Source organism: Kitasatospora sp. NPDC042419, from assembly GCF_056437345.1.
Window position 1 is genome coordinate 113,988 of record NZ_JBWKAW010000001.1, and the last position, 225,855, is coordinate 339,842.

Sequence of the window (225,855 nt, forward strand, 5' to 3'; positions counted from 1 at the left end):
AGCTGATGACCGACATGCTCCAGGAACGCGGCGCCGCCCCCGGCGTGCCCGCCTCCTGACCGGCGGCACGACGCGGCACGGTACGGCACAGCACGGCACGGCCGGGGCGGTGGACGGGTGATCCGTCCGCCGCCCCGGCCGTTTCCGTGCTCAGCGGCGCACCGGCGACCGGTCGCGCCCGGGCTCGCGTACCGGCTGCTCGCGAGCCCGGACCGGACGGCCCCGCACCGGACGACCCCGCACCGGACGACCCCGGACCGGACGGGAGAGCGCCACCGCGAGGCCGGCCACCGCGGCGAGGACGAGCAGCACCGACCGGCCGCCGAGCACCGGTCCCGCCAGGTGGACGCCGAGCACCGGCAGCGCGGTGCCGAGCGCCGTACCGAGGCTGCGGGCCATGTTGACCATGCCGCCGCCGACCGCCGAGCACTCCGCCGGGATCGCCCGCATCACCAGCGCGTTGTTGGCCGGCAGCAGCACGCCCAGCCCGGAGCCGACGGCCGCCAGCGGCACCGCGAGCAGGTGGACGGGCAGGCCGGCACCCGGGAGCAGCGCGCAGCACAGCAGCCCGGTCCCGGCGAGGGCGGCGCCGAACCGGCAGCGGGCGGCGTCCGACCAGCCGCGCGGCAGCAGCGCGCCGCCGACCGTCGCGGCCACCGCGAACGCGGCCGGGAGCAGGGTGATCACCAGACCGGCCCGGGCGGTCGGCAGGCCGGACTCGGCGAGCAGCACCGGGCCCAGCACCAGCGGGCAGAACAGCAGCAGGTACCCGATCAGCGAGACCGCGAGGCCGGGCCGGACACCGGGGGTGTTGACCAGCCCGGGCGCGAGGATCGGCCGGGTGGCCCGCCGCTCCTGGCGGACCAGGCCGAACGCGAGCAGCACGGCGGCGAGCAGCAGTCCGGCCACCGCCCAGCCGGGCAGCGGCAGGCCGGAGGCGGCGGAGAGGGCGAGCAGCAGTGCGGTGGACGAGCCGGTGAGCAGCAGCAGGCCGGGCAGGTCGAAGCGGCCGCCGTCGCCGTCGCCGTCGGGACGGCGGCCGACGGCCCGGCGCGGGCGCGGGAGCCGGGCCGTGAGCGCGGGCACGGGCGCGGGCCGGGGCGTCACCGAAGGCGCGGGGCGGGCCGTGCGACGGTCGGCGGTCGGGATTCCGACGGGCGGGGCTCCGGCGGGCGGGGCTCCGGCAGGCCCGGTGTCGGGGCGGGTCCGGGGCAGCAGGAACCAGCCGGCCGCGATGCCGACCAGGCCGATCGGCACGTTGACCCAGAACACCCAGCGCCAGGAGGCGTGCTCGACCAGCAGCCCGCCGAGGCTCGGTCCGAGCGCGAGTCCCAGTCCCTGGGCGGCGGCCTGGACGCCGAGCGCCCGCCGCATCGCGTGCTCGGGCACGCCGCGCGCGACCAGGGCGACGCTGTTGGCCTGCATCATCGCGCCGCCGACGGCCTGGACCGCCCGGCACGCGACCAGTGTCCCGAGTCCGCCGGCGAATCCGGCGCCCAGCGAGGCGAGGCCGAAGACGGCGAACCCGCCGAGGTAGACGGTCTTGCGGCCGACCAGGTCGGAGAGGCGCCCGACCGGTGCGAGCAGTGCCACCAGCACCAGTAGGTAGGCGAGGGCGACCCACTCGACGGCGGCGAATCCGGCGTGGAAGTGGCGCTGGAGCTCGGGGTAGACGAGGGCGGTGACGCTGGCGGTCAGCTGACCGAGGAACGCGCCGAGGCAGACGGTGGCGACGGCGAGCCAGTGGGCGTGCCGCCAGCAGGCTATGCCGCGCGGCCGGGGGTGCTCGGTGAGCAGCCGGGTGGCGAGGGTGGACGCGGCGTTCATACGGCGAAATATATCGGATACAGATATGTTCTTTCTACGAGCTGATCGATGTGCGACCTGACCGCCGATGACCGGCATCGATCGCCGCAGACCGGATCCCGGCCGTCAGGGACCGTCCGCACCAAGCGCTACGCTGTCCGCCATGCCGTCGTCACCACCCGTCCCCGAACCCGCCACCGGACCGGCCACCGCCGGACCCCAGGACCCGGAGACCGAGGCGGTCGAACGCGCCCGGCGGCTCACCGACGTGGTCACCCGGCTCCGCCGCACCCTGCGCAGCAGCATCCGGACCGACTACCCCTGGGAGTCCCTGCCGATGGCGCAGGTCGAGCTCCTCCAGACGCTCGCCGCCGCCCCGCTGCGCGTCGGCGAACTGGCCGCCCGCCAGCGGCTCGCGCCGAACACCGTCAGCGGCCTGGTCGGCAAGCTGCTGGAGGCCGGGTTCGTCGACCGCCAGGCCGACCCCGGCGACCGGCGCACCGCCCGGATCGCCCTCACCCCGGCCGGCCGGCGCCAGCTCGACGACTGGCAGCACGCCCACGAGCGCCGCATCGCCACCGCGCTCGACGCCCTCTCCCCCGCCGACCGCGACGCCGTCATGCACGCGCTGCCCGCCCTGGAGAACCTCGCCCGGGCGCTCGCCGAACCGGCCGCCTGAGCAGATCCCCGGCACGAAAACCGGTCGCCGGCACCCGTGCCGCCGACTACCTTCCGGGCATGGACCCCGTGCTGCTCCGTCTCGAACCCTGGACCGACGCCGACCTCGCCCTGCTGCGCAGGATCAACACCCCGGAGATGCGCGCGCACGTCGGCGGCCCGGAGAGCGAGGAGCGGATGCTCGCCCGCCACCGGCGCTACCTGGACTTCGTCCCGTCCGGCACCGGCTGCATGTACCGCGTCGTCCTGGAGCCCGAGGGCGTCGCCGTCGGCAGCGTCGGCTACGCCGAGCGCAGCTGGCAGGGCTCGACCGTCTACGAGATGGGCTGGAACGTCCTCCCGCCCCACCAGGGCCGGGGCATCGCCGCCGCGGCGGCCCGCGCCGCGGTCGAGGCCGCCGCCCGCACCGCCCGCCACCGCTGGCTGCACGCCTTCCCGTCGGTCGACCACCCCGCCTCCAACGCCGTCTGCCGGAAGGCCGGCTTCACGCTCGTCGGCGAGACCGACTTCGAGTTCCCGCCCGGCCGCTGGATGCGCAGCAACGACTGGCGGGTGGAGCCGGCTACGGCTGCCAGATGACGGCTCCGTCCCGCACGACCAGCGGCTCGGTCCGGTCCGACTCGTGGAACCGGATCCACCCGAGGCGCACGAGTCCGTCGCCGCGCCGGTACAGGCCGTCGGCGGCCTTGGTCGCGAGCCAGCCGAGCAGCTGTCCGGTGAGGTCGAAGTCGTCGGGGTGGATCTCCTGCCGACTGGTCAGGGCCCACGTGCCGCACCAGGTGTCCTCCCGGCGGTGGAGGGCGGAGACGAGCGCGCCGCCCGCCCTGCGCGCCTCGCCGTGCACGCCCAGGAGCGGCCGGGGATCGTCGCCGATGACGAGCTCACCGTCGTCGTCCTCGTCCACGTACGGGAAGGCGGGCACGATCCGGAGCACCTCCGGCCTGGGGCCGAGCCCGAGGTGCCACCGGAGCTCGGCGAGCTCCTCCTCGGACACCTCGTCGTGCAGGTCCAGCGTGAGCGTGATTTCGAAGACGTCGGCCACGGTCGCACACGCTAGCGGCCGCCTCCGACATCCCGCACCGGGCCGGCCCGGTGCGGCCCGGTGCGGGATGTCGGAGGCCCCTCCACCCGCCGCCCCGCACGCCCCGCTACTCCCCCGGCCGTCAGAACAGGGCGCCGCTCTCCAGGTCCAGCAGCCAGCGCTTGCGGTCCGTCCCGGCGGCGAAGCCGGTGAGGGCGCCGTTCGCGCCGATGATCCGGTGGCAGGGGCGGACGATGAGCAGCGGATTGGCCCCCACGGCCCCGCCGACCGCGCGGACGGCCCGCGGGGACTCCCCGGCCAGGGCGGCGAGCCGGCCGTAGGTGACGGTCTCGCCGTACGGGATCCGGTCGAGGGCGGCCCAGATCCGGCGGCGGAACTCGGTGCCCACCGGGGCGAGCGGGAGGTCGAAGTGCGTGCGCTCGCCGGCGAAGTAGGCGGTCAGCTGGGCGACCGGCTCGGCCAGCGCGTCCGGGTCGTGGACCCAGTCGTCGGCGGGTTCGGCGAGCGCGTACTTCTGGCCGGGGGCCGTGACGGTGGCCAGCGCGGCCGCACCGCCGTCCGCGGGCCGGACGCCGCTGAGCATCAGACGCCCGAAGGGGCTGTCCATGAAGGTGAAGACGGTGGTGCTCGTCCCGGTGGTGCCGGTCTTCGCGGCTCCGGTCCCGGTGGTGCTCGTGTCGGCGGTGCTCGTGTCGGCGGTGCTCATCGTCAGGTGTTCTCCGTTCCGGTGCTGAGGTCGTCGGCGGGGCCCGCCCAGAGGCGGTGCAGGGCGTAGGAGCGCCAGGGGGCCCAGGCCTCGGCCGTACTGGCTGCGGACTTCGGGTCGCCGGCGGCGCCGAGCCGGAGCAGTCCGTGCTTGACGCCGATGTCGGTCGGCAGGAAGACGTCGGGGTCGGCGAGGGCCCGCATCCGCAGGTAGCCCACGGTCCACGGGCCGATGCCGGGCAGCGCGAGCAGCTGCGCCGCCGCCTCCTCCCGGTCGACGCCGCCGTCGAGCCGGACGACGCCCTCGGCCAGCGCGGCACAGAGGCCGGTGAGCGCCCGGCGGCGGGCGGCCGGCATCGCGAAGTCCTCGGGGTCCGCGACCGCGAGGGCGGCGGCGGTCGGGAAGAGCAGCCGCAGTCCGCCGCTGGGCTCGGGCAGCGCGGTGCCGTACTTCTCGGCGAGCCGGCCGGCCAGGGTCCGGGCGGCGGCGACGGTGACCTGCTGGCCGAGGACGGCCCGGACGGCCAGCTCGTGCCCGTCGACGTGGCCGGGCGAGCGCAGCCCCGGCCGGGCCCGGACCAGCGGACCGAGCAGCGGGTCGGCGCCGAGCTGGTCGTCGACCGCGAGCGGGTCGGCGTCCAGGTCGAACAGGATCCGCATCCGCTGGACGGCGGTCGGCAGGTCGCGCAGGTCGGCGAGGAGCAGCCGGCAGTCCAGCCAGCCGCGGGTGCGCGGCTCGCCGGGGGCGAGGCCGTCCACCTCGGCGATGCCGTGGCCGTACGGGAGCGCCAGGGTGCGGCGGTAGGTGCGGACGCCGGGCCGCGCGCCGGGCACGACCTCCTCCACGCCGGGGACGGCGCGCAGGGCGAGGAAGTCGATCAGGTGGTCGCTGTCGAGGGCGCCCCGGTAGGCGAGCCGCAGCGCGAGGCCTCCGGCCGGGGTGGCGGTCCGCCGGCCGGCCGTGACCTCGGCGCGCAGCCCGCTGGGGGTGCGGTCGTACACCTCGCGCACGGTGTCGTTGAACTGCCGCACGGAGGCGAACCCGGAGGCGAAGGCGATCTCGGTGACCGGCAGCTCGGTGGTCTGGAGCAGCAGCCGTGCGGTCTGGGCGCGGCGGGCCCGGGCCAGTGCGATCGGACCGGCGCCGAGTTCGGCGGTCAGCTGGCGCTGGAGCTGGCGGGAGCTGTAGCCGAGGCGCTGGGCCAGGCCGGCGACGCCCTCGCGGTCCACGATGCCGTCGCCGATCAGCCGCATCGCCCGGCCGACCAGGTCGGCGCGGTGGTTCCACTCCGGCGAGCCGGGGACGGAGTCGGGGCGGCAGCGGCGGCAGGCCCGGAAGCCCGCGCTCTGGGCGGCGGCGGCGCTCGGGTAGAAGGTGCAGTTGACGCGCTTGGGGGTCACGGCGGGGCAGCTCGGCCGGCAGTAGATGCCGGTCGAGGTGACAGCCGTGAAGAAGACGCCGTCGAAGCGGGCGTCCCGGCTGTCCACGGCCCGGTACCGGATGTCGTCGTCGATCACGTTGTCCAGTCTGCGGCACCGGACGGGTCCGGACTGGCGGAAATCGGACGCGACCGTCCGGACGCCGCGGGGCGGACGGAGGAGGCGGTGCCGGTACTGCCGCGGTGCCGGTACTGCTGCGGGCCGGGCGGAAAACCGCGCGCCACCGGCCGGTGGAACGGCTACGCTGCCGCACGATCCCGCCCACGTCCCGAGGAGCCCGAATGCCCGAGCAGCCCTACACCGGCCCGGACGACCCGCGTATCGCCGGCCTGCGGGTGGAGGAGTTCGCCTTCCCCGGCCCGCTCCGGGACAAGCTGGTCGCCGCGGTGCTCTCCGGTGCCAAGACCAGCACCACCGGGCTGCTCACCGAGTACGAGCGCGAGGGCGAGCCGCTGCCCCGGGCCGGTGCCCGGGGTGCGGTGGTCGACTCGGCCGGACAGGTCGTCGCGGTGACCGAGACGACGGACGTCCGGGTCGTCCCGCTCGGCGAGGTCGGTCTGCGGCACGCCCTGGACGAGGGCGAGGGGTACGCGACGGTCGCCGAGTGGCGGGCCGCGCACGAGGGGTTCTGGCACGGTGCCGAGCTGCGCGCCGCGCTCGGGGACCCGGGCTTCACGGTGGACGACGCGACCCCGGTCGTGCTGGAACGGTTCCGCCTGGTGGCCGACCTCCGCTGAGCCCGCGGCCGGGCGCCCGGGCGCGGGCGGCGGCGGGCGGCTGACCGCCACCGCCCGCACGACCCGCCGCCCGCCCGCCCGGCGCGGAGCCTGAGGTCAGCGCTTCACGGGGCCTCCCGCCGCACGCATCGACTTGGTGATGGTCTTCCACTTCTTCAGCCGCGCCGAGGCGAGCCGGGCGTCCGAACGGGAGGCGATCCACTCGCTCTCCCGCTGGAGCTTGCGGTAGCTCTCCAGCCGGCGCTCCGGCAGGCCGCCGGTCTCCAGCGCGGCGAGCACCGCGCAGCCGGGCTCACCCTGGTGGTTGCAGTCGTGGAAGCGGCACTCCTCGGCGAGCTCCTCGACGTCGGCGAAGGCCAGGGCCACGCCCTCGCCGCCGTAGAGGCCGACCTCGCGGAGGCCGGGCGTGTCGATCAGCACCCCGCCGCCGGGCAGCGGGACCAGCTCGCGCGTGGTGGTGGTGTGCCGGCCCTTCTGGTCGACGGCGCGGGCCTGCTGGACGGCCATCACGTCGGCCCCGGCGAGCACGTTGGTCAGGGTCGACTTGCCGACACCGGACTGTCCGATCACGGCGGTGGTGCCGGGCGTGCAGGCGCGCAGCACGTCCACCCCCTCGCCGGTCTCGGCGCTGACCACCAGCACGGTGACGCCGGGCGCCGCGGCCTCGACGTCGGCGCGGATGAAGTCGGCGTCGTCGACCAGGTCGGCCTTGGTGAGCGCGACCAGCGGCTCGGCGCCGGACTCCCAGGCGAGGGCGAGGAAGCGCTCGATCCGGCCCAGGTCGGGCTCGGCGGCGAGCGAGGCGGCGATCACCACGGTGTCGACGTTGGCGGCCAGCACCTGGCCGTCGGACCGCTTGCCCGCCACCTTGCGGATGATCGCGGTGGAGCGCGGCAGCAGCGCCGCGACGGAGGCCATCGGCTGCGCCGCGAGGTCGACGGCGGCCCAGTCCCCGGTGCAGGGGCAGTTGATCATGTCGGCGTCGCCGACCTGCCGGGTGTCGGCCCGGACGGTGCGCAGCTCGCCGGTCTCCGGGTCGGTCAGGACGGCGTCGCACCGGCCGCGGTCGACCCGGACGATCCGGGCGGGCGTCAGCCCGGCCTCGGCGAGCGGCGCGAAGAGCTCGTCGAGCTCGGCCGTCCAGCCGTACCCGGCCAGCGGGGACGCCGCGTCGGAGGACGCGGAGGTCAGGAAGGAAGAAGTGGAGGAAGACGCGGAGGAAGCGGTGGAGAAGGAAGAGGAGACGGAGGCGGCGTTGAACAACGCAGTGGGCCCTTCGGGAGGAAAGTGATCCCGCCGGGCTGCGGCTGCACGCGCGAAGGGCTGCGTCAGCCGGCGGCCGGCAGGGAGAGGTGGATGCGGGCGCTGCCCAGGGCAGCCGTCGTGACAGTCGTGGCCACGGGACTCACCTCCTGCTTTCTCTCCTCGGACCGGCAACGGCACGGTCCGAACCGGACAACTCACACCGTAGCCAAGCCGCTCCCGCCTGCCAACCGGTTTTTCACCTGCGGACCGGCCGGGGCCGGCCCCGGCGCGGGGACGGCCCCGCCTCAGCGCCGGTCCCACGGCGGGCGGGGCGGGTGGCCGGGGACCGGGTACTCCGGCGGCGGGGCGACCGGCCGGTCGCTGTCCGGCGGGGGCGGGGCGGGGCGGTGGTGCGGGCCGCCGCCGCGCGCGGTGATCCGGCCCCGGACGTTGTCGGCCGCCAGCACGTCGGCCCACCGCTCGGGGTACTCCGAGGGGACGTCGCCGTCCTCACCCTCGTCCTCCCAGTGCTCCTCCTCGCCGCCCTCGGCGAGGCCCAGCTCGCGCGCCCGGCGGGCCCGCTCGACGGCGCGGCGGGCGGCCACCTCGCGGACCACGGCCGCCGCGGCCTCCTCGTGGGCGCGCTCGTTCTCGGCGCGGGCGTCGGCGGTCTCCAGGGTGGGCCAGCGGCGGTCTATGGCGGCGTTCATGGCGGCGCCGATGAGCACCGCGAGCGCCACCACGAAGATCCAGAGCAGCACCGCGACCGGCGCGGCCAGCGAGCCGTACACCGAGTGGCCCTCGATGGAGCTGACCAGGTAGAGCCGGAGCGCGACGCTGCAGAAGACCAGCACCACCAGCGCGACCAGCGCGCCGGGGATGTCCTCGCGCCAGGGCGTGGAGACCGGCACGGCGAGGTGGTACAGGGTGGTCAGCGAGACGATCAGCAGCAGGATGGCGAACGGCCAGTAGGCGGCGTTGACCAGCCCGGCGATCTCCGGGACGGCGTTCATCACCAGGCCGGGCCCGGCCATCAGCAGCGGCAGCACCAGCGAGCCGATCGTCAGCGCGCCGAGGTAGAGGCCGAGCGACATCAGGCGGGTCTTGACGATGCCCCGCTTGCCGTCGAGCCCGTACATCACGGTGATGGTGTCGATGAAGATGTAGAGCGCCCGGGATCCGGACCAGAGCGAGAGCAGGAAGCCGATCGAGATCAGGTCGGGCCTGGTCTGGTCGAAGACCTGGCCCAGCAGCGGCTGCACGACCGTGGTGATCGAGGAGTCGGAGAGGACCGTCCCGGCGGCCTTGATGATGTCGGCCTTGAGGTTGTCGATGGTGCCGGCGCCGAGGAAGTCGTCGAGGTAGCCGAGGGTGCCGGCGAGGCAGAGCAGCAGCGGTGGGATGGAGAGGAGGGTGAAGAACGCCGCCTCCGCCGCGAGTCCGGTGACCCGGTACTCGACGCAGGTGTTGGTGGTGTCCTTGACCAGGGCCCAGGCGGTGGTCCGCCAAGTGACCTGCCTGGCCGCCCGCCGGGATCCCTTGCCCCGACGACGGGAGGGCCGCTCGGGGTTCGGTCTGGTCGTTTCGCCTGCTGCTTGCACAGGGCTAACGGTATCGGGCCGTGACCGGTCCGCTGATCTGCCATGGCACGGGGCGACGGTTCGGGCGGTCGTCCGGGTCTCCGCCCGGCCCGGCGGCCACCCGGCTGCCGCGCGGCGGACACCGGCCGGCCACCCGTCGGCGGTCCGCCGACCACATGCCGACCACATGCCGACCATCCGTCGGCGATCCTCCGCGGGGCCCGGAACCGGGGAGCGGCGGGAACGCTCCGACATCTCGGTATTCGAAACCTTCAGGTCCAGAATACGGACGTTAGTGGACCGCGAGTCGTGCTCCGTGCGAATCTCTTGCCATGCCGAGCGCCGGAACCACCCTAGTAGGTCGACTTCACGTCGATCTCCTTCGCGTGTCCAGCGCCATCTGTCCGGTGACCTGAGCCCCACCCCGCCGCCACCCACCGCACCCGGCGCCATCACTTCGCCATCCCCGCCGAAGCGGATGCGCAGGCGCCCGCCCGGTCACCGGTCACTGCTTCGCAGGCCTTGAGAAACCCGCAGGTCACAGCAGCACCGAACCGCCGCGCACGCCCCGCGATCCATCCGGCGTCAGAGCCACCTGCCCCGAAGGACTTCACCATGGCCACCACTCCCGAGACTGCCGAGCCCACGGCCGACGCCGCCCCCGCGCGACGCCCCGCCGCGCCTCGCAAGGTGACCCGTCACCGCGGTGAGGGCCAGTGGGGCATGGGCCACTTCACTCCTCTGAACGCCAACGAGCAGTTCAAGAAGGACGACGACGGTCTCAATGTGCGGACACGTATTGAGACGATCTACGCGCACCGGGGCTTCGACTCGATCGACCCGGCCGACCTCCGCGGCCGGATGCGCTGGTGGGGCCTCTACACCCAGCGCAAGGAGGGCATCGACGGCGGCAAGACCGCGATCCTGGACCCGCACGAGCTCGACGCCGAGTACTTCATGCTCCGCGTCCGCATCGACGGCGGCCGGCTGACCGTCGCCCAGCTCCGCGCCATCGCCGAGGTCTCGCAGGAGTACGGCCGCAACACCGCCGACCTGACCGACCGGCAGAACGTCCAGTACCACTGGATCCGGATCGAGGACGTCCCCTCCATCTGGCAGAAGCTGGAGGCCGTCGGCCTCTCCACCACCGAGGCCTGCGGCGACACCCCGCGCGTCATCCTCGGCTCCCCGGTGGCCGGCATCGCCGAGGACGAGATCATCGACGGCACCCCCGCCATCGACGAGATCCAGCGCCGGTTCATCGGCAACAAGGACTTCTCCAACCTGCCGCGCAAGTTCAAGTCCGCCGTCTCCGGCTCGCCGCTGCTGGACGTCGCGCACGAGATCAACGACATCGCCTTCGTCGGCGTCGTCCACCCCGAGCACGGCCCCGGCTTCGACCTCTGGGTCGGCGGCGGCCTCTCCACCAACCCCAAGCTCGGCGTCCGGCTCGGCGCGTGGGTCCCGCTGGACGAGGTCGCCGACGTCTACGGCGGCGTCATCGGCATCTTCCGCGACTACGGCTACCGCCGGCTGCGCAACCGCGCCCGGCTGAAGTTCCTGGTCGCTGACTGGGGCGTGGAGAAGTTCCGCCGGGTGCTGGAGGACGAGTACCTCAAGTACCAGCTGGTCGACGGCCCCGCGCCGGAGGAGCCCAGCGGCCGCTGGCGCGACCACGTCGGCGTGCACCGGCAGAAGGACGGCCGCTACTACGTCGGCTTCGCGCCGCGCGTCGGCCGGGTCGACGGCAAGCTGCTCGGCGAGATCGCCGACCTCGCCGAGGCCCACGGCAGCGACCGGCTGCGCACCACCGCCGAGCAGAAGATGATCGTCCTCGACATCACCGAGGACCGGGTCGAGTCGCTGGTGGCCGGCCTGGAGGCGCTGGACCTGCGGGTCACCCCCTCCCCGTTCCGCCGCGGCACCATGGCCTGCACCGGCATCGAGTACTGCAAGCTCGCCATCGTCGAGACCAAGGAGCGCGGCCGCACGCTCATCGACGAGCTGGAGAAGCGCCTCCCCGACTTCGAGGAGCCGCTGACCATCAACATCAACGGCTGCCCGAACGCCTGCGCCCGCATCCAGGTCGCCGACATCGGCCTCAAGGGCCAGCTGGTGACGGACGAGCAGGGCAACCAGGTCGAGGGCTACCAGGTCCACCTGGGCGGCGCGCTCGGGCTGGAGGCCGGTTTCGGCCGCAAGGTCCGCGGCCTCAAGGTCACCAAGGAGGGCCTGCCCGACTACGTCGAGCGCGTCCTGACCAGGTACCGGGCCGACCGCGCCGAGGGCGAGCGGTTCGCGCAGTGGGCCGCCCGGGCCGGCGAGGAGCAGCTCTCGTGAGCGAGCGCGCGGCACCGTTCTTCTGCCCGTACTGCGGCGACGAGGACCTGCGGCCCTCCGAGGCCGGGCACGGCGCCTGGGAGTGCCACGGCTGCCGCCGGGCGTTCCAGTTGAAGTTCCTCGGTCTGCTCTCCCCCGCCAACGGGGGCCGGGCCGACGCGGGTCGGACCAGTGGGGGGAGCACGCCGCATGACCACCGCGACCACTGACGACCACCGGGAGCGGGCCGAGAGGGCCGGCCGGGAGCTGGAGGAGGCCACCCCGCAGGAGATCCTGCGCTGGGCGGCCGACACCTTCGGCAAGCGGTTCTGCGTCACGTCCTCCATGGAGGACGCGGTCGTCGCCCACCTCGCCTCCTCGGTCCTCCCCGGCGTGGACGTGGTCTTCCTGGACACCGGCTACCACTTCCCGGAGACCATCGGGACCCGGGACGCGGTGCAGGCGGTGATGCCGGTCAACGTCATCACGCTCACCCCGAAGCTGACCGTGGCCGAGCAGGACGCCGAGTACGGGCCGCGGCTGCACGACCGCGACCCGGACCTGTGCTGCTCGCTGCGGAAGGTCGAGCCGCTCAACCGCGGCCTCGGCGGCTACGACGCCTGGGCCACCGGGCTGCGCCGCGACGAGTCGCCGACCCGGGCCGGCACCCCGGTGGTCTCCTGGGACGCCAAGCGCCGCAAGGTCAAGATCGCCCCGATCGCCCGCTGGACGCAGGACGACGTGGACGCCTACGTGAACGCCAACGGCGTGCTGCTCAACCCGCTGCTGTGGGAGGGCTACACGTCGATCGGCTGTTCGCCGCTCTCCTGCACCCGCAAGCCGGGCGAGGGCGAGGACGCCCGCGCCGGCCGCTGGTCCGGCTCCGGCAAGACCGAGTGCGGCATTCACCTCTGAGCCGTCTAGGGGCTTCCCTGGGGGCTTCCCCAACGCCGCCCCGCAGCACATGATCGACCGTCGACACCCCATCCCGTCTGGAGAAGTCACCGTGAGCACAGTCCACACCCCGGCCGCCGACGGAGCCGCAGAGGCGGCCCGTGCGGCCGCCACCTGCGAGCGCGGCGCCACGGTGTGGCTGACCGGGCTGCCGAGCGCGGGCAAGACCACGCTCGCCTTCGCCCTGGCCGAGCGGCTGCGCGCCGAGGGCCACCGGGTCGAGGTCCTGGACGGCGACGAGATCCGCGAGTTCCTCTCCAAGGGCCTCGGGTTCAGCCGCGAGGACCGGCACACCAACGTCACCCGGATCGGCTTCGTCGCCGAGAAGCTCGCCGCCAACGGCGTCAAGGTGCTCGCCCCGGTGATCGCGCCGTTCGCCGACTCCCGCGCCGCGGTCCGCGAGCGGCACGCCGCGAACGGCACCGCGTTCCTGGAGATCCACGTCGCCACCCCGGTCGAGCTCTGCGCCGAGCGCGACGTCAAGGGGCTGTACGCCAAGCAGGCCGCCGGCGAGATCTCGGGCCTGACAGGGGTTGACGACCCGTACGAGGCCCCGGAACATCCGGAGCTGCGCCTGCAGACGCAGGGCCGCGCGGTGGCGGAGTCCGCTGCCGAGCTGCACGCCTTCCTGACCGAGAGGGGCCTCGCATGACCACCGCGACCGACAGCCCGCTCCGCACCGACGACTCCCCCTTCGCGCTGTCCCACCTGGACGCGCTGGAGGCCGAGTCGGTGCACATCTTCCGCGAGGTCGCGGGGGAGTTCGAACGCCCGGTGATCCTCTTCTCGGGCGGCAAGGACTCCATCGTCATGCTGCACCTGGCGCTCAAGGCCTTCTGGCCGGCCGCCGTCCCGTTCTCACTGCTGCACGTCGACACCGGCCACAACTTCCCCGAGGTCATCGCCTACCGGGACCGCGTGGTGGCCGAGCACAACCTGCGCCTGCACGTCGCCCACGTCCAGGACTTCATCGACGACGGCCGGCTGCGCGAGCGCCCCGACGGCACCCGCAACCCGCTGCAGACCGTCCCGCTGCTGGACGCCATCGAGACCGGCCGCTTCGACGCCGTCTTCGGCGGCGGCCGCCGCGACGAGGAGAAGGCCCGCGCCAAGGAGCGCGTCTTCTCGCTGCGCGACGAGTTCGGCGCCTGGGACCCGCGCCGCCAGCGCCCCGAGCTGTGGTCGCTCTACAACGGCCGGCACGCGGTCGGCGAGCACGTCCGCGTCTTCCCCCTCTCCAACTGGACCGAGCTGGACGTCTGGCAGTACATCGAGCGCGAGTCCATCGAGCTCCCGGAGATCTACTACGCCCACGAGCGCGACGTCTTCGCCCGCAGCGGCATGTGGCTGACCGCCGGCGAGTGGGGCGGCCCCAAGGAGAACGAGCCGGTCGAGCGGCGGCTGATCCGCTACCGGACGGTCGGTGACATGTCCTGCACCGGCGCCGTCGACTCCGACGCCACCGACATCCAGGCCGTCATCGCCGAGATCGCCGCCAGCCGCCTCACCGAGCGCGGCGCCACCCGCGCCGACGACAAGCTCTCCGAGGCCGCGATGGAAGACCGCAAGCGCGAGGGATACTTCTAATGAGCACCACCCAGACCGGCACGACCCGGACCGGCACCGCCACCTCGCTGCTGCGCTTCGCCACCGCCGGCTCCGTCGACGACGGCAAGTCCACCCTGGTGGGCCGTCTGCTGCACGACTCCAAGTCGGTGCTGGCCGACCAGCTGGAGGCCGTCGAGCACGCCTCCCGCAGCCGCGGCCAGGAGGCGCCCGACCTGGCGCTGCTCACCGACGGCCTGCGCGCCGAGCGCGAGCAGGGCATCACCATCGACGTCGCGTACCGCTACTTCGCCACCCCCCGGCGGCGGTTCATCCTCGCCGACACCCCGGGGCACGTGCAGTACACCCGGAACATGGTGACCGGCGCCTCCACCGCGGAGCTCGCCGTCGTCCTGGTCGACGCCCGCAACGGCGTGGTCGAGCAGACCCGCCGGCACGCCGCCGTCGCCGCGCTGCTGCGCGTGCCGCACGTCGTGCTGGCCGTCAACAAGATGGACCTGGTCGACTACGCGGAGCCCGTGTTCGCCGCCATCGCCGAGGAGTTCACCGCGTACGCCGCCTCGCTCGGCGTCAAGGACGTGGTGGCCGTCCCGATCTCCGCCCTGGCCGGGGACAACGTCGTCGAGCCGTCCGCGCACATGGACTGGTACGGCGGCCCGACCCTGCTGGAGCACCTGGAGACCGTCCCGGTCGGCAGCGACCCGAGCGTCGAGCCGGCCCGCTTCCCGGTCCAGTACGTGATCCGCCCGCAGACCGAGGAGCACCCCGACTACCGCGGCTACGCGGGGCAGTTGGCCTCCGGCGTGCTGCGGGTGGGCGACCCGGTGGTGGTGCTGCCCTCGGGCCACACCACCACCGTCGCGGGCATCGACGTGCTCGGCCGCGCGTCCGACCTCGCCTGGGCACCCCAGTCGGTGACCGTCCGGCTCGCCGACGACATCGACATCTCGCGCGGCGACCTGATCGCGGCCGGCCCGGCCCCCGTCCCCACCAAGGACATCGAGGCCACCGTCAGCCACCTCAGCGAGCGCCCGCTGCGGGCCGGCGACAAGGTGCTGCTCAAGCACACCACCCGCACGGTACGCGCGCTGGTCAAGGAGATCTCCTACCGGATCGACATCACCGCGCCGATCCGCGACGGAAAGCTCGGACAGGGCTCCGGCGCCGAGGGGCTGAACGTCAACGACATCGGCCACGTGGTGCTCCGCACCGCCGAGCCGCTGGCCCTCGACGGCTACTCGGACAACCGCCGGACCGGCTCGTTCCTGCTGATCGACCCGTCCGACGGCACCACCCTCACCGCCGGCATGGCGGGCGAGGCCTTCGACACCGTACGCACCACCGACGCTCCCGGCACACCGGACGAGGAGGACTGGGTCTGATGCCCAGCGAGGCGTTCTCGGGCATGGACAAGGAAGGCGGCCGCATCGGCAGCGGCGTCCTCGGCAGCGGCCAGGGCGGCCTGACGCGATGTGTGGGCAGACAGGGCTGACCCCAGCCCTGTCACCGGGCCGGCCGCTGTCCCGCCCCACAGCCGGTACAGCGGAGCCGACCCGGCTTGCCCGGCATCCACGATGCCGCAAGCACGACTCCGACCGATGTCCGCCCCGAGGCCGCCTCCTGACGGTCCGTCCGCGAGAAGGACTTCCACCATGGCACCGAACCAGACCCTCCTGCACGGCGACGAGCCGCATACTCCGGCACATCCCGGCGCCGGCCGGATCAGACGCTCCGCCGCGGCCGCCATAGCCGGCCTGACCGCCGTGGCGCTGCTCTCCGCCTGCGGCTACGGCTCGAAGAGCGACGACAACAAGCCCAACACCGCCCCCGCAGCCGGGAATTCCGCCTCCGGCAGCGCCGCGAAGCTCTCCGCCGACACGGTGAAGATCGGCTACTTCGCCAACCTCACCCACGGCACCCCGCTGGTCGGCCTCCAGGAGGGCATCCTCCAGAAGGAGCTGGGCGCCACCCAGGTCAAGACCCAGGTCTTCAACGCGGGCCCGGCCGAGATCGAGGCGCTCAACGCCGGCTCCATCGACATCGGCTGGATCGGCCCCTCCCCCGCGATCAACGGCTTCACCAAGTCCGAGGGCAAGTCGCTGAAGATCATCGGCGGTTCGGCCTCCGGCGGTGTCAAGCTGGTGGTCAACCCGGACAAGATCGCCACCCTGGACGACCTCAAGGGCAAGAAGATCGCCACCCCGCAGCTGGGCAACACCCAGGACGTGGCGCTCCTCAACTACCTGGCCGGCAAGGGCTACAAGGTCGACGCCCAGTCCGGCGCCGGCGACGTCAGCGTGGTCCGCTCGGACAACAAGGTCACCCCGGACGCCTACAAGCAGGGCTCGATCGACGGCGCCTGGGTGCCCGAGCCGACCGCGTCCAAGCTGGTCACCCTCGGCGCGAAGGTCCTGCTCAACGAGAAGGACATCTGGCCGGACAAGAAGTTCGTGATCACCAACATCATCGTCTCGCAGAAGTTCCTGGCCGAGCACGCCGACGTGGTCGAGGCCGTCCTGCGCGGCTCGGTGGCCACCAACGCGTTCATCAAGGCCAACCCGGACAAGGCCAAGGCCATCGCCAACGAGGCCATCAAGAAGGAGGCCGGCAACGCCCTGGAGCCGGCCATCCTCGACCCGGCCTGGGCCGACATCGAGTTCCTGGACGACCCGCTGGCCTCCACCCTGCAGACCGAGGCCGACAACGCGGTGACCGCCGGGCTGCTCAAGAAGCCGAACCTGAACGGGATCTACGACCTCACGCCGCTCAACAAGGTGCTCAAGGAGAAGGGGCAGAGCCCCGTGGCGGACGCCGGACTCGGCACCAAGTAACACCGCCCCGCGGTACCCGTGGGCGCGCCCGCAGCGCGCCCACGGCGCCAAAAGCCCCGCGGTCCGGTCCCCCGCCCGCCCGGTCGATGCCCGCTCGGTGCCCCGAGCTCGGCCCCGGGCGGGGCCCGGACCCCGGCTCCCTCCGACACCATCCCTCCCGTCCGCCGGCGGACAGGAGGGGCCCATGACCACACCACGCAGGAGGTGCCCGGATGACCCCGGCACTGACCACCTCGGACGACGCCGCAGGCGTCGGCACCCGTGACGGCGCGCCCGCCGTCCGGATCTCGCACGTGCACAAGTCCTTCGGCCGTCCCGGCGCGCAGACGCACGTCCTGGACGACATCACCCTCGACGTCGCGCCGGGCGAGTTCGTCACGCTGCTCGGCGCCTCGGGCTGCGGCAAGTCCACCCTGCTCAACCTGGTCGCCGGTCTCGACGCGCCCTCCGCGGGCACCATCGAGGTACCCGGGGGACGACCCGCGCTGATGTTCCAGGAACACGCGCTCTTCCCCTGGCTCACCGCCGGCAAGAACATCGAACTCGCCCTCAAGCTCGCCGGCGTCCCCCGGGCCGAGCGCCGGGCCGAGGCCGAGCGGCTGCTCGAACTCGTCCGCCTCCAGGGCTCCTACGCCAAGCGCGTGCACGAGCTCTCCGGCGGCATGCGCCAGCGCGTCGCGCTGGCCCGCGCGCTCGCCCAGGGCAGCTCCCTGCTGCTCATGGACGAGCCGTTCGCCGCCCTCGACGCCATCACCCGCGACGTGCTGCACGACGAGATCACCCGGATCTGGGCCGAGCGCAAGCTCTCCGTCCTCTTCGTCACCCACAACGTGCGGGAGGCCGTCCGGCTCGCCCAGCGCGTGGTGCTGCTCTCCTCGCGCCCCGGCCGGGTCGCCCGCGAGTGGCGGATCGACCTGCCGCAGCCGCGCCGGATCGAGTCCTCCGGCGTGGCCGACCTGTCCATCGAGATCACCGAAGAACTGCGTGGGGAGATCCGCCGCCATGGCCAGCACTGACACCACGCCCATCCTGGACAAGGCTCCCGGCGCGGACAGCGCCGACGTGGGCGCCGGCCTCGACGCGCTCGACGCCGTCAGCACCCAGCGCAGCTCCCTCACCGACACGCTGCGGCAGAAGGCGCTGCCGCCGCTGCTCGGCGTGCTCCTGGTGCTCGCCCTGTGGCAGGGCGCGTACAGCCTCGAACTCACCAGCTCCTACAAGCTGCCCAGCCCGGCCGACGTCTGGCGCGCCGCCGAGGACCTGTGGTCCGCCGGCACGCTGTTCTCGATCATCTGGACCAGCGTCTGGCGCGGCCTGTCCGGCTTCCTCGTCGCCGTCGCCATCGGCACCCCGATCGGCCTGGTCGTCGCCCGGGTCAAGCCCGTCCGGGCCGCACTCGGACCGGTCCTCTCCGGCCTCCAGTCGCTCCCCTCGGTCGCCTGGGTGCCGGCCGCCGTCATCTGGCTCGGCATCAACGACTCGATGATGTACGCCGTCATCCTGCTCGGCGCCGTGCCCTCCATCGCCAACGGCCTGGTGGCCGGCATCGACCAGGTGCCGCCGCTGTTCCTGCGGGCCGGCCGCACCCTCGGCGCCACCGGCCTCAACGGCGCCCGCCACATCCTGCTCCCCGCCGCGCTCCCCGGCTACCTGGCCGGCCTCAAGCAGGGCTGGGCGTTCTCCTGGCGCTCGCTGATGGCCGCCGAACTCGTCGCCTCCTCCCCCGACCTGGGCCTCGGCCTCGGCCGGTACCTGGAGAACCAGCGCGAGTTCTCCGACATGGCCGGCGTCCTGCTCGGCATCATCCTCATCCTGTTCGTCGGCATCGCCATCGAACTGCTCGTCTTCACCCCGGTCGAGCGCCGGGTCCTGCGCAACCGCGGCCTGCTGGCCGCCGTCAAGTAAGGCCGCACCGCATGTACGAAGGCCGGCTGTCCGCCGCCCCCGCCACCCCGGTGGCGGCGGGCAGCCCCGCCCTGCTGCTGATCGCCCACGGCAGCCGCGACCCCCGGCACGCCGCCACCGTCGCCGACCTGGTCGCCCGCGTCCGCGCGCTGCGCCTCGGCCTCGACGTCGCCACCGCCTACCTCGACCACTGCGCGCCGCGGATCCCGCAGGTGGTCCCCCGGCTCGGCGCCGCCGCGGTGGCCGTCCCGCTGCTCCTCAACCGGGCCTTCCACGCCAAGCACGACATCCCCGCCGCCCTGCGCGCGGCCGGCGCCGGCCTGCCGACAGCCGACGTCCTCGGCCCGTCCCCGCTGCTGCTCGCCGCCCTCGACCGGCGCCTCGCGGAAGCCGACCCCGAGCTCGCCTCCGCCGCCGTCCGGGCCCGCACGGGTGTCGTCCTCGCCGCCGCCGGCTCCTCCGACCCGGCCGCCGACGCCGCCACCCGCGCCGTCGCCGCCGAATGGCGCCGCACCCGCGGCTGGGCCGCCGTCGAGGTCGCCTACGCCTCCGCCGACGGCCCCCGCGTCCCCGACGCGCTCGCCGCGCTGCGCCGCGCCGGCGCCCGGCGGACCGCCGTCGCCCCCTACCTGCTCGCCCCCGGCCGGCTCCCCGACCGCATCGCCGGAGCCGCCGCCGACGCCGGCGCCGACCTCCTCGCCGACGTCCTCGGCGCCGCCCCCGAGGTCGCCCGCCTCCTGCTCACGCGCTACGACGCGGCCCGCACGGAGCTCCGCACCGCCCCGGCCCTGACCGCCTGAGGCAGCGCCACCCGACGGCGCCGGGGCCGACATCAGGAGTGATCGAGGATGCCGTGCTCGCCGAGTTCCGGAGCGTGCCGGGCCACGGTGCGGTAGTCGGCGTCGGCGTGCAGAACGGTGAGCCCGTGATGCGCCGCCGTCGCCGCGATCATGAGGTCGACGGCCGAGGCACCGCGATGCCGACCGCCGAGGGCCATCCGCCGCTGCACGGTGTCGATGTCGATCTGCGTAACGAACATCCGGCGCCTCCGTCGTATCGATGTCGGTTATGTACATTCGACTATGCGCCACCAACATCGCACCCGGACGGGACCTGCCGCGCCGGGCCCCCGTGAACCCGGCGCGACAGGTCAGTCGGCGGTCCCGAGGTGGACGGTGACCAGGCCCGTGGTGATCAGGGCGAGGCCGGCGAGGGCCACCGGGGACGGCGTCTCGTGGCGCAGCACCACTCCGGTCAGGACGGCGCCGACGGTGCCGATGCCGGTGAACACGGCGTACGCGGTGCCGACCGGGAGGTCCTGGAGGGCGCGCGAGAGCAGGTAGACCGCGCCGCACATCAGGACGAGGCAGAGCAGGGTCTGCGGGAGCCGGGTGAACCCTTCGGTGGGCTTGATGGACTGCGCCCAGGCGATCTCCACCGCTCCCGCCAGCAGCAGCCAGATCCACGGCACGGCGTCAGCCCTCCCTCGGGACGCGGTGGCCGACCAGCTCGGCGCCGAGTTCCCGCGCGCGCCGGAGGGCGTCGGCGGCCGACTCCCGGTGCTGCGCGACCCGGCCGGCCAGGGCGGGGTCGACCAGCGAGTTGACCAGTTCGGCGGCGATGACCTCGGCGTCCTCGACGGCGTAGTGGCCGCGGATGAAGTCGAGCAGGTAGCGGCCGTTGTGGTCGTAGGGCTCACGCGGGGTGCCGGGCCCGTAGGCGCCGCCGCGGGCGGCGACGACCACGAACTTGCGGGGCGCGAGGACCATCTTGGGGAAGGTCACCTGGTCGATCCAGGCCTTGAGCGCGGCGGGTATGCCGAAGTTGTACATCGGCGCGCCGATCAGCACCGCGTCCGCCGCGACCAGTTCGTCGAGCAGCGGCCGGACGACCGCCCAGGCCTCCTGCTCCTGCCCGGTGCGGACGGCCTCGGAGTAGCGGTCGATCTCGGTGATGCCCTCGCGCAGCAGGGTGTCGCAGATCCGGGTCCAGCCCTCGCGGATCGGTGGCAGCGGGTCGGCGGCGAGGTCGCGGTGGACGACCTCGCCGCCGCCCGCCAGCCAGGCCCCGGCGAAGGCCCCGCCGAGGCGGCGGGTGAAGGAGTCGGCGCGCGCGCTGCTGTCGAGGTGCAGGAGTCGGGACATGGTGAACCCCCAGGCGGAGACGGGTGTGGCAGGACCGCGGCGATAAGTGGACACGGCGTCCGCTTACCTCGGCACCCACCGTAGAACGAAGTGGACTCGGTGTCCACTTCGTTCTACGGTGAAGCCATGACGGAACTCCCGATGGCCGACGGCCCCCCGCCGCGCGAGCGGGCCGACGCCGCCCGCAACCGGGCCAAGGTCCTCGCCGCCGCCGAGCGGCTCTTCGCGGCGGGCGACCCGGCCGCCGTCACCATGGACGACATCGCCAGGGCGGCCGGCATCGGCCGCGGCACCCTCTACCGCCGCTACCCGGACCGCGCGTCGATCGCCCGCGCCCTCCTCGACGAGCACGAGCGGGCCCTCCAGGAACAGCTGCTGCGCGGCGCCCCGCCGCTCGGCCCGGGCGGCGGGACGGGCGAACCGCGGCCGGCCCCGGCCGACCGGCTGGCCGCCTTCTACCGGGCGATGGTCGACCTCCTGGAAGCGCACATCCACCTGGTGCTCGGCGCGGAGACCGGCCTCGCCCGCTACCGGACCGGCGCCTACGCGTTCTGGCGGCTGCACGTCACCCACCTCGCCCGGCAGGCCGGCCTGCCGGACCCGGAGACCCTCGCCGACCAGCTCCTCGCGCCGCTCGCCCCCGAACTCTTCCGCCACCAGCGCGACGGCGGGCTCACCCCCGACCGGATCGCCGCCGGTCTGACGGCCCTCGCCCACGGCGTCCTCGGCAAGCCCGCCGCACCCACGCCCTAGGGGTTGTCAGACACCCCCCTGGACACGCACGGAGGCGGCGCGGGCGCCTCCGGTCGGAGGTGCCCGCGCCGCCCCGGTACCGACGGGTGCGGTGCGGATCAGGCGGGGACGTGCCAGACCTGGTTCTCGGCGCCGTTGCAGTCCCAGATGCCGAGCTGGTTGCCGTTGGTGGCGACGAAGCCGAGGTTGTCCAGGCAGCGGCCGGACGCCGGGTTGAGGATCGAGCCGTCGGCCCGGACCTGCCACTGCTGGGCGCCGGTGCCGTTGCAGGTGTACAGCTGGACCTTGGTGCCGTTGGCGGTGCCGGCGCCGGTGACGTCCATGCACTTGTTGAACGCCCGGATGGTGCCGTCCACCGCGACCTTCCACTGCTGGGCGTTGGTGCCGTTGCAGTCGTAGATCTGCACCGGGGTGCGGTCGTTGCTGCTGGCGCCCTTCACGTCCACGCACTTGCCCAGGTAGCCGGTGATCGGGCCGACCGGGCCGGCGGGCTGGGGCGGGAGCTTGCCGCCGAAGGCGACCTGCGGGAAGAGGACGGTGTCGTTGACGCTGCAGGAGGCGACCGCGACGCCGTCGCCGACGACCACGCCGCCGATGGCGGGCCGGGAGAACCGCGCGGTGTGGTCGGCGTTCCACCACTCACAGGTGGCGCTGACCCACCAGGTCTGCAGCGGGTCGATGCCGGAACACTGGCCGTAGGCGTTCCAGCCCGCGACGTAGGCGGAACAGCCCCCGGCGGCCTGGGCGGCGGAGGCCGGTGAGGCGAGCGAGGCGGCCGCGCCGAGGAGGGCGGCGCTGGACAGCAGGGCGGCGGTACGACGCATCGGAAGGTCCTTCCGGAGACGGGTGGGCCGGATCGACACTCCTGCCGCAGCAGTGTTCTGACGGTGCGACAGTTGTGCGGGTTGCGTGAAAGCCTCAGCCGGGTCACGGCGGCCGTCAATGGCCGCCGTCCGGTATCCGCCAACCCTCCGTCCACGGAGCGGTACCGGTCCCGGAGTGGACGAACCACCCGGGACCAGCGTCCGGCCCGGCCCCGGGCTGCGGCCGGACCGGACCCGGCCGCCCGGGCGATCCGTCCGGAAAGCGCTCCCCCCGGGGCGGTGCGGGTACCGTCCATCGCCCCGCCCCGCTCCACCCCCACGGGGTGACGACGAACGGCCCGGCTCCCCCGCGGAGGGGAGCCGGGCCGTTCGTGACCGGGCCGTCGTGCCCGGGCCGTTCGCGACGGGTCGGTCAGTCGGCCTGGCGGCGCTGGCGGCCGGTGCCGTAGTTGGAGCCGGACTTGGCGCCGCTGCCGGGCTTCGCGCGGCCGGAGGAGCGGCCGATGAAGCCGGCGGCCTGGCGGGACCCGCCGCCGCCCTGGCCGCCCTGGCCGCCGCCGGCGCCGCCGAGGCGCTGCTTGGGCCGCGGACGGCGCGGGTTGCCGTTCATGTCGACGTCGGCGGGCAGCGCGGAGCGCTTGCCGGGGCGGCGACGCGGGGCGGAGGAGGACTTGCCCTCGGCCGCGGGCGCGGCCGCCGGGACGGGCACGGCCAGGGTGACCGGGACGCCGCTGGGGGTGCGGGCGCCGGTGATCCGGGTCAGCTCGGCGTCACCGGGGCGGATCTTGGTGGTGGTCGGGCGGATGCCGGCCACCGTCATCAGCCGGTTGACCTCGCGGCGCTGGTCGGGCAGCACCAGGGTGACCACGGTGCCGGACTCGCCGGCCCGGGCGGTGCGGCCGCCGCGGTGCAGGTAGTCCTTGTGGTCGATCGGCGGGTCGATGTTGACGACCAGGTCGAGGCCGTCGATGTGGATGCCGCGGGCGGCGACGTTGGTGGCGATCAGCGCGGTGACGTGGCCGTCGCGGAACTGGTCGAGCACCCGGTTGCGCTGCGGCTGGGACTTGCCGCCGTGCAGGGCGGCGGCCTTCACCCCGGTGGCGAGCAGCTGCTTGGCGAGGCGGTCGGCGCCGTGCTTGGTGTGCACGAACATGATCACGCGCCCGTCGCGGGAGGCGATGTGGGCGGCGGCGGACGCCTTGTCGGCCTGCTCCAGCTGGAGCAGGTGGTGGTCCATGGTGGTCACGGCGCCGGCCGAGGGGTCCACCGAGTGGGTGACCGGGTCGGTCAGGAAGCGCTTGACCAGGCGGTCGACGTTGCGGTCCAGGGTGGCGGAGAACAGCATCCGCTGCCCGCCCTCGGCGACCTGCTCCAGCAGCTTGGTGACCTGCGGCAGGAAGCCCATGTCGGCCATCTGGTCGGCCTCGTCGAGCACGGTGATCGCGACGTCGGAGAGGTTGACGTCACCGCGGCCGATCAGGTCGTCCAGCCGGCCGGGGGTGGCGACCAGCACCTCGGCGCCGCGCCGGACGGCGTTGGCCTGCCGGGTGATCGACATGCCGCCGACGACGGTGGCGATCCGCAGGTTGACGGCGGTGGCGTACGGCGTGAGCGCCTCGGTCACCTGCTGGGCCAGCTCGCGGGTCGGCGTCAGGACGAGCGCCAGCGGGTGGCGGGCGTCGGCGCGCTTGCCGGCGGTGCGGGCGAGCACCGGCAGACCGAACGCGAGGGTCTTGCCGGAGCCGGTGCGGCCGCGGCCGAGCACGTCGCGGCCGGCGATCGAGTCGGGCAGCGTGGCCGCCTGGATCGGGAACGGCTCGGTGACGCCCTCACGGGTGAGCGCGCTCAGGATGCCCTTGGGCAGCTCCAGCTCGGCGAAGCTCGCCGCCGGGGGCCGGGCCGGGGTGCCCTCGACGACGGTGAAGTCGGCGGGCTCGGCGACGCGGGGCGCGTTGCGGCGCGGGGTGCGGGGGGCGCTGCCGCCGCGGGGGCCGCCGCCGCGGGCGCCCTCGGTGCGGGGCGCGCCGGTGCGCGGGGCGCCGCCGGTGCGGCTGCTGCCGCCGGCGTTGCGGGGCTTGCGGGTGCGACCGCCGTCGCGGGGCGGCTGGGCAGGGGTGGTCACGGGTTCTCCGTCCGTCGGTCAACAGCCCCGTTCAAAGGGCTGCCCGGCCGTCGGGAAAGGAGTGCGCCGCCCCGGCCGTTCGGCGGCATGGACGAGGGCCCGCACCGTGCGGTACGGGCCCTCGCTACGCGAGATCGCGAGTCAGCTCGGAAGCTGGACTCAGATGACGCGGATGTTCTCGGCCTGCGGGCCCTTCTGGCCCTGGGTCACGTCGAACTCGACCTTCTGACCCTCGACCAGCTCGCGGAAGCCCTGGGCGACGATGTTCGAGTAGTGGGCGAACACGTCCGGGCCGCCGGTCTCCTGCTCGATGAAGCCGAAGCCCTTCTCGCTGTTGAACCACTTCACGGTGCCGGTAGCCATAACCGTCTCCTCTAACTGGGGCATCGGAGCCCACACCTCGTGGACCCCGTGTAGCCGCGATCCCCATCCGGAGACTGAAACACCGGACAAAACAAATGCGCCTGTTGGTTGGGACCAGCAGGCGCACACAAGCGTTCATGGGAACCAAAACTGCAACTGGTTCGACTGTAGCACGGCCGCACCCCGATTGACCGGGGATTTTCTGCCCGACAGATCACGTTTGCAGCCCCCGGGAAAGGGGCAGCCGACCGCGAACGCCGCACGCGGCGCCCGCCTGAGCGGACGCCGCGCGCGTCGTGCGTGGTGCTTCGTGCGTGTGCGCCGTACGTGCTGCGCCGAACGCACCGGGTGACCGTCCGGTCAGCGCCGTCCGGCCGCCTCCGGCAGGCCGTGGGCACCGTGCGGGCCGCCCACCGGGGTGTGGCCGTCGTGGCCGCCCGGGTCGCCGCCGTGGCCGGGCCACCAGGCCGCCCGGCCGACCAGCGCGGTGAGCGCCGGGGTGAAGAACATCGCCATCACGAAGGCGGCCAGGATGATGCCGAAGGCCATCGCGAAGCCGAACTCCAGCATGAAGATGTTGCCCGCGAGCATGAACGTCCCGAACGACGCCGCCAGGATGAAGCCGGCCGCCGCGACGGTCGGACCGCCGTGGCGCAGCGCCTCCCGGGCCGCCTCGCGCGGGGAGCGGCCCTCGCGGGCCTCCTCGCGCAGGCGGGCGATGATCAGGATGTTGTAGTCCGTCCCGATCGCCACCACGAAGAGGTAGATCAGGATCGGCAGCATGAACATGATGCCGTGCTCGCCCTTGAGGTTCTGGAAGAGCAGGGTGGACGAGCCGAGGGTGGCGGTGAAGCCGAGGCCGACCGAGGCCATCAGGTACCACGGCGCGACCACGCTGCGCAGCTGGAGCCCGAGGATCAGCAGGATCAGCAGACCCGCGATCGGGAACACCAGCTTGTAGTCGTGGCTCATCGCCAGGTTGATGTCCTTGTAGACGGCGGTCAGACCGCCGACCTTGGCCTCGGTGCCGCTCGGCGCCTGCGCGTGGGCGACCTCGCGCAGCTCGGTGAGGGTGTCGATCGCCTCGTTGCTGGACGGCTCGTTCTTGAGCAGGACGGTGAAGTCCGCCGTCGTGCCGTCCTCGCTGACCTGGGGCTTCGACGCGGCGCTGGCCACCCCGGGGACCCCGCCGAGCTTGGTGGCGTAGCCGTCGAACACGGCCTGGTCGAGCTTGCCGCCGCCCTTGGCGGTCAGGTAGACGTGGCTCGGGTCGGCGGCGCCGGCCGAGAAGCCGTTGACCAGCTTGTCCTGGACGACCATCGACTCCTTGTCCTTGGGCATGGAGCTGCCCGCGAGGTCGAAGGTGCCGTTGTAGCCGAGGGCGCCTGCCGAGAGGGCCAGCAGCACGCCGCCGGAGGCCACCGCGACCATGGCCGGGCGCTTCTGCACCATGCGGCCGAGGGCGAGGAAACGGGCGTCCTTCGGCTCGTTCATCCACTTCTTGCCGGGCCAGAAGACCGCGCGCGCCGGGATGACGGCGAGCAGGGCCGGGGCCAGGGTGAGCGAGGCGAGCGCGGTGACGACGACGGCGATGGCCAGGGCCGGGCCGAGCGCCTTGAACATGCCGAGGCTGGAGAGGATCAGCACCGCGAAGGCGACGGTGACCGCGCCGGCCGCGGAGGCGATGGCCTCGCCGACCCGGCCGACCGCGTTGGCGACGGCCTCCTTGCGGTCGTCGCCGGCGCGCAGCCGCTCCCGGTAGCGGAACGCCAGGAAGAGGAAGTAGTCGGTGCCGACACCGAGCACGACGACGATCAGGATCGCCGACAGGACCGGTGTGCTCTCCAGGTTGAACGCCTTGGTGGCGTAGGCGATCAGGCCGTTGGCCGCCGGCATGGCGATGATCAGCGAGACCACGATCGGCAGCAGCCCGGCGAGGACGCTGCGGAAGATGATCCCGACGATGATCACGACCAGCACCAGGGTGGCCATCGCGATCACGGCGTCGGCCGCGCCGGAGGACTCCTTCTGGTCCAGCGCCTGGGCGGCGGCGCCGCCGAGCTGGAACTTGATGTTGGTCCCGGAGGCGAGTGCCTTGCCCTCCTCACGGAGCTTCTTGGCGGTCTCGCCGAAATCGTCGGACTGCTGGACGGACTTGTCGATCGCGATCGGGGCCAGCGCGTACTTGCCGTCCTTGGACGTGCCCTGCTCGCCGGCCGGGATGATCTTCTCGACGTGCTCGATCTTCTTGTCGGTGAGCCCCTGGACGATCTTGGCCATGGCGTCCTTGTCGGACGCGTCCATCGGGGCGCCGTCGTTGCGCTCGAAGAGCGCGAGCGCGGACGGCGTGAAGCTGGCCGGGAACGCCTTCTCCTGGAGCACCGCGGCCTGGATGGACTCGTAGTGCTTGGGGAGGAACGCGGCCTCGTCGGTCTGGGCGGTGATCTTCGGGGCCGACGCGGCGATGGCGATCATCGCGACGACCCAGGCCGCGATCACCCACCAGGCGCGACGGACGACGAAATGTCCTAGTCGGTGGAACATGCTCGTAATGCCTCCTGGGCATGGTTCACCGCAGCCCTTGGGGGACGGGACGCCGGGCGACGGATCGAGACCGGCCCGGGGCCGTGCGGGGGCACAGCACCTAGCCGGTCGGCAGGTAAGTAGTCAGAGGGCATCATCCTACGACCGCTTGCTTGCCGACCGGCAAGCAACCCCCGTAACCCTGTAGCCGATTCCCCCTGAGGCCGCCGTACGGCGACCCTGGCCCATTTTCGCGCGCGCACGATGTGTATGACCTCGTGCTCGGGGTGGAGACCTCTCCCCCTCAGGGTGGACTTTTTACCTGCCCGCAGGGAGGAGAAGTCAGGGTTCCCTGGTAGGGAAAACCCCACCCCTCCCCCGAGGAAGACCACAGGGAAGACTCCCCCGCCAGCCGGATACTCCGTCAACCTCCGGTTCCCTACTGTCGATTGCGACGCCGGATCCGCAGCCGGCACCCGACTTCGGCGGCCGACCACCGCCGTACACCCGGCCGTACCCGCTCATCAGGGCATCGGCCGCTCTCCCAGGGGGACCCCGTGAAGACCAAGCTCGGCATGGCCGCCGCCATGGGCGCCTGGAGCGCCCGGCACAGAAAGACGGCCGTCTTCGGCTGGCTGCTCTTCGTCGTCGCCGCCGCGTTCCTCGGCGGCCTGCACGGAAGCACCCAGGTCAAGGAGTCCGAGGCGATGCCCGGCCAGGTCTCCCGGGCCGCCAAGATCCTCGACGACGCCGGCCTGAAGTCCCCGGCGAGCGAGACCGTGCTGGTCCAGAGCGCCACCCTGACCTCCGACGCCCCCGCGTTCAAGGCCGCCGTCGAGCAGGTGATCAAGGGGGTCGGCGGCACCGGCAAGGCCACCGACATCCGCTCCCCGTACGACACCAAGGCGATATCCGCGGACGGCCGCTCCGTCCTCGTCCAGCTCAACGTCAAGGGCGACCGCGACGAGGCCGCCGAGAACGTCACCGCCGTCATGGACGCCGTCGACGCCGTGCAGAAGCAGCACCCCGAGCTCACGGTGGTCGAACTCGGCGACGCCAGCTCCGGCAAGTGGATCAACGAGCAGTTCACCGACGACTTCGCCCGCGCCGAGTGGACGGCCGTCCCGCTCGCCCTCGGCATCCTGCTGATCGCCTTCGGCGCACTGGTCGCCGCCGTCCTGCCGGTGGTCCTCGCCATCACCGCCTTCGTCGCGGCCGGCGGACTCGTCGCCCTCAGCAGCGGCTTCCTGCACACCAGCAACAACGCCAGCTCCGTGATGCTGCTCGTCGGCCTCGCCGTCGGCGTCGACTACTGCCTCTTCTACCTGCGCCGCGAGCGCGAGGAGCGGGCCGCCGGACGCGACCTGGACACCGCGCTGAAGGTCGCCGCCGCCGCCAGCGGCCGGGCCGTCCTGGTCTCCGGCGTCACCGTGGTGGTCGCCATGGCCGGCATGTTCCTCACCGGCATCGCCGAGTTCCAGGCCATGGCCTACGCCACCATCGTGGTCGTGATCACCGCCGTGCTCGGCTCGCTCACCGTGCTGCCCGCCCTGCTGTCCATGCTCGGCGACAAGGTCGACCGGGGCCGCGTCCCGCTCCTCCGCAAGCTCCGCAGCACCGACGCCGCCACCACCGGCGGCCGGTTCTGGAACGCCGTCCTCACCCCGGTGCTGCGCCGCCCGCTGGCCGCCACCGTCCTCGCCGGCGCCGTCCTGCTCGGCCTGGCCGCACCGATGCTGACCATGCACACCGCCAACCTCACGTTCCAGCAGCAGCTGCCCGAGGGCAACCGGCTGGTCGCCGTCTCGCAGAAGATCGAGGCCGCCTTCCCCGGCAGCCCGGCCCCCGCCTCGGTGGTCATCAAGGCCGCCGACATCGACTCCCCCGCGATGACCGCGGCGATCGCCGACCTCAAGGCGAAGGCCCTGGCCAGCGGCAGGATGCACGGACCGGTGGACGTCACCGTCCACGCCGAGAAGAACGTCGCCACCGTCGACATCCCGCTCAACGGCACCGGCAACGACGACGTCAGCAACGGCGCGCTCAAGACCCTCCGCGAGGAACTGGTGCCCGCCACCGTCCTCAAGGTGCCCGGCACCGAGGCGCCCGTCACCGGCCGCACCGCCGGCTCCTACGACTTCAACGCCAAGATGACCGGCTCGATGCCGCTGGTCTTCGGCTTCGTGGTCGCCTTCGCCTTCGCCCTGATGCTCACCTCGTTCCGCTCGCTGGCCGTCGCCGGCACCGCCGTGCTGCTCAACCTGCTCTCGGTCGGCGCCGCGTACGGCGTGCTCACCCTGGTCTTCCAGCACGGCGTCGGCGCCTCGCTGCTCGGCACCGCCGGGGTCGGCGCGGTCGAGTCCTGGGTGCCGCTCTTCCTCTTCGTGATCCTCTTCGGCCTCTCGATGGACTACCACGTCTTCGTGGTCTCCCGGATCAAGGAGGGCCACGACCGCGGCCTGCCGACCCGCGCCGCCATCGCCCACGGCATCCGCTCCACGGCCGGGGTGGTCACCAGCGCCGCGGTGATCATGGTGGCGGTGTTCGGGGTCTTCGGCACCCTCTCCATGCAGGCGATGAAGCAGATGGGCGTCGGCCTCGCGGTCGCGGTGCTGATCGACGCGACGATCATCCGCGCGGTGCTGCTGCCCTCGGTGATGACCCTGCTCGGCGACCGCAACTGGTACCTGCCCCGCTGGCTCGGCTGGCTGCCGAACCTCTCGCACGGCGAGACCTTCCCTCCGGTCGGCGCCCCCGGCGCCGCGACCGCCCCGCCGGCCCCCGAGCCGGCCGCCCAGGCCCGGCACCGCCGGATCGAGGTCTGACCTTCCCCTCCGACCTCACGACCCGCCGGGCCCCGCGACACTCGGGGCCCGGCGGCCGTTTGCCAGAATGATCGCCGTCTCCCCCACCACGGAACGGACCCCCCATGCTCCCCTTCGACGAGGGCCGGGCCCGGCTGATCCTCGCCGACGCCTGCGCGTCCGCCGGCCTGCCCGCGCCCGACGACGCCCGGCTGATCGCGCTCGGCGAGAACGCCGTCTTCGACCTCGGCAACCCGGCCGTGGTCGCCAAGGTCGGCCGCGGCCCCGAACTCTCCGAGCGCACGCAGCGCGAACTCGCCGTCGCCGACTGGCTGGCCGGCCGGGGCATCCCGGTCGTCCGCCCGTACGACGCCCTGCCCGCCGAACCGCGGTTCACCCACGGGCACCCCGTCACCTTCTGGCACCGGCTCCCGCCCGCCGAACGGCCCGCCCGCCCGGCCGACCTCGCCCCGCTGCTGCGCGCCCTCCACCGGCTGCCCGACCCGCCGTTCCGGCTCGCCGGGCGCGACCTGCTCGCCCCCGTCGAACGCTGGCTCGCCTCCGCCGAGGGCCACGTCGACCCGGCCGACGTCGCCTTCCTGCGGGACCGCCGGGACGCCTTCGCCGCCGCCCTGCCCGGCCTCGCCCCGCACCTGCCGACCGGGGTGATCCACGGCGACGCGCTGCCGCGCAACGTCCACGTCGGCCCGGACGGGCCCGTCCTGCTCGACCTGGAGACCGTCTCGCGCGACCTCCGCGAGCACGACCTGGTGGTCCTGGCGCTCAGCCACGACCGGTACGGCGTCCCCGGCGAGGAGTACCGGGCGTTCACCGACGCGTACGGCTGGGACGTGCGCGAGTGGTCCGGCTTCGCGGTGCTGCGCGGGGCCCGCGAGACGGCCAGCGCCTCCTGGGTCGCCCAGCAGGTGCCGGGCAACCCGGCCGCGCTCGCCGAGTTCCGCCGCCGGGTGGACTCGCTGCGGGCGGGTGCCACGGAGGTGCGCTGGTACCCGTTCTGACGCGGCGACGGGCGGGCGGGGCGGCGGACGTTGAGGGTGTGCCGGGTGCGCCGGGTGTGCCGGGCCGGGCCCGGCGGCGGTCCTGAACGGCCGTCGGGGCAGCGGGCGGTGCAACCGGGCCCGGGGCCGTCGACGTCCTACCGGACAGTCATCCTGACCGAGGATCGGCATCAGCCTCTGCACCTCAGGAGCCGCCGCCATGCCGGAGCACGCCGCCCCGCCGCGCCCCTCGTCCTCCGTCCGCCGCCGGCTCGTCGCGGGCTGCGCCGCGCTCGCCGCCTCGCTGGCCCTGGCCGCCTGCGGGACCGCCAGCGGCGCGCTCCAGCCCCAGCCGGGTACGACCACCGACGCGCCCTCGACGCCCTCGGCGCCGTCCACTCCCCCGTCCACTCCCCCGTCGACCGCCTCGGCTTCCGCCCCGGCGTCGGGTCCGGTGCCGACGACCCCCGCGGCGTCGCCCGGCACCCCGTCGACCGCCGTGCCGCCGACCGGCCCCGCCACGCCGACCACCCCGGCCACCCGCACGCCCGCCCCGAGGCCCACCACACCCGGGCCCACCACACCCGGGCCCTCGACGCCCGGACCGGGCAAGCCGTCCACCACGCCCACCGCCAAGCCGTCGACGCCCCCCGCGCCGACGCCGTCCGCCACCACCGAAACGCCCCGGCCCCCGGCACCCCCCGCCCCCTCCACCGGGGTGCCCACCTCGATCGTCCGCGCCACCGCGTCCGGCGGCCGGACCGTCGCGCTCACCTTCGACGACGGCCCCGGCCCGGCCACCGGCCAGGTCCTGGACCTGCTCGCCCAGTACCACGCCAAGGCGACGTTCTGCCTGGTCGGCAAGCAGGCCGCCGCCGCTCCGGCCGCCGTCCGGCGGATCGTGGCGGCCGGCCACCGGCTCTGCGACCACAGCGTCGACCACCCCCAGCCCTTCGCCGCCCTCCCGCACGACCAGGCCGTCCACCAGATCGCCGACGCCGAGAAGATGATCGTCCAGGCCGGCGGCCCGGGCACCGCGGTCGGCTGGTTCCGCGCCCCCGGCGGCGCGTTCACCGAGGACAACCAGCGGATATCCGCCGACAACGGGCTGCGCCCGCTCGGCTGGTCGGTCGACCCCCGCGACTGGTCCCGCCCCGGCACGGCCGCGATCGTCTCCGCCGTGCAGGCGCAACTCAGGCCCGGCGGTGTCGTGCTGCTCCACGACGGCGGCGGCGACCGCAGCCAGACCGTCGCCGCGCTCCGGCAACTGCTGCCCTGGCTCGTCGCCCAGGGCTACCGCTTCGACTTCCCGGCGGGCTGACCCGGCCGCCGGCCGCGGCCCGGACCGGCGCCGGCGTCATACCGGGTGGACGAGGCGGCTCTCGTGGGCGAAGACCACCGCCTGTATCCGGTCGCGGAGTTCGAGCTTCTGCAGGATCCGCCCCAGGTGGGACTTCACGGTCGCCTCCGCGAGGTACAGGGTGGCCGCGATCTCGGCGTTGGACAGGCCCCGGCCCACCTGGACGAGCACCTCGCGTTCACGGGCGCTGAGCCGGCCCAGCCGCTCGTCGCGCTCCGGGCCGCCGCGGTCGGCGATGTGCGGGCGGAGCTTCTCCAGCAGGCGCCGGGTGATCCGCGGGGACACCACCGCGTCGCCCGCGGCGACACTGCGTATCGCGGCGAGGAACTCCTCGGGCCTGGTGTTCTTCAGCAGGAACCCCGAGGCTCCGGCGTCGAGTCCGGCGAAGGCGTACTCGTCCAGGTCGAAGGTGGTGAGGATCAGCACCCGCGTCCGCGGGGAGACCCCGATGACCTGGCGGGTCGCCTCGATCCCGTCCGTCCCGGGCATCCGGACGTCCATGAGGACGACGTCGGGGCGCAGTTCCCGGGCGAGGCGCACGGCCTCGGCGCCGTCCCCGGCCTCGCCGACCGGTGCCATGTCGGGCTGGGCCTCCAGGACCGTGCCGAAGGCCATCCGGAGCAGCGCCTCGTCGTCGGCGATCAGGACGCGGATCGTCATGCGGACACCGCTCCGCCGCTGCCCAGGAGGAGGCGGGTGCTGACGCCCCAGCCGCCGCCCGGGAGGGGTCCGGCCCGCAGCGTCCCCCCGTAGGCGGCCGAGCGCTCGCGCATGCCGTGGATGCCGTGGCCGGACGGTGCGGCGGCGGGGAGCGGCCGGCGGGGGCCGTTGTCGGTGACGTCCACGGTGACGGTCCCGGTCGTACACCGGATCCGGACCTCCGCGCGTGTGCCGGCGGGCGTGTGTTTGAGGGTGTTGGTCAAGGCTTCCTGTACCAGGCGGTAGACGGTGAGTTGTGCGGTGGCGGGTACGTGGCTGTGGCCGCCGCGGACGTCGAGGCGGGTCGGCAGCCCGGCGGCGCACATCTGGTCGGCGAGGGCCTCCAGTTGGGCGATGCCGGGCAGCGGGTGGCGCTCCGCGTCCGGTTCGTCGGTCCGCAGGACGCCCAAGGAGCGCCGCATGTCGGTCAGGGCCTGGCGGCCCGTCTCGGCGACCTGGAGCATCGCGGCGGTGGTCCGGTCGGGCGACCGGTGCTGCGCGTAGACGGCGGCGTCGGTGAGCGCGACCATGACGGACAGGTTGTGGGTGACGATGTCGTGCATCTCGCGGGTGATGCGCGTCCTCTCCTCGGCGACGGCCAGTCGCGCCTGCTGCTCCCGGTCCTGCTCCAGGCGGGCGGCCCGTTCCTCCAGGGCCGCGAGGTAGGCGCGCGTGGTCCGCACGTTCACCCCGAGGACGGCGGCGGCGACGGCCATCGCCGTGACCGCGACGAAGGGCGTCAGGAACGCGCCTTCCGGCGCCCAGCGCAGGCAGGCCAGCAGGACCCCTGCCTCCACGACGGCACCGGCGACGAGCGTGCCGAGCCGGCCCGAGTTCGCGGCCGCCGTGTAGAGGGCCACCAGCAGGGCGACGTCCGCCGGCAGTTGGACGTCCACCAGCCACTGGACGAGGGCCGCGGCCGCCACCGCGCCGAACACCGCGAGCGGGGCCCGGCGCCGCCACACCAGGGGCAGCGCGAGGGCGGCGGTGAGGGCCGCGGCCACCGGCAGCTCCTCCGGCGCGTGCGTGGTCACGACGTTGAGGAGGAGGAGCGCGGGCAGCAGCGAGTCCCACACCACGGGCGGCAACCGGGAGCCCCGGCGCACGGCGGCCGCCACCGCTCGCGCCGGTCGCGCCGGTCGCGCCGCCCGTGCGGAGGCCGGGTCGGCGTGCCCCGTCGGCCGGGAGGCTGCCCCGGCCCACCGCACCCGCGCCCGCACCCGCGCCCGTACCCGGTCCCGCACCCGCTGGGCATCGCCGGGTACCGCGGCCGCCTCGGTCATCACACGTCCCTGTCGATTCGGCACCGTGCCGGCCCCGGCCGGGGCCGGCACCGCGTTCGGCCGGTTCCGGGTGGCGTTCGGGGAACGTACGCCGCGCGCTTCCCGGCACGCACCGCGGCCCTGTCACGGTAGGCCGCGGGCCCGCGAAGCACATGAGTCCACCGGCGGACGGCACCGCGCCGGGGTACGACCGCAGGAGGAGTCCCGCCACCTCCCGTGGTCGCAGGGCGGCCGCCGGTCCGGCGTGCTCGACTGCCACCCCGGTCGCACGGCGAACCGCCACGGACTGCGACCCCGGTGGCCCACGGCGGCGACCCGGGATCGATGTGGCGGCGCGTACCCGGCGCCGAGCATGGCCTGGTGACCGAGATCATCACGGGACCGCACATGTCCCCCCTGGAAATCCTCGCCCTGCTGGGCGCCGTCGCCCTGGTGGTGGCGCGCTGGCTTCCCCCCGCCGCCCGCCCACGCGCCACGATCGCGGCGGGGGCGGTTCTCGTGCTGTCCGCGCTCGTGCTGTGCGTGGCGGGGATCCGCTGGCAGCTGCTGCCGGTGCTGGCGGGCGCCGCCCTCGCCGCGCCGTTCGCCTTCTCCCCCCTGCTGCGACGCCGTGCCGGCCGGCCGGCACGGCCGGCACGGCGGGCCCGCCGGTGGCTGGCGCTGCCGGGATCGGCGGCCTGCGCCGGCCTGATCGCCACGGGCCCGGTGGCCGCCTGGGCCTTTCCGGTACCCGTGTTCCCCGAACCGTCGGGCGGCTTCGCGGTCGGCACCCGCGTGGTGCAGTGGACCGACCCGGACCGCGCCGAGACCTTCACCGCCGACCCCGACGACCGGCGCACCGTCGTGGTCCAGCTCTGGTACCCGGCGCAGCAGAGCCCCGCGGGCACGCAGCGGGCCCAGTACCTCGGACGCACGGAGGACGAGGCGCGCACCGTCTCCGAGGCCCTCGCCCGCGGGGTCGGCCTGCCGGGCTTCCTGATCGACGGCGTGCCGCGTGCCCGAAGCCGTTCGGTCTTCGACGCCCCGGTGGACGGCGGGGGAGGACGCTTCCCCGTCGTACTGTTCTCGCCCGGGTCGGGCGGAGTGCGCACCCAGAACACCGCCTGGGCGGAGGAACTGGCCAGCCACGGCTACGTGGTCGCCGCCCTCGACCACCCGTACGACTCCGCCTCCGTCCTCCTGGCCGACGGCCGGACGGTCACCACCGAGACCTCCTCCTCCGGCGACCCGGACGAGGACGAGAAACTGGCGGCCGAGTGGACGGCGGTCCGCGCCGCCGACCTCGGCTTCGTCCTCACCCGGCTGGACGGTCTGGACCGGGGCGGGAGCGCCGACCCGCTGAGCGGACGCCTGGACACCGGCCGGGTCGCGGTGACCGGCCACTCCATGGGAGGCGCTGCCGCCCTGCAGGCGGCCCGGCACGACCGCCGGTTCGACGCCGTCATCGATCTGGACGGCTACCCCCACGGCCCCACCACGCCCGCCCTCGACCAGCCGACGCTCGCACTCACCCAGGCCCTCACCCCGGGAACCGACTCGCGCTACCTGCCCCGCCTCACCGAGGTGCTCGACTCCGGCACCGCGACGACTTACCGGCTCACCGTCCCCGGCTCCGCGCATCTCACGTTCATGGACGGCCCCCTGTACCTGCCGCCCGTGCCCGCGATCGTCGGCTCCCTGGGCCGCACCAGGAGCCCGCGCGTCGTCGCCGCCACCACCCTCGCCTTCCTGGACGCCGTTCTGCGGGGCAAGCCCGGCGACCCGGCCGGCGTCCTGCGGACCTACGGCGACCTCACCGTCCACCGCCCGGACGGCAGCCGCTGATCGGCTGCCCCGGGCACCCGCGACCGCCGGACGAGGACGACGGGCGCCGCCGTCCACCGGGTACTGCGACGGTGCTCACCGTCGCAGTACCCGGGCACGCCCGACAGGATCCGTAGCAGAGGACCTAGACTCCGGCCCATGTCCCTCGATCAACACCCGTACCTCGGAGGGCGCTTGAGTACCGGCCGGGTCCTCGGACTGGTCGTGCTCGCCGTCGGCACCGTGGCGGCCGGCTGGATCACCGGCACCGGATTCGTCCGGGCCTTCGTCGAGGACGCCTGCGGACCCGAGCGGTCCTGCGGCGGGCTCGGCGTCGCCGTCCACATCGCCGGCGGCGTCCTGGGCTGGCTGGTCGCCCTGGTGGCCGCCGCCACCACCGCGCACGGCGACGGCCCGCTGGACGGCGAATCGGCCACCTCCGACCGCGGGGTCCTGCTGGGCTGCACCGCCCTCGGGCTGACCGGCGCCGCCTTCTCCGACAGCACCTTCCACCCGTGGCTGCTCGCCCCGGTCGCCCCGCTCGTCCTGGCCGTCGTCGGGCTCGACCGCTTCGGCGCCCGGCGCTGGCGCACCGCACGGCTGGAGCAGCACCGAAAGGCCGAACAGGACCGCCGGCTGGCCGAGTTCGGGGTCACCGTCACCGGCACGGTCGTCGCGGTCGCCGGCGACGGCACCACCCGCGACGGCGGCCCCGAACTGCTGCTGACCGTCGGGTTCACCACCACCGCCGGCACCGTCCGCACCACGACCGTGACCGGTGTCTTCCCCGCCCTCGGCGCCTCGGTCCGCGGCAGTCTCGCCGAGGTCCGCTACGACCCGGACGATCCGGCGGTGGCCCGGGCCACCGTCACCGGCCCCGCCCCCGCCGATGCCGTCCCGGCACTCGCCCCGACGCTCGTCCCGGCCTCCGGGCCCGCCCCCGAGATCGTCGACGGCCTGGAGCGCCTCGCCGTGCTGCACCGTGAAGGCTCCCTGAACGGCGGCGAGTTCACCCTCGCCAAAGCCCGGCTGCTCGGCCGCGCCCCGGAGGACCACCGCTGACCGCCGGCCCCCTGCGGGGCGCCACCCCGGCAACACCTCCGGTTCACCCATTCCTTCCCCCGCAGAATGAAGTCGTTCACTCGGAGGTGACCGCGCGGCACTAGCCTGCCCGCATGACGATCGAGCGTCGGATCACCGGACCCCGTCTGATCGCTGCGGTCCTCATGTGCTGCTTCGCCGTGGGGTCCGGCTGGCTCGGCACGACCGGCCTGCTGCGGGTGGCCGCCGCGGACCCGTGCGGTCGGGAGACGGGCTGCAACCCCGACACCATGGCCCTCCAGCTCGTCGGCGGCGTGGTGCTCTGGCTGGCCGCCATGCTGTGCGTGGCCGGCCTGGCCAACAACGCCGACGAGGACGACCGCTGCCGTCGCATGTCGGGCGGCCTGATCATCCCGCTCTGGTTCCTGCTGACCCTGGCCGGCGCCTATCCCGCCGACGGGACCACGCACCCCTGGCTGCTGGTCCCGATCGCCGTACTGGCGCTGATCGTCCTCCTCGTGGGCATCCCCGCGGAACGGCAGGTGGCGCGCGAGACCGCGGTGCACCGCCGGGCCCGGGTCCTCGCCCGGCGGCTGGCCGAGCACGGTGCCTCCGTCCCCGGTACCGTCACCGCGCTCGCGGGAGCGCCCGCCACCACCGCCCACCGGACCGGCCTGCAGCTCACCGTGGGGTACCGGACCCTCAAGGGCGAGGACCACGAGACCACCCGGGCGGGCGAGTTCCCGGCCTACGCGCTGCCGCGGGTCGGCGACCGGGTGACCGTCCGCTACGACCCGCTGGCCCCCGGCGACGCCGAGTTCGCCGTCCGCCCGCCCGACGAGCAGCCCCGGGACGCCGCGCCCGTCCTCGCCCGGGAGCTGGAGCGCCTCGCCGTGCTGCACCGTGAAGGCTCCCTGAACACCGAGGAGTTCGCCCTCGCCAAGGACCGCCTCCTCGGGCGCGCCGCGGAGAACGGCCGTTCCGGTCACCCGGTCACCAGCGTGTAGACCTGCCGCGAGCCGCCCTCCGGGCCCGGCTCGGCGGGCCCGCCCGGGGCGAAGCCGAGCCGTTCGTAGAAGACCCGGGCACCACTGGCCACCGCTCCCGGGTGGTCCGCCCCGAAGGTGACCACCTCCAGCACGGCGGGCCCGCGGACGTACCGCCGCAGCGCCTCGTCCAGCAGTGCCCGCCCGACGCCCGTCCCCCGGGCCCGGGCCGCCACCACCAGCCAGTGCAGGTGGTACCGGCCGTCCGCCCCGGTCCCGAACAGCAGCCCGCCGAGCGGACCGCCCGCGTCGTCCTCGGCGCCCGGGCCGTCCGCCGCGCCCGCGCTGCCCGCCGTACCCGCGACGTCCGCGAGGAAGCCGCCGTCGCCGGCGATCCCCCAGAAGGCGCCCATCGGTGCGCGCGCCAGACCGTGACGCACCGCCCTGGCGGCCGCCAGGGCGGTCTCCCGGTGGTCGCGCCGTCCGGTCCGCTCGCCGAGCCGCAGCAGGAAGGAGCCGACGCCCGCCGGGCCGGCCCACCAGCCCTGCCGCCGGGGCCCGCCCCCGGGGCCCTCCGGCCACCAGGCGGCCGTCCGGGCGACCGGGCCGTACAGCTCCCCTTCCAGCCTGCCCGCGAGCTCCGGCGCCATCCGGGGGAGGGAGTCCACCGCCTGGAGGAGCACCCCGGACACCCCGGCCGCACCGGACGGCCGCGCCCCCGGGCCGGGCCTCAGCGCAGGGGCCACCGGGGGTCGACGACGGCCTGCGGGTCCTTGCCACGGCGGAGCCAGGCCTGGAGGTCCTCGGCCCAGGCGTGGTGCCAGGCGATCTGACGGGTGTGGAGTTCGGCGGGCGGGACGGCACCGGCCTCGGCGGGGTAGCGCTCGCCGATGGCGACGGCCACCCGGACGGCGGCGAGCGCGTCGCTGCCGGCCTCGTGGGCGTCGGTCAGCTCGACCCCGTACACCTCGCAGACCCGCTGGAGCGTCCGGGAGCCCTTGCGGTACTTGTCCACCGCCCGGTCGATGACCAGCGCGTCGAGGACGGGCCCGACCGGGCCGCCCAGGCGCTCGGCGAGCACCGGCAGGCCGTGCCGGCGCAGCTCCGCGTCGAGCAGCGAGAGGTCGAAGGGGGCGTTGAAGGCGACCACCGGCCGGCCGGCGGCGAGCCGCTCGCAGAGGGCGGCGGCTATCTCGTCCACCGCCTCCTTGGCCGGGCGGCCCTTGGTGCGGGCGAGGTCGTCGCCGATGCCGTGGATCGCCTCGGCCTCGGCGGGGATCGGGACGCCCGGGTCGACCAGCCAGCCGGTGGCGCTCAGCCGGCGGGCCCCGACGGTGTCCACGAGGGCGGCCGTGACGATGCGGTCCACGGCCGGGTCGGTGCCCGTGGTCTCCAGGTCGAAGCCGACCAGTGGCTGCTGCCACCAGCTCATAGGGGTGTGTCCTTCCGTCCTGCTGGTCGAAACAGCCCCTATCATCGCCCGCCCCTCCGACAATCCGGCCGGTGGGGCGGGCGGCAGCGGTGGTCAGGCCGCGCCGAGCAGGGTCCGGCCGAGCCAGTCGGAGGCGTCCGCGACGCCTGGCAGGACGTAGAAGTAGCCGCCCCCGGTGGGGCGGAGGAAGCGGGCCAGGGGCTCGTCGGCGAGCCGGGTCTGGACCGCCTCGAACTGGCGGACCACGTCCTGCTGGTAGCAGCAGAACACCAGGCCGAGCTCGGGGACGCCGTCCGCGTCGAGGCCCCGGTCGTAGTTGAACGCCCGGCGCAGGATGCGGCTGTCGCGGCTCGCGTCGGTGCGCGGGTTGGCGAGCCGGATGTGCGCGTCGAGGGCGATCGCGGCGCCCTTCGGGTCCTGCGCGTAGTCCGGCTTGTCGCTCTCCTTGGTACGGCCGAGCGGGGCGCCGTCGGACTTCCGGCGGCCGATCATCCGCTCCTGGTCCTTCAGCGGCACCTCGTCCCAGGGCCCGGTCAGGGTGCGGACGGCCCGGACCACCTGGTAGCTGCCGCCGGCCGCCCACGCGGGCTCGCCGCCGCCCACGCCGACCCAGACCAGCCCGTCCATGTCCCGGGCGGACTGGGTGTCGGGGTTCTCGATGCCGTCCTTGAAGCCGAGCGAGTTGCGGGCGGCGCCGGTGGGGCGGGCGCGGTTCTGGAAGCCGTCCAGCTGCCAGCGCGGCCGGACCGCGCCCCGGGCCGCCCGCAGCAGGTCGCGCACGGCGTGCTCGACGGTGTCCCGGCTCGTGGCGCAGACCTGGAACGAGAGGTCGCCGTGGCACTCGGCGGGGCGCAGCGCGTCGTTGGGGAAGGTCCGCATCGCGCTGAGCTTCCGGGGGCGGGCGTCGGCGAGGCCGTAGCGGGCGTCGAAGAGGGAGGCGCCGACGGCGACGGTGACGGTGAGGTCGTCGGTGGGCAGGGCGGCGGGCCCGAGGGTGCCGCTGTCGGCGGGCGGGGCGTCGGCGCCGGAGTCGGGCGGGGTTCCCCCGTCGGTGAGGAAGCGGATCCGGTCGGTGAGGGTGCGCAGCAGCGCCTCCAGGGCCTTGCGGTCGGCGACGTTCACGTCGAGGGCGAGGAAGGTGCCGTAGCCGGGCGGCGGGTTGAGGATGCCGGCCTGGTGGACGCCGTGGAACGGGATCTTGCCGGCGGTCGCCCGCGGCCCGGTGGCGGGGGCGGAGGCGGGGCTGGTGGCGAGGCTGGTGGCGGCTGCGGGGCCGGAGGCGGTGGCGGTGGCGGCCCGGGCGGGGGCACCGGCCCCGAGGGTGAGCGCCCCGGCGGCGCCCGCGCCGAGGGCGGTGCGGACGAAGCTGCGCCGCGAGGCGGCGGGGGCGCCCGGGTCGGTCGTGGGCTGACTGGTCAACGGCGGGCCTTCCGGATCGTCGGCAGGAGGCTGCGGGCGTGCCGAAGGTGGCCTCGCGGCTGCCGGGGGGACGTGCGGCAGGCCCGGAACCGGCCTGCTGATCATGGAATCGACGCTAGCAAGCCCCGGCCCGGCCCGCCCCCGCTCGGGCACCCCGGCTGACCGTCCATCGGCCGATTACCGGCCGGTCGCCATCCGTCCGGCCTACGGGCCACCCCTGGCGGGCTCCCGGACGAGGCGGGCTTCCTCGGTGGGCGGGCTCCCGGGCCGGCCGCGCCCCGTCGTCCCCGGCGGCGCCCAGCGGCGTCCGGGACGTCTTTGCAAAGTCCCGCCGGATCCGAAGAGGCTTTGCAAAGACGTCCCGGACTTTGCAAAGCCATCCTGGGACGTGCCTCGTGGATCAGGCCGGACGGCGCCGCGGCCCGGTCCGGCCTGATCCACAGGACATGCCCCGGCTAGCGCCTCAGGGTGAAGCCGCCCCGGACGACGTAGAGGTCGGAGCCGCGGCCTGCCGGGGCCTGGCAGCGGGTGGCGGCGGGCTGCGCGTCCGGGCCCTCCGGGATGCCCGTCCAGGCGACCCGGCGGTGGCCATCGGCGTCGTCGTGGAAGCCGAGGGCCACCTCCGGGTGCCAGTCGCTCGGCAGCGGGGGCTGCGCGGGGGCGCCGGGGGGCAGGGTGAAGGTCACCGAGTCCGTGGTGCCGGTGACGACGGTGGTCGCACCGACCCGGGTGAGGCAGTCGACGCTGACCTCGGCCCGCACCGTGGCCTCCTTGGCGGTGCCCCTGTCGAACACGTGCTGGACGGTGACGTGACCGCGGCCCCCGGCGGCGCCCGGTCCGCCGCCGGGCCGGGAGACGGCGTGGGCGTCGACGCGCAGGGTGATCAGCTGGCTCGGATCGGGCGTGGGGCCGAACAGGTCGAGCCGGGCCCAGCCGTGCAGGCCGGCGCCCGCCCGCAGGCCGCCACCGGGCGCCGACACGGCGGCGGGAGTGGCGGCGGGAGTGGCGCTGTGAGTGGCGGTGGCGGCCGACGCGGCCGTCGGGACGGCCACCGCCACGGCGCTCGCGACGGCGACGAGCGGTGCGACGCCCAGCAGGTACCCACGCATGATCAGACCTCGTTCCTCGGCGGCCGGGCCGACCGTGGCCCGGTTCCTCCACGATCCCGCCCGGCCCGCTCCCCGGACGTCCACCGCGAGGAGGGACCGCCTCCCCCGCCCGGGGGAGGGTGCGTCAGGAGACCGGCCGGGAGTCCGCCCAGATGCCCTCGAACTCCTCGCGGTAGACCTCCAGCAGTCCGGCGTCCGTGCCGCCCGGCTGCTGGCCGGCGCCGCCGCGCAGCACCAGCGCGGGCGACTCCATGCCGCGGGCCCGGCGCAGGTAGGGCTGGACGACGCCGAGGTCCCGGCTCTGCCGGCGGCCGCCGGCGCCGAGCCGGCCGTCCCCCGAGGCTCCCTCGACCAGGTACGCGGTGAACCGGGGGGTCTCGTCGAAGACCCGGATCTCGAAGCCGCCCTGGTCGCGCAGCCGGGCGCGGACCCGGCGGACGTGCAGGATGTTCATCTGGATGGAGCGGGCGAGCTCGCCCCGCCCGAGGCCGAGTTCGCGTTCGCGGCGGCGGACGGCGCTGCTGGCCGGGTTGAGGAAGAGCAGCCGGACCCGGCAACCGTCGGTGGCGAGCCGGACGAGCCGCTTGCCGGTGTAGTTCTGGCAGAGCATGCCGAGGCCGATGCCGAGTGCGTCGAGCCGCCGGGCGCCGTCGAGCAGGTCCTCGACGGGCAGGTCGCGCTGGAGCCGGACCCGGTCGGGGTGGACGGCGACGACGTCCGCGTACCGGCCGGCGACCAGGGATTCGACGACGTCGGCGGGGACGCCGCCGGACCCGCCGTCGAGCAGGGCGAGCAGCCGGGCGGCGGCGCGTTCGGTCTGGGCGAGGACGGTGCCGGTGAGGACCCGGTTGCGGGAGACGACGTGCCGGGCGACCTCCAGCTCGTCCAGGGCCAGCTCTATCTCCCGACGGTCGGCCAGGTAGGGCTCGAAGCAGGGCCAGTGCTGGACCATCAGCTCGCGCAGCTGCGGCAGGGTGAGGAAGACCAGCGGGTCGTCGTCGGCCGGGTCGAGGAGGTAGCCCTTGCGGCGGCTGACCTCGCGGACGGCGCCGGCCCGGTGCGCCCACTCCTCGCCGGCCGGTCCGGCGGCGGCGGTGACCCAGTCCTCGCCGTGGGCGGGCGCGTAGATCGGGTGGAGCACCTCGTCGACGAGCGAGCGGAGCCGCTGCTCGACCAGGTTGAGCCAGACGTAGGCACGGCCGGAGAGCCGGACCCGCTGGTAGGCGTCGTCCCACTCGGCGCCGGACCAGGCGAGCGCGGGGACCTCGACCGGCCCGCCCTGGGCGGGCACGACCGCCCGGCCGGTCAGGGCGGGGCGCATGACGACCGTCGGCGCCTCGCTGCGGGCGCCGCCCCGGTCGGGGCCGCCGGGCCCACCGCCACGTCCGCCGGCGGGGAACACCATGCGCCACCTCACCTGGTTCCTGCTCGGAGCTGCCTGCTTGCCGTACCGCTTGCCGTACGGCCGGCTGCGCTGCTGTCTGGGTGCTGTCCGGGTACCGCCCGCCCGTCTCGTCCGGAACGGCTCACCGCCGGGCCTTCTGATGCTTCGCCACGAGTGCGGGGCGGCCGGACGATCAAGGGTACTGCCCGCCGCGAACCGCCCGCAGCCGGTTCGCCACGGCGGCCGCCGGCCCCCTCCCGCCCCAACCGTCTCACCTGCCCCGCCCACCCGGAAGCCCCCCGACGGCGCCGGGACGCCCCGCGGACGGCACCGCGACGCACCCGCGACGCCCGGGGCACAGCCCGGGGAGCAGCCCGGGGGGCGGCCCTGGGTCCGCGCAGGAACCACACCGGGGCCGCGCCGGAGGGGCCCCTGACACCCGGGCGGACACCCGTTCGGGCGAATACGGCACAAATGGCCCCGCCGTCGGGGGGCGGGTCGGGGAGTATGCGGACTGTGCCGTACGTCACGGCACGCGACCGTCGCACATGCCCGGCCGCCCGACCGGGAAGAGAGCGTCGGGGTCCGGCCCGACCATCGGACTATCTGTCAGTTCTCCTTCTACGCAAGGAAGTTGAGGAGCCATGCAGGTCTGGCCAGGGAAGCCATACCCCCTCGGTGCCACCTACGACGGGGCCGGCACCAACTTCGCGGTGTTCTCGGAGAGCGCCGACCGGATCGAGCTCTGCCTGCTCGGCGAGGACGGTTCGGAGACCTCCGTCGAACTGCGCGAGACCGACGCCTTCGTCCGGCACGCCTACCTCCCGGGCGTCCAGCCCGGCCAGCGGTACGGCTTCCGCGTCCACGGCCCGTACAACCCCGGACTCGGCCAGCGGCACAACAGCGCGAAGCTGCTGCTGGACCCGTACGCCAAGGCGATGAGCGGACACATCGACTGGGACGAGTCCGTCTACGGCTACCACTTCGGCGCCCCCGAGCGCCGCAACGACCTCGACTCGGCCCCGCACACCATGCACTCGGTGGTGATCAACCCGTACTTCGACTGGGGCACCGACCGGCCGCCGCGCACCGACTACCACCGCACCGTGCTGTACGAGGCCCACGTGAAGGGCCTCACCCGGCTCCACCCGGGCATCCCGGAGGAGATCCGCGGCACGTACGCGGGCGTCGCCCACCCCGCGGTGATCGAGCACCTGGCCAAGCTGGGCGTCACCGCGATCGAGCTGATGCCGGTGCACCAGTTCGTCCGCGACCACCGGCTACGCGACCTCGGCCTCGCCAACTACTGGGGCTACAACACCGTCGGCTTCTTCGCCCCGCACTCCTCCTACTCCTCCACCGGCGACCGGGGCCAGCAGGTGCAGGAGTTCAAGTCGATGGTGAAGGCCCTGCACGCGGCCGGCATCGAGGTCATCCTCGACGTGGTCTACAACCACACCGCCGAGGGCAACCACCTCGGCCCGACGCTGTCGATGCGCGGCCTGGACAACGCCTCCTACTACCGGCTGGCCCGCGACCAGCGGTTCTACGAGGACACCACCGGCACCGGCAACAGCCTGCTGATGCGCAGCCCGCACGTGCTCCAGCTGATCATGGACTCGCTGCGCTACTGGGTCACCGAGATGCACGTCGACGGCTTCCGCTTCGACCTCGCCGCCACCCTGGCCCGGCAGTTCCACGAGGTCGACCGGCTCTCCTCGTTCTTCGACCTCGTCCAGCAGGACCCGGTGGTCTCCCAGGCCAAACTGATCGCCGAGCCCTGGGACCTCGGCGAGGGCGGCTACCAGGTCGGCAACTTCCCGCCGCTGTGGACCGAGTGGAACGGCATGTACCGGGACACCGTCCGCGACCTGTGGCGCGGCGAGAACGCCACCCTCGCCGAGTTCGGCTCCCGGCTCACCGGCTCCTCCGACCTCTACCAGGACGACGGCCGCCGCCCGATCGCCTCGATCAACTTCGTCACCTGCCACGACGGCTTCACCCTGCGGGACCTGGTCTCGTACAACGAGAAGCGCAACGAGGCCAACGGCGAGGGCAACCGGGACGGCGAGTCCTTCAACCGCTCCTGGAACTGCGGCGCCGAGGGCCCCACCGACGACCCGGCGGTCGAGGAGCTGCGGGCCCGCCAGCAGCGCAACTTCCTCGCCACCCTGATGCTCTCCCAGGGCGTGCCGATGCTCTCGCACGGGGACGAGTTCGGCCGCACCCAGCAGGGCAACAACAACGCCTACTGCCAGGACAACGAGCTGACCTGGGTGCACTGGCCGTCGGGGGACGGGCCGAACGCCCGGCTGCTGGAGTTCACCCAGGGCATGGTCTGGCTCCGCCGCGACCACCCGGTCTTCCGGCGGCGCCGCTTCTTCCACGGCCGCCCCGTCTCCGGCCCCTCCGTCTCCGGGCGCACCACCGGGGAGGGCTCCGGCGGCTACGAGGACCTCACCGACATCGCCTGGTTCACGCCCAGCGGGGAGGAGATGACCAAGCGCAACTGGGGCGCCAGTTACGCCAAGTCGCTCACCGTGTTCCTCAACGGCTACGCCATCTCGGAGCCGGACCGGCGCGGCGGTCGGATCGTCGACGACTCCTTCCTGCTGCTGTTCAACGCGCACTTCGAGCCGCTGGAGTTCACCGTGCCCGCCGGGCACGGGCAGGCCTGGCAGGTGGTGGTGGACACCGCGCAGCCCCGGCTTCCCGCCCCGGGGACCGGGGCGCGGGTCAAGGCCGGGGACGTCCTCTGGCTCACCGACCGCTCGCTGATGGTGCTCCAGCGGCCCGCCTGAGGTCCCCGGGGTCTCGCGCACCACGGCCCGAGCGGGTCACGGCGGGTCACGGCGGTGCCCGGTACGGGCCGGGGTGCGCGCCGCCGGGGCCGGGCCGGGGACGGCGCGGTGCCCGCGGGCGGTGCCCCGGCGGCGCCGGCCGGGGCACCGTCCACCGTGCCGTCCACGGTACCGCTCGCCGCGCCACCCGCCGCGCCGCCCGGGGCGCCACTCGCCGCACCGCTCACCTGTTCGGATCAGCAACGGGTCTTGCACACCGGCCCGGCCGGGTAGGCATGGACACATGACCAACGCCGCCGAGCCCGCGCAGCCCCGCCCGGCCGTCGTCCCGTCGTCACCCGTCCCGGCGTCGGTGCCCTCCGCCAGCTACCGCCTCCAGCTCCAGCCCGGCTTCACCCTGCACGACGCCACCGCCGCCGTCCCCTACCTGGCCGCCCTCGGCGTCTCCCACCTGCACCTCTCCCCCCTGCTGGAGGCCGTGCCCGGCTCCACCCACGGCTACGACACCGTCGACCACGGCCGGGTCAGCGAGCAGCTCGGCGGCGAGCCCGCGCTCCGTGCCCTGGCCGCCGAGGCGCACCGGCACGGCCTGCGGCTGATCGCCGACGTGGTGCCCAACCACATGGCCGTCCCCGCCCCGGAGCAGCTCAACCGGCCGCTCTGGCACGTCCTGCGGGACGGCCCGGACTCGCCGTACGCGCGCTGGTTCGACATCGACTGGACCGCCCAGCCCGGCCCCCCGGACGCCCCCGGGCGCGGACGGGTGCTGCTGCCGCTGCTCGGCGACCGGCTCGGCGCCGTCCTCGACCACCTCGCCGTCGACGGCGACACCCTCCGCTACCACGACCACGCCCTGCCGCTGCGCCCCGGCACCGAGCGGCTGCCGCTGCCCGAGCTGCTCGCCCGGCAGTGGTACCGGCTCGCCTGGTGGCGGCTGGCCCGCACCGAGCTCAACTACCGGCGGTTCTTCACCGTCAACGAGCTGATCGCCGTCCGGGTCGAGGACCCCGAGGTGTTCGAGGCCACGCACGCCGTGCTGCTGCGGCTGCACCGCGAGGGCCTGCTGGACGGCTTCCGGATCGACCACCCGGACGGCCTCGCCGACCCGCGCGGCTACCTGCACCGCCTCGCCGGGGCCACGGGCGGCGCGTACACCGTCGTCGAGAAGATCCTCACCGGTGACGAGCGGCTGCCCGACGACTGGGCCTGCGCCGGCACCACCGGGTACGACGCGCTGCGCCGGATCGACGGGGTGCTCACCGACCACGCGGGCGCCTGCCGGCTGGCCGGGGCGTACGAGACGTTCCTCCGCAGCGCGGCACCGACGGGCGGCGCGGCACCGACGGGCGGTGCGACAGCGGTGGGCGGTGCCGCGCCCGCCGACGGCGCGCCCCCGGCCGGCGAGCCGTGCGCCGACCCGCACCCGGCGCTCGCCGCCGCCCGGCGCGGCCGGGCCGACATGACCGCGCCGCAGGGCGAGCTGGCCGCCGAGGTCGAACGGCTGGTCCGGCTCGCCGTCCGGCTCGGCGCCGCCGACCCCGCGTACGCGGACCACCCGCCCTGGCGGCTGCGGGCCGCACTGCAGCGGCTGCTCACCGGATTCCCCGCCTACCGCCCGTACGTCCGCCCCGGCGAGCCGCTGCCCGCCGTGTCGGCGGAGCAGCTGGACGAGGCGCTCGACGGATCGGCGGACCCCACCGACCGGCTGGTCGCCGACCTCGCGGCGGGCCGGCTCGCACGCGGTCCCGAGCAGGACGAGTTCGCCGTCCGGTTCGCGCAGACCGCGGCCGCCGTGGCCGCGAAGGGCGTCGAGGACACCGCCTTCTACCGGTGGAACGCGCTGCTCAGCCTCAACGAGGTCGGCGGCGAGCCCGCCCGGCCGGGCCTGCGGCCGGAGGACTTCCACGCCTGGTGCCACTACGTCGAACGGCACTGGCCGCACACCATGACCGTGCTCTCCACGCACGACACCAAGCGCAGCGCCGACGCCCGCGCCCGGCTCGCCGTCCTCGCCGAACAGCCGGAGGCCTGGGCCGCCGAGGCCGCCGCCTGGTCCACGGCGGCCGGCCCCTGGCCGCCCGCGGTCGCCGGCGGTGGCGGGGACGGTGGCGGTGGCGCCGGTGGAGGTGGACGTGGCGCCGGCGACCGGGACGGCGACTGGCTGCTCTGGCAGACCCTCGTCGGCGCCTGGCCGGTCACCCCGGAACGGCTGGTCACCGCCGTCCTCAAGGCCGCCCGGGAGGCCAAGGTCCACACCTCCTGGACCACGCCCGACGTCCGCTTCGAACGCGCCCTCGCCGACCGCGCCCGCGCCGTCTTCGGCCACCCCGGGCTGCTGCCCAGGATCGAGGGGTACGTGCGCGGCCTCGCGCCGTACGCGCGCTCCAACACGCTCTCCGCCGCACTCCTGCACCTCACCGTGCCCGGCGTGCCCGACCTCTACCAGGGCAGCGAGGAACCGCTCTACACCCTGGTCGACCCGGACAACCGGGGCGTCGTCGACCTCGGCCGGCTCGCCGTCCGGCTCACCGACTCGCCCACCGCACGCCCGGGCGACCTCGCCCGGGAGAAGCTGCACCTGACCACGACCGCCCTGCACCTGCGGAAGACCCGGCCGTTCGGCGCCCACCGGCCGCTGACCGCGGTCGGTCCCGCCGCCGGCCACCTGCTCGCCTTCGCGCGCGGCGCGGAGGTGGTCACCGCGGTCACCCGGCTGCCGTACGGCCTCGACCGGGCCGGCGGCTGGCGCACCACCGAGCTGCACCTGCCGGACGGCGGCCGCTGGACGGACGAGTTGACCGAACGCCACTTCCCGCCCGGCCCCGTCCCGGTCGCCGACCTGCTGGCGGCGTACCCCGTGGCCCTGCTGACCAGGAGGAACGAGGCATGAGCCCGGACGTGCCCGCCACCGGCCCCCGGGAGGCGCCGTGACCCGCTACGAGGTCTGGGCCCCGGCCGCCACCGAACTGGTCGAGGTGGCGGTCGACGGCGCCCGCCACCCGCTGGCCCGCGACGCCGCCCGCGACGGCTGGTGGCACGGCGACGCCCCCGCCGGGGACTACGCGTTCGTGCTCGACGGCGGCCGCCCGCTGCCCGACCCGCGCTCGCCCCACCAGCCGCACGGCCCGGACGGCCCCAGCCGGGCCGTCGACCACGCCGGGTTCCGCTGGTCGCGGACCGGCTGGTGCGGCCGCCCGCTGCCCGGCGCCGTCCTGTACGAGCTGCACGTCGGCACCTTCACCGCCGCCGGCACCTTCGACGCCGCCGCCCGGCACCTCGACCACCTGGTCGAGCTGGGCGTCGACTTCGTCGAGCTGATGCCGGTCTGCCCCTTCCCCGGCAAGCACGGCTGGGGGTACGACGGCGTCTCGCTCTGGGCCGTCCACGAGCCCTACGGCGGCCCCGAGGGCCTGAAGCGGTTCGTCGACGCCGCCCACCGCAAGGGCCTCGGCGTCGTCCTCGACGTGGTGCACAACCACCTCGGCCCGTCCGGCAACTACCTTCCGGCGTACGGCCCGTACTTCACCGACCGGCACCACACGCCGTGGGGCGTGGCGGTCAACCTGGACGCGCCCGGCTCGGACGAGGTGCGCGCCTACCTGATCGGCAGCGCGCTCGCCTGGCTGCGCGACTACCGGATCGACGGCCTGCGGCTGGACGCCGTGCACGCCCTCGCCGACGACCGCGCCGTCCACTTCCTGGAGGAACTCGCCACCGAGGTCGACAAGTTGGCGGTGGCCACGAACCGGCCCCTGTTCCTGATCGCCGAGTCCGACCTCAACGACCCGCGCACCACCACCCCGCGCGAGGCCGGCGGCCAGGGCCTCGCCGCCCAGTGGAGCGACGACTTCCACCACGCCCTGCACTGCGCCCTGACCGGCGAATCCCAGGGCTACTACGGCGACTTCGCCGCCTCCCCGCTGTCGGCGGTCGCCCGGACCCTCACCCGCGGGTACTTCCACGACGGCACCCGCTCCTCGTTCCGCGGCCGCCACCACGGCCGGCCGTTCCCGCCCGCCCACGGCCACCGCCTGCTCGGCTACCTCCAGACCCACGACCAGATCGGCAACCGGGCGCTCGGCGACCGGATCTCCGCCGCCCTCTCCCCCGGCCGGCTCGCCTGCGGCGCCGCGCTGGTCCTCACCTCGCCGTTCACCCCGATGCTGTTCATGGGCGAGGAGTGGGGCGCCACCACCCCGTGGCAGTACTTCACCGACCACACCGACCCGAACCTCGCCGAGGCCGTCCGCCGGGGCCGGCGGCGGGAGTTCGCCGAGCACGGCTGGGCGGCGGACGCCGTACCGGACCCCCAGGAGCCGGCCACCGTGCTGCGCTCCGTCCTCGACTGGACCGAGCCGCGGCGCGCGCCGCACGCCGAACTGCTCGCCTGGTACCGGACGCTGATCCGGCTGCGCCGGGAGGCTCCGGAGCTGTCCGACCCCGATCTGGCCGCCGTCCGCGCCGAGTTCGACGCGGCGGCCGGGTGGCTGCTGGTGCACCGGGGGCCGTACCGGACGGCGGTCAACCTCGGCGCGGCGCCCGTCACGGTGCCGCTCGGCCCCGGCGAGGGAACGGACCGCGAGGGGACGGCGGGCGGTGCGACGGCGGGCGGTGCGACGGCGGGCGGTGCCGGGGCAGCGGCCACGGCCGAGGTGGTGGCCGGCTTCGGGGGGTACGTGCTGACGGACGGCGAACTGACCCTGGAACCGGACTCGGTGGCGATCGTCCGCACCTGACCCCGGTGGGGCGGCTGCCTCAGGGCCCGGCCTCCACGCGTCGAAGGCCCTTGCGATCGCGGGCCCGGGCGTGTGGACTGCCCGGGTGACGACACCCCGGACGCTCTACCTGGTCGCCTGCGCGGCCCCGCCCGCCCACCGGTTGAAGACCCCGGTCCGGGAGGCCCTGCGGATCGGCTGGCAGGTGTGCGTGGTCCTCACCCCGACCGCCCACCGCTGGGCGCTCGCGGACCTCGGCGGCCCGTCCGGGCTCCCCCTCCTGGAACGGATGACCGGACACCCGGTCCGGTGGGAGTACGGGCTCCCCGGTGCGCCGGACGTGCTGCCCCCGCCCGACGCCCTCCTGGTCGCCCCGCTGACCTGCAACACGCTGAACAAGTGGGCCGCCGGGATCAGCGACACCCTCGCGCTCGGCCTGATCACCGAGGCCGTCGGCCTGGAGATCCCGGTCGTGGCGCTGCCGCACTTCAACACGGCCCAGGCCGCCCACCCGGCCGTACCGCGCAGCGTGCGGACCCTGCGCGAGGCCGGGGTCACCGTACTCCTCGGCGAGAGCGGGTTCACCCCGCACCCGCCGGGCAGCTCCCACCTGCACGCCTTCCCGTGGCAGGCCGCCCTGGACGCCCTCCCGCCCGCCCGCTGACGCCGTCGGCGGCCGGTCCCGGTGGCCCGGCGCCCCGGCGGCGGGTCACCAGAGGAAGGTGCCGATCCGATCCCGCAGCGAGGTCGCGTCCAGGCCGTAGGCCGCCAGGTGCTCGGGGACCGAACCGTACTGCCGGTGCTCCTCGCGCGGGACGCCGAGGGCCAGCACCCGGTGCGCGCGGTCGGCCAGCGCGTCGTGCGCGGCGTTGGCGGAGGTCCCGGCCAGGTAGGGCTCGACCAGCACCACGTCCGCGTGCTGGTCGGTGGCGGCCCGCAGCCCGGCCGCGTCGAACGGCCGCACGGTGGCCGCGTACAGCACGGTGACGTCCAGGCCCGCGGTGGCCGCCAGCACCCCGTCCAGCATCGGGCCGACCGCGACCACCACGCCCTTGGCGCCCCGGCGCACGGTGGTGAAGCGGCCCGGCTCGACCTGCACGGCGTGCTCGTTGCGGTGCTCCGACAGCCGGACGTAGACGTTGCGGTCGCCGTCCGCCACTGCGTGCCGCAGCAGCTGCTCCGCCTCGTCCGGGTGGCCGGGCACGTGGACCGTCCAGTCCGGCAGGGTGTCCAGCAACGCGACGTCGCCCGGCGACATGTGGGTCCGCCCGCCGGCCGGCCAGTCGTAGGAGCCGGCCGCGCTCACCAGCACGGCGCCGACGCCCTGGTGCACCAGGTCCAGCTTCACCTGCTCGAAGGGGCGCTCCACCAGGAAGCTGGCGAAGGTGTGGGCGATCGGCCGCATCCCGGCGAGCGCCAGGCCGCCGGCCGCGCCGATCAGCAGCTGTTCCCGGATGCCGACGTTGATCACCCGGTCGGGGTGGCGCTCGGCGGCGCGGGCGAAGCCGGCGGCGCTGATGTCGGCCAGCACGACGGCCAGTCGCGGGTCGTCCTCCAGCAGGCGGGTGGTGAGGTCGATGAAGCGGTCGCGCATGGTGTCCATCGGGCGGGATTCCTTACGGTTCGGGGCGGTCGGTATCGGGGCGGTGCTGTGCGGGGCCGGGGCGGTGCAGTGCGGGGCGGTGCAGTGCGGTGGCGGGGCGCCGAGGTGATGCGGCGTCAGGCGTTCTTCGGCTCCACCCGGGCCACCACGACCCGCGGCCGGCCCGGGTGTTCGGCGGTGTACGCCGCGTACAGCGCCTCGTGGTCCCGGCCGTCCACCGTCTCGGCCGACCAGCCCTCGGCGGCGAACCGGGCCGCGATGCCGCCCTTCCAGCCGTGCGTGGCCGAGGAGTTGTCGATCACCACGACGTTCAGCCGGTCCAGCCCGTACGCGCCGGCGAAGGCCACCGCCTCGTGGTTCGACCCCTCGTCGAACTCGGCGTCCCCGATCAGCACCCACACCGCCGGGTCGGTGAGCCCCTGGGCGCGCAGCCCGAGAGCCGTGCCGACCCCCAGCGGCAGCCCGTGCCCGAGCGACCCGGAGCTGATCTCCACCCCGGGGACCAGCGTCCGGTCCGGGTGGTGGCCGAGCGGCGAGTCGTAGGCGCCGAAGCTCGACAGCAGCTCCGGGGCGATGAACCCCTTGGCGGCGAGCACCGCGTAGTACGCCATCGGGCCGTGGCCCTTGGAGAGCAGGAAGCGGTCACGGTCCTGGTCCTCGGCCGTGGCCGGGGAGACCCGCAGCACCCGGTCGTAGAGCACCCAGAGGGCGTCCAGCGTGGAGGTGGCGGCCGGGCCGTGCTTCTCGGCGCCGGTCATCAGGGCCATCAGGCCCGGCAGATCCGCGAAACCGGCGGGGGCCGGGGCGGGAGCGGTGCCGGTAGCGGTGGCGGTGGCGGTGGCGGTGAGGGTGCTGGTCGGGGTGCTCGTCGTCATGTCCACGATGCTGCAACTTGAAGTCGACTTGAAGTCAAGCCGCTACAGTGGCGCCCATGACCGCGAACCCCCCGAGCCGCCACGACCTCCTCACCATCGGCCAGCTCTCCGAACGCAGCGGCCTCGCCACCTCCGCCCTGCGCTACTACGAGCGGATGGGGCTGATCCACGCCACCCGCACCACCGGCAACCAGCGCCGCTACGCCCGCGGCACCCTGCGCCGGGTCGCCTTCGTCCGCGCCGCCCAGCGGGTCGGCCTCTCCCTCGACGAGGCCAAGGTCGCCCTCGACCGCCTCCCCGAACGCCGCGCCCCCAGCGGCGCCGAGTGGGACGGCGTCGCCCAGTCCTGGCAGAGCCGGATCGACGAGCAGATCGCCGAACTCGAACGCCTGAAGGCCAAGCTCACCGGCTGCATCGGCTGCGGCTGCCTCTCGCTCACCCGCTGCTCCCTCTACAACGCCGGCGACCGCGCGGGCGCCGCCGGCCCCGGCGCCCGCTACCTCCTCACCCGCGACCCCGCCACCGGCCCCGAACCGGCCGACAACGACTTCACGAACTGAGCCCGCCCCGAGACGGCCCGCCCGCGCCCCCGCCCCGCCCGCGCCCCCGCCCCGCCCACACCCGAGGAAGCCACCCCGCCCATGACCGCCCCCGACGGGCCCACGACCCTCTTCCTCGCCGACGGCCTCGACCCGGCCGTCGCGGCCGCCGTGCACCGCGAGGCCCTGCGCGCCCTGCGGCCCGCCGTCGACCGGGCCTGGGTGGACGCGTACAGCGACGACCCCTGGCCGGACGAGGTGCGGCCCGCCCACGAGCAGGCCCTGGCCCTCGCCCGCGCCGCGCTCGCCGGCGGCACCCGGACCCGGCGCTCCGACCCGGGCATGGGCATCGAGATCGACCTCCGCGACGACGCGCAGTTCGCGGTGCTGCTGGCGCTCGTCCCGTACACGATCGGCGCGGAGGGGTGGCGGGGCGGTGTCCAGATCTACGGTGCGGGTGACACCGGGCGGGCCTTCCACGTGACCGTCACGGCCGGGCAGGAGGCCGCGCTCCGTGCCCACCTCGCGGCGGTCGGGCTGCCCGCGGAGGCGCTGCGGGACCGGCCCGTCCGGCGGTCCACCCGTTCGGGTGACGGTGGTGCAATTCGCCGTCGGCTCAGGGCAGTCGGGGCCAGGATGAACCCGCGCCGCCCCGCGCGGTCCGCGGACTCCGCACCGCCCGCGTAGTCCGTCCCGCTCCTGCTTCCCGGAGGCATCATGAGCGACACCACCGGAGAGACCACCGGCGAGACCTTGCGCATCCGCTCGCGCGGCTCGTTCGTGGGCGTGATCGAGGGCAGGCTCTTCGCACTCCCCACCCCGGCCCACCCGGCCGCGCGGTTCACCGTCGAGCCGGCCGGCGACGGCAAGGTCCGGGTGGTCGAGCGGGAGTCCGGACTCGCCCTCGCCGTCGGCCCCGAGGGCGAACGCCTCACCCAGGCCGTCCTCGCCCCCGTCGACGCGCCGGACTCCCGCTGGACGCTGCTCCGGGTCGGCGAGGACGGCGACCCGGTCTCCGTCGACGGCCTCCACGGCCCCGGCCACCACCTGCTCCAACTCCCCGGCACCGGCCGCTTCATCGGCCGCGCACCGTACGAGCCGCTCGCCCTGCGGCCGAAGCCGATCACGGTCGGCGGCGAGGGGCGGCTGGAACCGCTGTACTTCCAGCTCACCTGACGCCGCCCGGGTCGGCCGAGGCCACCCGGGTCCGCCGAGGCCGCCGAGGCCGCCCGGTCCGCGCCTCCCGTCAGCCCTGGCCCGAGCGGGCGACGCGGAACCCGACGTCGTCGAGCCGCAGCGTCGGGTGGCTGCGCCGCCGCACCGACGCCCGGCAGCTCCAGTGCTCGTCGAACCATCCCCCACCGCGCAGCACCCGGTAACTCCCGTAGACCGCCGGGTCGTACTGGTCCCAGCACCACTCCCACACGTTGCCGAGCAGGTCGTGGAACCCCCACGGGTTGGGTCGCCGACCGCCCACCTCGTGGGCCCGCTCCTCCGAGTTGCCCCGGTGCCAGGCGATCTCGTCCAGCAGCCCGTACCTCGGCCCGGTCGTGCCGGCGCGGCAGGCGTGCTCCCACTCGGCCTCGGTCGGCAGCCGGTACCCGTCGGCGGCGGTGTCCCACCCGATCGCGGGCCCCTCGCCGCCGCGCTCGCCTTCCGCCGGACCGCCGTCGATCCGGTACGCGGGCGCCAGCCCCTCCAGCGCCGACCGCGCGTTGCAGTACCGGACGGCGTCCCACCAGGACACCTCGACAGCGGGCAGTCGGCCCCCGTCGACCTCCTGACCGCCGTCGGCCTCCTGGCCCCTGTCGGCGTCCTGGCCCCCGTCCGTCGCGCCGGTCACCCGGGCGTACTCGGCACGGGTGACCGGCACCGCCGCCAGCCGGTACGGCGCGAGGCGCACCGGCCAACTGCGCAGCGTCCTACGGTCCGACAGGGTCACCTCCCCCGCCGGAACGGTGATCAGCCCGGTCCCCCCGTGTGCGTCCATGGGCACAGGAGCCTAGCGGCGCGCCGCGCTGCCGGGCGGCGAAAATCCGGCGGGGTTCCGGGGCCGCAGCGTCGATGATGTGCCGGTGACCCACGTACTCGAAGCCGCCCGCGCCGACGACGCCACAGCGCTCGGCCCCCTGCAGTTGAGGGTCTGGCTGCAGACCTATCCGGACGAGGGGGCGGGGATCGACGAGGCCTGGATCCGCGAGCACCGCGGCTCCTCCGCCACCGCCGAGGGGATCGCGCAGTGGCGCGAGTTCATCGAGGCGGCGGCGCGACGGCCGGACCTGCTCTTCTGCCGGGTCGCCCGCCCCGCGGCGGAGGCCGGGGCGGAGGCCGGGGCGGAGGCCTCGGCTGCGGCCGGGATCGTCGGCTTCCTCTGCGGCCGCCGCGACGAGGTGGTCACCCTGGGGCCGATGTACCTGCTGGACGAGGCACAGGGGCAGGGCCTCGGCGACCGGCTGATGGACGAGTTCCTCGCGTGGGCCGGGGGCTCGCCGGTGCACCTGTGGGTGACCGACTACAACCGGCGCGCGATCCGCTTCTACCGGCGCCACGGGTTCCGGACCACCGGGGAGCGGGAGCTGTGGCGGGGGCGGCTGCCGAACGTGCGGATGGCCCGTGACGCCGCCCTGCCGGGCAGCGGCCCGAGCCCGCTTGTCGTACCCGTCTCCTAGGCTCGGACGTACGGCTGCCGAGCTTCCGACGGCGGCCGCGCACCGCCAGGAGGGCCCTCGTGATCGTCGACCGGATACGCGTCCACCCGCAGCTGCTCAGCGCGGACGACCAGGACGAATGGCCGTGGACGGTCCCGTGCGTCCGCGCCCTGGTCGGATCGGGGATCGCCCTGCCGGCGCCGGTGACGTTCCTGGTCGGCGAGAACGGCAGCGGCAAGTCGACCGTCGTCGAGGCGGTGGCCGAGGCGTTCGGCCTGGACTCGTACGGCGGGCGCGGCGGCTCCCGGTACGCCTCGCCGCGTGAGAAGAGCGTCCTGGGCGAGTGCCTGCGCCTGGAGTACACCCCGCGCGGGCTCGCCATGGCCTCCGGGCGGCGCTCCGGGCGGCGCGGCTTCTTCCTGCGGGCCGAGTCGGCGATGCGGATGATGGCCGAGAAGCAGGGCTGGCCCGGCTACTGGGAGGAGCGCACCGACCTGATGAGCCACGGCGAGGGGTTCCTCACCGTGTTCGAGTCGATGTTCCGCGGGCCCGGCCTCTACGTGCTGGACGAGCCGGAGGCCGCGCTGTCGTTCACCTCCAGCCTGCGGCTGGTCGCCCTGCTCCAGGAGCTGGGCCGGTCCGGCGCGCAGGTCGTGTGCGCGACCCACTCCCCGATCCTGGCCGCCACCCCGGACGCCGCGGTCCTGGAGGTCGGCGAGCACGGCATCCGGCCCACCCGGTGGCAGGACCTCGCCATCGTCGACCACTGGCGCCGCTACCTCGAACGCCCGGAGGCCTACCTGCGGCACCTCACCTGACGCCCTGCTCCCCCTGCGCTCCGGCCCGCTCACACCTCAGCTCGTCCAGGCCCGCTCAGGCCCGCAGCTCGGCCAGGTCCTCCGTGCCGAGCACGAGGTCCCCCGCCGCGAGGTTCTCCTCCAGGTGGTCGAGCGAGCCGGTGCCCGGAATCGCGAGCACCGACGGCGAGGCGGCCAGCAGCGCGCCGAGCACGACCTGCGTCACGGTCGCCCCCAGCCGGGCCGCCACCCGCTCGTGCCGTTCGAGGTCGAGCGGGACCCAGCCCCCGCCGATCGGGAAGTACGGCACGTACGCGATGCCCTCCGCCTCGCACACGGCCAGCAGGTCGGCGGCGCGCTCGTGCGAGTTCTGCACCGCCGCGACGGGCGCGACCGCCCGGGCCTCGGCGAGTTGCGCGGCGTCGACGTTGCTGACGCCCAGGTGCCGGATCAGCCCCTGCTCCCGGAGCTCGGCGAGCACGGCGAACCGTTCGGCGACCGACTCGCCGCCCGGCCCGGTCAACCCGCCCACCCGCAGGTAGACGAGGTCCAGCCGGTCCAGCCCGAGGGCCCGCAGGTCCGCCTCCACCAGGCCGCGCAGCTGCCCGGGGCCCGCGTGCCCGGTCGGCACGCCGTCGGGGCCGGGCAGCGGACCGACCTTCGTCGCGATCACCAGGTCGTCCCGGTAGGGGGTCAGTGCCGTGCGGATCAGTTCGTTGGCGCGCACCGCTCCGCGGTTGTAGAAGCCGGCCGTGTCGATGTGGTTCACACCCAGCTCCACGGCGCGCCGGAGCACCGCGATGCCGGTCCGGGGGTCGCGCGGCGGGCCGTCGAAGGTGCCTGCGGCCAGGCGCATCGCGCCGAAGCCGAGCCGGTTGACAGTGAGGTCCCCGCCGAGCGGGAAGGTCTTGGTCGTCATGGGCCCATGCTGTCCGCCGCCGCGAACTGCCACGAGACCGTGGCCAGTTGCTGCCAGACTGGGCGGATGCGCAACGAGCAGGTGTTCTCGGTCCACGGCGACGCGGAGCTGACCGCGCGCGCCGGCCATCTCTTCGGGTCCGCGCGGACCGAGTTCCTGTGCGCGGCGCGGGACCTCCGCACCTGGTCCCGGCCGGAGGCGAGAGCCGCGATCGGCAGCCGGGTGCGGGCCGCGGCCGCGGCCGGCTTCACCGCCCGCAAGCTGCTCAGCCCGGTCGCGCTCGCCGACGAGGAGGCCCGCGCGCACCTGCGGGCGGTGCGGGGCGAGGGCGCCCTCGTCCGGATCAGCGGCTCGCCGCTGCCGCACGAGACCATCCTGATCGACCGGCGGGTGATGATCCTGGCCGGCCGGGAGGCCCCCGCCGGCCGCGAGTACACCGTGACCACGTCGCAGACCCTGATCGACGGCGTGCACTCGCTGTTCGAGGCGCTCTGGGCCCGCTCCGTCGACCTCGACGCGTACCTGTCCGCCGACGTCCCGCACCTCGACGCCGACGGCCGCACGATCCTCCAAGCCCTGGGCTCGGGGCTCACCGACCAGGCGGCGGCCCAGCGGCTCGGCGTCTCGCTGCGCACGTACCGGCGGCGGGTGGCCGAGCTGATGACCCGGCTGGAGGCGGACTCGCGCTTCCAGGCCGGGCTGCGCGCGGGTGAACTGGGGCTGCGCCGGGCGTAGTCGGCGGCCCTCGGCACGCCCCGGGGCCTGCCCGCCCCCTCGGCCGTCCGTACACGGCGGGCGTCCGGGTCGGCGGGCGTCCGTGCACGGCGAGCGTCCGTACACGGTCCGGGTACGGTGATCATGCGGGCGTGCGGCCGTCCGCGCCGATCACCCGACCTGCCGCCGGGGGGCTGCCGATGCTGATGACCGTCTGGAAACGACACGGGCTGCTCTTCGGCGCCGGCACGGTCTGCGTCCTGGCGAACGGGGCCGGCATCGGCCCGCTGTGGATCGCCGGCGTCGCGCTGCTGGCGCTCGGCGGGCTGCTGCACTGGCTGCTGATCCGTCGGCAACGACCTTGCACGACAAGGGAACCGGTGCCGGTGGCCGTGCCGGTGACCGGCCACTGGACGGCGCTGAACGGGCCTGCGACAAAGGTGCCCAGCCACACGCACAGCCACGCGCAGACGTACGCCATCGACCTCACGTACGCGCCGGGCGACGGCGAGGCCCAGGGGCCGCCGTTCGCCACCGCCTGGCCGTTCAGGCGGCGCCCGGAGCTGTTCCCCACCTTCGGCCGCCCCGTGCTGGCGCCCGCCGACGGGGTGGTGGTGGCGATGGAGGGCCGGATGCGCGACCACTGGTCGCGGACCTCGCTGCCCGGCTACGGGTTCCTCTTCCTGGAGGGCTTCCTCCGGGGGCTGGGCCGGCCGCGCCACCTGTGGGGCAACCACGTGCTGCTGAACCTGGGGGACGGCGTGGTGGCCGGGTTCGCCCACCTGCGGCGCGGGTCCCTCGCGGTCGCCGTCGGGGACCGGGTGCGGGCGGGGCAGCAGCTCGGCGAGTGCGGGAACTCGGGCAACTCCTCCGAACCGCACCTGCACTTCCAACTGATGGACGGTCCGGACCCGTTGACCGCGCGCGGGGTGCCGTTCCGCTGGTCGTACCGCGACGAGGCCTCCGGCACCGAGCGCTCAGGGGTGCCGGAGGACACGGCGGTGTTCAGCGGCGTCGGCGCCTGAAGCCCCCTCGGGGGAGCATCAGCCGAGGACGGCGTCGACCTCCACCTCGACGAGCCACTCAGGGTCGATGAACCGCGAGACCTCGACGAAGGTGCACACCGGGCGGACCTCGGCGAACCGCTCGCCGTGCGCCTGGGCAGCCTCCTCCCAGCGGGTCACGTCGGTGAGCATGACGCGGGTCCGCACGACGTCGTCCAGTGCGGCGCCCGCCGCCTTGAGTGCGGCCTCGGCGATGTCCAGGCAGCGCACGGTCTGCGCGCGGACGTCGCCGGGGCCGACGGTCGCCCCGTCGTCCCCGATGGGGGCGGTACCGGCGACGGCGACGTACGCGCCCTTGCGGACGGCACGGGAGAAGCCGATGCGGGGTTCGAGCGGGGAGCCGGAACTGACGTTCTGCCGTGAGCTGTTGATCTCCATCGGCCCATGGTCGCAGGGCAGGGGCGCAGCTCCGGTGGGGGCGGGGCCTATTGACGGTTCGTCGAAGCGTCGCCCTCGGCCCAGCGCAGGCGCAGGTGGTGCACGCCCTCCGGGAGCGTGACCGGGAGCGACAACGGGCCGGTGACGGTGAGGTGTTCGGAGATGAAGCGGTCGGCGCCCGGGCCGGTGAGGTAGCGCTCGAACCGCTCCCACTGCGGTCTGCCGAGCGGCCGGAACTGGAGGGCGAACCAGAGCGCGGCGAGGGCCTTGGGGAGGAGGAGGTAGGTGATCGGGGGCAGGATGCCGCCGGTGATCTCGGCCGTGACCGAGCGGTCCTCCGTCACGCGGCACGCTCCCCGGGGCCGGCGGGGCCGGGGGCGGGGCCGGGGGCGGGGTCGGGGGCGGGGTCGGGGGCGGGGTCGGCGCCGGACTCGGCGGGCGCGGGAGCGCACTCGGCCCAGACGATCTTCCCGACGCCGTCACGCGGGCAGCAACCCCACTGCCGGGACAGCAACTTGACCAGCAGGATGCCACGCCCCGACTCGTCCTCCCCACTGGCGGCCCGGAAGACGGGACCGCGCTCCCCGCGCGCGTCGTGCACCTCGATCCGGAGCCGCCGCCGGTCGACGTGGAGCACGAGGCGGATGCGGCGGCCGATCGGCGTGCCGTGGACGACGGCGTTGGTCACGAGCTCGGTGACCAACAGCCGCCCGGTGTCGAGGAAGCACTCACCGCCGGGGGCGTCGGCGAGGAGCCTTTCGAGGACCCGGCGCGCTTCGCCCGGGGAGCGCCGGCTGCGCGGCAGCCAGCAGGCGAGGGAGCGGGGGGAGTGGGGGATGGAGGGGGTTTCGGACATGGCGGATTCACCGTCCAGGTACAGGGAGTTGAAGGCGAGGTGCAGCCACGGGGGCGGCCGCGAGGAGGCATGGGAATGCCCGGCGACCAGCCGTCTTGATCACTCAGACGAACCGTCGAGTTACTCCATGTAGCATGCACCCCAGAGCGGATTGCCTGCAAGCGCATGTCGCCAGCAATTGCAGCTTCGGCCATCATGGTTGAGGCTCTGGAAGGGGTGGCAGACTATGCAAGGAACCGAACGGCCAGGGAGTGTGACGAGTGAGCAGTCCGACCGTGCTGCGACGTAGGCTCGGCGGTGAGCTTGGCAAGTTGCGCGCATCACGCGAGATGAGCGCCAAGGACGTGGCCGCAGCCCTGGGTTGGTCCGCCTCCAAGCTGAGTCGCATCGAGAGTGGACTGGTCTCACTACAAGAGCGCGACGCGGCAAAGCTCCTGGCCCACTACGGAATCAGTTCACCCGAAGAGGTGAAACAGTTCCTCAGGCTCACCAGGCAGAGCCGCCAGCAAGGTTGGTGGCACGCCTACGGCGACGCACTGCCGGATTGGTTCAGGGCGTACGTCGGGTTCGAGTCGGACGCCACGAAAATCGTGACGTACCAGTGCGAGCTCGTACCGGGGCTACTCCAGACCGAGAAGTACGCCAGGGCCGTCATTCGGGCGATGAATCCCACGGAGTCCGCTGAGGAAGTGGAACGCCGCGTGGCGCTCCGAATGGACCGCCAGCACATTCTCGATCGCCAGGATCCCCCGCAGTTCTGGGCCATCATCGGCGAAGCGGTCATACGGCGACCTGTGGGTGACGGGCCGGCCATGACAGCGCAGCTGAGACATCTCGCAACCATGGCCGACGAGAGGCCCAATATCACCATCCAGGTCCTACCGTTCTCGGCCGGAGCGCACGCGGCCATGGGAGCGTCGTTCTCGGTGCTGTCGTTCAGCGACATCCCTGGCAGCGTGGCCTATTCCGAGGCGACGACCAGCAGCACCTACACGGAACGGCCGTCCGAAGTTGCACGCCACGAAGACACGTTCCTTCGCCTCATGGCTTCATCGGTCCAGCCCGAGAAATCCATCGCATGGTTGAGGAAAGTCGCAGAGGAGTACAGCCAATGAAGAACACCAACGAAACCGCCCGCTGGCGCAAGAGCACCTACAGCAACGGCCAGGGCGACTGCATCGAGATAGCCGACAGCTTCACCGACACCATCCCCGTTCGCGACAGCAAGGACCCTGACGGGCCCACCCTCGCCTTCACCACCACCGCCTGGCAGGCCTTCATCACCGCCATCCACACCGGCGAACTCCCCACCCACCCCTGACCAACCCGACAGGCCCGGCGCCCGGTCCGGCGCCGGGCCTGCACAGCGGCAACAGGAAGGCAGTCACCATGCGTATCGATCCGACGTGGCGCAAGAGCAGTTACAGCGGCGGCGAGGGCGGCAACTGCATCGAGGTCGCCGACAGCTTCACCGACACCATCCCCGTCCGTGACAGCAAGGACCCCGACGGGCCCACCCTCGCCTTCACCACCACCGCCTGGCAGGCCTTCATCACCGCCATCCACACCGGCGAACTCCCCACCCACCCCTGACCGGCCGCCGGTTCAGAACTCGCGCATGCACAGCACCGAGCCGCTCACGGGCAGCGCGACGTCCTTGCCCTCGACCCAGTCCTTGACCGCCGCCGGGCAGTTGCCGGCCGGATCGCGGTACAGCAGCTCGTAGTAGTGGGCCCAGTCGTTGGGCTCCTCGGTCTCGAACATTCCGCGCACCCTCATGAGCGCGCACGGCAGGGTGAACCAGTTCCCGTGCTCGGCGTCCAGGCTCCCCCCGGGCTTGACCGGAAGCTCCAGGGCCACGCAGTCCCCGGCCTTCGCCTCCAGAAGGCCCCCTCTGAACAGAGGAGTCGCCACCCCCACGATCCCCAGCACCAACGAGGCGAAGAGGAGCCAGGCGAACGTCGAGATCGCCATCCGCGTGCCCCGACGCATCGGCGGCCTCGGGATCTTCGCGTCGGGCCTGCCGACGCCCGCGACCGGCGAATCCTTGCGGGCGGTCTGCCCGGCCCGGCGGTAGACCTGGTACAGGATGCCTTCGACCGGCGAGGTGACGACGATGTTGCCCCGGCCGGAGGTGACCTCCAGCAGCGGATCGTCCGCGGCGACCGTGTCCCCCACCTGCTTGTGCCAGCGGACGACGGTCGTCTTCCCCAGTCCGGAGGTCTCGCCCGGAAGCCACGGCAGGGCCAGCCGCATGAACCCCTGGCCGACGGTCGACACCTTCGCCGGGAGGGGCCGGAAGCCCGTCGGCGGTTCGGGGAGCGTCAGCGTCGTCAGCCGGCTGGTCCGCAGGACCTGTGTGGTGATCAGCTCGCTGACCTCGGGCGGCAGGTGCAGTCCGGTGGTACCGGACGGCGCCACGCACCGTTCCAGGACCTCGGGGACGCCCGGCCGGTCGGCCGGGTCCTTGGCCAGGCCCTCCGTGATCAGCGGCAGCAGGGCGGCCGGAACACCGGCGAGGTCGGGTTCCCCGTGGACCACCCGGTACAGGACCGTCTCCGTCGGGCCGTCCCCGAACGGCCCCCGCCCGGTGGCCGCGTACGCCAGGACCGCCGCGAGGGAGAACACGTCACTGCGCTGGTCGGCCTCGCGCCCCTGGATCTGCTCGGGGGACATGAAGGCGGGCGTGCCGATCACGCGCGTGCGGGTCAGTCCTGAGGCGGCGTCCAGCGCACGGGCGATGCCGAAGTCGATGACGCGCGGCCCGTCCTCGGCGAGCATCACGTTGCCGGGCTTGAGGTCGCGGTGCACCACCCCGCAGGCGTGGATGGCGGCCAGCCCCTCGGCCAGGCCCGCCCCCAGCGCCGCGACCGTGTCGGCGGGCAGCGGGCCGTACGCCGTGACCGCGTCCTGGAGGGTCGGCCCGGGAATGTAGGACGTGACCAGCCAGGGCGGGTTCGCCTCCGTGTCCGCGTCCACGACCTGCGCGGTGTAGAACCCGCCGACGCGCCGCGCCGCGTCCACCTCCCGGGCGAACCTCAGGCGGAACTCGGCGTCCTCGGCCAGCTCCGGCCGCACCACCTTCACTGCGACCGTCCGCCCGGCCCGGGAACGGCCCAGGAAGACCTGCCCCATCCCCCCGGAGCCCAGGCGTGCCAGCAGCCGGTACGGTCCGACCTCCTGTGGATCGGTCTGCAGTAGCTGCTCCATCGAACCATTCCCCCGTCCACGACAAGCGCTGCTCCACCCCGGATGCTTGCAGCAACCTACCGGCCGTGAAACACGTGTGACGGGTCGTCGGGTGATTTCTCCCGCACGCCCGGAGCGGCCGTCGGGGCCCGTCCCCGCCTGCCGCCCCCGCCCACCCACCGTTCCCCGCTACTCCCCGCTACTCCCGCCGGCCGCGTCCGCCCGGCGGGTGAAGTGCATGTGCCAGTTGGTGATCCAGGTCTCGCCGCCGTCGAGCGAGAACGCCTGCTCCCAGTGGGCCGAGTCGGCCGTGATCTCCGACCAGACGGAGCGGGCCCTGACCTTCCGGCCGTCGTGCTCGTCGTCGCCGTAGAAGACTCCCGTGCCGTCCTCGCCGAAGCGGCCGACGACCGGCGGGAACAGCACGCCGGTCCGCTTGGCGGCCCAGTACAGCGACCACTGCTCCGCGACCGGGTCGAACAGGTGCAGCGTGAGCCCGGCGAGGCCCTTGGTCGGGAACTCGATCTCGTCGAAGCACGCGGCGCCGTCGAAGTGGCCGGTGCAGCGGGTGACGCCGGGGAACTCCTCCCAGCGGTCCTCCCCCTCGGCGGGGTCCAGGAAGTCCTTGCGCCAGCGGTTGGCCACGTCGAAGGTGCCGGTGAGGAAAGCGAAGTCGTGGTTCGTCATGCGGAGCACGCTAGGGCCCGTTCCCTGACAGCTTCTGTCAGCGGATGCCGTACGTTTGCGGCCATGCGCGCCGGCCGTCTCCTCTCCCTCCTGCTCCTGCTCCAAAACCGGGGCCGGCTGACGGCCGCCGAGCTCGCCGCCGAGCTGGAGGTGTCGGTGCGCACGGTCTACCGGGACGTCGAGGCGTTGAGCGCCGCGGGCGTACCGGTCTACGGGGAGGCCGGGCACGACGGCGGCTACGCCCTGGTCGACGGCTACCGCACCCGGCTGACCGGGCTGACCGGCCCCGAGGCGGAGGCCCTGTTCCTCGCGGGCCTGCCGGGGCCCGCCGCCGAACTCGGGCTGGGCTCGGTGCTCGCCGCCGCCGAGCTGAAGATCCAGGCGGCCCTCCCGTCCGAGCTCCAGGAGCAGAGCCGGCGGGTCCGCGAGCGCTTCCACCTGGACGCCCCCGGCTGGTACCGGAAGGCGGACGAGGCGCCCCACCTGCCGGCGGTGGCCGCGGCGGTGTGGCAGCGGCGGGCCGTGCTGGTCCGCTACCGCCGCTGGTACGCGCCGGAGATCGTGGAGCGGCGGCTGGAGCCGTACGGGATCGTGCTGAAGGCCGGGCGCTGGTACACCGTCGCGGGCGTCGACGGCGGCTCCGGGCCGCGCACCTACCGGATCGGCCAGATCCTCGACCTGGAGCAGCTGGACGAGCCGTTCACGCCGCCCGCCGGCTTCGACCTGGCCCGGCACTGGCAGGCCCACACCGAGCGGCTGCAGGAGCGGCTGTGGCAGGGCGAGGCCGAGGTCCTCGTCTCCCCGGCCGGTATCGGCCGGTTCCGGGACTTCGCGGTGCAGGCCGTCCTCGACGCGCTGGACCGGGGCGTTCCGCAGCCGGACGGCCGGGTCCGGGCGGTCCTCCCGATCGAGAGTCTCACCCACGCGGAGTCCGAACTTCTGCGCCTCGGCCGGGAGGTGGAGGTGCTCGCACCGCCGGAGCTGCGGGAGCGGCTCGCCGCGACGGCGCGGGACCTGGCGGCGCTCTACGCCTGATCCGGGCCGGTCCCGTCGGCCGGGCCTCTCCCAGGCCGGGGGCCCGCTCCCAGGCCGAGCCGGTCCTAGACCGGGCCTCCCGGATCGGCCGGGCCGGGCACCGTCGGCAGGCCCAGCAGCTCGGCCACCCTCGCGGCGGCGCCGGGGCCGTCCGCGTGCACGGTGGCGATGCCCAACTCCCCTGCCGGGACGAGGTTCGCGGGGTAGTCGTCGACGAAGACGCAGTCCTCCCCCGCCAGGCCCATCCGCTCCAGCGTGAGCCGGAAGATCTCCGGGTCGGGCTTGGCGAGGCCCACCTCGCCGCTGATCACCCGCACGTCGAACAGGTCCCACACGCCCGTCGCCACATAGGGGTTGTAGGGATCCACCCCGTACGAGTTCGACAGCAGCGCCACCGCCAGCCCCGCCCGCCGGGCCGCCTCCACCAGCGCCACCATCTCCGGCACGGCCCGCACCTCCGCGTGGGCCCGGCCCATCAGGTCCTCGTGCTCGATGCCGCCGAGCAGTTCCGCCGTCCGCCGGTTCCACTCCTCCTGGGAGATCCGGCCCAGCTCCAGCTCCACGTACAGCGCCCGGCCGGCCGGGTCCTCCACGAGCGCGCGCCGCCACGCGTCCGCGGGCAGCCCCTGCCGCTCGCACCACGCGCGCACGGACAGCCCGAGCGGGGTGCTCAGCACGCCCGCGAAGTCGACGATCAAGCCGCGATAGGCCAACACGCTCTCCCTGGTGAGTCGTTCCCGGGTACCCGGCACCCGGCACCCGGTAGCAGGTACCAGCTACCCGGTACCCGGCTATGCGAGCGCGGACGCCCGGACCGCGTCCGCCACCTCGGCGACCGACCGGCCGCCGCCCGTGTCGATGCGCTCCAGGCCCAGCGCGTCGACCTCGGCCACCGTCAGCTCCTGGAAGCGCACCGCCCGCGCCAGGAACTTGTCCACCAGGTGCCGGCCGTCCGCCGTGGCCTCGGCGTAGCGGCAGGCCGCGTGCATCCGGCTGCGGAGCACGTCCTCGTCCGAGGTGAGCCACACCGCCGCCATGTGCGGGGCGGCGAGCCGCGCGACCTCGGCCGGTCGCAGCGCCGATCCCTCCAGCACGAGGCCCGGTCCGCCGTCCTCCGCCGCCCGCGCCGTGACCAGTTCCTCGATCCGGGGCCACAGCCGCCCGTAGTGGTCGAGGACGGAGGCGGTCAACTCCTCCACCGTGAGCGAGCGGTAGTGCTCGGCGACGTGCACCGGCACCTCCCACGTCGGCGTCGGCCAGGGCCGCCCCGGGTGCCGCGCCAGCTCGTCCGTCGACCGGCACTCGAACCCGAACCGGTCCGCGACCAGCCGGGCGACGGTCGACTTCCCGGTGTTCGACGTCCCCCCGATCAGCACCACCCGCACGTTCTCCATGCGCCCGACCCTACTGACCGTCACCCACCACCCGGGGCCCTGCGCAGGAAGTCGGACCGGCCGACTTCCTGCGCACGCCGACGCTGATGTGAGCTCGCCCTTCAACCCTTCCGCCCTCGGTGTTCGGCCACGGTGCTCCGAGGTCGTCCCCTTGTCCGGCGAGGTGCGATAGGCGGCGGCAACCCGCCCCGGCCCTCTTGGACGTGATCGATAAGTTGTCCGGTGCGGCCGGGTCGGAGCCGTGGAACTCGATATCCGGAGGGGCACCATGGGGGAGCACGTACGTTCGCGCGTGTCGGCGTATGCGATCGCTACTGCGCAGGACCAGCTGCTGTTGACTCAACTCTCGGACGCCTCGCCGGTCTTCACTCCGGGGCTGTGGCACCTGCCCGGCGGAGGAATCGACCCGGGCGAGCAGCCACGGGAGACCCTGGAACGCGAGCTGCACGAGGAGACCGGCCTCGAACTCCTCGACGCCCACCTGGTGGACGCGCGGACGTACACAGCCCACCGGCTCGGGATCAGCTGGAATCTGGTGGGGCTCTTCTACATCGTCGATCTCAAGCCCGGCCCGCTCGTGGTCACCAAGGCCGACGACTCCACGTCCGCCGTCACCTGGATGCCCTTGTCCGGACTGGAGGAGTCGATGTTGTCCCCGGCCGCGATCGACGCTCTGGGAATGATCGGTGCGCGAGGGGTGCGGACCGCGGCCGCTCCCTGAACCGAACAGCCGGCTCGACCGTGTCGCCAGCCGTCCGGCCCGCGGCCGGAGGTCGAAGAACAAGCTGATGGCCGGGCCGGTCCGGCAACCTGCGGCGAGCGGCAGCGGTGGCCCGCACAGGAAGTCGGACCGGCCGACTTCCTGTGCAGGGACGACCGGGAGCGCACGCCGCACGGGCCCCAGGCCGACGGGCTCACCGACCTGCCCGCGTGACGTCGGCGTCGCGACCGCTTCCGGCCTCTTGCGCCTCACCAGCCGTACGGGCGAGGGGTTCATGGTGCGCGGCGGGCTGCACGTCCACCGGTGCCGATCCCGTCCGGAGCCGTGCCCGTGCCCTGGCCCTGGTCCTGGCCCTGGCCCGCAGCAAGGCCGCGCCGACGGCGACGCCGACCATGGCGAGGCCGGCGCCCACCAGGACCGGGCGCGGGCCGAGGGCGGCGGTCAGCGGACCGCCCAGCGCGGTGCCCGTCGGACCCGCCGTCAGCAGGACGGAGGCGCGCAGGGCGAGGACGGCGGTCAGGGCGGTCGGCGGGGTCCGGTCCTGGAACAGGCTGAGCGCCAGGGCGCTGTACGGGCCGTAGACCGTCCCCGCCAGGGCGAAGCCGGCGATCGAGGGCCAACTCGGCCCGTGCGCGGCGAACGGCAGCATGGCAAGACCGTGGCTCGCGACGATGCCCAGCAGCACCGGCCACACCGGCAGCCGCCGCAGCGCGCCGACGGCCAGGGTGCCGAGGGCCGCCCCGAGGCCGAAGGCCGTCCAGTACAGGCCGAGGAGCCCCGGGCCGGCGTGCAGGTCCTGCCCGACGAACAGCGGCAGGGCGACCTCGACGGGCCCGTAGAACAGGTTGAACAGCCAGGTCACCGCCAGCAGCCCGAGCAGGTCCGGCCGGGCCCGCAGGACACGCAGGCCCTCGCCGGAGCGACGGGGTTCGGGCGCGGGCACCGGTTCCGGTTCCGGTGCCGGTTCCGGTGCCGATCCCGGCGCCGCCGGTACGCTGCCCGGCCCGGCGTCCGCGCCTCCGTCCGGGCCGACGCCCGACCTGACGGCCGCCCCGGACACCGGGGAGCCGCCCGAACCGCCGACCCGCCTGGCGGCAGAACCCCCACCCGGCCCGGCACCTGCCCCCGCGGACACGCCCGCGCCCACATCCAGCGAACCGGCCGGAGAACCACCCGGTCCGACGGCAGAGCCCCCGTCCGAAAGCCCGTCCGGGGAGCCGCCCGAACCGCCGACCGGCTCGACCGGCCCGGCCGCGGAGCCCCCACCCGGCCGGGAACCCGCCCCCGCACCGGCGCCCAGGTCACCGTCCCGCCCGGCGACGGAACCCCCTCCCGGCCCGGTCGCCGGGGAACCGCCCCGGCCACCGGCCCGGCCACCGGCCCGCCCGCCGTCCGGGCTGCCCGCGCGGACGGCCAGGACGGCGAAGGTGAGCGCGTCCAGCCCGATCAGCCAGGCCGGGGCGACGGCCACCGCAAGGGCCCCGGCGAGCGCCGGTCCGGCGATGACGGCGACCCAGGCGCTCGTGCTCAGCAGCGCGTTCGCGGCCAGCCGCTGCCCGGCCGGTACGGCCTCGGCCACCAGCGCGTACTTGGCGCTGCTGCCCCACGCGTGCAGCAGCGAGGAGCCGGCCAGCAGCACCAGGTAGGGCACCGGGCCGAGCACGCCGAGCGCCCACGCGACCGGCACGCAGCCGAGGAGGACGGCGCGGGTCCAGGCGTCGGCGCGGATCAGCCGCCGCGCGGGCAGGCCGCGCAGCCAACGTCCCAGCAGCAGCCCGCCGGCGGCGCCCGGCAGGACGTAGGCGGCGACGGCGGCGCCGACCAGCAGCCCGGGCGCGCCGGGCGGGGCGAGCTGCAGCGCGAGCCACGCCACCGCGACCATGCTCATCCCGTCGCCGAGGTCGGACAGCGCGAACGCGGGCAGCAGGCGGCGGAACGGGCCGTGCGCGAACAGTGGCCGGTACTCCCGGGGCAGCCGGGAGAGCAGTCGGGCAGATGAGATCATGCGGGCCAGGCAAGCGGTTCACGCGCGCTTGAAGTCAACTCATGGGAAGTCCGGGCACGGGGGGATGCGGTGCGCTACGTGGCCATCGGGGAGCTGGCTCGCCAGGCGGGCCTGCGGCCGTCCGCCCTGCGCTACTACGAGAGCCTCGGGCTGCTGCCCGCCGCCCGGCGCGAGGGCGGCCGCCGGGTCTGGCCGGCCCCCACGCTGCGGCGCATCGCGCTGATCCGGATGTCCCAGCGCGCGGGCTTCACGCTCGCCGAGATCCGCCGTCTCCTGGACGACTCCCCCGGCCAGGGTTCGACCCGCCACTGGCGCGAGCTGGCCGAACGCAAGCTGCCCGAGCTCGACCGGGTGGTCCGCGAGACCCTGCGGCTGCGGGCGGCCGTCGCCGCCTGCCTCGCCTGCGGCTGCATGAACTTCGCCGACTGCGAACTCCTGTCCGCCGCGCCCGCCGAATCCACCCCACCGGCCACACCAGCCGCACCAGCCGTCGGCGCACCCACCACACCGGTCGGATCCACGGCATCCGCCACGGCGTCCGGCTAGGGTCCTGACGTATGAGCGCCGAGATCGAGGTCGTCCGCGAGGCGGACGAGGAGCTGGTGCGGGCGCTGGCCACCCTGCTCCCCCAACTGTCCACCACGGCACAGCCGCTGAGCCACGAATCGGTCGCCCGGCTGGCAGCCTTCGAGTCGAACAGACTGCTGGTCGCCCGGCTCGACGGCGTGGTGGTCGGCATGCTGACGCTGGTCCTGTTCCCGCTCCCGTCCGGCTTGCGGGCACGCGTCGAGGACGTCGTCGTCGGCGCCGCCGCGCCCGGGCACGGGGTGGGCGCGGCCCTGATCGACGAGGCCGTCCGACTGGCGAAGGACGCGGGCGCCCGGACCGTCGACCCGACGTCGCGCCCCTCCCGGGAGGCGGCGAACCGCCTCTACGAGCGGGCCGGGTTCCGGGCCCGGGAGTCGACGGTCTACCGGTACGCGGTCGCCGACTGAACTAGCCGGGGCCCGGCCGGGAGCCCGGCCGGCCCGACCTCCCGGCCCCGACCTCCCGGCCCCCGGCAATCGGGGCCGAGCCGGGCACCGGCAGCACACCGGCAGCGCACCGGCAGGGCACCGGCAGGGCACCGGCAGGGCCCTGAAAACGAGACCGAACGTTTATCCGGACACCCCGCCCCCGCCACCCGGCCGCGCCCGTGGAAGGCCCCTTCCCGGCCTTCGGCACCGGCCCGCCCGGCCGGCCGCCCCCACCCGCGGACCCGTCGTCGACCTGCCCGCCGACCCGCCCGGAAGGTGCCTCACAGGCCGTTCGGAGCAGCCGAATCGGGGGTGATCGGACGCCCTCGAACTCCTAGGCTCGTCTTTCGGGAACCCCCTCCGAAAGGCAGCCTTTGAACCGCGACATCCGCACCGCCGAAGACGTCCTCACCCTCCTCGACCGGCTCTTCCTCCCGGAGGCCGACCGCTGGACCGACGAGGCCTCGGAGTGGTGGGACGACTTCTACGCCGACCGCTCCTCCGGCCGCCCGTTCTTCGTCCCCAAGCCCGACGAGAACCTCGTCTCCTACCTCGACCGGGGCCTCCTCACGCCCGGCGGCCGGGCGCTCGACCTCGGGTGCGGGGCCGGGCGGAACGCGATCCACCTGGCGTCGCGGGGCTTCGAGGTGGACGCCGTCGACCTCTCGGCGACCGCCGTCGCCTGGGCGCGGGAGCGGGCGGACGAGGCGGGCGCGGCGGTCCGGTTCCACTGCGGCAACATCTTCGGCACCGAACTCCCGCTCGCCCGCTACGACCTGGTGTACGACTCCGGGTGCCTGCACCACCTCCCGCCGCACCGCCGGGTCAGCTACCTCGCGCTCCTCGACCGCGTCCTCGCGCCCGGCGGGTACTTCGCCGTCAACTGCTTCGCGGCCGGGGCGATGGGGTCGGAGCTGCCCGACGCCGAGCTGTACCGCAACGGTCGGCTGGACGGCGGGCTCGCCTTCACGGCCGACGAACTGCGCTGGATCTTCTCGGACTTCACCGAGGCCGAGATCCGCCCGATGGTCCCGCAGGACCCCGAGTCGGAGCTCTTCGGCATCCCCGTCCTGCTGACCGCCCTCTTCCGGCGCCCGCCGCAGGACTGACCCGCCCCGGGGCGCCCCCGCCGCACCGACCCGGCCTCGGGGGTGCCCCGGCGCGGGGCGCCCCGGGCGCGTGCGGGCGGGGCGTGCGACGCGCGACGACTACCCCCGCCCCACCGCCTCCGGGACCGGCCGGCTCACGGCCCCGGCGAGGCGGCTCCGCCGTCGCAGAGGCGGCGGAGCAGGTCGTCCAGGTCGAGGTGGGTGGGCTCACGGCCGGACGGGACGAGGCTCTCCGTCCGGGCGAGGAAGGTCCTGACCCGCTCGGCCGGGGCGCGCAGGACGACGCTGCTGCCCTCACCGGTGAGGGTGATGAAGACGACGCCCGAGCGCCTGCCCGCGCCGGGGTGGACGGAGACGCTGCCGATGCCGGCCCGGCCGTACAGGCCGGCGGCGAGCAGTTCGCGGGCGAAGACCCAGGTGATCGGCGCGTCCAGGTCGGTGTGGTTGTCCAGGAAGACGGCGTACGGGTCGGCGGTGCGGTAGCGCAGCCGCGCGGGCACGGAGACGGTCAGGCCGGGGCAGACGACCACGCGGAGGTCGAGGGCCATCGCGCAGCCCTCCTCGGCGGCGCGCTGCGCGGGGACGCGCGGGGTCTCGTGCGTCATGACCGCCCCCGGGGGAGGAACCGGGGGCCGGTGGGACGGGCGCCGACGGCAAGCCGGGCGCGCAGAATCGTTTCTTCACGGAAGCCGCCGCGGGCGGAGAAGTCAGGGCTCACGGCAGGAACAACGAGCCACCCCGGCTTCGGCAACCCATCCCGCACGCCCCGAACGGTGGATCATCCCCGCCGCCCGGCGGGCGGCGCCCCGGCCCCGTCCCTAGGCTGGCGCCACGGCCCAGACGCCCCGGCCCGGCCGCGCCCGAGGAACGGAACCCCCATGCACTCTGTCGTACGCGGTGCCGGCGCCCTGGGCCTGGCCGCGGCGCTGCTCGCCACGGTGGCCTCCTGCGGGAGCGACTCCTCGGACCCCGGCCCGTCCGGCTCCCCGTCCCCCTCCTCCTCCACGAGCGCCACGAGCGCCACGGGCACCACGGCCGCCACCACCACCGCCACCGCCACCGCCACGACGGCCCCGGCCACCGTCCCGCCCCTGCCCGCCGCGCTCACCGGCCAGCAACTCGCCTGGCAGACCTGCCCGGCCCCGTCCGTCGCCGAGGGCAGCGGCCCCGCCCCGGGCACGCCCTGGGAGTGCGCCACCCTCAAGGCGCCGCTGGACTACGCCGCGCCGGACGGCCGGACCGTCGACCTCGCGCTGATCCGCGCCAAGGCCACCGGCCCCGAGCCCCGGATCGGCTCCCTGATCTACAACTTCGGCGGCCCCGGCGGCTCCGGCATCACCACCCTGCCCGGCCTCGCCGAGGACTACGCCGACCTCAACACCCGCTACGACCTGGTGAGTTTCGACCCGCGCGGAGTCGGCAACAGCGTCGGCGTGCGGTGCCTCGACGACCGGGCCACGGACGCGTCCGCCGCCGTCGACGGCACCCCCGACACCGACGCCGAGGTCACGGCCCTGGACGCCGCCAACGCCCGGTACACCGACGCCTGCGAGCAGAACTCCGGGCCCGTCCTGCCGTTCGTCGACACCGTCTCCACCGCCCGCGACCTGGACCTCATGCGCCAGGTGCTCGGCGACCCGAAGCTGCACTACTTCGGCCTCAGCTACGGCACCGAACTGGGCGGCGTCTACGCGCACTTGTACCCGCAGAACGTCGGGCACCTGGTGATGGACGCCGTGGTCGACCCGACCAAGGATCCGGTCCAGTCCTCGCTCGGCCAGGCCAAGGGCTTCCAACTCGCCCTGGAGAACTTCATGAAGGCCTGCGCCGCCCAGGCCGGCCCGGTCTGCCCGACCGGCCAGGGCGGCGCCGAGGGGACCGAGCGGATCACCGCGCTCCTCCGCGACCTCGACGGCAAGCCGCTGCCCACCGACAGCGGCCGGCAGCTCACCCAGGACCTCGCCGTCACCGGGATCGCCGCCTCCCTGTACAGCCGGCAGACCTGGAACGCCCTCGCCGTCGGGCTCCAGGAGGCGATGAAGGCGGGCACCGGCACCACCCTCCTCGCGCTCGCCGACGCCTACCTCGGCCGCGACGAACAGGGCCGCTACAACAACTCCGCCCCCGCCAACCGGGCCATCACCTGCGTCGACGACAAGCAGCGCTACACCGACGCCGACGTCCGGGCGCAGCTGCCGGCGTTCCGCCAGGCCTCGCCGGTGTTCGGCGAGTTCACCGCCTGGGGCCTGACCGGCTGCACCGACTGGCCGGTGCCCGGCCGGGGCGACCACCCGGAGGTGTCCGCCCCGGGTTCGGCCCCGATCCTGGTCGTCGGCAACACCGGCGACCCGGCCACCCCGTACGAGGGCGCCCAGGCGATGGCGGAACAGCTCGGCGAAGGCGTCGGCGTCGGCATCACCCTGGAGGGCCAGGGCCACGGCGGCTACGACACCGGCAACCCGTGCCTGAAGCAGGCGGTCGACGGGTACCTGCTCGCCGACCAGGTCCCGGCCGCGGGCACCGTCTGCCGGTGACCCCGCTCCGGACGGCCCGCCCCGGGCATCCCCTGCCCGAAGGCCCCTCCCCCGGCAACCCGCCGCCGAAGAGCCTTCCCTGACGCCCCGTCCGAACCTCCCGCCCGACGGACCCGCACGGCAACCCGCACGGACGGGCAACCGCACCCCGGCAGCCGCACCCCAGCAGCCCCGCCCCGGCAGCCCCGCCCCAGCGGCCCCGCCCCGGCAGCCCCCACCCCGGTGGCCGGCCGCGGCCCGGCACGCCCTACCGTGGGCCCCGGAAAGGGGTACCGCCATGAGCGCCAACTCGCTGCCACCGCAAGGAAACCTGGCCCTTCTCGACCCTTCCCGGCCGTTCGCCGACCGGGTCGCGGGGCTGGTCCGCGCCTGGGAGGACGACGGCCGGGCGGCCTACCGCCTGGTGGACGGGCGGGCCCTGCTCGCCCTGTACTGCTGGCACCTGGGCGCCACCCGCCACGGCGGCGGCCCGGACACACCGGACAGCCCGGCCACGGACGCGTACGTCACCGCCGCCTTCGCGGCGAACGGCGGCACCGCCGGCTGGGACGCGCTGCTCCGCGAACGGGCCGTCTGCTCCTGCCACGGCCAGAGTTGGCGGCTGGAGAACATCTCCGTCTGCCTCGGCTGCCTGGGGTACGTCTGCTACGAGAACGCCGGACCGTGCTGCCCCGGAGCCGCCGTCGTGGGGTGAGGCTGCGGCATCCACTGCATCACCCCGCCGCTCCCTCTCCCGCCTCACCCCGCCTCAGCCCGCCTCGCCGCGCCCCACTCCTCCGCGCCGCGCCGCGGTGCCGAGCAGCCGGGCCAGCTCCGCCGCCGGTCCGTCCGGCAGGCTCCCGTGGACCAGCTCCGTCCGGTGCACCAGCCGCGGCGCGCGGACGGGGACGGCCACCACGCCCGGGGCGCCGTCGAGGACCGGCGCGGGGAGGACGGCGAGGCCGTGGCCGGCGGCGACCAGGGCGAGCAGGCCGCGCACGTCGGTGCCGAGGTAGCGGGCGGCGGGGCGGAAGCCGTCGACGGCGGTGGCGGCCCGCAGCCGGGCCGCGGTCGGCGCCAGGCCGGGGGCGTCCAGCCAGCGGGCGGCGGACAGGTCGGCCAGCGCGAGGCCGGGGCGGCCGGCCAGCGGGTGGCCGCCGGGCAGGGCGACGGCGAGCGGCTGTTCGGCGACCGCGACGGTGCCGAGCGGGCCGACGTCGGGCAGCGGGAGCGGATCGCTGGGCGCGGCGAGGCCGTCGACCAGGGCGAGGTCCACGGCGCCGGTGGCGACCTCGGCGGGCAGCTCGTCCTGGGCGACCACCCGGACGGTCAGGTCGGTCCGCGGGTACGCCCGGCGCACCTCCGCGAGCGCGCTCCCCAGGATCGCACCGACCGCCAGCGGGGTGGCGCCGACCACCAGGCGGGCACTCGGGGCACCGACCAGGCGTGCGACGTCGGCGCGCGCCGCGTCGAGGCGCAGCAGCAGCGAGGCGGCGTGCTCCAGCAGCCGCGCGCCGGCCTCGGTGGGGCCGACCGGGCGCCGGCTGAGCACGGCGGCCCCGAGGTCCGCCTCCAGCGCGGCGATCTGCTGGGAGACCGCGGACTGCGTGTAGCCGAGTTCGCGGGCGGCCTCGGAGAACGAGCCCAGCCGGACCACCGTGACGAAGGTGCGCAGCTGCTGTGGATCCACTGGGCATCAGACTCTCTGATCGAAAGGTAAGAAATCATCGTTGGCGCTGATGTCGCAACGAGGGTCAGGATAGCTGCATGACCTACCGGACCCCGCGCCTCGCCCTGGTCGGCGACCGCTCCCCCGCCGTCCGCTCGCACGCCCGCGTCCCCGGCCTGCTCGACGTGCTCGCCACCCGCGAACAGCTCGTCCTGGACGCCTACTGGATCCCCACCGAGGACGCCGACGGCCCCGGGGCCCTCGACGGCTTCGACGCGATCTGGCTGCTGCCCGGCAGCCCGTACCGGAGCGAGGCGGGCGCCGTGGCCGCCGTCCGCACCGCCCGTGAGCAGCGCATCCCCTTCCTCGGCACCTGCGCCGGCTTCCAGCACGCCGTGCTGGAGTACGCGCGGGACGTCTGCGGCATCGGCGCCGCCGCGCACGGCGAGAGCCACCCCGACGAGGAGGAGCGGGTGATCGTGCCGCTCACCTGCTCGCTGGTCGGGCACGAGGGCACGGTGCACATCACGCCCGGCTCGCTCGCCGAGCGGGTCCTCGGCACGACGCGCACCCTGGAGCGGTACCACTGCGCGTACGGGCTGAACGACGCCTACCTGGAGCGGCTGCGCGCACACGGCCTGCGGTTCAGCGGCACGGACGACTCCGGGGAGCTGCGGATCCTCGAACTCCCGGACCACCCGTTCTTCCTCGCCTCGCTGTTCCAGCCCGAGCTCGCCGGGGACGGTACCCAGGTCCACCCGATGATCCGGGCCCTGGCCACCGCCGCCACCGGACACGCCACCACCGGACACGCCATCACCGGGCTCACCACCGCCGGACACGTCACCACCGGACACGTCACCGCCGGGCTCACCACCGCCACCGCCACCCGCACCGAAGGAGCGACCGCATGACCGCCGACCGCACCGGCACCGCCGCCGGCACCCGCAGCACCGCCGGCACCGCCAACACCCACGGCGCCCAGAGCGCCGCGATCGCCGGCGTGGCCGTCCCGGACAGCCGGCTCGCCACCGAGGCCACCGAGCTGGTCCGGGACACCTCCACCGAGCTGCTCTACCACCACTCACGGCGGGTCTACCTGTTCGGCGCCCTCCAGGGACAGCGCCGCGGGCTCGCCTTCGACGCCGAGCTGCTCTACCTCGCCGCGATGTTCCACGACGTCGGCCTCGCCCCCGAGCACCGTTCGTCCGGCCGCCGGTTCGAGGTCGACGGCGCCGAGGCGGCCGCCGCGTTCCTCCGCGCCCACCAGGTGCCGGAGCAGCGGGTCCGGCTGGTCTGGGAGGCGATCGCCCTGCACACCACCCCCGGCATCCCCGAGTACCTGGAGCCGGAGATCGCCCTCACCACGGCGGGCGTGGAGCTGGACGTGCTCGGCATCGGCTACCACGACCTGCCCGCCGGGGCGCGGGACGCGGTGGTCGCCGCCCACCCCCGGCCCGACTTCAAGCGCGGCATCCTCCGCGCGTTCCACGAGGGCATCGCGCCCAAGCCGGAGACGGCGTTCGGGAACGTCAAGGCCGACGTGCTGGCCCGGTTCAGCCCGGGCTTCGAGCGGACCGACTTCGTCGACGTGATCGAGGGCTCCGACTGGCCCGAGTGAACCGCCGGCCCGGGGCGGAGCGTGCCGCCCGCCCGGCCCGCTACATCGGCAGCGAGCGCAGCCGGACCGGCCCCTCGGGCCACTGCGCGCCCACGGCCAGCGGCGTCCACATGGTGCGCAGCGGCATCAGCACGACCCGCCCCTCCGGCTGCTCCACGTGGACGTCCTCCAGCAGCTCCCGCCAGCCGAGCCGCCGGTAGAACGGGACCAGCGGGGGGCGACAGAACAGCAGCGCGTGGCGGGGCCCCAGCGTCCGCGCGTGGTCCAGGGCCGTCTCGACCACCGAACGCGCCAGGCCCCGCCCCCGCTGCTCGGCGGCGACGGCGACGCCGCCGACGCCCATCACGTCCAGGTCGACGCCGCCCACCGTCAGCGGCAGCCGCAGCAGTCCGGTGTGGGCGACCAGGCGGCCGTCCTCCACCGCCCGCGCGCCGAAGTGGATCTCCTTGGAGAGCCAGGTCAGCCCGACGTCCGCGACCCCGTACGGGTCGGGGCCGTCGCCGAGGATCTCGGCCTGCTCGGCCGGGCCGTACTGGTCGAGGGGGACGATCGCCGGAGCTATGTGATCAGCCATTACTCCATGATCGCCGTCGCAGCGACGGTCTGGCCAGATCGGATTCGATCAGATCCAGTCAGATCCGGTCAGACTTGACGCGACTTCAGGTCCGACCAGACGTCAGCGACCCGCGGGGCCAAGGCCTCCAGCGGGCCGCTGTTGTCGATCACGACGTCGGCGATCGCCAGCCGGTCGTCCCGGCTCGCCTGGGCCGCCATCCTGGCCCGCGCCTCCTCCGCCGCCATCCCGCGCAGGCGGACCAGGCGCTCGATCCGGACGTCGTCCGCCGCGTCCACCACGATCACCAGGTCGTAGAGCGGGGCGAGCCCGTTCTCGGCGAGCAGCGGGACGTCGTGCACCACCACCGCGTCCGGGGCGGCGGCCGCCTCCAGCTCCGCGGAACGGGCCCGCACCAGCGGGTGGACGATCGCGTTCAGCGCCTGCAGCCGCGCCGCGTCGGCGAAGACGACCGCACCGAGCGCCGGCCGGTCCAGCGAACCGTCCGCCGCGAGCACGCCCTCCCCGAACTCGGCCACCACGGCCCTGAGCCCGTCCGTCCCGGGGGCGACCACCTCACGGGCGATCACGTCGGAGTCCACGATCACCGCGCCGTGAGCGGCGAGCAGCCGCGACACCTCGCTCTTGCCGGCACCGATGCCACCGGTCAGTCCGATCTTCAGCATGGCGCCAGGCTACCGGCGCGTACGTGCCACCTGACAAGTACGGGCCGGGGTACGTGTCAGCGACACGTACCCCGGCCCAGCCCTCAGCCCAGGTCCGGGTCCAGGTCCAGGCTCTCCCCCTCGCCCAGCGTCCGCAGCTCCGCCCCCGTCCCCGGGCCGCCCGCCCCCAGCAGCCGGGTGTGCACCGCCAGCCCCACCGGGCTGAGCAGCGCGTCGTGCACCGGCACCGCCCGCGCGGCCCCCGTCTCCCGGACGTAGTCGACCAGCTCGCCGACCTTGGTCCACGGCGCGGCGAACGGCAGCAGCAGCGTCTCCACCGGGTGCGGCGGCACGGTCAACGCGTCCCCGGGGTGGAACAGCCGGCCGTCGAAGAGGAAACCGACGTTCCCGATCCGGGGGATGTCCGGGTGGATCACCGCGTGCCACTCCCCGTGCACGCTCACCCCGATCCCGCCGACCTCGAAGGCGTCCCCCTCCCCCACCACGGCGATCCTCGACGCCACCCCGTCCAGCTGCGCGGCCACCGCGGCGTTGGTCCAGACCCGCAGCCCCGGATCCACCTCCAGCGCCGCGCGCAGCCGGGACTCCTCGAAGTGGTCCACGTGCTCGTGGGTGATCAGCACCGCGTCCGCCCCGGCCAGCGCGGCCGGATCGGTGAACGCCCCCGGGTCGACGACGACGGTCGCCCCCTCGTGCTCCAGCCGTACACAGGCATGCCCGAACTTGGTCAGTCGCATGGGCAGAACAGTACGACCTGACCGACCCTGGAAGGGTGCGTGCCGTCGACGGGCGCACACCTGCGAGGCAGGAGGTCCGGGCATGACCGACGCAATCCAGGCCGAGGGCCTGGTCAAACGGTTCAAGGAGACCCAGGCGCTGGCGGGCGTCGACCTGGTCGCCGGATCCGGCACCGTCCTCGGCCTGCTCGGCCCCAACGGCGCCGGCAAGACCACCGCCGTCCGGATCTTCGCCACCCTGCTGCGCCCCGACGGCGGACGCGCCCTCGTCGGCGGCCACGACGTGGTCCGCGAGGCCGGCAAGGTGCGCGCCCTGATCGGCCTCACCGGCCAGTACGCCGCCGTGGACGAGAACCTCAGCGGCACCGAGAACCTGCTGATGATCGGCCGCCTGCTCGGCCTGCCCCGCCCCGAGGCCCGCGCCCGGGCGGCCGAACTGCTGGACCGGTTCCGGCTCACCGACGCGGCCGGCCGCGCCGCCAAGGGCTACTCCGGGGGCATGCGCCGCCGTCTCGACCTCGCCGCCAGCCTGGTCGGCCGGCCCCGCATCCTCTTCCTCGACGAACCGACCACCGGCCTCGACCCGCACAGCCGCGGCGAGGTGTGGGAGTTGCTGCGCGGCCTGGTCGCGGAGGGCGTCACCGCGCTGCTCACCACCCAGTACCTCGACGAGGCGGACCGGCTCGCCGACGACATCGTCGTCATCGGCAAGGGCCGGGTGATCGCCGGCGGCACCCCGGACGAGCTGAAGGACCGCACCGGCGGCCAGGTGCTGGAGCTGCGCCCGGTCCGCCCGGCCGACCTCGACCGGGCGCACGCCCTGATCGGCGAGGCGGCCGGCCCGCAGACCCGGATCGAGGGCGGGGCCGTCACCGCGCCCGTCAACGACCCGGAGCTGATGCCCGCCGTGGTCCGCCGGCTGGACGCCGCCGGGATCGCCGTCGGTGAGCTGGCGCTGCGCCGCTCCAGCCTGGACGAGGTCTTCCTCGCCCTCACCGGGCACCGCGCCGAACCGGCGGCCCCGCCCGCCGAGGACCCCGGACAGCCCGCCGGACGCGAACCCGGACGCGAACCCGGACGCGAAGCCGGGCCCGGCACCGGACGCGACTCCGGGCCCGGCACCGGCCCGGAGGACGCCTACGAGCAGGCCGGGAGGCCGTCATGACCGCCGTCCTCACCGGCCGCGCCCCCGCCCCCGGCGCCGGCTCCGGCCGGGTCCGGCCGTTCGCCCCGCTCCAGCAGACCGCCACCATGGCCTGGCGCAGCCTGGTCTCCGTCAAGCACAACCCACTGGAGCTGGTGGACTTCAGCGTCACGCCGATCATGTTCGTGCTGCTGTTCACCTACGTCCTGGGCGGCCAGATGGCCGGCTCCCCGCAGGCGTACCTGCAGTACGCGCTGGCCGGGATCATCTGCCAGAACGCCCTCTTCACCACCATGTACACGGCCATGTCGCTCAACGCGGACCTGACCAAGGGGGTCTTCGACCGGCTGCGCAGCCTGCCGATCGCCCGCTCGGCGCCGCTGCTCGGGCGGATCGCCGCCGACCTGTGCAAGCAGCTCTGGGCGATGCTGCTGATGATCGGCCTGGGCATGCTGATGGGGTTCGAGCTGACCCAGGGGATCCCCGGGCTGGTCGCGGCGGCGGCCCTGCTGCTGGTCTTCACCGGCGCGGTCTCCTGGGGCGCGGTGCTGATCGGCATGCTGGCGGGCGACGCGGAGAAGGTCCAGGTCTTCGCGTTCGTGCTGATCTTCCCGCTCACCTTCACCAGCAGCGCCTTCGTCCAGGTCGACACCATGCCGGGCTGGCTCCAGGCCTGGGTGGACGTGAACCCGGTCACCCATCTGGCGGATGCCTTCCGCGGGCTGCTCACCGGCGGGCCGGTGGCCGGGCCGGTGCTCTGGTCGCTGGTGTGGGCGGCCGGCATCGCGGCGGTGTTCGTCCCGCTGGCGATGCGCGCCTACCGCGCGCGCAGCTGAGTCCGCGCCGGGCCCGGGAGCCGGGGGCGCTCGCCCCTGGGTCCCGCCCCCGCCGGCCCGCCCTACGGGGCGACGCCCGCCAGATCGGCCTCGGACACGGACACGGACACGGCCTCGGACACGGCCTCGAACTCGGCCTCGGCCTTGCCGCGCGGCGCCGGCAGGACGGCGGGCTCGATGGTGGGCAGGTCGACGTGCTCGCTCAGCCCGAACCGGTCGTGCAGGCGGCGCAGCGGAGCCGGCGCCCACCAGTTGAACTCGCCGAAGAAACTCATCGTGGCGGGGACGAGCAGGCAGCGGACCAGGGTGGCATCCACCGCCACGGCGACGGCCAGCGCGATGCCCATCTGCTTGACCATCAACATGTCGCCGAGGGCGAAACCGGCGAAGACGATCACCATCAGCAGTGCCGCCGAGGTGATGATCCGACCGCTGCGCTGGACGCCGAGCTCCACCGCCCGGGTGCAGCTGTGTCCCTTGTCACGCAGTTCCTTGATCCGGGCCAGCAGGAAGACCTCGTAGTCCATCGAGAGCCCGAACGCGAAGGCGAAGACCAGCACCGGGATGAAGGTCTCCAGGCCCCCGGTGGGGCTGAAGCCGAGCAGTCCGCTGAACCAGCCGTCCTGGAAGACCAGCGTGAGGGCGCCGAGCGAGGCGCCCAGCGAGAGCAGGTTCATCAGCAGGGCCTTGACCGGCATCACCACCGAGCCGGTCATCAGGAAGAGCAGGATCAGCGTGCCCAGCGCGACCAGACCGAGGGCGATCGGACCCCGGGTGAGCAGCTCGTGCCGGAAGTCGACCACCGAGGCCGCGCCGCCGGTGACGTGGGTGGTGAGCCCGCCGCGGTCGGCGCGCAGCTCCTCGACCACGTGCTTGGCCTGCTCGCCCTGGGGGTCGCCGTGCACCAGCACGTCGATGGTGGAGACCTTGTCGCCGACCGGGTTCACCGCCCGTACGCCGCTCACGCCGGGGATCTGCGCCACCACGTCGTCCGCGTAGGCCTGGGCGACCGGTGCGCCGCCCTCGACGACGACGGTGATCGGGGCGGCCGAGGCCTGCGGGAAGCGCTGGTCGACGGTGTCGGCGACCTGGCGGCCGGCGGAGGAGGGCGGCAACACGGCGGCGCCGGAGTTGCGCATCTCGGCGTGCAGGAAGGGGGCCCCGGCGGCCACCAGCAGCGCGGTGCAGGCGAGGGCGACGGGCACGGCCCGCTTGCGGACCCGGCGGACGGTGCGGCTGAAGAAGCCCTCGTCGGGGACGGGCGCGGCGGGTGTCCGGATCCGGCCGCCGGCGAAGCCGAGCAGGGCGGGGATCAGGGTGAGGGCGGCGGCGACGGCGATCACCACCACGCTCACTCCGGCGGCGGCGACGGCGCCGAGCACCGGGCTGGTGAAGACGAAGAGGCCGGCGAGGGCGACGGCGACGGTCAGTCCGGAGAAGGCGACGGTCCGGCCGGCGGTGGCGGCGGTCCGTTCGACGGCGGCGGCGATCGACGCTCCGTGTCCGCGTTCCTCGCGGAAACGATTCACCATGAGCAGCGCGTAGTCGATGGAGAGGCCGAGGCCCAGCACGGTGGCGATCGGCAGCACGCTGGTGTCGATGTCCATGATCTTGCTGAAGCCGAACATGGCCAGCAGGGCGCCGCCCACCGAGGCGACCGCGCCGATCACCGGGAGGCTGGCGGCGGCCAGGCCGCCGAAGACCAGCACCATGACGACCAGGGTGACCGGCAGGGTGACGATCTCGCCGAAGCGGGTGTCCTTCTCGGTCTGCTTCTTGACCTCGTCCTGGAGCACCAGGTCCCCGCCGACGGTCACCCGGGCGCCGTCGGCCCGGATGTCCGCGAGGCGCTGGGTGACGGCGGTGGTCTGCGCGGCGGTGCTGGAGTCGGCCATCCGCACCGAGACCAGGCTCGCCGTGCCGTCGGCCGACCGCAGCGCGGCGGCGCCCGGGCCGGGGCCGTAGGCGTCGACGGCCGAGGAGACCCCGGGGAGGGCGGCGATCTCGGCGGTGGCGCGGGTGACGGCGTCCCGGACGGCCCGGTCGTCCACCGGCTTGCCGTCCACCACGGCGGTGACGGTGCCCCGGGCCGGGTCGGCGGCGGTGACCACCGCGCTGCCCCGGTCGGCCTCCGAACTCGCCGAGGAGGCGCCGGCCACCGAGCCCTCGAAGACCCGGCCGCCGATCAGCACGCCTATGACCAGGACCACCGCCCAGAAACCGAGCACCCAGCGCCGCTGCCGGTAGCAGAACCGGCCGAGGGCGGCGAGGCGTCCGTCGACCCTGGAGTCGGCGGACGGGCGGGAGGCGGGGGGTGCGGGCGTCACTGCGGTGCTACGGCGCATGTGCGGGGGGTGCCTAGCGTGCGGGGCCGGTTGAGCGACCCATCGGGCAACTCACCCCAAGGTAGGTCCTAGGTCCCGAATCGCCCATAGCGATCTGATGAGCCCCTAATCACAAAATTCCTTCACATAAGGAACAAATAAACGCGGGGGAGAACATGCGGGGAAAGAACGATGGACCCCACCCGGAAACCGGGTGGGGTCCGTCGGTGACGCTATGCGCTAACGAGCACCAGCGGCGGGGTCAGAGCTTCAGCTCTGGCCACCGGCCAGCTTCTCGCGCAGGGCGGCCAGGGCCTCGTCCGAGGCCAGGGCGCCGGAGCCCTCGTCGCTGCTGGACGAGTAGGAGCCACCGGCCGCAGCGGCGACGGCGTCGCCACCCTCGGCAGCGGCCTCCGCGTCGGCCTCGCGGCTCTTGATGACCTGGGCCTGGTGCTGCTCGAAGCGGGTCTGGGCCTCGGCGTACTGCCGCTCCCACTCCTCGCGCTGCTTCTCGAAGCCGGGCAGCCAGTCGTTCGCCTCGGGGTCGAAGCCCTCCGGGTAGATGTAGTTGCCCTGGTCGTCGTACGAGGCGGCCATGCCGTACAGGGTCGGGTCGAACTCGACCTCGGCCGGGTTGGCACCCAGGGCCTCGTTGGCCTGCTTGAGCGACAGGCTGATGCGACGACGCTCCAGGTCGATGTCGATGACCTTGACGAAGATCTCGTCGCCGACCTGGACGACCTGCTCCGGGATCTCGACGTGGCGCTCGGCCAGCTCGGAGATGTGGACCAGACCCTCGATGCCCTCGTCCACGCGGACGAACGCACCGAACGGAACCAGCTTGGTGACCTTACCCGGAACGACCTGGCCGATCTGGTGGGTACGGGCGAACTGCTGCCACGGGTCCTCCTGGGTCGCCTTCAGCGACAGGGAGACGCGCTCGCGGTCCATGTCCACGTCGAGAACCTCGACGGTGACCTCCTGGCCGACCTCGACAACCTCGGACGGGTGGTCGATGTGCTTCCAGGACAGCTCGGAGACGTGAACCAGACCGTCGACGCCACCCAGGTCCACGAAGGCACCGAAGTTGACGATCGAGGAGACGACGCCGGAGCGCACCTGGCCCTTCTGCAGGGTGGTGAGGAAGGTCTGGCGGACCTCGCTCTGGGTCTGCTCCAGCCAGGCACGGCGGGACAGGACCACGTTGTTGCGGTTCTTGTCCAGCTCGATGATCTTGGCCTCGAGCTCCTTGCCCACGTAGGGCTGGAGGTCGCGGACGCGGCGCATCTCGACGAGCGAGGCGGGGAGGAAGCCGCGGAGGCCGATGTCGAGGATGAGACCACCCTTGACGACCTCGATGACGGTACCGGTGACGATGCCGTCCTCTTCCTTGATCTTCTCGATCGTGCCCCAGGCACGCTCGTACTGAGCGCGCTTCTTGGACAGGATGAGACGACCCTCCTTGTCCTCCTTCTGGAGAACCAGGGCCTCGATGTTGTCGCCGACGGCGACGACCTCGTGCGGGTCGACGTCGTGCTTGATCGACAGCTCGCGGGACGGGATGACGCCCTCGGTCTTGTAACCGATGTCGAGGAGGACCTCGTCACGGTCGACCTTCACGATGACGCCCTCGACGATGTCGCCATCGTTGAAGTACTTGATGGTCTCGTCGATCGCGGCCAGGAACGCCTCGGCGTCGCCGATGTCGTTGAGCGCGACCTGCGGGGTGGTGCTGAGGGAGGAGTCGGTGGGGCTCGTCATTAGGAAAAGGGCTCCGGTGCGGACATGAAAGTCGTAGGTAATGCCACGCGGAGGGCCCGTATCGCTCCCACCGAAAGCCGGACAGCCAAGAACACGGCGCACCGGAAAACCCGAGAAACGGGAGATCGGTGTCCGTCTTGCGACCGTGGGGTCTTCGACAGATGCGAGCGCGACCTGCTCCGTCTGAGGCGCGCAGGCCCGCAGCGCAACTTGTAGCATACGGGGACGGCCAGGCACGGTCAACGCCAAGGGCGGCAAGACGGTGGAGCCCGGCATGGAACAGGCCATATCCTCCGATTGCGCACCTCATGGGTGGCGGCCGCAGGGAGTCCTTCCCCGGATGCCACCGCCGGGACCCAGGCCCTCACGGGCCGACTCGCGGCAGCGGCGCTTCCGCAGAACCACACCCTACGCGATGGGCCTTGTCACCGTGACCGCCACCCCCCGCCACTCCGACCCCGACGAGCTCGGCGGCCCCGGCCCCGACGGCCTCGACGGCCCCGACGACCTCGCCGGCCCCGAGGTCCTCTACGGACCCGAGGGCCTCGACGACGATCTCGACGGCGACGGCGACGACGCGGTACGGCGCGCCGCCGGCACCGGCGAGAGCAGCCGGGCCAGCCGGCACTGGTGGGACCGCAACGCCGACGAGTACCAGGACGAGCACGGCGAGTTCCTCGGCGACGCCCGCTTCACCTGGTGCCCCGAGGGCCTGGACGAGGCCGACGCCCGCCTGCTCGGCGACGTCGCCGGCCGCACCGTGCTGGAGCTCGGCGCCGGCGCCGCCCAGTGCTCGCGCTGGCTGGCCGGCCGCGGCGCCCGCCCGGTCGCCCTCGACATCTCGCACCGCCAGCTCCAGCACTCCCTGCGGATCGACCTCACCCGCGGCAGCGCGCCGGTCCCCGTCGTGCAGGCCGACGCCGCCGTCCTGCCGTTCGCCGACGGATCCTTCGACCTCGCCTGCTCCGCCTACGGCGCCGTCCCGTTCAGCGCCGACACCGCCGCGCTGATGCGCGAGGTCCACCGGGTGCTCCGGCCCGGCGGCCGCTGGGTCTTCTCGGTGACCCACCCGATCCGCTGGGCCTTCCCCGACGAGCCCGGCGTCGAGGGCCTCACCGCCGTCTCCCCGTACTTCGACCGCACCCCGTACGTCGAACAGGACGAGCAGGGCCACGCCACCTACGTCGAGCACCACCGCACCGTCGGCGACCGGGTCCGCGAACTGGTCGCCGCCGGCTTCCGGCTGCTCGACCTCGTCGAGCCGGAGTGGCCGGACGGGCACGAGCAGGAGTGGGGCGGCTGGTCGCCGCTGCGCGGGCGGCTCATCCCCGGGACCGCGATCTTCGTCACCGAGCGGGGCTGACACCTTGCCACTCGACCGATCGGCGGGGGCGGCCTGGCGCGACCTGCCCGTCCGCACCGCCCTGCCCGCGCTGCACGAGGCGCTGGACGGACCCGGCACCGCCGTCCTCGCCGCGCCGCCCGGCACCGGCAAGACCACCCTGGTGCCGCTCGCCCTGGCCGGGCTGCTCGCCGACGGCCGACCCGTGCGCCGGGTACTGGTCGCCGAACCGCGCCGGCTCGCCGTCCGGGCCGCCGCCCGGCGGATGGCCTGGCTGCTCGGCTCGTCCGTGGGCCGCGAGGTCGGGTACACCGTGCGCGGCGAGCGCCGGGTCGGGCCGGACACCGTCGTCGAGGTGGTCACCACCGGCGTGCTGCTGCAACGCCTCCAGCGCGACCAGGAGTTGTCCGGCGTCGACGTCGTCGTCCTCGACGAGTGCCACGAACGCCACCTGGACGCCGACACCGCGCTCGCCTTCCTGCTCGACGTCCGCGCGGCCCTGCGGCCCGACCTGCGGATCGTCTGCGCCTCCGCCACCTCCGACACCGCGGCCTGGGCCGAACTCCTGGACGACGCGCCGGTGGTCGAGGCGCACGGCGTCTCGCACCCGGTCGAGGTGGTGTGGGCGCCGCCGCCGCGCGCCGTCCGGCCCGCGCACGGCACCCGGGTGGACTTCGCGCTGCTCGACCACGTCGCGGCCGTCGTGCGGCGGGCCCTGAGCGAGCGGGACGGCGACGTGCTCTGCTTCCTGCCCGGCGTCGGCGAGATCGCCCGGGTCGCCGGACTGCTCGACGGTGCGCCCGCCGAGGTGCTCCAACTGCACGGCCGCGCCCCGCAGTCCGTCCAGGACGCGGCCCTCGCCCCCGGCGACCGGCGGCGCGTGGTGCTGGCCACCGCCGTCGCCGAGTCCTCGCTCACCGTGCCCGGCGTCCGGGTCGTGGTCGACGCCGGGCTCGCCCGGGAGCCGCGCACCGACCACGCGCGCGGGCTCGCCGCCCTGGTCACCGTCCGGGCCTCGCTCGCCGCCGCCCGCCAGCGCGCCGGCCGGGCCGGCCGCGAGGCGCCCGGCGCCGTCTACCGCTGCTGGCACGAGGCCGAGGACGCCCGCGCCGCCCGGTTCCCCACCCCCGAGATCGCGCTCGCCGACCTCACCTCCTTCGCCCTCCAGGCCGCGTGCTGGGGCGACCCCGACGCCACCGGCCTCGCCCTGCCCGACCGGCCCCCGGCGGGCGCGATGGCCGCCGCCCGGGACACCCTGCTCGCCCTCGGGGCGGTCTCCTCCGACGGTCGGGCGACCGAGCGCGGGGGGCGCCTCGCCCGCACCGGGCTGCACCCCCGACTCGGGCGGGCGCTGGTCGACGGCGCTCCCGCCGTGGGCGCCCGCCGGGCCGCCGAGGTGGTCGCGCTGCTCTCCGAGGAGCCGCCGCGCGCCCTGGGTGACGACCTCGCCGCGGTGTGGCGGACGGTTCGGTCCTCCAAGGACCCCTACGCCGGGCGCTGGCGCGACGAAGTCCGCCGCCTGCAGCGCGCCACCTCCGACGAACCCGCCACCGCGCTGCCCGACGCCACCGCCGTCGGCCTCGTCGTCGCCCTCGCCTTCCCCGAACGCATCGCCCGCGCCCGGGTCGAGCGGCCCGCCCCGGGCGAGCGCAGCCCGTACCTGATGGCCTCGGGCACCGCGGCCGAACTCGCCCCGGGCACCTCGCTCGGCGCGCTGCCCTGGCTCGCCGTCGCGGCGGCCGACCGCCCGGCGGGGGCGCACTCGGCGCGGGTGCTGCACGCCGCGGCACTCGATGAGGACACCGCCCTGCTCGCGGGCGCGTCCCTGCTGACCGCGCGCGAAGAGGTCCACTGGGACACCCGGCGGGGCGAGGTCGTCTCACGACAGGTGGAGTCCCTCGGCGCGATCGAACTCGCCGAGAAGCCGCTGGCCCGCCCTGACCGGGCCCTCGTCCGGGCCGCCGTCCTGGAGGGCCTGGCCCGCGAAGGCGTCAGCTCCCTCCTGACCTTCCCGTCCAACCTGCGCGAACGCCTCGCCTTCCTCCACGCGGCGATCGGCGACCCCTGGCCGGACGTCTCCGACGAGGCGCTGCTCGGCCGCGCCGAGGACTGGTTGGAACCCGAGCTGTCCCGCGCCCGCCGCCGCGCCGACCTCGCACGGATCAACACGACCGACGCCCTGCAGCGCCTGCTCCCCTGGGCGAGCGGACAGGCCGGCCGCCTCGACGAGCTGGCCCCCGAACGCATCACCGTGCCGTCCGGTTCGAGGATACGGGTGGACTACAGCACCGAACGCCCGGTGCTGGCCGTCAAGTTGCAGGAGCTCTTCGGCTGGGGAGCCGCCCCCGCCCTGGCCGGCGGCCGAGTACCGCTCACCGTGCAGTTGCTGTCCCCCGCCGGCCGCCCCGCCGCCGTCACCGGCGACCTGGAGGGCTTCTGGAAGAACGGCTACCACGCCGTCCGCGCAGATCTGAGAGGCCGCTACCCCCGCCACCCCTGGCCCGAGGACCCGACGACGGCAGAGCCCACCAAGCGCACCAACGCCCGGAAGTGACAGGGAGCCGACCAGCGGACGGCGGCCGGCGCACCACGGGGACCGCCCCCGAGCGCCGGTCGGCCGGCCGCTTGCGAACGGGCCGGCGATCTCGACTTCGATGCCCGCCTCCCCCTGCGGGCGGTGAAACACCGTACGGCTCACACGGCGCGTCAGACATCACCGAACTCGCCGGAGCGCACGGCCGTCACGAACCACAGCGACTCCTCGCCCACCCCGCCCCGGCGCCGACACGGGCGCACTCCTCCTCACCACCCGTCCGCGGCCACCAGCACGGCGCAGGAAGTCGATCCCCCCCGACTTCCTGCGCAGCCGAGGCAACGCAGGTGGGCTCGCAGGGCGTAGCGGATCACTCGGCCTGGTGAGGACGTCCCGGAGCGGCGTCCTACCCGGTGCAGTCCGCCAGGCGCCGCCGGCACTCGGCGAGCGCCTGCGCCACCGTGCCGCGCTCATCGCCGTCGGCCGGGTCGAGGAGCTCACCGGCGGCGACCAGGGCCGCCCAGAACTCCGCGGGCCGCCCACGGCCGACCCGCGGACCGAACCGCGTCAGCGCCCGGAAGTTGCGCGCCGACTCGCCCCTGACGAAGCCGCGCCGGAGGCTCAGGACATAGCCGCTCCCGAGGCCTCCCTGGGCGCGCAGCGCCGCCCGCAGGTGCTCCTCGACCTCCTGCTCGCGCTCGTCGAGGCGCTTCGGGACGTCGAACACACCGCACATCTCCAGGACCTCGCCGTACAGGTCCTCCTCACCGGGCTCGAACGAGGACCAGAGGTCCGGCTCGATGCTCAGCCGCCGCCTCAGTTCCCCCGCATCGATCCCGAGCGCCAGCCCGACGGCCCGGGCGGCGTCCTCCCACCCCGCCGTCCCCGCGGCCAGCTCGCCGCAGACGGTGCCCGGCGCCACCCCCGGGCGCAACCGCTCCCGGGCTTCCTCCACGAGAGCCGAACCACTCTCCATCACGCACCCCACCCCTTCTCTGTCCCGTCCGGAGCAGCCTCGCATCCCGAACGGCGACGCCTCGGGGCACCCCGCGAACGCTCGCCCCCCGCCACCCGCGCCCGGGAGGTCGGCCCCACCGACTTCCCGGGCAGCGCCGGCACCGCGGCCCGCGCACCACGGCGATGCGGGCGGGCCGGCGGGCTCCGTCGCTACGCCGTCCCGGACGGCGAGGCCCACCAGGTCGAGGGGGCCGCGACCGCGTACCCCAGCGACTCGTACAGCGGCCTGCCCAGCTTCGAGGCGGTGAGGGTGGCCGGGAGGTCCGCCAGGTGGGCGAGTGCGCCGAGCATGACGGCCCGGCCCACGCCGCGCGACCGGAAGGCCGAGGAGGTGGCGATCCAGTAGTGACTGGCGACGCCGTCGGCCAGGACGCTCACGCCGGCTCCCGCGACCGCGCCGTCGACGGAGGCGACGAACACGTCCACGCCCGGCTGTTCGATCAGCGTCGTCGGGAAGAGCTCGCCGGGGCGGTAGGGCTCGAATCCGTCCAGTTCGAAGCCCTCGATCACGACCCGCTCGGCCGCCCGGAGGTCCTCGGGCCGCCGTACCCGGGTCACGTCCAGTGCCGGGTCGTCGACCGGCCCGGGCAGGCGCAGCATGATCGGCATCTGCCAGGTGCGCATGCCCAGGTGGCTCAGGTCGGTCGCGCCGAACGGGTCCTCGACGGTCACCGGGCCGGCCGCCCGGCGGGTCAGCTCGCTCAACTCGGCCACTTCGCCCGGGTCGAGGTCGGGCTCCTGGACCAGGATCCGCAGGCCCGCGCGCTCGTCGCCGTCGGCGGCGACGAATCCGCGGCGCCGGACCACCTCATGCCCCCGGCTCCGGGCGGTCGCGGTCCAGAAGGCGGCGGAGTTGCGGGCCTGGAGCGTCGGCGCCTCGGCCAGGGAGGTGGGCCGACCGGTCGACGTGGATTCCGTTGTCATCGGGCCTACGGTAGTACGAAATTGCGCTCGTCACACGGGTTGATCAACTGCGCCCCGACCGGGCCGGGCCGGGCCGACGGAGCGCGGCGCCGCCCCGGCCCGGCCCGGTGGGGACGGTCAGAGCTGGCTGACCCAGTACGGCTCGACCGTCATCCAGCCGTTGCCGCGGGCGCCGTTGAGGCGGCCGGTGCTGGTGCGGGCGAGGGTGTACCAGGACTCCACGTAGTCCGGGTCGTCGATCCACCAGGAGGCGGGCAGAGCGGCCAGGACGGCGTTGACCAGCGGGATGTAGGCGCCCTGGTCGGCGATGGTGAGCAGGACGGCGGCGACGGCCTGGGCGAGGGCCAGGTAGTTGGTGTCGCCGTCGTCCTCCATCAGGACCACGTCGGCCAGGTTGTACTTGTAGTTCGACCAGTTCACCAGGATCTGGTTCGGGTAGTACACCGTGCCGTCGTACTGGAGGTACGGCATGGCGACGGAGTCGACCCGGACCTTGCCGTCCTGGCCGAAGCCGGAGACCAGGCTGAACATCTCGGCGGCGCCCTTGAACCAGGGCTCCTCGTCGTCGTTCACCCGGACCGAGGTGATCTTGGTGCCCCACCAGCCGGCCGCGGCCTGGGCGGTGGGTGCCTGGGCCGCGGGAGCCTCGGCGGCGGGGGCCTGGGCGGCGGAGGCGGCCGGAGCGATCCCGCGGGCCGCCAACTCCCGCTGGAGCAGGTCGATCCCGGCGGTCAGCGCCTTGGCCGTGTCGATGTCGACCAGGTAGACCGGGCGGGTGGGCAGGGTGGCGGCGTCGAGGGCGCGGGCCCGGCCGGCGGTGTCGTAGGCGCGGACGGTGCGGGCGTGCTCGTCGGTTCCGGCGGTCGCCACCAGCGGCGCGGCGCCCGCGTCCAGGGCGGCCCGCATCGACGGGTCGGCGAGCTGGACCCGCAACAGCGGGCCGAGGTCGGCGCCGAGACCCTTGGCGGCGGCGATGCCGAGGTCCGCGCGGGTGGTGGTGGCGGCGAGTCCGCGGGCGGTGGCGCCGGACAGACCGGCGGCCAGCGGGGCGAGTTCGGCGCCGGCGGGCGCGGCGGCGGTCGCCGAGCGCAGCCGCTCGCGCAGGGCGGGGTCGGCGAGGGAGGCGGCCAGGGTGCGGGCGACCTCGTCCTCGATCGCGGTCACCTTGGACGCGGGGGCGGGGGCGGGGGCCGGGGTCGGGGCGGCCACGGCCTGGCCCGCGCCGAGTGCCAGCAGTGACAGGGCCGCGAGCGCCACGGTGGCGCGCCGCAGGCGGGACTGGGACATGAGGGGATCTCCAGACTCGTCGGGTGAGGCGTCGGAGCTGCGGAGCATCGGAGCGGGTGGAACGGCGCTGGACCGCGATCAAGCGCGTCGGCGCCATGACAAGTGAAGAGGTTCCCTGACGCGGTATCAAGCCCCGGGATGCACAGCGGTCGCCCGGCCGGTCCCGGCAGTTCCCGACAGACATCCGGGACAGGCGCACAGGTCGGACCGCCACCGCCCGTCCCGAGCGCGCCAGGCATGCCGTCCGGCGCCCCGCCCCCGGCCGCGCAGAACACCGCCGCTCCTCGGGCCGCGGCCACGGCCCGACGAACACCGGAACCCCACCCGGTGCCTCCCGACCCGGCCCGACGACGCCGGGCACGCCACCCGCCGGACCCTTCCCCTCTCCCCTTCCGACCCGCCCTCCCAAGACGCAGCCGCCCTCTCCGGTACGCTCCCCGCCCAGGCCCGGCCCGGCGAACCCCAGGAACGCCCACCCGGCAGCCCCGGCCCCGCCCCCACCCGGCCCCCGCGGCCTCGCCCCGGCCACGGCCCCGGCCCTGGCTCAGCCGAGGCAGGCCCGGCGGACGGGACTTCCTCCGAAGCCGTACGGTCACCGTCAGCGGCCCCGCCACCCAGGACTCGACCGCCGGGTGGCACCACCCACCCGGTGCGCGACCGCGCGGCCGCCCGCCCCTCCGCCCGTCGGGCGGCCGACAGGCCGCGGGTCAGGCCGCCGAGGGCCCGGGCTCGGCATCCGCGCCGCCGAGCAGGGCGACGGCCTCCGCCAGGAGTTCGAACTGCGGCCGCCAATCGGGCTCGTAGACGCTGCACACGATCCGGTCCGCACCGGCGGCGGCGAACTCCGCGATCCGCTCGGCCACGGCCGCCGGCGTTCCGCCGATCGTCACCGCGGCGCCCCGCTCCGCGGTGAGGCCGTAGAGCTCGGTCAGCACGGCGGGGGACACCGGCCCGGCAGGGGTCCGCGCGCCGGCGGGCACGAGGCCGACCGGCTGGGCGACGGTGACGCCCGGCGTCGGCCGTCCCTCGGCGTCGGCCAGTTCGGCGAGCCGGGCGCGCGCCTCGGCGAGCCACGCGGGCGAGGCGAGGGCGGGGAACCAGTGGGCGCCGTGGCGGACGGCGCGTCGCAGCGCGGCAGGCGACTCACCGCCGACCAGCACCGGCGGCACGCCCGCCGGGATGCCGAGCGTGACCTCGGGCTGAACCGGGTCCAGGCGGCCGGGCTCGCCGCGCAGCAGCGCGGGGAGGGCTTCGAGTGCCGCGTCGAGCCGGGCGTCGGCCTCCTCCCGGGGGATGTCGAGCATCCGCCAGGCCGCGCCGTCGCGCAGGCCGCCGCGCCAGCGCGCCCAGGGGCTGTCCCCGGCGTCGACGCCCAGCAGCAGGCGGTCCGCGCTCAGGTACTGGAGGGTGGCGAGCTGCTGGGCGAGCAGCGGCAGCGGGTACAGGCCGGGCACCAGGGTGGCGGTGCCGACGGCGAGCCGGGTGGTCGCGGCCGCGGCGGCGGCGAGCAGCAGCAGCGGGTCGGGCATGGCGCAGCGGCCGGTGAGGTGGCCGCTCACCCAGAGCGACTCGAAGCCGAGCTGTTCGGCGAACCGGGCGACCTCGGCGGTCTCCCCGGGCGGGGCCACGGGGTCGAAGGTGAGGGCGGGCGCGAAGACGCCGATCTTGATCTGAGGCATGGTCAGGACGCTATGCGGGTCCGGTGACGGAGGGATCGGTCCGCCGGATCACCCTCACTCGGCCGGTGGGCCGAGGACCGGAGACCGAGGGCCTGGGGCGGGGCCGGAAGCGGGGGCCGACGGCGCGGATGGCGGGCGGAAGGCGGAGGCCGGCGGGGCCGGTGCCTGCGCCCGGTGAGCACTCAGGACCGCTGTTCCGGCGCGGCGTCCGCAGGCGGGGTGTCGGCAGGCGGGGCACCGACAGGCCGGGCGTCAGCGGGCCAAGCGCCAGCAGGCCGGACATCGGCAGGCACGGCCTCGGCGGGCCGGGCACCGCCGGGTGGGCGGGCCGCTGTCGCGGGCAGGTGCCGCGCCGTTCGCCGGACGGTGGTGGTGAACTCCACCGGAACTCCGGCGGGCTCCAGCACCCGGGCGAGCGCCTCCGCCACGGCCCGGGGGTCGCCGTCGCCGCAGCAGTACGCCGACCGGGGGCCGCGCACCCGCACCGACACCTTCCACCCGTCGCCCTCCGGCGCCGGCCGGCCGTCCGCCGGCACGGTGACCAGGTGCAGGATCTGCACGCCCAGGAGGTCCGCCGCCGGCCGCCACCGGCCGCCCGGCGCGGCCCCGACGATCCGGAACCGGTCGGGGGCGTCGGGCGGGCCGAACTCCAGCCGGTGGAACACCCGGAGCGCGTCCCGCATCTCCCCGATCCCCCACAGCACGGAGCACAGGAGGTAGGCGCCGCCGACGATCGCCAGATTGGTACGGGGGGCGAGCTCCACCAGGTACCGGAGCACCAGGATCAGCGGGATGTAGGCGGGGATCCACCACACCTGCCGGGCGACCCCGAGGACCGTGCGGGAGAGGACGATCCACCCGGCGGACAGCCACCGTCCGCCGCCCGGGCGGACGGTCAGCACCGTGGAGCGCCCGGTGCTCTGCAGGCTCGGCCCCTGCCGCTTCACGGCCTTCACCGGCATCACCACCCCCACCGCCTCAGCGTAGGAGCGGGCGGCGCGTCCGGGAAGACCGCCGGCACACCCGGGAGGACGTCTCCGGGCGGCGGCCGTCGGCGGCCGCCGGCACGGCGGTGGACGGAGCACCGATGGGCGGCCCCCGGCTCACCCGCCGCCGGCTCACCCGCCCCGACTCACCCGCCGCCGGAGAAGCCCCCACCGGAATTGGCCGAGCCCGAGCCGCCGTAGACCCAGCCGCCGCCGGAGGACGGCGGGGGCTTGGGGCGGAGGCGACGTTCGGTGCGGCGCAGGACGGGGACGCCGGCCGGGCCGAACAGGTCCTCCAGGGAGCGCTGGAGCGCGTCGGCGTCGGTACCGGCCGGCGCCCGGTGCGGGCGGCCGTCGTCGCCGGTCAGGGTCACCAGCGTGATGTCGAGGGTGCGGCCGGCCGGCGCGGGGTCGCCCTCGTAGGGCTCCTCCACCGCCTCGTCCAGCTGGATGCGCCGCAGGCCGGAGATCGGGGCCCAGGCGTCGGCGCGGGCGCCCCGGACGAAACGCAGTTCGGTCGGAGCCTGGGCCGGGGCGAACTCCACCCGGCGGACCGACCCCAGTTCGGCGACCGCGAAGAACGGCCACAGGAGCAGCGCGGCGAACGCCCACAGCGCCCCGCAGACGGTCACCGCGCCCACGAAGGTGGCGCCGACGATCACCGCGACGAACACGATCACGGCGCCGACCGGGAAGAAGAGCAGGCACGGGGCGAGCAGGACGGCGAGCGTGCGCAGCGCCAGGAGCGCGGCGGCGGGCCAGGAGCCCCCGCCCGGCTCGAACACGAGGTGGACGGTGGTGCCGTCACGGCTGCGGCGGAGCACCTCATCGGCAGGCATACCCGCCAGGGTAGGACCGCTCCCCGCTGCCGGAAAGGCCCCGGGCGTCGCCTCGACGAAGCCGCGCCCGGGGCCTGTTGACGGCGCGTCAGTGCGCGGCGGCCTCCCAGTCGGCGCCGACGCCGACCGAGACGTCGAGCGGGGCGCGCAGCGGGTAGGCGCCGGCCATCTGCTCGCGGACGATCGCCTCGACCTGCTCGCGCTCGCCGGGGGCGAGCTCCAGCACGATTTCGTCGTGCACCTGGAGCAGCATCCGGGATTCCAGGGCGGCGGAGGTCAGCGCCTCGTCGACCCGGAGCATGGCGATCTTGACGATGTCGGCGGCCGAGCCCTGGATCGGGGCGTTGAGGGCCATCCGCTCGGCCATCTCGCGGCGCTGGCGGTTGTCGCTGTTGAGGTCCGGCAGGTAGCGGCGGCGGCCGAGCAGGGTCTCGGTGTAGCCGGTGGCGCGGGCCTCGTCGACGACCCGGCGCAGGTAGTCGCGCACGCCGCCGAACCGCTCGAAGTAGGTGTCCATCAGGCCCTGCGCCTCGGCGGGCTTGATGCCGAGCTGCTGGGAGAGCCCGTACGCGGAGAGCCCGTAGGCGAGGCCGTAGGACATCGCCTTGATCTTCCGGCGCATCTCGGCGTCGACGGCGCTGCCCGGCACCTCGAAGACCTGGGAGGCGACGGTGGTGTGCAGGTCCTCGCCGGTCGCGAAGGCCTCGATCAGCGCCTCGTCCTCGGAGAGGTGGGCCATGATCCGCAGTTCGATCTGCGAGTAGTCGGCGGTGAGCAGCGACTCGTAGCCCTCGCCGACGACGAAGGCGCGGCGGATCATCCGGCCCTCCTCGGTGCGGACCGGGATGTTCTGCAGGTTCGGGTCCTGCGAGGAGAGCCGGCCGGTGGCGGCGACCATCTGGTTGAAGGTGGTGTGGATGCGGCCGGCCGGGGAGACCGTCTTGAGCAGGCCCTCGACGGTGGTGCGCAGCTTGGCCTGGTCGCGGTGGCGGAGCAGGATGACCGGCAGCTCGTTGTCGGTCTGGGTGGCGAGCCAGGTGAGCGCGTCGGCGTCGGTGGTGTAGCCGGTCTTGATCTTCTTGGTCTTGGGCAGGGCGAGTTCGCCGAAGAGGATCTCCTGGAGCTGCTTGGGCGAGCCGAGGTTGAACTCGTGGCCGGCGGCGGCGTGCGCCTCCTCGACGACGCGCTGGATCTCGGCGGCGAACTGCGCCTCCAGGCCGGTGAGCCAGTCGCGGTCGGCGGCGATGCCGGTGCGCTCCATGCGGGCGAGCAGGGCGGCGATCGGCAGCTCCATGTCGCGCAGCAGCCCGGTGGCGCCGACCTCGGCGAGGCGGGTGTCGAAGAGCGCGGCGAGGTCGAGGACGGCGCGGGCCTGGAGCATCAGCGCCTGGGCGCCCGCGGTCGGGTCCTCCTCGGGGGCGTCGAAGGCGAGCTGGCCGGACTCCGCGGCGGGGGCCGGGGCGAGCGAGCGGGCCAGGTACTCCTCGGCGAGCACGTCGAGGGTGAAGGTGCGGCGGCCGGGCTTCTCCAGGTAGGCGGCGAGGGCGGTGTCGGCGACGACGCCCCCGATCCGCCAGCCGCGCTCGGCGAAGGCGCGCATGACCTGCTTGGCGATGTGCAGCGCCTTGGGGGCGGCCGGGTCGGCCAGCCAGGCGGTGAAGGCGCGCTCGTCCTCCTCGGCGAGCAGCGCCGGGTCGAACCAGGCGGCCGTCTCGCCGGCGGCGAGGGCGATCTCGGTGACCTCGCCGCTGCCGAGCGCCCACTGGTAGACGGCGGCGAGCGCGACCGGGGTCTTGCCGGCGGCGTGCTCCGCGAGCCAGGCGGCGAGCGTGCCGGCGTCGGTGAGCAGTTCGCCGTCGACCTCGACGCCGGGGGCGAGCTCGGCCTCGGCCTCCGCCTCGGCGCCGGCCGGGTCGATGCCGAGGACGCGGTCGCGGAAGTTGGCGTTGCGGAACTCCAGCGACTCCATCAGAGTCGTGACGGCCGCCTTGTCGAACGGCGTCCGCTCCAGGTCGGTGACGCCGAGCGGGAGTTCGACGTCGCGGACCAGCTCGGTGAGGACGCGGTTGCGCTTGACCGAGTCGAGGTGCTCGCGCAGCTTCTCGCCGATCTTGCCCTTCACCTCGTCGGCGCGGGAGACCAGTTCGTCGAAGGAGCCGAACTGGTTGACCCACTTGGCGGCGGTCTTCTCGCCGACGCCGGGGATGCCGGGCAGGTTGTCGGACGGGTCGCCGCGCAGGGCGGCGAGGTCCGGGTACTGGCGGGGGGTGACGCCGTACTTCTCGGCGACCTTCTCCGGGGTGTACCGGGTGAGTTCGGAGACGCCCTTGGTCGGGTAGAGGACGGTGACGTGCTCGGTGACCAGCTGGAGGGAGTCGCGGTCGCCGGTGACGATGTCGACGTCGAAGCCGGCCGCCTCGGCGGCGGTGGCCAGGGTGGCGATGATGTCGTCGGCCTCGAAGCCCTCGACGGTCATCCGCGGGACGTGCATGGCGTCGAGCAGCTCGCCGATCAGGCCGATCTGGCTGCGGAACTCGTCCGGGGTCTTGGCCCGGTTGGCCTTGTAGTCGGGGAACTCGGCCGAACGGAAGGTCTGGCGGGAGAGGTCGAAGGCCACCGCGAGGTGGGTCGGCCGCTCGTCGCGGACGGTGTTGGCGAGCATCGAGGCGAAGCCGTACACCGCGTTGGTGGGCTGGCCGGTGGAGGTGTTGAAGTTCTCCACGGGCAGCGCGTAGAACGCCCGGTAGGCCATGGAGTGCCCGTCGAGCAGCATGAGGCGGGGCCGCGATCCGGCTCCGCCGCCACCCGCCGCGCCCTTGTCCGTACTCTGCGTAGCCACGTCAACGTCCGTTCCTGCCGATTCCACTACCGGCCACCGATCCTATGGCCCGCCACTGACAAAAGGGGCACGCCCGCGACGGACGCCCCCGCGGCCCCGCACGCCACGCCCGCCTCCCCCGCCACCGCCACTACCGCCGAGTAGGACGGTCGTACGATCACAGGCAGCACGACGACGCGACCCCCGAGCGGCAGGAGCTCCCCCATGACCGACGCGGCCCCCGACGCGGCCAACGACGCGTCCCCCGTCCTCAACATCCCGCAGGAGATGCTGGACCACTTCGCCAAGCTCGGCGTGGACCCGGCCACCTTCTCCGGCGGCAGCCTCGGCGAGAAGCTGGGCATCCGGATCGTCGAGGCCTCGGGCGACCGGGTGGTCGGCACGATGCCGGTCGACGGCAACCAGCAGCCGTACGGGCTGCTGCACGGCGGCGCCTCGGCGGCGCTCGCCGAGACCCTCGGCTCGGTCGGCGCGATGCTGCACGCCGGCCCGGGCCGGTACGCGGTGGGCGTGGACCTGAACGCCACCCACCACCGCTCGGCCACCTCCGGACTGGTCACCGGGGTGGCGACGGCGGTCTTCAAGGGCCGCACCGCGGCCACCTACGAGATCGCGATCACCGACGACACCGGCAAGCGGGTCACCAGCTGCCGCCTGACCTGCATGCTCCGCGACCTCTGACGCACGCTCACTCCGGCGGCCCCTTCGACGAGGGGCCGACGGAGCGGACTGATCATCAAATCCCTTGCCCGCCCCCTTGTTTGACCTTCGACAGCCCTGGGCAGTCGTTGGTCCAGACAAGGGGGCGGTGGCATGTCCACGGACTTTTTCACAGACTTTCAACGATGTAACACTGCGTAACAGCTAGGAAATCCGAGTATTCGCGGGTGCCCGGGGGTCGGATCCACCCGAAAACACCTCGTCAAGCAGCCCGACGTCCGTTATTCGGACGTGCACGCCCGACTCCAGTAGCGCGGACACCTATGTCCGATTATCGGAGAGTCCAGGAGTCACCTGCACTTCTGCGCCTTACATAGGGCCACTTGAGGCCCGAGCCCCCGAAAGGGCCGGGTCGGTCGAGCCGAAACGACCACATGCTGAGACGGCTTCTCCGTGTGCTCATAACAAGAGAATCACAGCCTCGCCGCACCACTGCCCGAGCCGCCCAACGGCATCTAGAGTCACGGCCAGTCACCGCGCCACCGGATTGGGCCAGGCCCATCGCGCATCCAGGCTCCCGCCACTCAGGCGCGGCGCCCTCCTGAACCGAAGGGGACCCCCGTGCGTCATCGTTCAGCAGTTGTCGTGAGCATTGCCGTGATCGGCGCCCTGAGCCTCACCGCGTGCGGCTCCCGCGACGACAAGAAGTCCGGCGACAGCGGCAACGCCGGGGGCGGCACCACCGTCACCATCGGCATCGACGCCCCGCTCACCGGCGACCTCTCCGCCCTCGGCCTCGGCATCCGCAACTCCGTCGAGCTCGCCGTCAAGCAGGCCAACGAGAAGAACGAGGTCCCCGGCGTCAAGTTCCAGATCAAGGCCCTGGACGACACCGGCAAGCCCGCCCCCGGCCAGCAGAACGCCACCCAGCTGGTCGCCGACAAGGACGTCCTCGGCGTCGTCGGCCCGCTCAACTCCAGCGTCGCCCAGTCCATGCAGCAGATCTTCAACGACGCCAACCTCGTCCAGATCTCCCCCGCCAACACCGGCGTCGCCCTCAGCCAGGGCGAGAAGTGGGCCAGCGGCACCAAGGCCCGCCCCTTCAAGTCCTACTTCCGCACCGCCACCACCGACGCCGTCCAGGGCCCCTTCGCCGCCGACTTCCTCGCCAAGGACGCCAAGAAGACCAAGGTCTTCCTCATCGACGACCAGAAGACCTACGGCGCCGGCCTCGCCGCCACCTTCAAGGCCCAGTTCATCAAGAACGGCGGCACCATCGTCAACGAGGAGCACGTCAACCCCGACGACCGCGACTTCGCCGCCGTCGTCACCAAGGTCAAGTCCTCCGGCGCCGAAGCCGTCTACTACGGCGGCGAGTACCCCGCCGCCGGCCCGCTCTCCCTCCAGCTCAAGGACGCCGGCGTCAACATCCCCCTGATGGGCGGCGACGGCATCCAGAGCGGCGACTTCATCAAGCTCAACCCCAAGAGCCAGGGCGACTACGCCACCGCCGTCGGCCTGCCCGTCGAGTCGCTCCCCACCGCCGCCAAGTTCATCGCCGACTACAAGACCGCCGGCTACAAGGACGCCTACGAGACCTACGGCGGCTACTCCTACGACAGCGCCTGGGCCATCATCCAGGGCGTCAAGGCCGTCGCCGCCGCCAACAACGGCAAGCTCCCCGACGGCGCCCGCGCCAAGGTCGTCGAAGCCGTCCAGAAGGTCTCCTTCGAAGGCGTCACCGGCAAGGTCTCCTTCGACGAGTACGGCGACACCACCAACAAGCAGCTCACCGTCTACACCGTCAAGGACGGCAAGTGGGCCGTGGAGAAGTCCGGCACCTTCAACGGCTGAACCGCCCCGCTGACCTGACGTCAGCAGCACCACAGCACGCCGGAGTTACCCCGCGCGGGGGCGCCACCAGTGCCCCCGCGCGCACCCACATCCACCACCCACGCGGACACCCCACACGCACAACGGAGGCCCAGCGGTGCACGACCTACCGCAGCAGCTGGCCAACGGCCTGATCCTCGGAGCCCTCTACGGGCTCGTCGCGATCGGCTACACGATGGTCTACGGCATCGTCCAGCTCATCAACTTCGCCCACGGCGAGATCGTCATGGTCGGCGGCTTCGGCGCCCTGACCGCCTACCTCGCCCTCCCCGGCGGCACCACCCTGTGGCTGGCCCTACCGCTGATGCTGATCGCCGGCATCCTGGTCTCCACCCTCACCGCCGTCGCCGCCGAGCGCTTCGCCTACCGGCCGCTGCGCTCCGCGCCCAGGCTCGCCCCGCTCATCACGGCGATCGGGCTCTCCATCCTCCTCCAGCAGCTGGTCTTCTCCTTCTACCCCGACGCCAAGAAGGCCCGCGTCTTCCCGAAGATCCCCGGCGACCCCTTCGAGATCGGCTCCGTCGCCATCCAGCGCAGCGACCTCTTCCTGATCATCGCCGCGCCGCTCTGCATGCTCGCCCTCGGCTGGTTCGTCACCCGCACCCGCTCCGGCCGCGCCATGCAGGCCACCAGCCAGGACCCCGACACCGCCAAGCTCATGGGCATCGACACCGACCGGATCATCGTCCTCGCCTTCGCCATCGGCGCCGCCTTCGCCGCCGTCGCCGCCGTCGCCTACGGCCTGCGCAGCGGCCAGGTCGACTTCCGGATGGGCTTCATCCTCGGCCTCAAGGCCTTCACCGCCGCCGTCCTCGGCGGCATCGGCAACATCTACGGCGCCATGCTCGGCGGCGTCGCCCTCGGCCTCGCCGAAGCCCTCGCCACCGGCTACATCCAGCACCTCCCCGGCATGGACCTCTTCGGAGGCGGCGCCTGGAAGGACGTCTGGGCCTTCGTACTCCTCATCGTCGTCCTGCTCGTGCGGCCCCAGGGCCTGCTCGGCCAGCGCGTCGCGGACAGGGCGTGAGCACCATGACCACCACCACCGAAACCACCCCGGTCATCAGCCTCCCCGGCCGCACCGCCGCCCTGCTCACCGGCATCGGCGCCACCGCCACCGCCGCCTCCGCCCTGATGTCCTGGACCTGGACCTCCGACTTCCCCGGCGACCTCACCTACTACGGCTCCCCCGCCGGCCTCCAGTGGCTCGCCCTCATCGCCGGCCTGCTCACCCTCACCCTGCTGCTCGCCACCCAAGGCACCCCCGGCCTGCGCTGGGCCGCCCCCACCCGCAGCAACAACGCCGTCCTCTTCGCCGCCACCGGCGCCCTCGCCGTCAGCTGGTTCTCGGTCATCGCGATCGCCACCGACCTCGGCGGCCTCGCCAACCTCGAACCCGGCGGCTGGACCGCGGCCATCGGCTCCCTGCTCGCCCTCGCCGGCAGCCTCGGCCTGCCCCTCGACCGGCGCACCCGCGTCCCGCTGCGCATCCTCGACCGGCGGCTCTTCCTGCTCGTCCCGATCGCCCCGGTCCTCTGGTTCGCCACCCACGCCGTGCCCGAGGACAAGCCCGTCGCCCCGGTCCTCACCGCCGTCGCGGGCGCCGTCGCCATCGCCACCGGCGCCGTCCTCCTCGTCCAGCTCGGCCACCTCGCCAACTCCTGGCTGCGGATCGGCACCGTCCACCGCCCGCTCCCCGCCGCCCGCACCCTGCCCTCCTGGGCCGAGGTCGCGCTCATCGTCGTCGCCTTCGCCATCGGCCTGTTCGCCATCACCTTCGGCATCGACACCGAGTACGGCGAACTCTTCACCGCCTACCTGCTGCTCGCGGCCTCCGTCGCCGCCGCCCTCGGCAGGTCCGGCCTGCTCCCCCGGCTGCGCAGCCTCACCGTCAAGTACCGGACCGTGACCACCGGCGCCGCCTTCGCCGCCGCCGCCAGCTTCCCGTTCACCCAGAGCAGCGACCAGTACACCTCCGTCGCCACCAACATCCTGATCTTCGCCACCGTCGCCCTCGGCCTCAACATCGTCGTCGGCCTCGCCGGCCTGCTCGACCTCGGGTACGTCGCCTTCCTCGGCGTCGGCGCCTACGCCGCCGCCCTGGTCTCCGGCTCCCCCGCCTCGCCGATCCACGTCCAGTTCCCGTTCTGGGCCGCGATGCTCACCGGCGCCGTCGTCTCCATGGTCTTCGGCGTCATCATCGGCGCCCCCACCCTGCGACTGCGCGGCGACTACCTCGCCATCGTCACCCTCGGCTTCGGCGAGATCTTCCGCATCACCATGCTCAACCTGAACGGCACCACCGGCCCCAAGGTCACCAACGGCTCCAACGGCATCCCCCGGATCCCCGACCTGGAGATCCTCGGCTGGAACCTCGGCAAGCCCACCACCGTCTTCGGCATCGAGCTCGGCCGGTTCTCCAACTACTACCTGCTGATGCTCCTCGTCACCGCCGTCGTCGTCCTCGTCTTCGCCCGCGTCGGCAACTCCCGCATCGGACGCGCCTGGGTCGCCATCCGCGAGGACGAGACCGCCGCCGAGGCCATGGGCATCAACGGCTTCCGCCTCAAGCTCCTCGCCTTCGCCCTCGGCGCCTGCCTCGCCGGCCTCGCCGGCACCGTCCAGGCCCACGTCAGCTACACCGTCACCCCCGACCAGTACACCTTCGCCGAGGCCCTGCCCCCCAACTCCGCCTTCCTGCTCGCCGCCGTCATCCTCGGCGGCATGGGCACCATCAGCGGACCCCTCGCCGGCGCCACCCTCCTCTTCCTCATCCCCAAGAAGCTCGAATTCCTCGCCGACTACCAGCTGCTGGCCTTCGGCATCGCCCTCATCGTCCTGATGCGCGTCCGCCCCGAAGGCCTCATCCCCAACCGGCGCCGCCAGCTGGAGTTCCACGAGGCCGCCATCCCGGCGCAGCCCACCGGCGACAGCGTCGCCCTCACCAAGGCAGGGGCGTGACCCCCCAGATGACCACCACCGACGCCCCCGCACCCGCCGGCACCGCACCCGCCCCGGCCCAGCCCCTGCTCGAAGTCACCGGCGTCACCATGCGCTTCGGCGGCCTCACCGCCGTCAACGACGTCTCCCTCACCGTCGGCCGCGGCGAGATCATCGGACTCATCGGCCCCAACGGCGCCGGCAAGACCACCTTCTTCAACTGCCTCACCGGCCTCTACGTCCCCACCGAGGGCCGCGTCGCCTACCAGGGCACCGTCCTGCCGCCCAAGCCCCACCTCGTCACCCAGGCCGGCATCGCCCGCACCTTCCAGAACATCCGGCTCTTCGCCAACATGACCGTCCTGGAGAACGTCCAGGTCGGCCGGCACAGCCGCATGCACCAGGGCCTCTTCTCCGCCATCCTCCGCGGCCCCGGCTACAAGCGCTCCGAAGCCGAGAGCCGCGACAAGGCCATGGAACTCCTGGCGTTCACCGGCCTCGCCGACAAGGCCGACCACCTCGCCCGCAACCTCCCCTACGGCGAGCAGCGGAAGCTGGAGATCGCCCGCGCCCTCGCCTCCGACCCCGGCCTCCTGCTCCTCGACGAGCCCACCGCCGGCATGAACCCCCAGGAGACCCGCGCCGCCGAGGAACTCGTCTTCGCCATCCGCGACCGGGGCGTCTCCGTCCTCGTCATCGAGCACGACATGCGCTTCATCTTCAACCTCTGCGACCGCACCGCCGTGCTCGTCCAGGGCCAGAAGATCGTCGAGGGCGACCGCGAAACCGTCCAGAACGACGAACGCGTCATCACCGCCTACCTCGGCGCCCCGCTCGAAGGCACCGCCCCCGTTACGGAGACCGACCAGTGACCGCACTCCTCGAGGTCAACGACCTCCGCGTCGCCTACGGCAAGATCGAAGCCGTCAAGGGCATCAGCTTCACCGTCAACCAGGGCGAGGTCACCACCCTGATCGGCACCAACGGCGCCGGCAAGACCACCACCCTGCGCACCCTCTCCGGCCTCCTCAAGCCGGCCTCCGGGACCGTCACCTTCGACGGCCAGGCCCTCGACACCGTCCCCGCGCACAAGATCGTCGCCCTCGGCCTCGCCCACTCCCCCGAAGGCCGGCACATCTTCCCCCGCATGACCATCGAGGAAAACCTCCTCCTCGGCGCCTTCCTGCGCAACGACGCCGACGGCATCACCAAGGACGTCGAACGGGCCTACGGCCTCTTCCCCATCCTCGGCGAACGCCGCAAGCAGGCCGCCGGCACCCTCTCCGGCGGCGAACAGCAGATGCTCGCCATGGGCCGCGCCCTGATGTCCCGGCCCAAGCTGCTCATGCTCGACGAGCCCTCCATGGGCCTCTCGCCGCTGATGATGCAGAAGATCATGGCCACCATCGTCGAGCTCAAGGCCGACGGCACCACCATCCTGCTCGTCGAGCAGAACGCCCAGGCCGCGCTCTCCCTCTCCGACCGCGGCTACGTCATGGAGACCGGCCGCATCGTCCTCCAGGGCACCGGCGCCGACCTCCTGCACGACGAGTCCGTGCGGAAGGCCTACCTCGGCGAGGACTGACCCCCGCCCCGCGCACGACCCCGCGCACGACGGAGGGCCCGGCAGCGATGCCGGGCCCTCCGTCGTGCCTCACGCCTGCCGGGCCTACTCGGCCTTGGCCTCGTCGGCCTTCTTCTTGTCCTGGGCCTCGCCCTCTTCGATCACGGCCTCCGCGACCGCCGCCATCGTCATCCGGCGGTCCATCGAGGTCTTCTGGATCCACCGGAACGCGGCCGGCTCGTTCAGCCCGAACTTCGTCTGCAGCACACTCTTCGCCCGGTCCACCAGCTTGCGGGTCTCCAGCCGCTGGGTGAGATCCGCGATCTCCTCCTCCAGCGTCCGCATCTCCGTGTACCGCGACACCGCCATCTCGATCGCGGGCACCAGGTCGCTCTTGGAGAACGGCTTCACGATGTACGCCATCGCGCCCGCGTCCCGCGCCCGGTCCACCAGCTCCCGCTGCGAGAACGCCGTCAGCATCAGCACCGGCGCCAGGTGCGCCTCGTGGATCTGCTCCGCCGCGGACAGTCCGTCCAGCACCGGCATCTTCACGTCGAGGATCGCCAGATCCGGCTTCAGCTCCTGGACCAGCCGGACGGCCGTCTCCCCGTCCCCGGCCTCGCCGACGACGGTGTACCCCTCCTCTTCCAGCATCTCCTTGAGGTCGAGGCGGATCAGCGCCTCGTCCTCGGCGATCACAATGCGGGTGATCTGGGGCGAATCGGTCTCAAGCGGCTCTGCCTGCTCGTCGGCGGTGCTCACGGGGCTCCTCGTTCCGGCGGGGTACTGCATGCACGAGGGTACCTAGCTGCGCCGGACAACGTGCGCAGGGTATCCTTCACGGGCGCGAACTTGCCGGGTTGGTGGAAGGGCAGACACGATCGCCTCAAAAGCGATTGCCTGAAAGGGCGTGTGGGTTCGAATCCCACACTCGGCACCAGAATTTCCCTCGAATTCCCAGGCCATGGGAAGTTCATCACATCGAGTGGCCCCCAAGAGAAGGCCACGCCGGGCCACCCGCCGCGGCGGATGCTGTCGCACATGACGAACATCTCCGTGCGCGAACAAGCCGTCCACCTCTTGCGCCGCGGCACCCGCAACACCGAGGTCGGCCGACGCCTCGGCGTCCCGCCCGGCACGGTTTCCTGGTGGAAGCACGAGGACCTCGCCAAGCACGGCACGCTCCCCGGCCGCAAGCGGTCGACCTGTACGCACTGCTATGGCGACGCCCTGGATCAGCCCGCCTACTCCTACCTGCTCGGCCTCTACCTCGGCGACGGCCACATCACCTGGCCCGAACAGCACCGCAGCGCAAGCCTGTTCATCACCTGCGACAACAAGTGGCCCGGGATCATCGACGCGGTCGACCAGGCCATGCGCCGGGTCATGCCGCGCAACAAGCCCTGCCGCGTCCGTCGAACCGGCTGCCAGGTGGTCAAGCTCTACTCCCAGCACCTGTACTGCTACTTCCCCCAGCACGGCCCGGGAAAGAAGCACGAGCGCACCATAGCCCTCGAACCCTGGCAGCAGGAGATCGTCGACGCCCATCCCTGGGAGTTCCTCCGCGGTCTGATCCACTCCGACGGCTGCCGAATCACCAATTGGGCCACCCGCACCGTCGGCGGGGTCCCGAAGCGCTACGAGTACCCGCGCTACTTCTTCACCAACACGTCGACCGACATCATCCGCCTCTTCACGGACACCCTCGACGCCGTCGGCGTCCGCTGGAAGGCCTCGATCCCCCGCCCCACCGGCCAGGTCAACGTCTCCGTCGCCCGCAAGGCCTGCGTCGCCCTGATGGACACCCGCATCGGCCCGAAGTACTGACGCCGGTGCGGCTCCGCCGGGGCGGAGCCGCACCGGGCCGGTCAGTTGTCGAGGGTGCCCACGTGGTGGACGCGGACGAGGTTGGTGGAGCCGGCGAGGCCGGGCGGGGAGCCGGCGGTGATGACGACGATGTCGCCCTTCTCGCAGCGGCCGAGGGAGAGCAGGGCGGCGTCGACCTGCTCGACCATCTGGTCGGTGGTGGGGGCGAACGGGCCGAGGAAGGTCTCCACGCCCCAGGTGAGGGCGAGTTGGCTGCGGACGGCGGGTTCGTAGGTGAAGGCGAGGACGGGGATCGGCGAGCGGTAGCGGGTCAGCCGGCGGGCGGTGTCGCCGGACTGGGTGAAGGCGATCAGGTACTTGGCGTGCAGGAAGTCGCCGATCTCGGCGGCGGCCCGGGCGACCGCGCCGCCCTGGGTGCGGGGCTTGCTGCCGGCGGTGAGCGGGGGCAGGCCGGCGGCGAGGACGTCCTCCTCGGCGGCCTGGATGATGCGGCCCATGGTGCGGACGGTCTCGACCGGGAACTTCCCGACCGAGGTCTCGCCGGAGAGCATCACCGCGTCGGTGCCGTCGAGGACGGCGTTGGCGACGTCGGAGGCCTCGGCGCGGGTGGGCCGGGAGGTGTTGATCATCGAGTCGAGCATCTGGGTGGCGACGATGACCGGCTTGGCGTTGCGCTTGGCCAGCTTGACGGCACGCTTCTGGACCATCGGGACCTGTTCGAGGGGCATCTCGACGCCCAGGTCGCCGCGGGCGACCATGACGCCGTCGAAGCGGTCGACGATGGAGTCGAGGTTCTGCACCGCCTGCGGCTTCTCGATCTTGGCGATGACGGGGACGAAGCGCCCCTCCTCCTCCATCACGCGGTGCACGTCCTCGACGTCCTTGCCGCTGCGGACGAAGGAGAGCGCGATCAGGTCGGCGCCGGTCCGCAGGGCCCACCGCAGGTCGTCGATGTCCTTCTCGCTGAGCGCGGGGACGGACACGGCGACGCCGGGGAGGTTGAGGCCCTTGTGGTCGGAGACCAGGCCGCCCTCGATGACGAGGCAGCGGACCCGCGGCCCGTCGACCTCGACGACCTCCAGGGTGACGCGTCCGTCGTCGACGAGGATCCGCTCGCCGGGGGTGACGTCGCCGGCGAGGCCGGGGTAGGTGGTGCCGCAGCCGTTCTGGTCTCCCTCGACGCCGTTGTCGGTGGAGATGGTGAACTCGTCGCCGCGTTCGAGAAGTACGGGGCCTTCGGTGAAGGTGCCCAGCCGGATCTTCGGGCCTTGAAGGTCGGCGAGCACGCCGACGCTGCGGCCGGTCTCGTCCGCGGCCTTGCGGACCCGGCGGTAGCGCTCCTCGTGCTCGATGTGGGAGCCGTGGCTCAGGTTGAAGCGGGCGATGTCCATCCCGGCGTCGACCAGGGACTTGATCTGGTCGTACGAGTCGGTGGCGGGCCCGAGGGTACAGACGATTTTTGCTCGGCGCATACAGCTGAGCGTAGGCATTACCGGCGCGTAACGTCGACGCGGGTCCGGACCTCGGGATGACCGTTGCCGTAAGGAGAGTTGAACATATCTGACACGGCGTCGGACCGGTGTGCGAGAGGTCCCCGCCGACGGCCGCGGATCGACCTCCGATGCGATTCCGTGAAGGGGTGTTCACCCCTGGTTCACCGTGGCTTCGGCCGTCGCTCGCGGCCCGGCGGGACGCTCGTCACCCGGGTGGGGATCGCCCGGGGCCCGTGAGGGATCCGACGAGGGGGAAGCGTCCGGCATGAAGCGTGCGTTCGGGGTGCTGGCGGCACTGCTGCTGCTCGGCGGGGTGGCGTTCGCACTCCTGAAACCGGTGGGTGGGGACGATCCGAAGGACCCCCAGCCCGTCAACGTCACCGGGCTCATCGGATCGGAGAAGCGCGAGTTCTTCGACGATGCCGAGGTCAGGAAGGAACTGGCCGCGCAGCACCTCGCGGTGAAGGTGCAGAGCGCCGGGTCCTGGCAGATGGCCGACAACCTGGACGGCATGGACTTCGCCTTCCCGGCCAGCCAGCCGCCGGCCGACGCGATCCGTGCCAACAGGAAGATCACCGAGACGGCGATCCGCCCGTTCTACTCGCCCCTGGTGATCATGGCGCACGAGGGGACGGCCAAGGTGCTGGCCGCCAACGGGCTGGCGAGCCAGGATCCGGTGTCGAAGGTCTGGACGTTCAAGATGGACCCGTACCTGGACACCGTCCGGTCGGGCCGGAAGTGGGACCAGCTCACCGGCGACAAGCCCGGTGAGCTGGCCGGGGACATCTACCTCACCACCACCGACCCGACCACGTCCTCCTCCGGCGCGATGTACGTCGCGCTGCTCTCCTTCCTGGAGAACGGCCACCAGCCGGTCGCGGACGTCGCGGGCGTGGAGAAGACCAAGGGCCTCCTGCACACGGCGATCACCAAGCAGGGCGCCCTGAAGAAGTCCACCGACGAGCCGTTCGCGGACTTCCTCTCGAACGGCGGCGGTGCGCTGGTGCTCGCGTACGAGTCCCAGGCGGCCGAGCTGGTCGTGAAGAAGAAGGCGCCCGAGGACCTGGTGGTGCTGTACCCGGACACCACGGTCTACTCCGACCACACCGTCGTCGGGCTCACCGAGAACGGCCGGAAGCTGGCGGAGCAGCTCAACAGCAACCCGAAGCTCCGCGAGCTGGCGGCCCAGTACGGCTTCCGTCCGCAGGGGGACACCAACGCGTTCGGGCAGCAGCTGAAGAGCGCGAGCGGTTCGTTCAACCTCGCCCCCAACCTGAGCGCGGCGAAGGTGAAGCAGGCGCCGATTCCGGTGGCCGACATGCTGCAGAAGTTGATCGACGGCGCGACGAAGGGCTGACCGGGGGACATGACGAGCGGGACGGCGAAGATGCGGAAGAGCGGTGCGCGGGGTCTGGCGGTGGGGCTGGCGCTGCTGGTGGCGACGGTGACGGCGTGCTCGTCCTCGCCGAAGGCGGATCCGGCCCCGAAGCCGAGCGAGCCTCCGGCGCCGACCGCGCAGGCGGGTGTGCTGCGGGTGCTGGCGGGCAGTGAACTGCAGGACATGGCGCCGGTGCTGGAGGAGGCGCAGAAGGCGACCGGGGTGACGGTGCAGTTCGCCTGGACGGGGTCGCTGGACGGTGCGGACGCCGTCTCCTCGGGCAAGGCGGACGGCAAGTACGACGCGATCTGGTTCCCGTCGAACCAGTACCTGCACCTGGACGACAAGAGCAAGTCGAAGCTGCTGTCCGAGACGCCGGTGATGACCTCGCCGGTGGCCTTCGGCATCCGGCCGTCGGTGCTGGGCGACCTGGCCTGGGGCGACGGTTCGAAGGTGACGTGGGGGAACCTGGCGGAGGCGGCCGCGGCCGGCAAGCTGGCGTACGGGATGGCGGATCCGTCCCGGTCGAACTCGGGGTTCTCGGCGCTGGTGGCGGTGGCGTCGGCGTTCTCGGGGGCGAGTGCGGCGCTGACCGACGCGGACGTGCAGAAGGCGACGCCGTCGCTGAAGCAGTTCTTCGCCGGGCAGAAGCTGACGTCCGGTTCTTCGGGCTGGCTGACGCAGGCGTACTCCCGGGCCGAGCAGGGTTCGGTGGGGGCGCTGGTGAACTACGAGTCGGTGCTGCTGTCGCTCAACAAGACGCTGCCGGCGGACCAGCAGCTCACCGTGGTCCGCCCGACCGACGGTGTGGTGACGGCCAACTATCCTCTGACGCTGCTGAGTTCGTCGGTGCAGCGGGAGCGTGAGGCGTTCCAGCGGCTGACCGCGTACCTGCTCAAGGAGGACGTGCAGAAGCGGATCTCGGAGTTGACGCTGCGTCGTCCGGTGACGGCCGGGGTGGCGCCGGCGGCCGGTCTGCCGACGGACCGGAAGCACGAGTTGCCGTTCCCGGGGACCTTGGCGGTGGCGAACGGTCTGTTGTCCTCGTACCAGAACGAGCTGCGGCGGCCGTCGCGGACGGTGTACGTGCTGGACACGTCGGGGTCGATGGCGGGGCAGCGGCTGGCGTCGCTGAAGTCGGCGATGGGCCGGTTGACGGGGGCGGACGACACCCGGGGGGTGCGGCGGTTCCGGGACCGGGAGGAGGTCACGTTGATCTCGTTCGCGTCGAAGGTGAAGTCGACGAAGACGCACGCGGTGCCGTCGGGGGGCGCGGCGCAGCAGGAGTTGGCGTCGATCAACGCGGATGTGCAGGCGTTGTCGTCGGACGGCGGTACGGCGGTGTACTCGTCGTTGCAGGAGGCGTACCGGGTGATCCAGCGGCAGCAGGTCGCGACGGGGGACGACCGGTTCACGTCGATCGTGTTGATGACGGACGGGGAGAGCAACGAGGGGGCGACGGACAAGGACTTCCGGTCGTTCTACGGGGGGTTGGCGCCGGCGCAGAAGTCGGTGCCGGTGTTCCCGATCCTGTTCGGTGATGCGGCGAAGGGGCAGTTGCAGGGGATCGCGGATCTGACGGGCGGCAAGTTGTTCGACGGGACGGGTTCGCTGGACGGGGCGTTCGAGGAGATCCGTGGCTACCAGTAGTGGTGGTGGCGAGGGTGGCGGGCGGGTCCTGCGGTATCTGGGGTCGGTCCGCAACATCGCCGGCTGTGCGGCCGGTGCGGGTGGGCTGGGGCTGCATTTCGCGGGGTACGGCGGGGATTGGTGGCCGGGGATCGTGGCCGGGTTGTACGGCGCGGTGGCGCTGTTGGTGCCGGGGGGGCCGAAGGAGCCGCGGGGGGCGCAGGGGTCTCGGGGGGCTCGGGGGTCTCAGGGGTCTCGGGAGGCGGTGACGGCGGGGGGTTCGTCGGGGCCCCTGTCGGGGTCTCCGTCGGTGGCTTCGCTGTTGGAGGAGACGTCGGTCCCGGTGTCGGTGCCGCCGGTCGCCGCGGTTTCGGCGGCTCCGCCGGTCGGGTCGCGGCCGCCGGACCCGTCCCGGCCGTCTCAGCCGCCCCGGCCCCCTGCGGCCTGGCCGGAGTTGGATGCGCTGGCGGCGTTCGTGCGGTCGGCGCCGCTGCCCGCGTCGGCGCGGGTGCCGGTGCTGCTGGACCGGTTGCGCGGTGCGGGGCCGGGGCCGACCACCGAGCCGATCGTGGTGCGCCGGCTGCCGTTGGCGGTGGACGGCTACCTGCGGGCGCGGACCTGGCAGCCGTGGACGCCGAACGGGGCTGATCCGGCGGCGGAGCTGGCGCGTGTGGTGGACGAGATGGCGGCGTTGGTCCCGGCGTAGCCGCGGGTGGGCCGGAGGGGTGGGCGGGGGTCTTCCGCCCACCCCTCCGGCACGCCCGCGCGCTTGTGCGCACGGCACCCGTCCGGTGTGCCCGGCAGCTGTCCGGTACGCCCGGCAGCCGTCCGGCGCGCCCGTCACCCGTCCAGGACGCCCGCCAGTTCCAGCCTCCGCCGTACCCCGAGCTTGCGGAAGCTGTTGGTCAGGTGGGTCTCGACCGTGCGGACGGCGAGGTGCAGCATGGCGGCTATCTCGGCGTTGGAGTGGCCGGCGGCGGCGAGCCGGCAGATCCGCAGTTCGCTGTCGGTGAGTGCTTCGGCGCCGGCGTGTTCGCCGCGGCCGATCCGGGCGCCGGAGGCGCGGAGTGCTTCGAGGGCGGCGGCGCGCTGGCGGACGGCGCCGAGGCGTTCGGCCCGGCCGGCGGCCTCGCGCAGGGCGCGGCGGGCGGCGCCGCGGCGGCCGCCGTCGGCGAGGAGGCGGCCGTAGGTGATCAGGGCGGGGATGAGTTCGGTGTCGAGTTCGGCGCCGCGCAGCAGTTGGACGGCCTCGGCGACGAGGTCGAGGCCGTGGCGTCCGCCGGTGGCGGCGGCGAGGGTGCGCAGGGCCCGGCCGACGGTGCGGGGGGTGCCCCAGACGCGGGCGAGGCGCAGTTCCTCCTCGGCGAGGGCGACGGCGGGGCCGGGTTCGCCGAGTTGGAGGTGGCAGTCGGCGGCGGCGGAGCGCCAGGGGGTGACGATGGGGCTGCGGACCTGTCGTTCGCCTTGGCGTCGTCCGCATTCGAGGAGGTCGGCGAGGGCTTCGGCGGGTTCGCCGGAGGCGAGCCGGAGGAGGCCGCGGGCGTAGAGGTACTCGTTCCATTCCCAGGAGTCCTGGGCGCGGTCGGCGGCGACGGCGCGGGCGAGTCCGTGGGCCTGCCAGAGGCGTCCGGTCTCGACGAGGGCGAGGACGGCCTGGGCGACGAGGTGGGCGTTCTGCTGGCCGAGGAGTTCGGCGTACCGGCCGGGTGAGGTGTCCTCGCCGCCGCGCGGGGTGGTCGTGGTCCGTGCGGTGCCGGTCCTGGGGTGCGGGCCCGTGGTGGTGCCGGTGTCGGGCCAGGCGCCGCTCCACCAGGAGCGGTCGGTGGCGTCGGTGCCGCCCCAGGTGTGGAGCCGGGGCAGTCCGGGCGGTCCCCACGGGGTGGTCCGGGGGACGGGCGGGGCGGGGGGCGCCGGGCGGGGGGCGGGTGGTGTGCGGGGGCCGGGGGCGGTGAGCGCGTAGTCGTCGAGGAGGGCCTGGTACTCGCCGCGCATGATCCTGGTCTCGGCCCGGACGGAGAGCAGGCACTGGTAGCCGGGGTCGAGTGGTCCGCCGCGGTAGGCGGCGAGGCCGCGGACGACGTATTCGTCGGCCTGGTCGAGCTCGTCGCTCCACTGGGCGAGGGTGGCGAGGGAGACCAGGAGGTAGGGGCGGCAGAGCGGGTCGACGTGGGATCCGTCGAGTTCGCCGATCCGTTCGGCGACTTCGACGGCGGAGAGGAGTCCGCTGGTGGCGTCGAACTCGGTGAGCAGTGCGTAGGCGGGCGGGGCGAGCCGGTTGGGGGTGCGGGCGGCGAAGCGCTGGACGCCTTCGACGACCTGGAGCCAGCTGCGGCCGTCGTGGGCGGCGATCTGTGCGGTGGCGGCCTGGACGGCGTGGACGAGGTCCTCGTTGTCGGCGAAGCGGTCGGCGAGTTCTTCCATGAGTTCGAGTGCGGCGGCGGTGTCGCCGCGGGTGGCGAGGACGGCGCCGAGGGTGCCGGCGGCGTGGAAGACGCCTTCGTCGGACTGCTGGAGGTGGACGGCTTCGGCGAGGTGGCGCAGGCCGACGGTGCGTTCGGCGGGGCCGAGGGTGACTTCGAGGCTGCCGAGTTCGGTGAGGAGGAGGCCGCGTTGGCGGTCGCTGAGGGGTTCGGCGAGGACGCGGCGCAGCAGGGTGGCGGCGTCGGCGGGGCGGTCGGCGGCGGCGGCCTTGCGGGCGGCGCGGCGGAGGGTCTCGGTGGCCCAGCGGGGGGTGGGGGCGGTGGCGAGCAGGAGGTGGCCGGCGATGCGTTCGTCGGGGGCGCCGGTGCGGTGGAGGTGTTCGGCGGCGGCGCGGTGGACGTCGGCGCGGTGGCCGGGGCCGTGGCCGGCGAGGACGGCGTCGGCGAGCAGGGGGTGGGCGAACTGGGGCCAGCTGCCGGGGGCGGGGGTGTCGAGGTGTCCGTGGGCGGTGAGGTCGGTGAGCCAGCCGGTGAGCCGGCCGGGGTCGGCGGTGGTGAGGTCGGCGAGGAGGGGGACGAGGTCGGCGTGGGCGGTGCCGGGGGCGGGGGTGGTCGCCGCGGGGTGTTCGCGCATCCGGGCGAGGACGCGGGCGGCGGTGACGGCTTGCTTGCCGCCGCCGTGCAGCCAGGTGTCGACGGCTTCGGCGAAGGCGCTGCCGGGCAGGGCGGCGCAGGTCTCGGGCAGGGTGGTGCGGGTGTTCCGGGGGACGGGGCGGGTGTCGGCCAGGGCGGGGAGCGCGGCGGCGAAGGCTGCGGGCTCGCCTCGGCCGGGGTCGGGGCCGAGGGCGGGGTCCGGTCCGAGGGCGGGGCCGGGAGCCGGCTGCGGGTCCGGCTCCGGCTCCGCGTCCGGCAGCGCGCCCGGCAACGGCACGGGCAGCGGTACCGGCCCCGGTGCCGGCGCCGGCACCGGTATCGCTACCGGGCCGGTTGCGGGCTCGTGCGCGCCGGTGCCGGCGTCGCGGCGCCCCGGCCCCAGCTCGCGCTGCCCCGCAACCGGTTCGTACCGGCCCGGCCCGCGCTCGTACCTGCCGGGGCTCAGCTCGAACCGCCCCGCGCCGGGTTCGTACCGGTCCGCGCCGGGTTCGTACCGGTCCGCGTCCGTCTCGTACCGGTCCGCCCCGGGCCCGTACCGGTCCGGGCCGGGCCCGCGCCACCCGGGCCCGAGGTCGGTGAGGAGGGCGGTGAGGAGCAGCGGGTTGCCGCCGGTGGCGCGGGCGCAGTCGGCGGCGAGGGCGGGGGGTGTGCCGGGGCCGAGGTGTTCCTCGGCGAGCCGGACGGCGGCGGGGGTGCTGAGCGGGCCGAGACGGAGGGTGGCGGCGAGTTCGGCGGGCAGGTCCCGGCCGAACCGGTCGGGCGGGGTGTCGAGGGTGCTCTGGCGACGCTCGGTGACGAGGAGCACGACGGGCAGCCGGTCGATCCGGCGGGCGACCTGGCGCAGCCAGCGGCGGGAGGGTTCGTCGGCGAGGTGGACGTCGTCGACGGCGAGCAGCACGGGGTGGTGGTGGGCGTGCAGGCGGAGCAGGGACCAGAGGGTGGCCTCGGCGGTGTCGGGGTCGGTTCCGCTGCCGGCGCCCTGGGGGTGCGGCGGGCTGCTGTACGGGAAGTGGCCGTAGGGGACGTGGCCGTAGGGGCCGACCGGGGCGGGGCCGGTGTCGAAGAGCTGGCGGGCGGCGGCGTAGGGGGTGGCGGCTTCGTCGGCCGAGCAGCGGGAGCGGAGCACGGTGGTGCCGGCCGCGGCGGCGTGGCGGGCGGCCTCGGCGAGGAGGGCGCTGCGGCCCGTCCCGGCGGCGCCGGTGAGCAGCAGGACGCTGCCGGTGCCGGCGCGGGCGGCCTCGGTGTGGTCGGTGATCCGCCGCAGCTGCGGTTCGCGTTCGGCGAGGCGGGTGGACGTGGCGGTACTCATCCGTGCTCCTCTGCTCTCCCCTCTGCCCTCTCCGGGCGCCCGTCGCTGTCCGAACGGGCAGTCTCTGCCGTTGTATCGGGTAAACAGCTTGACCTCCTATTCACGCGTTCTTCGTGGGGTGCGGTTCTCGCCTCGGCGGACGGGTCCGTCCGGGGCCGTCGGCGCTCGCCCCCGGGTGGTCGGCGGGGCGTGCTCGGGTCCGGCCGGGGGCGCGGGCAGCGGGGCGGGCGCGCGAAAGCGGCTGTGACCGCGGCTGTGACCGTGGGCCCGGGGACGGCTGTGGCCGTGGGCCCGGTCGGAGCCCCCGGGGTGACCTGGGGCCCGGTCGCGGGTGGGACCGTGGCCCCGGTCGGCGGCCCGATCTCGTGGTGGACCACGATGGCCGGGAGCGGTCCCCGGCGGGAAGCATGGAGCCTGTTCCGGGGCACGGGCAGCGCTCCCGGTACGCCGTCGAACGGTTCACCACCCCGCCGAGGGGACGCGGCGCCCGTACGGTTCGGCGTCCCCCCGGCGGGGTGGCCGGACCGGTTTCTCCAGGAGGGGGCCAGATTTGACTGTCCTGCACACCGAGTACGACCGCCGGGTTCCGGCGGGGCGGGCGTCGGCGCCGGTCGCGCGCACCGTTCCGCCGCAACGGCCGGTGGCGTCCCGTTCCGTCGCCGCGGGCCCGGGCCCTCTCGTGGTCCCCGGTGCCGCTTCGGCCGCCCACTCCCAGGTGGCCGCCCCGGCGCCGGTCCGTCCTTCCGGTGGCACCGCGGGTGCCGCCGCGCGGGCGGCCACCGTCCCGGTCGCCGTCCAGGCGGCCGATCCGCTGTCCCGGGCGGGAGCGGAGGCTCAGCTGCGCCGGTTCCCGGGGGTGGCGGTGGTGGATCCGACCGGCACGTCCGCGCCGGGTACGGTCACCGTGCTGGTCACCGAGTCCGCCGACGCCGCCGCCACGGCCGCCCTGCGCCGGCTGGTGCGCGGTGCCGGGCAGCGGGTGGTGCTGGTGGTCGAGCGGATGCGTGAGACCGAGTTGCTGGAGGCCGTGGAGTGCGGCGTGGCCGCGATCCTGTGGCGCCGGGAGGCGACGCCGGAGCGGCTGGGCCGCGCGGTGCTGGCCGCGGCGCGGGGCGACGGGGACCTTCCGGCCGATCTGCAGGGGCGGCTGATCGCCCAGGTGGGCCGGTTGCAGCGGTCCGTCCAGGGGATGCCGGGCCATGCGCCGGCGGGCCTGTCGGAGCGTGAGTCGGACGTGCTGCGGCTGGTCGCGGAGGGGTGGGACACCGGGGAGATAGCGGCCCGGCTGTCGTACTCCGAGCGGACCGTCAAGAACGTGCTGCACGGTCTGACCACGCGTCTGCAGTTGCGCAACCGGGCGCACGCGGTGGCCCACGCGGTCCGCGAGGGCTACATCTAGGGGTTGTCCGACAATTCGCGGTCGGAGACGGTCCGGCCGTGGTTCGGGGGCGCGGGCGGGCGGGTGCAGTACCCGCCCGCCCGCGTCACGAACGAGTCGCCAAGATCTCACCTGTTGGAAAGCTCCGGGGGCTACCCATCGCCGGGGGCGCACGGCACACTTCTACGCGCGTACCTCTACGCGCGTCACCGAGCCTGTGCGCCGTTACCGTCGGCCGTCGTCGGTCGTTGACGATCCGTTTCGCAGTCCCCACCCGGGAGAGTCGTCCATGCCCCTGAACCGCCGTGACTTCGTCGCCCGGTCCGCCGCCACCGCCGCCGGCGCCGCCCTGGCCGGCAGCGCCACCCTCGCCGCCGCCTCCCCGGCCGCGGCCGCCGGCCCGGCGGACACCCGCGCGAAGGGCCGGAACAAGCGGCAGGCCTTCACCGTCATGGGCACCACCGACCTGCACGGCCGGGTGCTCAACTGGGACTACTTCACCGACGCGGTCTACGCCGACAAGGCGCACAACGAGGTCGGCCTCGCCAAGATCTCCACGCTGGCCAAGCAGGTCCGCGAGGAGAAGGGCTGGGACCGCACCCTGCTGATCGACGCCGGTGACACCATCCAGGGCACCCAGCTGACGTACTACTACGCCCGGGTCGAGCCGATCGCCACCGAGGCCGACACCGCGCCCGAGCACCCGATGGCGCTCGCCATGAACACCATGGAGTACACCGCCGCCGCGCTCGGCAACCACGAGTTCAACTACGGCATCGACACCCTGCGCGCCTTCGAGGAGCAGCTCGACTTCCCGCTGCTCGGAGCCAACGCGCTCAACGCCCGCAACGACAAGCCGGCCTTCCCGCCGTACGTGGTCCGCAAGCTGAAGCTGGGCAGCGGCCCGGCGATCAAGGTCGGCATCCTCGGCCTCACCAACCCGGGCATCGCGATCTGGGACAAGGCGAACGTCGCCGGCAAGATGACCTTCCCGGGCATCGTCGAGACGGCGAAGGTCTGGGTGCCCAGGCTGAAGGCGGCCGGCGCGGACGTCGTCGTGGTCGCCTGCCACTCCGGCGTCGACGAGGCCACCTCCTACGGCGACCAGCTGCCGTGGGCCGAGAACGCCTCCGGCGCGCTGGCCGAGCAGGTGCCCGGCATCGACGCGATCCTGGTCGGCCACGCCCACAAGGAGATCCCGCAGCGGCTGATCACCAACAAGGAGACCGGCAAGGCCGTCGTGCTCTCCGAGCCGCTCTGCTGGGGCCAGCGGCTGACCTGCTTCGACTTCGAGGCCGAGCTGGTCGACGGCGCCTGGAAGGTCGTCTCGCTCTCCGCCCGGGTGCTGAACTCCAACACCGTCCCGGAGGACCCGGAGATCGTCGGCCTGATGACCGACCAGCACAAGAAGGTCGTCGAGTACGTCAACCAGGTCATCGGCACGTCGCGAATCGAGCTCTCCATCGCCGAGGCGCCGTTCCGGGACACCCCGATCATCGACCTGATCGGCCGGGTCCAGGCGGACGTGGTCCGCGCCGCGCTGGCCGGCGGCCAGTACGCCAAGCTGCCGGTCCTGGCCCAGGCGGCGCCGTTCAACCGCTCCGCCGTCATCCCGGCCGGCCAGGTCAAGCTGCGCGACGCGGCCGGCCTGTACATCTACGAGAACACCCTGGAGGCCCGCGTCCTGACGGGCGCCCAGGTCAAGGACTACCTGGAGTACTCGGCGAAGTACTACGCCCAGCTCGCCCCGGGTGCGGCGGTCGACAAGGCCACCCTGACCAACGCGCAGAACACCCCCGACTACAACTACGACGCGGTGTACGGCGTCTCGTACGACATCGACATCGCCCAGCCGGTCGGCTCCCGGATCGTCAACCTCAGCTTCGAGGGCAAGCCGATCGACCCGCAGGCCCAGTTCGTCCTCGCGGTCAACAACTACCGTGCCAACGGCGGCGGCAACTTCCCGCACGTCGCGGCCGCCCAGAAGCTGTGGGCCAACTCGGACGAGATCCGCAACGCGATGATCGGCTGGGTGAAGGACAAGGGCGTCATCGACCCGGCCGACTTCCACACCGAGTCGTGGCGCCTGGTCCGCGCGGGGCAGCCGGTCTTCTGACCGTCGCGCGACTCCGGACCGGACAGCCCCGGGGCCCGCACCCCGGGGCTGTTCCCGTCCGCGCCGCACGCGGTTACCGTGTCGGCATGCGCACCCTCGCCACCTGGCCGCTGGACGGCGAACCGCCGGACGTCGTACCGGCCGAGTTCCGGGAGCCCTGCGCGCTGGTCGGGCGGGACCTGCTCCCGGCCGCCGCCGCCGCGCCGCTGCCGCACGGCCTGCACTGGGACCTCTCGGAGGAGTACTACTCGGGCTTCCTGCTGGGGCTGGGCAGCGCGCGGAGCCTGCTGTTCACCTACGAGACGGACCCCTACCTCCCGCCCGGCCGGCTCACCGCCCTGGTGGCGGAGCAGGTCCAGGACCACCTGGCCGGCTACGAGTTCGTCCAGTGGCCGCCCTGCCCGGGCCACTCCCACCTGCTGGCGCCGGCCGCGGACGGGCCGGACGGGGCGGCCTGGTGGCGCTGCCGGACGTCCCGCTCCGGCGTCGCCCGGGTCGGCGAACTGGGTTCCGGCGCAGGGGCGTTCGGGCGGGCGCGGCGGCCATGAGGGCGGCCGCGGTCACGGCGTGACGCTCACCGGACGGGCCCTTCGCCCCCCGGGGGGCACCGGTGCACCGGGTCCCTCACTTCCCCAGCAGGATCAACTCCCCCATCGCCGCCCGCTCCAGGTCCGCCAGCCCGCGCAGCAGCCCGCCCGCCTCGGCCAGTGGCGCCGCCTCCCCGGAGACGCCCGCGGCGGCCACCAGGCGGGCCACCTCCGTCCAACCCCGCGCCGCCTCGGTGTACTTCGCGTGCGCGGTCCGCAGGCGCGGGTCGTCCAGCCGGTCCGCGCACTCACCGAGGAAGTCCCGGTAGAGGTTGCGGAACAGCGCGCCGCCGGTCCCGGCCAGCTCCATCATCCGTGCGGCCTGCGGCAACCGGACGTCCGGCCGGTCGGCGCGGGACAGCCAGCCCGGTACCAGCTTCGCCGCCTTGTCGATGCCCCGGTGCCCGAGGTTGGCGATCGGCGGGTGGAGGAACGCCTCGGCGCAGGCGGTGAGCGCGGGCACCAGCAGCTCGGGCGACAGCTCGGGCAGCAGCGGCGGTTCGCCCCGCAGGGCGAGCGTGAACGAGCGGTTCCGCGCCGTCATCGGACCGCGTTCGGCGCGCGCCGCCGCCAGCGAGGCCAGGCTGGTGGTGACGGCGCCGCCCTGCTGCCCGGTGTCGACGAGGTGCGCGCTGCGCCCGTCGTGGCCGGTCATCGCGACGACGTGCCCGCCGAAGTGGACCTTCGAGGTGAAGTACTCCAGGTGGTAGCTGTCCAGTTGGAGTCCGACCGGCCGGCCGGCGTCGAGTTCGGCGGCGACGTTCTCCCAGGCCCGGCGGGCGGAGCCGGTCTCCTTGACCACCAGCTCCAGCCCGAGCCGGTCGGCGAGGTTCCGGGTCAGCTCGAACGGCTTGACCCGGCCGCCGAGGAACGGGAAGTCCAGGCCCTTGCCGTCCCAGTAGACGAACGACAGTCCGGCCCCGAGCCCGAACAGCATCGGTTCGGACAGGTCCAGTCCCTCGTGGCGCAGCAGCACCCCCAGGGCGGTCGTCTCGCAGTGCTGCGTTCCGCGCTGTTCCGTCATCTCGCGTCCTCCTCGACTCGTACGATCAAGCGGGTCATCCATTCGCCTACCGGCGCCTCCCCGGGCCCGACCAGGTACGCCTCCCGGACCGGCGCCACCGGGCGCAGCCCGCGTTCGTGCACGGCGGAGAGCAAGGCGTGGTAGGCGAGCGGGAGTTGGGTGTACGGGCCGTGGTGCACGGTCTCGACGACCGGCCCGCCGGGCAGGAGCTCGTACGCGGGGCCCGCCCGTCCGCCCGCCGTCTCCCCCGCTTCCGCCGTCGCCCCTGCCGCCGTCGTCTCCTCCGCTTCCGCCGGCTCCCCCGCTTGAGCCGACTCTCCCTCCTCCGCCGTCTCGGCTCCGACGGCGATCCGCATCCCGTCCGCCAGGTCCAGCGGGAACAGCCCCCAGAGCGGCGGCCGCCAGCGGGTGCCGTCCAGCCGGGCCAGCAGCCGCCCGACGCACTCGCCGACCCGCTCCCCCAGGTCGGCGGGCCCGGCCGTCGCCCGGACCACGGCCAGCCGCCGGTCCGGCTCCCGACCGGGGACGACCTCGTAGCCGGGCAGGCCGCCGCCGTCCGCGAGGCGTTGCAGCAGGTCCAGCCGGGCCCGGTCGCGGGTGATCCGCTCGGCGACGCGGTCGCGTTCGGCGCGCAGCAGGCGGGCGCGGTCCGGTGCGGTGGCGGACAGGGTGGCCGCGATCACCGCCAGCGGGAGGTCGAGTTCGCGCAGCAGGGCGATGGTGAGGGCGTCGCGGGCCTGGTCGGGCGCGTAGTAGCGGTAGCCGGTGGCGGTGTCGACCCGGGTGGGGGCGAGCAGGCCGGTCTCGTCGTAGTGGCGCAGCTGTTTGACGCTCAGTCGGCAGAGGCGGGCGAAGCGCCCGATGGTGAGGAGTTCGTCTCGGTCCGGCACCCCTTCATCGTGGACCCTCCCCCCGTGGGAGGGTCCACCGCGGTGGGGCCCGCCACGCCGCCGGCCGGCCGAGGCTGCCGGGCGGCGAGACGCCGGGACATCTTCCGGAGACAGCAGGATATTCATCCGCGCTTCCGGTCTTCCTACTGTTGGACCCGTCACCGACGGATCGCTCCGAGCGGATCCCGGCAGAGCCCGGCGGATCCCGGCGGAGCCCCACAGAGCCCCACAGAGAAGGAAGAGTCCCATGCGCGCAGTCATCCAGAAGTCCTTCGGCGGTCCCGAGGTCCTGGAGGTCGTCGAGACCGACCGGCCCGCGCCGCTCGGCGCCGAGGTCCTCGTCCGGGTCCACGCCAGCGGCGTCAACCCGGTGGACGCGGCGGTCCGTTCGGGCGTGTACCCGCTGCTCGGCGAGCCGCCGTTCGGGGTCGGCTGGGACATCTCGGGCGTCGTCGAGGAGGTCGGCCCGGGCGCCCGGTTCAAGCCGGGCGACGAGGTGTTCGGGCTGCCGTTCTTCCCGCGGGCCGCCACCGGCTACGCCGAGTACGTGGCCGTGCCGTCCCGCCAGGTGGCCCGCAAGCCGGCCTCGCTGGACCACGTGCAGGCGGCGGCCCTGCCGCTGGCCGCGCTGACCGCCTGGCAGGGCCTGGTGGACGCGGCGCAGCTCTCCGAGGGGCAGCGGGTGCTGATCCACCGCGCGGCGGGCGGCGTGGGCCACCTCGCCGTCCAGATCGCCAAGGCCCGGGGCGCGTACGTGATCGCGCTGGCGAGCGAGCCGAAGCACGGGTTCGTGCGCGGGCTCGGCGCCGACGAGGTGATCGACTACCGGGCCGACGACCACCTCAAGGCGGTCGGCGAGGTGGACGTGGTGTTCGACTCCTCCTCGCAGGGCACCGCCTCGCTGGAGGTGCTGCGGCCGGGCGGCGTGCTCGTCTCGATCATGGAGCACTGGAACACCGCGCTCGCCGCCGAGGTCGAGGCCGCCGGGCGGCGGTTCGCGGGCATCTCGGTGGAGCCGGACTACGCCTCGCTGGAGGCGATCGCCGCGCTGGTCGACGAGGGCCTGATCCGCCCGCACGTCGCCGACACCTTCCCGCTGGAGGAGGCCGGCAAGGCGCACGAGCTGATCGGCTCGGGCCGGACCCAGGGCAAGATCGTCCTGACCGTCGCCTGAGCCTAGGCTGGCGGGCGTGACGGGAGTGCCGTACGAGACCGGAGGGAAGACGTGGACATCCTGACCGAGGCGTTGGGCTCGATGCGGACGGGGCAGCCGACGTCCGTCCGTACCGAGGGGCGGGCGCCCTGGGGGCTGCAGCTGCCTCCGGTCGCCGGCGCGGGGTTCCACGTGGTGCTGTACGGGACGTGCTGGCTGGTCCCGCTGGAGGACGCGCCCGGGCTGGCGCCGATCGCGCTCAGCCCGGGGGACGTGGTCTTCCTGCGGGACGGCCGCGGCCACGTCCTGGCCGACCACCCGTCCACCCCGGCCGTCCCCGAGCGGCCGGACCAGTTCCGGCCGAGCCTGCCGATCGGCACGGTCTCCATCGGCGGCGACGGGCCGCGCACCAGCCTGCTGTGCGGCAACTACCACCTGGACCAGGGACGCCCGCACCCGCTGGTGCGCCAGCTGCCGGAGATCATCCACCTGCCGACCCGGCACGGTCGGCACCCCGAACTGAGCGCGGCCGTCCAGCTGTTGGGCGCCGAGCTGGAGAACCCCCGGATCGGCTCGACCGGCATCGTGCCCGCGCTGATCGACTCGCTGCTGCTCTACATCCTGCGCGCGTGGTTCGAGGACCAGCCGCCCGCCACCGCCGCCGGCTGGGCGGCGGCCCTCGGGGACGCGGCCGTCGCCCCGGCGCTCACCGCCATCCACGAGGCACCGTCCACCGCGTGGACGGTGGAGTCCCTGGCCTCCCGCGTGGGACTGTCCCGGGCGGCCTTCGCCCGCCGCTTCACCAACCTCGTCGGCGAGCCCCCGATGGCCTACCTCACCCGCTGGCGGATGACCACGGCCGCGCGTCTCCTGCGCGAGTCGGAGGCCCCGCTCACCACCGTCGCCGCGCAGACCGGCTACGGCTCGGAGTACGCGTTCGCCAAGGCGTTCAAGCGCGAGTACGGCCAGGCCCCGGGCGGCTACCGGCGCGAGGCCCGCGCAGCCTGACCCGGCCCGCCCGGTCCCGGCCCGGACCCGGCCGGGCGCCCGACCGGGCAGCCGTGCAGCCGTGCAGGCACGCACGGACTCCCGGTTGCACGGGCTCGCCGACACCCGGACGCCCGGCCGCCCGGCCCCAGGCCCAGGCGGAAAACCGTTGGCCGCCCGCGCGCCCGGCGGTGCACAATCCGCCTGTCGAGCGCGGCGCGGCGGGGGGAGTGTGCGTGGCCGATGTGTTCGCCTGCGCGGGGTGCGACGCCCCGCTGACGGTGCCCGTGTCGCGGATCGCGTGGCCCGCGCACGCCCGCTGCCCGCACGGGGACAGGTCACTGCGGCCGCTGATGGAACCGGGGACGTACACCGTGGACCCCGAGCCCTTCGGGCCACCGTGGCGGCCGTGGAGCGAGGTCGGCCCGGACGAGGCGGAGGCACTCGGCATCCACGCGCCCGTCCACCGCCTCTCCTTCGGGCCGCGGGGCGCAATCGGCGTCGCACCGGGCGACACCCGCGGCACCGCGCTGATCCCGGAGCGGGACGAGGGCCACTGCTGCGGGCTCACCGGGACGGGCGGCCCGAACCTCGCCTGCACCCGCTGCGGGCTGGCGGTGGGGAGCCTCGTCGACGACTGCTACCTCTGGCAGGCGGTGTGGCTCGCCCCCGGCGCCGTACGCCGCCTCCCCTCCACCGCTCCCGGCCGCCCGGCCGTCGGCTGGGCGGACCTCGCGCACGAGCATCCGGCCGTTCCGCCGCTCGATCAGTGCGGCTGGTGGAGCCCCGAGTGGGAAGCCGCGGTCGCCGTGGCGCTGGCCCACCTGCTGGTGGCCTCGGCGGGCGAGCCCGTGGCCGTCCCCGCCGGGCTCCTCTCCCGCACCTTCGGTCGCGCCCTCGGCCGGCTCCTGCCGTCCGGGCCGCCCACGCGGCGGCTGGCCCTGGCGGGCCCCGGCCTGCCCGACCCCGGTCCCGGGTCCGACCCCGCACGCCCCGACATCGTGCTCGTCCCGCGGCATCCGCAGACCGGGCACGTCTGGCAGCCGCCCGGCACGGCCGCCGCCGTGCCGCTGGCCGCCGAGGTGTGGCTGCACCTGGCCTTCCACAACGAGCGGCCGATGGCCCCGGCGACCGGCGGGCTGCCCTCCGGCGTGCTCCGCGACGATCCACCGCCGCCACCCCCGGCGTGGCTGTTCCGGCCCGCTCCCCAGGCCTTCCTCGGCACGCTCGCGCGCCTGCCCGCCGTCCGGCTCCCGTGGCTGCGCGCGGTCTACGACGGCCTGAACACCGCCCCGCACGCGCGGCCGCTCTGAGGTGCGCCGTCCCGTCCGACCCCCTTCGGGCCCGGCCCCCGGAGCAGGAAGTCGGACCGGCCGACTTCCTGCTCCGCCTCCCCGGCCGGGCATACGCCGCCTCCCCGGCGGAGGTCCCGCCACGACCGCCTCCCCGGGCACCCCGCTTACCGGCACGCCGAGGCGCCGGAGGAGGCGCTGACGCTGCGGGACCTGAGCTTCGGCGTCGCGGCCGGAAAGCCCACCGCCGTGGTCGGGCCGTCGGGCGCGGGCAAGACCACCATCACCCAGCCGGCGCCCCGGCCGTACGACCCCACCCACGACCCGGGGCCCACGCCGTCCGGCGAGCCGCGGTCCGGACGGAGCGGGCGAACCTCCCGCCCGGGAGGCCCGCCTCAGGCCCGGCCGAAGCCCCGCTCAGGCCCCGCCTCAGGCCCGGCCGAACAGTTCGGCGAAGCGCCCGGTGAACAGGTCGGCGCCCTTGTACTCCGCGACCGTGGCCGCCGGGACGGCGGACGGCCCGTCGGGGCCAGGCAGTTGGCCGACGCCGCCGCGCGGGCCGAGCGGCAGCAGGATCGCCGGGTCGGCCGAGGGCTGGTAGACCGCCTCGGCGGGCTCACCCTTCAGCTGGGCGAGGATGTTCTGCGCGACGACCTCGGCGTGCCGGATCGCGTGCCCAGCCATCTTGGCCTCGGCGACGTCGGTGAGGTCGCCGACGGCGTACACGTGCGGGTGGCCGTCGACGGCGAGGGTCTCACCGACCCGGACCTGCCCCTGTTCGGTGCGCTCCACCAGCCGGCCGTCGGCGAGGTAGTCGCTGTTGATCCGCACGCCGTACGCGCGGAACCAGATGTCGGCGGTGAGTTCCTCCCCGTCCGTGGTGGCGACGGTGAACTCCCCGGCCCGGCCGTGCCCGGTGGCGGGCTCCCCGGCGAGACCGGTGCCCAGCCGCAGCCGTACGCCCAACTCGTCCAGCTGCCGGTGCAGTTCCTCGCGCACCTCGGACCGGAAGGCCGGCAGCAGCCGGTCGGTCGGGTCGACGACGGTGACGTCCTTCTCCGGCCAGACCTCCTTGATCTCCCCGGCGAGCTCCAGCCCGACCGGGCCGGCGCCGACGATCAGGACCCGGGCGGCGGAGGCCAGTTCCTTGTGGGTCCCGCGGAGCTGCTCCAGCGCCTCGCCGGTGGATTCGGCGGCCGGCTTGGCCGGGTAGGCGTAGCTGGAGCCGGTGGCCAGCACGAGGTAGTCGGCCTCGACGCGCCGCCCGGAGGCCAGGGTGACGCCGCCCGGGTCCACCGAGGCGGCGCGGTCGCGGATCACCTCGCCCCGGGCGAGCAGCGTGTCGAACGGGAAGAAGATGTTTCCGGCCCAGTCGGGCTGGGCCAGGGCCCGAAGCGATCCGGCCGCGTTGACGAAGGCGTCGCGCGGGTCGATCAGGACGACGTCGGCCTCGGCGTCGAGGGCCTTGGCCACCGCGGATCCCCCGTAGCCCCCGCCGATCACCACAACGGTACGACTCATGTTCCCTTGCCCCCAAAGCAGAATAGAGCTGCAGTTCGCACTACGAACCTATTAGTTCGTTTCGCGAACTGCAACCCCTATCCGCTAGAACCGCGCGGAGTCGAACCTCAGCAGGAACGCCCGGCGCAGCTCCCCTCGTCCGGCTCGCCGAAGACCTCGGGCACCTTGTTGTCCAGCACGACCCGGCCGAGCAGCTCGGTCAGCGCCTCCCGCTCGTCGGGGGCCAGCCCGTCCGGCAGCGCCTCGATCCGCCGGCAGGTCTCGGCGTGGAACTCCTCGGCCAGCGCCGCCCCCTCGGGCGTCAGCCCGACCAGCACCGCCCGCGCGTCCCCCGCGCAACTCTCCCGCTGCACCAGCCCGTTGCGCTCGGTGCGGTCCACCAGCCCGGTGAGGCTCGACTTGGCCAGCCGCAGGATCGAGCCCAACTCGCCCATCACGTACGACCGCCCCATCAGCACGCAGAGCAGTTGCCCCTGCTGCGGCGTGAGCCCGTGGTCCCGCGCCGACTCCACGTACACGGCGTCCACCAGGAACGCCGCCCGCACCAGCGCCCCCACGATCCCGATCCGGCCGTCCCCACTGTTGTCCACCCACCCAGACTAACAGCCGCGCATCGTACAATTCGTGACACGAACTACTTTCCGCCCGGGACGTCGCCGGAACGGGAGAATGCCCGCATGCCCGAACCGCACCCCCACGACCGGCAGGCCCGGCTGCTGGCCTACGCCCGGAGCCTGACCCCGCCGCCGGGCTGGAAGACCGAAGTGTCCGGCGACCAGATCGTCATCACCGCCGGCCCCTCGGTGATCCACCAGCGGAACCTGCTCCTCGTCCGCCGCCGGTTCGACGCCCACTGCCCCGCCGACCTGATGCCCAGCGAGAACACCGACCTCGCCTCGCCCCGCACCGGCAGGCTCCGCAACCCGGACCTCACCTACATCCCGGTCGCCGCCGTCGAGTTGGGCGGCAACCAGGTCCCCGCCGAACTGGCCGCGATCGCCGTGGAGGTCGTCTCCCCTTCCAACCCGGAGAACGACCTGGTCGGCAAGGTCCGCGACTACCCGCTGATGCACATCCCGCTGTACCTCGTGATCGACCCGCGCGAGGGCACGCTCACCCTCCACTCCGAGCCCGACGGCAACGGCTACCACCGGCAGTGGACCGGCAGGTTCGGCGACGGCGTCCCCGTCCCGGCGCCGTTCTCCTTCGAGCTGACCACCGCCGAACTGCTCCGCTACCCGTCTGCCTGAACGGCGCCGGGCCCCGGGACGCCCGGGGCCGCCGCGCCGCTCCCCCCTCCTACCGCTTCTCGCCGACGCCCGCCCAGATGCCCACCTGGGAGTCGGTGGGCTGCTCGGGCCGGTCGGGGCGCCAGAGCGGGGCGGTGACCAGGCCCGGCTCGGCCAGCTCCAAGCCGTCGAAGAAGCGCAGCACCTGCGCGCGGCTGCGCATGGTCAGTTGGGCGGAGGCGCTGCGGTAGACGGCCGGGCCTCGGGAGGCGTCGGCGTCGGGGGTGAAGTCGAGGGTGCCGTGCGACAGGACGAGGCGGCTGCCGGCCGGCAGCGCGTCCACCAGGGTGCGGACGATGCCGTACGGGTCGTCCTGCTCGTCGACGAAGTGCAGTACGGCGACCAGCAGCAGGCCCACCGGCTCCCCCGAGTCCAGGGCCTGGCGCACCTCGGGGGTCGCCAGGATCGCCTCGGGGTCGCGCAGGTCGGCCTGGACGACGGAGGTGCTCCCGGGGGCGGCCCCGCTGAGCAGGGCGCGGCCGTGGACGAGCACGATCGGGTCGTTGTCCAGGTAGACCACGCGCGCGTCGGGGTGCACCTGCTGGGCGATCTCGTGGGTGTTGCCGGCGCTCGGGATGCCGGTGCCGATGTCGACGAACCGCCGGATGCCCTCGCTGGCGAGCTGCCGCACGGCGCGGCCGAGGAAGGAGCGGTTGGCGACCGCGCTGATCCGCACCAGCGGGCTGATCGCCAGGACCTTCTCCGCCGCCTCGCGGTCGGCGGGGAAGTTGTCCTTGCCGCCGAGGTAGTAGTCGTACATCCGGGCGGGGTGCGGGACCTCCGGGCGGAGGTCGGCGGGCGGTCGCGCCTCGTCGCCGTCACCGCCGACGAACCAGTCCCGGCCGATCTCCTGAAACTCGGTCATTCCCGATACCCCCTGGGTCCGTTCCGGTCATATGCCGGGCAGCATAGGCCATCCGCCGTACACCCACGGAAACAAGGTGGAACCCGGCCTTCCTCCTCCACAGCGGAGGCCGACCGGGTCCACGTCGTCGCACCGGCGCCGGGCCGGCACCGGCCCACCGGAGCCGTCACGCCGGCGGCGGCTCGGAACGGGAATCAGAACGGGAAGCGGCTGCGCCCGTGCTGGATCGAGATCCACTTCACCGTGGTGAACGCGTCCACCGTGGACTCGCCGTTCAGCCGGCCGACACCCGAGTTCTTCTCGCCGCCGAACGGCACGATCGCCTCGTCCGCGATCGTCCCGTCGTTGACGTGGATCATCCCGGTCTCGATCCGCTGCGCCACCCGCACGCCGCGCTCGACGTCGGCGGTGTGCACCGCGCCGCTGAGCCCGAACGGGGTGTCGTTGGCGATCCGCACCGCCTCGTCCTCGCCGTCGAACGGCACCACCAGCACCACCGGCCCGAACAGCTCGCGCCGCAGGATCGGCGCGTCGGCCGGCAGGCCGCCGAGGACGACCGGGTCCATCAGGCTGCCGCTGGTCTCGCCGCGCAGCAGCGCGGTCGCGCCGGCGGCGAGCGCCTGGTCGACCTCGGCGCCGATGGCGGCGGCCTGGACGGGGTTGATCAGCGGGCCGATCTGGGTGGCCGGGTCCTTCGGGTCGCCGACCTTCAGGGTGGCGGTCTTGGCGACGAACTTGGCGGTGAACTCCTCGGCCACGCTGCGGTCGACGAGGATGCGGTTGGCGGCCATGCAGACCTGGCCCTGGTGGGCGAAGCGGCTGAACACGGCCGCGTCGACCGCGTAGTCGAGGTCGGCGTCGTCGAGCACGATGAGCGCGCTGTTGCCGCCCAGCTCCAGCACGGTCCGCTTGAAGTGCGAGGCGGCGACCGTGGCGACGTGCCGGCCGACCTTGTCCGAGCCGGTGAAGGAGATCACCTTCGGGACGGGGTGCTCGATGAACGCGTCGCCGATCTCCGCGATGTCCGTGACCACCACGTTGAACAGGCCGGCGGGCAGGCCCGCCTCCTCGAAGATCCTGGCGAGCAGGGTGCCGCCGACGACCGGGGTCTCCTGGTGCGGCTTGAGCACCACGCCGTTGCCCAGCGCGAGGGCGGGCGCCACGGCCTTGACCGAGAGGAACAGCGGGAAGTTGAACGGGCTGATCACGCCGACCACGCCCACCGGCAGGCGGTAGAGCCGGTTCTCCTTGCCGTCCACCGGCGAGGGCAGCAGCCGGCCCTCGGAGCGCAGCGCCAGCTGCATCGACTCGCGCAGCATGTCCTTGGTGAGGGCGAGTTCGAACCCGGCCTTGAGCGCGGTGCCGCCGAGCTCGGTCATGATGGCCTCGGTGATCTCCTGCTCGCGCTCCTCGACGATCCGCAGCGCACGCTCGAAGACCAGCCGGCGGGCGTACGGGTTGGTGGCCGCCCACTCCTTCTGCGCCCGCTCGGCGGCCCGGTACGCCTGGTCGACCTCGTCGACGGTGGCGACGGTGATGGTGGCGATCTTGTCACCGGTGAACGGGTCGACGTCGACGATGTCCCAGGAGCCGCTGCCAGTGCGCCACTCGCCGTCGATGTACTGCAGCGCCAACTCGGAAAGGTACGACATCTGAGTCCCTCTCGTGCCGATTCGGGAACGCTCGCAAGAGGTTCGCGATCAGATCTGATCGAGGCTCATCGTACTTACCGTCTACAGCTCTTGGCGTACGGAGCGAAGAAGTTCTCGTGTCAGCTCCGGGGAGAGGCTGTCGGCCAGCAGGCCGTCCATCGCACCGGCGTACTCGGCCACCTCGGCGGGCTTGTCCAGGTACAGCGCGGTGGTGAACTGCTCCAGGTAGACGATGTCCGGCAGGTCCTGCTCGTCGAAGGTCAGCACCGAGAACGCGCCGCCCTCCGCGCGCAGCCCGCCGAAGCCCAGCGGCATCACCTGGAGCACCACGTTGGGCAGTTCGGTCAGCTCCAGCAGCCGGTCGACCTGCGCCCGCATCAGCTCCGGTCCGCCCCAGGGGCGGCGCAGCACGGCCTCGTCCAGCACGGCGAGCAGCCGGGGCGCCCGCTCGGCGGTCAGCACCGCCTGCCGCTTGAGCCGCACTTCGACCCGGCGCTCGATCTCCTCGGCCTCGGTGACGTGCCCGCCGTGGGTGATCACGGCGCGTGCGTAGTCGGCGGTCTGCAGCAGCCCGTGCACGAACTGCACCTCGTAGCTGCGGATCAGGGTGGCCGCCTCCTCCAGCCCCAGGTAGTTCTGGAACCAGCCCGGCAGCACGTCCCCGTAGCCCTGCCACCAGGAGGTGGCGTTGGCGGCCCGGACCAGCCCCAGCACCGAGTCCCGTTCCTGCTCCGCCTCGACCCCGTACAGCGTCAGCAGGTCGGCGACGTCGCGTTCCTTGAAGCCGACCCGGCCGAGTTCCATCCGGCTGATCTTCGACTCGGAGGCCCGGATCGAGTACCCGGCCTCCTCGCGGCTGACTCCCCTCGCCTCCCGGAGCCGGCGCAGCTGTGACCCCAGCAGCAGACGCCGCACCGTGGCACCGCCACCCGCTTGAGTCGCACTCATCGCCTCAACCTCCGCACCTCGCGCAGCCCCCCGGCCGTGGGCCGCAGTCTTCCATCAGGGACCGACAAACAACAGTCCTCGGTACGCCCCCGCGGACAGCCTGCCCGGCGCGGTCTCCAGCGGCCCGGCCGCCGCCGGCTCCGTGCCCCGGACCGACCCGGAACCCGGACACGCGCGGTAGTTGCACCGTAGCTGCTCGGATTGCACTCTAGCCGCCGGACGGCCCGCTGGACATCCCCGGACCCCGGTCAGCGCAGGCGTTCCAGCCGCAGCAGGGCCGGGACCGCGGCGAGGCTCAGGACGATCAGGAGGACCCAGGGCAGCGCGGCGCCGTGGCCGAGGAGGAGGGTGAGGAGTCCGGGGGCGACGGCCTGGCCGATGTTCCAGGAGAGCTGGTAGACGGCGAGGTAGCGGCCGCGGCGGGCCGGGTCGGCGAGCGAGACGGAGAGCTCCTCGGCGTAGGGGGTGGAGACGGTCTCGGCGAGGTTGTAGACGGTCATCGCCAGGTAGAGGCCGGCCAGGACGGCCCAACCCGGGGCGGCGGCCACGGCGGCGAAGAGGGTGAAGGCGAGGGCGTTGAGCAGGGCGCCGGCGGCGACCACCCGGGTCGGCCGGAACCGTTCCAGCCGGCGGGCGACGGCGCTCTGGGTGAGCACCACCTGGACGCCGTTGAGGACGAGCAGCGACCCGGCCACCCAGGCCTCGCGGTGCAGGCCCTCGACCAGGTAGACGGCCAGCAGCATGCTGATGATCATCGAGCCGAAGACGAAGGTGAGGTTGATCCCCACCAGCAGCAGGTAGCGCCGGTCCCGGAGCACCGCCCGGTAGCCGCCGCGCTCGCGGGCGGCGGGGGCCCCGGCCGCCGCATCAACACCCGCACCCGCGTCCGCACCCGGGGCGGCCGCCGGCCGCCAGGAGGCCAGCATGGCCGCCGCCAGGCCGAAACTGACGGCGTTGAGGACCACCAGCGCCCGCAGCCCGCCCGTCCCGCCGCCGGCCACCAGGACGGCGCCCAGCGCCCCGCCGAGCCCCATGCCGGTGTTGCGCAGCGTCTGGACCAGGGCGAACCACCGGGTCCGCTCGCCCTCGGCCGAGGCGAGCACCACCAGGCCGCTGCTGGAGGTCCAGTAGCCGACGTGCCCGATCTGGGCCAGCAGGCAGACCAGCACGATCTGCCACAGCTGCCCGGCGAACAGGTAGCCCGTGAACGCGACGGCGGAGAGCGCGTTGCCGGCGGACGCCGTGGCCCGGGCGCCGTAGCGGTCGATCAGCGGCCCGACGACGATCGCGGTGGGCAGCGCCAGCAGCCGGGCGGCGGAGACGGCGGCGCCGATCGCCGCCACCGTCAGGGAGGTGGTGCGGGCGAAGTAGACGAGGGTGAAGGCGAGGATCAGGCCGGTGCCGAGGCTGTCCACGAGGTGGGCGGCGATCAGCCGGTGGCGGCCGGTGGTGGCGGGGAGCCCGAGGCGGTCCCGGAGTGCGGCAGGCGCAACGGTGGTGGTCATGGGAGGAGCCTTTCGGCGATGATCGTCGACGCCCAGAGATTCCATCCCCGTCGAATCCTCGCCTCCCGACCCCGCCCGACCCCGCCGACCCCGCCGACCCCGCCGACCCCGCCGACCCCGCCGACCCCGCCGGAGGCCCTCGTGCTCACCCTGGACTTCTCCGCCCAGGACGTCGCCGCCACCCGGTTCACCTGCTCCCGACTCCTGGAGGTGGTGACCAGCGTCCAGGTCCTCAAGGACCCGGGCGCCAAGGCCGTCCACCTGCCGTGGGTGCGCCGTACCCGGGAGCGGCTGGCCGCCGCCGGCGTCCGCTACGAGCTGCTCTCCCAGCTGGTCCCGATGCCGGCCTGGCACCTGCCGGAGTTCCTCGTCCGGATGCCGGCCGCCACCGCGCCCGACCTGGAGGCCGAGCTGGCCGTCCTGGCCGCCACCACGCCCGCCGTCGTCCGCGCCGACCTGGCTCCGCTCGCCGAGCCGCTGCCCCCGCTGGTCGCCGCGCTGCGGGCCGACCCGGAGGCCGGCATCGCCCGGCTGGTGGCCGAGGTCCGGGCGTACTGGGCGGTGGCCGTCGAGCCGTACTGGCCCCGGATCGAGCGGCTGGCGGAGGGCGAGATCCTGTACCGGGCGCGGCGGATGGCGGCGGCCGGGCCGGCGGCGCTGTTCGAGGGCCTGCACCACAAGGTGAGCTGGCAGGACGGCCGGCTGACGGTGGCCCAGCGCCGGTACGACATCGAGCGGCGGCTGGACGCCGGGCGCGGGCTGGTGCTGGTGCCGTGCGCGTTCGTCTGGCCCGGCATGGTCTGGCAGGCCGGGGACACCGGCCAGCCCGGCCTGGTCTACCCGCCCCGGGGCGTGGCCACGCTCTGGGAGACCGTGGGCGCCGCCGTCCCCGACGGCCTGGCCCGGGTGATCGGCGGCACCCGCGCCCGGCTGCTGGCCGAGCTCTCCGCCCCCGCCTCCACCACCGAGCTGGCCGCCCGCACCGGCCTCTCCCCCGCCAACGTCTCGCACCACCTCACGGCGCTGCGCGGGGCCGGCCTCACCGCCCGCCACCGCACCGGCCGGACCGTCCTGTACGCCCGCACGGAGGCGGCCGAACTGCTCCTGGACGTGCGGTAGGGCGTGTCTGACAATCCGCGTCGCATCAGCGCGCGGCGGGAATTGTCAGACACGCCCTAGCCGGTCCCGGCCGGCCGAGGACGCACAGCGGCGCCTGCCCTCAAACTGGTCGGGGAGAGGGCAGGCGCCAGGGACCGCGGTGGCCCGGCGACTCTGGCGGGATGCGGCTCGGTGCAACCCGGCGATGCGGCGCCGGGCGGTTCAGGGGTGCGTCAGACCACCAGGGGGCGGTCGGTCGGCCGGATCGGGGCGGGCAGCGCGGTCCTGCCGCCCAGGTACGTGTCCACGGCCGCGGCGGCCGAACGGCCCTCCGCGATGGCCCAGACGATCAGGGACTGGCCACGCCCGGCGTCGCCGCAGACGTACACGCCATCGACATTGGTGGCGAAACGACCGTCACGGGCAACATTACCCCGTGCGTCGAGGTCGACGCCCAGCTGCTCGACCAGGCCGTTCTTCACGTCGGTGCCGGTGAAGCCCATGGCCAGGGTGACCAGCTGCGCCGGGACGGCCCGCTCGCTGCCCGGCACCTGCTCGAACTTCCCGTCCTTGAACTCCACCTCGACGAGGTGCAGCTGCTGCACGTTGCCGTCCTCGTCGCCGCTGAAGTGGGTGGTGGAGACGGAGTAGATCCGCTCGCCGCCCTCCTCGTGCGCGGAGGTGACCTTGTAGGTCATCGGCATGGTCGGCCAGGGCTGGTTGGCCGGGCGGTCGTCGCCGGGCCGCGGCATGATCTCCAGCTGGGTGACGGAGGCCGCGCCCTGCCGGTGGGCGGTGCCGACGCAGTCGGCGCCGGTGTCGCCGCCGCCGATGACGACGACGTGCTTGCCCTTGGCGCTGATCGGGGCCTCGACGAAGTCGCCCTCCTGCACCTTGTTGGCCAGCGGCAGGTACTCCATGGCCTGGTGGATGCCCTTGAGCTCGCGCCCGGGCACCGGCAGGTCACGGGCGGTGGTGGCGCCGGCGGCGATCACGACGGCGTCGAACCGCTCGCGCAGCTGCTGCCCGGTGATGTCCTCGCCCACGTGCACGCCGGTGCGGAACCGGGTGCCCTCCGCCCGCATCTGCTCGATGCGGCGGTTGATGTGGCGCTTCTCCATCTTGAACTCGGGGATGCCGTAGCGCAGCAGGCCGCCGATCCGGTCGGCCCGCTCGTACACCACGACGGTGTGCCCGGCCCGGGTGAGCTGCTGGGCGACGGCCAGGCCGGCCGGCCCGGAGCCGACCACGGCGACCGTCTTGCCGGAGAGCCGCTCGGGGACCTGCGGGGTGACGCCGCCCCGGTCCCAGGCCTTGTCGATGATGGTGACCTCGACGTTCTTGATGGTCACCGCGTCCTGGTTGATGCCGAGCACGCACGCCGACTCGCACGGGGCCGGGCAGAGGCGGCCGGTGAACTCCGGGAAGTTGTTGGTCGCGTGCAGGCGCTCGATGGCACCGGTCCAGTCGTCCCGGTAGGCGAGGTCGTTCCACTCGGGGATGAGGTTCCCGAGCGGGCAGCCGTTGTGGCAGAACGGGATGCCGCAGTCCATGCAGCGGCCGGCCTGCTTGGTGATGATCGGCAGCAGACTGCGCTCGACGTAGACCTCGTTCCAGTCCCGCAGACGGACGTCCACGGGACGGCGCTCGGCCAGCTGCTTGGGCGTGGTCAGGAAGCCCTTGGGGTCAGCCATGTGCCGCCTCCATCATCTTGCGAGTGGTCTCGGCCTCGGAGAGGCCATCGCGCTCAGCGGCGTCCTTGGCGGCGAGCACTGCCTTGTAGTCGGTCGGCATGATCTTGGAGAAGCGGGAGACGCCGCTGCCCCAGTCCGCCAGGAGCTCGGCGGCGACGGTGGAGCCGGTCTCCTCGTAGTGCTGCTGCACGGTCTCGCGCAGCCAGTCCCGGTCGGCGGCGGTCGGGGCCTCGATGCCCACCATGCCGTCGTTGACGTTGGCCGGCCGCAGGTCGAGCACGTAGGCGATGCCGCCGGACATGCCGGCCGCGAGGTTGCGCCCGGTCTCGCCGAGGACGACGACCCGGCCGCCGGTCATGTACTCCAGGCCGTGGTCGCCCACGCCCTCGACGACCAGGGTGGCGCCCGAGTTGCGGACGGCGAACCGCTCGCCGGCCTTGCCGCGCAGGTGGATCCGGCCGCTGGTGGCGCCGTACCCGATGGTGTTGCCGGCGATGACGTGGTTCTGCGCGTCGTTGCCGATGGCGGCGGCGTCGCGGGCCGGGCGGACCACGATCACACCGCCGGACAGGCCCTTGCCGACGTAGTCGTTGGCGTCGCCCTCCAGCCGGAGCGTGATGCCGCGCGGCACGAAGGCGCCGAACGACTGGCCGGCCGAGCCGGTGAAGGTGACGTCGATGGTCCCCTCCGGCAGGCCCTCGCCGCGGTACCGCTTGGTCACCTGGTGGCCGAGCATGGTGCCGACGGTCCGGTTGACGTTGCGGATCGGCAGCTGGATGCGGACGGCCTCACCGCGCTCCAGGGCGTCCTGCGCCAGGTCGATCAGCTGGTTGTCGAGCGCCTTGTCGAGCGCGTGGTCCTGCGTGGTGGTGCGGTGCAGCGAGGCGCCCTCGGGCAGCGCGGGGACGTGGAAGAGCGGGGCCAGGTCGAGCCCGGCGGCCTTCCAGTGGTCGATCGCGGACTGCGCGTCGATGTGCTCGGCGTGGCCGACGGCCTCCTCGATCGAGCGGAAGCCCAGCTCGGCCAGGATCTCCCGGACCTCCTCGGCGATGAACTCGAAGAAGTTGACCACGAACTCGGGCTTGCCGGAGAACCGCTCGCGCAGCACCGGGTTCTGGGTGGCGACGCCGACCGGGCAGGTGTCCAGGTGGCAGACGCGCATCATGATGCAGCCGGAGACGACCAGCGGGGCGGTCGCGAAGCCGAACTCCTCGGCACCGAGCAGCGCGGCGATGACCACGTCACGGCCGGTCTTCAGCTGGCCGTCGGTCTGGACGACGATGCGGTCGCGCAGGCCGTTGAGCAGCAGGGTCTGCTGGGTCTCGGCGAGGCCGAGCTCCCAGGGGCCGCCGGCGTGCTTCAGCGAGGTGAGCGGCGAGGCGCCGGTGCCGCCGTCGTGCCCGGAGACCAGGACGACGTCGGCGTGCGCCTTGGACACGCCGGCCGCGACCGTGCCGACGCCGACCTCGGAGACCAGCTTCACGTGGACGCGGGCCGCCGGGTTGGCGTTCTTGAGGTCGTGGATCAGCTGCGCCAGGTCCTCGATCGAGTAGATGTCGTGGTGCGGCGGCGGCGAGATCAGACCGACACCCGGGGTGGAGTGCCGGGTCTTGGCGACCCAGGGGTAGACCTTGTGGCCGGGCAGCTGGCCGCCCTCGCCGGGCTTGGCGCCCTGGGCCATCTTGATCTGGATGTCGTCCGCGTTGACCAGGTACTCGGAGGTGACGCCGAACCGGCCGGAGGCGACCTGCTTGATCGCCGAGCGGCGCTCCGGGTCGTACAGGCGGTCCGGGTCCTCGCCGCCCTCACCGGTGTTGGACTTGGCGCCGAGGCGGTTCATCGCGATGGCCAGGGTCTCGTGCGCCTCGCGGGAGATCGAGCCGTACGACATGGCGCCGGTGGAGAACCGCTTGACGATCTCGGAGACCGGCTCGACCTCGTCGACGGGGATCGGGGTGCGGTCGAGGCCGTCCAGCCGGAACAGGCCGCGCAGCGTCATCAGCCGCTCGGACTGCTCGTTCACGCGGTCCGTGTACTGCTTGAAGATGTCGTACCGGCGGTTGCGGGTGGCGTGCTGGAGCCGGAAGACGGTGTCCGGGTCGAACAGGTGCGGCTCGCCCTCGCGGCGCCACTGGTACTCGCCGCCGATGTCCAGCGCGCGGTGCGCGGCGGCGATGCCGGAGGCCGGGTACGCCTTGGCGTGCCGGGCGGCCACCTCCTTGGCGATCTCGTCCAGGCCGATGCCGCCGAGCTTGGTGGTGGTGCCGGCGAAGTAGCCGTCCACCAGCTGCTGGGAGAGGCCGATCGCCTCGAAGACCTGCGCGCCGCGGTAGGAGGCGACGGTGGAGATGCCCATCTTGGACATCACCTTCAGCACGCCCTTGCCGAGCGCCTTGATCAGGTTCTTGATGGCCCTCTCGGGCTCGACGCCCTCGATGAAGACGCCCTGGGCGACGAGGTCCTCGACGGACTCCATCGCCAGGTACGGGTTGACCGCGCCGGCGCCGTAGCCGACCAGCAGCGCGACGTGGTGCACCTCGCGGACGTCACCGGCCTCGACCAGCAGCGACACCTGGGTGCGCTGCTTGGTGCGGATCAGGTGGTGGTGGACGGCCGAGGTGAGCAGCAGCGAGGGGATCGGGGCGTGCTCGGCGTCCGAGTGCCGGTCGGAGAGCACGATGATCCGGGCGCCGTCGGCGATCGCGGCGTCGGCCTCGGCGGCGATCGCGGCGAGCCGGGCGGCGAGGCCCTCGCCGCCGCTGGAGACCTTGTACAGGCCGGACAGCGTGACGGCCTTCAGGCCGGGCTGGTCGCCGTCGGCGTTGATGTGGACCAGCTTCGCCAGCTCGTCGTTGTCGATCACCGGGAAGGTGATGCCGACGGACCGGCAGGCGGCTGCCTCGGCGGCCAGCAGGTTGCCCTCGGGGCCGAGGTTGGAGAGCAGGGAGGTGACCAGTTCCTCGCGGATGGCGTCCAGCGGCGGGTTGGTGACCTGCGCGAAGAGCTGCACGAAGTAGTCGAACAGCAGGCGCGGCTTCTCGCTGAGTGCGGCGATCGGCGAGTCGGTGCCCATCGAGCCGAGCGCCTCGCCGCCGGTCCTGGCCATCGGCGCGAGGATGACGCGCAGCTCCTCCTCGGTGTAGCCGAAGGTCTGCTGGCGGCGGGTGACGGAGGCGTGGGTGTGCGCGATGTGCTCGCGCTCCGGGAGCTTGGCGAGCTGGATCTGGCCGGCCGCGACCCACTCCGCGTAGGGGTGCTCGGCGGCCAGCGCCGACTTGATCTCCTCGTCCTCGACGATGCGGTGCTCGGCGGTGTCGACGAGGAACATCTTGCCGGGCTGCAGGCGGCCCTTCTTGGCGACCTTCTCCTGGTCGATGTCGAGCACGCCGACCTCGGAGGAGAGGACGACGAGGCCGTCCTCGGTGATCCAGTACCGGGCCGGGCGCAGGCCGTTGCGGTCCAGCACGGCGCCGATCTGGGTGCCGTCGGTGAAGGTGACGCAGGCCGGGCCGTCCCAGGGCTCCATCAGGTTGGAGTGGTACTGGTAGAACGCGCGGCGGGCCGGCTCCATGGTGGCGTGGTTCTCCCACGCCTCCGGGATCATCATCAGCACCGAGTGCGGCAGCGAGCGGCCGCCGAGGTGGAGCAGCTCCAGGACCTCGTCGAAGGAGGCCGAGTCGGAGTGGTCCGGGGTGCAGATCGGGAAGATCCGGCTCAGGCCCTGGCCCTTGCTGTTGGCCGGGATGAGGTCGGTGGCGAGCTGGGACTCGCGGGCGGTCATCCAGTTCCGGTTGCCCTTGACCGTGTTGATCTCGCCGTTGTGCGCGACGAACCGGTACGGGTGGGCGAGCGGCCAGCTCGGGAAGGTGTTGGTCGAGAAGCGGGAGTGCACCAGGCCGAGCGCGGAGGCGTAGAGCCGGTCCGACAGGTCGGGGAAGAAGGGCTCCAGCTGGCCGGTGGTCAGCATGCCCTTGTAGACGATGGTGCGGGCGGAGAGCGACGGGAGGTAGACACCGGCCTCCCGCTCGGAGCGCTTGCGGACGACGAAGGCGAGCCGGTCCAGCGCGATGCCCTCGGCACCGCCCTCGCCCGCCGCGGCGAGGAACACCTGCCGGAAGCGCGGCATCACGCTGCGGGCGGTGGCGCCCAGCAGGTCCGGGGTGACCGGGACGTCGCGCCAGCCGAGGACGGTCAGGCCCTCCTCGGCCGCGATGGCCTCGATCTGCGCGACGGCGCCCGCGTCGGCGGCGTCCTCGTCGGGCAGGAAGGCGATGCCGACCGCGTAGGAGCCGGCCGCCGGGAGCTCGAAGGGGACCCTGGCGCGCAGGAAGGCGTCCGGGACCTGGGTGAGGATGCCCGCGCCGTCGCCGGAGTCCGGCTCGGCGCCGGTGGCGCCGCGGTGCTCCAGGTTGCGCAGGACGGTCAGCGCCTGCTCGACGACGGTGTGGTCGGCGATGCCGGTCAGCGTGGCGACGAAACCGACGCCACAGGCGTCGTGCTCGTTTCGCGGGTCGTACAGGCCCTGAGCAGCAGGTCGCGCATCCGGAACGAGCGCGTACGGCGGGCGCGCGGCGCCGGCCTGGGGCTCGTTGGCGGAGTGCATGGATGCAGACAGCATCGGCTCTCCCGTCGTCGTCTTTCGAAGCTGGTGCAGTAGGGACGACGTTGGCCCTGATGCGATTTCATGCAAGTTACATGATGCCCAAGAACCCGGGAAGCGGGATATCGCGTCCACATCGCGGACGGATCCGCAGGTCAAGGGTGCAATGAGAGGACATGCAGCAGTGCACGTCCCGACGATTGTGCCCGGCGTTCGGCGGCCCGAAACAGGGGCGAAACCCGTACGCCACAGAAGCCGATCATGGACACCTGCGAATCCATTCCCGGAGCCGACCCCCGGATGCGAATCCGCGGCTCCGGAGCCCGAATGGTGAGACTAGGCAAGGTGACGCCGAGTCCCCATGTGCGGAACGTCACGCGGTCGGACGCATAATCATGCAGACTTCCGCACCATCCTACGGCGCCCCGTCCGCCCCCGCCCCCGTTCCCCCGCTTCCCCTTCTGAGCGCCCTAGCCGACCTGGCCGCCGATCAGCCACCCCAGCAGGTACGTCACCCCGGCCGCCGCGCCGCCCAGCACCAGCTGCCGCAGCCCGCTGAACCACCAGCTGCGCGCCGTCACCCGCGCCACCACCGCGCCGCAGGCGAACAGCCCGGCCGTCGAGAGCAGCAGGGCCGGCAGCAGCGAGGTCGCGCCCAGCAGGTAGGGCAGCAGCGGCAGCAGCGCGCCGACCGCGAAGCAGACGAACGAGGACCCGGCCGCCACCCACGGCGAGGGCAGGTCGTCGGGGTCGACGCCCAGCTCCTCCCGGGCGTGTATCTCCAGCGTCCGGTCCGGGTCGACGGAGAGCTGCCGGGCCACCTCGCGGGCCAGCGCCGGGTCGACCCCGCGCTCGACGTACAGCTGCGCCAGCTCGGCCAGCTCGCCCTGCGGGTTGCGGCGCAGCTCCAGCCGCTCCGCCTCGATCTCGGCCTGCACCAGCTCGCGCTGGGAGGCGACCGAGGTGTACTCCCCCGCCGCCATCGAGCAGGCGCCGGCGGCCAGGCCGGCCAGGCCGGTGAGCACCACCGCGCCGCTGGAGACGGCGCCGCCGACGACGCCGGTCATCAGGGCGAAGTTGGAGACCAGCCCGTCCATCGCGCCGAACACGGCGGGCCGCAGCCAGCCGCCGTTCACGTCGCGGTGGTGCCCGGCGGCGGGGATTCGGGGGTGGTGCCCGGCCTCGGGGTCGAGGGTGGTCGCGTTCACGGTCGTCCGGCCTCCATTCGTACCTGCGATCGTCAGATCGCCTTACGAATCGACCGTAGCCCTCCTGAGCTGCGCACTTCCAGCAAAGTAAGGCTGTCCGAACAACGCTCCGGCCGCCCTCCGCGAGGGGTGCGGAGGGCGGCCGGAGTCGACGGGAGTCGCAGGTCAGGCGGGGTTCTTGGCGTCCTTCTCCAGCTTGTCGAGCTTCGCGGCGAGCTTCGCGGCCGAGCTCGTGGCGGGCCCGGGATCCGACGTGGTGTCAGCCTTTCCGCCCGGCCCGGCGCCCTTGCCGCCGGACGCCGCTCCCGGTCCCCCGACCGCGTCCGCGGTCGTCGCCGAGGCCGTCGCGGCCGCCGAGTCGGGCGCCGTCGGGTCGATGCTCGCCGGGTCCTCCCGGCCGGGCCGGGTCCTCCCGACGATCACGAGGTAGGCGACGGCGCCCAGGAAGACCGCGATCGCCACCCAGTCGTTGAGCCGCAGGCCCAGGATCACGTGCGCGTCGTCGATCCGCAGCCACTCGGTCCAGAACCGGCCCACCGTGTACGCGGCCACGTACAGCGCGAAGGCCCGGCCGTGGCCGAGGGTGAACCGGCGGTCCGCCCAGATCACCAGCGCCGCGACGCCCACGCACCAGAGCGACTCGTAGAGGAAGGTCGGGTGGTAGATCCCGGTGACGGTCTCACCGCTGGGCAGCGTCTTCTTGATCTCCAGGCCCCACGGCAGCGTGGTCTCCCGGCCGTACAGCTCCTGGTTGAACCAGTTGCCCCAGCGGCCGAGCGCCTGGGCCAGCGCGATGCCGGGGGCGATCGCGTCGGCGTAGGCGGGCAGCGGCACGCCCCGGCGGCGGGCCCCGATCCAGGCGCCGACCGCGCCGAGCGCGATCGCGCCCCAGATCCCGAGGCCGCCCTCCCAGATCTTGAAGGCGTTCCAGGGGTTCTTCCCCTCGCCGAAGTACAGCTGGTGGTCGGTGATCACGTGGTAGAGCCGGCCGCCGACCAGGCCGAACGGCACAGCCCAGACGGCGATGTCGCCGACCGTGTGCTTGCCACCGCCGCGGGCGACCCAGCGCTTGCTGCCGAGCCAGACGGCCACGACGACACCGAGGATGATGCAGAAGGCGTACGCGCGCAGCGGGAGGGGTCCGATGTTCAGGACGCCCCGCGACGGGCTGGGAATGTAGGCGATATCCATGGCAGCTCCGACGCTACAGGGTCCGCGGCCTCCGCCGGACACCCCGAGGGTCACAGATCGGCGCACAGCACGCCGCCGCCCCCTCCGGACGGGGAGGAGGCGGCGGGATCCGCGCGGTGGGGGTCAGCCCGCGGTCGGGGTGGCAGTGGGGGTGGCGGTGGCGGCCGGCGCGCTCGCGGTGCCCGGCTGCTTGCCCTGGTTGGCGGCGTCCACCCACTTGGCCAGGTTGGCCGGGGTGATCTCCTCGTTGTTGAACTTGGGGTAGATCGGCTGCCCGTTGAGGAGCACCGTCGGCGTGGACTTGTAGCTGGACTTGTCGAAGTCCTGCTGCACCGCGGACACCCATCCGCCGTACTTGTTGTCGTTGACGCACGCCTCGAACTCCGGCGTGTCCAGCCCCGGCACCTGCTTGGCCAGCTCGATCAGCGTGGAGTTCTTGCCGAAGGCGTCGTCGGTCTCCTGCGGCTGGTTGCGGTAGAGCACGTCGTGGTAGGCGCGGAACTTCCCGGCGTCCTGGGCGCAGCCCAGCGCGTTGGCCCCGTACTTGGAGCCCTTGCCGCCCACCGCCCGGTCGATGAACGAGACGATGTGGTAGTTCCCGACGATCTTGCCCTGGTCCTCCAGCTGGTCGATGGTCTCGGCGAACTCCTTCTCGAAGATCGCGCAGGCCGGGCAGCGCGGGTCCTCGTAGACGGTGAGCGTGGACGGGGCGTCGGGCGCACCGACCGGGATGACCAGGTTCTTGTCACCGATGGTGCCGGCCGGGGCCGCGGTCGGGGTCTCGGGCTTGGACCGCTCGTTCTGCACCACCACGCCGGTGACCACGGCGGCGGCGATCACCGCGAGTGCCACTCCGCCGACGATCAGCTTCTTCTTGCGCCGGCCGCGGGCCTCCTCCTCGGCCCGTTCCGCCAGCATCCGCTCGCGGGCGGTGCGCTTGCCTTCTCGGTTCTTCTCGCTCATCAGCCTTGGACATTCCAGGTTCGGGGGTGGGGGTGCGGTGGGACGGGCCTGCCCGGCGCGCTGCTCAGCTCGCCAGCCAGCCGTCCACCGAGAACTTGGTGCGGGGGCGCCAGATCAGCCACCCGGCCAGCAGCAGGAATCCGGTGTCGCGCAGGATCTCCTGCAGGTACTCGGTCTGTGAGGCGTCCACCGCCCCGCCGCCGCCGAAGCAGCCGCAGTCGATCGAGATGCCGCGCGCCCAGGCGGAGGCGATCCCGCCGATGAAGGCGAGCAGCAGCAGCGCGGAGACCACCGCGACCAGCCGGGTGGCGAGGCCGATCACCAGGAGCAGCGCGAGCGCCAGCTCCAGGAAGGGCAGCGCGTGGCCGACCGGCTTGACCAGGGCCTCGGGCAGGATCTCGTACGCGCGCACCGCCTGCGCGGCCTCGGCCGGGTCGGCGACCTTGGCCAGCCCGGCCCAGCCCCACACCACGGCGAGGCCCAGTCGGGCGGCCGTGCCGATCCACTCCGTCACCGGCCCGGCCATCCGGACAACCCCCTCGGGAAACACCGTCACGTCCTGGTGAACCGTATCCAGTGACGCCGGGTTCCTCCATATTCAGGAGTTAAGCCGAAAGAGTGAAGGTTGATGACGCTCTGTCCGATTCCGCCTAGCGTGTGTTCGGATCGCAGCCCGGCGGCCGGCCGAGGTCGTAGCGGCCCGCGTCGAAGAGGTCCCGCCGCCCCTCCCGGTCCGAGCGGGTGGCCCGTACCGCCGCCTCCATCCGGGCCGCCTCCGCGCAGACGTAGGCGTCCCGCTCGGCCCGCTCCACACCCCGCTTGGCCAGCGCCGGACCGACCACGCCCTGGGCGCCGAGGGCGGCGCCCAGCACCAGGGCGGCCGCGGCCGCCCGCAGCAGTACGGCTCGCTGGAGACCTGGCACCGGCCGACCCCTTCCGCTCGCTCCGCACCACCGGGGCACGTCGTTCGTGCACTCGTCCCTCCACTCAACGCCGGTCAACCCCCGTTGATGCGTGCACCCGCCACTGTTCACCCGTTCGGGTCGTCTCCGGCGCGCCGGGGAACGCGGGGAGCACCGGCGAGCACCGGCGAGCACCGGGGAACGCCGACGGCCCGCCACCCCCCGGTGAGCGGGGGGCGGCGGGCCGTCGGTCCCACGGGTCAGCGCCGGCGGACGCCCTCCGCCAGCTCGCCGGCCAGGGCGCGCACGGCGGCCAGTCCGGCCCGCTCGTCCCCGTCGGCGTCCAGGATCCGCTGCACGAAGGCCGAGCCGACGATCACGCCGTCCGCGAACCCGGCCACCTGCGCGGCCTGCGCACCGGTCGACACGCCGAGGCCGACGCAGACCGGCAGCTCGGTGGTGGCCCTGGTCCGGGCGACCAGGTCCTCGGCCAGGTCGCCGACCTGCGCCCGGCTGCCGGTCACGCCCATCACCGCGGCCGCGTACACGAAGCCGCTGCCGACCGCCGTGACCTCGGCCAGCCGCTTGTCCTTGCTGCTCGGCGCGACCACGAACACGGTGTCCAGACCGTGCTCCCCGGCCGCCTTGCGCCACTCCTCGGACTCCTCCACCGGCAGGTCCGGCAGGATGCAGCCCACGCCGCCGGCCGCGGCCAGGTCGGCGGCGAACCGCGCCGTCCCGTACCGCTCCACCGGGTTCCAGTAGGTCATGACCAGCACCGCGGCCTCCGGGTGCGCGGAGGCCACCTCCTGCACGGTCCGCAGCACGTCCTTGATCCGGACGCCGGCGCGCAGCGCGATGTCGTCGGCGGTCTGGATGGTCGGGCCGTCCAGCACCGGGTCGGAGTGCGGCAGGCCGATCTCGACGACGTCGCAGCCGCCCTCGATCAGCGCCCTGGCCGCGAGCACGCCGCCGTCCACGGTCGGGAAGCCGGCCGGCAGGTAGCCGATCAGCGCCGCGCGGCCCTCCGCCTTGGCGGCGGCCAGGATGCCACTGAGCTTCGAAGCCATGGTCACTTACCCCCGTGGGCGGAGCCGGCGCCCGGCTCGTCGTACAGGCCGAAGTACTCGGCCGCGGTGTGCATGTCCTTGTCGCCCCGCCCGGAGAGCGAGACCAGGATGGTGGCCTCGGGCCCGAGCTCGCGGCCCAGCTCCAGGGCGCCGGCCAGCGCGTGCGCGCTCTCGATGGCCGGGATGATGCCCTCGGTGCGGGACAGCAGCCGCAGTGCCTGCATGGCGGCGTCGTCGGTGACGGGCCGGTACTCGGCCCGGCCGGTGTCCTTCAGCCAGGCGTGCTCCGGGCCGACACCCGGGTAGTCGAGGCCGGCCGAGATCGAGTGCGACTCGATGGTCTGGCCGTCCTCGTCCTGGAGGACGTAGGTGCGGGAGCCGTGCAGCACGCCCGGGTCGCCCTTGGTGAGGGTGGCGGCGTGCTTCGGGGTCTCGGCGCCCTCGCCGGCCGCCTCGCAGCCGATCAGGCGGACGCCGGCGTCCGGGATGAACTCGTGGAAGATGCCCATCGCGTTGGAGCCGCCGCCGACGCAGGCGACCACGGCGTCGGGCAGCCGCCCGGTCCGGTCCAGGACCTGCTGCCGCGCCTCGACGCCGATCACCCGGTGGAAGTCCCGGACCATCATCGGGAAGGGGTGCGGCCCGGCCACGGTGCCGAACAGGTAGTGGGTGTAGTCGACGTTGGCGACCCAGTCGCGGAACGCCTCGTTGATGGCGTCCTTGAGGGTGCGGCTGCCGGAGGTGACGGCCACCACCTCGGCGCCGAGCATCCGCATCCGGGCGACGTTCAGCGCCTGGCGCTGCGTGTCGACCTCGCCCATGTAGATGGTGCAGTCGAAGCCGAACAGCGCGCAGGCGGTGGCGGTGGCCACGCCGTGCTGGCCGGCGCCGGTCTCGGCGATGATCCGGGTCTTGCCCATCCGTCGGGTGAGCAGCGCCTGGCCGAGCACGTTGTTGATCTTGTGCGAGCCGGTGTGGTTGAGGTCCTCGCGCTTGAGCAGGACGCGCGCGCCCCCCGCCTCGGCGGAGAACCGGTGCACGTCGGTCAGCGGGCTCGGGCGGCCGGTGTAGTCCTTGAGCAGCGCGTCGAGCTCGGCGGCGAAGGCCGGGTCGGCCTTGGCCTTCTCGTACTCCTCGGCGACCTGCTCCACGGCGGCGACCAGGGCCTCCGGGATGAAGCGGCCTCCGTACGCGCCGAAGTAGCCGCGTGCGTCCGGCACCTCGGCGCCGGGCAGGTAGTCCTTGGCGGACTTGTCGGACATGGTGAAGTCCTTCGGGAACTCGGGAAGATGACGACAGGAACGTCGGAACGGCCGGTCAGCCGTGCGTCCCGCGCCATCGCCGCCCCGGCACCTGCCCGGGCTCGCAGCCGATGACGTACCGCACCCGCCTGCCCAGCACCCGGCGTGCGGGCGCGCGGCAGCCGCGCGGGCGGCAGCCGGGGGCGAGACGGGTGGCGATCTTCATGGCGTCGGGGTCAGTCCTTGTGCCGGATCGCGGGGTGGGCACCGGCCGCGACCAGGTCGGCCACCGCGGCGCGCGGGTCCTTGCCGGTCACCAGGGACTCGCCGACCAGCACCGCGTCGGCGCCCAGGTTGGCGTAGGAGATCACGTCCAGCGGGCCGCGCACACCGGACTCGGCGATCTTGACGATGCCGTCCGGGATGGCGTGGACGACGTTGCCGAAGGTGTTGCGGTCCACCTCAAGGGTCTTGAGGTTGCGGGCGTTGACGCCGATGATCCGCGCGCCGGCGTCCACCGCGCGGGCGATCTCCTCCTCGTCGTGCACCTCGACCAGCGGGGTGAGGCCGATCGACTCGGCGCGCTCGATCAGCGACACCAGGGCCGGCTGGTCGAGGGCCGCGACGATCAGCAGCGCGAGGTCGGCGCCGTGGGCACGGGCCTCCCACAGCTGGTACGCGGTGACGATGAAGTCCTTGCGGAGCAGCGGGGTGTCCACCGAGGCGCGGACGGCGTCCAGGTCGGCCAGCGAGCCGCCGAAGCGGCGCTGCTCGGTCAGCACGCTGATCGCGGCGGCGCCGCCGGCGGCGTAGTCGGCGGCCAGGGCGGCCGGGTCGGCGATCGCGGCCAGGGCACCCTTGGACGGGCTGGAGCGCTTGACCTCGCAGATCACCCGTACGCCGTCGCCCTTGAGCGCGGCCACGCCGTCCTTGGCGTCCGGGGCCTTGGCGGCGAGCTCCTTGAGCTCGTCCAGCGACACTCGGGCCTGCCGCTCGGCGAGGTCCTCGCGGACCCCTTCGATGATCGAGTCGAGCACACTCACGCAAGCGCCCCCATCATGTCTGCTAGTTCTGCTAGCGAGGAGCCGGACGGCCAGTGGGCCTCCGGCCCTTCGATGGTATCGGCAAGGGGGGGCGCCCAGCGCATCCGCCCGGCGCGCGTCTCGCGGAGCGGACGCCCCCGGGGCCGCTCCGAGCTGCGGTTTCACGCCTCCTCCACCCCACCCGGAACCCGCCCGGGAGATCACCCGGGACCCCGTCCGGGAGATCACCGCAGAGATCACCGCAGACCCGCCCGAGGCCTCGCCGAGGCCCCGCCGGCGCCCCCTCCGGAGTCTCAGACCAGCGGAGGGGCCAGCCCCGCACCGATCGGCAGGTTGCGCACCACCGTGAAGACCAGCACCAGCAGCCCCACCAGCACCCAGCGCCGCGCCCCGAGCGTGAGCCGGGGCACCGGCGCACCCCGCACCGCCGACCAGAGCCACCGCAGCCAGAGCACCGCCAGCACGGCGAAGAGCAGCACCGCCACCGCGTTGTCGTGCAGCGCGCCGTTCAGGTCCCCGTGGGTCAGCGCGTGGACGCAGCGCAGCCCGCCGCAGCCGGGGCACCACCAGCCGGTGGCCGCCAGGAACGGGCAGTCCGGGTAGTGCCCGGGGGCGTTCGGGTCCACCGCGGCGACGTACCCGGTGGGGACGGCCACCGCGACGAGCGCGGTCAGCGGCGGCAGCAGCCGGCGCGGCCCGGACGACCGGGCGGCGGCTGCGGAAGCGGTGGGAGCGGCGTTCACGCCCATGATTGTGCCCGCCCGGGCGGCTCGCCGGGAGAAACGAAACGGCGGGCTTGCGCCCGCCGTTCACGCAGTACCGGGAGAACCTCAGGCAGTGGCCAGCGCGGCCTGCTCCTCGGGGGTGTACACGTAGGTGCTGGGCTGCTTGCCCATGCCCGCCATCGACATGGCCTTGCCGACCACGCCGCCGAGCAGGACGACCGCCAGGCCGGCCCAGACCAGCAGCACCGACGGCAGGATCATGGCGACGCCCGCGATCCCGAAACCGATGAAGGTGATGGTCACGCCGGTCCAGGCGGCGGGGTTGTGGCCGTGTGCTGCTGCTGCCATCTGATGGTGCTCCTAGGCTCTCGGGGCCCGGCCGGGCCTGCGGGCCCCTGGCGGGTTGACGGGTTCCATTGTGCCGGGCCACACACGGGTGCCCCAAAGGGGGTGGAGGGTCTATCGCGTCACAGCGTGCGCGCCGCGCGGGCCGGTCAGCCGGCGGTCGGATCCTCGCCGCGGTCCAGGGCCTTCCACAGGTCGGCCGGGCTCTCGGCGGCCGCGGTCCTCGGCTTCGCCGGCGCCTTGCCGGTCGGCGCCTCGTACCGGCTGCCCATGGCCGGCCAGCCGCGCCCGAACCGGACGGTGAGCAGCCCGGCCAGCGCGAGCAGCAGCCCGCCCGCCAGGGCCACCCACGGCCAGCCGGTGTGCCCGACACCGGTCGCGGTGGAGCCGGTCAGCGCGAGCTTGCGGGCCGCCTCGCCGTCCAGCGCGGCGGTGTCCCCGGCGCCCGCCACGGCGGCGGCGGCCGCGCCGAGCCCGGCGAGCAGGGTCAGCGCCCCCACCGCGAGCCGCCCGGCACCGCGGACCGCGAACACCGCGACGGCCGCCGCCAGGGCCACCAGCGCGAGTCCGGAGGGCAGTTCGGAGATCTTCCCGCCGGTGACGGAGACCTCCAGGGTGCCGGCCAGGCCCTCGGCCCAGACCCGGCCGGCGGCGGTCAGCACGAGGACCGCGCCCAGCGCGGTCAGCAGCAGCATCAGCCCGAGCGTCCGCCGGGAGGGCGCGCCCTTCACGGGGACGGTCTCGGTCTCGGTACGGGACTGGCTCGGAACGCTCACCCGTCCACTATCCCCGACGCTCCGCGCGATCCCTACGCCGGGTCGGTGGGGAACCCGTCGGTGGAGACCACCAGGGTCCGGTCCGCCAGGGGCAGGAACAGGTCGTTGCCGAACGGCACCCGCTCCGCCTCCCGGTAGCCGCCGGTGCGCTGCGGGGTGCTGTGCACCGTGCAGACCGCCTCGCCCTGGTCCACCACGACGTACAGCGGGATCCCGCACTCGGCGTAGGTCCGCACCTTCCCGGCGTGGTCGTCGTCCCGCCCGGACGCCGGCACCACCTCGATCACGGCTTCGAGGTCGTGCCACCCGAACCGCCCGCGGTCGTCGCGCGCGGCCCCCGGGGCGACGACCGCCAGGTCGGGGGCGTAGCCGTGGAGGGCGGGCGGGAAGTCGACCACGGCGTCCCGGAGGACGCGGCCGCGGCCCCCGAGCTGCTGCTCGATCTGGGCCGCCGCGCCGAGGACTACGTCCCGCCTGCCCGCTCCGCCCGGCGTCATGGTGTTCCTCCCGTCGGTGGTCCCCCGTCCGGCGCCCGTGCGGGCGCCTCACGCCCTCCGGTGCGTCCCGGGGCGGCCCGGCGGCCCGCCCGTCCGGCGCCCCGGCTGCTCGCGGCGGCTCACACCGCCGGCGTGCGCAGCGTATTCGCCGTGGCCACCGCGCGCAGGACGGCGGCGGCCTTGTTGCGGCATTCGGTGTCCTCGCCGTGCGGGTCGGAGTCGGCCACCACACCGGCGCCGGCCTGGACGAACGCGGTGCCGTCGCGCAGGACCGCCGTCCGGATGGCGATCGCGGTGTCGGAGTCCCCGGCGAAGTCCAGGTAGCCGACGCAGCCGCCGTACAGGCCGCGGCGGGTGGGCTCCAGCTCCTCGATGATCCGCATCGCGCGCGGTTTGGGCGCCCCGGAGAGGGTGCCGGCCGGGAAGCAGGCGGTGAGCACGTCGAACGCGGTCCGCCCCTCGGCGACCCTGCCGGTCACCGTGGAGACGATGTGCATGACGTGGCTGTACCGCTCGATCTGCATGAAGTCGACCACCTCCACGCTGCCCGGCTCGCAGACCCGCCCGAGGTCGTTGCGGCCGAGGTCTACCAGCATCAGGTGCTCGGCCCGCTCCTTGGGGTCGGCGAGCAGTTCGGCGGCCAGTTCGCTGTCCTCGTGCGGGGTGGCGCCGCGGTGCCGGGTGCCCGCGATCGGGTGCAGCATCGCCTCGCCGTCGGTGACCTTGACCAGCGCCTCCGGGCTGGAGCCGACCACGTCGAAGCCGCCCTCGGCGCCGCCGTCCGGGCCGGGGAACCGGAACAGGTACATGTACGGGCTGGGGTTGGTGGTGCGCAGGACCCGGTAGACGTCGAGCGCGGAGGCCGGGCAGGGCGCCTCGAACCGCTGCGAGGGCACCACCTGGAAGGCCTCGCCGGCCCGGATCCGCTCCTTGATCTCCTCCACCGCTGCCCGGTACGGCTCGCCGCCGAACGGCGAGCGGACCTCCCCGGGGCCGGTCGGTGTGAACGTGGCGAGGCCCGGGTCGACCGGCTTCAGCAGGTCGGTCTCCATGGCGTCCAGCCGGGCCACCGCGTCCGCGTAGGCCTCGTCGACGCCACTGGCCAGGTCGTTGTGGTTGACGGCGTTGGCGATCAGCAGCACCGTGCCGTCGGCGTGGTCGAGCACGGCGAGGTCGGTGGCGAGCAGCATGGTCAGCTCGGGGAGCTTCAGGTCGTCCGGGTTGAGGTCCGGGAGCTTCTCCAGCCGGCGGACGACGTCGTAGCCGAGGTAGCCGACCAGGCCGCCGGTGAGCGGCGGGAGGCCGTCGTCGGCGTGCCGCGGGGTGTGCAGGGCCTCCAGCGCGGCGCGCAGCACCTGCAGCGGGTCGCCGGTGGTGGGGATGCCGACCGGCGGGGCGCCGTGCCAGCGCGCGTTGCCGTCCGCGTCGGCGGTCAGGGCGGCGGCGCTGCGGACGCCCACGAAGGAGTAGCGGGACCAGCTGCGGCCCTGCTCCGCGGACTCCAGGAGGAAGGTGCCGGCCCGCTCGGCGGCCAGGCTGCGGTAGAGGCCGATCGGGGTGAGGCCGTCCGCGAGGAGCCTGCGGGTGACCGGGATGACCCGGGTGTCGACGGCGAGCTTGCGGAAGGCTTCGAGGTCCATGGCGGGCGGCACCTTACGGAAGTGGGAGGGAGTCGGTCAGCCGAGCGGGAGCACGTCGGCGTCGAAGCAGGTGCGGTCGCCGGTGTGGCAGGCCGCGCCGGTCTGGTCGACCTTGACCAGCAGGGTGTCGCCGTCGCAGTCCAGCGCGACCGACTTCACCTCCTGGACGTGGCCGGAGGTGTCGCCCTTCACCCAGTACTCGCGGCGGCTGCGGCTCCAGTAGGTGCAGCGGCCGGTGGTGAGGGTGCGGTGCAGCGCCTCGTCGTCCATCCAGCCGAGCATCAGCACCTCGCCCGTGTCGTACTGCTGCGCGACGGCCGGGAGCAGGCCGTCCCCGGTGCGCTTGAGGCGCGCGGCGATCTCGGGCGCGAGGGCGGTGGAACCGGGGGCGGCGGGTGTGGTGGACATGGGGCCATTGTGTCAGTCCGGCCCGGCCGGCCGGGCCCCTGTCCGGATCCCGGCCGCCGCCGTGAGCTGCGGGAGGCGGTCCTCACGGGCACTCTCCCGGGGGACGGATCGGACGAGTTGTGCCAACCGCCTGCCGACCGGCCACGCTCTGGGCCATCCTCGTGCCCATGACCTCCGAGCCGCCCGCCGCCGAGCCGCCGAGCCCCGACCGCCCGCGCACCGGCTCCGCCGCCGGACCGTCACGGGGCCTGCTCCTCGCCGTCGTGGCGGTGCTGGCCGTCCTGCTCGCGGTGGTGGCCACCGTGCTGCTCCGGCCGGAGGACGAGCCGGCCGCGCAGCCGCCCCCGCCCTCCCCCACCACGGCCCCGCCGACCCCGACACCGACCCCCACGCCCACCCCCACGCCGACACCCACCCCGACGCCGACACCGACCAAGACGGTCCCGTACGCCTTCTTCCCGGTCGGCGACTGCTTCGACCACCCGCAGTTGAGCAAGACCGTCACCAGGCCGGAGCCGCGCCCCTGCGACGGCCCGCACGACGGTGAGTCGATCACCAACCTGCTGCTGCCGGAGGGCCTGGTCGGCGACTACCGGATCGCCACCGCGATGCGGGAGGGCTGCAAGGAGGCGCAGGCCGCCGCCGAGGCGCGCCAGGGCGGCGGCGGGCCGTACTACGGCTACCCCATGGGCCCGACCAGGATCTTCTACGACCAGGGCTGGCGCGACTACACCTGCACCCTGACGGCGAGCAACCGCGCCGACTCCACCAAGCTCACCGGCCACCTGCGGTAGGGCCCTTGGATCCACAGGACACGCCCTAGGCTGTGCGGCATGTCGAACCACGCCCTCGCCGAGCGCCACCGCCTCGCCGAACTGCTGGCCGCCGCCGGCCCGGACGCCCCGACCCTCTGCGCCGGGTGGTCCACCCGGGACCTCGCCGCCCACCTGGTGATCCGGGAGCGCCGGCCGGACGCGGCGGCGGGCATCCGGATCGGCCCGCTGGCCGGCTGGACCCACCGCGTGCAGGCCTCCTACGCCGACCGTCCGTACGAGGAACTGGTCCGGCTGTTCCGCTCCGGCCCGCCGGTGCTCTCGCTGTTCTCGCTGCCCGGCGCGGACGAGGCGGCGAACACCGTCGAGTACTTCGTGCACGCCGAGGACGTCGCGCGGGCCGGCGCCGACCCGAAGCCGCGCCCGGTGCCGCCCGGCCGCACGGAGGCGCTCTGGCGCCGGCTGCCGCTGATCGCCCGGCTGGAGGCGGGCCGCCGCTCCCCGGTGCGGCTGGAGCTGCACCGCCCGGACGGTGCGGGCCCGACGGTCGGCCCGGCCGGCTCGCCGACCGTGCGGATCACCGGCGAGCCGGGCGAGCTGCTGCTCTTCGCGTTCGGCCGGGGCGCCCGCGCCGAGCTGACCGTGGACGGCCCGCAGGACGCCGTCGAGGCCCTCCGGCACGTCCTGCCGCTCCCCTAGGGCGTGTGCCGCGGGGGCCGGGCCCGCCCCGGCTGCGGATGTCAGTGGCGGGGTGCAGACTCGCAGATGGCCGGGGAGGGGCGTCTGCGCGCCCCCGCGGAGGGCTGCCCGGCCCCGTCCCGTCGAAGGAGCGCCACACCATGCTCACCACCGACTTCCCCACCGGTTCCCCCTGCTGGATCGACCTCGGCAGTCCCGATCCGGCCGCCGCCGCCGCGTTCTACGGCGCGGTGTTCGGCTGGACCTTCCGGTCGGCCGGCCCGGAGGCCGGCGGCTACGGCTTCCTCCAACTGGACGGCCGGACGGTCGCGGCCGTCGGCCCGCTCACCGAGGAGGGTGCGCAGTCCGCCTGGACGACGTACCTCCGCACGCCGGACGCCGACGCCGTCACCAAGGCCGTCGAGCAGGCCGGCGGCGCCGTCCGGGTCCCGCCCTTCGACGTGATGGACGCCGGGCGGATGGCCCAGCTGACCGACCCGCAGGGTGCCCGGTTCGCGGTCTGGCAGCCCGGCACGGTCGCCGGTCTGGACGTCGTGTCCGAGGACGGCGCGCTGATCTGGGCCGAGCTGCACACCACGGACGTGGACGCCGGTTCCGGCTTCTACGAGCGGGTGTTCGGCTGGCGCTCCGCGGACTTCCCGTCCCCGGGCGGGACGTACCTGGTGGTGTCCACCGCCGACGGCGACCAGCAGGACACCAGCTTCGGCGGCATCGCCCCGGTGATGGACGAGGGGCAGCAGCCCGCCTGGACGCCGTACTTCGGCTCCTCCGACGTCCCGGCGGTGGTCGCCCGGGCCACCGCGGCCGGCGGCACGGTGCTGATGGGCCCGGAGCACGTCCCGGACGTCGGCGTGCTGGCCTGGCTGGCCGACCCGTTCGGCGCCCCCTTCGCGCTGATCAAGGGCGAGCCGCCGAAGGACTCCTGACCGGCCCGCCCGGCCCCGGCGGAGCCCGGTTCTCCGTTTCGCCATGTCCGGTACCGGACAAGGAAGTTGACGGACCGTGAACCTCCTCCTCCGGGGCCGCCCACGACCTTCCCGTACCCCCGCCGCTGCGCTAGCCTCACCACCGTCCCCACGGCCGATCCCCGGGCGGGATCGCCGCCCACCCACCGTGCAGCGGAGGACCGCGGGTTGAGACCGGCGCAGCCGACAGCACCGAACCACCACCCGAAACCCCATCCGAACCCCGGCGGGCGGCCCGCCGCGCCGCCGGCCCGCCCCCGGGACGGGGGCTGGCCCGAGGGCACCCTCCTGGCCGAGCTGCGCCGCGACGGCTCCCCCGCCGCGCTCACCGCCGAGCAGGACATCCTCCGGCTGGGCACCCGGCGCAGCCACGGCCACGACGAGACCATGATCCTCGACCAGGACCACGGCCGGTTCGTCCTCCTCCTGCTGGAGGGCTTCGCCAAGGCCACCGTCGAGGACGCCGCCGGCACGCCGGTGCTGCTCGACGTCCGCGCGTTCGGGGACATCGTCGGCGAGGCCGCCGCCCTGGACGACCGCCCCCGGTCCGCCACCGTGACCGCCGCCGGGCCGGTCACCGTCCGCCGGATCTCCCAGCCCGACTGGCTGCACTGGCTCGGCACCCACCCGGTGGCCGGCATCGCGCTCAGCCGCTGCCTGGTGCACCGCAGCCGGACCGCCACCCGCCGGCTGGTCGGCCTCGCCTCCGAGCAGGTGGTCAACCGGCTCGCCCACGACCTCGCCGACCTCGCGCAGCGGTACGGCACCGCCGGGCCGCGCGGCATCACCATCCGCCCCCGGCTGACCCAGGTCGAGCTGGGCGCCCTGATCGGTGCCGGCGAGCGGCGGGTCCACCACGCCCTGCACGAACTGGCCGACCGCGGCCTGCTCCGGCTCGGCCGCCGCAGCACCGTCGTGCTGTCCCTGCCCGGCCTGCTCGACGTCGCCGCCGAGGCCGAGTCCGGCCGCTGAGCACCGACCACCGACCTCGGACCCACCGGCCACCGACGACCGACGGACCCGCCGGCCACCGACCTCGGACCCACCGGCCACCGGCCGCCGCGCGGCGGAAGATCGCCGCCGGGCCGAGATTCGATCACAGAACCCTTGCGAACCACGTGAACCCGTCCTGCGACGGGTTCCGGCCACCGCCCGGGCGCTCTACTACGCCCGGGGCCCGCCCGCGGGCCTCCTTGTGCGGACCGCTCGTACCGAAAGGGCGCTCATGTCTTCGATCCCGGTGACCGTGGTCGGCCCACGCTCCTCCGGCAAGACCGTGTACCTGGCCAGCCTGTTCGCCAGGCTCTCCCAGCAGGACCCCGAGCTCGGCTTCGCGGTGACCCTGCCGCTCGTCCAGTCCCAGCAGCTCAACGCCACCTACGAGAAGGTCGTCGGACCGGGCAACTGGCCGGTCCCGACCCTCCCCGCGGAGTTCCCGGTCTGGAACTTCACCTGCACCGTCCGGACCGCGACGCGGCGGCGGCTCACCCCGTTCTCGATCTCCTACGCCGACTACAGCGGGGAACTGATCACCCAGGGCGACCTGCACCCGGAGGCCCTGGAGAAGTTCGACCACCTGGTATCCGGCTCGCCGTTCCTGCTGATCCTGCTGGACGGCGAGAAGGTGCTGCGCTTCCTGGCCGGCGACGACCAGCTGATCAACGAGTACCGGCCCGTCTTCAGCCACCTCGGCGGGAACCAGGACGCGGTGGTCCACTTCGTCCTGACCAAGTGGGACCTGCTGACCGCGGCCGGCCACACCCTGGAGGAGGTGGCCGACCGGCTCTGCGCGACGCGGGACTTCCGGCTCTTCGTCCACGGCCGGCAGGACCTTCGCGGCGACGGCGGCGTGATCCGGCTCATCCCCGTCAGCTCGGTCGGCCCGGGCTTCGCCCGCCTCGACGAGCGCGGCGCGGTGGTGAAGACCCCGGGTGCCCGCCCCACCCCGCTCAACGTCGAAGTGCCCTTCATGGCCGTCGTCGTGGACCTCTTCACGACCGAGGTGAAGAAGTACACCGAGGCCCGGGACAGGACCGCCGCCCGCGCTCCGGGGAACTCGGACGGCTGGCTGCGGGTCTTCCAGCGGGTCAGCGCCACGATGCCGCTGGTCCGGGCCTTCCTCGCCACCAGGACCGCCAAGAACCCGGTGCTGAAGACCGCCGGCGAGGTCGTCGTCGACGCCCTCGCCGAGTACGTCGACGAGCAGGCGCGGCGCCACGGCCGCCGGATCGAGGAGAGCGCCGCCGAGCTGCGCCGGGCGGTCGAGCAGGCCACTACCGACCAGCAGGCGCTGGTCCGCATCGCCAAGGCCTTCCAGGCCCGGCTGGAGGAGTTCGAGGACGAGTACCCCGGGTCCCGGCTCGACCTCTGGACGGCCCGGGCATGAGCACCGCGACCGGAACCCGCCGGCGGACGGTCTGGCCGTTCGCCATCGTCTGCGCACCGACCACCGGCTACGGGGTCGCCGCCGCACCGGACTTCCTGGTCACCCGCCGCCAGTCCGCCGTCATCAGCGGGAGCGTGACCGGGGAACCCGACGGCTCGGCCCGCCTGGTCGAGCTGACCGGAGCCGACGGCGGCAGGCTCTGGCTGCTCTACCGCGTGCTCCCGCTGGGGGCCCGGGAGGTGGACCAGGAGGGCGAGGTCGCCTACAGCGGCAGCCGGATCTCACCGCTGGTCGAAGGGGTGGTCTCCCTGGAGCGGCCGGACGGGCCGCCCACCGCCGAGTACTTCGACGCGGTGCACGAGCTGGTCCGGGACGCGGTCCGGAGCTACTTCCTGGCCGACGACCCCCGCCGGCCCGTGGACGCGCTGCCCGGCACCTCGGACCTCCCCGACCCGGCCGAGGGCGGCGTCCCGCTGCCGCTGACCGAGCTGGAGCCGCGCCGGACGAAGGAGCGCCTGCACGTCGCCGACGTGCCTCTCCCACCCCGGGAGGAGCGGGCCGAGGCCGCCGGGCCCGCTCCCGCTCCTCCCGGCACTCCTCCCGCCGGGTCTGGTGTCCCGGACCGGCCGGCTGCTGACCTCGGCCGGCCGGGAGCTGATCCGGCTGGGCGCGGCCCTGGAGGCCCTGGCGGCCCCGGAACCGCCACCGCCGCCGACACCGCCACCGGCGCCACCGGGCCCACCGGCGGTCCGGGCGGCTTCGGCCGACCCGCTCTCACCGTCATCGGAGCGCTGAGCCTGCTGGTCTTCGTCCTGCTGGTGCTGCTCGCCCTGAAGTGACCCCCGGTGTCCCGGGCTGCCCCCGGGACACCGGGCGAACCCGGGCGAACCCGGCGCCCGGCCCGCCTCAGCGGACCGGGTGCCCGGCCTCCCGCAGCGCGTTCTTGACCTCGCCGATCCGCAGGTCCCCGAAGTGGAAGACGCTGGCGGCCAGCACCGCGTCCGCGCCGGCCTCCACCGCCGGGGCGAAGTCCGCGAGCTTCCCGGCGCCGCCCGAGGCGATCACCGGCACCGAGACCGTCTTGCGGACGGCCCGGATCAGCTCCAGGTCGTAGCCGTCCTTGGTGCCGTCCGCGTCCATCGAGTTGAGCAGGATCTCGCCCGCGCCCAGCTCGGCGGCGCGGCCGGCCCACTCGACGGCGTCCAGGCCGGTGCCCTGGCGTCCGCCGTGCGTGGTGACCTCGAAGCCCGACTCCGTCTCGGTGCCGGGCGGGCAGCGCCGGGCGTCGACCGAGAGCACCAGCACCTGGCGGCCGAACCGCCGGGCGATCTCCCGGACCAGCTCCGGCCGTGCGATCGCCGCGGTGTTGACGCCGACCTTGTCGGCGCCCGCCCGGAGCAGCTTGTCGACGTCCTCGACGGCGCGGATGCCGCCGCCGACGGTGAGCGGGATGAAGACCTGCTCGGCGGTGCGGCGGACCACGTCGTAGGTGGTCTCGCGGTCGCCCGAGGACGCGGTGATGTCGAGGAAGGTCAGCTCGTCCGCGCCCTCGGCGTCGTAGAGCTTGGCCATCTCGACCGGGTCACCGGCGTCGCGCAGGTTCTGGAAGTTGACGCCCTTGACCACGCGGCCGGCGTCGACGTCCAGGCAGGGGATGACACGTACTGCGAGGGTCACTGCGGTTTGCCTTCCAGCGTCGTGGCGAGCCCGGCACGGTGGGCGTCGATCTCGACCTCGACCATCATCCGGGAGTCGACCAGTCCCTCGACCACCACCATGGTGGCGGCGGGACGGACCGTGTCGAAGAGGAACTTGTGGGCGCGGCCGGCCTCGGCGCAGTCCCGGACGTGGGTCACGTAGATCCGGGTGCGGACCACGTCCGCGAGGGTGAGGCCGAACCGCTCCAGGGCCTCGCGCGCCGTCCCGAAGGCGGCGAGCGTCTGCCCGTACGGGTCGCCCTCGTGGTGGACGACGCCGTCCACGTCGAGGGCGGTGGCGCCGGAGACGAGGACGAAGTCCCCCGCCGCGACGGCTCGGGAGAAGCCGAACTCCTCCTCCTGGGGGAAGGAGCCGGGGACCCGGTCGTGCCGCTGCGCGGCCGGGCCCGGGGCGGAGCCGCCGGTTGACCCTGTGCTCATCGGGACACTGCCTCCAAGGCCTCTTCGAGGGTGAACTTCTGCTCGTAGAGTGCCTTGCCGACGATCGCTCCCTCGACTCCCTCGCCGACCAGCGTGGCGATCGCCCGCAGGTCGTCCAGCGAGGAGACGCCGCCGGAGGCGACCACCGGGCGGTCGGTGGCGGCGCAGACGTCGCGCAGCAGCTGCAGGTTGGGGCCGGTCAGGGTGCCGTCCCGGTTGACGTCGGTGACCACGTACCGGGCGCAGCCCTCGGCGTCGAGGCGGGCCAGCACGTCGAAGAGCTGGCCGCCGTCGCGGGTCCAGCCGCGGCCGCGCAGGGTGGTGCCGACCACGTCCAGGCCGACGGCGATCTGGTCGCCGTGCTCGGCGATGACCTTGGCGACCCACTCGGGGCTCTCCAGGGCGGCGGTGCCGAGGTTGACCCGGGTGCAGCCGGTGGCCAGCGCGGCGGCCAGCGACTCGTCGTCGCGGATGCCGCCGGACAGCTCGACCTTGATGTCGAGGGCCGCGGTGACCTCGCGGAGCAGCTCGCGGTTGGAGCCGGTGCCGAAGGCGGCGTCGAGGTCGACCAGGTGGAGCCACTCGGCGCCGGCGTTCTGCCAGGCGAGGGCGGCGGCGAGCGGCTCGCCGAAGGAGGTCTCGGTGCCGGAGGCACCCTTGACCAGGCGGACCGCCTGGCCGTCCCGGACGTCGACGGCGGGGAGCAGTTCGAGGCGACTCATGGTGTTGGCAACTCTCAGATCGTCAGAGGGTGTTGACCCAGTTGGTCAGCAGGGCGGCGCCGGCGTCGCCGGACTTCTCCGGGTGGAACTGGGTGGCCCACAGCGGGCCGTTCTCGACGGCGGCGACGAACGGCTCGCCGTGCGTCGCCCAGGTCACCAGCGGCGGGTTGATCCGCGCGCTGTGGACCTCCAGTTCCCAGCGGCGCACCGCGTAGGAGTGCACGAAGTAGAAGCGGGTGTCCGCGTCGAGTCCGGCGAACATCCGGCCGTCCGCGGGGGCGTCGACGGTGTTCCAGCCCATGTGCGGGACGACCGGGGCTTCCAGCGGTTCCACGGTGCCCGGCCACTCGTCGCAGCCGGCGGTCTCCACCCCGTGCTCGACCCCCTTCTCGAAGAGGATCTGCATGCCGACGCAGATGCCCATGACGGGGCGGCCCCCGGCGAGCCGGCGGCCGATGATCCAGTCCCCGCGGACGGCCTTCAGCCCGCGCATGCAGGCCTCGAAGGCGCCGACACCGGGGACGAGCAGGCCGTCCGCGTCCATCGCGGCCTGGAAGTCGGAGGTGACGGTGACGTTCGCCCCGGTGCGCTCCAGCGCGCGCTGGGCCGAGCGGAGGTTGCCCGAGCCGTAGTCGAGCACGACGACGTTCTTGCCCATGTTCAGGTGTCCAGTCTTTCGGTCGCTCGGCGGTTACAGGCGCATCAGGCCGGCGGCGAGGCACATCGCCGAGCCGAGCGCGAGCACGACGATGACGCCCTTCGGGATCTTCTGCTTCCAGAACGAGATCACGCCGCCGGCCAGGAAGAGGCCCGCGAAGATGAGGACGAGCGCGGACTTGCTCACAGGGCACCCTTGGTCGACGGGAGGATGCCGGCCGCGCGCGGGTCGCGCTCGGCGGCGTAGCGCAGCGCCCGGGCCAGCGCCTTGAACTGGCACTCCACGATGTGGTGCGCGTTGCGCCCGTACGGCACGTGGACGTGCAGGGCGATCTGCGCCTGGGCCACGAAGGACTCCAGGATGTGCCGGGTCATGGTGGTGTCGTAGGTGCCGATCATCGGCGCCATCTTCTCCGGCTCGGTGTGCACCAGGTAGGGGCGGCCGGAGAGGTCGACGGTCACCTGGGCGAGGGACTCGTCCAGCGGCACGGTGCAGTTGCCGAACCGGTAGATGCCGACCTTGTCGCCGAGCGCCTGCTTGAAGGCGGCGCCGAGCGCGAGGGCGGTGTCCTCGATGGTGTGGTGGGTGTCGATGTGCAGGTCGCCGTCGGTCTTCACGGTGAGGTCGAAGAGGCCGTGCCGGCCGAGCTGGTCGAGCATGTGGTCGTAGAAGCCGACGCCCGTGGAGATGTCGGTCTTGCCGGTGCCGTCGAGGTCTATCTCGACGAGGACCGAGGTCTCCTTGGTGGTGCGTTCGACGCGTCCGATACGGGTCATCCGGGGTTACAGCTCCTTGATCACATTGGCGACGGCGTCCAGGAAGGCGTCGTTCTCGGCGGGGGTGCCGGCGGTGACGCGCAGCCATCCGGGGACGCCGTTGTCACGGACCAGGACGCCGTGGTCGAGGATGGCCTGCCAGGCGGCGTGGGTGTCGGCGAAGCGGCCGAACTGGACGAAGTTGGCGTCCGAGTCGGTCACCTCCAGCCCGAGCCCGCGCAGTGCCTCGACCAGCCGGTCGCGCTCGGCCTTGAGCCGGCCGACGTAGCCGAGCAGGGTGTCGGTGTGCTCCAGGCACGCCAGTGCGGTGGCCTGGGTGACGGCCGACAGGTGGTACGGCAGGCGGACCAGCTGCACCGCGTCGACCACCGCGGGGTCGGCGGCCAGGTAGCCCAGGCGCAGTCCGGCCGCGCCGAAGGCCTTGGACATGGTGCGGGTGACCACCAGGTTGGGGCGGCCCTCGATCAGCTTCAGCAGCGATTCCCGGTGCGAGAACTCGACGTACGCCTCGTCGACCACCACCAGGCTGGGGCGGGCGGCCTGCGCGGCCTCGTACAGCCGCAGCACGGTGTCGGCCTCGACGGCGGTGCCGGTCGGGTTGTTCGGCGAGCAGACGAACACGACGTTCGGCCGGTGCCCGGCGATGGCCTCGGCGGCCGCGTCGAGGTCGACGGTGAAGTCGTCGTTGCGCGGTCCGGAGATCCAGTCGGTGCCGGTGCCCCGGGAGATCAGGGCGTGCATCGAGTAGGAGGGCTCGAAGCCGAGCGCGGTGCGGCCGGGGCCGCCGAAGGTCTGGAGCAGCTGCTGGAGCACCTCGTTGGAGCCGTTGGCGGCCCAGACGTTCTCCCGGGCGACCGGGTGGCCGGTGGTGCGGGTCAGGTAGGCCGCCAGGCCCTCGCGCAGCTCGACCGCGTCCCGGTCCGGGTAGCGGTTGAGGTTGCGGGCGGCCTCGGCGACCCGCTCGGCGATCCGGGCCACCAGCTCCTCGGGGAGCGGGTAGGGGTTCTCGTTGGTGTTCAGCTGGACGGGGACGTCGAGCTGCGGCGCGCCGTACGGGGACTGGCCGCGCAGCTCGTCCCGGATGGGGAGGGAGTCGATCGTGGTCACGTGCCGGGAACCGTCCAGTCGAATCGGGCCTTGATCGCGTCGCCGTGACCGGGCAGGTCCTCGGCGTCCGCCAGGTTGACGACGTGGGCGGCGATGCCGGCCAGGGCCTCGCGGTCGTACTCGACGACCTGGACGCCGCGCAGGAAGGTCTGCACGGACAGGCCCGAGGAGTGGCAGGCGCAGCCGCCGGTGGGCAGCACGTGGTTGGAGCCGGCCGCGTAGTCGCCGAGCGAGACCGGCGTGTACCGGCCGATGAAGATCGCGCCCGCGTTGCGGACCCGGGCGGCGACCGCGTGGGCGTCCCGGGTCTGGATCTCCAGGTGCTCGGCGGCGTAGGCGTTGACCACCGCCAGGCCCTGGTCGAGGTCGTCGACCAGGATGACGCCGGACTGCCGGCCGCCCAGCGCCTCGGCGACCCGCTCGCTGTGCCGGGTGCGGGCGACCTGCGCCTTCAGCTCGGCCTCCACCGCCTCGGCCAGCCCGGGCGAGTCGGTGACCAGCACCGAACCCGAGGTGGGTCCGTGCTCGGCCTGGCTGATCAGGTCGGCGGCGACCTCGGCCGGGTCGGCGCTGTCGTCGGCGAGGACGGCGATCTCGGTCGGGCCGGCCTCCGAGTCGATGCCGATCCGACCGGCGAAGTAGCGCTTGGCGGCGGCGACGTAGATGTTGCCGGGGCCGGTGACCATGTTGACCGGCTCGCACTCCTCGGTGCCGAGCGCGAACATGGCGACCGCCTGGGCGCCGCCGACCGCGTACACCTCGGTGACGCCGAGCAGCGCGCAGGCCGCCAGGATGGTCGGGTGCACCCGGCCGCCGAAGGCCTTCTGCGGCGGCGAGGTGACCGCGATGCCCTGGACGCCCGCCTCCTGGGCCGGCACGACGTTCATCACAACGGAGGACGGGTAGACCGCCAGCCCGCCGGGCACGTACAGCCCGACCCGGTCCACCGGCACCCAGCGCTGGGTGACCGTGCCGCCCGGCACGACCTTGGTGGTGTGCTCCTCGCGGCGCTGGTCGGCGTGCACCGTGCGGGCCCGGCGGATCGACTCCTCCAGTGCGGCGCGCACCTTCGGGTCGAGCGTCTCCAGGGCCTCGGCGAGCTGCTCGGCGGGGACACGGGTGGTCTCCAGCCGCACGCCGTCGAAGCGCTCGGTGATCTCGATCAGTGCCCGCACGCCGCGATGGTGCACGTCCTCGGCGATCGGCCGCACCTTCTCCAGGGCGGCCGCGACGTCGAACTCGGCACGGGGCAGCAGGTCACGCGGGTCGTCGAGCGAGCCGCGGAGGTCGATTCGAGAGATCACGCCACCCAGTGTAAGGAGTGGCCGGAACCTGCGGCCCCGCATTTCAGTCCGTGATACGAAGGGCGAGACGACCCGGGGGAAGCAGGGGGGAACCATGACCGAACGGGCACCCGACGGCTGGACGGCGGCCGAGCAGGGGCTCTGGCAGGCGTTCCGGCACGGCCGGATCCACGACCTGCGGACCGGAGTCCCCGAGCAGGACGACCCGTTCGGCGACGCCGAGTGGGGCCCCGAGCGGACCGTGCGCGCCGAGGTGCTCTCCCGGCTGCTGCTGGACGGGCCCTCCGCCGTCCCCGGCCGGGTCGCCTCGCTCAAGCTGACCGGCGTCCTGGTCGCCGGCCCGCTGCGGCTCGCCGGCGGCACCATCAGCCACTACGTGGAGCTCCACGACTGCCGGTTCGAGCAGAAGATCCTGATCTCCGAGGCCGAGGCCGGCACACTGCGCTTCGTCGGCTGCCTGATCCCCCGCCTGGAGGCCTCCCGCCTCGCCACCTCCGGCGACCTCCACCTGGCGCGCTGCCGCGTCCCGGAGGGCGTGCGGCTCACCGACGCCCGGATCGGCACCGACCTGCTGCTCAACCAGGCCGTGCTCGGCGGCGACCGGTTCGGCCGGGCGCTGTCCGCCGACGGCCTCGCCGTCAACCAGGACTTCGAGGCCGAACGGCTGGAGACCCTCGGCGAGGTCAGCCTGCGCACCGCCCGGATCGGCGGCCGGTTCTCGCTGCGCGGCGCCCGGCTGCGGGCCGTCCCGGACAACCCCAACGCGCTCAACGCCCCGCGAATAATCGTCGGCCACACGCTGTACCTGAGCAGTTCGGCGGACCGGGGCTGGACCGACTCGCAGTCCTACTACGGCTCCGGCTACGGCCAGGTCATCCCGACCGGCGCCTCCAGCACCCCGTTCCGCGCGTACGGCCGCGTCCGGCTCTCCGACGGCCGCTTCGAGAACGCCTGCCTGATCTCCGGCGCCGAGTTCCACCTCGGCGAGGGGGACGAACTGGCGCTGCGCCGGATCCAGACCCCCGAGCTGCGCTTCACCTGCCGCACCCCGCCCACCGGGCCGGTCTCGCTCTCCCGCGCCCGGGTCGGCAACCTGGTCGACGCCCCCGACGCCTGGCCGCAGGGCCGGCACCTGGGCCTCACCGGCTTCACCTACGAGTGCCTGCGCCCGGCCGCGCCGTTCAGCGTCCGGCAGCGGATCGCCTGGCTGGAGGGCTCCTCGGTCGACTTCCAGCCCGAGTCGTACGAGCAGCTGGCCGCCGCGCTGCGCCGCGACGGCGCCGACGACGACGCCCGCGAGGTGCTCTACGCCAAGCAGCGCCGCCGCCGGCAGACCCTGCCGCTGCCGGCCCGGATCTGGGGGCGGGTCCAGGACGCCACCGTCGGCTACGGGTTCCGCCCCAACCGGGCCGCGCTGTGGCTGCTGCTCGCCTGGGCGCTCGGCAGCCTGTACTTCGCCACCCACGAGCTGCAGCCGCTCAAGGCCGACGAGCGGCCGCACTGGAACCCGGTGCTGTACGCGCTGGGCCAGCTGCTGCCCGTCGTCGACCTCGGCCAGCAGGGCTGGAACCCCGGCGGGGCCTCCCAGTGGGTGGCCGCCGGCCTGGTCGTCATCGGCTGGGTGCTCGCCACCACGGTCGCCGCCGGCGCCAGCCGGATGCTCCAGCGCGGCTAGGGCGTGTCCGGCCGAGGGGGCGTCCCGGGGGCGTCCCGGGGGCCGGGCCGGGCCGATCGGCCCGGTAACCCCCGGGCGCTCGGCCCGCCCGGGGAACTACGCTGTCCGCCGTGACAGAACGGCTGCCGCTCTTCCCGCTGAACACCGTGCTCTACCCGGGCCTGGTGCTGCCCCTGAACGTCTTCGAGGAGCGCTACCGCCGTCTCGTCGCCGACCTGCTCGCCCTGCCCGAGGACGAGCCCCGCCGGTTCGGCGTGCTCGCCATCAAGGACGGCCGCGAGGTCGCCCGGGTCCGCCCCGACGACGGCCCGGCCGGCCCGCTGGACGGCCTCGGCACGGCCACCGGCGACCCGCTGGAGGCGCTGCACCACGTCGGCTGCGTCGCCGACCTCACCTCCGTCCAGCCCCAGCCGGACGGCCGGTACGAGCTGCTGGTCACCGGCACCACCCGGTTCCGGCTCCGCTCGGCGGACACCGGCGGCCCGTACCTCACCGGCGAGGCCGAGCCGATCGAGGAACGCACCGGAGAGGGCTCGGGCGTCCTCGCCTCCGAGGTCGAACGCGCCTTCCGCACGTACCAGAAGCGCCTGGCCGGCGCCCGCGAGGCCAGCACCGTCGGCCGCCAGGAACTGCCCGACGACCCCCAGGTGCTCTCCTACCTGGTCGCCGCCGCGTCCGTCCTGGAGACCCCGCTCAAGCAGAAGCTGCTCGCCTGCCCCGACAACGCCCAGCGGCTGCGCCTCGAACTCGACCTGCTCCGCCGCGAGACGGCCGTGCTCGGCTGGCTCCCCTCGCTCCCGGCCGTCGACCTCACCCGGCAGTCCTTCAGCCCCAACTGACCCGCCCCGACCGACCCGCACCGGAGACCCGCACATGGCCAAGAAGCCGAAGAAGGGCGGCCAGGGCACCCCCGCCACCGTCGCCCTGGAGACCGCCGCCGTGCCGTTCACCGTCCACGCCTACGAGCACGACCCGGCCGCCGCCTCCTACGGCGGCGAGGCCGCCGAGGCGCTCGGCGTCCCGGCCGACCGGGTCTTCAAGACCCTGGTCGCCGACGTGGACGGCGTCCTCACCGTGGGCGTCGTCCCGGTCGCCGGCCGGCTCGACCTCAAGGCCCTGGCCGCCGCCGTCGGCGGCAAGCGCGCCGCGATGGCCGACCCGGCGGCCGCCGAACGCAGCAGCGGCTACGTCCTCGGCGGCATCTCCCCGCTGGGCCAGCGCCGTCCGCTGCGCACCGTCGTCGACGCCAGCGCGCTCGCCCACCCCACGGTCTACGTCTCGGCCGGCCGCCGGGGCCTGGAGGTCGAGCTGGCCCCGGCCCACCTCGTCACCCTCACCAGGGCGCACACCGCACCGATCGCCCACTGAGGCCCCGGACGCCGGCCGGCGGCCCGCCGGGGGCGCTCCACGGGGCCGCACCGCCCCCGGCGGGCCGCCGGAAGTGCTCAGCCCTGCCGCCGGTCCTCCGGGGGCGCCGGCCGCACGTCGTGCGGCGGCACCGGCCCCGCGTCCGCCGGATGCACCGGGTGCACCGGATGCACGGGCGCGCCGTCCGCCGGGGGCAGCGGAGCCCCGTACGGCCCCGCCCAGTACGGCGGCGGGTCCTCCTCGCGCTTCCCGAACGCCGCCGACAGCGCGAGCAGCACCACCATCGCCGCCATCGGCCAGGCCAGCACCGCCCCGTACGCGCCGAGGTCGATGTCCGCCTGGAAGTGCCCGCCGTTCCCGACCCGCCGCGCCTCCGCGACCAGGTCGCCGCTCGGCCCGAGCCACCGCCCCAGCCCCCAGGCCCCCACCGAGGCGAGCAGCCCGCCGACGGCGAGCCCGACGGCGACCGCGATCCCGCCGCCCCGCTTCCGGGTGACCAGGAACGCCCCGAGCGCGGTCAGGACGCCCATGCCCAGGCCGATCAGCACGAAGACGCTGTCCGCCCCGGCGCGCTGCTCCCCCTCCGGGTCCCCGTAGAGGATCTTGTTGCCGTCCACCACCAGCGGGACCTTGGGCGCCAGCCAGGCCCAGAGCCCCGCCATCGCCACACCCAGCACCAGACAGGCCAGTACCGTGATCGCCCCGATCCGCAGCTCGGGCGCCAGCCGCTGCAGCGCGGGCTCGTCCGACCGCTTCGCGGAGACCAGGTCCAGCACCGGGTAGTGGCCCGGCGCCGGGGCCCGCGGCGGCGCGTACGGATCGGGAACGGCGTCCGTGACGGCGTCGGCGTCGGCTCGCGCGGGATCCGGAGGTGTGTTCGGTACGGTCACGGTGCCCATCGTTTCACGACCGCCACCGCGACGGCCGCGCCACCCGGGCACCCGCCCCGCCGCCACCCCGGCACCCGCCGGGCACCGCCCTACCGCCGGGTCGCCCGACGGTAGGCCCACGTGGCGGCCGCCAGCGACACCACGCCCACCCCGGCGCAGACCGCGAGGTCGCCGACCACCGCCGCCCAGTCCGGGTCCGGCTCGAAGGTCCGCGCGAACGCCTCGACCCCGTACGTGGACGGCAGCAGGCTGCGCATCCAGAGCACCGGCTGCGGCAGGTGGTCGACCGGCAGGACGCCGAGCAGCAGCGCCGCCGACATGCCGAGCTGCCCGAGCATGGTCGCCAGCTCCTGCCGGGGCGCGAGCAGCCCGCAGACCGCGCCGAGCCCGGAGAGCGCGGCACCCGCCAGCGGCACCACGGCGAGGAGCACCCACAGCTGTCCGAGCGGCAGCCCGAACATGACCGCACCGGCGCCCGCCGTGAGCAGCGACCCCGGCAGCGTGAAGGAGGCGTACGCGGCGGCCGCCCCGAGCACCACCGAGGCGGCCGGCACCGGCAGCGTCGCGTAGTGGTCGAGTCCGCCGGTGGCCCGCAGCCGGCCGAAGTACTGGGCGAGCAGGTTGAGCGCGACGAACGCGACGACCAGCACGCTGGAGCCGGCCACCACGTACCGGGCGGCCGAGGTCTGCCCCGCGTCGACGACGCCCCGCATCATCACCAGGATGCCGAGCGACTGGAAGGTGGCCACGAACAGCAGCGGGATCCGGGCCACCCTCGCCCGCGCCAGCTGCGCCCGGTACACCGCGGCGAGGGCGGGCAGCAGCCGGGCGGCCGGGGCGAGCGGGGCGGGCACGCCCGCCGTCACCGGGGCAGTCCGCGGCGGTACCGAGAGCAGCGTCACTTGGCCAGTCCTCCGTGGCGGCCGCCCAGCTTGAGGTACGCGTCCTCAAGGCTCGGGGTGGCCAGGGTGAAGTCGTCCAGGGCCGCGAAGGCCGGGCCGGTCGTGACGGCGGCGACCAGTTCGCGGGCCTGCTCGGGGGTGGTGCGGACGGTCCAGCGCCGGCCGGTGCGCTCGGCCCGCTCGGCCAGCGCGGCCACCGCGGGGACGCCGAGCGGCGCCTCGTCCCGCCAGACCAGGTCGAGCCGGACGTCGCCGTCGACCAGCGCCTTGAGGCCGCCGGGGGTGTCGCACGCGATGATCCGGCCGTCGTCGACCACGGCGACCCGGTCCAGCACGGTCTCCGCCTCGATCACGTTGTGGGTGACCAGCAGCACGGTGGCGTCCCGCTCGGCCCGGCGCCGTTCGAGGGCGGCCCAGACGGACCGGCGGGCGATCGGGTCCATGCCGGTGGTCGGCTCGTCGAGGACGAGCAGCGGCCGGTCGCCGACCAGTGCGGCGGCGAAGCAGGCGAGCCGGCGCTGGCCGCCGGAGAGCTTGGCGAGCGGACGGTGGGCGAGCGGCTCCAGCGCCAGCTCGGTGATCACCTCGTCGGCGGCCGCCCGGGCCTGCGTCCGGCCGAGGCCGCGCAGCCGTCCGGTGGTCTCGGCGGCGAGGGCGACGGTCAGCTCGTCCAGCGCGGTGGACTCCTGCCCGAGGTAGCCCAGCAGCCGGGCGGCCCGCTCGGGGTGCTTCACCACGTCGTGGCCGAGCAGCTCGATCGAACCGGAGTCGGGCCGCAGCAGCCCGGTCAGCTGACGGACCAGGGTGGACTTGCCCGCCCCGTTGGGTCCGAGCAGGCCGAAGATCTCGCCCTGCCGGACGGTCAGGGTGATGCCGTCGTTGGCCCGGATCTCGCTCGCGGCGGCACCGCGCCCGGCGCGGTACGTCCTCACGAGGTCGCGTACGGCGCAGCACGGCGAGGTCTCCTGGGGTGCCCGCCCGGCCGTCTCGCTCACGACCGAAGACTCTACGCGGTGCAACCGGCGAACCGGACAAGGGGGCCCGTTCCGCCACCCCTCCGCAGGTCAGTCGTCGACGATCGGCTCGCCGGCCGGGTGGACGGGCCGCGGGGTGCCTACACCGCCCCGCCGCGCCGGGGGCCTCGTCCGCCGGGCGTCGGCGCCCCGCCCCGGACGCCGCCGCCCCTCCGGCCCGCTTCCCGCCGGTGCGGCCGGATCAGTCGTCGACGACCAGTTCCCCTCCCGGGACGCGGGCGGCGAGCTCCTTCCAGAAGCCGGCCCGGATCGCGTACCGGTCGTGCTCGTCGATCTGGTCGTCCTTGTGCGCGAGCAGGCCGAACCGGGCGGCGTAGCGGAGCAGCTCGCCGTCGACCCGGTGCGGGATGCGCGGGTAGTCGGGCCAGAGCACGGTGAGCCGTTCGACGTCGCCGATCCGTCCGGTCCAGCGGCGGGCGAAGACCTGGCCGACCTCGTGGGCGTCGCCGCCGATCGTGGTGATGTCCTCCTCGCGGTCGGCCCAGCGCTGTTCGGCGGTGGTGAGCTGGGCCAGCGTGGGCAGGCCGTCCCCGGCGGTGACGGCCGGTTCGGGGACGGGGCGGTCGACCCAGCCGCGGTCGGAGGACCAGCGCAGCACCGGGCCGGCCGGGTGGTGGTGGGCGGCGGGGGGCTGCCGGTCGGCGCTGCGGCCGGCGAGGTCCTTGGGGGTGGGGACGACCTTGAGCGCGGTGGCCGACTGCGGGCGGCTGCCGTTGACCGCCGGGACGGCAGCGGCGGCGGCGGGCGCGGGCGCCCCGGCCGACGGGAGGCCGGCGGACTGCCCGCCGGCGGCCGGCAGTCCGCCGGGGATCGTGCCGGGCAGGGCGGCGGGGGGTGCGGCGGGCGGGGCGGCGAGGATCTTGGCGATCTCGTGCCGGGGGCCGGGGGCGGGGAAGACGGCGGAGGTCTCGCGGAGGCTGAAGGAGCCCTCGATCCACTCGCGGTCCAGCACCCGCCGTTCGTCGGCCTCGCCGACCAGGTCCTCGGACTGGTTGAAGTCGCCGTCGGCGGCCTGGAGCGCCCAGAGGTGGACGACGACGCCGTGCTCCTTGGCGGACATCATGCCGGGCAGCAGGTCGCCGTCCCCGGTGATCAGCACGACGTCGGCGCAGGCCCGGTTGCGGGCGAGTTCGGAGAGTTCGGCGTGCATCGCCGCGTCGACGCCCTTCTGCACCCAGCGGCCCTCGGCCCGGGTGAGCGCGCCGAGCCGGACGGTGACCCGGGGCAGGACCCGGAGCCGGCGGTGCTCGGGCATCGGGCGGCGGTCGGGTGCGGCGTCGAACCAGTAGATGCGCAGCAGCGGCAGGCCGGTCTCGGCCTCGGCGCGTTCCCGCAGGGCGGCGATCAGCGCGGTGTGGTCGACGGAGACCTTGGAGCGCGACGGGTCTCCGGCGAGCAGGCTGGCGGCGGCGCCCAGCAGGTATCCGGCATCCACCAGGACGACACAGCGGTCCATCGCGCGCCTCTTTCCGCTCGCCCTCGGGGTCCGGCTCCGCCGGGGGCGGCGGTACCGGGGTGGGCGCGGTCCGCCCGTCTCCCGGGCGGGGAGGGGGTGAGGGGGTGCCCGCATCCGCCCGATCGTTGGGTCACCTTTTCCCCCTGGTTCGCCGGCCGAACCTCGGCGGTTGTCGCGGTCCCGCAACGGACGGAAGGGCCCCGCCGGTGCGGCGGGGCCCTTCGTACCGGTGCTGCCGGGTGCCCGGCGGCGGGGTCATCCCTTGAGTTCGGCGGCGACCAGTTCGGCCAGCTGGACGGCGTTGAGGGCGGCGCCCTTGCGCAGGTTGTCGTTGGAGACGAACAGCGAGAGGCCGTGCTCGACCGTCTCGTCGGCGCGGATGCGGCCGACGTAGCTCGGGTCCCGGCCGGCGGCCTGGAGCGGGGTGGGGATCTCGCTCAGCTCGACGCCGGGGGCGCCGGCGAGCAGCTCGGCGGCGCGCTCGGGGCTGATCGGGCGCTCGAAGCGGGCGTTGATCTGCAGCGAGTGGCCGGAGAAGACCGGGACGCGCACGCAGGTGCCGGCGACCTTCAGGCCGGGGATGCCGAGGATCTTGCGGCTCTCGTGGCGGAGCTTCTGCTCCTCGTCGGTCTCGTTGGAGCCGTCGTCGACGATCGAGCCGGCCAGCGGCAGCACGTTGAAGGCGATCGGGCGCTTGTAGACCTTGGGCTCGGGGAACTCGACCGCGGAGCCGTCGTGGGCGAGCGCGGAGGCGCCGTCGACGACCTTGGCGGCCTGGTCCTGCAGCTCGGCCACGCCGGCCACACCGCTGCCGGAGACGGCCTGGTAGGTGGAGACGACCAGCGCGACGAGGCCGGCCTCGTCGTGCAGCGGGCGCAGCACGGGCATGGCGGCCATGGTGGTGCAGTTCGGGTTGGCGATGATGCCCTTGGGGCGGTCGGCAATGGCCTGCGGGTTGACCTCGGAGACGACCAGCGGGACCTCGGGGTCGCGGCGCCAGGCGGAGGAGTTGTCGATGACGACGGCACCGGCGGCGGCGGCCTTGGGGGCGAGCTCCTTGGAGGTGGAGCCGCCGGCGGAGAAGATCACGATGTCCAGGCCGGTGTAGTCGGCCGTGGCCGCGTCCTCGACGGTGACCTCGGTGCCCTGCCACGGCAGGGTGCGTCCGGCCGAGCGGGCCGAGGCGAACAGCCGCAGCTGCTCCACCGGGCCCAGTCCGCCAGGGAGACCTGCCCGCTCCGCCAGGATCTCGCGGACCACGCCGCCGACCTGGCCGGTGGCCCCGACAATGCCGATCTTCATTTCCGACTACTCCTCTTGATCGTGCTGTTCACAGCCGCACTCCGCCCATCATGCCTTGTCACGGGCGGAATCCGGCCTGGTATTCCACGGTGTGAGAGCCCTCGACCGGTCAGTGGTCCAGACCAGTGGCCAGCTCCAGGGCGTGCGCGACCTCGGCCGGCCCGGCCGGCAGCAGCGGAAGCCGGACGTCCGGCGTCGGGATCCGCCCCTGCGCGTGCAGCACGCCCTTGACCACCGACGGGTTCGGCGCCGCGAAGGCGGCGAGCGCCAGCCCGGTCAGCCGGTGGCCCAGCGCGCGGGCGCGCGCCGCGTCCCCGGCCTCCCAGGCCTCGACCAGCTCGACGAACCGGGCGGTCGCCAGGTGCGCGGCGGCCAGGATGCCGCCGGCCGCGCCGAGGGCCAGCAGCGGCGAGAGGAAGGCGTCCTCGCCCGACAGCACCGCGAAGCCCTCCGGCGCGGCGGCGAGCAGTTCCACCGCGGCCTGGTCCACCCCGCCGGTGGCGTACTTCACCCCGACCACGCCCGGCAGGGCGGCCAGCTCCAGCAGCGCGCCGGCCGACAGCGCCTGCCCGGTCCGGTACGGGATGTGGTAGACGACCAGCGGCACCGAGCTGGCCTCGGCCAGTGCCCGGAAGTGCGCGACCGTCCCGGCCTCGCCCGGCCGGACGAAGGACGGCGCGGTGACCAGCGCGGCGGCCGTCCCCGGTACCCGTCCGGCGAGCCCGGCCAGCTCCGCCGCGGCCGCCCGGGTGTCCGGGCCGCCCGCGCCGACCAGCAGCCGGGCGCCCCGGTCGGCGCAGACGGCCGCGCAGACCTCGACGACGGCGCGCCGCTCGTCGGCGTCCAGCGTGGCCGGCTCGCCGGTGGTGCCGAGCGCCACCAGCCCGGCCGCGCCGTCGTCCAGGACCGAGCCGGCCAGCTTCTCCAGCGCGTCCAGGGCGACCGAGCCGTCGGCGGCGAAGGGGGTGATCAGCGGGACGTGGATGCCCCTGAGAGCCGTGTGTTCCATGACGACGATCCTGCGGCCGGGCGATCGCACAGGTCCAGTTCACATTTCCGAAGCTTCTCGTAAGCTGAGCCGATGCTCGATGTCCGACGCCTGCGCCTGCTGCGCGAACTGGCCCACCTCGGCACCATCGCCGCCGTCGCCGAGGCGCTCTCGTTCAGCCCTTCGGCGGTCTCCCAGCAGCTGTCCGTCCTGGAGAAGGAGGCCGGCGTCCCACTCCTGGAACGCACCGGCCGCCGGGTCGCCCTCACCCCGGCCGGCCTGAACCTGGTCCGGCACGCCGAGGCGGTGCTGGAGCGGCTGGAACAGGCCGACGCCGAACTCGCCCACGCCCGCGAGGGGCTCGCCGGACCGCTGCGGATCGGCACCTACCCGTCGGCCGCCCGCGCGATCGTCCCCGCGCTGCTCGCCGAACTGGCCGGCTGGCACCCGGGGCTGGAGCCGATGGTCACCGAGGTCGACCCGGCCGCCGTGGCGGCGGCGCTGCGCGCCGGGGAGCTGGACGTCGCCCTGGTCCACGAGTACGACCTCGTCCCGGCCGAGCCGGAGCCGGGACTGGCGCTGACCCGGCCGATCTTCACCGAGCCGATGTACCTCGCGGCCCGCGGCCCCGGCACGGTCGCCGACCAGCGCGCCGAGCCGTGGATCCTCGCCCCGGCCGGCACGCTCTGCCACACGATGGCCGTCCGGGCCTGCGAGAGCGCCGGCTTCGCACCCCGGGTCCGCCACCAGATCGACGACTTCGCCACCGTGCTCGCCCTGGTCGCGGCCGGCCAGGGCGTGGCGCTGGTGCCCCACCTGGGCACCGCCGAGCCGCCGCCCGGCGTCACCCTCACCCGGCTGCCGATGTACCGCCGCACCCGCACCGCCTTCCGGGCCGGCGCGGGCGCCCACCCCGCGATCTCGGCGTTCGTCTCCGCCCTGCACACCGCCGTCCCGCCGGGGCTGCGCGGCTCGGTGGTCTGAAGGCCCCGGGGGCCGGCCTCAGTTCGCCAGGCAGCTCGGCCCGAGCAGCTGCTTGAGGTCCCCGAACAGCGCCGGGTCGGACTTGACCCGGTGCCGGTCCAGCCGCAGCACGGTGGTGGTGCCACCGCGCCGGAGGTGGACGTGCACCTCGGTGCTCCCCTTGTGGTGGGCCAGTACCTCACCGAGGCGGGTCACCACCTCCGGGTTGAGCCGGCTCTCCGCGATGGTGAGGGTGATCGGCAGCTGGGCGGCGACGTTCGTGAGGTCCGGCACCGCCAGCTCCATGCCCATCAGCCGCGGCACGTCCTCCCGCTTGTCCAGCTTGCCGCGGACGAACACCACCGAGTCCTCGACCAGCAGCGCGGACACCAGCTGGTAGCTCGCCGGGAAGAACATGCAGTCGATCGAGCCCGCCAGGTCCTCGACCGTCGCGATCGCCCAGGCGTTGCCCTGCTTGGTCATCTTCCGCTGGAGACCCGAGATGATGCCGCCGATGGTGACGATCGTCCCGTCCGGGCGCTCCGCGAGGTCGGCCACCGCGCAGTCCGCCTTGTCGGCGAGGAGGTGCTCGATGCCGTGCAGCGGGTGCGAGGAGACGTACAGCCCGAGCATCTCCCGCTCCTGGGTGAGCAGGAAGGACTTGTCCCACTCCTCCTCGGAGAAGACCACGTCCAGCCCGAAGCTCGGTTCCTCGCTCACCGTGTCGCCGCCGAAGAGGTCGAACTGCCCCTCGGCCTCCTTGCGCTTGACCCCGACGACGTTGTCGATCATCGGCTCGAACTCGGCGGTCAGGCCCTTGCGGGTGTGCCCGAGCGAGTCGAAGGAGCCCGCCTTGATCAGCGATTCGACGGTCCGCTTGTTGCAGACCACCGACTCCACCTTCTCCAGGAAGTCCGGGAAGGACGTGAACTTCCCCTTCGCCTTCCGGGTCCGGATCATCGACTCGACGACCGGCCCGCCGACGTTGCGGATGGCGGTCAGGCCGAACCGGACGAGGGTGTCCCCGTGCGGGGTGAAGTCGGAGTCCGACTCGTTGACGTCCGGCGGGAGCACCTGGATGCCCATCTTCCGGCACTCGTTGAGGTAGACCGCCGACTTGTCCTTGTCGTCCTTGACCGACGTCAGCAGCCCGGACATGTACTCGGCCGGGTAGTTGGCCTTGAGGTACGCCGTCCAGTACGAGACCAGCCCGTACCCGGCGGTGTGCGCCTTGTTGAACGCGTAGCCGGAGAAGGGGACCAGGACGTCCCAGACCGCCTGGATCGCCGCGTCCGAGTAGCCGTGCTCGCGGCAGCCCCGCTGGAAGGGGACGAACTCGGCCTCCAGGATCTCCTTCTTCTTCTTGCCCATGGCACGGCGCAGCAGGTCGGCCTGACCGAGCGAGTAGCCGGCCAGGATCTGCGCGGCCTTCTGCACCTGCTCCTGGTAGACGATCAGGCCGTACGTCGGCTTGAGGATCTCCTCCAGGGGCTTCTCCAGCTCCGGGTGGATCGGGGTGATCTCCTGCTGCCCGTTCTTGCGCAGCGCGTAGTTGGTGTGCGAGTTGACGCCCATCGGGCCGGGCCGGTAGAGCGCCAGGACGGCGGAGATGTCCTCGAAGTTGTCGGGCTTCATCAGGCGCAGCAGCGAGCGCATGGGTCCGCCGTCGAGCTGGAAGACGCCGAGCGTGTCGCCGCGCGCCAGCAGCTCGTAGGTCGGCTTGTCGTCCAGGGGCAGATCAAGCAGGTTGATCTTGACGCCCTTGTTCTTCTCGATCGCCTTGACGGCGTCGTCCATGATCGTCAGGTTGCGCAGGCCGAGGAAGTCCATCTTGAGGAGGCCGAGGCCCTCACAGGTGGGGTAGTCGAACTGCGTGATGGTGACGCCGTCGGTGTGCCGGGTCCACACCGGGATGTGGTCGGTCAGCGGCTCGGCGGACATGATGACGCCGGCGGCGTGCACACCGGGCTGGCGGATCAGGCCCTCGATGCCGCGCGCGGTGTCGATCACCTTGCGGACGTCCGGGTCGTTCTCGTACAGCCCGCGGATCTCGCCGGCCTCGCCGTAGCGCGGGTGGCTGGAGTCCGTGATGCCGGACAGCGGGATGCCCTTGCCCATGACGTCCGGCGGCATCGCCTTGGTGATCCGGTCGCCCATCGCGTACGGGTAGCCCAGGACCCGCGAGGAGTCCTTGATGGCGGCCTTCGCCTTGATGGTGCCGTACGTGACGATCATGGCGACCTTGTCGGAGCCCCACTTCTCCGTCACGTACCGGATCACGTCACCGCGCCGGCGCTCGTCGAAGTCGATGTCGACGTCGGGCATGGAGATGCGCTCGGGGTTGAGGAAGCGCTCGAAGATCAGACCGTGCGGGATGGGGTCGAGGTCGGTGATGCCCATCGCGAAGGCGACCAGCGAACCGGCCGCCGAGCCGCGGCCCGGGCCCACCGCGATGCCCTGGCTCTTCGCCCACATGATGAAGTCGGCGACCACGAGGAAGTACGCCGGGAACCCCATCTGGATGATGGTGTCCATCTCGTACTCGGCGAGCTTCTTGTGCTCCTCGTCGTACCCGTTCGGGAAGCGCCAGTCCATGCCCTCCCAGACCTTGGACTTGAAGAAGTCCGCCTCGGACTCGAAGCCCTCCGGGATCGGGAAGCGCGGCATCAGGTTCTTGAACTCGAACATGCCGGCGGTGTCGACCCGCTGGGCGACCAGCAGCTGGCTGTTCCGGCAGCCCTCCTGCCAGGCGTCCGAGGAGTCGAGCCCGTACATCTCGGCGGCCGACTTGATGTAGTAACCGGTGCCGTCGAAGCGGAAGCGGTCCGGGTCCGAGAGGTTCTTGCCGGTCTGCACGCAGAGCAGCAGGTCGTGGGCGCCCGCGTCGCCCTCGGTGGTGTAGTGCGAGTCGTTGGTGACCACCGGCGGGATGTCCAGCTTCCGGCTGATCTCCAGCAGCCCGTCCCGGACCCGCTTCTCGATGTCCAGGCCGTGGTCCATCAGCTCCAGGAAGTAGTTCTCCCGGCCGAAGATGTCCTGGTAGTCGGCGGCGGACTTGAGCGCCTCGTCGAAGTGGCCCAGCCGCAGCCGGGTCTGCACCTCGCCGGACGGACAGCCGGTGGTGGCCATCAGGCCGGCCGCGTGCTCGGCGATGATCTCCTTGTCCATCCGGGGCCACTTCACCAGCCAGCCCTCGGCGTACGAGCGCGAGGTCAGCTTGAAGAGGTTGTGCAGGCCCTCCTTGTTCCGGGCCCAGATGGTCTTGTGGGTGTAGGCACCGGACGCGGAGACGTCGTCCTTCTTCTGGTGCGGCTGGCCCCACAGGATGCGCTTGGTGTTGGACCGGGACTCCGGGGCGACGTACGCCTCGATCCCGATCACCGGGGTGATCCCCGCGGCGGTGGCCTGCTTGTGGAACTCGGCCGCGCCGTACATGTTGCCGTGGTCGGTCATCGCGACGTGGGTCTGGCCCAGCCGCTCGACCTCCTTGAACAGCTGCTTCAGCCGGGCGGCACCGTCCAGCATCGAGTACTCGGTGTGGACGTGCAGATGCGCGTACGGCTGGTCGCTCAAGGCGGGGCCTCCGGAGGCTCGTGCTGTCTGGTTGGCCGGCGAACGCCCAGGTCACAGAGGGTGCCCGGAAACAGTTGCGGCCCGAGCCACCACCAGGGCCCGGACCAGCACTCACGCGTTCACGCTCCTACTCTAGCCTCCGGAGACACGCCTTCCAGTCCTCGGGCACAGCCGCCACTCCGCCCTCACTCGCCGCAAGGGAACCGACACCATGCCGCACCAGCAGCCCCCCGCCACCGACCGCGCGGAGACCATCCTCGGCGTCTTCGACACGGCCTTCGGCGACCTCCTCGCCCAGGATCCGGCGGCGTTCCGGGTCAAGTTCCGGAAGATGGCGGCCTCCGCCTTCGCCTTCTACCGGGGCACCGCCGGCCTCTACTACGCGGACCTCACCACTGAGCCGTTCGAGTCGTTCGCCGCGCCGTTCCTCGACGGGCGCACCAGCCGGGTCTGGATCCACGGCGACCTGCACGCGGAGAACTTCGGCACCTACCTGAACGCCGAGGGCCGCCTGGTCTTCAACGTCAACGACTTCGACGAGGCCTACGTCGGCGCCTTCACCTGGGACGTCCAGCGCCTCGCCGCCTCCCTCGCCCTGATCGGCTACGCCAAGGCGCTCTCCGACGACACGATCACCGAGCTGGTGACCGCCTTCGCCACCGCCTACCGGGCCCGGATCGCCGCCCACGTCACCTCCGGCGACGCCGACCCGTACACCCTGGACACCACCACCGGCCCGGTCCTCGACACCCTCCGGCAGGCCCGGCTGCGGACCCGGGTCTCGCTCCTCGACGGCGACACCGTCATCGAGGGCTACGACCGCCGCTTCCGCCTCGGCGGCGGCGCGATCGAGCTCGACGAGCCCACCAAGGCCGAGGTGCTGGCCGCGTTCGAGGACTACCTGACCACCCTGCCGCCGGCCTCCCGCACCCGCCCGACCGCCCTGCGGGTCAAGGACGTGGTCGGCCGCCGCGGGATCGGCATCGGCTCGGCCGGCCTGCCCTCGTACAACCTGCTGCTCGAAGGGCACACCGACGCCCTGGAGAACGACGTCATCATCTACATGAAGCAGGGGCAGACCCCGGCCGTCTCCCGTCACGTCAACGATCCCGCGATCGCCGGCTACTTCCGGCACGAGGGCCACCGCACGGTGATCTCCCAGCGCGCCCTGCAGGCGCACAGCGACCCGTGGCTCGGGTACACGACGCTGCGCGGCCGCGGCCAGCTGGTCGCCGAGGTCTCCCCGTACGCGACGGACCTCGACTGGCGGGACCTCAACGAGCTGCCCGACCTGCTCGCCGTCACCCGGTACCTGGGCCGGGCCACCGCCACCATGCACGCGGCGGCCGACGAGTCCTCCAGCGGCCACACCCTGGTGCCGTTCTCCACCGAGCACGCCATCCACGAGGCGATCGCCCGCGACGAGGCCGGGTTCACGGCGATGCTGGTCGACTTCGCCCACGCCTACGGCGCCCGGGCGCGCGCCGACCACCAGCTGTTCGTCGACCTCTACCGCAACGGCCGCATCCCCGGCCTGTAGGCCCTACCCGCCCAGGGCCGCCAGCCGCTCCCCGGCGGCGGCCCTGACCTCGGGCTCCTCCAGCACGTCGTCCCGCAGGTACGCCAGCCGCTCCCTGACCTCCGCCCGGTCCGGCGCGTGCCGCACCCCGAGCAGCCGGGCCTGGTCCTCGCAGTCCCAGAGGCACTCCAGGTACACCTTGTCCAGGCCCATCCGATCGATCTCCGCCAGCGCCTCCAGGTAGCTCACGCGCTCGTACGAGTGCGGCGTCCACAACCAGAACCGCCTGAGCAACGACACCGCGTCCCGGGCCTCCGCCCCGAACCGCGCCAGCCCCCGCGCCGTCCGCATCGGCCCGCACCACCGCCGCTCCACCCAGCCCCGCTCCAGCTCCGCCACCAGCGCGGGAATGTCCTCGGCCTCCCCGCACGCGGCCAGCACATCGAGACCACGCAGCCTCAACCACTCCGGTTCCGTCACCGCGGCCCACTCCCGCGCGGCGGGCACCGCCAGCGCGCCGAGCTTGTCGACCACCCCGATCAGCGGCCACAGCACGTACTTCCCGTCCGCCGTGCCCAATGAAGGCACCAACGGGATCACCCCGGGCTCGGGCCCCCGGTCGTCCAGCACGTCGAGCGCGGCGGTCCTGCGCTCCTCCGACTCCCCGGGATCCGCCAGCAGCTCCAGCAGCCCGGCGTTGTCGACGTCCGCCAACGGCTTCGGCCCCCGGGGCCCGCGCACCGGACGCGGCCCGGCCAGCTCCCACCGGTACCACGGCTCCCCCCACCGGTCCTCCGGGTCCCGCTCCGCCCGCTCCCGCCCGGTCTCCGCCAGGTCGTCCCACCACTCCACCGGCCACCGCCGCGCCATCTCCTCCAGCGCGGCGACCCAGTGCTCCCCGTTCCGCACGTACGCCCGCAGCACCTCCCAGGCCTCCCCCGACCCGTCCAGCGCCAGCAGCGCCAGCACCCGGGCGGCCCGCTCGCCCGACTCCTCCCCCGCGCCGAGCCCCTCCACCACCGGCCCCAGCGGCAGCTCCAGGTCCCTCACCAGCCGTGCCAGGTAGAGCCCCCGCCGGTCGACCGAGTCCCACCGCCAGTCCCACCGGACACACCCGTAGACCACCTCGGCGGCAGCCTCCGGATCCTCGGCGGCCATCCGCGCCCCGAGCCCCCGCCCCCGCTGCACCAGCCCCGCCAGCGTCGCCGCCGGCGCGTACCGCCCGTCACTCATCACCATCCCCCCATCCTCCCCTCCCCCGCACGTCCACCACGGCGCAGACCACCTTCCCGTCCGGCAACGGCTCCCACCACCAGCCCGGCGCCAACCGCCGCACCATGACGAGCCCCCGCCCATGCTCGTCACCATCTCGCCGTGCCCGACCACTGACGAACCCCGGGCAGGAGTCACGCACCCGGATCACCACGGCACCCGCCGCGACCGTCCGAAGCGAGACCCCGACAGCACTCCCGCCCGCATGCACGACCGCATTGGTCACCAGCTCGGTGACCACCAGTTCGAACTCCAGCAGGTCGTCCCGACCAACGCCCCACGCCCTGACCTCCGCCACCGCCCTGTGCCGCACATAACAGACGGCTTCCGGTCGAGAAGGAACAAACCATGACACTTGCCGGAAATCGGTCTCGACGAGCAGCATCAGATCACTCCTGTGGGATCACGCACGGAGGAAACGGGCGACATCCAAGCCACGGACTGCCATGCACTCAGCACGCTCCGCAGCCATCGCCAGCATGCCCCGGCAAGCAAGACGTAGGCAATATTCCAGGAAATATTCCTCCTTACGAGCTACCTCATCGGGCCACAGGTGGCACACTGCTGCCATGGCAAGGAAGACAAACCCGACCCCGCCATCGGTATACCGGCGTCAGCTCTCCTCCCGTTTCAAGGAGTTGAGAGCAGAGACCGGCCTGACGCTGACCGAGGTGTGCGCCGTCGTGGAAGTCAGCCAGGGCTCGCTGAGCCGCATTGAGAACGGCGACCGCGGGACAACCCCATTGCTCGCCAAGGCTCTTCTGGACTGCTACGGGATAACGGACCCTGCCGCCCGCGAGGACATCCTCGACCTGGTCCGCGCCGACGCGGCCCAGCGGCAGCCGTGGTGGAAGAAGTACTCCGCCGTCATCAACACCACGAAGTACGGCGGCTACCTGACTCTTGAGGCGAGCGCTGTCTCACTTCGCACGTATGAGTCCCTGCTGATCCCGGGGCTTCTCCAAACCGAGGACCACGCCCGTCAGGTCATCACCAGCATGCGGTTCGACCTTCGGCCCGACCAGATCGAAGCTCTGGTCAAGGTCAGAATGGGCCGCCGAAGGCTGTTGGAGGGCGATGACTCCGTCGAGTTGTGGGCCGTGATCGACGAAGCTGCCCTCCATCGGATCGACGACCCCGCGACTCTGCGCGGCCAGCTCGAACACCTGCTGGAGGCGATGTCGCAACCGAACATCACGGTGCAACTCCTGCCCTTCAGCGCGGGCTTCCATCCAGGGCTGGACGGCCCATTCGTCATCATGGACTTCGCCAAGCCCAACCCAGGCGTGGTGTGGATGGAGAATGGCCCCAACTCGGTGTACTTCGAGGGCGCGGATGAGCTGTACCACTACAGCCGGGTCTTCGATCATCTGCGCGCACTGGCCCTCGGCCCGCCCGAGACCCATGCTCGTCTGGCCAAGATGCTCAAGGAGAGCCGCACGTGACCCACAAGCCCGACCCGGCCGCGATCGACTTCTCCGACGTCCTCTGGGAGAAGTCCCCGTTCAGCGGCGGCAGCGACAACTGCGTCGAGTTCGGCGCGATCGGCGAGTTCGTCGCCATCCGCGACTCCAAGAACCCCACCCAGACCCCGCTCGTCTACACCCGCTCCGAGATCCGCGCCATGGTCGACGGCGCGAAGGCCGGCGCCTTCGACCACCTGCGCTGAATCATGGCCGCCTCCGTCACAGGTGACGGAGGCGGCCGAAACCACCCTGCGCAGGAAGTCGGCCGGGCCGACTTCCTGCGCAAAAACAGAGACAGCCTCAGCCGACCTGCTCGTCCAGCTCGGCGAGGAAGTCCAGGGCCACCGCCCACGCCCGCTCCGCCGCCTCGGCGTCGTAGTCCGGGAGGTCGGGGTCGGTGAAGACGTGGCCGGCGCCCCGGTAGCGGTGGATCTCCACGTCCGCGCCGGCCTTGCGCATGCCCAGGTACCAGGCGTTCAGCCAGTCCTCGGGCTCGAACGGGTCGGGCTCGGCGATGTGCAGCTGGACCGGGATCGAGGTGGCCGCGTCCTCGCGGATGTCGGAGGTGCCGTGCAGGAGCAGCAGGCCGAGGGCCTTCTCGTCGGCGAGCGCGAGGTTCTGGGCGAGCGAGCCGCCGAGCGAGAAGCCGGCGTAGACGAGCGGCGTCCCGGAGCCCAGCAGCGGGGCGGCGACGCCGACGGCCCGGCGCAGCAGTTCGTCGCTGCCGACCTCCTCCTTGTACGCCATGCCCTCCTCGACGTCGTCGAAGGTCCGTCCGTCGAAGAGGTCGGGGGTGTGGACGGTGTGCCCGGCGGCGCGCAGCCGGTCGGCGGCGGCGTGGACGGCGGGGCGCAGGCCGTACACGGAGTGGAGGAGCAGGATCTGTGCCACGGGCGGGACTTCCTTGCGACGGGGGGCCGGAACAGCCTCCCATCATCGCTCATGGCCGCCGGGTGGCCGAGCGCACCCGCCACGGTGGCGGGACGTCACACCTCGGTGAAGCGGCAACGAACAGTCAGTTCAACGTATGGAACAGCGCATTACCGACCGGTAGCCTGTCGGCCGTGACTGACCTTGTCGATGACATGACCGCCGCCCGCCCGCACCGCCGCCAGGTGCTCAAGGCCACCGCCCTCGCGGCCGGCGCCGCCGCCCTGCCGCTCACCCTCGGCACCGCGGCCCACGCCGCGACCGCCCCTCAGTTCCTGCACGGCGTCGCCTCCGGCGACCCGCTGCCCGACGGCATCCTGCTCTGGACCCGCGTCACCCCGGCCCCCGAGGCCGTCCCCGGTTCCGGCCTCGGCGCCGACACCGAGGTGCGCTGGGAGCTCGCCACCGACAAGGGCTTCACCCGGATCGCGGCGAGCGGCACGGTGACCACCACCGCCGCCACCGACCACACCGTCAAGGCGGACGTCCGCGGCCTCACCCCGGACACCCTCTACTGGTACCGCTTCACCGCCGGCGTGACCGTCTCCCCCGTCGGCCGCACCCACACCACCCCGGCCGCCGACGCCACCCTCGAAAGACTCCGCTTCGGCGTCGCGTCCTGCGCCAACTGGGAGGCCGGCTACTTCTCGGCCTACCGCCACCTCGCGGCCCGCGGCGACCTCGACGCCTTCCTCTTCCTCGGCGACTACATCTACGAGTACAAGACGGGCGAGTTCTGCGCCCGCGGCTCGGTGGTCCGCCCGCACGCGCCCGCCCACGAGATCCTCACCCTCGCCGACTACCGCACCCGGCACGGCCGCTACAAGACCGACGAGGACCTCCAGGGGCTGCACGCGCAGGTCCCGACGATCGCCATCTGGGACGACCACGAGTTCGCCAACGACGCCTGGTCGGGCGGCGCCGAGAACCACACCCCGGGCGCCGAGGGCGACTGGGCGGCCCGGGTGGCCGCCGCCAAGCAGGCCTACTTCGAGTGGATGCCGGTCCGCCCGTCCATAGCCGGCACCACCTACCGCCGCCTGCGCTACGGCAAGCTCGCCGACCTGCACCTGATGGACCAGCGCTCGTTCCGCTCCCAGCAGGTCAAGGTCGGCAACGGCGACGTCGACTCGGCCGACCGCACCATCACCGGCCGCGCCCAGATGGACTGGCTGAAGTCCGGCCTCGCCGCCTCCGACACCACCTGGCGGCTGATCGGCAACGAGGTGATGATCTCCCCGGTCGCCCTCTTCGCGCTCCCCGACTACATCCTGCGCCCGCTGGCCAAGCTGCTCGGCCTGCCCGGCGAGGGCCTGGCGATCAACACCGACCAGTGGGACGGCTACACCCACGACCGCCGCGAGCTGCTCGGCCACCTCAAGGCGAACGGCATCACCAACACCGTCTTCCTGACCGGCGACATCCACTCGGCCTGGGCGTCGGACGTCCCGAACGAGGCCGCCACCTACCCGCTGTCGGGCAGCGTCGCGACCGAGTTCGTGGTCACCTCGGTGACCTCGGACAACATCGACGACTTCCTGAAGGTCGCGCCGCAGACCCTCTCGCTGGTCGCCGCCGCCGCGCTCCAGGCCTCCAACCGGCACATCAAGTGGGTCGACCTGGACTCGCACGGCTACGGAGTGCTGGACATCACCCCGAGCCGGACGCAGATGGACTACTACGTCGTCTCCGACCGGACCCGCAAGGACGCCACCACCAAGTGGACGCGCTCCTACCGCACCAAGTCCGGCACCCAGCAGATCGAGCGCGTCTACTCCCCCGTCAAGTAGCCGCCGCGCCGGGTGTCCCGGCCGCCGGTCGACCGGCGGGCGGGACACCCGGGGTCAGGACACCACGTCCTTGCGGGCGAAGCCGCGGAAGGCCAGGGCCAGCAGCACCACCGCGTAGGACAGCGACAGCGAGACGCCCTGCACCATGCCGCCCCACTCCAGTTGCGGCTGCAGGGCGTCCGCCCACGCGTACTGCCAGTGCGCGGGCAGCCAGGCCCGCATGTCGCCGAGCGCGGTGATGGCGTCCAGCACACCGGTGATGATCGAGGCGAACACCGCCCCGCCCACCGCCCCCAGCGGCGCGTCGGTGGCGGTGGAGAGCCAGAACGCCAGCGCGGCGATCACGATCTCGCTCAGGAAGACGAACACCACCGCGACCGCCAGCCGGGGCAGCGCCTCCCCCGCCGTCAGGCTCGCGCCGGCCGGCAGCTTCAGGTCGCCCCACCCGTACGCGGCGGTGCCGACCCCCAGCCCGACCAGCGGCAGCAGCAGCACCGCGGCGGCCGAGAACAGCAGCCCCACCGCGAACTTGCGCGCCAGCAGCCTGGCCCGGGGCACCGGCGCGGCCAGCAGGTAGCGCAGCGAGGACCAGCTCGCCTCGGAGGCCACCGTGTCGCCGCAGAACAGCGCGACCGGGATCACCAGCATGAAGCCGGTGCCCATGAAGAGCATGGTGGCCGCGAAGTTCGGCCCGGACGAGGTGGCCAGCTCGATGAACGTGGTCCGGTCGGCCCGGCCCGGGGTGCCGGCGACCTGGAACGCCGCCAGCACGATGAGCGGCATCGCGGCCAGCACCCCGCCGATCACCATGGTCCGCCGGCGCCGCAGCTGGCGGACGATCTCGACCCGCAGCGGCAGCGTCCGCCCGGCCCGGTACCCGGCCGCGTGGTCCGGCGACACCCCGCCGGACGGCACCCCGCCCGACGACACCCCAGAAGACACCACGGCGCTCACGCCGCACCTCCGATCAGCGACAGGAACGCGTCCTCCAGGCGGCGTTGCGGCCCGGCCGACTCCACCGGCACCCCGAGCCGCACCAGCTCGGCCAGCAGCTGACTGGCCGCCATGCCGTCCAGCCGGACGAGCAGCCCGCCCTCGACCGCCTCCGCCGAGCCGACCCCGGCCAGCCCGGCCACCTTCTCGGCCGCCGCCGCCAGCTCCGCCGCACCGAACGGGGCGGCGGAGCCGACCAGCAGTTGCTCGCCGCCGCCGACGATCTCCGCGACGGCGCCGGTGGTGACCAGCCGGCCGCGGTCCATGACCACCAGGTCGGTGCAGCTCTGCTCGACCTCGGCCAGCAGGTGGCTGGAGACGATGACGGTCCGCCCGGCGGCGGCGTACCTGATCATCACCTCGCGCATCTCGCGGATCTGCGGCGGGTCGAGCCCGTTGGTCGGCTCGTCCAGGATCAGCAGGTCGGGCAGGCCCAGCATCGCCTGGGCGATGGCGAGCCGCTGCCGCATGCCCTGCGAGTAGGTGCGCACGGCCCGGTCCAGCGCCTCGCCGAGCCCGGCGATGGCCAGTGCCTCGTCCAGGTGCGCGTCGGCCTCCGGCCGCCCGGTGGCCTGCCAGTAGAGCCGCAGGTTGGCCCGCCCGGTGAGGTGCGGCAGGAAGCCCGCGCCCTCGACGAAGGCACCGACCCGGGAGAGTACCGGCGCGCCGGGCCGCACCAGGTGGCCGAAGATCCTGATCTCGCCGGCGTCCGGCCGGATCAGGCCCATCAGCATCCGCAGGGTGGTGGTCTTGCCGGCGCCGTTGGGGCCGAGCAGGCCGAGCACCTGGCCCTGCTCCACCCGGAAGCCCAGGTCCTTCACCGCGTACCGGTCGGCGGCGCCCTTGTACCGCTTGCTCAGTCCGGCGATCTGCAGCGGCACCCCGCCCAGCGCCGGGTCGTACGCCGCGCCCCGCGCGGTGCGGGCCCGGCGGCGCAGCCGGGGCAACAGCAGCACTGCGGCGGCCACCGCGACGGCCACCAGCGGCAGCACCCAGGTCCGCGAGGGCAGCGGCGCGGCCTCGGTGACCAGCCCGTCCACGACCGGGAGGGTCAGCGGTCCGGTGACGGCGGCCCGATAGGTGGCCGGCTCGGCGGGCGAGGCGTACGCCAGGTCGGTCGAGGCGAGCACCAGCCTGAGCCGGTGCCCGGTGTCGAAGGTGTGGTCGACGGTGGGCAGGGCCACCGTGACGGTCCGTCCGTCGGGCCCGTCCGCGCCGGTCACCCGGAGCGGGGCGGACAGCTGCTGCGGCAGGGTCTGCCTGCCGTCCGGGGCGACGTCGTAGAGCTTGGCGAAGAGCACCGCGTCCGGCCGGTCGGCGCGGACCCTGACGGGCACGGTGGGCCGGCCGGTCAGGTGCACCGAGGCGTCGAGCGGCTCGGACTCGAAGGCGGCGAACTGCCCGGGGAAGTCCAGGGAGACCGAGGCGCCCAGGGCGGCGGCCTGGCTGAGCGCGCCGATGCCCGGCAGTGCGGAGATGTTGGGCGGGGCGCCGCCCGGCGGATTGGCGAAGGCCTGCTCGCCGTCGGCCGAGGGCCCGGTCAGCCGGTACTGCCGCGAGCCGGTGCCGTCGAGCCCGGGGTAGGCGTCGGCCGTGGCTCCGCGCAGGACCGGCTGGAAGCCGGTGGAGTCGACCCCGCCGGTCCGGGTCACCCGGAACGCCGCCCCGGTGCCGCCGCCGTCGCTCGATGCACCGTCCTTCGAGCCGGCACCGCCCGCCGAACCCCCGCTGCCCTTCAGGTACCGGTCGAACCAGGCGGCCACCCGGGCGTCCACCCGCTCGCTGGTGTCGGTCGCCCCGTCGTGCCCGCCCGCGAACCAGTCCACCGCGACGGGGGCGCCGTTGGCCGCCACCGCCCGGGCGATCGCGTCCCCCTGGTCGAGCGGGAACAGCGAGTCCTGCTGTCCCTGGACGACCAGCGTGGGCACCTTAAGCCGGTCCGCGACCGAGGACGGGCTGGAGCGGTCCAGCAGCGCGACCGCCTCCGGGTCGGCGCGCCCGGCGGTCGCCACCCGGTCGTACATCCGGCACAGCTCCTCCAGGAACCGCCCGCAGCCGACCTGTCCGGCCCCTTCCGGCGCCACCGAGGGCCGCGCCGCGCCGCCGGACGGACCGAGGTCGCCCGCCGAGCCGGTGGTGAAGAAGATCCCGGCCCACAGCTTCTTGAACACCCCGTCGATCGCGCCGGACCCCTGCACGCCCTGCGGGAACAGCGCGTCGGCCAGGTTCCACCAGGTGATCTGGCTGGCCACCGCGTCGATCCGGGTGTCGTACGCCGAGCCGAGCAGCGCGACCGCCCCGCCGTAGGAGGCGCCGGTGATGCCCACCCGGGGGTCGCCGGGGCCGTCGAGGCGCACCTCGGGCCGCTGGGCCAGCCAGTCCACCAGGTGCTTGACGTCCTCGACCTCGCGGTCGGGTGCGTTCAGCCCGATCTTGCCGCCGGAGCGTCCGAAGCCGCGCGCCGACCAGGTGAGCACCGCGTACCCCTGCCGGGCCAGCTGCTCGGCGCGCTCCCGCTCGCCCTCCTTGGACCCGCCGAAGCCGTGGCCGAGCAGGACGGCCGGGCGCGGCCCGTCCCCGGTCGTGAAGAAGGAGGTGTCCAGCTGGACCACCTGTTGGCTGCCGGGCGTCTCGGGCATCGCGAGGAAACGATCCTCCTGGCGGACCGGCTGTTCCCCGCCGGCCGCCACCGCCACCGCCGTGCCCACGCCGGCGACCACCACCAGGGCCACCGCACCGGCCAGCAGTCTCCGTCCGGCCGCCGTACCGCGACCGCGCCACCGGCGCCACGCCCCACCGAGCTCCATGGTCCGTGATCGTAGCCGCCACTCGGGTAGGCGGCTGATAAGTCCGCCCCGACCCTGCCCCCGCTCCGCTCCGCCCCCGACCCGGCCCCGCCGCAGCCAGGAGGCCGATTCGCCCCGCTATGCCCGGGTATCGTACGCACGACCCGCCTGCCGACCGACGAGGTGCCCGTGCTCGCACCGTCGGCGCCAGCCTGCTCGCCTCGGCCGGGATCATCGGCATCGTGGCCCGCATCGCCGCCCAGTCCGCCCTCGGCAACTTCTTCGCCGGCCTGCAGATCGCCTTCGGCGACACCGCCCGGATCGGCGACACCGTGGTGGTCGACGGCCAGCAGGGGACGGTCGAGGAGATCACCCTCACCTACCTGGTGGTCCGGCTCTGGGACTACCGCCGGCTGATCGTCCCGGTCTCGTACTTCGTCAGCAAGCCGTTCGAGAACTGGACCCGCCGCGACCCGGGCCTGCTGGCCTCGGTGCTCCTCCACCTCGACCACGCGACCCCGGTCGACCTGCTCCGCACCGCCCTGCACGACCGGCTGGCGGAGAACCCGCTGTGGGACGGCGCCGAGTGGGCGCTCCAGGTCGTCGACACCACCCCGAGCACGATGCTGGTGCGGGCCACCATGACCGCCCGCACGCCGGACGACGCGGCCCGGCTCCGCTTCGACGTCCGCGAGCAGCTGGTCGGCTACCTCCGCGACCACCACCCCGAGGCGCTCCCCCGGCTGCGCACCGGCGAGGCCTGACGAGCCCGGCGGACCCGGCAGGCCCGCCGGAAGGCGCCGGAACACGCCCGGGCGGGCCCGCCGAAGCAGGCCCGCCCGAGTCACGCCCCACGGCGCCGGCACGGCGCCGACAGAGCGCCGGTACAACTCCCTACAGCACCCGCGTCATCGTCCGGTGCGGAATCCCGGCGTCGTCGTAGACCCCGCCCTCGGCCACGTACCCGAGCCGCTCGTAGAACCCCAGCGCCTGCACCTGCGCGTGCAGCTCCACCTCACGCGCCCCGCGCCCGCGCCCGGCGGCCTCCACCGCCCGGACCAGCTCCGCGCCGAGCCCGGTGCCCCGCGCGGCCGCGACCACCGCGAGCCGGCCGAGCAGCACCCGCCCCTCGGTCCCGCCGGTCAGTTCGAGCGCCTGCTCGCCGAAGATCAGCCGGGCCGTGCCCAGCGGCTCCCCCGCCGGGCCGACCGCCAGCAGGTGCTCCGAGGTGGCGTCCAGCTCGTCGTACTCCAGCTCCTCCGGCACGCCCTGCTCCTCGACGAACACCAGCCGCCGGACGTCCCGGACCAGCGCGAGGTCGTCCTCCCCCTCGGCGGTGCGGATCCGTGCCGCGAAAGCGCTCACGCCGGCCGCCTCAGCTCTCGGCGGAGATGATGTCGAGGGCCTTCCGCAGGTCGGCCGGGTACTCGCTGGAGAACTGCACCCACTCGCCGTCGGCCGGGTGCTCGAACCCGAGCGAGACGGCGTGCAGCCACTGCCGGGTGAGCCCGAGCCGCTTGGCGAGCGTCGGGTCGGCGCCGTAGGTGAGGTCGCCGACGCAGGGGTGGCGCAGCGCGGACATGTGGACGCGGATCTGGTGGGTGCGCCCGGTCTCCAGCTTGATGTCCATCAGCGAGGCGGCCCGGTAGGCCTCGATCAGGTCGTAGTGCGTGACGGACGGCTTGCCCTCCCGGGTGACCGCCCACTTCCAGTCGGAGCTGGGGTGGCGCCCGATCGGGGCGTCGACGGTGCCGCTGAGCGGGTCCGGGTGCCCCTGGACGAGCGTGTGGTACTTCTTCTCGGTGATCCGGTCGTGGAACTGCCGCTTGAGGTCGGTGTAGGCGCGCTCGGACTTGGCGACGACCATCAGCCCGGAGGTGCCGACGTCGAGCCGGTGCACGACGCCCTGGCGCTCGGCGGCGCCCGAGGTGGAGATCCGGTAGCCGGCCGCGGCGAGGCCGCCGATCACGGTGGGGCCGGTCCAGCCGGGGCTGGGGTGCGCGGCGACCCCGACCGGCTTGTCGACGAGCACGATGTCCTCGTCGTCGTGGACGATGCGCATGCCCTCGACGTGCTCGGCGACGATCTGCACGGGGGCGGCGGGGGCCGGGATCTCGACCTCCAGCCAGGAACCGGCGGTGACCCGGTCCGACTTGCCGGCCACGGCGCCGTCGAGCGTCACCTTGCCGTCGGCGGCCAACTCGGCGGCCTTGGTCCGGGAGAAGCCGAACATCCGGGCGAGGGCGGCGTCGAGACGCTCGCCCTCAAGGCCGTCGGGTACGGGGAGGCTGCGGATCTGCGCTGCGGTACTCACCCGTACGAGTATGCCGGACGCGGGGGCCGCCCCTCGCGCAGTCGGTTCCCCGCCCTACTCGGCCGGGTCCCCCTTGCTCCCCTTCTCCACCTGCTGGTGGACGGTGCCGTCGGGGTTGCTGCCCCGGAAGGAGAGCAGGACGACCAGGATGCCGCCGCAGACGATCGCCGAGTCGGCGAGGTTGAAGACGGCGAAGTGCTGGACGGAGATGAAGTCCACCACGTGCCCGCGGAAGACGCCGGGCGAGCGGAACAGCCGGTCGGTGAGGTTGCCGAGCGCCCCGCCGAGCAGCAGCCCGAGCGCGATCGCCCAGGGCAGGCTGTACAGCCGGCGGGCGATCCGCCAGATCACCACGATGACGGCCGAGGCGATCATGGTGAAGACGACGGTGAGCGCCTGCCCCATGCCGAAGGCGGCGCCGGAGTTGCGGATCACCTGGAAGGTCACCACGTCGCCGATCACCTTGATCGCCGCGTGGTTCTCCAGCCGGGCGACCACCAGCAGCTTGCTGCCGAAGTCGATCAGGAAGGCGAGGAGCGCGACCACCAGCAGCACGCCGATCCGCCGGCGCCCCTTCGGCGCCTCCTGCTCCGCGTCCGCGCCGCCGATGGCGGTGGCCCCCGCGGGGGCCGGGCCGACGGCGTCCACGCCGAGAGCCGTGGAGCCGACGGCCGTCGAGCCCGCGGCAACGGCGGCTCCGGTGGCGACGCCCGTCCCACCGGGCTCGGTCACGGTCTCCGCCACGGCTTCGGCGGGCGTCGGGACGGACTCGTCCCGCGTCTGGGGGGAACCTTGCGTACTGATGATCCGCTCCGCTGCCGTGACGTGGGTGGGCCGGGGAACGCCCGACCTCCGACAGATCAGGCGACGTTACGGGGTCGAGCCTACGGCAAGCCCGACCCCCCGCGTCGCCCCGGTCAGCGGCGTTCCTGCTTGGCCTTGCACTGGACGCAGAGCGTCGCCCGCGGGAAGGCCTGCATCCGCGCCTTGCCGATGGCCTGGCCGCAGGATTCGCAGGTGCCGAAGCCGACGCCCTCCAGCCGGACCAGCGCGTGCTCGGTCTGGGCGAGGCTGTCGCGGGCGTTGTTGGCCAGCGCCAGCTCGCTCTCCCGCGAGATGTTCTTGGTGCCGGCGTCCACCTGGTCGTCGCCGGCCCCGTCGTTGGAGTCGCGCATCAGGCCGGTGATGGCCGCCTCGGCCGCGTCGATCTCGTGCTGCAGCCGCTCCAGCTCACTGATCAGCTCGGCGTGCAGCTCGTGCACCTCCTCCGAGGTCCACGGGTCCTCGCCGGGGCGGACGGGCAGCTCCGCCGGATCGACCGACTCGGCGCCGCCGCCGGCCCGGACAGCCCCGTTCTGGGCCGGGGTGCGGGTGCGGCCGGGGGCCACGAGAGCGGTGTCGGTGGTGTTCTTTCGCCGTGCGGTAGTGGTCACGGTCCCCTCCCCTGGATCGCCTGCCACGGCCTTGCGTGTCCGCTTGGTGGCGGTACCCGCGCCGGTTGCCTTCTCAGCCATGGCTTCGACCCCATCTACGAACGAATCGAGCCGCCGGTTCCCGGCGGCCTCCAGTGCCGGAACGATAATCCCGATCAAAAACGGTCACAACATGACATACCGACGCCTCACAATGATCCCACCCGGGCAGCCGTCACAGGCGCCACGCCCATGCGCCGACCAGAGTTGTGCCCCGTACACCCCCGCCTAACCGCCCCCGGACGCCGTACCGGAAGCCGTGCCCCCGGCCCCGGCCGGGCACTCCCGGCGGCGCCCCCGACACCACCCCCGGCACCGCCCCGGACGCCGCGCCGGCCACCGCGGCGGAGCCCCCTGGCCCTCACCCCGGACCGGCCCCGGACCGGCGCGCCCGAAACGACTTGCGGCGGGCCGATACACTGAGCCTGCAAGGCGCAGATGGGGACGAGTACCGCAGTACGCAGCCACCAGCGACCCGGGGACGGTGCGAGCCCGGGGGTGTGCACGGCGCGAAGATCACCCCGGAGCCGCCGGAAGAAAGGCCCGCGATTCCCGTCGCACCGGCCCGTAGACCCGGCAGCAAGCCCAAACAAGAGGGCCGCACGCAGCACCGCGGCCAAGGAGGGTGGTACCGCGGGGCGGCATGCCGTCTCGTCCCTCCGTCGGATCCAGTCCACGCATCCGCCGGAGGTAGACGCCCGCGATGAGTACCTACAACCCCGTCCCCGCCCAGGTCGACCTGCCGGCCCTCGAACACCAGATCCTCTCCTTCTGGCAGGACAACAAGGTCTTCCAGCGCAGCCTGGAGCAGTCCGAGGGCCGCCCGGAGTGGGTCTTCTACGAGGGCCCGCCCACCGCCAACGGCATGCCCGGCGCCCACCACATCGAGGCCCGGGTCTTCAAGGACGTCTTCCCCCGCTACCGGACGATGAAGGGCTACCACGTCGCCCGCAAGGCCGGCTGGGACTGTCACGGCCTCCCGGTCGAGCTGGCCGTCGAGAAGGAGCTGGGCTTCTCCGGCAAGCAGGACATCGAGGCGTACGGCATCGCCGAGTTCAACGCCAAGTGCCGCGAGTCGGTGACCCGCCACACCGACGCCTTCAGCGAGCTCACCACCCGCATGGGCTACTGGGTCGACCTCGACCAGGCCTACCGCACCATGGACCCGTCCTACGTGCAGTCCGTCTGGTGGTCGCTCAAGCAGATCTTCGACAAGGGCCTGCTGGTCCAGGACCACCGGGTCGCCCCCTGGTGCCCGCGCTGCGGCACCGGCCTGTCCGACCACGAGCTGGCGCAGGGCTACGAGACCGTCGTCGACCCCTCGGTCTTCGTCCGCTTCCCGCTGACCAGCGGCCCGCTGGCCGGCCGCGCCGCCCTGCTGGTCTGGACCACCACCCCGTGGACCCTGGTCTCCAACACCGCCGCCGCCGTCCACCCGGAGGTCACCTACGTGGTGGCCACCGACGGCACCGAGCAGCTGGTGGTCGCCGAGCCGCTGCTGGCCAAGGCCCTCGGCGTGGGGGCACCTCCCAGCCCGTCAGGGCTAGGGGGCGGCTGGGAGCCGACCGGCGAGTCCTTCACCGGCGCCGAGATGGAGCGCTGGGCCTACCGCCGCCCCTTCGACCTGGTCGAGATCGAGGACGCGCACTACGTCCTCAACGCCGACTACGTCACCACCGAGGACGGCACCGGCATCGTCCACCAGTCGCCCGCCTTCGGCGCGGACGACCTCGCCACCTGCCGCCGCTACGGCCTGCCGGTGGTCAACCCGGTGCTGGCCGACGGCACCTTCGCCCCCGAGGTCCCGCTGGTCGGCGGCCAGTTCTTCAAGAAGGCCGACGAGGCGCTGGTCGCCGACCTCAAGGAGCGCGGCCTCCTCTTCCGCCACCTCCCGTACGAGCACAGCTACCCGCACTGCTGGCGCTGCCACACCGCGCTGCTCTACTACGCGCAGCCGTCCTGGTACATCCGGACCACCGCCGTCAAGGACGCCCTGGTCCGCGAGAACGAGGCCACCAACTGGTACCCGGAGAACGTGAAGCACGGCCGCTTCGGCGACTGGCTGAACAACAACATCGACTGGGCGCTCAGCCGCAACCGCTACTGGGGCACCCCGCTGCCGATCTGGCGCTGCGAGGAGGGCCACCTCACCTGCGTCGGCTCGCTGGCCGAGCTCTCCGAGCTGACCGGCACCGACCGGAGCGGCCTCGACCCGCACCGTCCGTTCATCGACGAGGTCACCTTCGCCTGCCGCGACTGCGGCGGCACCTCGACCCGGGTGCCCGAGGTGATCGACGCCTGGTACGACTCGGGCTCGATGCCCTTCGCCCAGTACGGCTACCCGTACCAGAACAAGGAGCTGTTCGAGCAGCGCTACCCGGCGCAGTTCATCTCCGAGGCGATCGACCAGACCCGCGGCTGGTTCTACACGCTGATGGCCGTCGGCACCCTGGTGTTCGACAGGAACGCGTACGAGAACGTCGTCTGCCTGGGCCACATCCTGGCCGAGGACGGCCGCAAGATGTCCAAGCACCTGGGCAACACCCTGGACCCGGTCCCGCTGATGGACCAGCACGGCGCCGACGCCGTCCGCTGGTTCATGGCCGCCGGCGGCTCGCCCTGGTCGGCCCGCCGGGTCGGCCACGGCACCATCCAGGAGGTGGTCCGCAAGACCCTCCTCACCTACTGGAACACCGTCGCCTTCCAGGCGCTGTACGCCCGCACCTCCGGCTGGGCCCCGTCCGCGAGCGACCCGGCCCCGGCCGACCGCCCGCAGCTGGACCGCTGGGTGCTCTCCGAGCTCAACACCCTCGTCCGGGAGGTCGACGCGGCCTTCCAGGCGTACGACACCCAGCGCGCCGGCAAGCTGCTCTCCGGCTTCGTCGACGACCTCTCCAACTGGTACGTGCGCCGCGGTCGCCGCCGCTTCTGGCAGGGCGACGCCGCCGCGCTCGCCACCCTGCACGAGGCGCTGGAGACGGTCACCCGTCTGATGGCCCCGCTCACCCCGTTCATCACCGAGCGGGTCTGGCAGGACCTGGTCGTCCCGGTCGTCCCGGACGCCCCGGCCTCGGTCCACCTGGCCACCTGGCCGGAGGCGGACGAGTCGCTGGTCGACGCCGACCTCTCCCGCCACATGGCGCTGGTCCGCCGTCTGGTGGAGCTGGGCCGGGCGACCCGCGCCGAGTCCGGCGTGAAGACCCGTCAGCCGCTCTCCCGTGCGCTGGTCGCCGCCCAGGGCTGGGAGGAGCTGCCCGCCGACCTGCGCGCGCAGATCGCGGAGGAGCTCAACGTCGCCACCCTGGAGTCGCTCGCGAACGTCGGCGGCTCGCTGGTCGACACCACCGCCAAGGCCAACTTCCGCGCGCTGGGCAAGCGCTTCGGCAAGGGCGTGCAGGACGTCGCCAAGGCGGTCGCCGCCGCCGACGCCGCCGCGCTCGCCGCCGAGCTGCGCGCCGGGGGCACCACCTCGGTCGAGCTGAACGGCGAGACCGTCGCGCTCTCCCCCGACGAGGTGATCATCACCGAGACCCCGCGCGAGGGCTGGGCCGTCGCCAACGAGTCCGGTGCCACCGTCGCGCTCGACCTGGCGATCACCCCCGAGCTGAAGCGCCTCGGCATCGCCCGTGACGCGATCCGCCAGATCCAGGAGGCCCGCAAGAACTCCGGCCTGGACGTCGCCGACCGGATCGTCCTGCGCTGGCGCGCCACCGACGACGAGACCGCCGAGGCGATCGCCGAGCACGGTTCGCTCGTCGCCGAGGAGGTCCTCGCCACCGACTTCGCCGCCGGCGCCGCCGACTGGCAGTCGGACACGTTCTCGGACGACTCGCTCGGCCTCGCCTTCCAGCTCCGCAAGGCCTGACCGAACCGCCCGGAGCCGCCGCCGCCCCCACCCGGGGGCGGCGGCGGCTCCGTCGTTCCCCCCCGCCCTCCCCCTCCGCCGGCCCCGCGGGCCCCGCGCGTCCGGCCCGGAAACGCCTCAGGGCCGGGAAACCGCGTCCGGGCCCGGAACGAAGGAACGCAGAACGCCCCCGCCGTGACCCGGAGGCCACGAAGGGGGCGCTGCTGACGTTCGGCTGCCGCCTAGTTGTCGCCGTCCTCGTCGATCAGGAACCCGCGCATCGGCGCCGGCGCCTGCTGCATCGGCTGCGGCGGCTGCGGACGGACGGCCGCCATCGGCTGGGTCATCCCGGCCGGCTGCATCTGCGGGGCACCCGAGTTGCCGCCCGAGGCCTGCCCGAAGCTCGGCGCACCGGAGTTCCCGCCGAACGAGCCCTGCCCGCCGAAGGAGGGCTGGTTCCCGCCGAAGGACGGCTGGCCGCCACCGAAGCTCGGCGACGGGCTGCTCATCGCGCCCGCACCGGCCGGAGCCATCGACGACGCGGCCGGCGGCAGCGACGCGGTGGCCGGGATCCGCGGCGGAGCGAGCGAGTCGTCCGCCTGCGACTCCAGCTGGCGCAGCTGGGTCTCCAGGTACGACTTCAGGCGCGTCCGGTACTCACGCTCGAACGCCCGCAGGTCCTCGACCTTGCGCTCCAGCGTGGCGCGGGCGGACTCCAGAGAGCCCATCGCGACGCGGTGCTTCTCCTGCGCGTCCCGCTCCAGCGCGTCGGCCTTGGCACGGGCGTCGCGCTCCAGGCCCTCGGCCCGGCTGCGCGCCTCGCCGACGATCTTGTTGGCCTCGGAACGGGCCTCGGAGATCGCCTGGTCGGCGGTCTGCTGGGCGAGCGCCAGGACGCGGGCGGCACTGTCGCCACCGGGACCCTGCTGCTGCATCGGGGCGCCCATCGGGCCGCCCATCTGCTGCGGGCCGCCCATGGGGCCGCCCATCTGCTGCATCTGCTGCTGGCCCATGCCCTGGCCCATCGGGTTGCCCATGCCCTGCGGGCCGCCGGGGCCGCCCATCGGCTGGAGCATCTGACCGCCCATCGGCTGGACCAGCTGCTGCTGGCCGCCCATGGTCTGGCCCATCTGCTGCTGCTGCGGGCCGGGGCCCATCGGACCGCCCTGGCCGGACGGGAGCTGCGGGGCACCGGACGGCAGGCCGAGCGGCTGGTTGCCCATCTGCTGCTGCTGCTGCTGCGGGCCACCCATCTGCTGCTGCTGACCGCCGGGGCCGCCCATCTGCTGCGGGCCGCCGGGGCCGCCCTGCTGGCCGGGGACCGGCGGGCCGGATATGGCGGCCGGCACCGGGGCGCCGGAGCGCGCGTCCTGCGGCGGCTCCTTGCGCATGTTGGCCTGGTTCTGCGCGGCGGCACGGGTCGCGGCGGCCAGCTTGGCGCGCAGGTCCTCGTTCTCGCGGAGAAGGCGGGTCAGCTCCGCCTCGACCTCGTCGAGGAAGGCATCGACCTCGTCCTCGTCATAGCCTTCGCGCAGGCGGACGGTCGTGAACTGCTTGTTCCGAACGTCCTCGGGGGTCAATGGCATCTCTTCACCTCAACGTGATCGTCGGCACACCGGCATCCTGTCGCATCGCTCACCTACGACTAGGGCCGCACAAGCGAGATCAGGACATACACAATGATCATCAGTACGAAGAAGGACAGGTCGAGCGCCACGCCCCCGAGACGCAACGGCGGGATGAACCGCCGCAGAAGCTTGAGCGGCGGATCCGTGACAGTGTACGTGGCCTCCAGGACCAGGACCATGGCCTTGCCGGGCCGCCACGAACGCGCGAACTGGAACACCCAGTCCATCACCAGCCGCACGAGCAGGAACACCAGGAAGACGGTCAGTGCGTAATAGAGCACCGCCCACACGATCTCCATCGCGCTTCCCTCTCCCCGGTTCTTCGGCCTTGGGGCCGCTCGCCTGTCGCTAACTCACTGTCGATCAGATCCACACGTAAAGTCGTGGCCGGGTCAGCTCTGGTTGAAGAACCCACCCTCGGCGATCCGAGCCTTGTCCTCCGCCGTGACATCGACGTTAGCAGGAGACAGGAGGAACACCTTCTGCGTCACGCGCTCGATACTGCCGTGCAGACCGAAGACGAGTCCAGCGGCGAAGTCTACGAGTCGCTTCGCATCGGTGTCGTCCATCTCGGTGAGATTCATGATCACGGGGGTCCCGCCGCGGAACTGTTCCCCGATGGTACGGGCCTCGTTGTAGGTCCTCGGGTGCAGCGTGGTGATGCGGTAGGGCTCTCGTTCGTTCACTACCTTGGGCATGATCACCGGGGCGCTCTTCTCCAGGTTGTGGCGGCGTTCGGGTGTGATGGACGACACTGGGGCCATCCTCGGGGTCTCCTGGCGGATCGGGACCGCGGCCGGCACCGGCTGCGGCGCGATCGACGGGACCGGAGCGGGGGTCGCGGCGGCCGGCCGCGGGATGTCCTCGGTCCGTCCGGTGCGGATCGGCTCGGGGTCCGCGTCGTAGTCGTCGTCGGGGTCGTACCCCTGACCGTCGTACGTCTCGTCCTCCACGAGGCCGAGGTAGACCGCCATCTTGCGCATTGCGCCGGCCATGCTCCTGTCTCCTCCGCTTGTGGTGGACCGGCTCCGTCCCCGGCGGCCGGGCCCTACGACCCCGCCTGCGGATTCCGCGGTCCGCCCACGACGCTTCGTCAGGCCGACGGCCGGTCAGAAATCGTGGATGAGGGCCGCGGAGCTGCGATCCACGGTTGGCTAGCGCTCAGATAAGCTGCTAGCTTCTGTCCTATTTTGTCCTGCAGTCTGATCTACTACCCGGTGACGTTACCTGAGGGGTGACCGCACTCCGAGTACCGCCGTTCCGACGCGCACATGTGTCGCTCCGGCGGCAATGGCCTGCTCCAGATCGCCGCTCATCCCTGCGGAGACCATGGTGGCAGCAGGATGGTCCGTCCGTACGGCGGTTGCGATTTCCGCCAGCCGATCGAAGGCCCGGGCCGGGTCCCCGGCCAGCGGGCCGGCGAGCGGAGCGACCGTCATCACACCGTCCAGTCGCAGGCCGGGCGTGTCGGCGATCGCGTCCGCCATCTCCCGGACGTCCGCCGGGGCGACCCCGGCGCGGTGCTCGCCCTCGCCCTGCTCCTTCTCCAGCGCGACCTGCACCAGGCAGCCCAGCTCGGGCCGGTCCGCCTTGAGGACCGCCGCGCCGAGCGACTCGACCAGCCTGAGCCGGTCCACCGAGTGGACGTGGTTCGCGTACCGGACCACCGAGCGGACCTTGTTGGTCTGCAGCTGGCCGACGAAGTGCCAGTCCAGCGGAAGGTTTCTGCACTGCTCCGCCTTGGGAGCCGCGTCCTGGTCGCGGTTCTCCGCGACGTCGGTGACGCCCAGCCCGGCCAGCAGGGCGGTGTCCTCGGCCGGGTAGGTCTTGGTGACCACGATCAGCCGGACCTCCCCGCGCGCCCGGCCGGCCGCGGCGCAGGCGTCGGCGATCCGGCGCTCGACGACCTCCAGGTTGGTCCCCAGTTCCTCGTACCGGGCCCGCTGCCCCTCCGTCAGTGCCGCCGACCAGCTCGCGGCGGGGAAACCGGCGGTGCTTCCCGGGAACGGTCCGTAGATGTCGTTCGTCATCAGAGATCAGAGCCCAACCAGACGTAGCTCGCGAGCCGGCCCGTGCGCTGCTCGCGACGATAGGAGTAGTGATCGGCGGATTCGAGGGTGCAGACAGATGATCGCACCAACTCGGTGACTCCCGCAGCAGCCAATTGGGCCGCCACTCCGTTCGGCACGTCCAGTGCCGGGGTCCCCCAGGAGGTCTCGGCGTACGCGGCGGGCACCAGCTCCGCGACCTCGGCGCGCAACTGCGCGGGCACCTCGTAACAGCGGCCGCAGACCGCGGGACCGGTGGCCGCGGTGATCCGCCCGGGCTCGGCGCCCAGCTCCACCATGGCCCGGACCACCGCCGGCACCACTCCCGCCGCGAGTCCGGGCCGGCCCGCGTGGGCCGCGCCGACCACACCCGCCACCGGGTCGGCCAGCAGCACCGGGGTGCAGTCGGCGGTCAGGACCGCCAGCGCCAGCGGCCGGTCGGTGACCACCGCGTCCACGGTGGGAGCCTCCCCCGCCGGCTGCCGCTCCGTCACCACCGCCACGTCCGCGCCGTGCACCTGGTTCATCCAGACCACGTCGGCCGGGTCCAGGCCCAGCGAGCGGGCCGCGACCGCCCGGTTCTCCCGGACCGCCGCCGGGTCGTCCCCCACCGCACCGCCGAGGTTCAGCTCCCCGTACGGCGAAGTGCTCACCCCGCCCCACCGGGTGGTGAAGGCGAAGTGAGCACCATCGCGTACGGCGCGATCGATCACTTAAGGAAGTCCGGGACGTCGAGCTCCTCGGCCGGGCTCTCGACGAACGGCTGGCGGGCCGGCTGCACCTGCGGCGGCACCGGGGCGGCGGTCGCGGTGACCGGCGCCTCCGCCGGGCGGGCCGGGGCGGCACCCTCGCCGTCCGGACGGGACGTCACCGAGCCGATGCCGCCGTACGCCGGCCGGGACGGACGCTCGGAGGCGCCGCCCGCCGAGGAGGACGCCGGCGGGTTGGCCGGGGCCGCGCTCGCCTTGACCACCGGGTCGCGGACGATCGCCGGCGGCTGGCCGCCGTCGAAGCCGGCCGCGATGACGGTGACCCGGACCTCGTCGCCGAGCGCGTCGTCGATGACCGCGCCGAAGATGATGTTGGCCTCGGGGTGCGCGGCCTCGCTGACCAGCTGGGCGGACTCGTTGATCTCGAACAGGCCGAGGTCCGAGCCGCCGGAGATGGAGAGCAGCACGCCGCGGGCGCCGTCGATCGACGCCTCCAGCAGCGGGGAGGAGATCGCCATCACGGCGGCGGCCTTGGCACGGTCCTCACCGCGCGCCGAGCCGATGCCCATGAGCGCCGAACCGGCCTCGGACATGACGGACTTGACGTCGGCGAAGTCGAGGTTGATCAGGCCGGGGGTGGTGATCAGGTCGGTGATGCCCTGGACACCGGAGAGCAGCACCTGGTCCGCGGAGCGGAACGCGTCCAGCACGCTGACCTGGCGGTCCGAGATGGACAGCAGCCGGTCGTTGGGGATCACGATGAGGGTGTCGACCTCTTCGCGGAGGCTGGCGATGCCGTCCTCGGCCTGGTTGGCGCGCCGGCGGCCCTCGAAGGTGAACGGGCGGGTGACCACGCCGATGGTGAGCGCGCCCAGCGAGCGGGCGATGTTGGCGACCACCGGGGCGCCGCCCGTCCCGGTGCCGCCGCCCTCGCCGGCGGTGACGAAGACCATGTCGGCCCCCTTGAGGACCTCCTCGATCTCCTCGCGGTGGTCCTCGGCGGCCTTCCGGCCGACCTCGGGGTTGGCGCCGGCGCCGAGGCCCCGGGTGAGTTCACGGCCCACATCGAGCTTGACGTCGGCGTCGCTCATGAGGAGGGCCTGCGCATCGGTGTTGATCGCGATGAACTCGACGCCCTTGAGACCGACCTCGATCATCCGGTTGATGGCGTTGACACCACCGCCGCCGATTCCGACGACCTTGATGACTGCGAGGTAGTTCTGCGGTGCTGCCACGTCGAAGGCCTCTCGCCTCGAATTTCCGGGTCGGTACGACACCGGTGGGGGTCGTTCCGACGGATGTCGATGGGTAGGGAGCCTGGTTTCTGACGCAATGTCCGAAATGCCGACCGCCGACCCCAACCCTAAACTTGACCTTTAGGGTTAGTGCTGTGCCTCTGTCACATCACCAGGGAACACAGGCTGGTGACACAGGACACTAGGTGGCTCCGGCCACGTGTTTCAACGAACACGCCGAGCTTCCCTTTTTCTTTTGAGCCTATGTGATCATCAACCGGCGGATGAAACCGGGGTGACCACCAAGGGTCGGGCCGACACGAAACCGCGTCAAGCCCACCTGGAGCCCGCCGCCGCTCTTTCAGCAACGCGCTCCACGCGCACCCTTGTGCAGAAAACCTACCGGATCATCCGGACACCGCCGGCGCCTCCGGCGCACTCACATCGAAGTTCGTACCCTTCTGACCCAGCAGCGCCACCAGCACCCGGGCTTTCCGATCGGTCTGCTCGGGACTTCCCCAGCGGACCGTCACACCCCCGCTGAGCTGCAACTGGATGTCGTCGTACGAATGCACCAGAACGGCCCCGGCGCGCTGCCGGACCTCGGCCGGCAGGCCGGCGGCCACCGTCACCGCCCCCTGCACCAACTGCGCCGGGCCGATCACCGACTCCGCGTCCCTGGCCGGCTGGCTGAGCCGGAGCTCCACCACCGGGACGCCCTCCGGGGCGGCCGGCTCGGTGGCGAAGCTCACTCCCCCGGCGTCGACCTGGGTGAACCGGGCGTCCTCGCCCTTCACCGCGGCGACGGCCGTGCGCTGGGTGACCTTCACCCGCAGGGTGTGCGGCCAGCCCCGCCAGACCTCCGCCCCGGCCACCCGCGGGATCGCCTCGACCCGCCGCCGGACGTCCTCCAGGTCCACCCGGGCCAACGGGCCGTAACCGACCCCGCCGATCGCCGAGCGGACCTGGTCGGCCGTCAGCCTGTCGTCCTGCGCGCCCTGCACCGAGACGCTGCGCACGTCCAGGGCAGAGGAGAAGAAGACCAGCCAGGCCAGCACGCCCAGCACCGCGGCGCCGAGCGAGCCCAGCACCACCACCCCGCGCCGGGAGAGCCTGAGCCGGGGGGCGTACTCGTCCCCGAGGTCCTCGTCGTGCGGGTGCCCCCGGCCGCCGGCCGGGGGTGGCTCGGCGAGCCGGGCGTCAGCCACGACGGCGGCCGCCCCGGGCTGCCTCGATGGCCTCGTAGACCATGCCGACCAGCAGCTCGTCCGCGTCCCGGCGGCCGAACTCGGCGGCGGCCCGGCTCATGTCCCAGAGCTTCTGCGGGTCGGTGAGCACCGGCAGCACGTTCTGCAGCACCCAGTCCGGGTTCAGCTCGGCGTCGTCGACCAGCAGCCCGCCGCCGGCCTTCACCATCGGCTGGGCGTTCAGCCGCTGCTCGCCGTTGCCGATCGGCAGTGGGACGAAGGCGGCGGGCAGGCCGACGGCCGCCAGCTCGGCCACCGTCATCGCACCGGCCCGGCAGAGCATCAGGTCGGCGGCCGCGTACGCGAGGTCCATCCGGTCCAGGTACGGCAGCGCCCGGTACGGCGGCATCCCGGGGATGTCGTCCACCTGCGGCAGCTCGTTCTTGGGGCCGACCGCGTGCAGGATCTGCACGCCGTACTGCTGGAGGCGCGGGGCGATCGCGGCGACCGTCTCGTTGAGCCGGCGCGCGCCCTGCGAACCGCCCGAGACCAGCAGGGTGGGCAGCCGCTGGTCGAGGCCGAAGTAGTGCCGGGCCTCCGGACGGGCCGCGTTGCGGTCCAGGGTCGCGATGGTCCGGCGCAGCGGGATGCCGATGTACCGGGAGTCGCGCAGCTTGCTGTCCGGCGTGGAGACGGCGACGAAGTCGCTGTACCGCGCGCCGATCTTGTTGGCCAGGCCCGGCCGGGCGTTGGCCTCGTGCACCACGATCGGCACACCGGCCCGCTTGGCGGCCAGGTAGGCGGGCATCGCGACGTAGCCGCCGAAGCCGACCACCGCGTCCGCCTTGACCCGCTCGATGATCTCCTGGGCGGCCCGGACGGTGCCGCGCAGCCGGCCCGGGACGGTGATCAGCTCGGGGGTGGGCTTGCGGGGCAGCGGGACGGCCGGGATCAGCTCCAGCTGGTAGCCGCGCTCCGGTACCAGCCGGGTCTCCAGGCCGCGCTCGGTCCCGAGGGCGGTGATCCCGATGGACGGGTCGTGCCTGCGGAGGGCGTCCGCGAGGGCCATGGCCGGCTCGATGTGACCGGCGGTCCCCCCGCCGGCGAGTACGACATGCACCGAAATTCACCGCTCCCTGCGTGCCGGCACCGGGGCCGGGCGCGCTGTGGTTCGTCGTCGTGGCAGCACCCGGGCCAGCTGTTTCCTGATCCGGGAGTTCTTGCTCCGGGCGGCCAGGGCCGCCTTCGCTCCCGAGCTGCTGCGTGCCAGGCAGAGCAGCACCCCGATCGCGGACATGGCCGACAGCATGGCGGAACCGCCGTAGGAGAACAGCGGGAGCGGGACGCCCGCGATGGGCAGCAGTCCCAGCGCCGACCCCAGGTTGATCACGGCCTGAGCCATGATCCAGGTGATGGCGGCTCCCGCGGCGTACCTGACGAAGGGGTCCTTCGTGCCGATGGCCACACGGATACCCGCGTAGCCTAGTGCCGAGAAGAGACCGATCACCGACAGCGTCCCCACCAGTCCCAGTTCCTCGCCCGTCGTGGCGAAGATGAAGTCGGTGTGCGCCTCCGGAAGCTGGCCCCACTTCTCGACGCCGGCGCCGAGTCCGGAGCCGAAGAGACCGCCGAGGCCGAACGAGTAGACGCCGTGCAGGGCCTGGAAGCAGGCGCCCGCCGGGTCGAGCTTGGTCACGCCGATGCAGGAGAGCCGCTCGGCGCGGTGCGGGACGGTGACCACCAGGGCGGTGCAGACCACCACGGCCACGCCGAGGGTGGCGACGAACAGCCGCAGCGGCGCGCCGACCATCCAGAGCAGGCCGAACAGCATGGCCACCAGGATCATCGCGGTGCCCATGTCGCCGCCGAGCATGATCAGCGCGAGCAGCAGCAGCGCGCCGGGCACAAGCGGGACCAGCAGGTGCTTCCACTGGTCGAGGGTGCCGTTCTTCTGCTTCCGCGCCAGCAGGTCGGCGCCCCAGAGCACCAGCGCGAGCTTGGCGAACTCGGACGGCTGGAACTGGAACACGCCGAAGTCCAGCCAGTTCCGGTTGCCGTTGACCTCCACCCCGACCCCGGGGATGGCGACCAGGACGAGCGCGCCGATCACCCCGAGCATCACCGGGTAGACGATCACCCGCAGCACGGCCACCGGCACCAGGGCGAAGCCGACCAGCAGCGCGAAGCCGAGCAGCACCCCGACCAGCTGTTTGAAGAAGTAGAACTGGGTCGAGCGGTGCTGGCCGAGCGCGAGGATCTGCGAGGCGGAGAAGACCATCAACAGCCCGAGCGCCACCAGCAGCAGCGCCGTGCCGGCGATCAGCAGGTACGGCGTGAGCGGCCGGTCCAGGGTGTACCGCAGGCGGGCCCGGAAGGCCTGTACGCGGGCCAGCGGGCCGGCCGACTTGTAGGCGGTGGTGGTGGCCGAGATCACCCGCCACGGGTCGGTCGCGCCGTTCTCCGGTGCGCCCGAACCACCCGCCCTGCCCTGACCGCCGCCCACCCGTCCCGCTCTCCCTCTGCGCCTCGCCCGTCTCCGGGCCGCTCCGATCCGGCACGGCCCTCGGACAAGCCCTGGGCGCGCGGGGCCCGACCGTGCCCGGGGCGCGTCCGCCGGGTTCCCGCCGGACGCGCTCCTGGTCGGGCCGGCCCTACGTGTCCGCCAGCTCCCGCACGGCCGCCGCGAAGAGGTCGCCGCGCTCCCCGTAGTTGGTGAACATGTCCATCGAGGCGCAGGCCGGGGCCAGCAGCACCGTGTCACCCGTTCGGGCGAGTGAGGCGGCCGCGCGGACCACCTCTGCCATCGCCACCGCGCCAGTCTGGCCCTCGGCCGCCTCGATCACCGGGACATCCGGCGCGTGTCGCGCCAGGGCCTCCCGGATCAGCGCGCGGTCCTCGCCGATCAGCACGGCGGCGCGCAGCCGCTCGGCCGCGCCCTGCACCAGGTCGTCGAACGCCGCCCCCTTGGCCAGGCCGCCGGCGATCCAGACGATCGGGCGGTAGGCGGAGAGCGAGGCGGCGGCCGCGTGGGTGTTGGTCGCCTTGGAGTCGTCGATGTACGTCACGCCGTCGACGACGCCGACCTCGGCGATCCGGTGGGCGTCCGGCCGGAAGGCGCGCAGGCCCTCCCGGACGGCCTTCGGCTCGACCCCGTAGGACCGGGCCAGCGCGGCGGCGGCCAGCGCGTTGGCGACGTTGTGCGGGGCCGGCGGGTTCACGTCCTCGACGGAGCCCAGCTCGGCGGCGTTCTTGGCCCGGTCCGCCACGAAGGCGCGGTCCACCAGCAGGCCGTCGACCACGCCGAAGTCCGACGGGCCGGGCGAGCCGAGGCCGAACCCGACCGCCCGGCAGCCCTCCTCGACGTCGGCCTCGCGGACCAGCGCCTCGGTGGCCGGGTCGGCCAGGTTGTAGACGCACGCGACGACGTTGCCCTCGTAGATCCGGCCCTTGTCGGCGGCGTACGCCTCCATCGAGCCGTGCCAGTCGAGGTGGTCGGGCGCCAGGTTGAGCACGGCCGCCGAGTACGGGCGCAGCGAGGGCGCCCAGTGCAGCTGGTAGCTGGAGAGCTCGACGGCGAGCACGTCGTACGGCTCCTCGGCGAGCACCGCGTCCAGCACCGAGACCCCGACGTTGCCGACGGCGGCGGTGCGCCGGCCGGCGGCGGTGAGGATCGAGGCGAGCATCTGGACGGTGGTCGTCTTGCCGTTGGTGCCGGTGACGGCCAGCCAGGGGGCGGGTTCGCCGGTCGCGGGCAGCGGCCGGCGCAGCCGCCAGGCCAGTTCGACGTCGCCCCAGACCTCCACGCCGGCCGCGGCGGCGGCCGCGAACAGCGGGCTGCTCGGCGGCCAGCCGGGCGAGGTGACGACCAGCCGGGTGCCCTCGGGCAGGGTGTCGCCGTCGCCGAGGCGGACGGCCACGCCCTGGGCCTCCAGCTCGGTGGCGCGGGCCTGCAGCCCCTCGCCGCTCCCGCCGTCCACCACGGTGACGCGGGCGCCGAGCCCGTGCAGGACCCGGGCGGCGCTGATGCCGGAGACGCCGAGTCCGGCGACGGCGACCGGCAGGCCGGTCCAGTCGGGGTCGGTCATCCGGTCACCCATCCCGCGTAGAAGAGGCCGAGGCCGACGGCCACGCAGAGGCCCTGGATGATCCAGAACCGGACCACGACCAGGACTTCGCTCCAGCCCTTGAGTTCGAAGTGGTGCTGCAGCGGGGCCATCTTGAAGACGCGCTTGCCGGTCATCCGGAACGAGCCGACCTGGATGATCACCGAGAGGGTGATGATCACGAAGAGGCCGCCGAGCAGGACCAGCAGGATCTCGGTGCGCGAGCAGATCGCCAGGCCGGCCATCGCGCCGCCGAGGGCGAGCGAGCCGGTGTCGCCCATGAAGATCTTGGCGGGCGAGGTGTTCCACCAGAGGAAGCCGAAGCAGGAGCCCATCAGGGCGGCCGCGACCACCGCGAGGTCCAGCGGGTCGCGGACCTCGTAGCAGTTGGAGGTGGCCGAGACGGCGTAGGCGCAGCTCTGGCCGTACTCCCAGACGCCGATGAAGGTGTAGGCGCCGAAGGCCATCACCGAGGCGCCGGTGGCCAGGCCGTCCAGACCGTCCGTCAGGTTCACGCCGTTCGAGGTCGCGGCGATCAGGAAGTACGCGAAGATGACGAACAGCACCGGGCCGACCGACCACTCGAAGTCGCGGACGAACGAGAGGTGCTGGGAGGCCGGGGTGCGGTCGGCACTGTCGGGGAACTGCAGCGCGAGGACGGCGAAGGCCAGGCCGACGATGGACTGTCCGGCGAGCTTCGCCTTCGCCCGCAGGCCCAGCGAGCGGCGCTTGACGACCTTGATGTAGTCGTCGAGGAAGCCGACCAGTCCCAGACCGGCCGTCAGGAACAGCACCAGCAGCCCGGAGGCGGTCGGGGACTCCCCCGTTATCGCCTTGGTGGCGAAGTAGGCGATCAGCGTCGCCAGGATGAAGGCGATGCCGCCCATGGTGGGCGTGCCCTTCTTGCTGTGGTGCGCCTTCGGGCCGTCGTCGCGGATGTACTGGCCGTAGCCCTGTCGGGCGAGCAACTTGATCAGGGCCGGGGTGCCGAGCAGCGACAGGACCAGGCCGATCATGCCGGAGAAGAGGATCTGCTTCATTACTTGGCCGCACCGTCCGCGAGGATCGCCTCGGCCACCTTCTCCAGCCCCACCGAGCGGGAGGCCTTCACCAGCACCACATCCCCCGGAAGCAGCTGACTGCGCAGCAGTTCGACCGCCGCGTCCGCGTCGGACACCAGCACCGACTCCTCACCCCACGAACCTTCGTTCCTAGCGCCCAGTTCCATGCAGGCCGCCTCGCGTCCGCCGACCGCCACCAGCTTGGTGACGTCCAGCCGGACGGCGAGCCGCCCGATGGCGTCGTGCTCGGCCAGGCTCTCCTCGCCGAGCTCCCGCATCTCGCCGAGCACCGCCCAGGTGCGGCGGCGCTCCGGGCCCCGTCCCCCCATCGAGACCAGCGCCCGCAGCGCGGCCCGCATCGAGTCGGGGTTCGCGTTGTAGGCGTCGTTGACGACGGTGACACCATCGGCCCGGTCGACGACCTCCATGCGCCAGCGGGACAGCGCACCCGCCTCACCCAGTGCTTCGGCGGTGTCGTCGACGGTCATCCCGAGCTCCGTCGCCACCGCTGCGGCGGCGAGGGCGTTCGAGACGTGGTGCTCACCGTACAGGCGCAGCTGCACGCGTGCGGAACCGGCCGGGGTCGTCAACGTGAAGGATGGCCGTCCGGTGGAGTCCAGGCGAACATCCTGTGCGCGGACGTCGGCTTCCGGGGACTCACCGAAGAACACCACCCTGGCCTTGGTGCGCGCGGCCATTCCGCGCACCAACCGGTCGTCGGTGTTGAGGATCGCGACGCCGTCGGCCGGCAACGACTCGACCAGCTCGCCCTTGGCCTCGGCGATCGCCTCCTGCGAGCCGAACTCGCCGACGTGCGCGGTGCCGACGTTCAGGACCACGCCGATCCGGGGCGGGGTGATCGAGGTGAGGTACTCGATGTCGCCCTTGTGCCGGGCGCCCATCTCCAGCACCAGGTGCCGGGTGGCGTCCTCGACCCGCAGGGCGGTCATCGGGTGGCCGATCTCGTTGTTGAGCGAGCCGGGCGGGTAGACGGTGTCGCCGAGCCGCTGGAGCAGCTGGGCGATCAGGTCCTTGGTGCTGGTCTTGCCGGCCGAGCCGGTGAGGGCGACCACGGTGGCGTCGGCGCGGCCGACGACGGTGCGGGCCAGCTTGCCGAGCGCGTCCACCACGCTGTCGACCAGGACGGTGGGGCCGCCGACCGGGCGGGAGGCCAGCACCGCGACGGCGCCGGCCGCCACCGCGGTGGCGGCGTACTCGTGGCCGTCCACGTTCTCGCCGACGAAGGCCGCGAAGAGGCCGCCGGGGAGGACCTTGCGGGAGTCGACCTCGACCGGGGCGGTCACCAGGACGTCGGGGTCGGCGCCGGCCAGGGTGCCCCCGACTGCTGCGGCCACCTCGGCGAGGGTCAGTGCGATCACGGCTGCTCTACTCCTCCGGTGCCCCGGGCGGCCGTGGTCCGCGCGACGGCGTCGTGTCCGATGGCCTCGCGCAGCACCTCCCGGTCGTCGAAGGGGCGGATCTCGTCTCGTACGTACTGGCCGAGCTCGTGGCCCTTGCCGGCCACCAGCACGGTGTCACCGGCCCGGGCGCGGGCGATGGCCAGCTGGATCGCCTCGGCCCGGTCGGGGACGACCAGGACGGCGCCGCGCTCGGCCTCCGGCACCGCTGCGGCGCCGGCGAGCATGGTGGCGAGGATCGCCAACGGGTCCTCGCTGCGCGGGTTGTCGCTGGTCAGCAGGGCGGTGTCGGCCAGCCGGGCGGCGATGCCGCCCATCGGGGCGCGCTTGTGCGGGTCACGGTCGCCGCCGCAGCCGATCACCACGTGCAGCCGGCCCTTGGTGACCTCGCGCAGCGAGCCGAGGACGGCCTCCAGGGCGTCCGGCTTGTGCGCGTAGTCGACCACCGCGACGTACGGCTGGCCCGCGTCGACCCGCTCCAGCCGGCCGGGCACGCCGGGCACGGCGGCGACGCCGGCCACGGCCCGGTCCAGCGGGAGGCCGGCGGTGGCCAGCACCGCGATCGCGGCCAGCGCGTTGGCGACGTTGAACGGGCCGGGCAGCGGGACGGACGCGTCCGCCTCGGCGCCGTCGGGGCCCAGCACCCGGAACGTCGACCCGACCGGGCCGAGCTGGACGTCCACCGCGCGCCAGTCCGCCTCGGGCGCGCCGGTGGCGGAGAACGTGGCGACCGGGATCTTGGCCTCGGCGGCCAGTCGGCGGCCGTAGGCGTCGTCCAGGTTGGCCACCCCGGCCCGCGACTTGCCGGGCTGGAAGAGCCGGGCCTTCGCCTGGAAGTAGTCCTCCATGTCCGGGTGGAAGTCGAGGTGCTCGGGGGTGAGGTTGTTGAACAGCGCGACGTCGTAGACCACGCCGTCGGTGCGGCCGTACACCAGCGCGTGGCTGGAGACCTCCATGGTCACCGCGTCCGCGCCGCGCTCGCCCATCACGGCGAGGATCGCGTGCAGGTCGGTGGCCTCGGGGGTGGTGCGCTCGCTCTTGATCCGCTCGGTGCCGACCCGCATCTCGACGGTGCCGATCACACCGGGGCTGCGCCCGGCGCCGAGCAGGCCGCCCTCGACCAGGTAGGACGTGGTGGTCTTGCCGTTGGTGCCGGTCAGCCCGATCATCAGCAGCCGCTCGGAGGGCCGGTCGTAGACGGCGGCGGCCAGTTCGCCCATCCTGGCCCGCGGCCGGTCGACGACCAGCAGCGGCAGGCCCGCGCCGGCCGCCAGCTCGGCGCCGGCCGGGTCGGTCAGCACCGCCACCGCGCCGGCCCCGGCGGCCTGCCCGGCGAAGGACGCGCCGTGGTGGTTGGCACCCGGGAACGCCACGTACACGTCGCCGGGGCGGACCTCGCGGGCGTTGTGGGTGACGCCGGTGACCTCGGGTCCCTCGACGGGGTCGAGACCCAGCAGTCGGGCGATCTCGGCGAGCGGCCGGGCCCCCGTCCGGGCGGGTCGGGGCGGGCTCACGGTGGTTTGATCGGGTTTCGGCACGGCGGAGAGGCTATCCGCCGAAGGGCGTCCAGGGCCAAACCGGCCCTTTTCCGCACCGGCGGCCGCACCCGCCCGGTCGTTGCTCATGGTCGATCACGGCTTCCACTCGACGGGCAGGTTGGGCGCCTCGCTGCCGCTCGGCGGGACCTGGAGGGTCTTGAGGGTGAACTCCATCACCTGCTTGAACACCGGACCGCACAGCTGGCCGCCGAAGTGGCCGTTGACCGGGTCCTGGATCACGCAGGAGACGGTGACCCGCGGCTGGTCGGCCGGGGCGAAGCCGATGAAGGACGCGGTGTAGCCCCGGTACCCGCCGTTCTTGGGGTCCACCCGGTTGGCGGTGCCGGTCTTCCCGGCCACCCGGTAGCCGGGGATGGCGGCCTTGCCGCCGGTGCCCTGCTCGTCGGAGACGACCGACTCCAGCATCTCGGTGAGGGTCTTGGCGGTCTGCTCGCTCACCACCCGGGACTGCGCGCCCGGCGCGGCGGGGGTGTACTTGCCGTCCGGCGAGGTGGTGCCCTGGACGACGCTGGGCGCCACCCGGAGCCCGCCGTTGGCGATGGTCGAGAACACCGAGGTGGCCTGCAGCGCGTTCACCGAGAGGCCCTGCCCGAACGGGATGGTGTACTGCTTGGACGCCTTCCAGTCCTCCGGCTTGTCGAGCAGGCCGGCGGTCTCGCCGGGGAAGCCCAGCCCGGTCTGCTGGCCGATGCCGAACTTCCGCAGGTACTCGTAGAGCACCTGGTTGGCCTCGGGCTGGGTCGCGCCCAGCGTCTGGGCGGCCTCGATGGTGCCGATGTTGGAGGACTTGGCGAGCACGCCGGCCAGGGTGAGGTACCAGGTGGGGTGCTCGACGTCGTCCTTGAACGCCACGTCGCCGCGGACCAGCGGGTAGGGCACGGTGACCTTGGTGTCCCAGGTGGCCTTGCCGGTGTCCAGGACGGCGGCCATGGTCATCAGCTTGGCGGTGGAGCCGGGCTCGTAGGCGTCCTGCAGGGCCGCGTTGCCGAGCTGCGAGTTCCTGGCGGTGCTCAGGTCGTTCGGGTTGAAGCCCGGCGAGGTGGCCATCGCCAGCACCTGGCCGTTCTTCACGTCCTGGACGATGACGTAGCCCTTCTCCGCCCCGGCGTTGGCGACCTGGTCGGTGATGGCCCGCTGGGCGGCCCACTGGATGTCCCGGTTGACGGTCAGCCGCAGGTCGGTGCCGGGCACGGCGGGGTCCAGCGAGCCGCCGGCGGTGGGCACCAGGCGGCCGCCGGCCTGCGCGTAGCTGCTGTGGCCGTCCTTGCCGGACAGCTGCTGCTGGAACTGCTGCTCCAGCCCGCCGGCGCCCTCGCCCTCGGCGTTGACGAAGCCGACGAGGTTGGCGGCCAGCCCGTCCGAGGGGTAGACCCGCTTCTGGGTGTCCCGGTTGAAGACGCCGGCCAGCGGGTTGACGCACTCGTTGTCGAGCCTCGTCCGGCCGCCCTCGTCGAGGGACTTGTTCAGCAGCCGCTTCTGGGCCTGGCAGCTCCGCGAGCCGGCCTGCTTCTCCAGGCTCGACTTGAGGTCGCTGATCTGGTTCTTGACGTCCGGGGTCTGCTGGGCGGCGAGGCGCTTGTAGCGGGTCTTGGGGGTGTGCAGGTCGGCGGCGATCCGCTCCTTGGGCAGGCCGAGGATCGGCGCCAGCAGGGCGGCGGCCTGCTCGGGGGCGTCCGGGAGGCCGGTGGCCTCGGGGGTGAACATCGCCGGGTCGGCGGTGATGTCGTACGCGTCGACGGTGGTGGCCAGGGCGACCCCGTCGGCGGACGTTATCGAGCCGCGTTCGGCGGTGATCGGGATGTTCAGGTAGCGGTTGGTGTTGGCGTCGGCGGCCAGCGCGTCGGAGTCCAGCAGCTGGAGCTGGACCAGCCGGCCGGCGAAGATCGAGAACACCACCGAGAGCACGATGGTGATCACCCGCAGCCGGCGGCGCGGGTCCGCCAGCCGGATCCCCCGGGGCTGCGGCCGGCGCTGCGGCGGGCGCGGACGCGCCCCGGCGCCCGCCTGGCCGGCGCGGGCCGGGGGGCGGCCCTCGGGACGGCGCTGCTGCGGGGTGCGCGGCGTCCGGGCGGCGGCCGCCCTCGGGTCCCGCCCGGCGGCGGGCTGGGCCTTGGCGGCGCCGGGCTGCCGGGCCGCCGGCTGCTTGGCCGCCGGCTGGCGGGCCGGGGGCTGCTTGGCGGGCGGTTGCTTGGCCGACGGCTGCTTGGGACGGGCCGGCTGGACCTTGGCGGGTTGCGGCTTGGCGGGCTGCGGCTTGGCGGGCTGACCCTTGGCCGGCTGGGCGCGCCCGGCGGCCGGCGGCTTGCCCGCAGACTGCCCGCGCGGGACCGGACGCGGCGCGGCGCCCTTGACGGGCCGGCGTCCGCCGCTGCCGCCACTGCCACTGCCACTGGAGGGCTGACGGGGTGTGGTCATCGCGCGGCACCCCCGCCCGTGGCCGGCGCCGGCTGCGGCGCGGTCGGGTTGAGCTGGACGGTGACGTCCCCGCCCGGTGCCGGAGCGGTCGGTGCGGCGGGCGGCTGGGCCGCCGCCGGGGAGGCGGGCGGAGCACCGGCACCGGGCTGGGCACTGGGTGACGGCTGCTTCCCGGGCCACGGTTCCACGGTGGACCGTTTCACCGGAGGGCTGTCCTGGGCGGGCTTCGGCGTGCCGAGCACCGCGCCGCCGTTCGGCAGGTCGAGGAAGGCCATCCCGCCGGCCGGCACCATGCCCAGCTCGCCGGCCCGGCGGGCCAGCGCGTCCGGCGCGGAGTTCTGGCCGATCTGGTGCTGGAGCCCCTGCTGCTCGTCGGTGAGGACCGTGGTCTGCCGCTGCAGCCTGGACAGCTCGAAGGAGCCCTCGTTGAGCGCGGTGTTCAGCGCCAGCAGCCCGAGCAGCCCGGCCGCGAGCAGCACCACCACCAGCACCGCGAACGGTGTCCGCCCCCGTACCTGGCGCCGCCCGGGGCGGACGGTGATCCGCGCCCTGCCGCCCTGCCCGGGGAGCACCCTGCTCCCCGCCCCGCCTCCGGCCACCGGCCCCACTGCCCTTCCTCCGCCCTTCGGACCGCCCCGGTGCCGGTCAGCCCCGGGTGCTTCGGTCCCTGATCCTCTCCGCCACCCGCAGCCGAACGGGTGCGGCGCGCCGGTTCTCCTCGATCTCCTGCTCGGTGGCCAGCTCGGCACCGCGGGTGATCAGCTTGAGCCAGGGCTGGTGCTCCTCCGGGACGAACGGCAGCCCCGGCGGGGCGGTGCTGGTCGCCCCGGCCGCGAAGGCCTGCTTGACCAGGCGGTCCTCCAGCGACTGGTAGGACATCACGGCGATCCGCCCACCGAGGGCCAGCACGTCGAGCGCCCCGGGGATCGCCCGCTCCAGGACCTCCAGCTCGCCGTTGACCTCGATCCGCAGCGCCTGGAAGGTGCGCTTGGCCGGGTTCCCGCCGGTGCGGCGGGTGGCGGCCGGGATGGCGTTGCGCACCAGATCGACCAGACGCGCGCTGGTGGTGAACGGTTCCTTCTCGCGCTCGCGCAGGATCACCGAGGCGATCTTCCCGGCGAACCGCTCCTCACCGTAGAACTTGAGGATCCGGGCCAGCTCGCCGTGGCTGTAGGTGTTCAGCACCTCGGCCGCGCTGATCCCGCGGGTCTGGTCCATCCGCATGTCCAGCGGCGCGTCCTGGGCGTACGCGAAACCGCGCTCGGCCTCGTCGAGCTGCATGGAGGAGACGCCGAGGTCGAAGAGGATGCCGTCGACCCGCGGGATGTCCAGCCGCTCCAGCACCTCGGGGATCTCGTCGTAGACGGCGTGCACCAGGGTGGCCCGGTCACCGAAACGGGCCAGCCGCTCGCCGGAGAGCTTGAGCGCCGCCGGGTCGCGGTCCACCGCGACGAGCCGGACCTCGGGGAACTGGGTGAGCAGCGCCTCGCTGTGGCCGCCGAGGCCGAGGGTGGCGTCCACCACCACCGCGCCGGGCCGGGAGATCGCCGGGGCCAGCGCGTCCATGCACCGCTGCAGCATCACCGGGACGTGCTTGGGGGCCGGATCGTTGGTGGTCATGCGCTGTGGCGCCCTTCCTCGGTGCGGAGCCGCCCGAAGTACGGGAGCTCCGACCATTCTGTCCCACCACGCCGCGGAGCAGGTCCACGGGCCGGGCCGCGGCCCGTGGGCCCCGCCCGCTCCTGGGGAAGGTCGTGACCGCCCGGCGCCGGGGAAGGTGCGCCAGGTGGCACGGAGCGGGTGGAGGCCACGGGCCGCGTCGGCCGCCGCACCGGCCGGAAACGCCCGGTTGACGGGCTCCGGAGGGTGTGCTCCACTGCGCCGCAACTCTATCGCTCAGGCCCCGTCAGTCAATGGCCCGCTCCGGCGCACCACCCGGGCGGCGGTACGGATCACCGCAGGTCGCGACGGTGCTCGTGGCACATGCCGGCGGCCGGACCGGCGCCGGGGCCGACGCCGCGCGCCCCGGCGCCGGGGAGGGCCCGCGGGCGGATCCGGACCGGGGCGGACATATCCGACCGGACCACCCGCGGGTGACGGCGCGTTGTGGATATGCGCTCGGTCACAAGGGCCCGCTCTGTAGCCATCAGCCCCACCACGACCCGCCGAATCGCACTAACGTCTTCACCATGACAGTGACCCCCGACCGGCACACGCCGACCGCCGCTGCCGACTCCCCGACGCCCACCATCATCGACCGCTTCATCGCGGCCAACCGCGAGTACGCGGTGACCTTCCGCGACGGCGGCATGGACGCCCGCCCGGTGCAGAAGATCGCCGTGGTCGCCTGCATGGACGCCCGCCTCGACCTGTTCGCCGCGCTCGGCCTCGAACTCGGCGACGCCCACGTCATCCGCAACGCGGGCGGCGTGGTGACCGACGACACCATCCGTTCCCTCACCATCAGCCAGCGCGCCCTCGGCACCCGCTCGGTGGCGCTGATCCACCACACCGGCTGCGGCCTGCTCGGCCTCACCGAGGACTTCCGGCGCGAGCTGGAGCAGGAGGTCGGCCAGCGCCCGCAGTGGGCGGTCGAGGCCTTCGTCGACCTGGACAGCGACGTCCGGCAGTCCATGCAGCGGGTCCGCACCTCCCCGTTCCTGCTGCACACCGACGACGTGCGCGGCTTCGTCTTCGACGTCCACACCGGGCTGCTGCGCGAGATCCACTGATCCCTCCCGCCCCGTAGGCCCGGCCAGCGTCGTCCGGGCCAACCGGACGTCCCCGGGAACCCGCGGGCCCGCCTCCCCGGCGCTGCCGCCCGACGGTGCCCGGTCCGGATGGTGACTTCTGACCGCCGCCCGGGGGAGAATGCGCCTGCCGGTCTGACCTCGAACCACCTGGGGCGGCCAGCCGCAGGCCGTCCCCGGCACCGGCTCCAGGAACACGGAACCGCTCCCGGAGGGGCCGCGTCCAGCATGGGGTGGGGGCCGGCCTCAAGGGAGGCGGGCACGTGGTGTGCCAGGGAGCGAACGGGTGACGAGCTACAACGATCAGGCCGGTCTCGACGGTCGTGCGGGGGGCGACCAGGGGACGCCGGGTTACCCGGTCGGCCTGCCGGAACTCGCCGCCGTCGTGGACCGGGTGCGTGCCAACATCGAGAGCGTGATCGAGGGCAAGCCGGAGGCCGTCCGGATCGCCCTGACCGTCCTGCTCGCCGAGGGCCACCTGCTGCTGGAGGACGTGCCCGGCGTCGGCAAGACCATGCTGGCCAAGGCGCTGGCCCGGTCCGTCGACTGCACCGTGCGGCGCATCCAGTTCACCCCGGACCTGCTGCCCTCGGACGTCACCGGCACCAACATCTTCGACCAGCACCAGCGCGACTTCGAGTTCCGCCCGGGCGCGATCTTCGCCCAGATCGTGGTCGGCGACGAGATCAACCGGGCCTCGCCGAAGACCCAGTCCGCGCTGCTGGAGTCGATGGAGGAGCGCCAGGTCACCATCGACGGCACCAGCTACGAGCTGCCCTCGCCGTTCATGGTGGTCGCCACCCAGAACCCGGTCGAGATGGAGGGCACCTACCCCCTCCCCGAGGCCCAGCGGGACCGCTTCATGGCCCGGATCTCGATGGGCTACCCCAGCCCCGAGGCCGAGTTCGCCATGCTCGACGTGCACGCCGGCGCCAGCCCCCTGGACGACCTCCAGCCGGTCGCGCACGCCTCCGACATCCTCAAGCTGATCGACCTGGTCCGCACCGTGCACATCGCCGACCCGGTCCGCCGCTACGCCGTCGACCTGGTCTCCGCCACCCGCACCAGCCACGAGCTGCGCCTCGGCGCCTCGCCCCGCGCCACCCTGCACCTGGTCCGGGCCGCCCGCGCCGCCGCCGCCCTGGACGGCCGCGACTACGTCACCCCGGACGACCTCCAGCGCCTCGCCGTCCCGGTGCTCGCCCACCGCCTCATGCCGACCGCCGAGACCCAGCTCAGCCGCCGCACCTCCGAGCAGATCGTGACCGACCTGGTCGCCCGGCTTCCGCTGCCGCGCCCGCAGGGCGGCCCGGCCGTCCGGAGGGGCTGAGGTGGGCCCGTCCGACGAACCGTCGGGCTTCCGCGCCGGACTGCGCGGCCTCACCACCCGGGGCCGCTCCTTCCTGGCCGCCGGGCTGACCGCGGTGGTCTGCTCGTACCTGCTCGACCAGGACGCACTGCTGCGCGTCGGCGTGCTGCTCGCCGCCCTGCCGCTGGCCGCCGCCCTGCTGCTGGCCAACACCCGCTACCGGGTGGCCAGCGGCCGCCGGCTCAGCCCGCGCCGCGCGGTGGCCGGCCAGGAGGCCCGGGTCCACCTGCGGGTCGACAACGTCTCCCGGGTCCCCACCGGCCTGCTGCTGCTGGAGGACAAGGTCCCGTACGTGCTCGGGCCGCGCCCGCGGTTCGTCCTGGACCGGGTCGAGCCGCGCGGCAACCGCGAGGTCTCCTACCGGGTCCGCTCCGACCTGCGGGGCCGCTACCCGCTCGGCCCGCTCCAGCTGCGGCTCTCCGACCCGTTCGGGATGTGCGAGCTGAACCGCTCGTTCTCCGCCTCCGACGTGCTCACCGTCGTCCCGCAGATCGTGCCGCTGCCGTACATCCGGCTCAGCGGCGAGTGGGCCGGACAGGGCGACAGCCACACCCGCGCCCTCGCGCTGGCCGGCGACGACGACGTCATCCTGCGCGAGTACCGGCCCGGCGACGACCTGCGCCGGGTGCACTGGAAGTCCACCGCCCGCTACGGCGAGCTGATGGTCCGCCGCGAGGAGCAGCCCCGCAAGGCCCGCGCCACCGTCCTGCTGGACACCCGCGAGACGGGCCACCGCGGCAGCGGCCCCGCCTCCTCCTTCGAATGGGCGGTCTCCTGCGCCGCCTCGGTCGCCGCCCACCTGCTGGAGCGCGGCTACCAGACCCGGCTGCTGACCGACACCGGCCTCGCCGTCCCCGGCAGCGGCACGGGCGGCGGCAACAACGCCGCCGACGCCTCCGGCCTGATCCTGGACGCCCTCGCGGTGGCCGACCTCTCCGACGGCGCCGGGCTCTCGCGCGCCGAGGAGCCGCTGCGGGCCGGCGGCGAGGGCCTGCTGGTCGCCGTCCTCGGCGACCTGGACGAGGAGCAGGCCGCCCGGCTGGCCCGGCTGCGCAGCCGCACCGGCGGCGCCGTGGTCTTCCTGCTCGACACCGGCACCTGGGCCGGCCTGCGCATGCTCGCCCCCGACACCGGCGGCGACGAGTTCCGCGACCGGGTGCTCCGCCTGCGCGAGGCCGGCTGGACGGTGCTGCCCGTCCGCGCCGGCGACTCCGTCCCCGAGCTGTGGCGGGCCGCCGACCGGGCCGAGGCGTCCTCCCCCTACCGAGAAGAGGCCGGCGCGTGACCACCCGGGCCAAACTGACCGCGTACTCGGCGCTGGCCACCGCCCTGGCCGCGCTCTGCCTGACCCCGCTGCTGACCACCAGGGGCTGGATCACCCACGCCTACCTGGTGGTCGCCGTGCTCGCCGCGGTCGGCGCGGGACTGCGGCGCACCCCCTTCTACCGCTGGACCGTCCCGCTCGGCCAGCTGGCCGTGCTCTTCGTCCTGCTGCTGCTCGGCTTCGCCGCCTCGGGCGCCTCCTGGGGCGGGATCGTCCCCGGCCCCGAGTCGGTGCGCGCCCTCGGCCGGGTGTTCGAGCAGGGCCTGGACGACGTCCGCGAGTACGCCATCCCCGCCCCGCCCAGCCCGGGCCTGCGACTGATCCTGGTCACCTCGATCGGCCTGATGGCCATCGCGGTGGACACCGTCGCGGTGACCTACCGGCGCTCGGCGCTGGCCGGGCTCCCGCTGCTGGCGCTCTACTCGGTCGGCAACGGCCTGGCCGGCGACCGGGGCAGCTGGCTCTGGTTCGCGGCCGCGGCCGCCGGCTACCTGGTCCTGCTGTTCGCCGAGGGCCAGGACCGGGTCTCCCGCTGGGGCCGGGTCTTCCGCGGCACCTCGCGCGGCACCGAGGGCGGTCTCGGCGGGCTCAGCCAGAGCGGGCGGCAGGTCGGCGTGGTGGCGCTCGCGATCGCCCTGCTGCTGCCGACCTTCCTGCCGCGCTGGAGCTTCGGCCTGGTGCACACCGGCAACAGCGCGGGCTCCGGCAGTCACGGCGGCGGGGGCGGGTTCAACAGCCTCGACCCGCTGGTCGCCCTCAACGACGCGCTCCCCGCGCCCCGCAACGTCGAGCTGTTCACCTACAAGACGGACAGCCCCGCGGCCGACAGCACCTACCTGCGCACCGGCTCGCTGGACGCCTTCGACGGCACCCGGTGGAAGCTCAGCTCCACCGACGCCACCGAGTTCAAGGGCACCCTGCCGCCCCCCGAGGGCCTGAGCGGGCGCGACCTCCCGGAGCTGAGGACCAGCGTCAGGATCGGCGAGCGGCTGGAGAACGCCTGGCTGCCGATGCCCTACCCGGCCCGGACGGTCTCCCTGCGCAACAACGGCGACTGGCAGCTCGACCCGCTCACCTCGGCCCTCCAGCCCACCCGGGACAAGGCGATCAAGGGGCTGAGCTACTCGGTCACCTCCCTGTACCTCGCGCCCACCGCCAACGAGCTGCGCAGCGTCCCGCCGGCGCCCGAACGGATCAGGGCCCAGTACCTCGACCTGCCGAGGGACCTGCCGCCGGTCGTCCGCCAGAAGGCCGCCACCGTCACCCAGAAGGCGAAGACCCCCTACGACAAGGCGGTCGCGCTGCAGGACTGGTTCACCGGCCCCGAGTTCACCTACGACGTCAAGACCAGGCCCGACAACGGCAGCGACGCGATGGCCGACTTCCTGGAACGGCGCCGGGGCTACTGCGTCCACTTCGCCTCCACCATGGCGGCGATGGCCCGCTCCCTGGGCATCCCCGCCCGGGTCGCGCTCGGTTTCACACCCGGCGACGTCAAGGCCGGCGACGTCTACTCGGTGACCGACTCGATGTACCACGCCTGGCCCGAGCTGTACTTCGAGGGCTTCGGCTGGATGCGCTTCGAGCCCACCCCGAGCCGCGGCGTGCAGCCCCAGTACACCGAGCCGGTCGTCGCCCCGACCAACGAGCCGACCGCGCAGCCGACCGTCGCCCCGCAGCCCAGCGCCTCGGTGCCGCTGCCGTCCGCCAACCCCGACTGCGACCCGAAGCAGCGCCGCATGGGCGACTGCGGTGACCAGGACAGGGCGGCCACCGGCGCCCAGGAGGACTCCCTGCTGCTCTCCGGGCGGAGCCTGGCCACCCTGGCCGCGGTCCTGGTGGTGCTCGCACTGCTGCTCACCCCGATGGTCTGGCGGGCGCTGCTGCGCCGGCGCCGGCTCGGGGCCGGCGGGCGGCGCCGCCCCGGCGGCGAGGGGCCCGCCGAGCTCACCGACGAACAGGTGCTGGCCGCCTGGGCCGAGCTGATCGACTCCGCGTGGGACCTCGGCATCCCGCCGGACGACTCGCGGACCCCGCGCTCCGCCGCCCGCCGGATCGCCGAGACCGCCGAGCTCGACGAGGTCTCGGCGGCAGCCGCCGGACGGGTGGCGCTGGCCACCGAGAAGGTGCTCTACGCCCGGACCGCGCAGGTCACCACGCCGCTCGCGACGGACGTCCGGACCGCCCGCGCCGGCCTGCGGGCCGGTGCCGGGCGGCGCGGGCGGACCAGGGCCCTGCTGCTCCCGGCGTCCTCGGCGCAGCTCTGGTGGCGCCTGTCGGACGCGGTGCTGGCGGCCCGGCTGACGACGCGCCGCCGGGTGGCGCGGGTGACCGCGGCGGTCACCGGGCCGGTGCGCCGGGTGCTGTCGCGGCGGAAGGGCGACCGGCCGGAGTCCTGACCCCGGTTCCCCCGGGCCCGGCAGCGGGCCCGGGGAAGCAGCGAGGGCGGGCAGTCGATCGACTGCCCGCCCTCGTCACGTTCGTCCGCCCGGTGTCCTGAGGGTCCGGCCTCGCCCTCCGTCCGCCCCGGACGACCGGCTCAGAAACCGCCGGTCTGCTCGTCGCGCCGGCGCTGCCAGCGCTGCTCGACCCGGTCCATCATGCCTGCCTTGCGGCGCGGGGCCGCGGCCGGCCCGGTGGCCTGGGCCTGCCCGGCGGGTCCTCGGCGCCAGCCCGTCACGGCGAAGACGGCACACCCCAGCATCACCAGGAACCCGACCACGCTGACCCAGATCTGGTCGGGTACGACCATGCCGCCCATCAGCAGGCCGATGCCCACCACGAAGCCACCGACGGCCAGGTAGACCCGTCGCCGGGTGTGGGTGCGCAGACCGGTTCCCTCAAGCGCCGACGCGAATTTGGGATCTTCGGCATACAGCGCTCGCTCCATCTGGTCGAGCAGTCGCTGCTCGTGCTCCGAGAGCGGCACGGAGTCCTCCTACTCGTCGGTCGCGGGTGCGACCGGTCCGCCGCCCCGGTCGGGGAGGCATGTCCAATCAGCCTTCAGAACACGCGGTCGGACGCCTGTGCGGAGGCCCGGGCCCGTGTCGTCCATATGCCCCGAGCATCCGGCTGTCATGCTTTCCGGCTTTACCCAGATCATACGGTCCACCGGCCGGTTCCGGAGTGGTCGACCACGCGTGGGCCGGGCCACTCGGGCGGCTCCCTGCCGCACTGTCCTCAACGCGACGGACGCCGGACAAGTGCCCGATCCGATGGAATGGGCCCGGACCTGGGGAGATCCGAAGGAGACGGGGAGGAGACGGCCCGGGGACGCGGCGGCGATGCGGGGGCGAACGGCGGCGGACGGGCCGGTCAGGCCAGGGTGGCCAGCAGGTGGAGCTGGGTCGCCACGGCGTGGAAGGCGGGCTGCCCGGCGGCGGCCTCCTCCAGCTTGAGCAGCGCCTCCAGCGCACCGGGCTCGGTGTCCACCAGGACTCCGGGCACCAGGTCGGCGAAGACCCGCACCCCGTGCACCGACTCCACCCGCAGGCCCGCCCCGACCGCCAGCCGGTCCAGTTCCTCACCGGTGAAGCGGCGCGGCATCGGGTCGCTCTCGCCCCACCGGCCGTCGTCGGCGGTCAGCACCGCACGGGCCTCCGCGAAGTGGCCGCCGAGGGCCCGGGCGAGCACCGCGCCGTTCCGGTTGGCGGCCAGCAGGCTCACGAAACCGCCCCGGCGCAGGGTGCCGGCCAGGCTGCCGAGCGCCTCGGCCGGGTCGTCCACGACCTCCAGCACGCCGTGGCAGAGCACCGCGTCGACACTGCCGGGCGTGACCAGCTCGGGGAGCGTCTGGGTGTCCCCCTGCACGGCGCGGACCAGGTCGGTCACGCCGGCCTCGGCGGCCCGGCGCTCCAGCGCGAACAGCGCGTCCGGGCTCGGGTCGACCACCGTCACGCGGTGGCCGAGCCGGGCCACCGGCACGGCGAAGTTGCCGGTGCCGCCGCCGGTGTCCACCACGTCCAGCACCGGCTGGTCCAGCTCGGCCGCCCGCTTCTCCAGGGCGGCCCGCACCACCTCCCACACCACGGCGGTACGCAGGGCACTGCGGGGACGCGTCGGGTACAAGGCGGGACTCCTTGGCACGTGCAGTTTCGATCAGGTTGCCTCCACCTTAGACCGCGCGGGCGACGCACCCGTGCCGCCGGTCACCCGGCGGCCTCCGGGTCGTCGGCGCCGTCCAGCGGCAGGCGCGGGGCGGGCGGGGCCGGGTGCAGGCCGAGCAGCCGCTCGACCAGACGGAGGAAGAGCGCGGAGTTGCGGATCAGGTCGTCGGCGTCCCGGGCCGAGGCGGCGCCCCGGATCCCGGCCTCGGCGGCGGCCCGGCGACGCGCGCCGGCCGCGAAGTACAACGCCCATTCGGCGAGTTCGGGCGCGACCTCGGGCAGCACCTCCCAG

At 73.8% G+C, this 225,855-nt stretch carries 203 protein-coding genes, 1 tRNA gene and 1 pseudogene (2 of these 205 running past the window's edge); 88 read left to right on the forward strand and 117 right to left on the reverse strand.

Going from position 1 to position 225,855, the window contains the following annotated elements:
* Positions 1-59, forward strand: the final stretch of a protein-coding gene (locus AC067J_RS00515; protein WP_478295740.1) for a DUF305 domain-containing protein. The gene continues 652 nt to the left of window position 1, outside the view; 59 of the gene's 711 nt are visible here — the last part of the coding sequence; the start codon falls outside the window, past its left edge; the stop codon is at positions 57-59.
* A gap of 91 nt (positions 60-150) precedes the next feature.
* Here AC067J_RS00515 and AC067J_RS00520 read toward each other — a convergent pair whose 3' ends face one another.
* Entirely contained in the window at positions 151-1,827 is a 1,677-nt protein-coding gene (locus tag AC067J_RS00520) for an MFS transporter (RefSeq protein ID WP_478295741.1), read from the reverse strand.
* 142 nt (positions 1,828-1,969) lie between these two features.
* Here AC067J_RS00520 and AC067J_RS00525 point away from each other — a divergent pair, with 142 nt between their 5' ends.
* Together AC067J_RS00525 and AC067J_RS00530 are read left to right on the forward strand one after the other, a co-directional pair.
* Positions 1,970-2,485, forward strand: coding sequence for a MarR family winged helix-turn-helix transcriptional regulator (locus AC067J_RS00525; RefSeq protein WP_478295742.1), 516 nt, complete (start codon positions 1,970-1,972; stop codon positions 2,483-2,485).
* Positions 2,486-2,544: 59 nt separating this feature from the next.
* A complete protein-coding gene (locus tag AC067J_RS00530) occupies positions 2,545-3,063 on the forward strand; it encodes a GNAT family N-acetyltransferase (RefSeq protein ID WP_478295743.1) in 519 nt (172 codons plus the stop codon).
* Here AC067J_RS00530 and AC067J_RS00535 read toward each other — a convergent pair.
* The 3 genes from AC067J_RS00535 to AC067J_RS00545 form a co-directional block, all read right to left on the reverse strand.
* A complete protein-coding gene (locus tag AC067J_RS00535; protein ID WP_478295744.1) occupies positions 3,047-3,526 on the reverse strand; it encodes a hypothetical protein in 480 nt (159 codons plus the stop codon). The genes AC067J_RS00530 and AC067J_RS00535 overlap by 17 nt on opposite strands.
* A gap of 121 nt (positions 3,527-3,647) precedes the next feature.
* Positions 3,648-4,232 (reverse strand): methylated-DNA--[protein]-cysteine S-methyltransferase, encoded by a 585-nt coding sequence (locus AC067J_RS00540; protein ID WP_478295745.1) that lies wholly within the window; start codon positions 4,230-4,232, stop codon positions 3,648-3,650.
* A 2-nt stretch (positions 4,233-4,234) separates the two neighbouring features.
* The gene (locus tag AC067J_RS00545; protein WP_478295746.1) at positions 4,235-5,749 is read right to left on the reverse strand and encodes a DNA-3-methyladenine glycosylase 2 family protein; all 1,515 of its coding nucleotides are present in this window, start codon (positions 5,747-5,749) and stop codon (positions 4,235-4,237) included.
* Between the two features lie 203 nt (positions 5,750-5,952).
* On the opposite strand from AC067J_RS00545, the gene AC067J_RS00550 reads away from it, so the two are divergent.
* Positions 5,953-6,408, forward strand: coding sequence for an ASCH domain-containing protein (locus AC067J_RS00550; RefSeq protein ID WP_478295747.1), 456 nt, complete (start codon positions 5,953-5,955; stop codon positions 6,406-6,408).
* 96 nt (positions 6,409-6,504) lie between these two features.
* On the opposite strand, the gene rsgA is transcribed toward AC067J_RS00550, so the two are convergent.
* Positions 6,505-7,671, reverse strand: coding sequence for a ribosome small subunit-dependent GTPase A (gene rsgA / locus AC067J_RS00555; RefSeq protein ID WP_478295748.1), 1,167 nt, complete (start codon positions 7,669-7,671; stop codon positions 6,505-6,507).
* 287 nt (positions 7,672-7,958) lie between these two features.
* On the reverse strand, positions 7,959-9,254 hold the full coding sequence (locus tag AC067J_RS00560) for a YihY/virulence factor BrkB family protein (protein ID WP_478295749.1): 1,296 nt from the start codon (positions 9,252-9,254) through the stop codon (positions 7,959-7,961).
* Between the two features lie 311 nt (positions 9,255-9,565).
* Between AC067J_RS00560 and AC067J_RS00565 the strand changes: the two genes are divergently transcribed.
* From AC067J_RS00565 to AC067J_RS00615, 11 genes are all read left to right on the forward strand, one after another.
* On the forward strand, positions 9,566-9,649 hold the full coding sequence (locus AC067J_RS00565) for a putative leader peptide (RefSeq protein WP_310593185.1): 84 nt from the start codon (positions 9,566-9,568) through the stop codon (positions 9,647-9,649).
* A 199-nt stretch (positions 9,650-9,848) separates the two neighbouring features.
* Positions 9,849-11,573 carry a nitrite/sulfite reductase gene (locus AC067J_RS00570; RefSeq protein WP_478295750.1) on the forward strand — a complete coding sequence of 575 codons (1,725 nt, stop codon included), beginning with the start codon at positions 9,849-9,851 and terminating at the stop codon, positions 11,571-11,573.
* Complete coding sequence (locus tag AC067J_RS00575) at positions 11,570-11,782, forward strand: hypothetical protein (RefSeq protein WP_478295751.1); 213 nt, start codon at positions 11,570-11,572, stop codon at positions 11,780-11,782. The genes AC067J_RS00570 and AC067J_RS00575 overlap by 4 nt, the downstream gene beginning before the upstream one ends.
* Positions 11,763-12,467, forward strand: a complete 705-nt coding sequence (locus tag AC067J_RS00580) for a phosphoadenylyl-sulfate reductase (RefSeq protein ID WP_478295752.1) — start codon at positions 11,763-11,765, stop codon at positions 12,465-12,467. The genes AC067J_RS00575 and AC067J_RS00580 overlap by 20 nt, the downstream gene beginning before the upstream one ends.
* A 91-nt stretch (positions 12,468-12,558) precedes the next feature.
* Positions 12,559-13,158, forward strand: a complete 600-nt coding sequence (gene cysC, locus AC067J_RS00585) for an adenylyl-sulfate kinase (protein ID WP_478295753.1) — start codon at positions 12,559-12,561, stop codon at positions 13,156-13,158.
* Positions 13,155-14,093: a sulfate adenylyltransferase subunit CysD gene (cysD, locus tag AC067J_RS00590; protein WP_478295754.1), complete on the forward strand. Its 939-nt coding sequence runs from the start codon at positions 13,155-13,157 to the stop codon at positions 14,091-14,093. The genes cysC and cysD overlap by 4 nt, the downstream gene beginning before the upstream one ends.
* On the forward strand, positions 14,093-15,454 hold the full coding sequence (locus AC067J_RS00595) for a sulfate adenylyltransferase subunit 1 (RefSeq protein WP_478295755.1): 1,362 nt from the start codon (positions 14,093-14,095) through the stop codon (positions 15,452-15,454). The genes cysD and AC067J_RS00595 overlap by 1 nt, the downstream gene beginning before the upstream one ends.
* A 270-nt stretch (positions 15,455-15,724) precedes the next feature.
* The gene (locus AC067J_RS00600) at positions 15,725-16,903 is read left to right on the forward strand and encodes an aliphatic sulfonate ABC transporter substrate-binding protein (RefSeq protein WP_478295756.1); all 1,179 of its coding nucleotides are present in this window, start codon (positions 15,725-15,727) and stop codon (positions 16,901-16,903) included.
* 212 nt (positions 16,904-17,115) lie between these two features.
* Positions 17,116-17,919, forward strand: a complete 804-nt coding sequence (locus AC067J_RS00605; RefSeq protein ID WP_478295757.1) for an ABC transporter ATP-binding protein — start codon at positions 17,116-17,118, stop codon at positions 17,917-17,919.
* The gene (locus tag AC067J_RS00610; protein ID WP_478295758.1) at positions 17,906-18,808 is read left to right on the forward strand and encodes an ABC transporter permease; all 903 of its coding nucleotides are present in this window, start codon (positions 17,906-17,908) and stop codon (positions 18,806-18,808) included. Before AC067J_RS00605 ends, AC067J_RS00610 begins: the two co-directional genes overlap by 14 nt.
* Positions 18,809-18,819: 11 nt before the next feature.
* A complete protein-coding gene (locus tag AC067J_RS00615; RefSeq protein WP_478295759.1) occupies positions 18,820-19,608 on the forward strand; it encodes a sirohydrochlorin chelatase in 789 nt (262 codons plus the stop codon).
* 32 nt (positions 19,609-19,640) lie between these two features.
* On the opposite strand, the gene AC067J_RS00620 is transcribed toward AC067J_RS00615, so the two are convergent.
* The 3 genes from AC067J_RS00620 to AC067J_RS00630 all read right to left on the reverse strand — a co-directional run bounded on the left by AC067J_RS00620 (position 19,641) and on the right by AC067J_RS00630 (position 20,952).
* Entirely contained in the window at positions 19,641-19,847 is a 207-nt protein-coding gene (locus tag AC067J_RS00620; protein ID WP_478295760.1) for a PIN domain-containing protein, read from the reverse strand.
* Between the two features lie 111 nt (positions 19,848-19,958).
* Entirely contained in the window at positions 19,959-20,279 is a 321-nt protein-coding gene (locus AC067J_RS00625; protein WP_478295761.1) for a DMT family transporter, read from the reverse strand.
* A 4-nt stretch (positions 20,280-20,283) separates the two neighbouring features.
* Complete coding sequence (locus AC067J_RS00630) at positions 20,284-20,952, reverse strand: FMN-dependent NADH-azoreductase (RefSeq protein WP_478295763.1); 669 nt, start codon at positions 20,950-20,952, stop codon at positions 20,284-20,286.
* Positions 20,953-21,078: 126 nt separating this feature from the next.
* Between AC067J_RS00630 and AC067J_RS00635 the strand changes: the two genes are divergently transcribed.
* The gene (locus AC067J_RS00635; RefSeq protein WP_478295764.1) at positions 21,079-21,705 is read left to right on the forward strand and encodes a TetR/AcrR family transcriptional regulator; all 627 of its coding nucleotides are present in this window, start codon (positions 21,079-21,081) and stop codon (positions 21,703-21,705) included.
* A 98-nt stretch (positions 21,706-21,803) separates the two neighbouring features.
* On the opposite strand, the gene AC067J_RS00640 is transcribed toward AC067J_RS00635, so the two are convergent.
* From AC067J_RS00640 to AC067J_RS00655, 4 genes are all read right to left on the reverse strand, one after another.
* Positions 21,804-22,529: a ricin-type beta-trefoil lectin domain protein gene (locus tag AC067J_RS00640; protein ID WP_478295765.1), complete on the reverse strand. Its 726-nt coding sequence runs from the start codon at positions 22,527-22,529 to the stop codon at positions 21,804-21,806.
* A gap of 412 nt (positions 22,530-22,941) precedes the next feature.
* Positions 22,942-24,651, reverse strand: coding sequence for a DEAD/DEAH box helicase (locus AC067J_RS00645; RefSeq protein WP_478295766.1), 1,710 nt, complete (start codon positions 24,649-24,651; stop codon positions 22,942-22,944).
* A gap of 159 nt (positions 24,652-24,810) precedes the next feature.
* Complete coding sequence (locus AC067J_RS00650; protein WP_327676217.1) at positions 24,811-25,014, reverse strand: cold-shock protein; 204 nt, start codon at positions 25,012-25,014, stop codon at positions 24,811-24,813.
* Between the two features lie 360 nt (positions 25,015-25,374).
* Positions 25,375-27,558 (reverse strand): MMPL family transporter, encoded by a 2,184-nt coding sequence (locus AC067J_RS00655; RefSeq protein WP_478295768.1) that lies wholly within the window; start codon positions 27,556-27,558, stop codon positions 25,375-25,377.
* Between the two features lie 554 nt (positions 27,559-28,112).
* On the opposite strand from AC067J_RS00655, the gene AC067J_RS00660 reads away from it, so the two are divergent.
* The 3 genes from AC067J_RS00660 to AC067J_RS00670 all read left to right on the forward strand — a co-directional run bounded on the left by AC067J_RS00660 (position 28,113) and on the right by AC067J_RS00670 (position 32,660).
* A complete protein-coding gene (locus tag AC067J_RS00660) occupies positions 28,113-30,362 on the forward strand; it encodes an MMPL family transporter (RefSeq protein ID WP_478296338.1) in 2,250 nt (749 codons plus the stop codon).
* A gap of 104 nt (positions 30,363-30,466) precedes the next feature.
* The gene (locus AC067J_RS00665; protein ID WP_478295769.1) at positions 30,467-31,360 is read left to right on the forward strand and encodes a phosphotransferase enzyme family protein; all 894 of its coding nucleotides are present in this window, start codon (positions 30,467-30,469) and stop codon (positions 31,358-31,360) included.
* 199 nt (positions 31,361-31,559) lie between these two features.
* Positions 31,560-32,660 (forward strand): polysaccharide deacetylase family protein, encoded by a 1,101-nt coding sequence (locus AC067J_RS00670; protein ID WP_478295770.1) that lies wholly within the window; start codon positions 31,560-31,562, stop codon positions 32,658-32,660.
* A gap of 36 nt (positions 32,661-32,696) precedes the next feature.
* Here AC067J_RS00670 and AC067J_RS00675 read toward each other — a convergent pair whose 3' ends face one another.
* Together AC067J_RS00675 and AC067J_RS00680 are read right to left on the reverse strand one after the other, a co-directional pair.
* Positions 32,697-33,359, reverse strand: coding sequence for a response regulator (locus tag AC067J_RS00675; RefSeq protein WP_478295771.1), 663 nt, complete (start codon positions 33,357-33,359; stop codon positions 32,697-32,699).
* Positions 33,356-34,516 (reverse strand): sensor histidine kinase, encoded by a 1,161-nt coding sequence (locus AC067J_RS00680; RefSeq protein ID WP_478295772.1) that lies wholly within the window; start codon positions 34,514-34,516, stop codon positions 33,356-33,358. The genes AC067J_RS00675 and AC067J_RS00680 overlap by 4 nt, the downstream gene beginning before the upstream one ends.
* Before the next feature lie 489 nt (positions 34,517-35,005).
* Between AC067J_RS00680 and AC067J_RS00685 the strand changes: the two genes are divergently transcribed.
* The 3 genes from AC067J_RS00685 to AC067J_RS00695 all read left to right on the forward strand — a co-directional run bounded on the left by AC067J_RS00685 (position 35,006) and on the right by AC067J_RS00695 (position 38,532).
* On the forward strand, positions 35,006-36,505 hold the full coding sequence (locus tag AC067J_RS00685; RefSeq protein ID WP_478295773.1) for an alpha/beta hydrolase family protein: 1,500 nt from the start codon (positions 35,006-35,008) through the stop codon (positions 36,503-36,505).
* Between the two features lie 138 nt (positions 36,506-36,643).
* Positions 36,644-37,546: a hypothetical protein gene (locus AC067J_RS00690; protein WP_478295774.1), complete on the forward strand. Its 903-nt coding sequence runs from the start codon at positions 36,644-36,646 to the stop codon at positions 37,544-37,546.
* A 113-nt stretch (positions 37,547-37,659) separates the two neighbouring features.
* Positions 37,660-38,532 (forward strand): DUF3592 domain-containing protein, encoded by an 873-nt coding sequence (locus tag AC067J_RS00695; RefSeq protein ID WP_478295775.1) that lies wholly within the window; start codon positions 37,660-37,662, stop codon positions 38,530-38,532.
* Here the strand turns inward: AC067J_RS00695 and AC067J_RS00700 are convergent.
* The 5 genes and pseudogenes from AC067J_RS00700 to AC067J_RS00720 form a co-directional block, all read right to left on the reverse strand.
* Positions 38,511-38,822, reverse strand: a pseudogene (locus AC067J_RS00700) (GNAT family N-acetyltransferase); the annotation flags it as partial. The gene AC067J_RS00695 and the pseudogene AC067J_RS00700 overlap by 22 nt on opposite strands.
* Before the next feature lie 419 nt (positions 38,823-39,241).
* On the reverse strand, positions 39,242-39,943 hold the full coding sequence (locus AC067J_RS00705) for an exonuclease domain-containing protein (RefSeq protein WP_478295777.1): 702 nt from the start codon (positions 39,941-39,943) through the stop codon (positions 39,242-39,244).
* Positions 39,944-40,036: 93 nt separating this feature from the next.
* Positions 40,037-41,362 (reverse strand): iron uptake transporter deferrochelatase/peroxidase subunit, encoded by a 1,326-nt coding sequence (efeB, locus tag AC067J_RS00710; RefSeq protein WP_478295778.1) that lies wholly within the window; start codon positions 41,360-41,362, stop codon positions 40,037-40,039.
* Positions 41,363-41,817: 455 nt separating this feature from the next.
* On the reverse strand, positions 41,818-42,471 hold the full coding sequence (locus tag AC067J_RS00715) for a hypothetical protein (protein WP_478295779.1): 654 nt from the start codon (positions 42,469-42,471) through the stop codon (positions 41,818-41,820).
* Positions 42,472-42,595: 124 nt separating this feature from the next.
* The gene (locus tag AC067J_RS00720) at positions 42,596-43,876 is read right to left on the reverse strand and encodes an SAV2148 family HEPN domain-containing protein (RefSeq protein ID WP_478295780.1); all 1,281 of its coding nucleotides are present in this window, start codon (positions 43,874-43,876) and stop codon (positions 42,596-42,598) included.
* A gap of 623 nt (positions 43,877-44,499) precedes the next feature.
* On the opposite strand from AC067J_RS00720, the gene glgX reads away from it, so the two are divergent.
* From glgX to AC067J_RS00740, 4 genes are all read left to right on the forward strand, one after another.
* Positions 44,500-46,656 (forward strand): glycogen debranching protein GlgX, encoded by a 2,157-nt coding sequence (glgX, locus tag AC067J_RS00725; RefSeq protein WP_478295781.1) that lies wholly within the window; start codon positions 44,500-44,502, stop codon positions 46,654-46,656.
* 283 nt (positions 46,657-46,939) lie between these two features.
* The gene (locus AC067J_RS00730; RefSeq protein ID WP_478295782.1) at positions 46,940-49,546 is read left to right on the forward strand and encodes an alpha-amylase family glycosyl hydrolase; all 2,607 of its coding nucleotides are present in this window, start codon (positions 46,940-46,942) and stop codon (positions 49,544-49,546) included.
* 37 nt (positions 49,547-49,583) lie between these two features.
* Entirely contained in the window at positions 49,584-51,392 is a 1,809-nt protein-coding gene (gene treZ, locus AC067J_RS00735; protein ID WP_478295783.1) for a malto-oligosyltrehalose trehalohydrolase, read from the forward strand.
* Positions 51,393-51,477: 85 nt separating this feature from the next.
* Positions 51,478-52,035 carry a flavoprotein gene (locus AC067J_RS00740; protein ID WP_478295784.1) on the forward strand — a complete coding sequence of 186 codons (558 nt, stop codon included), beginning with the start codon at positions 51,478-51,480 and terminating at the stop codon, positions 52,033-52,035.
* Between the two features lie 45 nt (positions 52,036-52,080).
* Here the strand turns inward: AC067J_RS00740 and AC067J_RS00745 are convergent, their stop codons facing one another.
* Positions 52,081-52,974, reverse strand: a complete 894-nt coding sequence (locus AC067J_RS00745) for a transketolase family protein (protein WP_478295785.1) — start codon at positions 52,972-52,974, stop codon at positions 52,081-52,083.
* A 116-nt stretch (positions 52,975-53,090) separates the two neighbouring features.
* Positions 53,091-53,849 carry a transketolase gene (locus AC067J_RS00750; RefSeq protein ID WP_478295786.1) on the reverse strand — a complete coding sequence of 253 codons (759 nt, stop codon included), beginning with the start codon at positions 53,847-53,849 and terminating at the stop codon, positions 53,091-53,093.
* Positions 53,850-53,905: 56 nt separating this feature from the next.
* Here AC067J_RS00750 and soxR point away from each other — a divergent pair, with 56 nt between their 5' ends.
* From soxR to AC067J_RS00765, 3 genes are all read left to right on the forward strand, one after another.
* The gene (gene soxR, locus AC067J_RS00755) at positions 53,906-54,409 is read left to right on the forward strand and encodes a redox-sensitive transcriptional activator SoxR (RefSeq protein ID WP_478295787.1); all 504 of its coding nucleotides are present in this window, start codon (positions 53,906-53,908) and stop codon (positions 54,407-54,409) included.
* 81 nt (positions 54,410-54,490) lie between these two features.
* Positions 54,491-55,075 (forward strand): hypothetical protein, encoded by a 585-nt coding sequence (locus AC067J_RS00760; protein ID WP_478295789.1) that lies wholly within the window; start codon positions 54,491-54,493, stop codon positions 55,073-55,075.
* Between the two features lie 30 nt (positions 55,076-55,105).
* Positions 55,106-55,564 carry a hypothetical protein gene (locus AC067J_RS00765; RefSeq protein WP_478295790.1) on the forward strand — a complete coding sequence of 153 codons (459 nt, stop codon included), beginning with the start codon at positions 55,106-55,108 and terminating at the stop codon, positions 55,562-55,564.
* A 70-nt stretch (positions 55,565-55,634) separates the two neighbouring features.
* Here the strand turns inward: AC067J_RS00765 and AC067J_RS00770 are convergent, their stop codons facing one another.
* Positions 55,635-56,378: a formylglycine-generating enzyme family protein gene (locus tag AC067J_RS00770; RefSeq protein WP_478295791.1), complete on the reverse strand. Its 744-nt coding sequence runs from the start codon at positions 56,376-56,378 to the stop codon at positions 55,635-55,637.
* An 85-nt stretch (positions 56,379-56,463) separates the two neighbouring features.
* On the opposite strand from AC067J_RS00770, the gene AC067J_RS00775 reads away from it, so the two are divergent.
* Both AC067J_RS00775 and AC067J_RS00780 read left to right on the forward strand, forming a co-directional pair.
* Complete coding sequence (locus AC067J_RS00775) at positions 56,464-57,057, forward strand: GNAT family N-acetyltransferase (protein ID WP_478295792.1); 594 nt, start codon at positions 56,464-56,466, stop codon at positions 57,055-57,057.
* 59 nt (positions 57,058-57,116) lie between these two features.
* The gene (locus AC067J_RS00780; protein WP_478295793.1) at positions 57,117-57,854 is read left to right on the forward strand and encodes an AAA family ATPase; all 738 of its coding nucleotides are present in this window, start codon (positions 57,117-57,119) and stop codon (positions 57,852-57,854) included.
* A 55-nt stretch (positions 57,855-57,909) separates the two neighbouring features.
* On the opposite strand, the gene AC067J_RS00785 is transcribed toward AC067J_RS00780, so the two are convergent.
* Positions 57,910-58,752, reverse strand: a complete 843-nt coding sequence (locus AC067J_RS00785; protein WP_478295794.1) for an oxidoreductase — start codon at positions 58,750-58,752, stop codon at positions 57,910-57,912.
* 66 nt (positions 58,753-58,818) lie between these two features.
* Between AC067J_RS00785 and AC067J_RS00790 the strand changes: the two genes are divergently transcribed.
* Both AC067J_RS00790 and AC067J_RS00795 read left to right on the forward strand, forming a co-directional pair.
* On the forward strand, positions 58,819-59,487 hold the full coding sequence (locus AC067J_RS00790) for a DNA-binding response regulator (RefSeq protein WP_478295795.1): 669 nt from the start codon (positions 58,819-58,821) through the stop codon (positions 59,485-59,487).
* A gap of 179 nt (positions 59,488-59,666) precedes the next feature.
* Entirely contained in the window at positions 59,667-60,491 is an 825-nt protein-coding gene (locus AC067J_RS00795) for a M23 family metallopeptidase (protein ID WP_478295796.1), read from the forward strand.
* 18 nt (positions 60,492-60,509) lie between these two features.
* Here the strand turns inward: AC067J_RS00795 and AC067J_RS00800 are convergent, their stop codons facing one another.
* From AC067J_RS00800 to AC067J_RS00810, 3 genes are read right to left on the reverse strand one after another with little or no spacing between them, the layout of a single operon-like run.
* Positions 60,510-60,908, reverse strand: a complete 399-nt coding sequence (locus tag AC067J_RS00800) for a RidA family protein (protein ID WP_478295797.1) — start codon at positions 60,906-60,908, stop codon at positions 60,510-60,512.
* Positions 60,909-60,955: 47 nt separating this feature from the next.
* Entirely contained in the window at positions 60,956-61,252 is a 297-nt protein-coding gene (locus AC067J_RS00805) for a hypothetical protein (RefSeq protein ID WP_478295798.1), read from the reverse strand.
* A complete protein-coding gene (locus AC067J_RS00810) occupies positions 61,249-61,764 on the reverse strand; it encodes an ATP-binding protein (RefSeq protein ID WP_478295799.1) in 516 nt (171 codons plus the stop codon). The genes AC067J_RS00805 and AC067J_RS00810 overlap by 4 nt, the downstream gene beginning before the upstream one ends.
* 260 nt (positions 61,765-62,024) lie before the next feature.
* On the opposite strand from AC067J_RS00810, the gene AC067J_RS00815 reads away from it, so the two are divergent.
* The 3 genes from AC067J_RS00815 (at position 62,025) to AC067J_RS00825 (ending at position 63,357) form a co-directional block, all read left to right on the forward strand.
* Positions 62,025-62,879 carry a helix-turn-helix domain-containing protein gene (locus AC067J_RS00815; protein ID WP_478295800.1) on the forward strand — a complete coding sequence of 285 codons (855 nt, stop codon included), beginning with the start codon at positions 62,025-62,027 and terminating at the stop codon, positions 62,877-62,879.
* Positions 62,876-63,085 carry a DUF397 domain-containing protein gene (locus AC067J_RS00820; protein WP_478295801.1) on the forward strand — a complete coding sequence of 70 codons (210 nt, stop codon included), beginning with the start codon at positions 62,876-62,878 and terminating at the stop codon, positions 63,083-63,085. The genes AC067J_RS00815 and AC067J_RS00820 overlap by 4 nt, the downstream gene beginning before the upstream one ends.
* A 68-nt stretch (positions 63,086-63,153) precedes the next feature.
* Positions 63,154-63,357, forward strand: coding sequence for a DUF397 domain-containing protein (locus tag AC067J_RS00825; RefSeq protein ID WP_478295802.1), 204 nt, complete (start codon positions 63,154-63,156; stop codon positions 63,355-63,357).
* A 12-nt stretch (positions 63,358-63,369) separates the two neighbouring features.
* Here the strand turns inward: AC067J_RS00825 and AC067J_RS00830 are convergent, their stop codons facing one another.
* Both AC067J_RS00830 and AC067J_RS00835 read right to left on the reverse strand, forming a co-directional pair.
* A complete protein-coding gene (locus tag AC067J_RS00830) occupies positions 63,370-64,974 on the reverse strand; it encodes a protein kinase domain-containing protein (protein ID WP_478295803.1) in 1,605 nt (534 codons plus the stop codon).
* A 168-nt stretch (positions 64,975-65,142) separates the two neighbouring features.
* A complete protein-coding gene (locus tag AC067J_RS00835; RefSeq protein ID WP_478295804.1) occupies positions 65,143-65,640 on the reverse strand; it encodes a hypothetical protein in 498 nt (165 codons plus the stop codon).
* A gap of 63 nt (positions 65,641-65,703) precedes the next feature.
* Between AC067J_RS00835 and AC067J_RS00840 the strand changes: the two genes are divergently transcribed.
* Positions 65,704-66,675, forward strand: coding sequence for a helix-turn-helix transcriptional regulator (locus AC067J_RS00840; RefSeq protein WP_478295805.1), 972 nt, complete (start codon positions 65,704-65,706; stop codon positions 66,673-66,675).
* Positions 66,676-66,740: 65 nt separating this feature from the next.
* Here AC067J_RS00840 and AC067J_RS00845 read toward each other — a convergent pair whose 3' ends face one another.
* Both AC067J_RS00845 and AC067J_RS00850 read right to left on the reverse strand, forming a co-directional pair.
* Positions 66,741-67,391, reverse strand: a complete 651-nt coding sequence (locus AC067J_RS00845; RefSeq protein ID WP_478295806.1) for an HAD family hydrolase — start codon at positions 67,389-67,391, stop codon at positions 66,741-66,743.
* A gap of 75 nt (positions 67,392-67,466) precedes the next feature.
* On the reverse strand, positions 67,467-68,069 hold the full coding sequence (locus AC067J_RS00850) for a hypothetical protein (protein ID WP_478295807.1): 603 nt from the start codon (positions 68,067-68,069) through the stop codon (positions 67,467-67,469).
* Between the two features lie 268 nt (positions 68,070-68,337).
* On the opposite strand from AC067J_RS00850, the gene AC067J_RS00855 reads away from it, so the two are divergent.
* The gene (locus AC067J_RS00855; RefSeq protein ID WP_478295808.1) at positions 68,338-68,790 is read left to right on the forward strand and encodes an NUDIX hydrolase; all 453 of its coding nucleotides are present in this window, start codon (positions 68,338-68,340) and stop codon (positions 68,788-68,790) included.
* Positions 68,791-68,983: 193 nt separating this feature from the next.
* On the opposite strand, the gene AC067J_RS00860 is transcribed toward AC067J_RS00855, so the two are convergent.
* Positions 68,984-70,795, reverse strand: coding sequence for an MFS transporter (locus tag AC067J_RS00860; RefSeq protein ID WP_478295809.1), 1,812 nt, complete (start codon positions 70,793-70,795; stop codon positions 68,984-68,986).
* A 78-nt stretch (positions 70,796-70,873) separates the two neighbouring features.
* On the opposite strand from AC067J_RS00860, the gene AC067J_RS00865 reads away from it, so the two are divergent.
* The 3 genes from AC067J_RS00865 (at position 70,874) to AC067J_RS00875 (ending at position 72,920) form a co-directional block, all read left to right on the forward strand.
* Positions 70,874-71,341, forward strand: coding sequence for a MerR family transcriptional regulator (locus tag AC067J_RS00865; RefSeq protein WP_478295810.1), 468 nt, complete (start codon positions 70,874-70,876; stop codon positions 71,339-71,341).
* An 11-nt stretch (positions 71,342-71,352) separates the two neighbouring features.
* The gene (locus AC067J_RS00870; protein ID WP_478295811.1) at positions 71,353-71,790 is read left to right on the forward strand and encodes an N-acetyltransferase family protein; all 438 of its coding nucleotides are present in this window, start codon (positions 71,353-71,355) and stop codon (positions 71,788-71,790) included.
* 395 nt (positions 71,791-72,185) lie between these two features.
* Positions 72,186-72,920 (forward strand): class I SAM-dependent methyltransferase, encoded by a 735-nt coding sequence (locus AC067J_RS00875; protein ID WP_478295812.1) that lies wholly within the window; start codon positions 72,186-72,188, stop codon positions 72,918-72,920.
* Between the two features lie 134 nt (positions 72,921-73,054).
* Here the strand turns inward: AC067J_RS00875 and AC067J_RS00880 are convergent, their stop codons facing one another.
* Positions 73,055-73,525 (reverse strand): SsgA family sporulation/cell division regulator, encoded by a 471-nt coding sequence (locus AC067J_RS00880; protein ID WP_478295813.1) that lies wholly within the window; start codon positions 73,523-73,525, stop codon positions 73,055-73,057.
* Between the two features lie 273 nt (positions 73,526-73,798).
* Between AC067J_RS00880 and AC067J_RS00885 the strand changes: the two genes are divergently transcribed.
* Both AC067J_RS00885 and AC067J_RS00890 read left to right on the forward strand, forming a co-directional pair.
* A complete protein-coding gene (locus AC067J_RS00885; protein ID WP_478295814.1) occupies positions 73,799-75,454 on the forward strand; it encodes an alpha/beta hydrolase in 1,656 nt (551 codons plus the stop codon).
* 277 nt (positions 75,455-75,731) lie between these two features.
* A complete protein-coding gene (locus AC067J_RS00890; protein ID WP_478295815.1) occupies positions 75,732-76,148 on the forward strand; it encodes a hypothetical protein in 417 nt (138 codons plus the stop codon).
* Between the two features lie 54 nt (positions 76,149-76,202).
* Here the strand turns inward: AC067J_RS00890 and AC067J_RS00895 are convergent, their stop codons facing one another.
* Positions 76,203-77,123 (reverse strand): LysR family transcriptional regulator, encoded by a 921-nt coding sequence (locus AC067J_RS00895; protein WP_478295816.1) that lies wholly within the window; start codon positions 77,121-77,123, stop codon positions 76,203-76,205.
* A 77-nt stretch (positions 77,124-77,200) separates the two neighbouring features.
* On the opposite strand from AC067J_RS00895, the gene AC067J_RS00900 reads away from it, so the two are divergent.
* Together AC067J_RS00900 and AC067J_RS00905 are read left to right on the forward strand one after the other, a co-directional pair.
* Positions 77,201-78,016, forward strand: a complete 816-nt coding sequence (locus AC067J_RS00900; protein WP_478295817.1) for a CTP synthase C-terminal region-related (seleno)protein — start codon at positions 77,201-77,203, stop codon at positions 78,014-78,016.
* Entirely contained in the window at positions 78,013-78,723 is a 711-nt protein-coding gene (locus tag AC067J_RS00905) for an HD domain-containing protein (protein ID WP_478295818.1), read from the forward strand. Before AC067J_RS00900 ends, AC067J_RS00905 begins: the two co-directional genes overlap by 4 nt.
* Positions 78,724-78,763: 40 nt before the next feature.
* On the opposite strand, the gene AC067J_RS00910 is transcribed toward AC067J_RS00905, so the two are convergent.
* From AC067J_RS00910 to AC067J_RS00920, 3 genes are all read right to left on the reverse strand, one after another.
* Positions 78,764-79,297, reverse strand: a complete 534-nt coding sequence (locus tag AC067J_RS00910; protein ID WP_478295819.1) for a GNAT family N-acetyltransferase — start codon at positions 79,295-79,297, stop codon at positions 78,764-78,766.
* A gap of 68 nt (positions 79,298-79,365) precedes the next feature.
* Positions 79,366-79,962, reverse strand: a complete 597-nt coding sequence (gene coaE, locus AC067J_RS00915) for a dephospho-CoA kinase (RefSeq protein ID WP_478295820.1) — start codon at positions 79,960-79,962, stop codon at positions 79,366-79,368.
* An 83-nt stretch (positions 79,963-80,045) separates the two neighbouring features.
* The gene (locus AC067J_RS00920) at positions 80,046-80,699 is read right to left on the reverse strand and encodes an MBL fold metallo-hydrolase (RefSeq protein ID WP_478295821.1); all 654 of its coding nucleotides are present in this window, start codon (positions 80,697-80,699) and stop codon (positions 80,046-80,048) included.
* An 82-nt stretch (positions 80,700-80,781) separates the two neighbouring features.
* Between AC067J_RS00920 and AC067J_RS00925 the strand changes: the two genes are divergently transcribed.
* On the forward strand, positions 80,782-81,864 hold the full coding sequence (locus tag AC067J_RS00925; protein WP_478295822.1) for an ATP-binding cassette domain-containing protein: 1,083 nt from the start codon (positions 80,782-80,784) through the stop codon (positions 81,862-81,864).
* On the forward strand, positions 81,861-82,679 hold the full coding sequence (locus tag AC067J_RS00930) for an ABC transporter permease (protein ID WP_478295823.1): 819 nt from the start codon (positions 81,861-81,863) through the stop codon (positions 82,677-82,679). The genes AC067J_RS00925 and AC067J_RS00930 overlap by 4 nt, the downstream gene beginning before the upstream one ends.
* Positions 82,680-82,741: 62 nt before the next feature.
* On the opposite strand, the gene AC067J_RS00935 is transcribed toward AC067J_RS00930, so the two are convergent.
* Positions 82,742-85,024: an MMPL family transporter gene (locus AC067J_RS00935; protein ID WP_478295824.1), complete on the reverse strand. Its 2,283-nt coding sequence runs from the start codon at positions 85,022-85,024 to the stop codon at positions 82,742-82,744.
* A gap of 249 nt (positions 85,025-85,273) precedes the next feature.
* Positions 85,274-86,764: a 30S ribosomal protein S1 gene (rpsA, locus tag AC067J_RS00940; RefSeq protein WP_030307517.1), complete on the reverse strand. Its 1,491-nt coding sequence runs from the start codon at positions 86,762-86,764 to the stop codon at positions 85,274-85,276.
* Between the two features lie 415 nt (positions 86,765-87,179).
* On the opposite strand from rpsA, the gene AC067J_RS00945 reads away from it, so the two are divergent.
* Both AC067J_RS00945 and hrpB read left to right on the forward strand, forming a co-directional pair.
* Entirely contained in the window at positions 87,180-88,127 is a 948-nt protein-coding gene (locus AC067J_RS00945; protein ID WP_478295825.1) for a class I SAM-dependent methyltransferase, read from the forward strand.
* 4 nt (positions 88,128-88,131) lie between these two features.
* Positions 88,132-90,660 carry an ATP-dependent helicase HrpB gene (gene hrpB, locus AC067J_RS00950; RefSeq protein WP_478295826.1) on the forward strand — a complete coding sequence of 843 codons (2,529 nt, stop codon included), beginning with the start codon at positions 88,132-88,134 and terminating at the stop codon, positions 90,658-90,660.
* Between the two features lie 385 nt (positions 90,661-91,045).
* Here hrpB and AC067J_RS00955 read toward each other — a convergent pair whose 3' ends face one another.
* The 7 genes from AC067J_RS00955 to polA form a co-directional block, all read right to left on the reverse strand.
* Positions 91,046-91,615 carry a hypothetical protein gene (locus AC067J_RS00955; RefSeq protein ID WP_478295827.1) on the reverse strand — a complete coding sequence of 190 codons (570 nt, stop codon included), beginning with the start codon at positions 91,613-91,615 and terminating at the stop codon, positions 91,046-91,048.
* 191 nt (positions 91,616-91,806) lie between these two features.
* Positions 91,807-92,580, reverse strand: a complete 774-nt coding sequence (locus AC067J_RS00960) for a GNAT family N-acetyltransferase (RefSeq protein WP_478295828.1) — start codon at positions 92,578-92,580, stop codon at positions 91,807-91,809.
* A gap of 117 nt (positions 92,581-92,697) precedes the next feature.
* Positions 92,698-93,867: a DUF3103 family protein gene (locus tag AC067J_RS00965; protein WP_478295829.1), complete on the reverse strand. Its 1,170-nt coding sequence runs from the start codon at positions 93,865-93,867 to the stop codon at positions 92,698-92,700.
* Positions 93,868-94,574: 707 nt separating this feature from the next.
* Positions 94,575-95,546 carry an LLM class flavin-dependent oxidoreductase gene (locus tag AC067J_RS00970; RefSeq protein ID WP_478295830.1) on the reverse strand — a complete coding sequence of 324 codons (972 nt, stop codon included), beginning with the start codon at positions 95,544-95,546 and terminating at the stop codon, positions 94,575-94,577.
* Between the two features lie 182 nt (positions 95,547-95,728).
* A complete protein-coding gene (locus tag AC067J_RS00975) occupies positions 95,729-96,520 on the reverse strand; it encodes a hypothetical protein (protein ID WP_478295831.1) in 792 nt (263 codons plus the stop codon).
* 158 nt (positions 96,521-96,678) lie between these two features.
* Entirely contained in the window at positions 96,679-97,371 is a 693-nt protein-coding gene (locus AC067J_RS00980; protein ID WP_478295832.1) for a hypothetical protein, read from the reverse strand.
* A gap of 88 nt (positions 97,372-97,459) precedes the next feature.
* Complete coding sequence (gene polA, locus AC067J_RS00985; protein ID WP_478296339.1) at positions 97,460-100,144, reverse strand: DNA polymerase I; 2,685 nt, start codon at positions 100,142-100,144, stop codon at positions 97,460-97,462.
* A 270-nt stretch (positions 100,145-100,414) separates the two neighbouring features.
* Here polA and AC067J_RS00990 point away from each other — a divergent pair, with 270 nt between their 5' ends.
* The 6 genes from AC067J_RS00990 (at position 100,415) to AC067J_RS01015 (ending at position 107,288) form a co-directional block, all read left to right on the forward strand.
* The gene (locus AC067J_RS00990) at positions 100,415-100,891 is read left to right on the forward strand and encodes a PaaI family thioesterase (RefSeq protein WP_478295833.1); all 477 of its coding nucleotides are present in this window, start codon (positions 100,415-100,417) and stop codon (positions 100,889-100,891) included.
* Between the two features lie 600 nt (positions 100,892-101,491).
* On the forward strand, positions 101,492-102,724 hold the full coding sequence (locus AC067J_RS00995; protein WP_478295834.1) for a branched-chain amino acid ABC transporter substrate-binding protein: 1,233 nt from the start codon (positions 101,492-101,494) through the stop codon (positions 102,722-102,724).
* Positions 102,725-102,860: 136 nt separating this feature from the next.
* Positions 102,861-103,790: a branched-chain amino acid ABC transporter permease gene (locus AC067J_RS01000; protein ID WP_478295835.1), complete on the forward strand. Its 930-nt coding sequence runs from the start codon at positions 102,861-102,863 to the stop codon at positions 103,788-103,790.
* 5 nt (positions 103,791-103,795) lie between these two features.
* A complete protein-coding gene (locus AC067J_RS01005) occupies positions 103,796-105,724 on the forward strand; it encodes a branched-chain amino acid ABC transporter permease (RefSeq protein WP_478296340.1) in 1,929 nt (642 codons plus the stop codon).
* Between the two features lie 8 nt (positions 105,725-105,732).
* The gene (locus AC067J_RS01010; RefSeq protein WP_478296341.1) at positions 105,733-106,575 is read left to right on the forward strand and encodes an ABC transporter ATP-binding protein; all 843 of its coding nucleotides are present in this window, start codon (positions 105,733-105,735) and stop codon (positions 106,573-106,575) included.
* Positions 106,572-107,288, forward strand: a complete 717-nt coding sequence (locus AC067J_RS01015) for an ABC transporter ATP-binding protein (protein ID WP_478295836.1) — start codon at positions 106,572-106,574, stop codon at positions 107,286-107,288. Before AC067J_RS01010 ends, AC067J_RS01015 begins: the two co-directional genes overlap by 4 nt.
* An 84-nt stretch (positions 107,289-107,372) precedes the next feature.
* On the opposite strand, the gene AC067J_RS01020 is transcribed toward AC067J_RS01015, so the two are convergent.
* On the reverse strand, positions 107,373-108,029 hold the full coding sequence (locus AC067J_RS01020; protein WP_327676278.1) for an ANTAR domain-containing response regulator: 657 nt from the start codon (positions 108,027-108,029) through the stop codon (positions 107,373-107,375).
* A gap of 92 nt (positions 108,030-108,121) precedes the next feature.
* Between AC067J_RS01020 and AC067J_RS01025 the strand changes: the two genes are divergently transcribed.
* Positions 108,122-108,207: transfer RNA gene (locus tag AC067J_RS01025), tRNA-Leu, on the forward strand.
* A gap of 101 nt (positions 108,208-108,308) precedes the next feature.
* Complete coding sequence (locus AC067J_RS01030) at positions 108,309-109,094, forward strand: helix-turn-helix domain-containing protein (RefSeq protein WP_478295837.1); 786 nt, start codon at positions 108,309-108,311, stop codon at positions 109,092-109,094.
* Positions 109,095-109,135: 41 nt separating this feature from the next.
* Here AC067J_RS01030 and pyk read toward each other — a convergent pair whose 3' ends face one another.
* Positions 109,136-110,566, reverse strand: a complete 1,431-nt coding sequence (pyk, locus tag AC067J_RS01035; protein WP_478295838.1) for a pyruvate kinase — start codon at positions 110,564-110,566, stop codon at positions 109,136-109,138.
* Between the two features lie 286 nt (positions 110,567-110,852).
* Between pyk and AC067J_RS01040 the strand changes: the two genes are divergently transcribed.
* The 3 genes from AC067J_RS01040 (at position 110,853) to AC067J_RS01050 (ending at position 114,300) form a co-directional block, all read left to right on the forward strand.
* The gene (locus AC067J_RS01040) at positions 110,853-111,944 is read left to right on the forward strand and encodes a substrate-binding domain-containing protein (protein WP_478295839.1); all 1,092 of its coding nucleotides are present in this window, start codon (positions 110,853-110,855) and stop codon (positions 111,942-111,944) included.
* Positions 111,945-111,953: 9 nt separating this feature from the next.
* Positions 111,954-113,615 (forward strand): extracellular solute-binding protein, encoded by a 1,662-nt coding sequence (locus AC067J_RS01045; protein WP_478295840.1) that lies wholly within the window; start codon positions 111,954-111,956, stop codon positions 113,613-113,615.
* A 433-nt stretch (positions 113,616-114,048) separates the two neighbouring features.
* Complete coding sequence (locus tag AC067J_RS01050; protein WP_478295841.1) at positions 114,049-114,300, forward strand: hypothetical protein; 252 nt, start codon at positions 114,049-114,051, stop codon at positions 114,298-114,300.
* 134 nt (positions 114,301-114,434) lie between these two features.
* On the opposite strand, the gene AC067J_RS01055 is transcribed toward AC067J_RS01050, so the two are convergent.
* The gene (locus tag AC067J_RS01055) at positions 114,435-117,977 is read right to left on the reverse strand and encodes a helix-turn-helix transcriptional regulator (RefSeq protein ID WP_478295842.1); all 3,543 of its coding nucleotides are present in this window, start codon (positions 117,975-117,977) and stop codon (positions 114,435-114,437) included.
* A 715-nt stretch (positions 117,978-118,692) separates the two neighbouring features.
* Between AC067J_RS01055 and AC067J_RS01060 the strand changes: the two genes are divergently transcribed.
* The 3 genes from AC067J_RS01060 to AC067J_RS01070 all read left to right on the forward strand — a co-directional run bounded on the left by AC067J_RS01060 (position 118,693) and on the right by AC067J_RS01070 (position 122,019).
* Positions 118,693-119,376, forward strand: a complete 684-nt coding sequence (locus tag AC067J_RS01060; RefSeq protein WP_478296342.1) for a helix-turn-helix transcriptional regulator — start codon at positions 118,693-118,695, stop codon at positions 119,374-119,376.
* A 268-nt stretch (positions 119,377-119,644) separates the two neighbouring features.
* Positions 119,645-121,471: a bifunctional metallophosphatase/5'-nucleotidase gene (locus tag AC067J_RS01065; protein WP_478295843.1), complete on the forward strand. Its 1,827-nt coding sequence runs from the start codon at positions 119,645-119,647 to the stop codon at positions 121,469-121,471.
* Positions 121,472-121,557: 86 nt separating this feature from the next.
* Positions 121,558-122,019 carry a hypothetical protein gene (locus AC067J_RS01070; protein ID WP_478295844.1) on the forward strand — a complete coding sequence of 154 codons (462 nt, stop codon included), beginning with the start codon at positions 121,558-121,560 and terminating at the stop codon, positions 122,017-122,019.
* A 76-nt stretch (positions 122,020-122,095) separates the two neighbouring features.
* Here the strand turns inward: AC067J_RS01070 and AC067J_RS01075 are convergent, their stop codons facing one another.
* Together AC067J_RS01075 and AC067J_RS01080 are read right to left on the reverse strand one after the other, a co-directional pair.
* Positions 122,096-123,082: a BtrH N-terminal domain-containing protein gene (locus tag AC067J_RS01075; protein WP_478295845.1), complete on the reverse strand. Its 987-nt coding sequence runs from the start codon at positions 123,080-123,082 to the stop codon at positions 122,096-122,098.
* On the reverse strand, positions 123,079-123,972 hold the full coding sequence (locus tag AC067J_RS01080) for a MerR family transcriptional regulator (RefSeq protein ID WP_478295846.1): 894 nt from the start codon (positions 123,970-123,972) through the stop codon (positions 123,079-123,081). The genes AC067J_RS01075 and AC067J_RS01080 overlap by 4 nt, the downstream gene beginning before the upstream one ends.
* A gap of 247 nt (positions 123,973-124,219) precedes the next feature.
* On the opposite strand from AC067J_RS01080, the gene AC067J_RS01085 reads away from it, so the two are divergent.
* The 3 genes from AC067J_RS01085 (at position 124,220) to AC067J_RS01095 (ending at position 127,425) form a co-directional block, all read left to right on the forward strand.
* Positions 124,220-125,146, forward strand: a complete 927-nt coding sequence (locus AC067J_RS01085) for an NADP-dependent oxidoreductase (protein ID WP_478295847.1) — start codon at positions 124,220-124,222, stop codon at positions 125,144-125,146.
* Between the two features lie 51 nt (positions 125,147-125,197).
* Positions 125,198-126,133: an AraC family transcriptional regulator gene (locus AC067J_RS01090; RefSeq protein ID WP_478295848.1), complete on the forward strand. Its 936-nt coding sequence runs from the start codon at positions 125,198-125,200 to the stop codon at positions 126,131-126,133.
* A gap of 215 nt (positions 126,134-126,348) precedes the next feature.
* Positions 126,349-127,425: a hypothetical protein gene (locus tag AC067J_RS01095; RefSeq protein WP_478295849.1), complete on the forward strand. Its 1,077-nt coding sequence runs from the start codon at positions 126,349-126,351 to the stop codon at positions 127,423-127,425.
* A 408-nt stretch (positions 127,426-127,833) separates the two neighbouring features.
* Here the strand turns inward: AC067J_RS01095 and AC067J_RS01100 are convergent, their stop codons facing one another.
* On the reverse strand, positions 127,834-128,925 hold the full coding sequence (locus AC067J_RS01100; RefSeq protein ID WP_478295850.1) for an NAD(P)/FAD-dependent oxidoreductase: 1,092 nt from the start codon (positions 128,923-128,925) through the stop codon (positions 127,834-127,836).
* 107 nt (positions 128,926-129,032) lie between these two features.
* Entirely contained in the window at positions 129,033-129,491 is a 459-nt protein-coding gene (locus tag AC067J_RS01105; protein ID WP_478296343.1) for a MarR family winged helix-turn-helix transcriptional regulator, read from the reverse strand.
* A gap of 111 nt (positions 129,492-129,602) precedes the next feature.
* Here AC067J_RS01105 and AC067J_RS01110 point away from each other — a divergent pair, with 111 nt between their 5' ends.
* Entirely contained in the window at positions 129,603-130,175 is a 573-nt protein-coding gene (locus AC067J_RS01110) for a Uma2 family endonuclease (RefSeq protein ID WP_478295851.1), read from the forward strand.
* Between the two features lie 49 nt (positions 130,176-130,224).
* Here the strand turns inward: AC067J_RS01110 and AC067J_RS01115 are convergent, their stop codons facing one another.
* From AC067J_RS01115 to AC067J_RS01130, 4 genes are all read right to left on the reverse strand, one after another.
* Positions 130,225-131,079: an SAM-dependent methyltransferase gene (locus AC067J_RS01115; protein ID WP_478295852.1), complete on the reverse strand. Its 855-nt coding sequence runs from the start codon at positions 131,077-131,079 to the stop codon at positions 130,225-130,227.
* 194 nt (positions 131,080-131,273) lie between these two features.
* Positions 131,274-132,731, reverse strand: coding sequence for an aldehyde dehydrogenase family protein (locus AC067J_RS01120; protein WP_478295853.1), 1,458 nt, complete (start codon positions 132,729-132,731; stop codon positions 131,274-131,276).
* An 81-nt stretch (positions 132,732-132,812) separates the two neighbouring features.
* Complete coding sequence (locus AC067J_RS01125; RefSeq protein ID WP_478295854.1) at positions 132,813-133,679, reverse strand: helix-turn-helix domain-containing protein; 867 nt, start codon at positions 133,677-133,679, stop codon at positions 132,813-132,815.
* A gap of 248 nt (positions 133,680-133,927) precedes the next feature.
* Positions 133,928-135,184: an MFS transporter gene (locus tag AC067J_RS01130; RefSeq protein WP_478295855.1), complete on the reverse strand. Its 1,257-nt coding sequence runs from the start codon at positions 135,182-135,184 to the stop codon at positions 133,928-133,930.
* An 18-nt stretch (positions 135,185-135,202) separates the two neighbouring features.
* Here AC067J_RS01130 and AC067J_RS01135 point away from each other — a divergent pair, with 18 nt between their 5' ends.
* Complete coding sequence (locus AC067J_RS01135) at positions 135,203-136,303, forward strand: winged helix-turn-helix domain-containing protein (protein WP_478295856.1); 1,101 nt, start codon at positions 135,203-135,205, stop codon at positions 136,301-136,303.
* A gap of 212 nt (positions 136,304-136,515) precedes the next feature.
* Here the strand turns inward: AC067J_RS01135 and AC067J_RS01140 are convergent, their stop codons facing one another.
* The 17 genes from AC067J_RS01140 to hisI all read right to left on the reverse strand — a co-directional run bounded on the left by AC067J_RS01140 (position 136,516) and on the right by hisI (position 154,585).
* Positions 136,516-137,976 (reverse strand): glutamate synthase subunit beta, encoded by a 1,461-nt coding sequence (locus AC067J_RS01140; protein WP_478295857.1) that lies wholly within the window; start codon positions 137,974-137,976, stop codon positions 136,516-136,518.
* Positions 137,969-142,579, reverse strand: a complete 4,611-nt coding sequence (gene gltB / locus AC067J_RS01145) for a glutamate synthase large subunit (protein WP_478296344.1) — start codon at positions 142,577-142,579, stop codon at positions 137,969-137,971. The genes AC067J_RS01140 and gltB overlap by 8 nt, the downstream gene beginning before the upstream one ends.
* Before the next feature lie 467 nt (positions 142,580-143,046).
* On the reverse strand, positions 143,047-143,739 hold the full coding sequence (locus AC067J_RS01150; protein WP_478296345.1) for a VIT1/CCC1 transporter family protein: 693 nt from the start codon (positions 143,737-143,739) through the stop codon (positions 143,047-143,049).
* Positions 143,740-143,949: 210 nt separating this feature from the next.
* Positions 143,950-144,975 (reverse strand): prolipoprotein diacylglyceryl transferase, encoded by a 1,026-nt coding sequence (gene lgt / locus AC067J_RS01155; RefSeq protein WP_478295858.1) that lies wholly within the window; start codon positions 144,973-144,975, stop codon positions 143,950-143,952.
* 123 nt (positions 144,976-145,098) lie between these two features.
* Complete coding sequence (locus tag AC067J_RS01160; RefSeq protein WP_478295859.1) at positions 145,099-145,938, reverse strand: DsbA family protein; 840 nt, start codon at positions 145,936-145,938, stop codon at positions 145,099-145,101.
* A gap of 64 nt (positions 145,939-146,002) precedes the next feature.
* A complete protein-coding gene (locus AC067J_RS01165) occupies positions 146,003-146,494 on the reverse strand; it encodes a MauE/DoxX family redox-associated membrane protein (RefSeq protein ID WP_478295860.1) in 492 nt (163 codons plus the stop codon).
* A 94-nt stretch (positions 146,495-146,588) separates the two neighbouring features.
* A complete protein-coding gene (locus tag AC067J_RS01170) occupies positions 146,589-146,861 on the reverse strand; it encodes a hypothetical protein (RefSeq protein WP_478295861.1) in 273 nt (90 codons plus the stop codon).
* Positions 146,862-147,100: 239 nt separating this feature from the next.
* Positions 147,101-147,910, reverse strand: coding sequence for a tryptophan synthase subunit alpha (gene trpA, locus AC067J_RS01175; protein WP_478295862.1), 810 nt, complete (start codon positions 147,908-147,910; stop codon positions 147,101-147,103).
* 2 nt (positions 147,911-147,912) lie between these two features.
* Positions 147,913-149,172: a tryptophan synthase subunit beta gene (gene trpB / locus AC067J_RS01180; RefSeq protein ID WP_478295863.1), complete on the reverse strand. Its 1,260-nt coding sequence runs from the start codon at positions 149,170-149,172 to the stop codon at positions 147,913-147,915.
* Between the two features lie 55 nt (positions 149,173-149,227).
* Complete coding sequence (gene trpM, locus AC067J_RS01185; protein WP_167352964.1) at positions 149,228-149,377, reverse strand: tryptophan biosynthesis modulator TrpM; 150 nt, start codon at positions 149,375-149,377, stop codon at positions 149,228-149,230.
* A gap of 10 nt (positions 149,378-149,387) precedes the next feature.
* Positions 149,388-150,194 (reverse strand): indole-3-glycerol phosphate synthase TrpC, encoded by an 807-nt coding sequence (trpC, locus tag AC067J_RS01190; RefSeq protein WP_478295864.1) that lies wholly within the window; start codon positions 150,192-150,194, stop codon positions 149,388-149,390.
* A 293-nt stretch (positions 150,195-150,487) separates the two neighbouring features.
* Entirely contained in the window at positions 150,488-150,937 is a 450-nt protein-coding gene (locus AC067J_RS01195) for a DUF2752 domain-containing protein (RefSeq protein WP_478295865.1), read from the reverse strand.
* Positions 150,938-151,024: 87 nt separating this feature from the next.
* Positions 151,025-151,267: an HGxxPAAW family protein gene (locus tag AC067J_RS01200; protein WP_478295866.1), complete on the reverse strand. Its 243-nt coding sequence runs from the start codon at positions 151,265-151,267 to the stop codon at positions 151,025-151,027.
* A gap of 146 nt (positions 151,268-151,413) precedes the next feature.
* Positions 151,414-152,040: a TIGR02234 family membrane protein gene (locus tag AC067J_RS01205; RefSeq protein WP_478295867.1), complete on the reverse strand. Its 627-nt coding sequence runs from the start codon at positions 152,038-152,040 to the stop codon at positions 151,414-151,416.
* Between the two features lie 32 nt (positions 152,041-152,072).
* On the reverse strand, positions 152,073-152,537 hold the full coding sequence (locus tag AC067J_RS01210) for a Uma2 family endonuclease (RefSeq protein WP_478295868.1): 465 nt from the start codon (positions 152,535-152,537) through the stop codon (positions 152,073-152,075).
* Positions 152,538-152,656: 119 nt separating this feature from the next.
* Positions 152,657-154,177, reverse strand: coding sequence for an anthranilate synthase component I (locus AC067J_RS01215; RefSeq protein WP_478295869.1), 1,521 nt, complete (start codon positions 154,175-154,177; stop codon positions 152,657-152,659).
* A 36-nt stretch (positions 154,178-154,213) separates the two neighbouring features.
* Positions 154,214-154,585: a phosphoribosyl-AMP cyclohydrolase gene (gene hisI / locus AC067J_RS01220; protein ID WP_478295870.1), complete on the reverse strand. Its 372-nt coding sequence runs from the start codon at positions 154,583-154,585 to the stop codon at positions 154,214-154,216.
* Positions 154,586-154,752: 167 nt separating this feature from the next.
* On the opposite strand from hisI, the gene AC067J_RS01225 reads away from it, so the two are divergent.
* From AC067J_RS01225 to AC067J_RS01250, 6 genes are all read left to right on the forward strand, one after another.
* Positions 154,753-155,379 (forward strand): hypothetical protein, encoded by a 627-nt coding sequence (locus tag AC067J_RS01225; RefSeq protein ID WP_478295871.1) that lies wholly within the window; start codon positions 154,753-154,755, stop codon positions 155,377-155,379.
* Positions 155,380-155,418: 39 nt separating this feature from the next.
* Entirely contained in the window at positions 155,419-156,057 is a 639-nt protein-coding gene (locus AC067J_RS01230; protein ID WP_478295872.1) for a TIGR03085 family metal-binding protein, read from the forward strand.
* Positions 156,058-156,197: 140 nt separating this feature from the next.
* Positions 156,198-156,983 (forward strand): VOC family protein, encoded by a 786-nt coding sequence (locus tag AC067J_RS01235; protein WP_478295873.1) that lies wholly within the window; start codon positions 156,198-156,200, stop codon positions 156,981-156,983.
* Between the two features lie 207 nt (positions 156,984-157,190).
* On the forward strand, positions 157,191-157,994 hold the full coding sequence (locus AC067J_RS01240; RefSeq protein ID WP_478295874.1) for a Crp/Fnr family transcriptional regulator: 804 nt from the start codon (positions 157,191-157,193) through the stop codon (positions 157,992-157,994).
* Positions 157,995-158,247: 253 nt separating this feature from the next.
* The gene (locus AC067J_RS01245; protein ID WP_478295875.1) at positions 158,248-159,408 is read left to right on the forward strand and encodes a TRAFAC clade GTPase domain-containing protein; all 1,161 of its coding nucleotides are present in this window, start codon (positions 158,248-158,250) and stop codon (positions 159,406-159,408) included.
* Positions 159,405-160,247, forward strand: coding sequence for a hypothetical protein (locus tag AC067J_RS01250; protein ID WP_478295876.1), 843 nt, complete (start codon positions 159,405-159,407; stop codon positions 160,245-160,247). Before AC067J_RS01245 ends, AC067J_RS01250 begins: the two co-directional genes overlap by 4 nt.
* A gap of 67 nt (positions 160,248-160,314) precedes the next feature.
* On the opposite strand, the gene hisF is transcribed toward AC067J_RS01250, so the two are convergent.
* Genes hisF through hisD form a run of 8 tightly spaced genes read right to left on the reverse strand, consistent with a single transcriptional unit; the run spans position 160,315 to position 166,113 of the window.
* Entirely contained in the window at positions 160,315-161,085 is a 771-nt protein-coding gene (hisF, locus tag AC067J_RS01255; RefSeq protein WP_478295877.1) for an imidazole glycerol phosphate synthase subunit HisF, read from the reverse strand.
* Positions 161,082-161,546, reverse strand: coding sequence for a Rid family hydrolase (locus AC067J_RS01260; protein ID WP_478295878.1), 465 nt, complete (start codon positions 161,544-161,546; stop codon positions 161,082-161,084). Before AC067J_RS01260 ends, hisF begins: the two co-directional genes overlap by 4 nt.
* Positions 161,543-162,268, reverse strand: coding sequence for a bifunctional 1-(5-phosphoribosyl)-5-((5-phosphoribosylamino)methylideneamino)imidazole-4-carboxamide isomerase/phosphoribosylanthranilate isomerase PriA (priA, locus tag AC067J_RS01265; protein ID WP_478295879.1), 726 nt, complete (start codon positions 162,266-162,268; stop codon positions 161,543-161,545). The genes AC067J_RS01260 and priA overlap by 4 nt, the downstream gene beginning before the upstream one ends.
* 22 nt (positions 162,269-162,290) lie before the next feature.
* Positions 162,291-162,926 carry an imidazole glycerol phosphate synthase subunit HisH gene (gene hisH / locus AC067J_RS01270; RefSeq protein ID WP_478295880.1) on the reverse strand — a complete coding sequence of 212 codons (636 nt, stop codon included), beginning with the start codon at positions 162,924-162,926 and terminating at the stop codon, positions 162,291-162,293.
* A 33-nt stretch (positions 162,927-162,959) separates the two neighbouring features.
* Positions 162,960-163,112 (reverse strand): hypothetical protein, encoded by a 153-nt coding sequence (locus tag AC067J_RS01275; protein ID WP_478295881.1) that lies wholly within the window; start codon positions 163,110-163,112, stop codon positions 162,960-162,962.
* Positions 163,109-163,702 (reverse strand): imidazoleglycerol-phosphate dehydratase HisB, encoded by a 594-nt coding sequence (gene hisB / locus AC067J_RS01280; protein WP_327676322.1) that lies wholly within the window; start codon positions 163,700-163,702, stop codon positions 163,109-163,111. Before hisB ends, AC067J_RS01275 begins: the two co-directional genes overlap by 4 nt.
* Positions 163,703-163,708: 6 nt before the next feature.
* Positions 163,709-164,809 (reverse strand): histidinol-phosphate transaminase, encoded by a 1,101-nt coding sequence (locus AC067J_RS01285; protein WP_478295882.1) that lies wholly within the window; start codon positions 164,807-164,809, stop codon positions 163,709-163,711.
* A complete protein-coding gene (hisD, locus tag AC067J_RS01290; RefSeq protein ID WP_478295883.1) occupies positions 164,806-166,113 on the reverse strand; it encodes a histidinol dehydrogenase in 1,308 nt (435 codons plus the stop codon). The genes AC067J_RS01285 and hisD overlap by 4 nt, the downstream gene beginning before the upstream one ends.
* Before the next feature lie 94 nt (positions 166,114-166,207).
* On the opposite strand from hisD, the gene AC067J_RS01295 reads away from it, so the two are divergent.
* From AC067J_RS01295 to ybaK, 3 genes are all read left to right on the forward strand, one after another.
* Positions 166,208-167,788 (forward strand): oxidoreductase, encoded by a 1,581-nt coding sequence (locus AC067J_RS01295; protein ID WP_478295884.1) that lies wholly within the window; start codon positions 166,208-166,210, stop codon positions 167,786-167,788.
* 101 nt (positions 167,789-167,889) lie between these two features.
* Positions 167,890-168,627, forward strand: a complete 738-nt coding sequence (locus AC067J_RS01300) for an LON peptidase substrate-binding domain-containing protein (RefSeq protein WP_478296346.1) — start codon at positions 167,890-167,892, stop codon at positions 168,625-168,627.
* A gap of 34 nt (positions 168,628-168,661) precedes the next feature.
* Complete coding sequence (gene ybaK / locus AC067J_RS01305; protein ID WP_478295885.1) at positions 168,662-169,156, forward strand: Cys-tRNA(Pro) deacylase; 495 nt, start codon at positions 168,662-168,664, stop codon at positions 169,154-169,156.
* Between the two features lie 77 nt (positions 169,157-169,233).
* Here ybaK and AC067J_RS01310 read toward each other — a convergent pair whose 3' ends face one another.
* The 6 genes from AC067J_RS01310 to AC067J_RS01335 all read right to left on the reverse strand — a co-directional run bounded on the left by AC067J_RS01310 (position 169,234) and on the right by AC067J_RS01335 (position 175,749).
* Entirely contained in the window at positions 169,234-170,046 is an 813-nt protein-coding gene (locus tag AC067J_RS01310; protein ID WP_478295886.1) for a hypothetical protein, read from the reverse strand.
* A gap of 89 nt (positions 170,047-170,135) precedes the next feature.
* Positions 170,136-170,942, reverse strand: a complete 807-nt coding sequence (locus tag AC067J_RS01315; protein WP_478296347.1) for an ABC transporter permease — start codon at positions 170,940-170,942, stop codon at positions 170,136-170,138.
* Between the two features lie 2 nt (positions 170,943-170,944).
* The gene (locus AC067J_RS01320; RefSeq protein WP_478295887.1) at positions 170,945-171,943 is read right to left on the reverse strand and encodes an ABC transporter ATP-binding protein; all 999 of its coding nucleotides are present in this window, start codon (positions 171,941-171,943) and stop codon (positions 170,945-170,947) included.
* Between the two features lie 220 nt (positions 171,944-172,163).
* A complete protein-coding gene (locus tag AC067J_RS01325) occupies positions 172,164-173,438 on the reverse strand; it encodes an NYN domain-containing protein (protein ID WP_478295888.1) in 1,275 nt (424 codons plus the stop codon).
* A 255-nt stretch (positions 173,439-173,693) separates the two neighbouring features.
* Entirely contained in the window at positions 173,694-174,740 is a 1,047-nt protein-coding gene (locus AC067J_RS01330; RefSeq protein ID WP_478295889.1) for an aspartate-semialdehyde dehydrogenase, read from the reverse strand.
* A 109-nt stretch (positions 174,741-174,849) separates the two neighbouring features.
* Positions 174,850-175,749, reverse strand: a complete 900-nt coding sequence (locus tag AC067J_RS01335; RefSeq protein WP_478295890.1) for a dihydrodipicolinate synthase family protein — start codon at positions 175,747-175,749, stop codon at positions 174,850-174,852.
* A gap of 72 nt (positions 175,750-175,821) precedes the next feature.
* On the opposite strand from AC067J_RS01335, the gene AC067J_RS01340 reads away from it, so the two are divergent.
* Entirely contained in the window at positions 175,822-176,712 is an 891-nt protein-coding gene (locus tag AC067J_RS01340) for a LysR family transcriptional regulator (protein WP_478295891.1), read from the forward strand.
* Between the two features lie 18 nt (positions 176,713-176,730).
* Here the strand turns inward: AC067J_RS01340 and dnaE are convergent, their stop codons facing one another.
* Positions 176,731-180,264 (reverse strand): DNA polymerase III subunit alpha, encoded by a 3,534-nt coding sequence (gene dnaE / locus AC067J_RS01345; protein WP_478295892.1) that lies wholly within the window; start codon positions 180,262-180,264, stop codon positions 176,731-176,733.
* Positions 180,265-180,475: 211 nt separating this feature from the next.
* Between dnaE and AC067J_RS01350 the strand changes: the two genes are divergently transcribed.
* Positions 180,476-181,804 carry a DUF2252 domain-containing protein gene (locus AC067J_RS01350; RefSeq protein ID WP_478295893.1) on the forward strand — a complete coding sequence of 443 codons (1,329 nt, stop codon included), beginning with the start codon at positions 180,476-180,478 and terminating at the stop codon, positions 181,802-181,804.
* A gap of 3 nt (positions 181,805-181,807) precedes the next feature.
* Here the strand turns inward: AC067J_RS01350 and AC067J_RS01355 are convergent, their stop codons facing one another.
* Positions 181,808-183,022, reverse strand: a complete 1,215-nt coding sequence (locus AC067J_RS01355) for a hypothetical protein (RefSeq protein ID WP_478295894.1) — start codon at positions 183,020-183,022, stop codon at positions 181,808-181,810.
* Complete coding sequence (locus AC067J_RS01360; protein ID WP_478295895.1) at positions 183,009-183,440, reverse strand: ATP-binding protein; 432 nt, start codon at positions 183,438-183,440, stop codon at positions 183,009-183,011. Before AC067J_RS01360 ends, AC067J_RS01355 begins: the two co-directional genes overlap by 14 nt.
* 184 nt (positions 183,441-183,624) lie before the next feature.
* Here AC067J_RS01360 and AC067J_RS01365 point away from each other — a divergent pair, with 184 nt between their 5' ends.
* Positions 183,625-184,500: a helix-turn-helix domain-containing protein gene (locus tag AC067J_RS01365; protein ID WP_478295896.1), complete on the forward strand. Its 876-nt coding sequence runs from the start codon at positions 183,625-183,627 to the stop codon at positions 184,498-184,500.
* On the forward strand, positions 184,497-184,724 hold the full coding sequence (locus AC067J_RS01370) for a DUF397 domain-containing protein (protein ID WP_478295897.1): 228 nt from the start codon (positions 184,497-184,499) through the stop codon (positions 184,722-184,724). Before AC067J_RS01365 ends, AC067J_RS01370 begins: the two co-directional genes overlap by 4 nt.
* A 97-nt stretch (positions 184,725-184,821) precedes the next feature.
* On the opposite strand, the gene AC067J_RS01375 is transcribed toward AC067J_RS01370, so the two are convergent.
* Positions 184,822-185,412: a dienelactone hydrolase family protein gene (locus AC067J_RS01375; RefSeq protein ID WP_478295898.1), complete on the reverse strand. Its 591-nt coding sequence runs from the start codon at positions 185,410-185,412 to the stop codon at positions 184,822-184,824.
* A gap of 194 nt (positions 185,413-185,606) precedes the next feature.
* Between AC067J_RS01375 and AC067J_RS01380 the strand changes: the two genes are divergently transcribed.
* Entirely contained in the window at positions 185,607-187,241 is a 1,635-nt protein-coding gene (locus AC067J_RS01380; protein WP_478296348.1) for an alkaline phosphatase D family protein, read from the forward strand.
* Between the two features lie 54 nt (positions 187,242-187,295).
* Here the strand turns inward: AC067J_RS01380 and AC067J_RS01385 are convergent, their stop codons facing one another.
* Both AC067J_RS01385 and AC067J_RS01390 read right to left on the reverse strand, forming a co-directional pair.
* On the reverse strand, positions 187,296-188,186 hold the full coding sequence (locus AC067J_RS01385) for an ABC transporter permease (RefSeq protein ID WP_478296349.1): 891 nt from the start codon (positions 188,184-188,186) through the stop codon (positions 187,296-187,298).
* A gap of 5 nt (positions 188,187-188,191) precedes the next feature.
* The gene (locus AC067J_RS01390) at positions 188,192-191,041 is read right to left on the reverse strand and encodes a CocE/NonD family hydrolase (protein ID WP_478295899.1); all 2,850 of its coding nucleotides are present in this window, start codon (positions 191,039-191,041) and stop codon (positions 188,192-188,194) included.
* A 221-nt stretch (positions 191,042-191,262) separates the two neighbouring features.
* On the opposite strand from AC067J_RS01390, the gene AC067J_RS01395 reads away from it, so the two are divergent.
* The gene (locus AC067J_RS01395; protein WP_478295900.1) at positions 191,263-191,784 is read left to right on the forward strand and encodes a mechanosensitive ion channel family protein; all 522 of its coding nucleotides are present in this window, start codon (positions 191,263-191,265) and stop codon (positions 191,782-191,784) included.
* Between the two features lie 130 nt (positions 191,785-191,914).
* Here the strand turns inward: AC067J_RS01395 and AC067J_RS01400 are convergent, their stop codons facing one another.
* From AC067J_RS01400 to AC067J_RS01415, 4 genes are all read right to left on the reverse strand, one after another.
* Complete coding sequence (locus tag AC067J_RS01400) at positions 191,915-192,385, reverse strand: GNAT family N-acetyltransferase (protein WP_478295901.1); 471 nt, start codon at positions 192,383-192,385, stop codon at positions 191,915-191,917.
* A 10-nt stretch (positions 192,386-192,395) separates the two neighbouring features.
* Entirely contained in the window at positions 192,396-193,334 is a 939-nt protein-coding gene (locus AC067J_RS01405) for an RluA family pseudouridine synthase (RefSeq protein WP_478295902.1), read from the reverse strand.
* Between the two features lie 54 nt (positions 193,335-193,388).
* A complete protein-coding gene (lspA, locus tag AC067J_RS01410) occupies positions 193,389-193,982 on the reverse strand; it encodes a signal peptidase II (protein ID WP_478296350.1) in 594 nt (197 codons plus the stop codon).
* A 269-nt stretch (positions 193,983-194,251) separates the two neighbouring features.
* The gene (locus AC067J_RS01415; protein ID WP_478295903.1) at positions 194,252-194,767 is read right to left on the reverse strand and encodes a TraR/DksA family transcriptional regulator; all 516 of its coding nucleotides are present in this window, start codon (positions 194,765-194,767) and stop codon (positions 194,252-194,254) included.
* Positions 194,768-195,509: 742 nt separating this feature from the next.
* On the opposite strand from AC067J_RS01415, the gene ileS reads away from it, so the two are divergent.
* On the forward strand, positions 195,510-198,671 hold the full coding sequence (gene ileS / locus AC067J_RS01420) for an isoleucine--tRNA ligase (RefSeq protein WP_478295904.1): 3,162 nt from the start codon (positions 195,510-195,512) through the stop codon (positions 198,669-198,671).
* Positions 198,672-198,892: 221 nt separating this feature from the next.
* On the opposite strand, the gene AC067J_RS01425 is transcribed toward ileS, so the two are convergent.
* The 16 genes from AC067J_RS01425 to rsmH form a co-directional block, all read right to left on the reverse strand.
* Positions 198,893-200,236 (reverse strand): DivIVA domain-containing protein, encoded by a 1,344-nt coding sequence (locus tag AC067J_RS01425; RefSeq protein WP_478295905.1) that lies wholly within the window; start codon positions 200,234-200,236, stop codon positions 198,893-198,895.
* A gap of 59 nt (positions 200,237-200,295) precedes the next feature.
* Positions 200,296-200,577, reverse strand: coding sequence for a YggT family protein (locus AC067J_RS01430; protein ID WP_030301231.1), 282 nt, complete (start codon positions 200,575-200,577; stop codon positions 200,296-200,298).
* Positions 200,578-200,670: 93 nt separating this feature from the next.
* Entirely contained in the window at positions 200,671-201,273 is a 603-nt protein-coding gene (locus AC067J_RS01435; protein ID WP_327676357.1) for a cell division protein SepF, read from the reverse strand.
* A gap of 228 nt (positions 201,274-201,501) precedes the next feature.
* Positions 201,502-202,308, reverse strand: a complete 807-nt coding sequence (locus tag AC067J_RS01440; RefSeq protein WP_478295906.1) for a YggS family pyridoxal phosphate-dependent enzyme — start codon at positions 202,306-202,308, stop codon at positions 201,502-201,504.
* Positions 202,308-203,039, reverse strand: a complete 732-nt coding sequence (pgeF, locus tag AC067J_RS01445) for a peptidoglycan editing factor PgeF (RefSeq protein ID WP_478295907.1) — start codon at positions 203,037-203,039, stop codon at positions 202,308-202,310. The genes AC067J_RS01440 and pgeF overlap by 1 nt, the downstream gene beginning before the upstream one ends.
* Positions 203,036-204,271 carry a cell division protein FtsZ gene (gene ftsZ, locus AC067J_RS01450; RefSeq protein WP_478295908.1) on the reverse strand — a complete coding sequence of 412 codons (1,236 nt, stop codon included), beginning with the start codon at positions 204,269-204,271 and terminating at the stop codon, positions 203,036-203,038. Before ftsZ ends, pgeF begins: the two co-directional genes overlap by 4 nt.
* Before the next feature lie 407 nt (positions 204,272-204,678).
* Positions 204,679-205,479: a cell division protein FtsQ/DivIB gene (locus AC067J_RS01455; RefSeq protein WP_478295909.1), complete on the reverse strand. Its 801-nt coding sequence runs from the start codon at positions 205,477-205,479 to the stop codon at positions 204,679-204,681.
* Positions 205,472-206,578: an undecaprenyldiphospho-muramoylpentapeptide beta-N-acetylglucosaminyltransferase gene (gene murG, locus AC067J_RS01460; protein WP_478295910.1), complete on the reverse strand. Its 1,107-nt coding sequence runs from the start codon at positions 206,576-206,578 to the stop codon at positions 205,472-205,474. Before murG ends, AC067J_RS01455 begins: the two co-directional genes overlap by 8 nt.
* A gap of 6 nt (positions 206,579-206,584) precedes the next feature.
* Positions 206,585-207,892, reverse strand: coding sequence for a putative lipid II flippase FtsW (ftsW, locus tag AC067J_RS01465; protein ID WP_478296351.1), 1,308 nt, complete (start codon positions 207,890-207,892; stop codon positions 206,585-206,587).
* A 217-nt stretch (positions 207,893-208,109) separates the two neighbouring features.
* Positions 208,110-209,543, reverse strand: a complete 1,434-nt coding sequence (gene murD / locus AC067J_RS01470; RefSeq protein ID WP_478295911.1) for a UDP-N-acetylmuramoyl-L-alanine--D-glutamate ligase — start codon at positions 209,541-209,543, stop codon at positions 208,110-208,112.
* Positions 209,540-210,601, reverse strand: coding sequence for a phospho-N-acetylmuramoyl-pentapeptide-transferase (gene mraY, locus AC067J_RS01475; protein WP_478295912.1), 1,062 nt, complete (start codon positions 210,599-210,601; stop codon positions 209,540-209,542). Before mraY ends, murD begins: the two co-directional genes overlap by 4 nt.
* Complete coding sequence (locus AC067J_RS01480; RefSeq protein ID WP_478295913.1) at positions 210,601-212,001, reverse strand: UDP-N-acetylmuramoyl-tripeptide--D-alanyl-D-alanine ligase; 1,401 nt, start codon at positions 211,999-212,001, stop codon at positions 210,601-210,603. The genes mraY and AC067J_RS01480 overlap by 1 nt, the downstream gene beginning before the upstream one ends.
* Positions 211,998-213,665 (reverse strand): UDP-N-acetylmuramoyl-L-alanyl-D-glutamate--2,6-diaminopimelate ligase, encoded by a 1,668-nt coding sequence (locus AC067J_RS01485; protein WP_478295914.1) that lies wholly within the window; start codon positions 213,663-213,665, stop codon positions 211,998-212,000. The genes AC067J_RS01480 and AC067J_RS01485 overlap by 4 nt, the downstream gene beginning before the upstream one ends.
* Positions 213,666-213,671: 6 nt before the next feature.
* A complete protein-coding gene (locus AC067J_RS01490) occupies positions 213,672-216,014 on the reverse strand; it encodes a peptidoglycan D,D-transpeptidase FtsI family protein (protein WP_478295915.1) in 2,343 nt (780 codons plus the stop codon).
* Complete coding sequence (gene ftsL / locus AC067J_RS01495; RefSeq protein ID WP_478295916.1) at positions 216,011-216,586, reverse strand: cell division protein FtsL; 576 nt, start codon at positions 216,584-216,586, stop codon at positions 216,011-216,013. The genes AC067J_RS01490 and ftsL overlap by 4 nt, the downstream gene beginning before the upstream one ends.
* A gap of 73 nt (positions 216,587-216,659) precedes the next feature.
* Positions 216,660-217,634 carry a 16S rRNA (cytosine(1402)-N(4))-methyltransferase RsmH gene (rsmH, locus tag AC067J_RS01500; RefSeq protein WP_478295917.1) on the reverse strand — a complete coding sequence of 325 codons (975 nt, stop codon included), beginning with the start codon at positions 217,632-217,634 and terminating at the stop codon, positions 216,660-216,662.
* 569 nt (positions 217,635-218,203) lie between these two features.
* Here rsmH and AC067J_RS01505 point away from each other — a divergent pair.
* The 4 genes from AC067J_RS01505 (at position 218,204) to AC067J_RS01520 (ending at position 223,856) form a co-directional block, all read left to right on the forward strand.
* The gene (locus AC067J_RS01505) at positions 218,204-218,746 is read left to right on the forward strand and encodes a beta-class carbonic anhydrase (protein WP_478295918.1); all 543 of its coding nucleotides are present in this window, start codon (positions 218,204-218,206) and stop codon (positions 218,744-218,746) included.
* A gap of 304 nt (positions 218,747-219,050) precedes the next feature.
* Positions 219,051-220,094: an AAA family ATPase gene (locus tag AC067J_RS01510; protein WP_478295919.1), complete on the forward strand. Its 1,044-nt coding sequence runs from the start codon at positions 219,051-219,053 to the stop codon at positions 220,092-220,094.
* Position 220,095: 1 nt separating this feature from the next.
* Complete coding sequence (locus tag AC067J_RS01515; RefSeq protein ID WP_478295920.1) at positions 220,096-221,418, forward strand: DUF58 domain-containing protein; 1,323 nt, start codon at positions 220,096-220,098, stop codon at positions 221,416-221,418.
* Positions 221,415-223,856 (forward strand): transglutaminase TgpA family protein, encoded by a 2,442-nt coding sequence (locus tag AC067J_RS01520; protein WP_478295921.1) that lies wholly within the window; start codon positions 221,415-221,417, stop codon positions 223,854-223,856. Before AC067J_RS01515 ends, AC067J_RS01520 begins: the two co-directional genes overlap by 4 nt.
* Before the next feature lie 140 nt (positions 223,857-223,996).
* On the opposite strand, the gene AC067J_RS01525 is transcribed toward AC067J_RS01520, so the two are convergent.
* The 3 genes from AC067J_RS01525 to AC067J_RS01535 form a co-directional block, all read right to left on the reverse strand.
* Positions 223,997-224,386: a DUF3040 domain-containing protein gene (locus AC067J_RS01525; RefSeq protein ID WP_478295922.1), complete on the reverse strand. Its 390-nt coding sequence runs from the start codon at positions 224,384-224,386 to the stop codon at positions 223,997-223,999.
* A 386-nt stretch (positions 224,387-224,772) separates the two neighbouring features.
* Positions 224,773-225,525, reverse strand: coding sequence for a methyltransferase domain-containing protein (locus tag AC067J_RS01530; RefSeq protein ID WP_478295923.1), 753 nt, complete (start codon positions 225,523-225,525; stop codon positions 224,773-224,775).
* 80 nt (positions 225,526-225,605) lie between these two features.
* Positions 225,606-225,855: the 3' portion of an SAV_6107 family HEPN domain-containing protein gene (locus AC067J_RS01535; protein ID WP_478295924.1), read on the reverse strand. Its footprint extends 317 nt past the window's final position; only the last 250 of its 567 coding nucleotides appear in the window; the start codon falls outside the window, past its right edge; its stop codon occupies positions 225,606-225,608.

Excerpts from the sequence above, each read along its gene's own strand:
- AC067J_RS00790 (WP_478295795.1), top strand. The coding sequence starts at position 58,819 with ATGCGCAACGAGCAGGTGTTCTCGGTCCACGGCGACGCGGAGCTGACC.
- AC067J_RS00705 (WP_478295777.1), bottom strand. The coding sequence starts at position 39,943 with ATGAGCTGGTGGCAGCAGCCACTGGTCGGCTTCGACCTGGAGACCACG.
- AC067J_RS00800 (WP_478295797.1), bottom strand. The coding sequence starts at position 60,908 with ATGGAGATCAACAGCTCACGGCAGAACGTCAGTTCCGGCTCCCCGCTC.
- AC067J_RS00885 (WP_478295814.1), top strand. The coding sequence starts at position 73,799 with ATGCACTCTGTCGTACGCGGTGCCGGCGCCCTGGGCCTGGCCGCGGCG.
- AC067J_RS01295 (WP_478295884.1), top strand. The coding sequence starts at position 166,208 with ATGACCGAACGGGCACCCGACGGCTGGACGGCGGCCGAGCAGGGGCTC.
- AC067J_RS01485 (WP_478295914.1), bottom strand. The coding sequence starts at position 213,665 with ATGAGCAACGACCGGGCGGGTGCGGCCGCCGGTGCGGAAAAGGGCCGG.
- AC067J_RS00695 (WP_478295775.1), top strand. The coding sequence starts at position 37,660 with ATGACGATCGAGCGTCGGATCACCGGACCCCGTCTGATCGCTGCGGTC.
- coaE (WP_478295820.1), bottom strand. The coding sequence starts at position 79,962 with ATGCTGAAGATCGGACTGACCGGTGGCATCGGTGCCGGCAAGAGCGAG.
- AC067J_RS00945 (WP_478295825.1), top strand. The coding sequence starts at position 87,180 with ATGGGCCTTGTCACCGTGACCGCCACCCCCCGCCACTCCGACCCCGAC.
- AC067J_RS00765 (WP_478295790.1), top strand. The coding sequence starts at position 55,106 with ATGAGCGACACCACCGGAGAGACCACCGGCGAGACCTTGCGCATCCGC.
- AC067J_RS00795 (WP_478295796.1), top strand. The coding sequence starts at position 59,667 with ATGCTGATGACCGTCTGGAAACGACACGGGCTGCTCTTCGGCGCCGGC.
- AC067J_RS01005 (WP_478296340.1), top strand. The coding sequence starts at position 103,796 with ATGACCACCACCACCGAAACCACCCCGGTCATCAGCCTCCCCGGCCGC.
- AC067J_RS00595 (WP_478295755.1), top strand. The coding sequence starts at position 14,093 with ATGAGCACCACCCAGACCGGCACGACCCGGACCGGCACCGCCACCTCG.
- AC067J_RS00965 (WP_478295829.1), bottom strand. The coding sequence starts at position 93,867 with ATGTCCCAGTCCCGCCTGCGGCGCGCCACCGTGGCGCTCGCGGCCCTG.
- AC067J_RS01260 (WP_478295878.1), bottom strand. The coding sequence starts at position 161,546 with ATGAGCACAGGGTCAACCGGCGGCTCCGCCCCGGGCCCGGCCGCGCAG.
- AC067J_RS01435 (WP_327676357.1), bottom strand. The coding sequence starts at position 201,273 with ATGGCCGGCGCAATGCGCAAGATGGCGGTCTACCTCGGCCTCGTGGAG.
- AC067J_RS01350 (WP_478295893.1), top strand. The coding sequence starts at position 180,476 with ATGCCGCACCAGCAGCCCCCCGCCACCGACCGCGCGGAGACCATCCTC.
- AC067J_RS01210 (WP_478295868.1), bottom strand. The coding sequence starts at position 152,537 with ATGACGCCGGGCGGAGCGGGCAGGCGGGACGTAGTCCTCGGCGCGGCG.
- AC067J_RS01070 (WP_478295844.1), top strand. The coding sequence starts at position 121,558 with ATGCGCACCCTCGCCACCTGGCCGCTGGACGGCGAACCGCCGGACGTC.
- AC067J_RS00910 (WP_478295819.1), bottom strand. The coding sequence starts at position 79,297 with ATGGCTGATCACATAGCTCCGGCGATCGTCCCCCTCGACCAGTACGGC.
- AC067J_RS00855 (WP_478295808.1), top strand. The coding sequence starts at position 68,338 with ATGGGGGAGCACGTACGTTCGCGCGTGTCGGCGTATGCGATCGCTACT.
- AC067J_RS00990 (WP_478295833.1), top strand. The coding sequence starts at position 100,415 with ATGACCGACGCGGCCCCCGACGCGGCCAACGACGCGTCCCCCGTCCTC.
- AC067J_RS01230 (WP_478295872.1), top strand. The coding sequence starts at position 155,419 with ATGTCGAACCACGCCCTCGCCGAGCGCCACCGCCTCGCCGAACTGCTG.
- AC067J_RS01505 (WP_478295918.1), top strand. The coding sequence starts at position 218,204 with ATGACAGTGACCCCCGACCGGCACACGCCGACCGCCGCTGCCGACTCC.
- AC067J_RS01055 (WP_478295842.1), bottom strand. The coding sequence starts at position 117,977 with ATGAGTACCGCCACGTCCACCCGCCTCGCCGAACGCGAACCGCAGCTG.
- AC067J_RS01250 (WP_478295876.1), top strand. The coding sequence starts at position 159,405 with ATGAGCACCGCGACCGGAACCCGCCGGCGGACGGTCTGGCCGTTCGCC.
- AC067J_RS00835 (WP_478295804.1), bottom strand. The coding sequence starts at position 65,640 with ATGACGAACCACGACTTCGCTTTCCTCACCGGCACCTTCGACGTGGCC.
- hisB (WP_327676322.1), bottom strand. The coding sequence starts at position 163,702 with ATGACCCGTATCGGACGCGTCGAACGCACCACCAAGGAGACCTCGGTC.
- AC067J_RS00860 (WP_478295809.1), bottom strand. The coding sequence starts at position 70,795 with ATGATCTCATCTGCCCGACTGCTCTCCCGGCTGCCCCGGGAGTACCGG.
- AC067J_RS00770 (WP_478295791.1), bottom strand. The coding sequence starts at position 56,378 with ATGGACGCACACGGGGGGACCGGGCTGATCACCGTTCCGGCGGGGGAG.
- AC067J_RS00955 (WP_478295827.1), bottom strand. The coding sequence starts at position 91,615 with ATGGAGAGTGGTTCGGCTCTCGTGGAGGAAGCCCGGGAGCGGTTGCGC.
- soxR (WP_478295787.1), top strand. The coding sequence starts at position 53,906 with ATGACCGCGAACCCCCCGAGCCGCCACGACCTCCTCACCATCGGCCAG.
- AC067J_RS01325 (WP_478295888.1), bottom strand. The coding sequence starts at position 173,438 with ATGGACCGCTGTGTCGTCCTGGTGGATGCCGGATACCTGCTGGGCGCC.
- AC067J_RS00920 (WP_478295821.1), bottom strand. The coding sequence starts at position 80,699 with ATGCGACTGACCAAGTTCGGGCATGCCTGTGTACGGCTGGAGCACGAG.
- AC067J_RS00540 (WP_478295745.1), bottom strand. The coding sequence starts at position 4,232 with ATGAGCACCGCCGACACGAGCACCGCCGACACGAGCACCACCGGGACC.
- AC067J_RS00935 (WP_478295824.1), bottom strand. The coding sequence starts at position 85,024 with ATGCGCCGTAGCACCGCAGTGACGCCCGCACCCCCCGCCTCCCGCCCG.
- AC067J_RS00570 (WP_478295750.1), top strand. The coding sequence starts at position 9,849 with ATGGCCACCACTCCCGAGACTGCCGAGCCCACGGCCGACGCCGCCCCC.
- AC067J_RS01225 (WP_478295871.1), top strand. The coding sequence starts at position 154,753 with ATGACCTCCGAGCCGCCCGCCGCCGAGCCGCCGAGCCCCGACCGCCCG.
- AC067J_RS01010 (WP_478296341.1), top strand. The coding sequence starts at position 105,733 with ATGACCACCACCGACGCCCCCGCACCCGCCGGCACCGCACCCGCCCCG.
- AC067J_RS00675 (WP_478295771.1), bottom strand. The coding sequence starts at position 33,359 with ATGACGATCCGCGTCCTGATCGCCGACGACGAGGCGCTGCTCCGGATG.
- AC067J_RS01380 (WP_478296348.1), top strand. The coding sequence starts at position 185,607 with ATGACCGCCGCCCGCCCGCACCGCCGCCAGGTGCTCAAGGCCACCGCC.
- AC067J_RS01160 (WP_478295859.1), bottom strand. The coding sequence starts at position 145,938 with ATGAGCGAGAAGAACCGAGAAGGCAAGCGCACCGCCCGCGAGCGGATG.
- AC067J_RS01085 (WP_478295847.1), top strand. The coding sequence starts at position 124,220 with ATGCGCGCAGTCATCCAGAAGTCCTTCGGCGGTCCCGAGGTCCTGGAG.
- AC067J_RS00665 (WP_478295769.1), top strand. The coding sequence starts at position 30,467 with ATGCTCCCCTTCGACGAGGGCCGGGCCCGGCTGATCCTCGCCGACGCC.
- AC067J_RS00890 (WP_478295815.1), top strand. The coding sequence starts at position 75,732 with ATGAGCGCCAACTCGCTGCCACCGCAAGGAAACCTGGCCCTTCTCGAC.
- AC067J_RS00825 (WP_478295802.1), top strand. The coding sequence starts at position 63,154 with ATGCGTATCGATCCGACGTGGCGCAAGAGCAGTTACAGCGGCGGCGAG.
- AC067J_RS00970 (WP_478295830.1), bottom strand. The coding sequence starts at position 95,546 with ATGCCTCAGATCAAGATCGGCGTCTTCGCGCCCGCCCTCACCTTCGAC.
- AC067J_RS00650 (WP_327676217.1), bottom strand. The coding sequence starts at position 25,014 with ATGGCTACCGGCACCGTGAAGTGGTTCAACAGCGAGAAGGGCTTCGGC.
- AC067J_RS00565 (WP_310593185.1), top strand. The coding sequence starts at position 9,566 with ATGCCGAGCGCCGGAACCACCCTAGTAGGTCGACTTCACGTCGATCTC.
- ileS (WP_478295904.1), top strand. The coding sequence starts at position 195,510 with ATGAGTACCTACAACCCCGTCCCCGCCCAGGTCGACCTGCCGGCCCTC.
- AC067J_RS00660 (WP_478296338.1), top strand. The coding sequence starts at position 28,113 with ATGGCCGCCGCCATGGGCGCCTGGAGCGCCCGGCACAGAAAGACGGCC.
- AC067J_RS00810 (WP_478295799.1), bottom strand. The coding sequence starts at position 61,764 with ATGTCCGAAACCCCCTCCATCCCCCACTCCCCCCGCTCCCTCGCCTGC.
- AC067J_RS01110 (WP_478295851.1), top strand. The coding sequence starts at position 129,603 with ATGCCCGAACCGCACCCCCACGACCGGCAGGCCCGGCTGCTGGCCTAC.
- AC067J_RS00960 (WP_478295828.1), bottom strand. The coding sequence starts at position 92,580 with ATGACAACGGAATCCACGTCGACCGGTCGGCCCACCTCCCTGGCCGAG.
- ybaK (WP_478295885.1), top strand. The coding sequence starts at position 168,662 with ATGGCCAAGAAGCCGAAGAAGGGCGGCCAGGGCACCCCCGCCACCGTC.
- AC067J_RS00630 (WP_478295763.1), bottom strand. The coding sequence starts at position 20,952 with ATGTCCCGACTCCTGCACCTCGACAGCAGCGCGCGCGCCGACTCCTTC.
- AC067J_RS00635 (WP_478295764.1), top strand. The coding sequence starts at position 21,079 with ATGACGGAACTCCCGATGGCCGACGGCCCCCCGCCGCGCGAGCGGGCC.
- AC067J_RS00530 (WP_478295743.1), top strand. The coding sequence starts at position 2,545 with ATGGACCCCGTGCTGCTCCGTCTCGAACCCTGGACCGACGCCGACCTC.
- AC067J_RS00600 (WP_478295756.1), top strand. The coding sequence starts at position 15,725 with ATGGCACCGAACCAGACCCTCCTGCACGGCGACGAGCCGCATACTCCG.
- priA (WP_478295879.1), bottom strand. The coding sequence starts at position 162,268 with ATGAGTCGCCTCGAACTGCTCCCCGCCGTCGACGTCCGGGACGGCCAG.
- AC067J_RS00690 (WP_478295774.1), top strand. The coding sequence starts at position 36,644 with ATGTCCCTCGATCAACACCCGTACCTCGGAGGGCGCTTGAGTACCGGC.
- glgX (WP_478295781.1), top strand. The coding sequence starts at position 44,500 with ATGCAGGTCTGGCCAGGGAAGCCATACCCCCTCGGTGCCACCTACGAC.
- AC067J_RS01235 (WP_478295873.1), top strand. The coding sequence starts at position 156,198 with ATGCTCACCACCGACTTCCCCACCGGTTCCCCCTGCTGGATCGACCTC.
- AC067J_RS01335 (WP_478295890.1), bottom strand. The coding sequence starts at position 175,749 with ATGGAACACACGGCTCTCAGGGGCATCCACGTCCCGCTGATCACCCCC.
- AC067J_RS01215 (WP_478295869.1), bottom strand. The coding sequence starts at position 154,177 with ATGGACCTCGAAGCCTTCCGCAAGCTCGCCGTCGACACCCGGGTCATC.
- AC067J_RS00520 (WP_478295741.1), bottom strand. The coding sequence starts at position 1,827 with ATGAACGCCGCGTCCACCCTCGCCACCCGGCTGCTCACCGAGCACCCC.
- rsmH (WP_478295917.1), bottom strand. The coding sequence starts at position 217,634 with ATGACCACCAACGATCCGGCCCCCAAGCACGTCCCGGTGATGCTGCAG.
- rpsA (WP_030307517.1), bottom strand. The coding sequence starts at position 86,764 with ATGACGAGCCCCACCGACTCCTCCCTCAGCACCACCCCGCAGGTCGCG.
- AC067J_RS01100 (WP_478295850.1), bottom strand. The coding sequence starts at position 128,925 with ATGAGTCGTACCGTTGTGGTGATCGGCGGGGGCTACGGGGGATCCGCG.
- AC067J_RS00640 (WP_478295765.1), bottom strand. The coding sequence starts at position 22,529 with ATGCGTCGTACCGCCGCCCTGCTGTCCAGCGCCGCCCTCCTCGGCGCG.
- AC067J_RS01490 (WP_478295915.1), bottom strand. The coding sequence starts at position 216,014 with ATGACCACACCCCGTCAGCCCTCCAGTGGCAGTGGCAGTGGCGGCAGC.
- AC067J_RS00525 (WP_478295742.1), top strand. The coding sequence starts at position 1,970 with ATGCCGTCGTCACCACCCGTCCCCGAACCCGCCACCGGACCGGCCACC.
- AC067J_RS00580 (WP_478295752.1), top strand. The coding sequence starts at position 11,763 with ATGACCACCGCGACCACTGACGACCACCGGGAGCGGGCCGAGAGGGCC.
- AC067J_RS00930 (WP_478295823.1), top strand. The coding sequence starts at position 81,861 with ATGACCGCCGTCCTCACCGGCCGCGCCCCCGCCCCCGGCGCCGGCTCC.
- trpB (WP_478295863.1), bottom strand. The coding sequence starts at position 149,172 with ATGTCCGACAAGTCCGCCAAGGACTACCTGCCCGGCGCCGAGGTGCCG.
- mraY (WP_478295912.1), bottom strand. The coding sequence starts at position 210,601 with ATGAAGCAGATCCTCTTCTCCGGCATGATCGGCCTGGTCCTGTCGCTG.
- AC067J_RS01360 (WP_478295895.1), bottom strand. The coding sequence starts at position 183,440 with ATGCTGCTCGTCGAGACCGATTTCCGGCAAGTGTCATGGTTTGTTCCT.
- lgt (WP_478295858.1), bottom strand. The coding sequence starts at position 144,975 with ATGGATATCGCCTACATTCCCAGCCCGTCGCGGGGCGTCCTGAACATC.
- AC067J_RS00830 (WP_478295803.1), bottom strand. The coding sequence starts at position 64,974 with ATGGAGCAGCTACTGCAGACCGATCCACAGGAGGTCGGACCGTACCGG.
- AC067J_RS00670 (WP_478295770.1), top strand. The coding sequence starts at position 31,560 with ATGCCGGAGCACGCCGCCCCGCCGCGCCCCTCGTCCTCCGTCCGCCGC.
- AC067J_RS00900 (WP_478295817.1), top strand. The coding sequence starts at position 77,201 with ATGACCTACCGGACCCCGCGCCTCGCCCTGGTCGGCGACCGCTCCCCC.
- AC067J_RS01340 (WP_478295891.1), top strand. The coding sequence starts at position 175,822 with ATGCTCGATGTCCGACGCCTGCGCCTGCTGCGCGAACTGGCCCACCTC.
- AC067J_RS01130 (WP_478295855.1), bottom strand. The coding sequence starts at position 135,184 with ATGACCACCACCGTTGCGCCTGCCGCACTCCGGGACCGCCTCGGGCTC.
- pyk (WP_478295838.1), bottom strand. The coding sequence starts at position 110,566 with ATGCGCCGAGCAAAAATCGTCTGTACCCTCGGGCCCGCCACCGACTCG.
- AC067J_RS00745 (WP_478295785.1), bottom strand. The coding sequence starts at position 52,974 with ATGGACACCATGCGCGACCGCTTCATCGACCTCACCACCCGCCTGCTG.
- AC067J_RS01120 (WP_478295853.1), bottom strand. The coding sequence starts at position 132,731 with ATGTCGTACCTTTCCGAGTTGGCGCTGCAGTACATCGACGGCGAGTGG.
- AC067J_RS01065 (WP_478295843.1), top strand. The coding sequence starts at position 119,645 with ATGCCCCTGAACCGCCGTGACTTCGTCGCCCGGTCCGCCGCCACCGCC.
- AC067J_RS01135 (WP_478295856.1), top strand. The coding sequence starts at position 135,203 with ATGATCGTCGACGCCCAGAGATTCCATCCCCGTCGAATCCTCGCCTCC.
- AC067J_RS00620 (WP_478295760.1), bottom strand. The coding sequence starts at position 19,847 with ATGTTCGTTACGCAGATCGACATCGACACCGTGCAGCGGCGGATGGCC.
- AC067J_RS00550 (WP_478295747.1), top strand. The coding sequence starts at position 5,953 with ATGCCCGAGCAGCCCTACACCGGCCCGGACGACCCGCGTATCGCCGGC.
- AC067J_RS01245 (WP_478295875.1), top strand. The coding sequence starts at position 158,248 with ATGTCTTCGATCCCGGTGACCGTGGTCGGCCCACGCTCCTCCGGCAAG.
- AC067J_RS00905 (WP_478295818.1), top strand. The coding sequence starts at position 78,013 with ATGACCGCCGACCGCACCGGCACCGCCGCCGGCACCCGCAGCACCGCC.
- AC067J_RS00760 (WP_478295789.1), top strand. The coding sequence starts at position 54,491 with ATGACCGCCCCCGACGGGCCCACGACCCTCTTCCTCGCCGACGGCCTC.
- AC067J_RS01140 (WP_478295857.1), bottom strand. The coding sequence starts at position 137,976 with ATGGCTGACCCCAAGGGCTTCCTGACCACGCCCAAGCAGCTGGCCGAG.
- AC067J_RS01355 (WP_478295894.1), bottom strand. The coding sequence starts at position 183,022 with ATGGTGATGAGTGACGGGCGGTACGCGCCGGCGGCGACGCTGGCGGGG.
- AC067J_RS00605 (WP_478295757.1), top strand. The coding sequence starts at position 17,116 with ATGACCCCGGCACTGACCACCTCGGACGACGCCGCAGGCGTCGGCACC.
- polA (WP_478296339.1), bottom strand. The coding sequence starts at position 100,144 with ATGCTGCTCGACGGGCACTCCATGGCCTACCGGGCGTTCTACGCGCTG.
- AC067J_RS00840 (WP_478295805.1), top strand. The coding sequence starts at position 65,704 with ATGCGCGCCGGCCGTCTCCTCTCCCTCCTGCTCCTGCTCCAAAACCGG.
- gltB (WP_478296344.1), bottom strand. The coding sequence starts at position 142,579 with ATGCACTCCGCCAACGAGCCCCAGGCCGGCGCCGCGCGCCCGCCGTAC.
- AC067J_RS00730 (WP_478295782.1), top strand. The coding sequence starts at position 46,940 with ATGACCAACGCCGCCGAGCCCGCGCAGCCCCGCCCGGCCGTCGTCCCG.
- hisI (WP_478295870.1), bottom strand. The coding sequence starts at position 154,585 with ATGTCCACCACACCCGCCGCCCCCGGTTCCACCGCCCTCGCGCCCGAG.
- AC067J_RS00925 (WP_478295822.1), top strand. The coding sequence starts at position 80,782 with ATGACCGACGCAATCCAGGCCGAGGGCCTGGTCAAACGGTTCAAGGAG.
- AC067J_RS00870 (WP_478295811.1), top strand. The coding sequence starts at position 71,353 with ATGAGCGCCGAGATCGAGGTCGTCCGCGAGGCGGACGAGGAGCTGGTG.
- AC067J_RS01440 (WP_478295906.1), bottom strand. The coding sequence starts at position 202,308 with ATGACGAACGACATCTACGGACCGTTCCCGGGAAGCACCGCCGGTTTC.
- AC067J_RS00750 (WP_478295786.1), bottom strand. The coding sequence starts at position 53,849 with ATGACGACGAGCACCCCGACCAGCACCCTCACCGCCACCGCCACCGCC.
- AC067J_RS01330 (WP_478295889.1), bottom strand. The coding sequence starts at position 174,740 with ATGAAGATCGGCATTGTCGGGGCCACCGGCCAGGTCGGCGGCGTGGTC.
- cysD (WP_478295754.1), top strand. The coding sequence starts at position 13,155 with ATGACCACCGCGACCGACAGCCCGCTCCGCACCGACGACTCCCCCTTC.
- AC067J_RS00615 (WP_478295759.1), top strand. The coding sequence starts at position 18,820 with ATGTACGAAGGCCGGCTGTCCGCCGCCCCCGCCACCCCGGTGGCGGCG.
- AC067J_RS01425 (WP_478295905.1), bottom strand. The coding sequence starts at position 200,236 with ATGCCATTGACCCCCGAGGACGTTCGGAACAAGCAGTTCACGACCGTC.
- trpM (WP_167352964.1), bottom strand. The coding sequence starts at position 149,377 with ATGAAGATCGCCACCCGTCTCGCCCCCGGCTGCCGCCCGCGCGGCTGC.
- AC067J_RS00785 (WP_478295794.1), bottom strand. The coding sequence starts at position 58,752 with ATGACGACCAAGACCTTCCCGCTCGGCGGGGACCTCACTGTCAACCGG.
- AC067J_RS00880 (WP_478295813.1), bottom strand. The coding sequence starts at position 73,525 with ATGACGCACGAGACCCCGCGCGTCCCCGCGCAGCGCGCCGCCGAGGAG.
- AC067J_RS00820 (WP_478295801.1), top strand. The coding sequence starts at position 62,876 with ATGAAGAACACCAACGAAACCGCCCGCTGGCGCAAGAGCACCTACAGC.
- AC067J_RS01030 (WP_478295837.1), top strand. The coding sequence starts at position 108,309 with ATGACGAACATCTCCGTGCGCGAACAAGCCGTCCACCTCTTGCGCCGC.
- murD (WP_478295911.1), bottom strand. The coding sequence starts at position 209,543 with ATGACCGACCCCGACTGGACCGGCCTGCCGGTCGCCGTCGCCGGACTC.
- AC067J_RS00610 (WP_478295758.1), top strand. The coding sequence starts at position 17,906 with ATGGCCAGCACTGACACCACGCCCATCCTGGACAAGGCTCCCGGCGCG.
- AC067J_RS01075 (WP_478295845.1), bottom strand. The coding sequence starts at position 123,082 with ATGACGGAACAGCGCGGAACGCAGCACTGCGAGACGACCGCCCTGGGG.
- AC067J_RS01390 (WP_478295899.1), bottom strand. The coding sequence starts at position 191,041 with ATGGAGCTCGGTGGGGCGTGGCGCCGGTGGCGCGGTCGCGGTACGGCG.
- AC067J_RS00685 (WP_478295773.1), top strand. The coding sequence starts at position 35,006 with ATGTGGCGGCGCGTACCCGGCGCCGAGCATGGCCTGGTGACCGAGATC.
- AC067J_RS01125 (WP_478295854.1), bottom strand. The coding sequence starts at position 133,679 with ATGAGTGCGACTCAAGCGGGTGGCGGTGCCACGGTGCGGCGTCTGCTG.
- AC067J_RS00850 (WP_478295807.1), bottom strand. The coding sequence starts at position 68,069 with ATGGAGAACGTGCGGGTGGTGCTGATCGGGGGGACGTCGAACACCGGG.
- trpA (WP_478295862.1), bottom strand. The coding sequence starts at position 147,910 with ATGGCTTCGAAGCTCAGTGGCATCCTGGCCGCCGCCAAGGCGGAGGGC.
- AC067J_RS00720 (WP_478295780.1), bottom strand. The coding sequence starts at position 43,876 with ATGGTGTTCCCCGCCGGCGGACGTGGCGGTGGGCCCGGCGGCCCCGAC.
- AC067J_RS01200 (WP_478295866.1), bottom strand. The coding sequence starts at position 151,267 with ATGGCAGCAGCAGCACACGGCCACAACCCCGCCGCCTGGACCGGCGTG.
- AC067J_RS01365 (WP_478295896.1), top strand. The coding sequence starts at position 183,625 with ATGGCAAGGAAGACAAACCCGACCCCGCCATCGGTATACCGGCGTCAG.
- AC067J_RS00980 (WP_478295832.1), bottom strand. The coding sequence starts at position 97,371 with ATGCCTGCCGATGAGGTGCTCCGCCGCAGCCGTGACGGCACCACCGTC.
- AC067J_RS01430 (WP_030301231.1), bottom strand. The coding sequence starts at position 200,577 with ATGGAGATCGTGTGGGCGGTGCTCTATTACGCACTGACCGTCTTCCTG.
- AC067J_RS01040 (WP_478295839.1), top strand. The coding sequence starts at position 110,853 with ATGAAGCGTGCGTTCGGGGTGCTGGCGGCACTGCTGCTGCTCGGCGGG.
- AC067J_RS01115 (WP_478295852.1), bottom strand. The coding sequence starts at position 131,079 with ATGACCGAGTTTCAGGAGATCGGCCGGGACTGGTTCGTCGGCGGTGAC.
- AC067J_RS01045 (WP_478295840.1), top strand. The coding sequence starts at position 111,954 with ATGACGAGCGGGACGGCGAAGATGCGGAAGAGCGGTGCGCGGGGTCTG.
- AC067J_RS00715 (WP_478295779.1), bottom strand. The coding sequence starts at position 42,471 with ATGCGTGGGTACCTGCTGGGCGTCGCACCGCTCGTCGCCGTCGCGAGC.
- hisH (WP_478295880.1), bottom strand. The coding sequence starts at position 162,926 with ATGGGCAAGAACGTCGTCGTGCTCGACTACGGCTCGGGCAACCTCCGC.
- AC067J_RS00655 (WP_478295768.1), bottom strand. The coding sequence starts at position 27,558 with ATGTTCCACCGACTAGGACATTTCGTCGTCCGTCGCGCCTGGTGGGTG.